Below are 225,484 nucleotides of genomic sequence, written 5' to 3' on the forward strand. Positions count from 1 at the left end.
CGTTCATGCAGGGCATCGCACGCCTTGCCAAGGAACACGGCGCGCTGCTGATCGTCGACGACATTCAGGCAGGCTGTGGTCGGACCGGACCGTTCTTTTCTTTTGAGGAGATGGGGATTGAGCCGGACCTGATCCCGATGGCGAAATCCTTTAGCGGGATGGGCCTGCCGTTCGCGGCGCTGCTGATCAAGCCGGAACTGGATATCTGGAAGCCTGCTGAACACAACGGCACCTTCCGAGGCAACAACCACGCCTTTGTCACCGCTCGCGTGGCGATCGAAAAATTCTGGAGCGATGATGCCCTGCAAAAGGATGTTGCGCGCCGGGCGACGATGATCGAACACACGTTGGAAACCATCGCAACGATGGTGCCGGGGGCCAAGCTGAAGGGCCGTGGCATGATGCGCGGCGTTGATGTCGGCTCGGGTGATCTGGCGGGCGCGATCTGCGCCGAGGCGTTCGAGAACGGTCTGATCATCGAAACCTCGGGTGCCGGGGATGAGGTGGTCAAGGTTCTGGCCCCGCTGACCACACCGGACGAGGTGCTGAAAGACGGGCTGAACATCCTGACAGAGGCGGCGCGGTCCGTCCTGACGACGCAGAAAATGGCAGCGGAGTAACCGATATGATTGTCAGAGACTTCGAAGAGATCAGCAAGACCCAGCCCGACCGCGTTGTATCAGACGCGCAATGGACAAGTGTGCGGATGCTTCTGGCCGACGACGGCATGGGGTTTTCGTTCCACATCACTTTCCTTGAGGCGGGCTCGGAACATGTGTTCGAGTACAAGAACCACTTTGAGAGTGTGTACTGCATGCAAGGCAAAGGCTCGATCACCGATCTGGCCACCGGCGAGGTGCACCACATCAAGCCGGGCGTGATGTACGCGCTGGACAAACATGATCGTCACCGCCTGAAAGCGGATGAAGAGCTGGTCATGGCCTGCTGCTTCAACCCGCCGGTGACGGGCAATGAGGTCCACCGCGAAGACGGATCTTATGCCGCCCCCGAAGAGGTAGAGGCCTGAGCCTATGACCCACACAGTCGAAAAGATCGGCGGGACAAGCATGTCCCGCCTCGCAGAACTGCGCGACACGCTGTTCCTGCCGGATGGCAAGGCGGCTTATGGCCGGGTGTTTGTGGTATCTGCCTTTGGCGGGATCACCAACCTGCTGTTGGAACACAAGAAAACCGGTGAGGCGGGCGTCTACGCACGGTTTGCCAATGCCGAGGACGATCACGGTTGGCACGAGGCCCTCAGCCGCACCAGCGAGGCGATGATCGCCGCGCATGAGGATGTGCTGGACCATGCCGGCGACATCGAACAGGCCACCGCCTTTGTGCAGGAACGCATAGAGGGCGCGCGTAACTGCCTGATCGACCTGCAACGCCTGTGCTCTTACGGGCATTTCCGCCTGAACGCGCATCTGCTGCATATTCGCGAATTGCTGTCCGGTCTGGGTGAGGCGCATTCCGCGCTGGTCGCCACGCTGCTGTTGCAACGCTCTGGCGTAAACGCGCGGCTGGTGGACCTGACCGGCTGGCGCGATGAGGGCGAAGTCACGCTGCAAGAACGTCTGGACCGGGGCATGGCGGGCATCGACACCGCCACCGAAATGCCCATCGTGACCGGCTATGCCCAGTGCCGCGAAGGCCTGATGCGCGAATTTGATCGCGGCTATTCCGAGGTGACGTTTTCGCGTCTTGCTGCGCAGACCGGTGCGCGCGAAGCGATCATTCACAAGGAATTCCACCTGTCCTCCGCCGATCCCCGCATCGTCGGAGAGGACAATGTCAAAAAGCTGGGCCGCACCAACTATGACGTGGCCGACCAGATGGCGAACCTCGGGATGGAGGCGATCCATCCCTCGGCGGCCAAAACCCTGCGTCAGGCCGGTGTGCCACTGCGCGTCACCAATGCCTTTGATCCCGGCGATCCGGGCACCCTGATCGACGACCAACCGGCCGAGACGCCGGGCGTTGAAATCGTGACCGGGCTGGAGGTGATCGCTCTGGAGGTGTTCGAGCAGGACATGGTGGGGGTAAAGGGCTATGACTCCTCAATCCTTGACATCCTGACCCGGCACAAGGTGCGGATCGTGTCCAAGGTGTCCAACGCCAATACGGTCACCCATTACGTCGATACCTCGCTCAAGACGCTGCGCCGGGTCGAGGCGGATTTGGCCGAAAAGTACCCGCAGGCCGAGATCAACACCCGCAAGCTGGCGCTTGTGTCGGTGGTGGGGCGCGACCTCAGCGGCTTGGCGACGTTGCAACGGGGGCTACAGGCCTTTGACCGCGTCGGCATCTATTCCGTCGGGGCCAGTCAGGGTCCGCGCAATGTGGATACGCAGTTCATCCTCGAAAGGGCCGATATGGCAAAGGCCATCAAGAGCCTGCACAGCGCCTATTTCGACGATGAAGACAAGAAGGTCGCGCTGGTCGCCTGAGGCGAACCGCGACCGACAAGAACAGGCCGCGACAAGCGGTGTACAGACTTGGGCCGACCCTGCGGGGTTGGCCCTTTTTCTTTGCTGTGTCGAATGAGCCTACAGGCAAAAGACGAGGCGTGCGCCTTACCCCGACGATTCACCTAGCGGCCCGGCGCGCCAACCGACACCGAAAACTAAATCGCTTGGGAGATGGGGAACGTCTGATCGTATACCCAATTGAACACGAAAGCGTAGATCAGGAAGAACACGACAAAGGCGATGTCCATGACAAACGCCTGCCAAAGCCCGATCCCAAGGTACAAAGACAACAGCGGCAAGGTGGCGACCAGTAGCCCCGCTTCGAACAGGACGGCGTGCAGGACACGCTCGGCGGCTGTCTTTTGAAGGCGGCCTTTAAACCGCTTCATCGTGCGATCGAACATCAGATTGTAGACGTAGTTCCACAGCGTCGCGAGGGCTGTCCCGATGATGGCGACGGCTCCTATATCCTTGGCGTGCATTCCGAACCCCAAGGAACCAAGCGGCACAATCATAAGAATGCCAATAATCTCAAAGCTAAGAGCGTGACGAATGCGGTCGGGTGTTGTTCGCATGGTATTCCCCATCTGCTGCCCGGGTCGTCCCGGACATCTATTCCGATGGAAAAGGTCGTCCTATCGATTGCGGATATAGGAATTGCAGAGACAATGTCCACACAGGTGAACCGCTCATTTCAAAAAAATTTATCCAAATCATAGCTTATCCGGTGCGTGGGCACCGAACTCACCCTGACAGCGCGCTGCACACGGATGCTTTCTGCGGAAATCTCTGATCACGCTCCCCGCCAGTCGGGGCGGGTCATGCCGATAAAGGCCAAAGTCTCGGGCGCATCGACATTGCGGGTAATGACGTCGCGCAGTGACCCGCAGGTTTGTATCTGCTCCCAGCCATAGCGGGAAAAAGTCGGATGCTCCAATTCGGCATTGTCGTCAAATCCCTTTGGCGGCTGAAAGACATGCTGCGACAGCAGCGGATTGGTCAGCGCCTGCGAAAACGCGTCCAGCGCGACAAACGACAGGATGGTGCGGGGCAGGGGCGATCCCGGCACCCGGTCCTCGCAGAAGATGCCAACAAAGAAATCCACCTTGTCGACATTGCCATAGGCCCGTTCCAGTTGCGCCGCGACCACCGGGTCGCTGCTGATCTCGTGGAACCGCTTGGCCGGTGCCTGTCCAAGATAGGCGCGGTAGGCGTTGTAAGAGGCCAGCTCGCAAATGCGGCCCTGACGGGTCGAATCCCATTCTATGTCCAGCAGGTGGTCGTTGGTATTGCGGGGGCCCAACCGGGCGGCGCCCTGCGCGCTCATATCCTCGAACCCGCGTTTCAGACCGGTTTGCAGCAGCGGCAGGTTGTTCAGGAAATAGGTTTTCCCAATCGGCCACGCCGTGCCGCCCCAGGTGATCGCGTCCGGGATCAGCGCGTGCCAGCGGTAGAGCAGGCTGAACTCTGTGGTGATCCAGTTGGACTTGTTCCACGGCGAATTCCAGCAGACCGAAGGGTCCGCAATCAGGTGCACTGCGAAGGGGGCGATGTGGTTGATGTAATCCTCGACCACGATCTTGATGAACTGGACAATCACCACGTTGCGCGCGGTCTCGAACACGCGGCTGTCGTCCCACGCGGGGTGGCGCGCGCCAATCTCTCGGGCCAGCCGGTTGTGCTCTCGCAGAAAAAGCGTGTTCATCATCGACACCTGCGGGACCGAATTGACCCGGTCGCCGCCCACCGCGAACAGCGCGTCACGCATGGCCTGTGCGCCCTGCGAGATCACCGGGTTCGGGTCGTCGCAGGCCTCCAGCAGACCGGGCAGGCCCAGCGGGCGGTCGAGATCGCCAAACTCAGCGCGCATCATGCCATCGGCAAACAGGAACTCCGGATATTCCTCACCCGCGATGACTTGGGACCGCAGATAGCCGCGCCGGTCCGGGTCGCGCAGCGCGCGGGTCTGGGCGGGGGTGCGTCCGTATAGCGGGCACATGTCGATCTCATGGTTCGAGGTGTTGCGTTTGCGGCGCTCCGGGTCCTCGACCCCGTCAAAGTCCTTTTCCGCAACGGTGCGCAGGAAACCATCGGTCAGATACTGCGCAAAGGCCGGAAAGAGGCAAGTCGACTTGGGGCACATCGTCTGTGACCCGTCGGGGCGCTCAAACAGCGGTTTCAGCCCGCTGTCCCCGTCCCAGCCCGGCAGCGTCGCCGGGTCAAGATCCGACACGCCCAAATGCCGCCCGGCCCATGTGCGGTCCGTCAGGCTGCTCCATGAGGTATAGGGCGACATGGTGGAAAACGGGTGCGGGCGTGACCGTGCCTGCGTCACGATGCGGTTGATCAGCAGCGCGTTCAGCCTGCGGTGCAGGAACGGCACCGCCTCGATCAGGCGCGCCACCCATGGCCGTTGCAGTTGCAGCAGCGCGCGCGTCGCGATCCATCCCAGCACGGCGTTGACCTTGTCGCCCAGCCACTGCGACCGTTTCATGCCCGGATAGAACGGCAGAAAGACCGCCGAAAAGACGATGTGCGGCAGAACATGGTGCTGCCAGATGTCTTCGAGGATGAAAATGAACCAATACCCGACAAGGAAATTCAGCGCGGTAAAGATCCACCAGCCGATGCGCAACTCGCGCCACATCAGCACGATGCCGAACACCCCGCCCATAAAGATCGGGCCCAGCATCCAGCGTTCCCAATAGTCCGGCACCCGGCAGATCGCACCCAAAAGCGGCGTTCCGGGAAAGAGAGAGATCCAGTCGCTGGGATACCCAAAGAGGTTCAGCAAGCCGCGATAGAACATCATCGCGCCCACCAACAGGCAGGTCAGTTGCAAAAAGGTGCGGCGCCAGACCGCCCAGTCGATACGAAATCCCTTGTGCGGCACACTCGCCAAGGCGGACGTCATCTGCGCCCCCTTTCAATAAAACCTTCATTAATGCATCCAAGTGTGGCACCTTTAACGGGTTAAGTCCAAATTTTTTCTCTTAGAAGCTGTATCATGAAGAAAATTCTGTTCCTGGTCTTCTTCGTCCTGTTGGGCGCGGCGCTGGTTCTTGAATACAAGCGCCTGACCATCAAACCCTGGCCCGCCACGCATTTCGACGACGTGGTCGAGCATTTCAAATACGGCTCCATCGGGGCCGAGGTCGACGGCTTTCCCTATGACATCTGGCGCGAACTGCCGACCCTGTTCGCCGAGGAAATCCCGCAGGGCTACGCAGGTTTCGGCTTTGTGTCCGAAGAGGGACATGACTTGCCCATCGGCGTGTCTGTCCGGCGGATCGGGGTGGACCGGGTGGGGTTCAATTGCGCCACATGCCATGTCTCGACTTATCAAGTGGACGGGGCCGAAACCCTTGTGCTGGGCGCGCCCAACAACAAGCTGGATATTCAGGCCTATATCCGTTTCCTCGTCAGCACGACCAAGGACCCACGCCTGACAGCGGATGCGGTGATCGCCTCTGCACAGGACAACGGTCGCGCGCTGGGCTGGTTCGACCGGATGGTCCTGCGCGCGGTGGTCTTTCCCCGGCTGGAAACAGAGGTCTCCGGGCTGGAGGACGGGCTGGCATGGATGGACAGCCGCCCCGATCACGGGCCGGGGCGCACCGATGCGGGTAACTTCTGGCGGGAACGCTGGGGGTTGGAGCCGGCCGGGGACATGCGCGTCGGCGTGGTGGATTTCCCCTCCGTCTGGAACCAGCGCATCCGGCTGGACGGCTGGTTTCACTGGGACGGCAACAACCGCTCACTGGAGGAACGCAACTTCTCGGCGGCGCTGGCCGGGGGCGCGTCCGAATGGCTGCTGGAACGACATGCTATCCAGCGGGTGTCGGACTGGCTGATGGATTTCCCGCCGCCCGACTACCCCTTGCCGCTGGACGCGGCGCGGGTCACGCAGGGGCGCGCGATCTATGAGCGCGCGGGCTGTCACACTTGCCACGACACCGGCAGCGCCAGTCTGGGACAGGTGACCTCGGCGGATATCCTTGGCACCGACCGCCAGCGCACCGATCTGTTTGACGCGGAAATGGTCAGCTATTTCAGCACTGTCGGCGAGAAATACTCGTGGCAGTTCCGCAATTACCGGGCCACGGACGGCTACGCCAACATGCCGCTCGACGGGATCTGGATGCGCGCGCCCTATCTGCACAACGGGTCGGTGCCGACACTGGCGGACCTGCTGTCGCCGCCGGATGACCGGCCCCGGACTTTCTTTCGCGGCTGCACCCTGTTTGACCCGGAAAAGGTCGGGTTCACCTGCGACGCGGGGTTTGAGGTGGACACCTCTCTGACCGGCAATGGCAACGGCGGGCATCTCTGGGGCACCGATCTGCCAGCGGACGACAAGGCGCTGTTGCTCGACTATCTCCGGTCGCTCTGATGGGCTGCGAACAGATCCCGCCGGAGGAGGCCGCCGATATCCGGCGGCTGATCCGCCAAAACCTGCGGACCTTGTGGCAAGAGGGCGGTGTTACCAAACGTGGTCAGCACGGCAAACATCACGGGCTGCTGGAGGGCGTGTTCCGCGTGTCCTCAAAGGTTCCAGAGGCGCTGGCCCACGGCATCTTTCGTCCGGGGGCGGAATACGCCTGCCGGGTGCGGTTCTCGAACGGCGGGCAGCGGGATGATCGCGAAAAGGATGTGCGCGGCATGGCGGTCAAGCTCTTGAACGTGCCGGGGGTCAAGCTGTTGCCGGGGCAGGGGCATGTGATGGAACAGGACTTTGTGCTGGTGGATCACCCGACCTATTTTTGCGCCAACATGGAGGACTACCTGATCTTCAACCGGCATTTCACGCCGATACAGGCGCTGCGCGGCAATGGGCCCAGCCTTGGGCGTCTGCTGCAGGCAGCCAAGGGTGGGGGCATGCTGGCCCTGTTTCATCGGTCGTTGTTGCGCGCGGCACAGGATTTTGCCGGGCGGCGTGTCGGATCGGTCCTTGCGCTGACCTACCACAGCACCACGGCCTACCGGCTGGGGAACGGCGCGGTAAAGTACAAGGCCATCGGTCATGGCGCACCGGCCGCGCCCACCGAACAGACCGACGGGCTGCGCGACGGGCTTTGGCAGGCGCAAACCGCGGGCGAGGCCCGGTTTACCTTTGGCGTCGTCCCGCAGACGGACCCCGCACGGCACCCTGTCGAGGACGCGAGCAGCGACTGGGAGGCGGCAGGCGCGAAGTTTGTGCCGCTGGCCGACATCGTGCTGCCCGCGCAGCAGAACACGCCCCAGCAGGACGCACAGGCCGAAGCCCTGCGCTTTTCTCCGTGGATGTGCCAGCCAGAGCACCGGCCACTGGGGGCGATCAACCGCGCGCGGCGCGACATCTACCGCGCCATGGCACAAGCGCGGAGCGATTGAGCGCTCCGGACAGCTCTCAGGCCGGGTCCGGTGCCAATGCCCTTTGCGCCTTGTCCGCCCGTTTCGCTGCGGTTTCGTCGGCCAGTTCGCGGGCGTGAATGCCAAGGATCACCAAAGCGGGCCAGAGCAGGTACACCTCGATCTCCAGATTTTCGCCCATCGACAGCAAGACGATCACCATGACGATCCCCAGCGGCAACCGCCCGCGCGGCCCTCTTGCCGCATCCCACAGCGCCAGCGCGGTCTGCCAGACCAGCGGCACCAGCAAGGCAAAGAACCCGGTCAGCCCTTTGACAAAGAGCAGGCCAAACCATGTGTGATGGCTGCCGATGGGCATGTATTCCACGATGTGGGGGCCGGGATGCACCGTGCCGTGACCAAACCAGACGGCCTCATTCTCCCAGCGTTCATGTGCAATTCGTTGCAGCGTCTCGCGGACCCGCGTGCTGTCGGCGCGCGCGCCTTTGAAGGCACCGACAAAGGCCTCGATCTTTTCCCCCAGCCAGCCGCCCAGCACCGACAGCGACGCCGACAGGCCCGCCAGCACCATCCACGCCCATCCGCGAAAGATCAGCGGCATCATGCGCGGCGCAATGGTGCAGGCCACCAGCCCCACCAACCCCATGCGCGACTTGGAGGCGAGGATCATCAGCACGCCCGCCGCCACGCCCATGGCCATCCACTTGCGGTCTTTTTCCTCCAGCGCGAAAAGCACCTGCACCACGCCCAGAAGCGCGGCAAAGGGCGACCACGGAGCGTAAAACTGCCAGCGCGGCGTCCACGACGCCGGATCGAAGGTAAAGAAGTAGACCGAGAAGTATTCCGGACCCGGTCCGCCGATGGCTTTCAGCGGCGAGGTAAAGATCTTTTCCGGCATCCCGACATAGGGCGCGGCCAGCAGGATCGGTGCAAGGATCAGAGTCCACATGCCAAGACGACATTGCGCGCGCACCAGCACCTCTCGGCGGATCGGCAGCACTGCGCCGACCAGCGGAAACAGCGCCAGCAAGGCCCAGCCCTTGGCCCAGCCGATGGAGGACTTGATGGTCTGTTTGGTCCCCAGCGCCCAGTCCATATGCCCCGCCCAGAGGGCGATGAGCATGACGATCATACCCAGTATCCAGCCCCAGACAATCGGCGGGACCGCCCCGGTGGCGCGCAGGTCCTCGCGGACGGCGGGACCAAAATACAGCACCAGCGCCGCCAACCCGCCCATCAGCCAGGCCAGCACCGGACCCACGACGTACAATGCGCCAAACAGGTAAAAGACCCATGTCAGGACAATCGTCTTGTACAGCATCCCCTCGGCGGGGTTCTGTGGGCGAACAGTGTGCAAGGCGCGGTCCACGGTCTATTTGCCCGACTTGACCAGCAGCTTTTCGATCAACGGCTTGCGCAGCCATCCCAGCATCAACGCCATGAACAGCATGAAACTTGCGGCGATCCCTGCGGCGACGGCCAGTTTGCGCTTGGGCGAGGTCGGCTCTTCGGCCAGTGTCGGGTCCTCCAGCACCTGAACCAGCGGGTAGGACGCGTAGATATCGGCCTTTGAGGACTGGGTCCGCGCAATGGCGGAGGCAAAGACCGCCTCGGCCACGTCAAAGTCACGCTGCATGTCCTCCAGCCGGGCCGCCGCCGGTGCCAAGGCGTCAAGACGCGCGGTTTCCGTGGCCAGTTGCGCCGTCACTTCGGCCAGTTGCGCGGCGATGCCGGTGCGCTGGGCCTCTTGCCGGACAAGATCGGTCAGCAGGTCGGCGCGGCCACCGTCGCTGGCAAGTTCAAGCCCGATCCGGTTGCCAGTGATCAGCGCCACAAGGGCCGAGGCATCTGCCCGCGCCTCGTCATGGGCGGATTGCGCGCTTGTCACCTTGGGATGGCGCGCGCCATAGCGCGAACGGGCATCGGCCAGATCCGATGCCGCGGCGGACATGGTTTCAAGCAGTGCAAGGTAGCTGCTGTCGGCGTTTACGCGCAGGATCAGGGCGGCGTTTTCGGCATCGGTCCCCAACCGCGATTCCAGCCGTGTGACCGACCCCTCCGCGCGTTGCATCTCGGTGCTCAGCCGGTCCACCTCGGCGCGCAAAGCGTCCAACTCGTCCACTTGCCGCGAATATTGGTCAACGGAATAAAGCCCGGTGGATTTTTGCAGTGCCGCGATCCCGTCGCGGGTGCCCGCAACAGAGCCTTGGTACTCGCGCAGCGCCGCCAGCCCGCCGTCTTCGCGGGTTGACAGTTCATCCGCGCGCAGCCGGTCGATTTCGTCGAAAAACGCATCCAGCAGCGCGCTGTTGCGGTTGCGGGCGTCTTCGGGGGTGGGGCCGGTCATTTCGACATGGATAAAGGCGGTCTGGTCCACCAGACGGATTTTTGGCGCGCCAAATGCGCGCCAATCCACGCCATGCCGGTCAGAGGCGTCTTTCAGGATGCGACCCGCGCCCAAAAGCCGTTTGTAGGTCTCTGTCGGGCTGATTGCGTTCGATGCAAAGGCAGAGCTTGCGAAAGAGGACGCTTGGCCGATGTCGGCGAGGTTGACAGAGGCCGACGCCCCGGATCCCGGCAGGATCAAAGACATATGGCTGGAATACTTCAGCGGCGCGGTCTTGAGGTAGCCGGTGATCGGGGCCCAGATCGCTGCCGATCCCAACAGGAAAATCCCGACGTAGCGGGGCAGGCGGCCCAGATCGGCGGGACGGCCCCCCATGAACAGGCGCTTGATCGACATTTGGCGCACCGGCATCCGCACCACGGAAACCGAGGGGCGTTTGCGGGGCGTGGGGGCGAACGTGTCCTGAAAGGTCATGGGCTGTCTCCTTTGTCCGCCCTTTTAGCGGCGGGGGGCGCGGCCCGCTGCATCACGGGCGGAGGGCTGCCGGGGTCAGATGTCCCGCACCCTATCCCCCCGGATAGGGGCGCGACCCGCGCAGGCGCAGAGGTCATCTGTCACCGGACCGGCTGTGATGCCGGGGATCACTCGGATGCCCCATGTCCAGATCGTTCTGCGGAGAGGGACCTAAAGCCCGCCGCCCGCATAGCGCCCTGCGGGCGATTTGGGATCAAAGAAAAGAGACCTGCCGCCAAGGGTCGGTCTGGCGGCAGCGCACACGCCGACGTGTATGAGGGTTGGCTGCGGAAAGGCGAAATGCAGCAACGCGTGGAATGGCGCGATAAAACGGCGCTACGACAAATTCGGCGCGCCCGGCACCGGGGTCGGGCGCGGCCTGGCCGACCAACGGGGCAAACAAGCGCAGCGGGCGGGTCGCCGGGTCGGGCCCTGTTTCAGAACAACCCCGCCTCACGTGCGGCCAGCGCCGCCTGCGTGCGGTTGTTCACCTCAAGCTTGCGATACAGGGTTTTCATGTGCAGCTTGATGGTCGGCTCTGTCAGGCCCAGATCGCGCGCGATTTCCTTGTTGGACTTGCCGTCGCCAAGCCCCTTGAGCACGTCCATCTCGCGCGGGGTCAGCTTTTTGGCGAATGGATGTTCCGGCTCGTCCTCTTGCGCGGTCATGAAGTCGATCGGGGCGTATTTCTCACCCATGGCCATAAACCGCACCGCGTTGACCAGCGATTTGGCTGGCAGGGTCTTGGGGACGAACCCGGCGGCGCCCATCTCCAGCGCCTGTTCGGCGATCTCGCGCGTGGCCTCTCCGGAAATCAGCGCGACACGCTGACCGCCCTCCATGTCCAGTGCCTCGCGCAGCGTGTCCAGCCCCTGCATTCCGGGCATCTTGTAGTCCAGTAGAACAAGGTCATAGGCCTCGTCTTCGCGGATGCGGACGCAGGCCTCTGTATAGCTGGCGGCGGTGCCGATCTCGAATCCATCATTGGCCCCCAGAAAGGCGACCAATGTGTCGCGCAACAGGTCGTGGTCGTCGGCAATCAGGATTCGCATGGGCTTCCTTGCAGGTTGGTTTGGGATCGTAAGTCAGTCTTGTTGCGGACAACCTATGCGCTTTGTCCGGCGGTTCGAAGGGGAATTGAGAGGAAATCCTATCCACTCGGGTAGGCGGGCCGTCCGAGCGGGGGCAGTGGCCTCGCCCGCCGGGCGAACAGGCCAGCCCACGGCGCATCTTTCTGTCCATTGGCGGGAATTGAGCGATGCGGTGTCGAGAGGCCAAAGATCGGACCAAATCCAGCTCAGGAGAATCCGACAATGCACGCTTACGCCTCAGACACCTTCATTTCCGCCACGCCCGTCGCCGCTCCGCTGCGGACCCGCCCGGTGCTTGGGTTGCCGCTTGTGGATGGCACAACGGAACAAACGATCGAGGCGCTGATGGCCGGCGGTGCGCGGCGTGTCTATTTTCTGAACGCGCATTGCGCCAATGTCCGTGCCCGCAACAGTCGCTATGCGGCGGCGTTGGAAAATGCCGACATGGTGCTGCCCGACGGGATGGGTGTCGAACTGGCCGCGCGGATGACCGGCAACGGCCTGACAGAGAACCTCAACGGCACCGATTTCACGCCAGCGCTGTTGCGCGCTGCCGCAGCACGTGGTCAGTCGGTCTATTTGTTCGGCGCCGCACCGGGCACCGCCGAGGCCGCCGCCAACAAGCTGGCGCTGACCATTCCGGGCCTGCGCGTTGCGGGTACCCGCGACGGGTTTGACGGCGCCGCCGACACCGATGCGGCCATCGACCACATCAACGCATCGGGCGCGGATATCCTGCTGGTCGCCATGGGGGTGCCGATGCAGGAACTCTGGATCGACCAGCACGCACAGCGTCTGTCCCCCCGGCTTATTCTGGGAGTGGGCGCGCTGTTCGACTTCCTTGCCGACAATGTGCGCCGCGCGCCGGTTGCGCTGCGCCGGGCCAAGATGGAATGGGTCTGGCGTCTGGCGATGGAGCCGCGCCGCCTGGCGGGCCGCTATGTCGTCGGCAATGTGACCTTTCTGGCCCGCGCCGCTGCATATGCCGCAACCCGGCTGCGCAGCGACGATCTTGCCAAACGCGCGTTTGACGCGGTGGCCAGCGCTGCGCTGATCCTGTGTGCCGCGCCATTGCTGCTGTTGGTCGCGCTGCTGATCCGCCTCGACAGCCGTGGGCCGGTGCTGTTCCGTCAGGTGCGCGTCGGTGAAAATGGCGCGCCTTTCACCATGTACAAGTTCCGCTCGATGCATGTCGATGCCGAGGCCCGCCGGGCCGAGGTGGAGGCGCACTCGGACCGCGAAGGCATCTGTTTCAAGTCGCGCCATGACCCGCGGGTGACCCGCATCGGACGGGTGCTGCGCCGGTTCTCCATCGACGAACTCCCGCAGATCCTCAACGTGCTCAAGGGCGACATGTCGCTGGTCGGTCCGCGTCCGGCGCTGCCCAAGGAGGTCGCCGCCTACCCGGTCCACGCGCGTGAGCGTCTGGATGCCAAGCCGGGGATCACCGGCCTGTGGCAGGTGTCGGGCCGCGCCGACATCGGGTTTGACAAGATGGTCGATCTGGATGTGGCCTATGTCCGGTCGCGCAGCATGATCCTTGACCTGCTGCTGCTGGCCATGACCGCACGTGCCGTGGTATCGGGGCGGGGGGCGTACTGATCCCGCTTGGCTGGACGCCTGCCTATCCCAAGGGATAGGCGGGCCATCCCAAAAGCCTCATGCCTTGTCAATCGACCTGTGGCAAAACCAGTCTAGGCAAAAGAGGTTTGACTGATGATGAAATCCACTTTGATGGCGGCTGCCAGTGCCGTGTTATTTTCTGTCACGTCGGCTGCGGCCGACGATCTGCCCGAACCACGGGGCAAGGTTGTCCTGACGGTGACCGGCGACATCGCCCGCACCAATGGCGACGGCGCAGCGCGGTTCGACATCGACATGCTGCGTGCCATCGGTGAGACCGAATTTGTGACCGACACGATCTGGACCTCTGGCACCTACACCTTCACCGGGGTCGAACTGGTCGACCTGCTGGACTATCTCGGGGCCACCGCCGACAGTCTCAGCGCGCGCGCGATCAATGACTATGCCGTCACCGTTCCCGCCACGGACGCGGTCGAGGGTGGCCCGATCATCGCCTATGAAATGGACGGCAAGACCATGTCGCGGCGCGAAAAAGGCCCGTTGTGGCTGGTCTACCCCTACGCGGCGTCCAGCGACTACCGGACAGAGGTCATTTACGCGCGCAGCATCTGGCAACTTGACCGCATGACAGTCGGCGAATGAGCCGGGACACAGGCACATCATGACAGTCCCGGGCGGGTTCCGCAAAAGTGGCCGGGTGATATTCTTCGGCGTCGCGTTTTTATGTGTGATCTCCATCGCCTTTCTGGCGGTCGAGATCGTGCGCGATCTGCGGCTGTTGAACTCGGCCTCCTCGGACAACGTGCAGTGGACCCTGTCACAGGCCGAGGTAGAGTATCTCGAACTGCGGCTGGCCGTTGAAAAGGCCCAGCTTCAGAACGCCCCCGATCTGGATGACATGATCGAGGAATTCGACGTGTTCTACAGCCGGATCTCGACCCTTGAATCCGGGGCGGTCTATGCCGCCCTGCGCGATGTTCCCGCCTTTTCCATGCCGCTTTTGGATATCCGGAGGATGCTGGACGAACTCGTTTTGGTGATCGACGGTCCGCGTGATGACCTGATCCGGAACCTTGGAACTGTCGATGCGACGTTGCAGGCGGGCCAGCGCGATTTGCGCGCCATGTCGACCGCCGGGCTTTTGGAATTTGCGCGGGTATCGGATCAACAACGGACTTCGGTCGCCATCACCCTTTTGCGCGTTGCCCTGTTGACCGCGTTCCTGATTCTGGCTCTGGTCGGTCTGCTGAGGCACGCGCGCCGCGCCACGCGCCAGACCGAATTGCGCGGACAGGAGTTGTCCGCCGCCTATGCCCGTCTGAACACGGTTCTGGATACATCGCTGGATGCGGTGATCGTGTCCGACATCGACGGCAAGATTCAACAGTTCAACCCGGCGGCAGAACGGATCTTCAAACGCGACGTTGCCGATGTGATCGGACGCAATATCGGACAGGTCATTGTGCCCGATCATCTGCGTGATCTGCACGACGCGGGCATGAAGCGGATGCAGGCCACCGGCGCACGTCGCGTGGTGGGCCATGGCCGGGTCCGGCTGGAAGGGATGCGCAGCGACGGAGAGGTGTTCCCGGTCGAATTGGCCCTCGAATCCGCCATGACCGGCGACGAAGAGATCCTGATCGGTTTCCTGCGCGACATCTCGCACCGGGTTGCCGCTGAAAACGAACTGGTCGAGGCGCGCGACAAGGCACTGGCGGGCGAAAAGGCCAAGGCGGAATTCCTGGCCATGATGACCCATGAAATCCGCACGCCTCTCAACGGTGTGCTGGGCAACCTGTCGCTGCTGCAAGAGACGCAACTGACGCCGGTTCAGCAACGCTATGCGCACAACATGTCCGTCTCGGGCAAGCTGTTGATGTCGCACGTCGACGCGGTGCTGGACATCGCACGTTTCGAATCCGGCGCGACGGTCGCACAGGTCGAGGCGGTACACATTGGCCGTCTGGTTCAGGATATCGTGGACAGCCTGACCAGCGCGGCCGAGGCCAATGACACGGCGCTGCAATGGACCTGGGTTGGACAGCCGCTCGACTGGGCGATGATTGACCTGTCGCGCCTGCAACAGGTGTTGCTGAACCTCATCGGGAACGCCGTCAAGTTCACCCATCACGGTCGCATCGTGATCGAGCTTGAGCAGAGCGATCCGCCCTGCAATGGCACCGACGGGCCGCGCGATGCGGCCTGCATCGACATCCGTATCATCGACACCGGAATCGGCATTGCCGATGGCGATCTGGACAGGGTCTTTGAGGATTTCCAGACCAGCGCCCATTCGCCGGAACACAATGTGTCGGGCACCGGGCTTGGCCTTGGGATTGCGCGCAGGTTTGTACAGGCCATGGGCGGTGAGATCGGGGCCGAAAGCACCGTTGGCGAAGGCAGCGTTTTCTGGGTGCGGTTGCCTGTCACGCCCGCAGAGGCCCCTGCCGCCACGGTCGACCTTGTCGCTGACACGGGTCCGGCGCTGTCCGACCGCAACATCCTGCTGGTCGAGGACAATGAGATCAACCTGCAACTGGCACGGGACATGCTGACCCTCATCGGCCATCGCGTGACCGTGGCCCGCGACGGGCGCGAAGGGGTCGAGGCCGCCAAGGCGGACCGCTTTGACCTGATCCTGATGGACATCCGGATGCCGGTCATGGACGGGCTGGCCGCGACCAAGGCGATCCGCGAAGGGCAGGGGGCCAGCCGCGACGTGCCCATTATTGCTTTCTCGGCAAACGTCTTGCCAGAGGCCAAGGACCGGTTCATCGCCAGCGGCATGTCGGCCTTCCTTGGCAAACCGCTGATCAAGGAAGAACTGTCTCAGGTGATTGCGCGGTTCTGTGCGGGCGATGCCTCAGACGCCGATCTCACAGCCGCACCGCACACCCCGCCCGCGCCCCCCACGCACACACCGGACCCGATTGTCGCGCTCATGGCGCGCTATCTGGAAGAGACCGATGCGCTGTTTGACTGGCTGGGCTCCAAACCCACGGACTGGACAGAGATCGCGGATCGCGCGCACCGGATCGCGGGCAGCGCCGCCGCCTTTGGCCAACCGGATCTGCGCATGGCGCTGCTCAAGGTCGAAACCGCCGCCGAAGCCGAGGATGCCCCGGCGCTGGATCAGGCGGTTCAGGCGGCACATCAGGCATGGAAGACGGCACCGGCCCCCAGCGTCGGCTGAACCAGCCAGCCGGCGCGGCCGGGCTCAGCGGGTCAGCATCGCGGCGGCCCCCACGGCCCCGACAACCCGCGCGACTTCGGCGACATTGGTGATGCTGCTGTCATAGCAGGCAATGGAATCGCCGGGCAGGAGATAGGGGTCATAATCGTCCCGGTCGGCGCGGCGCAGCATGTCTTCGATCCGGCGTTCGATCACGATGGACACGCCGGTCATCGGGTCGCGGGTGAACAGCAGCGCGGAGCGGTGCGCGCTGCTGGCGCGCGCGCCGCCCACGCAGTTGGTGTCGACCACCGCCTGCATAAAGCGGGTGCCATAGGGCACCTCGCGGACGTCGCGCCCGACCGCAGACGGGGCGTTGCCGGTGGCGGGCTGGGTCAGGTTTGACAGGAACAGCGACACGCCGGGCGGGCTGACCGGGCTGGGCCGCATCAGGTTGTCCTGAAAACACAGCCGCGACGGCACTTCGATCTCATCCCCGGTGATCAGCATCACGTCGACCGCGTGCCTGCCCTCGAACACGCCGCGCATGTCCAACTGGTAGCGCCTGCCGTTCCGGATCAGCGTCACCGCCGACAGATCGGCGTCCGGGCGGACGCCGCCGACAGACCGCAGCGCGTCCGACATGTTGCGCGCCTCGGTCGAGGCCCCGATGGCCGCCTGCCGCGCCCGGTCGATGCTGTCGGCAGAGGCGGCCCCCACCTCGATGGCGTGGGGTTCAAAGACGGCACCGGACACGGCAACACTGACGCCCGCGAAATCGCGCACCCGGACCGACAGGCGCGGCGCGTCATCATAAAACCCGTCAGCGATCAATGCGCGCGTCAGGTCGCGTTCGATATCATCGGTGGTGCGCCCCTCTGCGCGGATCGGCGCAAGGTAGGGCAGCTTGATCAGACCATCGCGCGAGATCACATAGTCGCCGTTAAAGGTCTCGTCATCGACGACGCGGATATCCAGCAGGTCGTTGCGCGACAGCCGTTCGCCGCGCAGGACTACGGCGACAAGGCCGCTGCCCTTGCTGCCACCATCGGCGGTCGCGCCGCGAGAGGGTTTGCAGCGCTGGGCGTTCATCCGGGCAGACACAAGGACCGGCTCGGCCTTATCGCGCGGGGGCGGGTCGCGGTATTGCGCTTGATAGGCGTGGCCGCTGGCCACTGGGGGAATATTATCCGGCGATTTGATCGGCCCGCAGGCCGTCGCCGTCAAACTCAGGGCAAAACCAACCCCCAGCGCGCCTGTCCGCAACTGCACCATTCAATCCTCGTTCTCAGCACATCCGCCACGGTTGTCGGGGCCGGGCCGGGCTATCAACCATGAAGGCGGATAGCGACCCTATCCTTTCGGAGAGGGGCGCACCCGTCCGCACCGCCGGGTCGTCCCGCCGCGCGCGCGACTTTGCCTGCACCGCTGGCGTATCTCTTGCCCACACAATCGGAGAGTTCGGCGTGCCGCGCAACAGATCGACATTCATCAGCCACCTGATGGCCTACGGAGCCTCCGAGGTTGTGACAAAGCTGTCACGCCTCTTCGTGGTGATTGCGGTTGCGCGCGTTCTCGACCCCGAACAGATCGGTTTGGCGGCGGCGGCCCTTGCCACCGGCGATATCCTCAAGGCCTTGACTGAAAACGGCGTTGTCCAGCGCATCATCGCCGCCCGCGATGACGACCTGGACGCCACCTGTAACACCGCGCACCGCCTGTTCTGGATCTGGTGCCTTGGACTGTTCGCCGTGCAGGTCACAGTGGCCGGGATCTACTTTGGACTTGGCGGATCGGTTGTGGTCAGCGCGCTGATCCTGCTGCTGGCGGGAGAATACCTGTTCATGCCCGGCGGTCTGGTGCAGGTCGCGCTGGCCATGCGCAGCGGCAAGATGCGCCAGACGGCGGCCATTGCAGGCACGCAGGCGGTTTCGGCCAACCTGATGTCGGTCGTGCTGGCAATTGTCTGGCCCGGAGCCATCGCGCTGGTGCTGCCGCGCCTGCTGACCGCGCCGATCTGGCTGATCACCGTGCGCCGCCTGCATCGCTGGACCCGCCAGCCTGCCGCCGGGTTCGCACCCGTCCGCCCTTTTCTAAGCTTCGGCTGGGCCGTGCTGGGGGTCGAGATCGTCAAGGCGCTGCGCCTGCAAGCGGACAAACTGCTGGTCGGCGTCCTGCTGGGGCCGCAGGCGCTGGGACTGTACTTTATGGCGTTCAACGCGGGGCTCAGCCTTGCCACGTCTTTCTCTGCCGCATTCGCCGCTGTCCTCTTTCCGCACCTGTGCGCCAGCGATGATCGCTCTGCCGCCTTGCGTCAGGGGCTGCTGCTGTCGGTGGCTCTGGTCGCTCCGGTGGTGATCCTGCAAGCCGCGCTTTCCCCTTGGTACGTGCCGTTTCTTTTGGGAGAGAAATGGGCAGGGATCAGCGGCATTGTTTCCATCCTGTGTCTGGCCGCGATCCCCACCATGCTGTGGACAGGTGCAGCCGGTTGGATGCGCGCCGAGGGGCGCCCGATGCAGGAACTGAAAGGCACGGCGATCCTCACCGCCGCAATGATGCTCAACACCGTGGTTCTTGCGCCGCACGGCCTGACAGCCATCGCGTGGGGTTACCTGATCACCGCCTGCGCGGCCATGACACTGCTCGCTTGGCCCGCGCTGAACACCGCTTTCTTTCCATCGCTGAAAAGGGCCTGATCCCATGCGCTTTACCATTGTGATCCCGGCCTACAACGCCGCTGAAACCCTGCCCGCCACGCTGGACAGCCTGACTGCACAAGGCTTTGCCGACTGGGAGGCGCTGGTCGTCGATGACGGATCGTCCGACGCCACCCGTGCTTTGGTCAAAGAGGCGGCACAGGCGGACTCGCGCATCGTGTTGCTGGTCAATCCGGGCAAGGGCCCAAGCGATGCGCGCAACTTTGGCGCGTCGCGTGCCCGCGGGCAGATCCTTGCCTTTTGTGACGCAGACGACCTGTGGCAAGCGGACAAGCTGGACGGTTTGGCTCGGGCGTTTGACACGGCGCAAGCCGATGCGCTTTTCGGCCAGATCGGGTTTTTCAACGAGGACCCGCAAACCCTCAGCACGGTGTCCACCGTTCCGGCAGGCGCGGTGACCGTGCAGATGCTGCTGGGCGAAAACCCGGTCTGCACAATGTCCAACCTTGCGGTGCGCGCCGACGTCTTTGCCGACGTGGGCGGGTTTCGCGCGGACATGGTCCACAACGAGGATCTGGAATTCCTGATCCGCCTTGTCGGTGAGGGGTTTGCCCTGCGCGGCATTGACCGCCTGCATGTCCGCTATCGCGCCAGCATCGGCGGCCTTTCGGCAGATCTTGACCGGATGCAACGCGGCCGCGCCGAGGCGCTGAAGACCGCGCGCCGCTACGGCGTTGCACCCGATGCCCGCGCCGAGGCCGTCCACATGCGCTATCTCGCGCGGCGTGCGCTGCGGCTGGATCAGGGGCCGGATATCGCCCGCCGGCTTGCCCTGCAGGGCATGCGTCTGGCACCGCGCGCCTTTCTGATGCCGCCGCGTCGCGGTGTCGCCACCGCTGGTGCCGCCCTGATTGCCCCGTGTCTGCCCGCCGCTTTGCGGCGCGTTCTTTTTGCTCACTGAGGACCCAGTTTCATGCCCTTTGCCTCGATCGTTGTTCCTGCCTTCAACGCCACCGCCACCCTGCGCCCGACGCTCGAGTCGTTGCTGGACCAAAGCTGGCGCGAGCTTGAGATTGTCGTGGTCGATGATGGATCGACCGATGAAACCGCAGACCTGGCCGCTGGCTTTGCCGCCCGCGATTCGCGTATCCGTGTCGTCCGGCAGGCCAATCGGGGCCTTGCCGGGGCGCGCAACAGCGGTATCGCGGCCGCACGGGGCGAGGTTGTCGGCTTTTGCGATGCCGACGATCTGTGGATGCCGGGCAAGTTGTCCGCGCATATCGCGCATCTGCGCGCCGCGCCGCAGGTCGGGCTCAGCTATTCCGGTTCGGCACTGATCGACACCGAGGGCCGTCTTACCGGCCATGCGCAGAAACCGCGCCTGACCGGCATGACCGCCGCCCATGTGTTCAAACGCAACCCGGTCGGCAATGGCTCTGCGCCGGTGTTCCGCCGCGCGGCGCTGGAGGCACTGGCATGGCGACCACGGTTCGAGACAGAGCGCGACTGGGTGTTTGACGAGACGTTCCGCCAGTCCGAAGACATCGAATGCTGGACCCGGCTGGCGCTGACAACGGATTGGCAGCTGGAAGGCGTGCCCGGCCTGCTGACCTGCTACCGGATCAATCCCGGCGGCCTGTCGGCCAACACCACGGCGCAACTCGCCTCGTGGGAGCGGATGGTGGACAAGCTGCGCCCGATGGCGCCGGAGTTCTTCGCCCGCCACGAGACCGCGGCGCGCGCCTACCAGTTGCGCTACCTCGCGCGGCGCGCGGTCAGCGATTCCGACGGGGCCACGGCGCGCGCGCTGATCGCCAACGCCCTGCGCCTGTCGCGCGCGCCGCTGCGCGAGGAACCCGCCAAGACCCTGACCACATGGGCCGCCGCACATGCCCTCGACCGGTTCGGCCCCTCGGTCCTTGGCTTTGCCAAGCGCCTGCATCCCAAATTTCGCGCCACGCGTTGACCCCGTTTTCCAGAAAGGAATTGGCCATGACCAAACGTCCCCACGTCCTGCACCTGATCGATGACACCACCGCCGGCGGCGTCATGCGCGTCCTCGACCACATCCGCCACTGCCCGCTGATGGCGCGCAATGCGGTCCACAGCGTACAGCCCGTCCTGCGCGGCAAGCCGCTGCCGCCGGTGGCCGCCGATGTCGTCGTCTCGCACCTGACGGTCAGTTGGCGGATGCTGCCGATGCTGATCCTGTTTCGCGCCCGCAACGCGACCACCCCGCTGGTCCATGTCGAGCACAGCTATACCGAAGGCTTTGCCGCGCTGAATGTCTCGGCCAAGCGGCGCTTTCACACCTTGCTGCGCACAACTTACGCGCTGTTTGACCGCGTCGTGGCGGTCAGCCGGGGGCAGGCGCGCTGGATGCAGGCGCGGAAACTTGTCAGCGACAAGGCGTTGCAGGTGATCAACCCGGTTGTGGATCTTCAGGGCTTTCGCGCATTGCCGCCCGCATCCGCGACGCGGCGCACCGTGGGCGCGATTGGTCGGCTGGACCCGCAAAAGGGGTTCGACATGCTGATTCCCGCCTTTCGGGCACTGGCGCGCCGCGACATCCGCCTGAACGTCTACGGGGACGGCAGCGAACGGGCGGCGCTCGAGGCATTGGCCGAAGGCGATGACCGCATCCGTTTCATGGGCCATGCGGCCTCGCCCGAGGCGGCGATGGCAGAGGTCGACGTGGTTGCCATGCCGTCCCGTTGGGAGGCATTCGGCCTTGTCGCGCTGGAGGCGCGCGCAGCTGGCCGTCCACTGGTATCCTCCGGTGTCGACGGGCTGAGCGATCAGACCGCCGGGCGCACCGAAACCGTGGCCGGTTGGTCGGTCGACAGCTGGTCCCGCGCGCTGGGCCGGGCGCTGAACGTCCCGGGGGGGGTGACAGATGACCCGACCGACCGGGCCGAGACGGATTTTGCAAACGCCTGGGACCGCCTGATTGCGGGTGTCCTTGGGCGGGACCGGCAGGAAGCGGCGTTGCTGGCCTCCTGACGGGTCGACGCGGGCGCTGTTTGCGCGCATGACATAGGGCATGACACATCAAACCACCACTCACGGACGGGAGACCAAGGCATGAATATCGCGTGCTGGTCGGGACCCCGCAATCTGTCGACTGCCCTCATGTATGCCTTCGGTGCCCGCGACGACTGCGGTGTCTGGGATGAACCCTTTTACGCCGCCTATCTCACCCGCACCGGGATTCACCACCCCATGCGCGATGAGATCATCGCGGCGGGAATAACCGACCCGGCAGAGGTCGCCCGCCGCTGCGCCGCGCCCGATCCAAAGGGCGCGGCGCATTACTACCTCAAACTGATGACACATCATGTGCTGGAGGGTGACAGCCTCGACTGGGCGGCTCAGGCAGCGCATGTCTTTCTGATCCGCCACCCCGCGCGGGTTCTGGCCAGCTACGCGGTCAAACGCGAAAACCCCGATCTGACAGACATCGGGTTTGCCCAGCAAAGCGCGGTGTTCGAAGAGGTCCGCGCGCGCGGCTGGCGCTATGCGGTGATCGACAGCGTGGACATTCGCCGCGCACCGGAACCGGCCCTGCGCGCGCTCTGTGCGGCCATCGACCTGCCGTTTGATCCGGCCATGTTGTCATGGTCCGCAGGTGGTCACCGGGACGATGGCGTCTGGGCATCGCATTGGTACGATGCCGTCCATCGCTCGACCGGGTTTGCCGGGGCAGAGGGGCCGTTGCCCGGTGTCGACCCCGCCTTGCGCGCGGTTCATGACGCCGCATTGCCCCATTATCAGCGAATGCAGGCCGAAACGCTGCGGATTCCCGCCTGAAAGCGGCTTGCGCCGAGGCGTCGCGGGCAATAGAAGGTCCCAAATTCGACGACCATTCGCGCCCCGGTTTCCGGGGCGCTTGACCATTCCGAGGGAAAAAAAGATGCAGGTCACCGAGACGCTGAAAGAGGGCCTCAAGCGCGGCTACGCCATCACCGTGACGGCGGCCGAGCTGGAAGAGAAAGTCACCGAAAAGCTGAAAGAAGCGCAACCCGACATCGAGATGAAGGGTTTCCGCAAGGGCAAGGTCCCGCTGCCGCTGCTGAAAAAGCAGTTCGGCCAGCGCGTGCTGGGCGAGACCATGCAAGAGGTCATCGACGGTGCGATGAACCAGCACTTCGAGGACAGCGGCGACCGTCCGGCGCTGCAACCCGAAGTCAAGATGACCAACGAAGACTGGTCCGAAGGCGACGACGTCCATGTCGAGATGTCCTATGAGGCACTGCCCGAGGTTCCGGAATTCGACGCATCGGGCATCAAACTCGAAAAGCTGGTGGTCAAGGCCGAGGATGAGGCCGTCGACGAGGCGCTGAAATCGCTCGCCGAAACCGCGCAGGACTTTGAGGACAAGGACGGCGCGTCGGAAGACGGCGATCAGGTTGTCATCGACTTCGTCGGCAAGGTCGACGGTGAGCCCTTCGACGGCGGCGCCGCCGAGGATTACCCGCTGACGCTGGGCTCCGGTTCGTTCATCCCCGGTTTCGAAGAGCAGCTTGTTGGCGTGTCCAAGGGCGACGAAAAGGCCGTCGAGGTCAACTTCCCCGAGGAATACGGCGCAGAGCATCTGGCCGGCAAAGCCGCTGTCTTTGACGTGACCGTGAAGGGCGTCAAAGCCCCCAAGGCCGCCGAGATCGACGACGAGATGGCCAAGAAATTCGGTGCCGAGGATCTCGACAGCCTCAAGACCCAGATTCGTGAACGTCTGGAGGCCGAATACGCCGGTGCCGCCCGTCAGGTCATGAAGCGGTCGCTGCTGGACAGCCTTGATGGTCTGGTCAGCTTTGAACTGCCGCCGACCCTTGTCGACGCCGAGGCCAAGCAGATCGCGCATCAGCTGTGGCATGAGGAAAACCCCGACGTCCACGGCCACGATCACCCCGAGATCGAGACCACCGAGGAGCATACCAAGCTGGCAGAGCGCCGCGTGCGTCTTGGCCTGCTGCTGGCTGACCTTGGTCAGAAGGCAGAGGTTGAAGTCTCTGAGGCCGAGATGACTCAGGCGATCATGAACCAGGCACGTCAGTACCCGGGTCAAGAGCGTGAGTTCTTTGAATACGTGCGCCAGAACCCGCAGATGCAGCAGCAGATGCGCGCGCCGATCTTCGAAGACAAGGTTGTCGACCACATCGTCGAAAAGGCCGAGGTGACCGAAAAGGAAATCTCGAAAGAGGACCTTCAGAAAGCGGTTGAGGCACTGGACGACGAATAATCGTCCCCAGCCTTTAGTCTACGGAAAAGCCGCCCCGGTAAGGGGCGGCTTTTTTCGTTTCAGCCGATGACGCGGTGGCCGCGGTTTTGCAGGCAGCGAATGACCACTTCGCGGCGGTCCTCGCTCAACTCGTCCTCGGCGGCGGCGATGCCGGCCAGCGCGCCCACGGCGGCCCCGGCCACGGCACCCGTGCCGCGATCGTCCTCATTGTCGAGCGCGCCAAAGACCGCCCCGGTGGCCGCGCCGGTCAGCGCGCCGTCGAGGTGTGCATCGGGGCGATAATTGGCGGCGGCGACTTTGCAACTGGCAAGATCCGTGTCGAACATCGCATTGCGGGGGCCGTCCAGCGTATAGTCGCGGTCCATCGGCGCGGTGCAGGCGGTGACAAAGGTCAGGGGGGCGATCAGGAAAAGGGAGGTTGGTTTCATATTTTCAAATCCATGCAAAAGCGCCGTCAGGCGCGGTGTGCATGTCTCCTAAACCTGCGCAAGACAGCACGGAATTACCGGAATTTGCATATTTTCCATGAGTTTACGCATGGTTGTTGAGGGCCGTCCCCCAGCGGGTCGCCCAAAACGAAAAAGCCCCCGCGCATTTCTGCGCGGGGGCCTGTATCTTGGCGATAGGGCGCGATCAGTCGTCGTCGCCTTCGGCTGCCTCGGTGCGGACAGGGGCGTCGCCGCCATCGTCCTCATCCGCGGCTGCACCGATCTCATCGAACAGCTGCGACACTTCGAATTCGGCCTGCGCCTCTTCCTCGGCTGCCAGTTCGCGGATCGACTTGCCGCTTTCCTGCAGTTCTGCCTCTTCGGGCGAACGCGCGACGTTCAGCAGGATCACAACCATGACCTCGGGGTGCAGGTGCACCTCGACCTCATGCAGACCCAGTTCCTTGATCGGGGTGCGGATCAGCACCTGCTTGCGGTCGATCGAGAAACCTTCGGCAGTGGCCACATCGGCCGCGTCACGGGTGGTGACAGAACCGTAGAGGTTGCCGCCGTCCGACGCCTGACGAATCACGACGAACTGCTGTCCGTCGAGACGTGATGCCAGTGCCTCGGCTTCGGTCTTGGTTTCGAGGTTCCGCGCTTCGAGCTGTGCTTTTTGCACTTCGAACTGCGCGATGTTCTCTTTCGACGCGGTCAGCGCCTTGCCCTGCAACAGCAGGTAGTTGCGTGCGAAGCCCGGCTTGACGTCGACGACGTCGCCCATCTGGCCCAGCTTGGCAACACGTTCGAGAAGGATAACTTGCATGTCAGGTTCTCCTTACTTCACGGCGTAGGGCAGCAGGGCGAGAAAGCGGGCGCGCTTGATGGCACGGGCCAGTTCACGCTGCTTTTTCGCCGAAACGGCGGTGATACGCGACGGCACGATCTTGCCGCGTTCGCTGACGTAGCGCTGCAGCAGACGGGTGTCTTTGTAATCGATCTTGGGTGCATTGTCGCCCGAGAAGGGGCAGACCTTGCGGCGGCGGAAAAACGGTTTTGCGGCCATGGGTTAGCTCTCCTTCTTCAGATCAGTCGCGGGGACGGCGTTCGCGGCGGTCGCCACGGTCACCGCGCTCGTCGCGCTTTTGCATCTGGACCGAGGGGCCCTCGACATGGGCATCGACCTTGATGGTCAGGATGCGCATCACGTCATCATGCAGGCGCATCAGGCGTTCCATTTCCTGCACGGCCGAGGCAGGTGCGTCGGTCTTGAGGAAAGAGTAATGACCCTTGCGGTTCTTGTTGATCTTGTAGGCCATCGTCTTGACGCCCCAGTACTCGCTTTCAACGACTTTGCCGCCGTTGTCGGAGAGAACCGTGGAAAAATGTTCGACAAGCCCTTCGGCCTGCGCGTTGGACAGGTCCTGACGCGCGATAAAGACATGCTCGTACAGCGGCATGTGCACTCCATTTCTATCGAGGCGCATTTCATAGGGCAGGGGCCAAATCCTTCCACACCCTGCCCACGAGAGACTGCGCGGGAAAACGTCCTTGCGGAAGGAACGCCCCATATACACGCATCCCCGCAATCCGCAAGGCCCGTCCAATCTGCCAACGGATTGCCCCGGTCGCGCCCCATTCACGGCTCAATCTCAGGCTTAACCTGTCGTTAACCAAAAACTGAGGACGAGAGTAACATGGCACTGACAGAGATTGCACAGACCGGGTTCGCTAAATCCGCTGACACGGCACCTGAGGAAACCCGGAACGCATACCTTGACGGGATTGCACGTCGGTTTGTGGGGGCGGCGATGACCATCGCGGCTTTCTTGTTGTGGCTGGTGCCAGAGGGGATCACCCTGCCGTCGGTCCTGCTGATCAAGCTGGGCGTGTCGATTGTCTTTCTGGGTGTCGGCCTTACCCTGATGACGGTGCCCAAGAAACCGGCAGAGTGATCTGTTCGGGATCGCACGGACCCTGTTGATTTTGCGGGAATTGAGCGGTGCGCAGCATCGCGCCATCTGTTCCGGCACATGAAGTCAACAGAAAGTGCAGTCCCGATGAAACAGTTCTTCCTTGCCACGGCCTTCGCCGCGCTCCCCTTTGCCGCGCTGGCCAGCGACGCCGCTGAAACCTATGTGCTGGACCCCAGCCACAGTCAGGTCGTCTTTACCTACAACCACCTTGGCTATTCGACGACCTACGGCATGTTCTCCGGGTTCGACGGCGAAATCGCCTGGGATAAGGTCACGCCCGCCAATTCAACCGTCACCGTGTCGTTTCCTGTGCGCAGCATGCTCACCGGCTGGGAAGCACGGTTCGAGCATTTCATGACCGCCGACTTTTTCGAGGCCGACGCCGATGAGATGGTGACCTTCACCTCCACCAGCATCGACGTGACCGGAGAGACCACCGCCATCATCACCGGTGACCTGACGCTGAACGGCGTGACCAAATCGGTGGCGCTGAACGCCACGCTGAACCAATCGGGCGATCACCCGATGGAAGGCAAGGCATGGGCCGGTTTCGACGCCACCGCCACGCTTGTCCGGTCGGACTTTGATCTGGGCATGTTCGCGCCCTACGTCAGCGACGAAGTTCAGGTCATGATCTCGGTCGAGGCGATGAAGGCCGACTAATCCCGGACCCTTTGAACGAAAAAGAACCCCCTGCGCCGCGTGGCGCAGGGGGTTTTTCTTTGGATGGTCGATATCACTCGGCGCGCTGTGCGGTCAGCGATACATCAATGACAACCGCGTGGCCCAGTTGCGCCGGGTCGGTCATGCTGTCACCGATGCCGAAATCGCGCCGATCCAGCGTTGCGGACCCGGTCATCTGTGCCACGTTGCCGTCGATGGTCAGCGCAAAGGGCAGGGTGATCGGCACTTGCCGCCCTTTCAGGTCCAGGGTGCCATTGGCCACCAGTCCTGCGTCGCCGCGCGTGATGTCTGCGGTGAAAACCGCTGTCGGAAACTGCGTCGCGTCAAAGAAATCCGGCCCCATGGCCTGCGCTGTGACCGATCCCAGCGTCAATGAGCCGATGGCCACCTCGACACGCACATCGCCCTTGGGGCCAGGGGCGTCGCTGTCGTCATAGGCGATCTGCGCGGTCCAGTCGCCAAAAGACCCCTGAACCTGCTGCCCGAACTGCTGCACGTCCAGCGCCAGCGTGCCCTCCGTGACTTTCCAGTCGCTTTCGACCTCTTGCAGGTCAGCCACCTGTGCCGCGTCGCTGCCATGCCCATAAGCCCCGACAAAACCACCCAGCCCCAGCGCCAGCGCCCATGCCGCCAGCGCGGCGGCGGGCGCGGTCAAACCGTGCCGTTTGCCCGCGACACCACCGGCCCGTGTCCGGCCGGGCAGCATCCGCCGCAGCGTGGCGTCGCGGTCGATGACATGGTGTTTGACCGCGCCCGCGATATGCAAGACCAGCGAAGCCACCAGCACCCATGCAAAGACCCAGTGCAGGCCAGAGGCGATCCCGGCCAGTGTCTCACTTTCCGGCACCAAGGGCAGCGATTGCCCCAACGGCCACCAGATCGGCGCAAAGCCTGCGGTTGCCGCGTGATGCACCCAGCCCGACAGCGGCACCGCCACCAGAGAACCATAGAGCAGCCAATGCACCGTCTCTGCGGCGAATGTCTCTGCCCGGCGCTCCGGGTGCAGCGGTTCGGGCTTGGTCTGGATCAGCGCCCAGAGGATTCGCGCCAGCGCGATGAAAAACAGCGCCACGCCCACCGTCTTGTGCAGCGAAAACAGCCATGCCTTGTCGGCCAGCTGATCAGCCGTGTCATAGGGCAGGTCATTGGCGATCACACCCAGCGGGATCATCCCCAGGATGCCGAAGGCGGTCAGCCAGTGCAGGGTCTTGGTGATCGCGCCATAGCTTTGCGATGTGTTGGTCAGTGCCATCTGTGGTCCTCGACGTGTCTGTCTCTTTGCGGTTACAGCTAACCCAAGGACCACGGCGCACAATTCCGCGCCCCCGCACAGGGGGCCAGCGCCGTTGCAGAGCGGCCCCAAGTGATTGCCTAACGCGGCGCGGACGGGTAAGCCCTGCGGAACGGAAATTTCTGCTGAGGAGACGGGCATGAGCCGCGCATTCATCTTTCCCGGGCAGGGGGCACAGACCATCGGCATGGGCCGCGATCTGGCCGAGGCCTATCCAGCGGCGCGCGCCGTCTTTGACGAGGTCGACGAGGCGCTGGGGCAAAAGCTGTCCGCCCTGATCTGGGAGGGCGAGATCGAGACGCTCACCCTGACCGAAAACGCCCAGCCCGCTCTCATGGCCACCTCCATGGCCGCCATGCGCGCTCTGGAAGCCGAAGGCGTCGGCATCGACGCCGCCGCCTTTGTCGCCGGGCATTCTCTGGGCGAATATTCCGCGCTGACCGCTGCGGGCGCCCTGACACTGGCCGATGCCGCGCGCCTGCTGCGCAAGCGCGGGCAGGCCATGCAGGCCGCCGTGCCGGTGGGTGTCGGCGCGATGGCGGCGCTGCTGGGACTGGACCTGGACGCTGTGCGCAAGGTCGCCGCCGAGGCCGCTCAGGGTGACGTCGTCGCCGCCGCCAATGACAACGACCCTGGTCAGGTGGTCATCTCCGGCCACAAGGCGGGCGTCGAACGCGCCGTCGAACTGGCCAAGGCCGCAGGCGCCAAACGCGCCGTCATGCTGCCGGTCTCCGCGCCCTTCCACTGCGCCCTGATGCAACCCGCCGCCGAGGCGATGGCGCAGGCGCTGGCCGACGTGCAGATCACCGCCCCCGCCGTCCCCCTCATCTCCAACGTAGAGGCCGCCCCGGTCACCGACCCGGACAAGATCCGCACCCTTCTGGAGGCGCAGATTTGTGGCGCGGTCCGCTGGCGCGAATCCGTGCAGGCCATGGTGGACACGGGCGTTGACGACTTCTGGGAAATCGGCGCGGGCAAGGCCCTGTCCGGCATGGTCCGCCGGATCCACCGCCCCGCCACCGTCCGCAACATCGGCACGGCGGCAGACATCACCGCCGCCGTTGACGCCGCGACCTGAACAAAGAGGATATGAGCATGTTCGACCTGACCGGAAAATCCGCGCTGATCACCGGGGCCTCTGGCGGCATCGGCGGCGCCATCGCCAAGGCGCTGCACGGTGCGGGCGCCACTGTCGGCCTGTCCGGCACCCGCGTGGACCCGCTGAATGAGCTGGCCGCAGAACTGGGCGACCGCGCCTTTGTGCTGCCTTGCAATCTTGGCGACGCCGAGGCCGTGACCGCCCTACCCAAACAGGCGGCAGAGGCGATGGGCAGCGTCGATATCCTTGTGAACAACGCCGGCATCACCCGTGACAACCTGTTCATGCGCATGTCCGACGACGAATGGCAAAGCGTCATCGACGTCAACCTCACCTCGACCTTTCGCCTGTGCAAAGGCGTGCTGCGCGGCATGATGAAGGCGCGCTGGGGCCGCATCGTGAACATCTCGTCCGTTGTGGGCGCCACCGGCAATCCCGGTCAGGGCAACTATGCCGCCGCCAAGGCGGGCATGGTCGGCATGTCCAAATCGTTGGCCTATGAGGTCGCCAGTCGTGGCATCACCGTCAACGCGCTGGCCCCCGGGTTCATCGAAACCGCGATGACGGACAAGCTGACCGATGACCAGAAAACCGCCATCCTGACCCAGATTCCCACCGGTCGCATGGGCGCTCCGACCGAAATTGCCGCCGGTGTGCTCTATCTTTCCAGCCCCGAAGCAGCTTATGTGACGGGGACGACGTTGCACATCAACGGCGGCATGGCCATGTTGTGAGACGCCTTGCGGGCTGTTGCACTGCGGCATGGGAAAGCGTTTGCCATCCTCGCCGCCTGTGCTATAGGCCGCGCAGATTTTCCGCCGGATGCCCGCCTCTGCGGGCCGCCGGCAAACCCGGCTTTCCGGGGGATCGAGCCGCCCGCAAGGGCATAAGACGCCACGCCACGGGCAGGGCAGAATGGGCCGAAGTGCCCGACAGACTTGTGAGGAACTGACATGAGCGACATCGCAGATCGCGTTAAGAAGATTGTGGTCGAGCACCTGAGCGTGGAAGAAGAGAAGGTGACGGAATCGGCCTCCTTCATCGACGATCTCGGCGCTGACAGCCTGGACACCGTGGAACTGGTCATGGCCTTCGAAGAAGAATTCGGGATCGAGATTCCGGACGACGCGGCCGAGACCATCCAGACGTTCGGCGACGCGGTGAAGTTCATCACCGAAGCTCAATAAGCTTTTCGCCACTGGCGGCATTTAGGCGGCGCTCCTTTGCGGGGGCGCCGTTTTTCTTTGGGGGGGCTTGGTGGGGGGCAAAGTGGAGTTGGTCAGGCATGCGACGGCTGTGCGGACTTTGCTGCCGTTCAAATTTGCCGGATCAATGTCCATTTTTTTAGGACACCCAATGGTTAGGAGCAAAACCTGCATCGGGGCAGTTCGCCATGATTACAGAATGGATTTTGCGGCTTAGGCAATAGTTTCAGGTGGCTGAATCAGCCGCCTCATTCGTCAAGAGAACAACATGCTCCGACCTATCCTCTTGGCTAACGGGGCCGAGCCTTGAAATCGCCTGGGCTAAGGGCTGAGCTCGACCGCGTCGAGAGAGTTGTAGCAACACCTTGAGGCCGGTTGACCCGATCATACCGATCTCCTCGAATAGGCAAATTGCCAGTCGCCGATTGTTTGCAAAGCGTCGGTCGGGTCCACCATTTTTATTTGGATGCGCCCAAGTTTCACCGACAACCTGCGCGTCTGACGGAGTTGGTCCGTCGACAATGAACCGCTGGTCGCGCACCGCAGTTCGGATGTCTGCGTAGGCGACTGCGCCATACTGCTTGCTCTCGCGTACCAATATGAAATCAGGGTAGAAATAAAGGGTTTGATCGCCAACCCGGACTGTTGGCGGCGTCACGTTGCTTTGGACGCCGGGCGGTTCCTCGTAGCTTGCCGCGGTTTCGTGTTTGTCCACGAGTTCGGATGCCCCCGCATTCCGTTTCCATGCAGTCAAGTTGTTGATCGCCCCGGCAGCATCTATGTACCACAGATTTCTTACGCCTTTGATGCCATCCCACGCTTCAGTGAGTGCTCCATAGTTCCGTTCAGCGGTCTCATCGAGATCGTAGAAAAACACTACTTGACGCCGTCCCAAATCAATCCGTTGACCGACCGCAACGAAAAGAGCTGTCACCAGACCTGAAATAACTGCCGCAAGTTCAATAGCGGCAAGAGCGAACACAAGCGAAACCCCAACTCCAAGAACACCGAATAATAGGGCCAACGATGGATTGCTTTGCGCCCGGTTCAGGTCGGCAATGACCTCGCGACGACTTTCATGCTCCATTGTTACTGCATCTGCAGACATGATCCGCTTCATGACGACGCCGTCGCTTGTCACGTAGCTTGACGGCAGGGCGTCATGTACAGCCGCTGGCACAGAACGCGTTGATTGGTCACGGGCCGATTCCGCTTCCTTTCCGCTCGAACCTGACGACTTCGAGTTTCCAAAAGTCTTTCGGTAGTACACGCCTTTCATGCCCGCATGGATGTAGTGGCCACGGGGACCTGTACCAATGCGAAAGCCTTTAACGCCTGTTGAGAGGCCAATGCCAGACTTCGAGAGGTTGAAACGAAACGGACCAACCTCAATGGATCGACGAAAATACAATGGCACCGAACTAGCCTCCGAAAGCAATCTACGGGGTATTCCCCAATGGGTATGTTGAGCGAACAATGCCTTATCCACTGCCCTCGGCAAAGCAATTTGAACTCGGACGTGCTCCTCTGCAGCGCGGACAGACGCACAAGGCCTCGCGAGTCAGAATTCGGCGGATCTTTTAAGAGCCGACATTCGCTATTCTGCAGCGGCTTGTTAGGTAAGGGTTCAAAGCGGTCCTCGAAGGTACTAACCTCACCGCAGCACGAACCATGAGAAAACCGCGCACCCCGCAGCGCACCAAAGCTGCCTCTGTCAGGCCCACGAAACAGCGTGGCCTATCCGCCCGAAACCAGAGCCATCCGACGCACACGACCAGCCCCCCTTTCTTTGCCACCCGACCCGATCCCGGACTGGCCTTTCCCCAAGGGACGGCGCTAAGTAGCGCCCAACCTCACCTAGCCTATCGGGAATTTAACGCGTGCTTCTCATCACGATCTGGCCGCTTTTTGCGCTGATCTGCCTTGGTCACGTTCTGGCCAGAACCGGCTTTCCCGATCCCGGCTTTTGGCCTGCGGCAGAGCGGATCAACTATTTCATCCTGTTCCCGGCGTTGCTGGTGTCCAGCCTTGTCGATGCGCCCATCGGCGACCCGCAGATCCTGCGGCTGGGCGCGGCGGCCCTTACGACGATTTTTCTGGCCGCCCTTGGGATGGCGGTCGCGCGCCGGGTCTTTCCCACGCCTGCGGCCCGCTTTGGCCCGGCCTTGCAGGGCGTTGTCCGGTTCAACACCTACCTCGGCCTTGCGGTCACGGCCAGTCTGGCGGGGGCCGAGGGGATGGAGCGCGCGGCGGTCTACCTCGCGGTTTGCGTGCCGGTCGTCAACGTCCTGTCGATCATCGCGCTGAGCGAGCGTGAGGTCCTGCGCCGCCCCGGCGCGGTGCTGCGCACGATGCTGCGCAACCCGCTGATCCTTGCCTGCCTTGTCGGCATCGCGCTGGCGCTCTTGGGGTTTGGCCTGCCCGGTGGCATGGGGACGTTTCTAGAGCTTTTGGCGCGCGGCAGCCTGCCGCTGGGCCTGCTCTGCGTGGGGGCGGCGTTGCAACCGTCTGCCCTGCGTCAGGACGTTGGCCCGGTGGCGGGCAACGTGGCGCTGCGTCTTCTGGCGATGCCCTTGCTGGCGGCGCTGATCGGCTTTGCCTATGGTCTCGACGGGGCAGAGGCGCTGGTGCTGGTGGTGTTCTCCGCCATTCCCACCGCGCCCACCGCCTATGTGCTGACCCGGCAGTTGAACGGCGACGGCACTTTTATGGCCGGGCTTGTGACCGCGCAGACCATGGCGGCGGTGGTCACGATCCCGCTGGTGCTGCTGGTCCTCGGTCTGGGCTGAGACTTCGCCGCCCGGCCCGTAGGATGGGTTTTCAACCCATCTCCCTTTGGCGTAAATCGTGACCAAAAGGTAAAACCGTCTCTTTAAGTCCTTGAAGACGCGACGTCACGAATCCCGCCACGCGTGGACAGCCTTGTCGGCGGGCCTCATCCCCCAGATTTTTTCGCCGCCTTCTCCACTGCCTTGGCGGCATCCCAAAGCCGGTCCATTTCTTCCAGATCACTATCCTCGGGCCGCCGCCCCTCGGCGGCCAGGGCCGCCTCGATGGACCGGAACCGGCGGGTAAATTTTCCATTGGCCGCCCGCAGCGCCGCCTCGGGATCGATCCCCATATGCCGCCCCAGATTGGCCATCACAAAGAGCAGATCGCCAAATTCCTCAAAGCGGTGGTCATCATCCTCAGCCTCGCGCAGCTCATCCATTTCCTCGCGCAACTTGTCCATGACCTCATCGGTGGTGGGCCAGTCAAACCCCACCCGCGCCGCCCTTTTTTGCAGCTTCACCGCCCGCAGCAAGGCGGGCAATCCCAACGCCACCCCATCCAGAACGCCGGTCTCCTCTTTCGAGGCCCGCTCGGCGGCCTTGATCGTCTCCCAGTCGCGGGTCTGCTGCTCGGGTGATTTATCGCGGCTCTCATCGCCAAAGACATGCGGATGCCGCGCCACCATCTTGTCCGACATCCCGTCGGCGACCTCATCAAAGGTGAACAGTCCCGCATCGGTGGCCATCTGCGCGTGAAACACCGACTGGAACAGCAGGTCACCCAGCTCTCCCTTCAGCTCGTCCCAGTCTTTGCGCTCGATCGCGTCGGCAACCTCATAGGCCTCCTCAATTGTGTAGGGGGCAATGCTCTCAAAGCTCTGTTCCAGATCCCAGGGACAGCCGCCATCGGGGTCACGCAACCGCCGCATGATTTCCAACAGGCGCGGCATCCCGCCCTTGGGATTGTGGATCAGATCGTCGCTCATTGCATCCGCCCCCGCTTTGGTCTCATGGTCCCCGACATGTCGGATCAGGCACGGGGAGTCCAGCCATGGCGGTGATCAATCGAATCGCGGGTTTTGCAGAGGAAATGGCCGGCTGGCGCCACCACCTGCACAGGCATCCCGAACTGTGCCTCGCGTGCCATGAGACAGCCGCCTTTGTCGTGGACCGCCTGCGCGCCTTCGGCATCACCGACATCCACACGGGCATCGCCACCAGCGGCGTGGTCGCGGTGATCGAGGGGCAAGGCGACGGCCCGGTGACCGGCCTGCGCGCCGATATGGACGCGCTGCCGATGCAGGAGGAAACTGGCGCGGACTGGGCCAGCACGGTGCCGGGGCGGATGCACGCCTGCGGCCATGACGGACATACCTCGATGCTGCTGGGGGCGGCGAAATACCTGTCGGAGACGCGCTGTTTCACCGGCCGCGTGGTGCTGATCTTTCAACCGGCAGAGGAAACCATCGGCGGCGGGCGGATCATGGTCGAAGAGGGGATCATGGACCGCTTTGGCATCCAAGAGGTCTACGCTCTGCACACCGATCCCTTTGGCGCATTGGGAGAGTTCCGCACCACGCCGGGACCGATCATGGCGGCGGCGGATGAGTTCCGCCTGACCGTCAAGGGGCAGGGCGGCCACGCCGCCTATCCGCAGACCTGCCGGGACCCGATGCCCGCCGCCCTTGCCATCGGGCAAGCGTTGCAAACAGTCGTGTCACGCAACACCGATCCGCTGGCGGCGCTGGTGGTGTCGCTGACGATGATCCAAGGCGGCAGCGCCTCCAACATCATCCCCGAGGCGGTCACGATGGGCGGCACCGTGCGCAGCCTGACACCCGAGGTGCGCGACATGGCGCAGGCCCGCATCACCGACATCGTGACCAGCATCGCAGCGGGCTATGGCGTGGAGGGTATCCTTGACTATGAACGCAACTACCCGCCCACCATCAACCACGCTAAGCAGACCCGATTTGCCGCCGACATCGCGCGCGAAGTGTCACCGCTTGTGATCGACGATCTGCCGCCGGAAATGGGGGCCGAGGATTTCTCCTACATGCTGGAGTCGCGCCCGGGCGCGTTTCTGTTCCTTGGTCAGGGGCACGGGCCGTCCGTCCACCACCCGGCCTTTGATTTCAACGACGCGGCGGCCCCCATCGGGGCCAGCTTTTTTGCGCGTCTGATCGAGCAGCGTCACGCTCTTTGACGGGACCCGGGGTTTCCGTTCTCTGAAAATACGCGCATTCCCGTCACAACAGGCGATCCCGCTTGGCTCTTTTCAATACCGGCGCAAGCAGGCAATCTGCCTCACAAAGGAGTCCCCCCATGCCCATCGTCAATTCCATCGCCGCGTCGGAACCTCAGATGACGGAATGGCGTCGCTATCTGCATCAACACCCGGAACTGGGACTGGATTGCTACAAGACGGCGGAGTTTGTGGTCGAACGGCTCAAGGAATTTGGCATCACGGACATTCACACGGGCATCGCGCGCACCGGCGTTGTGGCCATCATCGAAGGGCGCGGTCCGGGCCGGACGATCGGCCTGCGCGCGGATATGGACGCGCTGCCGATGCAGGATCTGTCGGGCACCGAACACGCCTCGACCATTCCCGGCATGGCGCATACCTGCGGCCATGACGGTCACACCACCATGCTGCTGGGGGCGGCGAAATATCTGGCCGAGACGCGGAATTTCGCGGGCAAGGTCGCGCTGATCTTTCAACCGGCAGAGGAAAACGAGGGCGGCGGGCGCATCATGGTCGAAGAGGGCATGATGGACCGGTTCGGCATCGACGAGGTGTATGGCATCCACAACATGCCCGGCGGCAAGGTTGGTCATTTGCACACCAACCGTGGCGCGCTGCTGGCGGGGGTGGACGAATTCATGATCGAGATCACCGGGCAGGGTGGGCATGGCGCGATGCCGTTCCAGACCCGCGATCCGGTGGTGACGGCGGCCTCTATGGTGCAGGCGCTTCAGACCATCGTCAGCCGCAATGTCGACGCGCTGGACCGGCTGGTGGTCAGCGTGACGCAGATTCACACCGGGTCCGCCATGAACATCGTGCCGGAAACGGCCATGCTGAACGGCACCGTGCGCTATTTCGACAAGGACATTCAGGCCGTCGTCAAGGAGCGCATGGCCGAGATCGTCGAACATCAGGCCAAGAGCTTTGGCATGACGGCAACGCTGGACTACGTCGAAGGGTATCCGCCGACGATCAACCATCCCGCGCAGGCGGAATTCGCGGCGGAGGTCGCGCGGGAATTGGTGGGGGCCGACGCGGTGGATATCGACGCACCGCCCATCATGCCGGGAGAGGATTTTTCCTATATGCTGGAGGCGCGACCCGGGGCTTATCTTTTCCTTGGGCAGGGCGACACGCCGGTCTGCCATCATCCGAAATACGATTTCAACGACACGATAGCGCCGGTCGGCGCGAGCTTTTTCGCGCGGCTGGTCGAAAAGGCCCTGCCGCTCTGATCCGTGCCGGGCGGCCCTTTGCGGCGTCGCCCACCCACCCACCCCGACACCGCAAAGGGCCGCCCGCCATGAGCCTTGAAGACGCCAAGCGCCAGATCGACCACGCCTTTACCCGCGAAGACCTCAAGGGGCCGTCGTTCGAGAATGTCTTTGCCGGGGCGCCGTCGTTTTTGCGCCGGAAATACACCAAGGATCTGAGCGGGGTGGATATTGCCGTGACTGGCCTGCCGTTCGATCAGGCGGTCACCAACCGGCCCGGCACGCGGCTGGGTCCGCGCGCGATCCGCGAGGCGTCTTTGTTGCAGACGATGGATATGCCTTACGGCTGGGGCTTTGACGTTCTGTCGGAGTTCGCGATTGCGGATTATGGCGACATGGCATTCGACTACGCCATGCCGTCCGAGGTGCCCGCCCGCATCGCGGAACACGTGGGCGGTATTCTGGACGCAGGTGCGGCCTGCATCGTGCTGGGGGGCGATCATTCGGTCACGCACGGTTGTCTGCGCGCCCATGCCGCGAAACACGGGCCGCTCAGCGTGATCCAGTTCGACGCGCACACCGACACATGGGCCGATGACGACGCAGCGCGCGTGGATCACGGCACATTCATGTACAAAGCCGCAAAAGAGGGGCTGATCGAGCCTGAACGCTCTGTGCAGATCGGTATTCGGACCGACAACCCCGATACGCTGGGGTTCAACATCCTTGATGCGCGGCAGGTCCATGCCGAGGGACCAGAGCGCATTGCCGAGCGGGTGCATGAGATTGTCGGTCAGCATCCCTGTTACCTGACCTTTGACATAGACGCACTCGACCCGGCCTATGCGCCCGGCACCGGCACGCCGGTCTGGGGCGGGTTGACCAGCCATCAGGCGGCGGTGATCCTGCGCAGGCTGGCGGGGATCGACCTGAAAGGCGGCGATGTGGTCGAGGTGTCGCCGCCGTTTGACACCACCGGCGCGACGGCGGTGGCCGCGGCGCATGTGGGCATGGAACTGCTGTGCCTTTGGGGATGGACCCGCCGCGTGACAGGATGACCTGTGCGGCAGCGCGCAGGGATGTCGCGAAACCTTGGCTTTCAGAATCGCCCCTTGGCATGTCATGCCGGGGGTCAGCTTGAGCACCGTGAAAGAGACCCGCTTTGCGCATCGCATTTTTCCTTCTTCTTTTGATCGTTCTGGGCGGGATGGCCTGGATCCGGTTTGCGCCTTCTGACCCTGCCGACTGGCATGTCGATCCGCAGGTGACCGCGGATCAGGATCTGGCCGCCGGTGTGCGGCGGCGGATTCCGGCGGGCGCGACCAAATTCGACCGTCTTCACGCGATCATTCTTGAGACGCCGCGCACAGAGGTTCTGGCGGGCAGTTTGGGCGACGGGCAGGTGACCTATGTCACGCGGTCGAAATGGATGGGCTTTCCCGACTACACCACGGTGCGGGAAAACGACGACGTGCTGGAGCTTTGGGCGCGCTCACGCTTTGGGCAGTCGGACCTTGGGGTGAACAGGGCACGGGTCGAGGACTGGTTGCAACGTCTGGGCGGCGACGAAGGCTGAAGGGGCCGGGGCCCTGATGCCGGGGACGGCTTGACGGCCCCCGTGCTTTGGGCAATGCATCCCCATGATCCCGACAGACAGACTTCATCAGATCAAGGAACGGCTCGAATTCGTCGAGGCGCGCATGTCCACCGGCGATGGTGACATCGCGGCGCTGGGGCGTGAATACGCCGAGCTGAAACCCGTGGTGAGCCAGATCACCGAGTGGGAGCAACTGTGCACCGAGATCGCAGAGGCCGAGGCGATGCTGGACGACCCGGAGATGCGCGCGCTGGCTGAAGAGGAACTGCCGCAGTTGCAGGCGCGGCTGCCAGAGGCAGAGCGCGCGGTGCAACTGTCGCTCTTGCCGCGCGATGCGGCCGATGCGCGGCCCGCGATGCTGGAAATCCGTCCGGGGACGGGCGGCGATGAGGCGGCGCTGTTCGCCGGGGATCTGGCCCGCATGTATCAACGCTATGCCGAGGCCAAGGGCTGGCGCTGGGAAGTGATCGAGGAACAGCTGTCAGAACTGGGCGGCGTGCGGGAACTGGTGGTGCGGATCGCCGGGGACAACGTCTTTGCCCGGCTGAAATACGAAAGCGGCGTGCACCGCGTTCAGCGGGTGCCGGAAACGGAATCCGGTGGGCGCATCCATACCTCGGCGGCCACCGTCGCCGTGCTGCCAGAGGCGGAAGAGGTGGATATCCGTATTGATCCGAACGACATCCGCATCGACACCATGCGGTCCTCTGGCGCGGGCGGTCAGCACGTCAACACCACCGACTCGGCGGTCAGGATAACGCACCTGCCGACCGGCATCGTCGTCACCAGTTCCGAGAAATCGCAGCACCGCAACCGCGAGATCGCCATGCAGGTTCTGCGCGCGCGTCTGTTCGATCAGCAACGCCAGCAGGCGGATGCAACGCGCTCTGCCGACCGCAAGGCGCAGGTCGGCTCTGGCGACCGGTCAGAGCGCATCCGCACCTACAACTTTCCGCAGGGACGGCTGACCGATCACCGGATCGGGTTGACGCTGTACCGGCTGGAGCAGGTCATGGCGGGCGATCTGGATGAGATCATCGACGCGCTGACGGCGGAACATCAGGCCTCGCAACTGGCCGAGATAGGGGGCTGACCAAGATGTCCCGTGGGTCCGATCTGTTGTCACGCGCCACAGCCCGGCTGGCCGAGGCTGAGGTGCCTGATCCGGGGCGCGATGCGCGCCGGTTGATGGCGCATGTGCTCAAGGTGCCGCCGGGTCGCCTGACGCTGTTCCTGCCCGAACCCGTCGATCCCGATCTTGAAGTGGTCTACCTGACCATGATCGAACGGCGCGCCGAGCGTGTTCCGGTCAGCCACCTGATCGGGCGACGGGCGTTTTACGGGCGCGATTTCCTTGTCACACCAGAGGTTCTGGACCCGCGCCCCGAGACCGAAACCCTGATCGAGGTGGTCCTGACGGACCCCTTTGCCACGGTGCTGGACCTTGGCACCGGGTCGGGCTGTATCCTGCTGACGCTGCTGGCCGAACGGGAAGGCGCGGTGGGCGTAGGCACCGATGTCAGCACGTCGGCCCTGAACGTCGCCTACTGGAACCGAAATGCGCTGGACCTTCAGGCGCGGGCGGACCTGCGTGAGGGCAGTTGGTACGCGGCGTTGGACCCGGATGAGGATACCTTTGATCTGATCGTGTCCAATCCGCCCTATATCGCGGTGAACGAGATGCCTTTTCTGTCGCCCGAGGTGCGTGAATATGAACCGCGGCTGGCCCTGACCGACGAGGCCGACGGGCTGACCGCCTACCGGGCGATTCTCTCAGGCTTGAGCGCCCATCTGGCTCCGGGCGGGCGGCTGGTGGTCGAGATCGGCGCGAGTCAGGGAATGGCCGTTTCCAAGCTGTTTGCAGAGGCCGGATTGCGCGGTGTGCGTGTGATCCCCGACCTTGCCGGGCGCGACCGTGTGGTTCTGGGCACGCGTGGCCGTATTTAGCGACCTTTTCCTGCCGAAATCGCCGATTTTGTGGTATTTTGACTTGTCACATATCTGTCCATGTGCATATTCACTGTAGCTGCTCAGTCGAATGGCTCTCCTGCCGATCCTGTGCAACGACAAGCCAACATAAGGGTGACCCCAACGGATTGGCGCAGGATGCGCCCTTGCCCCGTCACCGAGCCGTATAAATAAGGCTGGAAATCAGAAAATATGCGTTCTTCCAAATCCCGCTCGCGGAACAAGAGCAACCGTAACCGGAACACCAACAATTTGGGCAATGTCGTCAACCGAGTGTTTGACAGCAGTGGCCCGGAGGGCAAGGTGCGCGGCACTCCGCAGCAGATCATTGACAAGTACAACCAGTTGGCGCGCGACGCGTCGCTGAGCAATGACCGTGTCGCTGCCGAAAACTTTCAACAGCACGCCGAACATTACATGCGGATGCTGAGCGAGGCGCAGCGCGAACAGGATACGCGGCGCGAACAGCAAGAGCGCGAGAACCGTGAGCGTCAGGCGCAGCGGGACCGTGAGCGGTCGCAGCGCGATGGGTCTACCGACCAACCGGACAGGCCCGAACGGTCTGAAAGGCCCGAGAAATCGGACCGGCCCGAACGGTCTGACCGTCAGGAACGGCCTGCTCGTCAGCCTCACGCACCCAAGCAAGAGACAGCCGCGCCGATGTCGGCGGATGTGCTGGACCTTGGGGCAGAGGACGATGGACCCGGTCTTGTCGATACCCCGGAATCGCGGGCCGAGACACAGCCCGCTGTGACCCCGGCAGAGCCCAAGCCCGCAGCGCGCAGAACCCGGGCCCCCAAGCCCGACGCCCCCAAGCCAGAGGCCCCTGCGGCTGATGCCCCTGCGACAGAGGCCCCTAAGACAGAGGCTCCTAAAGCAGACGCACCGCAGCCCGCAGCCGATGAGGCCGCAGCCCCTGCGGCAGAGGAAAAGCCCAAGAAACCGCGCGCACCGCGCAAACCCCGCAAAAAGCCCGAGCCTAAACCGGACGCGGGTGAGGCGGACACGCGGCCCGTCTCGGCAGAGCCGGGCGATACCCCGCCGCCGGACGCCGCCGAATAATTCAGGTGAAATAGATCAGGCTGAGGCAAGGCTGCGCGCCAGCGCGCAGAATTGCTCCAGCGGGACACGTTCGGCCCGTTCGGTCGGGGCGATCCCGGCCTCGGCCAGATGATCCTCGATCTGCGGCGACAGCCCTTTCAGGGCTGCGCGCAGCATCTTGCGCCGCTGGTTGAAGGCCGTGGCCACCACCCGTTCCAGAACCTTTGGATCCGCCTCGAACCTTGGGGCGGGCAGGGCGGTCAGGTGCACCACCGCAGAGCTGACCTTGGGGGGCGGGGTAAAGGCCCCCGGCGGCAGCGTCAGCGCAATCCGCGCGTCACAGCGCCATTGTGCCAGCAACGCCAGTCGACCGTAGGCCTTGGACCCCGGCTCTGCCACGATCCGTTCGGCCACTTCTTTCTGGAACATTAACGTCAGCGACTGCCACGCGGGCGGCCATTGCGGCGGCGTCAGCCAGCGCACCAGAAGCTCGGTGCCGACGTTGTAGGGCAGGTTGGCGCAGATCGCGTAGGGCGGCGTCAGATGCGCCTCTGCGTCGATGTCCAGCGCGTCGCCCTCAATGACCTCCAACCGGCCCGGATAGGCCTCTGCGATCTCTGCCAGCGCGGGCAGGCAGCGCGCGTCCTTTTCCACCGCCAGAACCTTGCGCGCGCCCTCGGCCAGCAGGCCGCGGGTCAGGCCGCCGGGACCGGGGCCGACCTCCAGCACGTCAGTCTGTGACAGGTCGCCCGCCACCCGTGCAATGCGGGCAGTCAGGTTGAGATCCAGCAGAAAGTTCTGTCCCAGCGATTTGCGGGCGGACAGTTGGTGACGCTTGATCACCTCGCTCAGCGGGGGAAGGTCGTCGATACGGCTCATGTGTTTCCGGTGGCCTCTTTCCGAGGTCTGGTGTTGGTCATGTCGCGCTCGCCAACCGCGCGGCCATACGCAGCGCGGCGAGCGTGGAACTGGGGTTGGCCACGCCTTTGCCCGCGATATCGAAAGCGGTGCCATGGTCGGGTGAGGTGCGGATGAAGGGCAGGCCAAGGGTCACGTTCACCCCCTCATCGAAATCCAGCGTCTTGATCGGGATCAGCGCCTGATCGTGATACATGCAGATCGCTGCGTCGTACCCGGCGCGGGCACGGTCGTGGAACATGGTGTCAGCGGGCAGCGGGCCGCGCAGGTCCATCCCCTCGGCGCGCAGACGGTCCAGCACCGGGGCGATCAGCGCGGCGTCCTCTGTCCCCATGCGACCGCCTTCGCCCGCGTGCGGGTTCAGGCCAGCGACCGCAAGGCGGGGGTGTGGAATTCCAAACTGGGTCACAAGCGCCGCGTGCGTGATGCGGATGCGCCGTTCCAGCAGGTCGGGCGTCAGCGCGGCGGGCACATCCTTCAGCGCGATGTGAATGGTCACAGGCACGACACGCAGCCGGTCAGAGGCCAACATCATCACCACCTCGTCCACCCCGGCCAGATGGGCCAGAAACTCGGTATGACCGGGGTAGGCAAAGCCCGCGCCCTCTGCCAACGCCTGTTTGTGGATCGGCAAGGTACACAGCGCCGAGGTCGCGCCGGACTGGACCAGCCGCACTCCTTCTTCGATGGCGGCGATGACACCGGGCGCGTGGGCAGCCTGCGGCTGTCCGGGGACGCGGGGGCCGGGCATGTCCAGCGGCCAGACCGGAAGGCCCTCCGCCATACCCACCGATGCTTGTGACGGGTCGTTCAGAACGATGTGCGGGACACGGCCCGGCAGATGCGCCGGGTCGCCGATCCAGAAGAACGGCAAGTCGCGGCCCAGATGTTGCCACGCCGACTCGGCCAGTTCCGGCCCGATCCCGGCAGGTTCTCCGCAGCTGACAGCGACCGGCGTCGCAGGGGTCATCGGTTGACGATGCGGGCGTCGGCGCGCAACTGCGCGAGATAACCATCGGCCAGCGTGGCCAGACGGCGGTTGCGCAACCCAATGGTGACCTCTGTCCGGTCCACGTCTTCGGTGATCTTGGACGACCGACCGCAGAGCATCAGAAAGACCAGTGTTTGACCGCCGGAACGGGTGAGGGCCGTCGACACTTCTCCCGGGTCCAGCTTGGACAGTTCCAGCGCGATGTCGGTGGGCAGGTCTTCGACCGGCAAAGTCCCGCGATCCAGAACCTCTTCGGGCTGCCCCTTGGCGACGCCGTAAAGATCGTCGCAGCGGTCCACGCTGCCCGCCAGCACGCGCGCGCGTGCCAGAGTCTCTGGCGACCGACCACCGGCCATGTAGTAGGCGGCATATTCGACGGCGCTGACCTCTTGCGGGGTAAAGCCGGTTTCCTCGATGTCGCGCAACTGGAACAGGGCCACGGCCCCGTCGAGCGGGATGGGCGCGGTCACTTCGCCCGGTGCCAGACCCAGCAGAAGCGGGCGCAGCGGCGGCGGCAGATCGTTCAGGTTTTGCCAGGGCAGGCGACCACCGGCGTCGCGGGTGGCGGTGGCGGAGTACTGCCGCGCCTGAGCGGAAAACGCGCCAAAGCTGTCGATCTGTGCAATGCGTTCTGCCCGTGCGCGCACGGCGGCCTCTTCACCCGGGGGCATCGGCATGATGATCTCTGACAGCAGAACGCGCACCGTGCTGGTGCCGCCCTGAACTGACAGGGCGCGGTCGATTTCATCCTCTGACACCGTGGCGCGACTGCCAAAGCGGGCCTGCACCAGTTGACGCCAGCTTAGACCGGCGGCCACGAAATCGCGGAAGGTTTGTTCGGCCACACCCTCGGCCCCGATAGCGGCGACAAACTGTTCGCGGTCCAGATTGGCGCGACCGGCAAATTCCCCCATGCCGTCCAGCACTTCTTGCTCTGTCGGGCGAATGCCATTGTCGCGGGCGGCCTGAATGCGCAGGCGGTCGTCAATCAACTGCTCGCGCGCGAGCGTGTCGAGATTGCCCGGCGCGCTGAGCACCTGCAACATGCGCTTGCGCTGCTCGATCTCGTAGTTGGTGATCACGCTGTCGTTCACCTGAATGGCGGGGGCAAAAAGGTTTTGCGCGGCCAGCGGCGCGGGGCTCAGGGTGATCGACAGGACCGCGAGGACCGGTGCAAGCAGGCGGGTCAGAATGAACATGTGCGGCGATACTCCTTGCCACTGGCGCCAGCGCCAAAGCCTCTTAGCGCGACGGTCAGATCGAAATCGGTGGAGGGTTCCAGGTTTGTAGCGGATGCGTAGTTCCGCGTTGCCTGAAAATCCACCTGAATACATTCGTTTCGGTATTGCAGGCCCAGACCGATACGGTCAAGCCGGTCATCGGCAAGGTCATAGCGTGCCTCGCCTGACGTGGCCCAGTTGCGGGTCAGTTGATAGCGGCCATCAAAGGTCCATTCGGACTGCCGCTGGGTGCGATCCTCGTCGGCGTCGGTGACCAGCAGCAGGTAAGATGCGCCCAGATCCATCCGTGTATTGGACCAGCCGGCGCGGGCCTCGGCCTTGGAAAACTTGGCATCGCTGTCCAGCAGGCCGCGCGCCGACAGCGTCAGGCCCAGCCGGTTGGCAAAGCGGCCTGCAATCAGCAGGTCGGACTGTGTCCCGTCCAGCCCGGAGGACAGTGAGAAATCGGCATCGGCGGTATCCCGCCAGACCTTGCCCAGCGTCAGTGCCGTGGACCAGCCACCGGGGGCCTGATGCAGCCAGCGCAGACCGGCGGCAAGGGTCGTGCCATGCTCGCGCCGGTCAGAGGCGGGAAAGCGCGACAGGGACAGCAGGTTGGCCTCATCGAATTCGACCCGGGTGCTTTCGTCGTTGGGATTTCGCAGACGGTCGCCCCCGACCCAGCCCAGCTGCACCACCGGTTCCAGCAAGGTACGTCCGCCGCGAACCCCCTGACGCTGCATGGGATAGCGGAACTCGACCGCCACGCCGGGTGCGGCGCGGCTGACCTCGGGGTCCGAAATCGCATCCTGTTCGGTCACATAACGATCGACCCAAAGATGCCCCGTCAGACCCGCACGCACCCCGCCCGCAAGGGTCCAGCGGTTACGCCAGCTGAATTCTGCATTGATCCGCGTGACGTCGCGCCCGTCGATTTCGGTATCGTCGTCTGGGCCATCGGTGTCGCGCGTGGACTGGCGCAGGTGGCCGTGAATCTCGGTTCCGAACCGGAACTCTCCGCCAATGCCGGGGAAGTATCGCCGTTCCCTGCGGTAGTCCGCGATAAAGCGTGGTTGCGTTGCGTTGTCTTCATAGTCGCGCAGCGACTGATAGTTCAGGACGCTGGTGTCCATAAAGCTGTCGGCGGTGACCCGCGTCAGCGACAGGTTGCTCTTGAGCCTGTCGACGTCGGTGATGTCGTAGTCGTACAGGTATGAATCGTCGCTGACGCCCTTGAGGTTGAAGCTGAACTTGTAGTCGCGCGCGACCTTGAATTCGCCAACCGCGAAAAGGTAGCCGCGCGGCCCGTCCGACATCAGCGTGTCAGAGGACAGCGCCCCCGTCAGCGTCAGGTTACCGGTGCGAAAGGCGCGGCGGTAACGGTATTCCAGCGTACGAGTCTTGGGCGACAGAAAGGGCGTCAGGGTGATGTCCTGATGGCGGCCGATCGGAAAGAAATACGGTGTCTTGACCCCGAAGCCCAGCAGGGTGCTGCTGGTGAAGCTTGGATAGAGAAAGCCCCGCGCGCGCTTGAGCGTGGGGTCAGGCAGGCGCAGGCGCGGAAAGTAGAACACCGGTACGTCAAGCACGCGGAACTGCGCATTGTCGAAGTACAACTGGCGTTCTTCCTGATCATGTACAACGCGCGAGGCGCGGATTTGCCAGAGCGGCACCTGTCGGTCGCCGCAGACAAGGCAGGAGGTGACGGCGACCTTGCGGAACTGTGTATAGCGGCCATTCACACGGCGCGCCTCGACCGAGGCAACCTGCAATTGTTGGTCCAGAACCAGCCGCGCGCCCGCCAGAAGACCGTTTTGCAACCCCTGATCCATCTCGGCGTAGGTGGCGAGCAGAATATTGCCTTGCTCGTCGATGATCCGGATCGGGCCGTCGATGAACAGTTGGTCTGTCGTCCCGTCATAGACGATCCGCCCGGCAGTCATGCGCAGACCATTGTGGAAGGCCTCGACGTTGCCAGTGGCAATCAGCCTTTCACCGCTCTCGACAAAGACGGCATCGGCCACAAGCATGGCAGGTACGGTGCCGGTCTCGGCCGTGTCTTGCGACTGGGCCGCTGTCCCCAGAACGCACAGCACCCAAAGGAGCCGGACAAGACGGTAAAACACGCGGGTCATCCGTCCTCCATATGCAGAACCAACCCCATTGCAAGAAGAACCGAGGCCACCGGCGGCACCCATGCCGCCACAAGCGGTGCCAACTGGCCATTGTCCCCCATGATCTGTGCGAAGTTTCGCACGTAATACAGGCCAAAGCCAAGCAGGACCGCAGACAGAATGGCGATCCCGGTGCGGCCAAGGCGCGTGGGCCGCATGGTGAAGGCCGCGCCGATCAGGGTCATCGCCATCAGAAAGAGCGGCCGGGACAGTTCCATATGCAACCAGACTACATAGCGACGTGCCGAAAATCCGGAGGTTTCGAGGCCCTCGATAAAGGCGGGCAAATCCCAGATCGCCACCGCCGAAGGCGTGCCAAACCGGTCTCGGATGCTGTCCTGCGTGAGGTTGGAGGGCAGGCGCAGGGTCTCATGTTCTTTTGCGCCGGTTTCCGGGTTCAGGCCCGGGGTCAGCGGCCATGCCTTGGCGGTAGTCAGCACCCAGAACCCGTCATCTAGCCGCGCGCTTTTGGCAAGAATGCGAGTCGCTGGCCCGCCTCCCGGCGCATAGGTGACGATGGACACCTCAAACAGTTCTGTCGCCTCGGCATTGGCGCGGGCGGCATGGATCACCGCCTGACCCTGATTGCCGCCTTGCCGCAGCCACAGCCCTTCGGGACCGATCGACAGCGCCGAGGCGCTGCCGCTTTCCAGGGTTTCGCGCAGTTCCGTATAGCGTTTGGACGTGGCAGAGACGATCGGATTCATCAAACCGACGACCAGCCCACCGATGACAAGCGACACGGTGACAGGTGCCATCAGCGTGGCCACGCCGGACCGTCCCGCCGCCCGCGCGGCCACCAGTTCCGACGACCGCGCCAGCCCAAGGAACAATCCCACGGTCGACAGGATCATCACCAGCGGCACGATTTCGTAGATGGCACCGGGCAGTTTCATCAAGGTGACCTGCACCACTTGCCCGAAACGCACGTCAGAGTCGAATCGCCGCATTTCCTCGATCAGGTCAAGCAGGCCCTGAAACAGGGCGAAGACCCCGAAAACGCTGAGAAAGATCCAAAGGAATCGGCGGGCAAAGTAGAAATGCAGGGTCACGCGGCGGCCTCCTGCGTGCGCGCCCGCGCGCGTCCGGGGCGGAACGGACGGGCGGCCACCCACAGCAATACGGTCGCCAAGACCAGCCCGACGATGCTGGGCAGATAGACCAAAGGCCACAGCCTGTCGTCGCCGCGCACCGGATCGGTCACGGCACTTTCCAGCACTTTGACAAAGACCAGCAGGCCGATGGCAAAGACAATCTGGCGGGTCACTCCGAACCGGGAGAACCCCCCGACCATCAGTGCCGAATAGCCAATCAGCGAGAAGGTCAGCGCCAGAAGTGGCAGTTGGAATCTCAGGTGGCCTTCTTCGATGGCCTCACCGGGGGTGTCCTTGGCCTCGGCCGCGGCGGCGGCGGGCTGGGTGATCAACTCCCACGTGGACATGTAATTCAGGCGTCGCTTGGTCGGCGCGGTCGAGGTCACAAGCCCCGAAACATCATAGATCAGTTCGCTGAAATTCGTCGTCGAAAGGCGGCGGGTGTTAAGATCCATGTTCTGCGCCATGCCGGTCAGCATCACCAGTTTGGGGCCTTCGTCGTCGCGCAACAGATAGGCGCGCTCGGAGGTATAGATCACGTCGCGCCCGACCGTGCGCCGGTCCGACAGCACCACGTCGCGCAATTCACCCTCTGCGGTGATGTCGCGGATGTAGAAGGTCACGCCGTCAATCGGATGCAGAAACGCGCCGTCGCGCAGCAGCCGCGCGCTGAGTGAGCCGGACAGCGCCTTTTCCCGGATGCGCAATTGTTCCAGCGATTTGGGCACCAAAAGATGCGTCAGCATCGACATCATCAGCGCCACCACGCACCCGAACAACAACACCGGACGGGCCAAGCGCCACGGGGAATACCCCGTTGCCTGCACCACTGTCAGTTCGCTGTCGCTGCTGAGCCGGTTGGTGACATAAACCGATGAGGCGAAGGCCGACAAGGGCAGCACAAAAGTAATCACCGCAGGCAGCGACAGGACGGTGAATTCCATCACCACGCCAACCGAATGGCCGTCCGAAATCAGACGGTCAAACAGCGCAACGGCCTTATTCACCCAATAGACCGACACAAGGACTAGGGCGAAGAAGCCGAACGCTACCATCAGTTGCGACAGGACATATCTGTCGAATCTTTGCAATCGCGTGGTCCCCCCAGACCAAAGCAGGTGGCGGCACCCTAATCCATCGTGTGGAATTGGGAAAGGTGGCACTGGTCAACCGAGACGGGGGGCGTTACCTCTCTTGGGCGAAACTCAGCTCAGGAGACGACGACTTATGACCGATCTGCGTGCAATCAGCTTTGCCGAGGTGGCTCTGGACGGGCTTGACGAAGTCGAGGGACGCCTCGCCGTTGTTGTTTCACCCGAAGGCGCGCTCAGCCCCGGCGCGCGGCGTCTCAACCGGCTGACAAAAGGCGCGCTGGGGCGTGCGGTCGAAAGCGCACCGTTCGGCAAGCTGTCCCCCGGCGAGGCGTTGACCCTTGCCTGGCCGTCGGGTCTGATCGTCGAGGCGCTGGACATCGTCAAGCTGGCGCGCCGCCCTGCCTTGATCGAAGCCCGCAAGGCAGGTGGGACACTGGCACGGTTGGCTGGAAAGTCGGCGCTGACGGTATTGGTCGAGGCCACGCGCCTGCCCGAAGAGATCGCCCTTGGCGCGGCCCTGCGCAGCTATGCCTTCACCGCGCGCAAGTCGAAACCGGATGAGGCACCCGCCGCCGCCGTACTGATGGTCAAAGCCCCCGATGAGGCGCAAGCCGCCTTTGCGGCATCCCATGCGGTGGCCGAGGGTGTGGCCTTTACCCGAGATCTGGTGTCCGAACCAGCCAACGTGCTGACGACCACGGAATTCGCCGCACGGCTGGAAGCGCTGCGCGACACCGGGCTGGAGGTTGAGGTTCTGGAAGAGGACAAGCTGACCGAACTGGGAATGGGCGCGCTGTTGGGCGTGGGCATGGGGTCGGCGATGCCGTCGAAGGTTGTTGTGATGCGCTGGAAGGGGGCCGAGGGCGCGCCTCTGGCGCTGATCGGCAAGGGCGTTGTCTTTGACACCGGCGGTATCAGCCTCAAGCCCGCGCAGGGCATGGAAGATATGACCATGGACATGGGTGGTGCCGGCACCGTCGCCGGTGTGATGAAGACACTGGCCCTGCGCAAGGCGCAGGCGCATGTGGTGGCAATGGTCGGTCTGGTCGAGAACATGCCCTCGCACATGGCGCAGCGTCCGGGTGATATCGTCACCTCGATGAAGGGCGACACCATCGAGGTTATCAACACCGATGCCGAGGGGCGGTTGGTGCTGGCGGATGTGATGTGGCACGCGCAGGAAAGCGAACAGCCCTCGGCGATGATCGATCTGGCCACGCTGACCGGGGCTTGCATCATCGCGCTGGGTCATGACAACGCAGGCGTTTTCTCGAACGACGACGCGCTGGCCGGTGACTTCCTCAAGGCGGCGGCGGCCGAGGGCGAGGGTGCATGGCGTCTGCCGTTGGGCAAGAGCTATGACGATCTGATCAAGAGCCAGAAAGCCGACATGAAGAACGTCGGCGGTCGGCCTGCCGGAGCGATCACGGCGGCGCAGTTCCTGCAACGCTTCGTCAAGGATGGCATGCCGTGGATCCACCTCGACATCGCGGGGGTGGCACAGGTGACCAAAGACACCGATCTTTCGCCCAAGGGCGCGACCGGCTGGGGCGTGATGGCGCTGGACCGGCTGGTGCGCGACCGGTTCGAGAGCCACTGAGGCGCAACGGCGGTCGGAGCCACACATGGGAGAGGCGTATTTCTACCACCTGACGCGGCGACCGCTTGAAGCGGTTCTGCCGGATCTGTTGGGGAAATCCCTTGGCCGCGGTTGGCGGGTCGCGGTGCGCGGCACCGATCCGCAGCGCATGGACTGGCTGGACCAGAAACTGTGGCAGGGACCCGAGGATGGGTTCCTGCCACACGGCCTGTCTGGTGGGCCGCATGACGCCGATCAACCGATTTTGCTGACCACTGAAATGCAGGCGGTCAATAAGCCGGGCTGCCTGATGGCCATAGACGGGGCAGAGGTGGTGGCCGAAGAGGTCACCACGCTGGACAGGGTTTGTGTCTTGTTCGACGGGCGGGACGGTGCAGCCCTGCAACGGGCCCGTGACCAATGGAGGTCCCTGACCGGGGCGGGCTGCAAGGCGCAATATTGGTCAGAGGAATCGGGGCGCTGGGAGAAGAAAGCAGAGAGCTGAGGGGGAGACGAATTTTCGGCGAAAATTCGGGTCTGCCTTATCGCTGTAGCACTAATTTTCCACCGGCGATCTGTAGGCTGGAAAATCGGTCGAGATAGGTCATCCCCAACAGCGAATTTTGCATCTCGCCCGCGTTCACATAGGCCGCCACACGCTGATCCGAAAAGGGGCCAAGCGTGACCGTGTCCAGCGTGACCGGTGCTGTCTGGACCGTGCCGTTAGCGGTCATGGCCTCAGACAGGAAGTGCAGGCTTGCCACGTCAATCCCGGCGCGTTCCGCCGCGGCGCGTGTCAAAACGACCGAGCTAGCGCCGGTGTCCACGACAAAACGCGTGGGTGTATCGTTGATCCGCAGGGTGACGTAGTAATGTCCGTCCGGCGCGCGCGGCAGTTCGATCCGGCCCTCGCTGCCAAAGACCATCTGCTGCGGCATGACGGTGCCGCGAATGTCGGTCCACAATCCATAAACCGCTATCACGCCGACGAAAATCAGCGCCCATGCCGCCATCTGCTGCATTGTCTTGCCAAGGCTTGCGCGTCCCTGAACAAAGAACCAGCTGACCAGCACGCCGCCCAGCAGCACGAGGTAGATGAGATTGGCGATCTGGTCTCCGGACATGGCACGTTTCCCTGTGGTTCGTCCAAAAGATAGGGATTTGCGCGGCGGGTAACAGGGTCAGGCGGGTGCAAGTCCGAAATTGCGCAGCCCGTCCAGCACGAATTGCACCGACAGCGCCGCCAGCAGCATCCCCAGAATGCGCGTCACGACGTTGATTCCGACGCGGCCTAGAAGATGTTCGATTGGCCCGGCGATCAGGAACAGCGCCAAGGCCACCAGCAGGACGGCCAACATGACGGCAAGGATAGACACGACCTCGACCGTGTCGCCAGTCTGGCCGACCAGCAGGATGATCGACGCGATGGCCCCCGGTCCGGCAATCAGCGGAATCGCCAGTGGAAAGACCGAAGGGTCGGGGAATTCTTCTTCATCGGCCTTGTCCTCGCGCCGCTTGGTGCGACGTTCGAACAGCATATCCAGCGCGGTGATGAACAGCAGAATGCCGCCCGCGATCCGGAAAGCGGACATGGAAATTCCGATGAACCCCAGCACCGCCTCTCCGAAAAAGGCAAAGAGCGTCAGGATACCAAACGCGATGCCACAGGCGCGGTAGCCCACCATACGGCGGTGGCGCGCATCGGTGCCTTGGGTGAGCGCGATAAAGATCGGGGTAAGCCCGATCGGGTCGATCACCACCAAAAGGGTGACAAAGGCGCTGATGAGAAAAGCGGTGTCCATAACGGTTCGGTAGCCTTGGGCAGGCCCGCTGTCCAGTCTTGTGCTGCCAGATCAGGGGGCCAGAGCGGATAGCGGTGTTTGAGGGGGGTAAAAGGCAATGTCCGGAAAATCGTAAAGATAGTAACGCCAGACAGTGTCCTGTCCCCCTTTTTCAAAGTTGCAGTCCAGACCGTTCATCAATGTGACGGATGTTCCGCTGACCTCTGCGCCGGGCAGGCTATCGGCATCTGTGTTACTGCCCAGATCCTCGGCCCATCTGTAAAAGGTGATACAGGCTTGAATCAGGCTATCTGCGTTCGGCGTGATGGGTGGGATCACTGGTCCGACACGAATGTCAAATCGGCCCGCCAAATCCACCGTGTCGATGTAAAACATCTGATCATGCGGAGTGGCAATCATCATCGAGAACATATCTGGATTGAACAGGATCGGGTCGCTGGGCCCGGTTTGCATCAGGCGGGTGCTGAACTCTGACAGGGATTTCAACGCCGCGTCATAGGCCAGCGTGACTGTGGCCTCATCATATTGCCCCTTTGGTACGTTCAGACGGGGTGCGTGCAGGCCCAGACGGGCCGTGGGATGCATGCTGCGCCAGGGCCACGGGCCCAACTGCCACTCGTCGACATAATCGGGATTTTGAGGGTCCTTGAACCGGATTTCGTCCGCAATGTAGGTGCCGGACATGAACACAAGCGCACAGGCGCTTTCACAGGTCGCGCCGGCCTGCAACCGGGTGCAGATCCCGGCCTCACGCAGATATTCGCCAATGGCGACTCCCTCCATGAATGATCCACCGGGGCTATCCAGGCACACCACCACTTGCGGATTCGTCGGAAGGGCGCGGAACAGGTCAAGATCGCCCTTGTCGACGATGCCTTGAAACTGATGTGTGCAGCCATCCCGCGCCATGGGATGGGTGTCGTCATAGGGCAGGGGACCAACCGGTGTCAGCGTGCCCGCCAAAACGGTGGCTGGTTTGGAGAAAAGAGTCAGAAGCGCAATCAATGTGGCCGGTCGCATGGCAATTCTCTGGGCAAAAACTCTGGGCTAAAACGGATATGCCCCAAGGATTATGCGCAGCGATCTGCCTGTCAACCGATAGGGCGGCATTTCAGGTGCCCTCGGCCGCATCCAGCTTTTCCGCCGCCGTTTCCCACATCACTTCGGCACGGTGGAGGGCGTTCATGACCTCGGCGTATTTCTTGTTCCAGACCTCAAGTTCGCCGACCTTTTCATTCTCGTACAATGCGGGATCAGCAAGCTTTTTCGCCAGTTTTTCACGCATATCTTCGATCTTGGCTATGCGGTCTTCGCATTTGCGGACGTCCGAGCGCAGCTCTTGCATCTGATCGCGCGAGGGGCGTTTGGGCTTTTCCGGTGCGGCTTTGGCGGATTTTGCAGGTTTCGCCGGGGCGTCGCGTGTCAGCAGCATGGTGCGGTAGGCGTCAAGGTCATCCTCGTAGGGTTTCACCGTGCCATCCCCCACCAGCCAAAGCCGGTCCGCCACCATCGACAGCAGGTGCATGTCGTGGCTGACAAGGATCACGGCACCGGAATAGGCGGTAAGCGCCTCGACCAAGGCCTCACGCGATTCGATATCGAGGTGGTTGGTCGGCTCATCCAGGATCAACAGGTGCGGCGCGTCGAGCGTGGCCAGTAACAGCGACAGGCGCGCCTTTTGACCGCCCGACAAGCGTCCGACCTCTGTTTCCGCCTGTGCCGCCATCAGGCCGAACCCGGCCAGCAGGGCGCGCAGTTTTGGCGGCAGCGTGCCGGGGCGTTCGCGTTGGACGTGCTGCAAAGGCGTCTCGTCCAGATGCAGCTCATCGACCTGATGCTGGGCGAAATAGCCGATGCGCAGCTTGGACGAGCGGCTCATGCGCCCGTCCATCAGCGGTAAGCGGTCAGACAGCAGTTTTGACAGGGTCGATTTGCCCTGACCGTTCTTGCCCAACAGCGCGATCCGGTCGTCCTGATCAATGCGCAGGTTCAGTTTGCGCAGAACCACGGTGTCGCCATAGCCGGTTGACCCGCCTTCGATATTGATGATCGGCGGCGACAGTTCATCGGGCTGCGGGAACGAGAACACCCGTTTGGCGGCCTCTTCGGGCGGGGTGACCATGTCCATCCGCTCGATCATCTTGAGGCGGGCCTGCGCCTGTTTGGCCTTGGAGGCCTTGGCGCGGAAGCGGTCGACAAACCCTTGCAGGTGGGCGCGGCGGTCCTGCTGTTTCTTGGCCGTCGCGCTCAGTTGCGCGCGCTTTTCGGCGCGCAGCTTGACGAACCCGTCATAAGGCGTGCCGTAGTAGGTTAGTTTACGGTCCTCGACATGCAGGATCGTATTGACCGCGCGGTTCAGCAAGCCGCGGTCGTGGCTGATGACGATCACCGTGTGCGGATATTTCATCAGGTAGCTTTCCAGCCACAGCGCACCTTCGAGATCCAGATAGTTGGTCGGCTCATCGAGCAGCAGCAGGTCGGGCTGGGCAAAAAGCACACCGGCCAGCGCCACACGCATCCGCCAGCCACCCGAAAAGGCAGAGCAGGGCTGTTTCTGCTGGTCATCGTCAAAGCCCAGCCCCTTGAGGATGGTGGCGGCGCGGGCCTCGGCGCTCCATGCGTCGATGTCGGCAAGGCGGGTTTGCACCTCGGCGATGCGCACGCCTGTGGCGGTCTCAGCCTCGGCCATCAGGGCGGCGCGTTCGGTGTCGGCCTCCAGCACGGTGTCGATCAGCGAGGTCTCTGACGCAGACACTTCCTGACTGACGCCACCGATGCGGGCGCGTTGCGGCAAGGAGATATCGCCGCCGTCCAGCGTCAGCTCGCCTTTGATCAGGCGAAAGAGCGTGGTCTTGCCCGCACCGTTTGGCCCGACAAGGCCCACCTTGTGACCGTCAGGGATTGTGGCGCTGGCCCCGTCGAACAGCGGGCGGCCGTCCACGGAAAAAGAAATGTTTTCGATCTTCAACATGGCATGGCGCGTGCCAGAGGCGCGCGGAGGTGTCAATGCACGGCGACGTGGCGGGCAAAAGAGATGCGCACAAGGGGCGCTTGGGTGCAGACTAATGGCGCGGGATGCATCGGCGGGCTTTCCAATCGGGACGGCCCATGCTACCGCCCCGCGCATCATTCATGACCCGGGCACAAAGTCCGGGACGAACCCGATGGAGCATCCCATGGCCCTTGAGCGCACATTCTCGATCATCAAGCCCGACGCCACCCGCCGCAACCTGACCGGCAAGATCAACGCCAAGTTCGAAGAAGCGGGCCTGCGTATCGTCGCGCAGAAGCGCATTCACCTGACCAAGGCGCAGGCCGGCCAGTTCTATGCCGTGCACGCCGAGCGTCCGTTCTACGACGAACTGTGCGAATTCATGGCGTCCGAGCCGGTTGTCGTGCAAGTTCTGGAAGGCGAGGGCGCCATCCTGAAGAACCGCGAAGTCATGGGCGCAACCAATCCCGCCGACGCCGCACCGGGCACCATCCGCGCAGAATTTGCCGAATCGGTTGGCGAAAACTCGGTTCACGGGTCGGACGCGCCGGACACGGCCAAAGAAGAAATCGCTTTCTTCTTCTCGGGTCTTGAACTGGTCGGCTGAGCCGTTCCGTTTTGCGACTTAAGAATGGGCCGTTCCCGTTGGGGGCGGCCCATTTTGTTATAGAACAGAGTCGTTGACTCGATTGTGTCGCCGCGTGCACTGTTTGAGTATTCCGCTGATGTGGAGAATTCAGACATGCGTTTTTTAACTCTTATTTTATGTCTGACAGTCCTGCCCCGGTTGCTTTCCGCCGCTGAGATTGTCGTGGTCGGGCCACCAACGCTTTTTGATTCACATAGCGTGGCTTGCACGTTGCAGTTGTCTGGCCGCATCACGGCAGGAGACGCTGACACATTGCAGACCCTGCTGGAGCGTCAGGGATACCTGGACGATGGGCAGAATTCGGTTCAGGCGCTGTGTCTTGACAGTCCGGGTGGTTCCCTGAACGAAGGTGTCAAGATTGCAGAAGTCCTGACCGCGTATTCTGTGCCCACGGTCTTGGCCGAGGGAGCGGAATGTCTGTCGGCCTGCGCCGTGGCGTTCATGGGCGGAACCCTGCGGTTCGACATTTACACGCCGATCCAAAGGAGCATGCATCCGACGGCGCGGTTGGGGTTCCATGCGCCGGATCTGGAGGTACCGGAACGGTCGTATGACCGCGCGACGGTTACAAAGGCATTCGACCTTGCCATAGATGCGATCGCCCGGATCGCAAAGGATCTGGACGAAGCCAATTCCATGAGCCGGGTCAATAAATTCCCGCGGTCCCTGCTCGCCGAGATGCTGCGCCACAAAGGCAAAGATTTCCTGTGGGTCGACACGGTTGAAAAGGCGGCGGTCTGGGGCATTGATGTCGATACGAAAAAAGGTGTTGGACGTCAGGCAGTTGATCCGGTTTTGCTTTGCATGTTGGTCCTTCGCCGGTTCCGGGATCAGCCCATTGTAGACTTTTCTCCCGGAGATCTCAGGACCAATGAGGCCATGAGACGGGACTATACTGACGTTTTGGATCGTGACTGGAGCGTGTGGGTAAACAACTTTTCCAACGACTTTTGCGACATCAAGCACTACGATTTCGAACCCCGGTATCGCGTCACGGCGTCTGAATACGATGCGCTTTCGATAGGGGACAGAAGTTTCAATTCCTGGGTCGGCTACAGGCCGGATACACTTCTGCGCGACCTGAGATAGGTCATTGGGGGATTTAGCGGCGTTTGGGGTTGCCTGCCGTGGTGCAAACGCCTGTCTTCAACGCGCCCGGTTGCTGGGGTCGATGACGCCGATTTCGTTCAGGATACGGTCCAGCGCGCTTTGCGGGGTGGCTTTGGTATCCGCCTTTAGGGCATCGAACTGACCCCTCAGGGTTTCCTTTTCGGCACCTTTGCAGTCGTTCCAAGGCCGGCCCTGAAGCGCCATGTGCAGCACGTAATATCCTATGAAATGAGGGCGTTGTCCAGATTTTAACAGCTTGCGATACGCCTCATGTGCGCCGAGGGCGCGCAGGGTTTCGGCATCGGGGATGCCGGCCTCTGTGCAGGCGGTTTCAAACACCGGGCCGAGATTGCGGATGCTGCTGACCGGGGTGCCGCTCATTGCAGCATGGGGTTCAAGACGTCGAAAGGCAGGCCGGTGGCAAGCGCGTCAAAGCGCCCCTGAGTGCCAAACATGGCCTCTCCGGCAGTTTGGATCGTGCGGTAGGTGGCGCGGGCCAATGCCGAACCAAGCGACAGGCGCGCCACACCGAGAGCGGCATATTCCGCGCGGGAGTGGGTGGCAAAGGGACCGGCGACGAGGGCGTTGAAAGGCAGGTCGGTGGCTTTGACCAAGCGTCCAAGCGCCTCCATCGAGGGCGGGCCGGGGACATAGACGCCATCCGCGCCAGCGGCCTCGAACGCCTGAATACGGGCGACGGCCTCTTCGGTGTCGTAATGGCCAGTGAGGACCCCGTCGGCGCGGGCGACAAGGAAGAAATCGCGCGGCAGGGCGCGGGCGGCGCTGGCGGCGGCGCGGATGCGTTCGGTGGAGAGGGCGGCGTCATAAGGCGCGGAGTCGGGAAGGGCAGTATCCTCTATGCAGATGCCCGCAAGGCCGATCTCAGCGGCGAGGCGGACTGTTTCGGCGCAGGTGTCCGGTGACGCGCCAAAGCCGTTTTCGAAATCACCCGACACGGGGACGTTGACGGCAGCGATCAGGTCTTGGGCATGGGCCAGCGCCTCATCCCGGGTGATGGTGCCGGTGTCGGGGCGGCCCAGCGTAAAGGCGTGAGCCGCTGATGAGGTGGCGATTGCCTTGGCACCCATTGCGACCAGCATCTTGGCCGATCCGGCGTCCCATGCATTTGCAAGGATAAAGGGATCGCCGGGGCGGTGCATGGCGCGAAAGCTGTCAGGCATCGGCGCGGGCCTTGCTGTCGGCAAATGCGCAAAGGGTTTTCAGCGCCGCGACCAGACGGTCGTCTGCCACAGTCAGAGCCACGCGGATATGACCGGCGGCGGATTTGCCAAAGCTTTCGCCCGGCATGACGGCGATCAAGTGCTCGTCCAGCAACGCCTCGGCAAAGTCACGCCCCGAGAGGCCCGTCGCGCGGATATCCAGCATCAGGTACATGGCCCCCTGCGCGGGGATTGCTGTGACGGTGTTCTGCTGGGCGATCACCTTCATCGCGAGGTCGCGGCGGCGGCGGAAGGGGGCGGCGATCTGGTCCTCAAGGTCGGGGCCTTGGTTGAGGGCAAACAATGCGCCGTCCTGAATGTAGCCGGGCACGCCGTAGGTGGTCGAAGTGGCCAGATCGATGAGGCGGTCAATGGCCTCTTTCGGGCCAACCAGCCAACCGGCGCGCGAGCCGGTCATGGCATGACTTTTGGACATCGAGCCGACGACAAGCGTGCGCTCGGCCATACCGGGCAGGGTGCGGGGGCTGATATGGTCACCTTGCCAGACCTGTGTGTCATAGACCTCATCCGAGATCAGCCAGAGATCGTGGTCGTTGGCGGCGGATGCGATTTCTTGAAGGGTCTCGCGCGGGTAGACCGTGCCGGTTGGGTTGTTGGGCGTATTGACCAGCAGGCTTTTTGCACCGCTCGTCGTGGCGGCGGCCCGGATTGATGCGCCCTTGGGCAGGAAGGCGTGGGCTGCCTCTGTCGGGACGGGTACGGCGCGGCCAGAGGCGGCACGGATCGTGCCGGGGTAGGTGGCGTAATACGGGTCAATGTAGAGCGCCGCATCGCCCGGCGACAGCACGGCGACATGGGCGGCAAAAAGCGCGGCCTGCCCGCCGGGGGTGATCAGAATGTTTTCAGGAGTGGTGGGCACGCCGGTGCGGGCGCTGATGCGCTCTGCAACGGCCTTGCGCAGTCCCGAGACGCCGGGAACCATTGCATAGCCGGTGTGGCCGCCGCTGGCCGATGCGTGGATCGCCTGAAGGATCGATGCGTCGGTGCCGATGTCATGTTCGCCGATTGTCAGCTCTGTCACGGGCTGGCCTGCGGCGGCCATGTCGCGGGCGCGGTAGAACACCTCCCACCCGTCAGAGCCGCCTTCGTTAAGCGTGGTGATGCGGGTCGAGAGTTGGGGCATGGTGGGTTCCTTTCGTTGAAAATGGTTTGCCAGAGGCGCAGGCGCGCGGCAAGCAGGTTTGGCATTTGTTAAGGTTTGGTTGGGAAGTGTAAACGAAATCAATTGGTTGCGTGCGGGGGTGGGATTGACCCACCGCACGGTGGACCGTATGTTTTTCGCATGCTGGACGAGGTACGGCAAATGGCCCCCGGGGGAGACCTTTGGGGCCGTTTTCGCGCCTTGCACCCCCGGAGGGGCAAAAACCTACAGGCAAGTAAGGTGTCGAGCATGAGCAGAGCAGAGCAAAAAGAAGAAGAACAGCGCATCGTCATTACCGCCAACGAGCGGTGTGAGCGGCTGCGCAGACAACGTGATCGGGCGACAGCGACGATCGCGGAACTCATCGATCAGATCGATGAGCTTCAGAGCAGGGTCAGTCGGGGAGACATTGCGAAGAAGTCCGAGGCGAGTGGCGCCTTGAACGAGCTGAAATACTGGCTGCGTGCGGCCCGGGAAACGGAGTTGGAACTTGAAGCAATCATCCGAAAAGACGAAGGAATCGGGGATGCCTACGGGCTTGACCTCGAAGCCGCGAGATTTGCGGTCGGGTGCCGCCTGGATAGCCTCCGCACCTGTTGTGGTGAAGGATAGGTTTCTGGACGAAATGACCGATGGGGAGCGCCTTGCGCTCCCCTATCTGTTCGAGTTCTGGGCCCATCCGCACCAGTTGCCACCCGAGGGTGACTGGCGGACATGGGTTATTCTGGGCGGGCGCGGTGCGGGCAAGACACGGGCCGGAGCCGAATGGGTTCGGGCCCAGGTCGAAGGGGCCAAGCCGATGGACAAAGGGCGCTGTCGGCGGATCGCGCTGATCGGCGAGACTTATGATCAGGCGCGCGAAGTGATGATCTACGGCGATAGCGGGATCATGGCCTGTTCGCCGTTTGATCGAAAGCCGACGTACAACGCCTCGCGCAGGACGCTGGTCTGGCCGAACGGGGCTGAGGCCACGGTGTTTTCCGCGCAAGACCCGGAGGCGCTGCGCGGGCCGCAATTTGACGGCGCTTGGGCGGATGAGATGGCGAAATGGAAAAAGGCGCGTGACGTCTGGGACATGCTGCAGTTCGGGCTGCGGTTGGGTGAGGCGCCGCGTGTCTGCGTGACAACTACACCGCGGAACGTCGAAGTGCTGAAGGAATTGCTTGAGACCCCGTCGACCGTGTCGACCCATGCCCGGACTGAGGCCAACCGGGCGCATCTGGCGGCCTCTTTCCTTGAGGAAGTGCGGGCGCGTTATGAGGGTCAGTCTCTGGCGTTGCAGGAACTGGACGGCGTGTTGCTGGATCAGGTCGATGGGGCCCTGTGGTCGCGTGAGATGTTTGATGGCGCGCGCGCAGGGCGATTGCCACAGTTGGACCGGTTCGTGGTGGCGGTCGATCCACCTGCGGGCAAGGGGCCACGGTCGGATGCGTGCGGGATTGTCGTGGCCGGGATCGTCGAGGCGGACGACCCGCGCGACCGCCGGGCCTATGTGTTGGAGGATGCCTCGATCCAAGGGTTGTCGCCGACGGGCTGGGCGACGGCGGCAATCGAGGCAGCCGCGCGCTGGCAGGCAGACCGTGTGGTGGCCGAGGTCAATCAGGGCGGCGCGATGGTTGAGACCACGCTGCGGCAAGTCGATCCCTATGTCTCCTACAAGGCTGTGCACGCGACGGAGGGGAAATCCGTCCGGGCCGAACCGGTGGCCGCTTTGTATGAGCAGGGGCGCGTGAAACATTTGTATGAGCAGGGGCGCGTGAAACACGCGCGCGGGCTGGAGGAACTAGAATCGCAGATGTGCCTGATGACGCCGCATGGCTATGAAGGTGCAGGCAGTCCTGACCGCGTCGACGCACTGGTCTGGGCGCTGACAGAACTGATGCTGGGCAAACGCCCGGTAAAGCGGACGCCGCAGGTGAGGGGGCTGTAACGACCCGTTGCGGTCGTTGCGCCAAGGCCGAACGGTGGTGTGACGCGGCCTTAATGCGCCCACCATAATTTGCTTCATGAGACGCAGGGGACAGCAAGCCTCTGACCCAATCGAAAGACGAAGATGACCTGCAACGCGTCCGCCAGTGGCTGACGCGGGTGGGACAGTGCGGGCCCTTGGGCCGCCTGAGGAAAGGAGCGACTAGGGATGGTATTCGATTTTCTGCGGCGGACCGGGCAGGGGCCGGAGGTGGCGAGCGCGCCGGAGGCCAAGGCCTCGGCGACGGGCCGGGTCGTGGCGCATCTGAACGGTGGTCGAGTTGCATGGCCGGTGGCCTATGAATACGCGGTGGGCGGGCGCAAGCATCGCTTTGGTGTCACGGGGGCGATCTCTCCGATCTGTCACGTGAAGGCGTTCCATCCGCAAGATGATCACTATGGGTTTCAGCGCCAAACCGCACGTCCTGTTCTACGCCTCCAAGCGTGTGGGCGGTGACGTAAGCGATTTCGCCGCGATCAAGCTCATGCGTATCGCCGTCAGCTGAAGCTGACCAAGAGATGGGAGGCGGGCCGCGCGGTCCGTCTCTCAGCGGGCGCGCGCCTGTTCAGGTTGTTCAGCTACCCCTCCGCGCGTGCAGTCGGGGCGGCGCGCGTCCAACCGCTTGGCGGACAAGGGATGGTCGAGGATTTCGGAGAAGAAACATGATGTTGGTGGAAGAAACCCAAGTGCTCGAAGCGGCGCTTCCGGTGGCGGCTCTGAAGGACCATCTGCTGTTAGGCAGCGGTTTTACTGAAGGCGATTTGCAGGACCCGGTTCTGGTCTCGTTCCTGCGTGCGGCGCTTGCCGCTATCGAGGGTCGCACAAGCAAAGCGCTGGTCACACGCGGTTTTCTGGTGACGCTGGATGCCTGGACCGCACCCGATAGTCAGCGGCTGCCGGTGGCGCCAGTGCAGGCGATTACCGAAGTGGCCCTAGTGGATGCCTATGGGATTGCGACGATCGTCGATCCAACGAGCTACAGGTTGCAAAAGGATGCCTTTGATCCTCGTCTGCGCCCGATGGCGACTTCGCTTCCGAGTGTTCCCACAGGGGGGACGGTCGAGATCCGTTTCGACGCCGGATATGGCCCGACATTCGATGCTGTACCAGAGGATCTGAAGCAGGCCGTTCTGATGCTGGCGGCGCACTATTACGAATACCGGAGCGAAATGGCCCTGAGCCAAGGCTGTATGCCGTTCGGCGTGACGAGCCTGATCGCCCGCTATCGGCCAGTCCGTGTGGGGCTAGACGCATGAGCTGGACTTTGAACAGGCGGTTGACGCTGGAAGCCGCTCAGCGGGTAACCGATGGCGCGGGTGGCTTTGAGGAAACATGGAGCGCGCTGGGCACTCTCTGGGCAAAGGTCAAACCGCGCACCGGACGGTTGGCAAATGGCGAAACCGGGGCGGTTTCGGTCGGGGCGTTTCGGATCATCACGCGTGGTGCTCCGCAAGGACATTCCAGTCGGCCTGAATGTGGTTCTGGTCGTCGATGGCCAGAGCCACGTGATGCGGCTGACGCTGGGGGCGCTGGCCGAACTGGAGACCGGGCTTGAGAGCGGGTCTCTGGTGGATCTGGTACAACGGTTCGAATCCGGCGGGTTCAGCACACGCGATGTGCTGGCTCTGATCGTGGCGGGGCTGCGGGGGGGGCGGTTGGACCGGTCGTGCGTCTGACCTTTTGTCCTCCGAGATCGAGGGCGGGCCGATGGCGGCGGCACGGTCGGCGGCCGAATTGCTGGCGCGGGCCTTCATGTTGCCGGAGACGCGCGATGGCAGGGTTTGACTGGCCCACGCTGATGCGCGCGGGAATGCGGGGGCTTGGTCTCAAGCCGTGGGAATTCTGGGATCTGACGCCCGCCGAATTGCAACTGATGTTGGGCGAGGGCGATGGCGCAAAACCGATGGGTCGGACGCGGCTGTCCGAATTGATGACGGCCTTTCCGGACGACAAGATGAGAGGTGACGAGACATGAGCGACATGATCGATGACCTGGAGGGACAGGTCGATGCACTGGAGACCTCGCTAGGGGGCGCGGTCGGCATGGCCGCGCAGTTCGATGCCGAATTGAAACGCATCCATGAGACGTTTTCGGCAACTGGTCGCGGTGCCGCCAAGCTGGAAGCAACGCTGAGCCGGGGCGTGGCGCGGGCAATCGACGGCGTGGTGCTGGATGGGATGAAACTGTCGGATGCGCTGCAAACCGTCGCCCAATCGATGATTGACGCGGCATGGAAGGCGGCGGTGACCCCGGTGGCGAACCATGTGGGGGGGCTGCTGTCATCGGCGGTGTCAGGCATGTTCGGCAGCTACTCGCTCTTTGCGAATGGCGCTGGTTTTGCGCAGGGGCGGGTGATGCCCTTTGCAAATGGAGGCGTTGTCAGCAGCCCGACCACTTTCCCGATGCGGGGCGGGACCGGGCTGATGGGCGAAGCGGGGCCAGAGGCCATCATGCCCTTGACCCGTGGGCCTGACGGCAAGCTGGGAGTGCGTTCGGACGGCGGCGGTGGGTCGCCGGTGACGGTGGTGATGAACATTTCCACACCCGACACCGCAGGCTTTCAGCGCAGCCAAAGCCAAATCGCCGCCCGCATGAGCCAGGCGCTAAGCCGTGGCGCGCGCAACCGCTGAGGAGAGTGACATGAGCTTTCATGACGTGAGATTTCCGACCGACCTGAGCTTTGGCTCTGTCGGGGGGCCTGAGCGGCGCACCGATATTGTGACGCTGACCTCTGGATTTGAGGAACGCAATACGCCTTGGGCCCATTCTCGACGGCGTTTCGACGCCGGTCTGGGTCTTCGGTCGCTGGACGATCTGGCTGAACTGATCGCGTTTTTCGAGGCGCGTCAGGGACAGTTGTATGGCTTTCGCTGGAAAGACTGGGCGGATTTCAAATCCTGCGCGCCCTCGCAAGAGCCGTCCGTCGCCGACCAGTTGATCGGGACCGGAGACGGAGCGAACCAGAGCTTTGCGCTGTCCAAGGCCTATGTTTCCGGAGGTGCCAGCTATTCCCGTCCAGTGACCAAACCAGTGGCCGGTTCCGTATTGGTCGAGGTCGACGGTGTGGAACTGACGGAGGGTGCCAATTTCACCGTGGATACTGCAACTGGAATGGTGACGTTGGACAGCGCGCCGGGTGTCGGGCAAGACATCCGCGCAGGCTTTGCCTTCGATGTGCCGGTCCGGTTCGACACGGACCGCATTCACGTCAGCGCCGGGGCGTTCAATGCAGGACAAGTGCCGGATGTTCCCGTGGTCGAGGTTCGGGTCTGATGGGCGCGGCTGAGCTTCATACCCATCTGGTGGGCGGATTGACAACCGTGTCACGGGCCTGGGCGATCACGCGCACGGACGGTATCCGTCTTGGGTTCACCGATCACGACAGGGATCTGAGTTTTGACGGGCTGGTGTTCAAGGCTGACAGCGGGCTGTCGGCCCGTGCTGTCAGTCAGGCGACCGGGTTGTCTGTCGACAACTCCGAGGCCATGGGCGCACTGAGCGCCAGTGGGATCAGCGAAGCGGATATTTCCGCCGGACGCTATGACGGGGCCGATGTGGTGGCTTGGCTGGTCAATTGGGCTGACGTGTCGGCGCGCCGAGTGATGTTCCGCGGAACCATTGGAGAGGTGCGACGCGGAAACGGCGCGTTTCACGCAGAATTGCGCGGTTTGACTGAAAGGCTAAACCGGCCGGTCGGACGGGTCTTTCAAAAGCCTTGTACCGCTGTTCTGGGGGATGCGGACTGCGGTTTTGACCTCTCGGTGGGTGGCCACCTGCACGAGGGAACATTGGTCGGGGTCGAGGAAAGCCGAGTTTTCCTTGCGGGGGAATTGGCCGGTTTCTCCGTCGGATGGTTTCAGCGAGGTCGGCTGGAGATACTAACCGGGGCGGCCCGAGGGCTGATCGGGTCGATCAAGCGCGATTATCTGCGCGCCGATGGTGAAAGAGTGATCGAGATCTGGGAGCCGCTTCGCGCGTTGCCAGTTGCCGGTGATGCGGTCAGGCTCACAGCTGGCTGTGACAAAAGGTTCGAGACCTGCAGGTCGAAATTCGGCAACCATCTAAACTTTCGCGGTTTCCCGGATTTGCCCGAGGAGGACTGGATCACGGTTCACCCCAGCTATGCCAAACGCCTTGATGGCGGGAGCCGTCGATGAACTTGGTGGTTTGTGCGGCGCGGGGGTGGCTTGGGACTCCCTATGTGCATCAGGCATCGTGCCGAGGTGCAGGGTGTGACTGTCTGGGCTTATTGCGCGGCGTCTGGCGCGAGGTGATCGGGCCGGAGCCTGAAGAGGTGCCTGCCTACAGCATGGATTGGGCGGAACCGCAGGGTGATGAAAGCCTGTGGCGGGCGGGCCTGCAGCATATGGTGCCCAAAGTCCGGGACGATGCGGCGGAGGGTGACGTTTTGCTCTTCCGGATGCGGGACGGCTCTATCGCGAAACATGTAGGCATTCAGGCGCAGACCGGAGGCATGGCGAGTTTTATCCATGCCTATACTGGACATGGTGTGATCGAGAGCGCCCTGAGCGCGCCTTGGGCGCGGCGTGTGGTGGCTCGGTTTGCCCTTCCAATTGGAGATTGAGTGATGGCGACGATCCTTCTTTCCGCCGCAGGGGCGGCAATCGGCAGTTCCATCGGCGGCTCTGTTTTGGGGCTGTCGATGACGGCGGTGGGCCGTTTCATCGGTGCCTCCATCGGGCGCGGATTGGACCAACGTCTGATGGGCGCGGGGTCGGAGGCCGTTGAGACGGGCCGGATTGACCGTTTCCGCCTGACGGGGGCGGGTGAAGGTGCGCCAATTGCACAAGTCTTCGGGCGGACGCGGACCGGTGGTCATGTCATCTGGGCGACGGAGTTCAAGGAACGTGTGCGCGAATCTGGTGGCGGCGGCAAGGGAGCGCCCGCTCAGCCAAAGGTGCGCGAATATAGCTATTCCATCAGCCTTGCTTTGGCGCTGTGCGAAGGAGAGATCAGCTCTGTCAATCGCGTTTGGGCGGATGGCGCCGAAGTCGCGATCAGGGACCTCAATATGCGCGTTTATACGGGGACGCAGGATCAATTGCCCGATCCCAAGATCGAAGCGGTCGAAGGTACTGGACAGGTGCCCGCCTACCGCGGCACGGCCTATGTCGTGATGGAGAATTTGCGTCTGGAACGGTTCGGCAACCGTATTCCGCAGTTCAGCTTTGAGGTCGTACGACCCGATCTGGCAGAGGATCAGGTGCCAGCACTGGTACGCGGCGTGGCGATGATACCGGGCACCGGAGAATACGCCTTGGCGACCGATCCAGTCTACATGAAACATGCCGCAAGTTCCTTTGACAGCCTGTTCGGTGTGGGAAAAGACGGCAAGGCGGTGGCCAACGTCGGATCGCCGTCGGAGGAGCCGGATTTTGTCACCTCTTTGAAGCAACTCACTGACGAGGTTCCCAATTGCGGTGCCGCTTCGTTGATTGTGAGCTGGTTCGGTGATGACCTCCGCTGCGGTGAATGTTCGATCCGGCCGAAAGTGGAACAGACTGAGTTCGAGGCGAAATCAATGCCTTGGTCCGTGGCCGGTCTGAACCGGAGTGCGGCGTTGGCGGTGCCACAGCAAGACGGTCGCCCGGTCTATGGCGGCACTCCGACGGACGAGTCCGTGATACAGTCGATCCGTAAAATGCAGGCAGAAGGCCTGTCTGTAATGTACTACCCGTTTATCCTGATGGATCAGATGGCCGACAACGGATTGTCAGATCCCTGGAGCGGGGCCACGGACCAACCGGAATTGCCCTGGCGCGGGAGGATCACCCTCAGTGCCGCGCCGGGCCAGTCTGGGTCTCCGGATCAGACTGCGGCAGCAGATGCCGAGGTTGCCGCGTTCTTTGGCACTGCCTCGGCCGCTGATTTCGCGGTGTCTGGCGGGTCGGTCAGCTACAGCGGAACAGATGAGTGGGGCTACCGCCGATTCATCCTGCATCAGGCTGCACTCTGCGCGGCGGCAGGGGGTGTCGAGGCTTTTTGCATCGGGTCGGAGATGCGGGGGCTGACTCAGATCCGTGGCGAAAATGGCTTTCCCGCCGTTGCGGCTTTGCAGGAGCTTGCCGCCGAGTGCCGGACCCTGCTGGGGGTGTCGGTCAAGATTGGCTACGCGGCGGATTGGTCCGAGTACTTCGGTTATCATCCGCAAGATGGCTCGGGCGATCTGTTTTTTCACCTCGATCCGCTCTGGGCAGATGCAGAGATCGATTTTGTCGGGATCGACAATTACATGCCTCTGTCGGACTGGCGCGACGGAGAGGGGCACGCTGACGCAGAGTGGGGCGCGTTGCACGATCTGGGCTATCTGCGGTCCAACATCGAAGGCGGCGAGGGGTTTGACTGGTACTATGCCTCCGATGCGGACCGGGATGCGCAGATCCGGACGCCGATTTCCGACGGGACACATGGCGAGCCTTGGGTTTGGCGTTACAAGGACATCCGCAATTGGTGGGGCAACTCCCATCATGAGCGCATCGGCGGCGTCCGGCAGGCGCAGGCAACAGTCTGGCAGCCGGAATCCAAACCGATCTGGTTCACCGAATTGGGGTGTGCAGCGGTCGACAAGGGCACCAACCAACCGAACAAATTTCTTGATCCAAAATCATCGGAGTCCAACCTTCCTCGGTATTCCAATGGCCTGCGGGACGACCTGATCCAGCAACAATATCTCCGTGCGCAACTGGGATATTGGGGAGAGGCAGCGCACAACCCTCAGTCTTCGGTTTATGGCGGGCCCATGTTGGACCTCACACGGTCGTTTGTCTGGGCTTGGGATGCGCGACCTTATCCGTGGTTCCCGGCCAATGAGGATCAGTGGTCGGATGGACCGAACTATCGGCGCGGGCACTGGTTGAACGGTCGGGTTTCGGGCCGCGGTCTTGCATCGGTTGTCGAGGAAATCTGTGCGCGGGTCGGATTGGCCGATGTCGATACCAGCGGTCTGTTCGGGTTCGTGCGCGGCTATATCGTGCCGCAGGTGTCGGACGCACGGCGAGCATTGCAGCCTTTGATGCTGGCGCATGGTTTCGATGCGATCGAACGGGACGGCACGCTGGTTTTCCGGATGCGCAGCGGGACGGGTGCGATCAACCTACCACTTGATGCGCTTGCGGTAAGCGAAGAAATCGAGGGCGATCTGCTGGAGACGCGGGCCGCCGAGGCGGAGATGACAGGCCGCGTTCGCGTCCAATTCATTCTGGCAGATGCGGATCACCAGATCGCGTCCGAGGAAGCGGTTTTGCCAGACGAGGCCACGCATGCGGTGGCTGAGACTGATATAGCGCTGGCAATGACGCGGGGCGAAGGGCGACAGACCGCTGAGCGTTGGCTGACCGAGGCGCGCGTGGCGCGAGATACCTTGCGATTTGCGCTGCCGCCGTCGCAACTTGTGCTGGGCGCGGGGGACGTCGTCCGGCTGCCTGTCGGGAACGGCGGAACGCTGGCTCGGATCGACAAGATCGAGGTCATGGAACACCAGATCGTCGATGCCGTGCGGATCGAACCTGAGGTTTTTCAACCGTCAGAAATGCCCGAGGACGCGGCCTCGGTGCGGCCTGTCATATCTGCAGCGCCGGTAACTCCGGTCTTTCTTGACCTGCCGATGATGACCGGTGACGAGGTGCCTCATGCGCCGCATTTGGCGCTGACGGCCACGCCTTGGCCGGGCGCTGTGGCGATCTATGATGCGCCGCAAGACTTGGATTACGCTTTGAACACTCTCATTGCGGGACAGTCGGTGATTGGCGTGACCGAGACGGCTCTGATCGCGGCCCGGCCCGGAAAAATCGATTCCGGTCCAGCATTGGAGGTGCGATTGGCAAGCGGCGGTTTGCAGTCGATCAGTGATGCCGCGCTGCTGTCCGGTGGCAATCTGATGGCGATCGGCGATGGGACGCCCGGGAACTGGGAACTGCTCCAGTTTCGGGATGCAGAGCTGATGTCGGAAGGCCGCTGGAGGCTGTCGCATCGATTGCGCGGACAGGCGGGCAGTGACGGGCTGATGCCTACGGTCTGGCCCGCTGGATCCTGGGTGGTCATGCTTGACGGGACCCCCACTCAGATTGGGTTGAAAGCGCTGCAACGCGGAGTCGAGCGTCACTACCGGGTCGGACCTGCATCGCAACCTTATGACCATGCAGCGTATGAACACCGGGTCCATGCATTCGTTGGCAATGGCCTGCGGCCTTATCGTCCCGGGCATCTGCGCGTCGAGGATCAGGGCGGCGATCTTGACCTTAGCTGGACACGGCGCACGCGGATTGATGGGGACGGCTGGGGGCTGGCAGAGGTCCCACTTGGCGAAGACAGTGAGGCCTACAGGGTGCAGGTCCGGCAGGGGTCTACGGTTCTGCGCTCACATATCGTGAACATGCCGTCCTGGGTGTACAGCGCCGCAGATCAGTCTGCCGATGGTGTCAGCGGGGACTTCACTCTGGCGGTTGCGCAAGTCTCCGAACGGTATGGCCCCGGACCTTATGCCGAACTGGAAATGACAGCATGAGACCGGTCCTGCCCGGGGACGTGAGCGCGGCGGCGCGGGCGCTTTTGCCCGTGCCGCCGCACGCCCGCGCAGCGCAGGCCCGCCGGCTGATCGACGAGGCAAGCGCGGCGGATACGCATAGCCGCCGCACCGGGCGGGCGCATGGACGCTGGGGCAACGGGACCTTGATGGCGGCGGCCCATGGTCATCCTATGGGTCGCGAAGTGCGCTTTGACGATCCCGACTATCTCGATTGCCAGTTGGCTATCCTGACAGCCTTGCGCGACATCCATCAGCCCGGCGCGCAGGAAATGCAGCGCCGCGCGGTTGGGTCAAGATCCAGCCGTTTGACCGCGATGGCGTCGCCGCATTCCTCACAATAGCCAAATTCATCAAGTTCTATCCGAACCAGCGCCGCCCCTAGCGCGCGGCGCAGACCGTCGCGACGTGCCTGCGTTGCTTTTGCCATGGATTGGTTCAAAAGCGCATCCTGCCGCGACAGCCGCCCCACCGCTTGTTGGTCAAGCTTGACCGTGGACTGTCCCGCGCGGCCAAGCGCATCTTCTTCGTCCAGTGTGGCAAGCCGGGCGTGGATTAGGCTTTTGAATCGCACAGTTGCAGCGTCATCCTGATCAGCCATAACCCACATCACAGATTTGCGTTTCGATCCCCATAGCCTATCTGATAGGCTTACGGCGTCAAAGGAGGACAGCCATGGCTGAAACGCGCGCGCATCTGGCGGAACTTGACCCGGTCTGGGCCCGTATCCGCAGTGAGGCAGAGCAGGCGGTGATCGATGAACCGCTGCTGGGCGGACTGGTGCATTATTCGATCCTGCACCACCCTTCGATTGAACGGGCCCTGAGTTACCGCATGTCGCTGAAACTGGCGAATGGGGAGATGTCCGAACAAATCCTGCGGGAAATCTGTGACGAGGCATATGGTCTTGCGCCAGAACTGGCCCTGTCCGCGCGCGCGGATATCACGGCCACCTATGAACGTGATCCGGCCTGCCACAGATTCCTGCAACCGGTGTTGTTCTTCAAAGGGTTCCAGGCGGTGCAGGCCTACCGCGTCGCGCATTGGCTGTGGACCGAAGGGCGCAAGGATCTGGCCTATTTCTTTCAGATGCGCAGCTCTGAGGTCTTTGGAATCGACATCCATCCCGCGGCGCGGATCGGCAAAGGCATCATGATCGACCACGCCCATTCCATCGTGATCGGTGAGACAGCGGTGGTGGGCGACAACGTCTCTATGCTGCATTCGGTCACGCTGGGCGGCACCGGCAAGGAAGAAGAGGACCGCCACCCAAAGATCGGCGATGGCGTCTTGATTGGTGCGGGTGCCAAAGTGCTGGGCAATATCAAGGTGGGCAACTGCTCGCGCATCGCGGCCGGGTCTGTGGTGTTGAAGGACGTCCCGCCATGTACCACTGTCGCTGGGGTTCCTGCCAAAGTTGTCGGCGAGGCCGGGTGCGCCCAGCCGTCGATCAGCATGGACCAGATCTTGCGCGGCGGCTGAGCGTGGTGCAAAGGCATTTGGGAGGATAGTAGAGGCGCCCCTTTCGGGGTGCTTCTTTTTTGCGGTCTTGGGCGTCGTCCCTCTGGCGCAGGCGAAATCTTCTTCCCACAGCCCAGCAGGCAGACTCAGGCCAGTAGGGCGAGAGGGTTCTCAAGGCCGTCCACGATGGCCTTCAGCAGGTCCGCGCCAAGCGCGCCGTCGATCACGCGGTGGTCAACCGAAAGCGTAACCGACATGATCGTCGCGACAGTGATCTGGTCGGCCTCGCTGACGACAGGCTTCTTGATCCCTGCGCCGACAGCCAGAATGGCCCCGTGCGGCGGATTGATGACCGCATCGAAATTTTCGACCCCGAACATGCCGAGATTGGAAATGGCAAAGCTGCCGCCTTGATATTCATGTGGGGCAAGCTTGCGGTCTCGTGCGCGTGTGGCGAGGTCCTTCATTTCCGCAGAGAGCGCCGAGAGGGATTTCTGGTGTGCGTCTTTCAGCACCGGGGTGTAAAGCCCGCCGTCGACTGCCACGGCCACAGCCACATCCGAAGGCGTCAGTTGCAGGATGCGGTCCCCGGCCCAGACGGCATTGGCGGCGGGCACCTGTTGCAGGGCGTGGGCGCAGGCCTTGATGATGAAATCATTGACCGAAAGTTTGACGCCGCGCGGTGCCAGTTGGGCGTTGATCTGCGTGCGGAACGCCAACAGCGCGTCGAGGCGGATGTCGCGACGCAGGTAGAAATGCGGGATCGTCTGTTTTGCTTCTGTCAGGCGGGCGGCGACGGTGCGGCGCATACCGTCCAGTGCGATTTCGGTATGAGGTCGGTCGGCATAGGTCTTGAGCACCGCATCGGCATTGGCGGCGATCTGCGGTGCTTGCGCGGAGGAGCCGGGTACTGCCGACGCGGCAGCGGCGGCAGGCTGTGGCTGCGCGGCGGCTGCCTCGACATCGGCTTTGACGATCCGGCCGCGTGGCCCGCTGCCGGTGATCTGCCCCAGATCCAGACCTTTTTGTTCCGCCAGACGGCGCGCCAGTGGGGAGGCAAAGACGCGGGCACCGTCCTTGGCCTGCGCTGGCGGGGCGGCTTTCTCGGAGCCCCCGGAAGTGGGGGCCGCCTCGGCAGCCGCTGTGGCCTGCGCCTGCGGCGCAGTGGCCACGGGGCCGTCGGTGATGTCCTTGGCGCTTTCGCCCTCTTCCAGCAGCACCGCGATGGGGGTGTTGACCTTCACCTCTGCCGTGCCTTCGGCGACAAGGAGGCGACCTATTGTGCCCTCGTCGACGGCTTCGAATTCCATCGTCGCCTTGTCGGTTTCGATCTCGGCGATTACGTCACCGGAGGCGACGGCGTCGCCTTCCTTGACCAGCCATTTGGCCAGCGTGCCTTCCTCCATAGTGGGCGACAAGGCGGGCATGAGGATTTCGATGGGCATTCAGATCCTCCTCTCAACGCGCCTGCGCGGCGTGCGATTGAGTATTTTTACCAAGAAGAAGACACATGGTCAGCGGGCCTCGATCAGGGTCATGATGTCGTAAGGCGGGCGCGGTGTCGCACCGCAAGCAAGTCGGTTTACCGCGTGAACAAGCGCCGATCTGTGGGCGGCTATCCATTCATAGGCGTCCTGATGGGACGGTCTGGCACCGGGGCGCAGGGCATGTGTCATCAGGCATTCGGGAACGTAGGCGCGCCCGTCCTCGGTTTCGATGCGGTATGCCTCCCGCACCACGTCGCGGCCTTTGACCTCGACCCGCGCGGTCACCGGTAACAAACCTTCTTGGCGGCTGCGATCACCTCTGGCGTCGTGATCAGCGCGTGGCGTTCAAGGTTGGCCGCGTAGGGCATTGGCACGTCCTTGCCGGTCAGGTTGATCACTGGTGCGTCGAGGTAATCAAACGCCTCCTGCATCAGCACGGCAGAGATGTGGTTGCCGATCGAGGCCACGGGAAAACCCTCTTCGATCGTGACACAACGGTTGGTTTTCTGCACGGAGGCAATGACGGTCGCGGTATCCAGTGGCCGCAGGGTCCGCAGGTCGATCACCTCGGCGCTGATGCCCTCTTCGGCCAGTTTCTCGGCCGCTTCTAGCGCGTAGGTCATGCCGATGCCGAAACTGACAAGCGTCACGTCGGTTCCCTCCTGCCAGATGCGGGCCTTGCCAAAGGGGACGGTGAAATCCTCCATCACCGGCACGTCAAAGCTGCGCCCGTATAGGATCTCGTTTTCGAGAAAAATCACCGGGTTCGGGTCTCGGATGGCGCTTTTCAGCAGGCCCTTGGCGTCCGAGGCGGAATAGGGCATCGCCACTTTCAATCCGGGAATATGCGCATACCACGCCGCAAAGTCCTGAGAGTGCTGCGCGCCGACGCGGGCGGCGGCACCATTGGGGCCGCGAAAGGTGATCGGACAGCCCATCTGCCCACCGGACATGTACAACGTCTTGGCGGCGGAATTGATGATCTGGTCCATCGCTTGCATGGAAAAGTTGAAGGTCATGAACTCGACAATCGGTTTCAGCCCGCCAAAGGCCGCGCCGACGCCAATCCCGGCAAAGCCGTGTTCGGTGATCGGCGTGTCGATCACCCGTTTCGATCCGAACTCGTCCAGCAGGCCCTGACTGATCTTGTAAGCGCCTTGGTATTCGGCCACCTCTTCGCCCATCAGGAAAACGTCGCCATCGGCGCGCATTTCCTCGGCCATCGCGTCGCGCAGCGCCTCGCGCACGGTTTGTTTCTTTGTCTTGGTGCCTTCCGGCCAGTCAGGTTCGGGGCGGACAGCCGCAACCGGGGCAGGGGCGGCGGGCGAAGGCGCGGGTGACGACTCGGGTTTGGCCGTGGGTTTGGCCCCAGAGGACGCAGGATCCGCGTCCCGGACCTGATCCGGGACCTCCTCGCCATCCTCGACCAGCACCGCAATCGGCGTGTTCACGGCGACGGCCTGCGTGCCCTCGGCGATCAGGATGCGGCCCATGACGCCCTCATCCACCGCCTCGAATTCCATTGTCGCCTTGTCGGTCTCGATCTCGGCGATCACATCACCCGCCGAGACGGTATCGCCTTCCTTGACCAGCCATTTGGCCAGCGTGCCTTCTTCCATTGTCGGGGAAAGGGCGGGCATCAGGATTTCAGTTGCCATGGCGTCAGTTTTCCCCCGTTACGGGCGTGATAAAGCCCACGATGTTGCCTTCTCCGTCCTCGACATAGGCGGCGCGACCGATGCCGGGATAGTCGGTGGGCGGCAACGCCTCTGCCCCGCCATTGTCCAGCGCCCAGGCATAACGTTCGTCCGCATCCGCGACCGCAAAGGTCAGGGTACAGCCCCGGACCGGACCGTGTGGAGCAGGGGCCGCGCCCATGCGTTTCATCATGGCGCCGGTTAACTCCGCGCCAAGGTTGGTGCCGGAAATCAGGTGGTAATCGACCTCTTCCGCCCCGGGCATCGGGTCAAACCCCCAGTCAAACAGCCCGCCGTAAAACCGCCGTGCGCGTGCCGTGTCCGTTGCGTGGATTTCAAAATGCGGCATCACCCGACCTCCGCGTAAATATCCGTCCACAACTCATCCAGCGCCGGTTCCGGGCTTTCACGCGCAAAGTCCGCCGAGGCGCTCACCACGGCCTTGATCTCTTTGTCGATGGCCTTCAGATCCTCCTCAGAGGCATGGCCGCCCTGCACCAGCAGTTCGCGCACATGGTCGATGGCGTCACGCTCTTCGCGCATCTTCGACACCTCTTCGCGGGTGCGGTACTTGGCCGGATCGGACATCGAATGGCCGCGATAGCGGTAGGTCTTGACCTCTAGGATATAGGGCCCCTTGCCAGACCGGCAGTGTTTGACCGCCTTCAGACCGGCGTCGCGCACCGCCAGCACGTCCATCCCGTCGACCATCTCTCCGGGGATGCCAAAGGCCGCGCCGCGATGGTAAATATCCGGCGTCGAGGTAGAGCGTTTCATCGACGTTCCCATGGCGTACTGATTGTTTTCGATGACAAAAATCACCGGCAACTCCCACAGGGCCGCCATGTTGAAGGTCTCATAGACCTGCCCCTGATTGGCCGCGCCATCGCCAAAGTAGGTGAACGTTACCCGGCCGTTGCCCCGGTATTTGTCAGAGAACGCCAGCCCGGCACCCAGCGGCACCTGCGCGCCGACGATGCCATGCCCGCCGTAGAAATGCTTTTCCCGGCTGAACATGTGCATAGAGCCGCCCTTGCCCTTGGAATAACCGCCCTCACGCCCGGTGAGTTCGGCCATGACGCCCTTGGGGTCCATTCCGCAGGCCAGCATGTGACCGTGATCGCGATAAGAGGTGATGCGCTTGTCGCCCTCTTCGGCGGCGGCCTCCAGACCGACCACCACGGCCTCTTGACCGATATAGAGGTGACAGAACCCGCCGATCAGACCCATGCCGTATAGCTGACCTGCCTTTTCCTCGAACCGGCGGATCAGCAACATGTCACGGTAGAACTGCGTCAGTTCCTCGGGCGCGACATTGGGTTTCACGCTCGTCTTTCGGGCCGCCATGTCGTCTCCTCCCAAGGACTCGTTCAAGGCTGAACTATTTTTGGAAAGGATAGGCGGGGCGGGCGGCGGCGTAAAGCCTCGCGCTTACGACACGGTCATTGTGCCGCCGGTCAGCGCACCACGATTTCGTCGCTGCGCACCAGTCCCAACACGTCGCGGGCCTGTTGGTCCAGCAGGTCGAGGTCCAGAAAATTATCCGACAGCCGATGCGTGAGGTTTTCCATCCGGGCCACCTCGGCGCGCAGGCCAGACAGTTCCTTGTCCAGCCGCTCACCCTCGACGGCGATCTCGGCGCGGCGGAACAGGCCAAAGTCCCCTTGCACGGCGGCAAAGGTGAAATAGGCGGCCAGACCCAGTGTCGCGGTGAAAAAGACGAGAACGCCAAGAGTGGGGCGCGGTCGACGGGTTGTCATGTTTCTGCCTCAAGCCCGCGCCTCATTGATCGGGCGCGTTTCGTGACTGTGGCACAGGCTTTGGTCAATGTGAATCCCGTGCCGCAGCTGCCCTGCAAAGGGCGGCAATTATGGCTTGGTGCGTTGCATTTCTGCACGTGATGGGGATTCGCGCGGCCCGCTAAAGAGATCGTGAACGGCCTATCGTAACAAGCCAAAGGAAAGCATCGACCTTGGCGCGTGCTTGGTGGATTGTGCGCGTATGACTCGTGTGCTCCTGACCCTTTTTCTGAGTGTTTCCTTCGTCCTTGTCGGTTGCGGCCCTCGAGGATTCATCACCGTGCTGCCGGCCGTGAAATCCGACGCGGTTCAGTCGACGGTCCAGACCGTCTACATCGCCACCGACCGGCGGGTCGAGGGCACGGGGCCGGCGGCGCTGATCGAACAGCGGTTCGGAGAGGCGCGCGACCCGCAACTGCGCTACGGACGGATCGACATTTCCGTCCCGCCGACACATGTGCCCGGTCAGATCGAATGGCCCGGCAACCGGCCACCTGATCCCGCGCAACATTTCGTCGCCCGCTCGGGGTCGCGTTATGCCAATCAATATGCGTTTCTAAAGGATATCCCGCGTGGCGACTCCGGCTCCGTCGTCCTGTTCGTACACGGGTTCAACGTCAACAACGCCGAGGCGATCTATCGCTTGGCGCAGATCGCCCATGACTTTGAGACCGAAACGCCGGTGATCTCCTTTTCGTGGCCGTCAGCGGGGGATGCGCGCGGCTATGTCTACGACCGCGACAGCGTGATCTTTGCCCGCGACGATCTGGAAACCCTGCTGCTGGGACTGGCGCGGGACGGGCGCAAGACCGTGATCCTCGCGCATTCGATGGGCGGCCAACTGGTGATGGAAACGCTGCGCCAGATGTCGATTTCGGGCAAGGGCGACGCGCTGCGGCCCATCGCGGGCGTGGCGCTGATCAGCCCCGATATCGACGAAGACGTCTTTTTGCGACAGGCCACCCGGATCTCGCCCTTTCCGGAACCTTTCATGTTGATGGTGTCCACGCGTGACAAGGCGCTGGGACTTGCCGCGCTGATCACTGGAAAACCCTCGCGGCTTGGCTCTATTCAGGATCCGTCGCGCCTCGACGGTCTGCCGATCGAGATCATCGACCTCAGCGATATCGAAGGCGGCGACAGGGCCGGTCATTCCACCGCCTTTACCGCGCCTGCCGCCATTCGCCTGTTGCAGGAACTCGGGCCGACCTAGCCGTCGTTGCAATCCTGCACACCTCAGAGGGGGTGCCGCAACAAAAGGCTGGCGTCGAATCGCCTTGTCGGTAAATTTCCCCGCATGAAGAGAGGGTTATTCATTCTGTGGCTTGGCCTGCTGATCGCGGGCTGCGCACCAAGGGGCGAAATCGCCCATGTGCCGCTGGCTGTGGGCGGCGAGGCCGCGATGCGGCGCGTTTTTGTCGCCACCAACCGAAACCTCGCGCCGGATGGCGACCTGAACCTCGTGCGGCAGAACTTTGGCGCGCCACGGTCGCGGGAGTTGCGCTATGGCTGGGCGGATGTGTCGATCCCGCCCACGCATCAGCAGGGGGAAATCGAATGGCCCGGCCGGGCCAAGCCCGATCCCCGCCGCCATTTTGTCACCCGCGACGGTGGCCCCTATCCCGGCAGCGCGGACAAGGCCCGGCAAAGCTTTCTTGGCGGTCTCACAGCCGCCTCGCAGCCGGGGCGCAAGGACGTGGTGGTCTTTGTCCACGGGTTCAACGTCAACAACGCCGAGGCGGTTTACCGCGTCGCGCAGGTCTCGCATGACTTCGACGCGCAGATCCCGGTGGTCCTGTATTCATGGGCCTCGGCGGGCAAGCTGCGCGGCTACGTCTACGACCGCGACAGCGTGATCTATTCCCGCGACGGGCTGGAACAGGTGCTGACCGATCTGGCCGACAATGGGTGGCGGGTGACCTTGGTGGCGCATTCCATGGGCTCTCACCTGACCATCGAAACCCTGCGACAGGCGGCGATTTCCGGCAACACCAAGTCGCTGAAGGCGCTGCGCGGCGTGGCGCTGATCAGCCCGGACATTGACGAGGACGTGTTTGTCCAACAGGCCTCACGCATCGAACCCTTTCCAGAGCCGTTTCTGGTGCTGGTCTCGACCGCCGACTCGGCGCTCAACGCCTCGGCATGGTTGACGGGCAAGCAGTGGCGGCTGGGGTCAATGCAGGACAAGACGCGGCTGGCTGGCCTGCCCGTGGATATTGTCGATCTGACGGAGTTTACCGGCGGCGACAAACGCAAGCACAACACCGCCTTTACCGCGCCAGCGGCGATCAAGCTGCTGTATGAGCTAGAGCGCGGGATCGACAAGCGCCGCTGAGCGCGGCACCTGTCGTAGGGGGCGCTTCAGTCCCCGGCTTCAAGGGCTGCAACACCGGGCAGGGTCTTGCCTTCCATCCATTCGAGGAAGGCCCCGCCAGCGGTGGAAATGTAGGAAAAGCCCGACGCAGCGCCCGCCTTGTTCAGCGCAGCAACCGTATCGCCGCCACCGGCAACGGACACCAGCTTGCCCACCTCGCTGAGGCCCGCGGCATGTTTGGCGGCCGCATTGGTGGCCGCATCGAACGGCGCGATCTCAAAGGCGCCCAGCGGGCCGTTCCAGATCAGCGTTGCCGCCTCGTCGATGGCCTCGATGATCGTCTCGACCGACTGCGGCCCGGCATCAAGGATCATCGCGTCCGGCGGGCAGGCATCGGCGGCGACGGTCTCATTCTCGGCGCCTTCCTTGAACTCGCGCGCCACAACCACATCCACCGGCAGGATAATCCGGCACCCGGCGGCTTCTGCCTTGGTCATGATGTCCTTGGCCGTGTCGGTCATTTCATGCTCGGCCAGCGATTTGCCCACGTCGATGCCCTGCGCCGCAAGGAAGGTGTTGGCCATGCCACCACCGATCACCAGCATGTCGACCTTTGCGACAAGGTTCCCCAACAACTCCAGCTTGGTCGAGACCTTGGCCCCGCCAACCACCGCCAGAACCGGACGTTCCGGCGTCCCCAGCGCGCTTTCCAGCGCCTCAAGCTCGGCCTGCATCAGCCGTCCGGCGCAGGAGGGCAGGGCATGCGCCAGCCCCTCGGTCGAGGCATGGGCCCGGTGCGCGGCGGAAAACGCGTCCGAGCAGAAAATATCGCCAAGGGCGGCCATCCCGGCCACCAGATCGGGGTCGTTCTTTTCCTCGCCCGCGTGAAAACGGGTGTTTTCCAACAGGGCCACCTGATTTTCACCCAGTGCGTCGATCACCGCCGCCGCCGCCGGTCCGATGCAATCGGCGGCAAAAACCACCGACACGCCCAGCACATCTTCCATTGCCGGGATCAGGTGGCGCAGGCTCATATCATCGCGCCGTTCCCCCTTGGGGCGCCCGAAATGGGCCAGCAGCACCGGCTTGCCACCCTTGTCGAGGATAGTCTGCACCGTGGCGGCGATCCGCTCTATCCGGGTAGAATCGGTGACGCGCCCATCTTCCATCGGCACGTTGATGTCGACCCGGGTCAGCACGCGCTTGCCCTCCAGGTCCATGTCGTCAAGGGTGTTCCAGGCCATGTTATTCCCTCCGGTCCACTGTCGCGGTCCACTAGACCCGATCTTCGCCGCAGGTCAACGCCGTCTTGGCATCCCGGGCGTCACGGGCTACCTCTCGTCGCAGTTTTGAAAACGGAGAGACAGACATGGCCGAGATCAAGGATCCCGAAAACACCATCCTGATGGAACTCAAGGGCGGCACCGTCACAATTGAGCTTTTGCCCGACGTGGCCCCCGACCACAGCGCCCGCATGAAAGAACTGGCCCGCGCCGGTGCCTATGACAACGTGTGCTTTCACCGCGTGATCGACGGCTTCATGGCCCAGACCGGCGACGTGGCGCATGGCAACATGGAAAATGATTTCAACCTGCGCCGCGCGGGTACAGGCGGCTCCGAACTGCCCGACCTCAAGGCCGAGTTTTCCAAGCTGCCGCATGACCGTGGCACGCTGGGCGCGGCGCGGTCGCAGAATCCCAACAGCGCCAACTCGCAGTTCTTCATCAACTTCGGCGACAACCATTTCCTGAACGGTCAGTACACGGTCTATGGCCGCGTGATCGACGGTATGGACCATGTCGACGCGATCACCCGGGGTGAGCCGCCCGCCGCGCCCGATCGCATGATTTCGGTGAAGGTGGCCGCAGATGTTGCCGACTAAGGGCATTATCGCGATTCTGGCGGCGGGACTTGTCGCCGCCGGGGTCTACGTGGTCCTGTCTGGCCGGGATGCGCCGGAAACGGTCACGCCCGACCCGGTTGTCGTGGCCCCCGAGACACCCGAGGTCGCGGCCCCGCTGGCCGTGCCAGAGGTGACGCCAATCCCCGAAGGCACCGACCTTGGCCTGCGGATCGAGGTGGCAGGGGCTGCCGAAGGCACCATCGTCATCGACTTGTTCGAGGATGTTGCCGGGGGCCACGCCGCCCAGATCGCTGCGCTTGCGCGGGCGGGGTACTATGACGGTGTCGTGTTTCACCGCGTCATCGACGGCTTCATGGCCCAGACCGGCGATGTCGAGTTCGGCCGCGTCGGTGCCGAGGGCTTCGATATGCGCCGTGCGGGCATGGGCGGATCACCCTTGCCCGATCTCAAGGCCGAGTTCTCGGACATGCCTTTCGAACGCGGCGTCGTTGGCATGGCCCGCGCGCAAAGCCCGGACAGCGCCAATTCGCAGTTCTTCATCATGTTTGAACCCGGTCCTTTCCTGAACGGGCAATACACGGTGGTGGGTCGCGTGACCGAAGGCATGGAGATCGTCGACGCCATCAAACGCGGCGATGAGCGCGCCAACGGCTCTGTGACGGGTGAACCCGACCGCATGGTCAAGGTGACAGTCACCGAATGACCTTTCTCCCACGCGCTTTCACGAGCGCGTGGGAAAGACTGGGCAGATGGCGTGTTAACGGGCATCCTCTGGATCAGGAGGAGACCCCATGCGCCTACTGCTCACGTTCGCCACTGCCCTGTCGCTGGCGCTGCCCGCCGCCGCCGACCCGTCATTCTGGAAACACGAATGGCCCGACACGGACTTTGAGACGACCACGATCACCAACTGGGTCGAGATCATGTCCGGCGGTCCGCCCAAGGACGGCATTCCCGCCCTGTCCGATCCGCAATTTATCGAGGTGGCTCAGGAAACCCGCATCAAGGGCAATGAGCCGGTGATCACGGTGCTGGTCGATGGACAGCGCCCGCGCGCCTATCCGATCCGCTATCTGACATGGCATGAGATCGTGAATGACACGATTGGCGATGTGCCCGTGGCCGTCACCTTTTGCCCGCTGTGCAATTCCGCGCTGAGCTTTGACCGCCGCGTCGGGAGCCGCGTGCTGACCTTTGGCGTCTCTGGCAAGCTGCGCAATTCCGATATGGTCATGTATGACCGCGAAACTCAAAGCTGGTGGCAGCAGGCCATCGGCACCGGCATTGTCGGTGAGTTGACCGGCACCGAACTGACGCTGTTGCCCAGCTGGATGGAGGGGTTTGCCCAGTTCGCCGAACGTCACCCGGACGGTGTGGTTATGGCGGAACCGGCGTGGAACCGCCCTTATGGCCAGAACCCCTACCGCAACTACGACAGTTCAAAACGGCCCTTCCTCTATTCGGGTGAGATGCCGCCGCATGACGTGCCGCCGCTGATGCGGGTGGTGCGCGTGGGCGACCGTGCCTGGCCTATGGACCGCCTGGCCGAGGCAAAAGAGATCCGCGAGGGCGGGGTGGTGCTGAGCTGGCGCGCAGGGCAGGCCTCCGCGCTGGATGCCGGGGTGATTGCCGCCGGGCGCGACGTGGGGTCTGTGCGCGTGCGCGACGCGGCGGGCGCGGACCTGCCGCATGACGTCCTGTTCGCCTTTGCCTTTCACGCCTTCTGGCCGGACGGAGAGTGGATGTTGGGCAATTGACCTCTCCGGCCGCCCGTAGGGTGGGGTTTGACCCCACCGCCCGGCCAAGCCATCCCATCAGTCGCAGCCCGTAGGGTGGGTTTTCAACCCACCGCCCGCCGACCGCTATCTCATCAACCGTCGCGGCAGGCAGCGCGCCAGCAGTGCCAGCGCCCCCAGATGCAGCCACGTCCCGCCCAGCCGGTGCGCCCGCGCCCCGGTGCCCAGCTTGAAATGCGCCAGTCCCGGCGCGTCCTGCGCGTTCAGGATGCCAAGGTCGAGGCAATCATGCCCCTGCGCGGCCAGCCCCTGCATCGCCCGCCAGAGCAGCAGGTTCATAGCGTGACGTTGCCGCCCCTCGGGGGTGGTCACGCCGATCTGCCACGTGGCCATGCGGCCATGCCGTAACATCAGCGCCGCCGCCACCGGCGCACCGCGCAGCCGCGCCTCATAGACCCGCGCGGCCCCCGGATTGACCTGTGCAAAGGCGGCGCTGAAACCGGGCGGCATCCCGCGATAGCGCCGCGCGCGCGCCTGCGCCGCCTCTGCCGGCAACAGCCAGTGATCCGGCTCCAACGCCGTCTCACGCACCTCCAGCCCCTCACGGGTCGCGCGGTTCAGCCGGTTTCGCCACTTTTGCGCCATCGCCGCGCGCATCGCGTTCTCTGACCCCAGCGGCAACAGCGCCAGACTGGCCGGGGTCATCAGCGGCCAGAACCCGGCGCTGCGCAACGCGCCCGCCTCCAGCCCGTCGGCGTTCAAAACCAAGGGCCGCCCGTCATGCCAGCGCTGCCAGCGCGCGGTCCAGTCCTGCAAATCCTCCGCCTCTGCCGCCACCGGCCCGCGTGAGACCAGATCGACCCGCCCAAGGGGACCCATCCGGCGTGACTGGATCTGCCACCACAGCCGTACCCGTCGACCGGACTCACGCTTGCACCGGCGCAAGGGCTGGCCAAGCGCCTGACAGGTGGCGGCAAATTCCTCGGACTGGGGCAGGGGCAGGGGCAGGGTCGCTGTCATGCCCCGTATTAACGCGATGGAAAGTTTCCATGGTGTTAACTGCACAGCATGACACGAAACCCCCTGCGCCGCGCCGCGCCCCGCCCCGCTACCGCCGTGCTGGCCCGTCCCCGGCCCACAGCGGCCTCCGCCCTGCTGGTGGCGGTGCTGCTGTCCGTGCCCTTTGCCGCACTGGCACTGCTACAGGCGCTGTTCTAGCGTCGACCCGATAGGCGCTCTCAGTCCGGCGGGTCCATGTGGATTTCGCGGATCGGTGTCTGCGGGGGCAGGATGCCAAGACACCCGATGTCCACCTCGATTGCGCAATCTTCGCACTCGAACGACAGGTCGCTGGGCACCAGCGAAACGCGTGGCTTGTAACATTCGTTCTCCAGCCGACGCAGGGTGCCCGGCACATAGTAGTCAAAACTCAAATGGCTTTGCAGGTCGTCCCAGGCCTTGGTTTCGATTTCACATTCGTAGATGCGCCCCGAAAGACTGTCGATGAACCCCCGGACGGACCGTTGAACCGTCTCCTTCTCACGCAAGATCGGCGGGTTTGACACCGGTTCAAGATCGATGAACGTCGGCGCGCGCGCGGCCGCATTCAAGCAGGCCGCCTCGAAAAACGCTTCGCGCGAATAGGGATATTTATTGTAGTTGAGCAGGTTGGGTTGGACAGAAATATCCCAACGCACCGCTTGCCCCACTGTCTTGACCAGCAACATCTCTGAGGGCAGGTAAGTCACCATTTCAGAAAACAGGTCGTTGGTCATAAAGATACTGCCATTGGCAATCTGTCTGGAGATCATCGACGTGGCCGCCATACCCAAAAGCCAGATGTGTTTGACCTGCTCGCCCGAATAAGAGGTGTCGTCGAAGGAATCGATGAACGGGGCGTGGAACCCCAGTCGTCCCAGCGGATGCAGCACATGGTTCGACCATCCTTCATAATGAGAGAGGCCGACAAAACGGACGAAACGCCCGGCGAGAAAGATATAGGCACAGGCGCTTTCACAAATATCGTTGCGGGCGATCCCGGTCTGGATCCCACTGGGCCCTCCGACATTTTCAGTCGTGCTCTGTCGACGGATGAAATCAACGATCCGCATCGCCTCGACCAGCGATCCACCCGGACTGTTCAGGCACAGACGGTGGGTGAAAAAGAAGTCTGGTGCATAGTCCAGCCCGGGGGCGAATTGGCGATTCATGATCTCCTGATTCCAGCCCGGTTGAAGGAAACCCACCGTCAGGGGCGTTTCCAGAAATTGCTGAATGCGCTCCAGATCGCCTTTTTCAATGAAACCTGTCAGCCGCGCGGTACAACCCATCTCGGCCATCTCGGGCGTGATGTCGGTTTCAAGGGTGGCGGCGAAGGCAGCGCCGGAAAGGCACCAGAGCGTGGTCAGCAGGGCAATAAAGCGCATGTTATAACTCGTTTGGAAAATCTCATGATCCTTCAGCCTGCGCCAAGATCAGGAAGAATTGCAAACGATAAGGCGCGGCAGAGGTGCCGCGCCGAAAGGCCAATTCAGAGGATGGCCCGCAAATCGCTAAAGGCGTGAGACCGCCTCAGTCCGCCAGTTTGACCAGCGCATGCCGCTTTTTGCCCGCCGACAGTTTCACCGGAGAGGCCAAAGCCCCCACATCCAGCATCAGCCCGGCATCCGTCAGCGGCGCATCGTCGATCCGTGCGCCGTTTTCGGCGATCAGGCGCTTGGCCTCTTTGCCGGATTTCGCCAACCCGGAGCGGACAATCATTTGCACGATGGACATGCCGTCGCCGATGTCGTCCCGCGTCAGCACCAGCGTCGGCAAATCGTCCCCGACGCCGCCTTTCTCAAAGACCTCGCGCGCCGTCGCCTCCGCCGCCGCCGCCGCCTCGGCCCCGTGGCACAGGGTTGTGACCTCATTGGCCAGAACGATCTTGGCATCGTTGATCTCTGACCCGGCCAGCGCGCCCAGCCTCGCGCATTCGTCCAGCGGCAGTTCGGTATACAGCTTCAGGAACCGGCCCACGTCCGCATCCGTCGTGTTGCGCCAGAACTGCCAAAATTCATAAGACGACCGCATGTCGGCGTTCAGCCAGACCGCCCCATCCTGCGACTTGCCCATCTTCTTGCCGTCGCTGGTGGTCAGCAGGGGCGAGGTCAGGCCATAGATTTCGTGATCCAGCACCCGGCGGGTCAGGTCGATCCCGTTGACGATATTGCCCCACTGGTCGCTGCCGCCCATCTGCAAGAGACAGCCATAGCGGCGGTTCAGCTCAAGGAAATCATAGGCTTGCAGGATCATGTAGTTGAATTCAAGGAACGACAGCGATTGCTCGCGGTCCAGCCGCGATTTCACCGACTCGAAGGACAGCATGCGGTTGACCGAAAAGTGCCGCCCGATGTCGCGCAGGAAATCGAGATAGTTCAGCCCGTCCAGCCACTCGGCATTGTTCAGCATCAGGGCCTTGTTCGGCCCGGTGTCATAGTCGAGGTACTTGGCAAAGACCGATTTGATCCCGGCGATATTGTCGTCGATCTGGTCCGGCGTCAGCAGCGGGCGTTCGTCGGCGCGAAAGGACGGGTCGCCGACCTTGGTCGTGCCGCCGCCCATCAGGGTGATCGGCTGGTGCCCGGTTTTTTGCAACCAGCGCAGCATCATGATCTGGATCAGCGATCCGACGTGCAGCGACTTGGCTGTCGCGTCAAACCCGATGTAGCCGGGGACACAGCCCTTGGCAAAGGCCTCATCCAGTGCCTGATAATCGGTGCAATCCGCCAGAAAGCCGCGTTGCATCATGACGGCCATGAAGTCCGATTTGGGATGGTAGGTCATGCCAGAGCCTCTGTATACTGCGCGCGCCACCTATAAGCACGGGCAAGGCCGAGGGAAAGAGCATGTTGAAGGATGGGGCCGTCTGGGCGCTTGGTGCCATGTCGGGGACCTCTCTGGACGGGGTGGATGCGGCGATGCTGCACACCGATGGCGTGCGGATCCTCGATTTCGGCACCTGCGGATATCGCGCCTATTGTGCGGATGAACGCGCCACGCTGAAAGCGGCCCTTGGCCGCTGGCCGGGCGAAGGGTTGGACGCGGCGCTTGCCGTGGTGCAATCGGCCCACGCCGAACTGCTGTCGCAATTCCCCGGCGCGCAGATCGTCGGGTTTCATGGCCAGACGCTGGCGCATGACCCAAAGGGGCGCGGCACACATCAACTTGGCGACGGCGCGGCGCTGGCGCAGCGGTTGAACCGTCCGGTCGTCTGGGATTTCCGCTCTGCCGATGTCGGCCTTGGGGGGGAGGGCGCGCCGCTCGCGCCGTTCTTTCACTGGGCCTGCGCCCGCAGCATCGGCGCCACACGCCCTTTGTGTTTTCTGAACCTTGGCGGTGTCGGCAACCTGACATGGGTCGACCCGTCGGCAGACCGTCCCGAGGCCGACGGCGCGCTGCTGGCCTTTGACACCGGCCCTGCCAATGCGCCGATCAACGATCTGGTGGCAGAGCGGCTGGGCCTCGACTGCGATCGCGACGGAAAAATAGCCCGCAAGGGTCAGGTCGAAGAAGGCGCGCTGGAACTCTTCCTTGATGAGGCGTTCTTTCGCAAGATGCCGCCCAAGTCTCTGGACCGGGACGACTTTTCCCTGATGATGGATCTTGTGCGCGAACTCTCCGACGCTGACGCGGCAGCCACCATGACCGGCATGGCCGCCGCAGCCGTGATGCAGGGCATGGAACACTGCCCCAGCCCGCCGGACCGGGTGCTGGTCACCGGCGGTGGCCGCAAGAACCCGGTGATGATGCGGATGCTGGCGGCGGGGCTGGATTGCCCGGTACACCCGGTCGAGGATGTGGGCCTTGATGGCGATATGCTGGAGGCTCAGGCCTTTGCCTATCTCGCGGTCCGGGTGGCGCGCGGCCTGCCAACCTCGGCCCCCGGAACCACCGGGGTCGCCACGCCGGTGGGCGGCGGCCAAATCAGCCGCCCCGAAAGCGTCGAGCCCTGAATCGCGCCTGCGGCGCGGGGCCTCCGGCGGGGATATTTTCAGACAGAAGAAATCAGGGCGCGGTGGCAGGCCTCAGGGATGCCGCTTCACCGCGGGCGCCGCCACACAAACCTTTTGTTAACCACGATGCCCGAGGATGGTGCTGCGGTACAGGCGGGGACGCCGATGGCCGCGACAGGAGAAGCGATTGCTTCCAGGGTCCGTCTCGCGCTGCGGGGCGGACCTTTTCACTTCGGCCCCGTTTCTTCTGTCCAAAAATATTCCCGGGGAGCGCGAGGGGCAGCGCCCCTCGTCAAACAAACCTGTGCGGCGCAGCCGCTCCGCTGAGTTCAGCCGCCCGTGTGGCTCATGTGGCGCGACACGCGTCCGTCCACCGTTTGCCGGGAGTAGTCGAAATCATGCCCCTTGGGCTTGAGCGCAATCGCCGCGCGGATCGCCTCTTCAAGCGGGGCGTCATCCTCGGGGAAGTTGCGCAAGGCGGCGCGCAGGTCCGCGTTGTCCTCTTGCCCGAGGCACATGAACAACTCTCCGGTACAGGTCAGCCGCACCCGATTGCAGCTCTCGCAGAAATTATGCGTCAGGGGGGTGATAAAACCGATTTTCTGACCGGTCTCGTCCAGCCGGACATACCGCGCGGGGCCGCCGGTCCGTTCCGGCAGGTCGGTCAGGGAATAGCGCTCGGTCAGGCGTTCCCGCAGGTCGTCCAGCTTCCAGTATTGGTCCAGCCGGTCCTCGTTGCCGATATCGCCCATCGGCATGACCTCGATCCACGTCAGGTCCATGTCCCGCTCGGCACACCATTCGGTGATGGTGAACAACTCGTCCTCGTTGAACCCCTTCAGCGCCACCGCGTTGATCTTGACCCGCAAACCGGCCTTTTGTGCCGCGTCGATGCCCTTGATCACCTGCGGCAACCGCCCCCAGCGGGTAATGTCGGCGAATTTTGTCTCGTCCAGCGTATCCAGCGACACGTTCACCCGGCGTACACCCGCAGCGAACAGATCATCCGCGAACCGCTCCAGCTGCGATCCATTGGTCGTCAGGGTCAGTTCCTTCAGCGCGCCGGTGTCAAGATGCCGGGTCATCGCGCGGAAAAACGTCATGATATCGCGGCGCACCAGCGGTTCGCCGCCGGTGATGCGCAATTTCTCGACCCCCAGTCGCACAAAGCTCGAACACATGCGATCCAGCTCTTCGAGCGTCAAAAGCTCTTTCTTCGGCAGAAAGGTCATGTTCTCCGACATGCAGTACACGCAGCGGAAATCGCAGCGGTCTGTGACGGAGACCCGAAGGTAAGAGATCGGGCGCTGGAACGGGTCGATGAGGGGCTGTGTCATGCGCGTGACACTAGCTGTCGACCCTTGTATGGGCAAGAGTGACCAAGGTCGCGTTTCGGTGAGGGGAGTCAATCAGTGCGCAACGCAAGAATGGGGATACTGATCCTGGGGGGGCTGTCGCTGGCAGCCTGTGGCAAACTGCCGATCTTCAAGGAACGCCCTGAGACCGGGCCCCAGACACCGGCGGCTGTCACCCGTCCGGAGCCGGTGAGCGGGCCACCCGCCGGTGCGCGCACTGTCGAGCAATTCGACACCACCACGGCGGATGAGCGCAAAAAGGCCGCCGCCGCGCCGAAGCCGGCAGGCGAAAAAGCCTTGGGCGACACAGTGGCCAGCCTTGGTGATCCCGCCGCGCCCGGGTTCTGGCTGGAAACGCCGCTGGTCTCGGCCCCCGCCAAAGGCAGGGTGTTGAACCCGGCCACCGGGAAATCCGCGCAGGTCGACCTGATCCCGATCGACGGGCCAAAGACAGCGGGCAGCCGCATTTCTCTGGCGGCCATGCGGCTGATCGAGGCACCGCTGACCGATCTGCCCACGCTCAAGGTCTTTACCGGCGGCTGAGGCGCGTCAGCGCAGGTATTTGCCCGCGTCCTTGCGGGCAAAGGCTTTCATTTCTTTGCCATGGGCGTCCAGAAAGGTTTGCGCGGCCTCGGCGTCATGTTTCGACAGGTCGCGTATCCACCAGGCCACGGCCTTTTGGATAAACCAGTCCCGGTCTTGCACATACCCCGCGGCCCAGTCCAGCACCCGTGCCCGCGCTGTGGCCTCTTCGGGTTTGGGGAAGTTGAGCTTTGTCAGCGGCAGGGTGATCACCAGCGCCGCGCGCCGGGTCCACATGTGCTCGCTGATGGTCCAGCCTTCGATCTCGTCCAACCGGGTCAGATCGGCCATCACGCGACGTTGCCCGGCAAGGCAGGCGTGATCGGCAATGGCCCATGCGTCAAACGTCGGCACCCAAGAGCAGATCAATCGCCAGACCGTATCGTCGGGCCGGATGCGCGCCTGTGTCAGCAGTTTGGCGGCGGCTACCCGCGCTTCATGGATGTTGCTTTGCCAAAGCGCATCGGCCAGCGCCACCCGCGCGTCCAGATCCATCCCGCGCCGCCAGTCCCGGGCCATTTCGTCCAGAACCGGGTTGGCGATCCCCAGATAGGGGCGGTCGACTTTGTGATAGGCGGCCATCTCGGTGGCCTTTCCAGGGTCGCCCGCAGCCCGCAGCGCCTCAAGCGCCTGCTCACTTGTCATGCCTCGTGCCTCGCGAAGGTTGAGCCCTGAAAAGACCACGGCGGAATCTGTCGGAGGGCGGCGGGGGCAGCGCCCCCTGATTTTTCGTCGAAAAATCGATCCACGAGAGGACTCACTCCACCGTCACCGATTTCGCAAGGTTGCGCGGCTGGTCCACGTCCGTGCCTTTGGCAATGGCGGTGTGATAGGCCAAAAGCTGGGCTGGCAGCGCGTAGAGGATGGGCGACAGAACATCCGGCACCGATGGCATCTGGATCACCCGCCAGACGTCCTGACCGGCGACGGCAGCCCCTTCGGCGTCGGTGATCAGGCAGACCTTGCCGCCGCGCGCCATGACCTCCTGCATGTTGGACACGGTCTTTTCGAACAACGCATCCTTGGGGGCCATGACGACCACCGGCACGTGTTTGTCGATCAGCGCGATGGGGCCGTGCTTCAGCTCTCCAGATGCATAAGCTTCGGCATGGATGTAGCTGATTTCCTTGAGTTTCAACGCACCCTCCAGCGCAAGGGGGTACATCAGTCCGCGTCCCAGAAACAGGATGTCGCGCGCCTCGGCTAGCTTGCGTGCCACACCGGCGATCACCTCGTCGCGGTCCAGCGCCGCGTTGATCGTGCCGGGCAGCGCCCGCAGCCCTGTCAGAACCTCGTCGCGCTGATCCGCTGTCATCCGACCGCGTGCCTCTGCCGCCTTCAGTGCCAGCAACAGCAACACGTTCAACTGACAGGTGAACGCCTTCGTCGAGGCCACGCCGATTTCGATGCCCGCGTGGATCGGCAGCGCCAGATCGCTTTCCCGCGCGATTGAGCTGTTGGGCACGTTCACCACCGACAGGATGCTGTCGGCCTTGTCGCGGCAAAAGCGCAGCGCCGCCAGCGTGTCGGCGGTTTCGCCCGACTGCGACACGAACAGCGCCGCGGTGCCCGGCACAATCGGCGGTTCGCGATAGCGGAACTCTGACGCCACATCGACCTCGACCGGCAATCCGGCCAGTTGTTCGAACCAGTATTTCGCGGTGAAGCAGGCGTAGTAGGCGGTGCCGCAGGCGACCATGGTCAGCCGGTCGATCTTGGTAAAGTCGATGCCGGGATCGGGCAGGGCGATGCCGTCCTCCGTCAGATAGGCGCTCAGCGCGTTGGACAACACCGTCGGCTGCTCGGCGATTTCCTTGGCCATAAAGTGTTTGTATCCGGCCTTGTCGACCCGCGCCGCGTCCATCTGCACCGTGCGCATCTCGCGGTTCACCAGCCGTCCGGCGGCATCGCGGATCGTGACACCGGCGCGGGACAGCACGGCGCGGTCGCCCTCTTCCAGATAGGTGATATGCGGCGTCAGCGGGGCCAGCGCGATGGCGTCCGAGCCGATGTACATCTCACCCTCGCCATGCCCGACCGCCAGCGGAGAGCCTTGGCGCGCCGCGACCAACAGGTCCTCTTCACCGTCGAACAGAAAGGCCAGCGCAAACGCGCCCTCCAGCTTGTCGATACAGGCCATGGCCGCCTCGACCGGGCCCAGCCCGCCCTGCATCAGGTGATGGGTCAGCAGCGCGATGGTTTCGGTGTCGGTCTCGGTTTGCGGATCCAGACCGGCGGCCGAGACCTCGGCGCGCAGCTCCTTGTAGTTCTCGACAATGCCGTTGTGGACAACCGCCACGGGGCCAGAGCGATGCGGATGGGCGTTGTCCGTCGACGGGACGCCGTGGGTGGCCCAGCGGGTGTGCCCGATGCCGGATTTCCCGGCCAAAGGCTCATGCACCAGCAGATCGGACAGGTTCACCAGCTTGCCCATGGCGCGCCGCCGGTCCAGTTGCCCGTCGTGTACGGTGGCGATGCCCGCACTGTCATAGCCGCGATATTCCAACCGCCGCAGCGATTCGACCAGTTGCGGGGCCACTTCGTGTGTGCCCAGAATGCCTACGATCCCACACATGTCCTAAAATCCCTTGCCTATAAAATTACGCGGGGCCCGTTCAGCCCTGCGCCTGCTGTTGTTTTGCCTTCTTCGCACGCAGCATGTTCATCAGCTTGGTGGCAAAGCCGGGCTTGACCTCCTGCTTGCCGCGCGCCAGTGCCAGTGCGCCCGCAGGCACATCCGCCGTGATGGTCGATCCCGACCCGGTCATCGCGCCGTCGCCCACCGTCACCGGGGCGACCAGCATGGTGTCGGACCCGATAAAGGCGTTCTTGCCGATGATCGTGCGGTGCTTGAATACACCGTCGTAGTTGCAGGTGATCGTGCCTGCGCCGATATTGGTCCGTTCGCCAATTTCGGCGTCACCGATATAGGTCAGGTGGTTCGCCTTGACCCCTTCGTGCAGTTGCGCGTTCTTGATCTCGACAAAGTTGCCCACATGCACGTCTTCGGCCAGTTCCGCGCCGGGGCGCAGACGGGCGTAGGGGCCAACCACCGCGCCCCGTCCGACGTGGCATCCCTCAAGGTGGGAAAACGCCCGGATCCGTGCGCCCGATTCGATGGTGACGCCGGGGGCGAAGACGACATAGGGCTCAATCTCTGCGTCGCGGCCCACCACCGTGTCCCAGCCCAGTTGCACCGTGTCCGGCGCTTGCAGGGTCACCCCAAGATCCAGCAGATCGGCCCGCGCCCTTGTCTGAAAGGCCGCCTCGGCCAAGGCCAGATCGGCCCGCGAATTGACGCCCAGCGTTTCCGCTTCGGGGCAGCGGACCACCGTCGCGGTCTTGCCCGCGGCGCGGGCAAGACCCGGCACATCCGTCAGATAGTATTCGCCGCTGGCGTTGTCGTTGCCCACCTTGGACAGCAGGTCGGACAGCAGGCGTGTATCGGCGGCAATAACACCTGAATTACAGAGTGTTATGGCGCGTTCCTCATCTGTGGCGTCCTTGAACTCGACAATCTTGACCAGATCGTCGCCCTGCGTGACCAATCGGCCATAGCGCGCGGGGTTTGCCGCCTCGAACCCCAGCACCACAACGTCATGGGTGGCACGGGCGGCGCGTATCGCTTCCAGCGTGGTCTCAGAGATAAACGGCGTATCGCCATACAGGACCACCACGTCGCCCTCGAACCCGTCGAGCGCGGGCAGCGCCTGTGACACCGCATGTCCGGTGCCCAGTTGCTCGGCCTGTTCGACGACCGCCACATCGGGGTCGTAGTCGCGCGCCGAGGCGGCAACCGCGTCAAACCCGTGCCCGGCGACGACCACCGTGCGCTCAGGCTCCAATGCAGCGCCTGCGCGCATGGCGTGCCAGAGCATCGGGCCCCCGGCGATCTGGTGCAGGACTTTGGGCAAATCCGATTTCATGCGGGTGCCCTTGCCGGCAGCCAGGATGATGAGGGCGGTGCTCATGACCTGCTCCGTAATTGCGTCTTTTCGATGCCCGTTCTATCGGGTTGGCATTGTGGCGCAAGGTGGCGTCGTTCACTCTGCATTGCGGCATGTGACAGGAGACGCAAATGGCCCGGAATTGTGTGATTTTTGATTTGGACGGCACGCTGGCCGACACAAGCGGCGATTTGATCGCGGCGGCCAATGCCTGTTTTGCCGGGATGGGCGAAGACGTGCGGCTGGACCCGGTGGCCGATGCGGCCATCGCAGTGCGCGGCGCGCGTCGGATGTTGACAGAGGGACTGACGCGGGCGGGGCGCTACAGCGACGCGGCGGTCGAGGAATGGTTTCCCCGCTTTCTGGACATCTACGGCGAGGCCATCGACGTTCACACCCAAATGTACGACGGGGCGGTCGCGGCGGTCGAGGCACTGCGCGCGGCGGATTACGCCGTGGGCATCTGCACGAATAAGCCCGAGGCGCTGGCAGACACCCTGTTGCAGCGCCTTGGCGTGCGCGACCTGTTCGGCTCGCTGATCGGGGCCGACACCGGCCCCACGCGCAAGCCCGATGTCGCGCCCTATTGGGCGGCGGTGGACCTTTGCGGCGGTCGCCGGTCGGCCTCTTTGTTGGTGGGTGACAGCGACACCGACCGCAACACGGCGCGGGCGGCGGGCGTGCCTTGCGTGCTGGTCACCTTCTCGCCAGAGGGACAGGCGGTGCGCGCGCTGGACCCCGAGGCGTTGATTGACCATTTCGACGAATTGCAGGCCGCCGTCGGGCGGTTGATCGGAACCCCGTGATCCGCGCCATGTGACCCGCCAAATCCCGGATCAGGGGTTAACGAGAGATAAAACCGTCTCTGTAACCTATTGATTTATATACACCGTGATCGGCGCCACATGTGGACACCGCCTCAAGGCGCGCGAAACAAATGCTCTGTCAGTGCCGTCAGGGGGGCCTCCTCCAGCCGGGCGATGGCCGCGTCGATCGCCCCGGCCCGGTCCCGGCCCAGAACCGGATCGGCAAGGGCATGAAATTTCCGTGACAGCTCTGCCTCCGAGGGCGGCTCCTCGGCGTCCCAGCGCGGTCTCATCCAATCGCTTTCCAATACGCGCCCGTCCCGCAGCACCAGCCTGACCCGCGCCAGCCGCGTGCCCGGAAAGACCGCGTTGGCCTGCGCATCCTCGGCCATGATCAGCCCCTCCGACAGCCGCAGGATTTCAGGGTCATGCAGCGCGGGCCCGTCCAGATCCTCGGGGCCAAGACCGCCACGCGCCATCGCCACGGCGCAGGGAAAAGAGGTCGAATACTGCGCCTCTTCGGTTGTAACTGGCCGCGCTGTCGCCAGCCGGGTCGCCTCGTGAAAGCTGTCCACTTCGATGTGATCCACATCGACTGAGGTCAGCCCATACGCCCGCCGCAGCGCCAGAACGCCCTCAACCGGGGCCTGCGCCCAGCGGCACACCGGGTAGGGCTTGAAATACTGCCGCAGGATGCGCCAGTCCTCACCCAACCCCTGCCAATACTCTGGCGCGTCCTCCACCGTGATCGCGGGCGCGCCGGTAAATCCGCGCCGCGCCAGTTGCACCGCCGAGACGCCGCACATCGCGCCCCAGCCAGAGCCGTCCTTGACCATCGTGGGCCAGTCGATACAGCGCATCATCTGGCTGCGCGGGCCGTGATACTCGGCGATCCCCAGCGCGTGCCGTGTCTGGTCCACGTCCAGCCCCAGCAGGCGCGCGCCCGCCGCCGCCGCCGTCACCGCGCCCCAACTGCCAGAGGTGTGATAGTCGGGGCAGGTGCCGTGCTGCGCCTCTGCGGCGCGCGCGCCGACTTCGTATCCCATGACAAGCGCGGTCAGGAACGCCTCACCCGAGACCTGCGCCTGATTCCCAAAGACCAGCAGCGCGGGCAGCAGCGGGCAACCGATGTGCCCCTTGGACGGGTTATAGCCGTCGTGGCCATCCAGACTGTCGATGCTGATGCCGATTGCCATGGCCGCCGCAGAAGGGGCGGCGCGGCGGTCGTCGAACAGCAACGGCGTATCGCCGGCAAAATCCTCGGCGGCATGGTCGCGGATGATCCGGGACATTTTGGTCCCCAGCCCCCCGGCGGCCACGCCCAGAAGGTCGCGCAGGCAACGCCGTGCCTGCGCGCGAACCTCGTCGGGCAGGTCTTTCCAGCTTAACCCGTGGATGAAATCGAGGACTGTCATGCCACCAGCCTAGCGCCACCGGTGTGGAGCCATTTCGCGAAAAGCGACCTGCGTTGCGGAACAATGGTCGCGAATGGATTGACCGCCGCGCCGCGCCTGCGCCAAAACAGCGACATGACAGAACGTTTCACCGGCAGTTTCACCCAGCAAGAACCCATCCCGGAAGAGGCTATCGCCGCTGCGGTCGAGGTCATGCAAAGCGGTCGGTTGCATCGCTACAACACCGCCCCGGGCGAAATCTCGCAGACTGCCCTGCTGGAGCAGGAGTTCGCGGCGCAGACCGGCGCGCGCTATTGCGTCGCGGTGGCCTCTGGCGGGTATGCGCTTGGCTGCGCGCTGCGGGCCGTGGGCGTCCAGCCCGGTGAGACGGTGTTGACCAATGCCTTTACGCTGGCGCCGGTGCCCGGTGCCATTGCGGGCGTCGGGGCGGTGCCGGTCTATGTTGGCGTGACAGAGGATCTGGTGATCGACCTCGACGATCTGGCGGCCAAGGTCGACCGGGCCAAGGTGCTGATGCTGTCGCATATGCGCGGTCATCTGTGTGACATGGACCGCCTGATGCAGATCTGCGACGCTGCCGGAATCACCGTGATCGAGGATTGCGCCCATACCATGGGGGCGGAGTGGAACGGCATAACTTCGGGGCGGCACGGCGCGGTCGGCTGCTATTCGATGCAGACCTATAAACACGTCAATTCTGGCGAGGGCGGTTTTCTGGTGACCGATGACGCAGAGATCGCCGCGCGCGCGATCATGCTGTCGGGGTCTTACATGCTGTACGAACGTCATCTGGCCGCGCCGGGACCGGAGGTCTTTGAGCGGGTAAAATACGTGACGCCGAACATTTCCGGGCGAATGGACAATCTGCGAGCGGCCATCCTGCGGCCGCAACTGCGCGCGCTGGAGGCACAGGTCACGCGGTGGAACGACCGCTACGCCGTGGTCGAGCAGGGCCTGCGCGGGACGCCGGGGCTACGCCTGACCGAGCGTCCGGCAGCCGAGCGTTTTGTCGGCTCTTCGATCCAGTTCCTGTTGCTGGACTGGTCGCGCGAGGCGGTGCAAGAGGTGTTGGCGCGCTGCGCGAAACGCGGGGTCGAGCTGAAGTGGTTCGGCGGCGCGGAACCTTCGGGGTTTACGTCGCGCTATGACAGTTGGCGTTATGCGCCGTCCCAGCCGATGCCCGCCAGCGACCGGGTGCTGCGCGGGATTGTCGACATGCGCCTGCCGCTGACCTTCAGCCTTGAAGACTGCGCACAGGTGGCGCGGATCATCCGGGCCGAGGTCGGCGCGGTGTTTCAGAGTCGGTGACCATAGGCGGCCTGTCACAGCAGTTTGTGCTGGTCCAGACGGGCAATCAACGGCGCAAGGTGGTGTTCATACCTGCGCCACTCCAGATCGCGGTTTGCCAGGATGCCTTCGCGGACCTGAAGGGCACTGGCCGTGGCCACGGCGCGGTCGGCTTGGGCAAAGTTCAGACAGGCCGGGTCTGGTGACAAGCCAATGGCGTCCAACAGCCCCTGAACCGTGCTGTCGGAGTTTTCGACCAACGCCGCATAGTCCAGCCGGTGCAATGGGACGTCGTTCCTGTTCCAGAACGCCAGCATGTCGCGGTATAGTGCCACGGCATCCGCGATGTCCTGCTGATCATAGGCGAACCCGTTTCCGGTGCGCACGAAGCACTGCCGGAACAGCGACCAGCCAAGGGCGCGTGGCTCGCGTTGCAGCGCGACGATGCGGGTGCCGGGGATGATCCGAGAGACATACCCCGCGAGGATGAAGTTCAGCGGCATTTTGTCTATCACATAGGCCCGACCATCGGCCCGGCTGCGCAGCAGGCTCAGATAGCTTTCGCGCAGCTTGGCGAGGACCTCTGGTGATGGCGCTTGGTCCTTGCGCAACAGCGGCAACAGGTGCTGGCGCAGAAAGGGCAGTTCGCCCGCAGTGGCGACATCGGGGTGGGCGCTCAGGATGCTTTCAACCAATGTTGTCCCGGATCGCGGCAATCCGCAAACAAGGATGGGGATCGGGTTGACCGTGTGATCGGTCGGCTGAAGGTCAAGCTTGGCAAACGCGGCACGGACCCGCGCGCCATCCTCGATATCGCGGGCGACGCTTAACCCGTGCAGGTCTTTCTTGAGCGCGTTGCCCCGGGCAAAGTGGGTAAAGGCGGGGTCAGGCTGATCGAGGTCATCAAAGGCCTTGCCAAGGGCAAAGTGGAATTCCAGCGCTTCGGCGGGTGTCAGCTTGGCGGATTTCACCAGCTTTTGCATGCGCTTCAGGTGTGGGTCGTTCTTGGTCTGAAACCGGTGCAATTCGGCATGGCCACGATGCGCCGCGCCGTTTTGTGGCATCAACTCGGCCAACCGGGCGTAACGTGCGCGCGCCATATCGCGGTCCCCCCGGATCAACGCGGCAACAGCCCCCATACGCTGCGCCTGCGGGTCGTCGGGCAGGGCCTCGGCGGCCTGTTGCGCGGGTGCGCCCATCGCCTCGAACGCGCCCAGTTCGTACAGGGCCAGCGCCAGTTCGCGGTACAGCGAAGGCCGGTCCGGGGCGCGGATCAACGCCGCGCAGGCGGCATCGCGCGCCGCTGTAAACCGGCGTCCGGCGTTGAACGCTAGCGCCATTGCCTCGTGCGGGCTGGCGGCCTGCGGGTGGCGCACGGCCAGGCCCCGCGCCAAGGTCAGGGCGGCGTCCAGACGGCGCGCATTCAGCAGCGTCGATAGCTTTTGCGCCGCGTCCGCTGGCAGGCGCTGTTGCAGCAAGGCGGGCATTGTCCGCGAAAATAACCTGTGCCTCAGGCCAAAAACCTCGGGCGCGTAGGCCCAACGCTCTGGCAAGCTATCCAGAAATGACTGGGCTGCGACCGCATCTTTGGTGTCGAGGAACGATTTGGCTTGGAGAATCGTATTTTTGAAATCGTCGAAATGCATTGGAAGACCACTGGTTAGGCTTTCCAACATGAGCGTTCCGGACAGGTCTGCCAAGGGGGGCGTGCGGGGTTCCTGCGCAAAACCATTGACGCGACTCGCCTCTCCGCTTTAAATGAACAAGTGTTCAATACTTGGGAGGGGGCAATGTTCACCGCAACCATGAAGTTCGACCTTGGCGAAGACGTCGAGGCGCTGCGCGAGATGGTCTACAAATGGGCGCAGGAGCGGGTCAAGCCGATGGCGGCAGAGATTGACCGCTCGAACGTCTTTCCGCCTGAGTTGTGGAAGGAAATGGGCGACCTTGGTCTGCTTGGCGTGACAGTTCCCGAGGAATACGGCGGTGCCGGGATGAGCTACCTTGCCCATACCGTTGCGGTCGAAGAGGTGGCGCGCGCCTCTGCCAGCGTGTCGCTGTCTTACGGCGCGCATTCCAACCTCTGCGTGAACCAGATCAAGCTGAACGGCACGGATGCGCAGCGGCAAAAATACCTGCCCGGCCTGATTTCCGGGGAGCACGTCGGCGCGCTGGCCATGTCCGAACCCTCGGCCGGGTCGGACGTCGTCAGCATGAAACTGCGCGCCGAAAAGCGGAACGACCGATTTGTTCTGAATGGCAACAAGTACTGGATCACCAACGGGCCGGACGCCGATACTCTGGTGGTCTACGCCAAGACGGACCCCGAGGCTGGGGCCAAGGGAATCACCGCCTTCCTGATCGAAAAGTCGATGACGGGGTTCAGCACCAGCCCGCATTTCGACAAGCTGGGGATGCGCGGATCGAATACCGCCGAGCTGATCTTTGACAATGTCGAAGTGCCGTTCGAAAACATCCTTGGCGAAGAGGGAAAGGGCGTGCGCGTCCTGATGTCGGGTCTGGATTATGAGCGGGTCGTGCTGGCGGGCATTGGTCTGGGGATCATGGCGGCCTGTCTGGATGAGGTCATGCCCTACCTGTCCGAGCGCAAGCAATTCGGCCAGCCGATCGGGAACTTTCAGCTGATGCAGGGCAAGATCGCGGACATGTACACGGCGATGAATTCCGCGCGCGCCTATGTCTACGAAGTGGCCAAATCCTGCGACCGCGGGCAGGTCACGCGACAGGATGCGGCGGCCTGCTGTCTCTATGCCTCTGAGCAGGCGATGGTGCAGTCGCATCAGGCCGTGCAGGCGCTTGGCGGCGCGGGCTTCCTTGCCGATGCGCCGGTGGCGCGGCTGTTCCGCGATGCCAAGCTGATGGAAATCGGTGCCGGCACGTCCGAGATCCGCCGGATGCTGGTCGGGCGCGAATTGATGTCGGCCATGGGGTGAGTGTCGGGGCCGGTTTGCGGCGCGCACTGGAGGAGGCGGGTGGCGGTCCGCAAAGGGGGGGATGATGCCGGGCTGGGTGTGGTGGATGCCGCTGGTGGGTTTGGTCTCGCTGATGGCGGTGCATTTTTTCCGGCTGGGCTGGATCGCCGCCAACCTGACAGAGGGCGACGTGATCGCCGCCTACGCGCAGCGGTATCTGAAGGATCGCGCCCGGGACGGCACCGCGACGGGCGCGCGGATCAGTGACTGTGTTGCCTATCCCGGCGAGGACGCAGGGATCTGGCTGCGCATACTCTGCGGACCGTCGGGCGACCCGTTCCGGCAGTATCAATACGAGGTCGACCGTTTGGGTCAGTTCGTGAGAGGCTGGACCCCACACAGTACAGGCGTCGCGCCGGACAGTGGCCTGCGCCGCCCAGAAACCTGAGGAGATCCGTAATGCGCGCCTTTTCGATCCTTGCCCTGTCCTTGTTTGCTGCCCCGGCGGCGGCGCAGGAACTGGCGTTTTCATCCCATGCAACCGAATCCTGCCTTGGATCCGGCGCGGATTTCCGCAGTTGCATCGGCCTGTCCGCCGAGGCCTGTATCAATGACACGCCGGGCGGCTATGCCACCGTCGCCATGAGCGGCTGTTACAGCCGCGAATACGACTGGTGGGACGACCGGCTGAACCTGTCCTACGGCTTTGCCATGGACTATGCCAAGCAGGCCGACGTGGACAATGGCGGTTATGGTCCGTCGCAGGTGGATGCCCTGCGTGAGATGCAGCGCGCATGGATCAAGTTCCGCGATGCGACCTGTGCCTATGAGCGCAGCCATTGGGGCGGCGGCACCGGCGCAGGCCCAGCAGGTGCGGAATGTATGATGCGCGAAACCGCCGAACAGACATGGTACATCGAAAGCATGGTGACCCCCGGCTGATGCTGACACCTGCACCCTCATATGACGCCTTGCGCGCCGGGTTTCGCTGGGATTTGCCCGCGCGGCTGAACATGGCCGATCAGGCCTGTGACGGCTGGGCGCGGCGTGACCCTGATCGGGTGGCGATCCTTGACCACGCCAGCTTGACGGGCGTGACCTACGCCGAACTGGCGCACCTGTCGCGGCGGGTGCAGGCAGCACTGATGGCGCGCGGCGTGGGCGCGGGGGACCGGGTGGGGGTGTTGCTCAGCCAGTCGCCGCTTTGTGCTGCCGCGCATCTGGCCTGCTGGCGGATGGGTGCAATCTCTGTCCCGCTGTTCATGCTGTTCCGTGAGGACGCCTTGCGTGCGCGGCTGGACAACAGCGGCGCGCGGGCGGTGGTCACGGACGACGAAGGGGCCGGGATGCTGGCCCCTTTTGATCTGGAGGTTCTGCGCGCGCGTGATCTGCCCGCTGACGGCGCAGAGGGTCCGGCGGTTAAGACCGGACCGGAAACGCCTGCCGTCCTGATTTATACCTCTGGCACCACTGGCAAGGCCAAGGGGGCGTTGCACGGGCACCGCGTTCTGACCGGCCATCTGCCGGGCGTTGAGATGAGCCATGATTTCCTTGGTCAATCAGGCGACGTCCTGTGGACGCCCGCCGACTGGGCATGGATCGGCGGGTTGTTCGACGTGCTGATGCCGGGGCTGGCGCTAGGGGTGCCGGTTGTCGCCGCCCGGATGCGGCGGTTTGACCTTGAAGAATGCGCTAAGATCGTTCGGGAACACGCTGTCAGAAATGTGTTTTTTCCGCCCACGGCCCTAAGGATGATGAAAGCGGCGGACATGTCTCCGCCGGGCCTGCGGTCGGTCGCCAGCGGCGGTGAGCCCTTGGGCGCGGAAATGCTGGCCTGGGGGGGCGATGCCTTTGGCGTCACGATCAACGAATTTTATGGCCAGACCGAATGCAACATGGTGGCCAGTTCCTGCGGCGCGCTGTTCGACGCGCGCCCCGGATGTCTTGGCCGCGCGGTGCCGGGGTTTGACGTGGCGGTGATCGACGCAGCAGGGCAGGTCACGGAGGGTGAGGGCGACATTGCGGTGCGGCGCGGCTGTGCCTCGATGATGCTGGACTACTGGCAGAACCCGCAGGCGACGGCAGAAAAGTTTCGCGGTGACTGGCTGGTGACCGGGGATCGCGGCGTCGTGGAGGATGGTTTCATCCGCTTCGTCGGGCGCGAGGACGACGTGATCACCTCTGCCGGTTACCGCATCGGACCCGCCGAGATCGAGGATTGCCTGCTAACCCATCCCGACGTGGCGACGGTCGGTGTGGTGGGCAAACCCGATGCCCTGCGCACTGAGATCGTCAAGGCCTTCGTGGTGCGCAAAACCGGTGCCACGGCAACGGCAGAGGAGCTTCAGTCCTGGGTGAAGGAGCGGCTGGCAAGCTATTCCTATCCAAGGGAAATTTCCTTTGTTGATGAGCTGCCGATGACGGTCACCGGCAAGGTAATCCGCAAGGAACTCAAGGCTATGGCGGCGGCGGAGACGACATGAAACAGCCCATCTGCGGGACGATTAACAAGGGGTCGAGGACATGAAACTGCAATCCCAGGTGCTGACGGCGGGTGAGGCCTTTGCCGCGAACCGCAAGGCCCATCTTGATGCGCTCGCCCAGATCGAGGCGGCGGCGGCAGAGGCCGCAGCGGGCGGCGGGCAGAAATCCCGCGACCGGCATGTGAGCCGGGGCAAGATGCTGCCGCGTGAGCGGGTGACTAACCTGCTCGATCCCGGATCGCCCTTCCTCGAGGTCGGCGCCACGGCGGCGCATGGCATGTATGACGGCGCGGCCCCCTGCGCCGGGGTGATCGCGGGGATCGGGCTGGTCGAGGGGCGGCAGGTCATGGTGGTCTGCAACGATGCCACCGTGAAGGGCGGCACCTACTACCCGATGACGGTCAAGAAACACCTGCGCGCGCAGGAGATCGCCGAGGAAAACCACCTGCCATGTGTCTACCTTGTGGACAGCGGCGGCGCGAACCTGCCCAATCAGGATGAGGTGTTCCCGGACCGCGACCACTTTGGCCGGATCTTTTACAATCAGGCGCGCATGTCGGCCAAGGGCATCGCACAGATCGCCGTGGTCATGGGATCCTGCACGGCAGGCGGGGCCTATGTGCCTGCGATGTCGGACGTGTCGATCATCGTCAAGGAACAGGGCACGATCTTTCTGGCCGGACCACCGCTGGTCAAGGCGGCCACCGGAGAGATCGTCACCGCCGAGGACCTTGGCGGCGGCGACGTTCACACGCGTCGGTCCGGTGTCGCGGATTATCTGGCCGACGACGATGCCCACGCGCTGGCATTGGCGCGGCGCGCGGTCGGCTCACTTGGCGGCGGCGCAGCGGACCTTTCGATGATCGGCGAGGCCCCCGCCTATGACCCGGATGAATTGCTGGGCGTCGTGCCTGCCGACCTGCGCACGCCGTACGACATCCGCGAGGTGATCGCGCGGTTGGTCGACGGCTCTTATTTCGACGAGTTCAAACCCCGTTTTGGCGAGACCTTGGTTTGCGGCTTTGCCCGCGTGCATGGCATGGATGTGGGTATCGTCGCCAACAACGGTGTGCTGTTCAGCGAAAGTGCATCCAAGGGCGCGCATTTCGTCGAACTGTGCTCGGCGCGCAAAATCCCTTTGGTGTTCCTGCAAAATATCACCGGCTTTATGGTCGGTCGGAAATACGAAAACGAGGGCATCGCGCGGCATGGCGCCAAGATGGTGACCGCCGTGGCAAGCACATCCGTACCCAAGGTCACGGTGCTGGTGGGTGGCTCTTTCGGTGCGGGCAACTACGGCATGGCGGGGCGGTCCTATCAGCCGCGTTTCCTGTGGACATGGCCCAACAGCCGCATCTCCGTCATGGGCGGCCCACAGGCGGCGGGGGTTCTGGCGACCGTCAAACGCGACGCGATCGAACGGTCTGGCGGCACATGGTCGGCGGAAGAAGAGGCTGCGTTCAAGCAACCGACGCTGGATATGTTCGAACGCCAGTCGCACCCGCTTTATGCCTCGGCGCGGCTTTGGGATGATGGCATCGTCGACCCGCGCAAGACGCGCTCTGTGCTGGCGCTCAGCCTGCGCGCGGCGCTGAACGCGCCCATAGAGGACACGCGCTTTGGCGTGTTCCGGATGTGAGGCGGATCGTCATGAAGGAGACCACCAGATGACCGCGCAGACGCTGCAACAGATCATCGACGAGAACCCCGAGGCAGAGACCTTTCGCTTCGGGGACACGCCGCAACTGTGTGCCCAGATTCTGGCACTGGTTCGTTCGGGCAAGAAAACCGCCACCGTCGAGGCGAAGCGCGTCTTTGGCAAGGGAGGCGATGGCGATGCGCTGCCGGTTGTTGGGCGGCGCGACGTGGCGTTGAACTGGGACGGGACACCCGCCCTGATGGTCGAGACGGTCGAGGTGACCACCCGGCGTTTCGACGAGATGGATGAGGCATTTGTCGCGCTTCAGGGCGAGTTCCGTGACCTTGCGCATTGGCGAAAAGGTTACCGCGCGTATTTCTCGCGCAATGGTGGCGTGTCCGAGGACATGGAGATCATCTGCGAGCGGTTTCGCGTGGTGGAGGATTATGCATGACGGCGCTTTGGGAGAGGAAAGACCATGTTTGACACCATCCTGATTGCGAACCGAGGCGAGATCGCCGCGCGCGTCATTCGAACGGCCCGTTCCATGGGGTTGCGCTGTGTCGCAGTGCATTCCGATGTGGACGCGGATGCGCTGCATGTGGAACTGGCGGATGAGGCCGTTTGCATCGGTGGGGCGGCACCCTCGCAAAGCTACCTGCGCGGCGATGTGATCATCGAGGCGGCCAAGGCCACCGGCGCGCAGGCCATCCATCCGGGGTATGGGTTCCTCAGCGAAAACCCGGACTTCGTGCAGGCGGTCGAGGCGGCGGGCCTGACCTTTATCGGGCCATCGGCACAGGCGATCCGGCAGATGGGGCTCAAGGACGCGGCCAAGCGGCTGATGCAGGCAGCGGGTGTGCCGGTGGTGCCCGGCTACATGGGCGAGGACCAAGACCCCGGCCATCTGGAGGTCGAGGCGCACAAGGTCGGCTATCCGCTGCTGATCAAGGCGGTCGCCGGTGGCGGCGGCAAGGGGATGCGGCTGGTCGAGCGGGCAGAGGATTTTGTCGATGCGCTGGAGCGGGCCAAGGCCGAGGCGCGCACGGCCTTTGGCAACGACGCCGTGCTGATCGAGAAGTTCATCCAGCGACCCCGCCACATCGAGGTGCAAGTGTTTGGTGATGGCACGCGCGCTGTTCACCTGTTCGAACGGGATTGTTCGCTGCAACGCCGCCACCAAAAGGTGATCGAAGAAGCGCCAGCGCCGGGCATGACCGCTGAGATGCGCGCCGCAATGGGGCAGGCGGCGGTCAAGGCCGCCGAAGCCATCGCCTACAAAGGCGCGGGTACGGTGGAATTCATCGTGGATGGCTCCAACGGGCTGCGGCCCGATGGCTTCTGGTTCATGGAGATGAATACACGCCTGCAGGTGGAACACCCCGTGACCGAGGAAATCTGCGGCGTCGATCTGGTCGAATGGCAGATCCGCGTGGCGTCGGGGGAGCCTTTGCCCGCCGTGCAGGAGGACCTGAAGATCAACGGCCATGCCTTTGAAGCGCGGCTTTATGCTGAGGACGTTCCGGCCGGGTTCCTGCCTGCGACAGGCACGCTGGCGGAACTGGCTTTCCCCGAAGGCGTGCGGGCAGAGGCGGGCGTGCGGTCAGGCGATGCCATCAGTCCGCATTATGACCCGATGATTGCCAAGCTGGTGGTGCATGGGCCGTCTCGCGCGGTGGCGCTGCGCCGACTGGCGCGCGGCCTGCGCGACACGCGGGTGGCCGGGACCGTGACCAACCTTGGGTTTCTGGGCGCGCTGGCGGAACATGCGGGCTTTGCGCAGGGCGAGGTGGACACCGGGTTGATCGGGCGAGACCTGGAGGCTTTGACCGCTGCGGCAGAGGTGACGCCGCAGGTTTGGGCCGAGGCCGCTATGGCGGCGCTGGGTCTGCTGGACGCACAGGATTGGGACGCGGGGTTCACCCTCTGGGCGCCGGAATGGCGCGCGGTGGTTTTGGAACAGGGGGGTGAGACGCGCGAACTGGGCGTCAAGCTGCGCGGGCCGGACAGCGCTTTGGTTCTGGTCGCGGGACAAGAGGTCGAGGCGCTGCGCGGCGTGCGTGGCTGGACCTTTGACGGGCAGCCCGCTGCAGGTGCCTTTGTGTCGCCAGAACTTGTGACGGTTTATGCCAACTATGGCGTGGGCTTTGCGCGGCCTGATCCCCTGGCGCGCGGCGCAGGCGCGCAGGCGGCGGCGGGCGCGCTTGCGCCGATGCCGGGGCGGGTTGTGTCGGTACATGTCTCGGTCGGTCAGGCGGTCGAAGAGGGCGACCGGCTGGTGGTGCTGGAAGCGATGAAGATGGAGCACACGCTGCGCGCGGGCCGCGGCGGGCAGGTGGCCGAGGTGCTGGTGGCCGAGGGCGATCAGGTCGAGGCGGGCGCGCCGCTGGTGGTGCTGGTTGAGGAGGATGAGGCATGAGTGCCACGAAACCGACCGTGACCCTGCACCATGTGCAATACGGGCGGTCCTTCCGCGTGCTCTGGCTGCTTGAAGAGATCGGGCTGGACCGTTTTGGAGGGCTGGAGATCGTCGAACACCGGATCGGCACCAAGGAGATGCGCGAGAGCGACCTGGGCCGGATCTCTCCGGCGGTGCGCATCCCGGCAATCCAGATCGACGGGCTGGAGATAAGCGAGTCCGGGGCCATCGTCGAGTACATGACGGAGACTTATGCGCCGGATCTGGGCCGCGCGCCCGGCGATCCGGAGCGGCCCGCATACTTGCAATGGATTCATTATGCCGAGACACAGGCGAGCCTGATCGAACAGCTGAACCTGATGATGGTCTTTCTGCGCCCGCCAGCCAAACCCTCGCCCGTTGTGGTCAAGCTGAACGTGGCGCGTTTGCGCCAGACCTTGCAGGGGATGGAGGACCGGCTGGGGGAGCGGGCGTGGCTTTTGCCTACAGGGTTCTCGGCGGCGGATGTGATGATGGGATTCAACCTGTTTGCCGTGCCCTATTATGTGAAACTGGAAGCGTTTCCGCGAGTCGCCGCCTACAAGGCGCGGATCGAGGCGCGGGAGGCGAACCGGCGCGCCGTGGACCGCGAAGGGCCGCAGCGGTTTTACGACAAGGATTTCTACCCGGTCCCGGAGGCCTAGGGAGCATAATCCGATTGTGCGCCTGCGGCGCGCTGAAGGTCTCGCGCCCCGCCTGCGGCGGGGGCTCGGGTTTGTTTGAGTATTTGGGCCAAGAAGAAGCTGGGGGGATGTCATGGGTGAATTCGTCGAGATATTCGAGGTCGGCCCGCGTGACGGGTTGCAGAACGAGGCGCGCGCGATTCCGACGGGCGAAAAGGTGGCGTTGGTCGATCTTTTGTCGGGTGCCGGGTTCCGCCGGATCGAATGCGCGTCATTCGTCAGCCCGAAATGGGTGCCGCAGATGGCCGACAGCGGCGAGGTTCTGGCCGGGATCACCCGGGTGGCGGGCGTGTCCTATGCCGCGTTGACGCCCAATCTGAAGGGGTTGGAAAGGGCGATGGCGGCCAAGGCGGATGAGGTGGCGGTCTTTGGCGCGGCCTCGGAAGGGTTTTCCAAGGCCAATATCAATGCCTCGGTAGAAGAAGGGCTGGCGCGTTTTGTGCCTGTGGCCGAGGCTGCGCGCGCCGTCGGGTTGCCGGTGCGGGGCTATGTGTCTTGCGTGGTGGAATGCCCCTATGACGGCGCGGTTGCACCCGAAGCGGTGGCGCGTGTTGTCGCCGCGTTGCGCGACATGGGGTGTTATGAGGTTTCCCTGGGCGACACCATCGGGCGCGGACAGCCGGAGGCGGTGGATGCCATGTTGGGCGCGGTGCTGGAGGAACTGCCCGCCGCACGGCTGGCGGGGCATTTTCACGACACCTCTGGCCGGGCGTTGGAGAATATCGACGTGGCTTTGGCGCGGGGACTGCGGGTTTTTGATGCGGCGGTCGGCGGCCTTGGCGGATGCCCCTATGCGCCCGGGGCGGCGGGGAACGTGGCGACAGAGGCGGTTCACGATCATCTGGTCGCGCTTGGATACGAGACCGGTCTGGACCGGGCGGTCCTGAGGCGCGGGGCCGAGATGGCGCGGGCGATGCGGGGCGGCTGAGATGGATCCTGAGCACTGGAACACAGCCTATTCCGCTGGCGATAACGTCAGTTGGTTCGAGGCCGCGCCCGAGGCCTCTTTGCGGATGATCGGGCGGGCCGGGCTGTCGCCGGGGCGGGCGATCGATGTCGGCGGAGGCGCCTCGGCGCTGGCGCGGTGTTTGCGCGGGATGGGCTGGGACGTGACCGTGCTGGATATCTCTTCCGCGGCGCTGGAACTGGCGCAAGAGAGGCTGGGCGCGGCAGCTTCGCAGATTGCCTGGGTGGCCGAGGATATCACGCGCTGGCGCGCCTCAGTGCCTTTCGACCTTTGGCATGACCGGGCGGTGTTTCATTTCCTGACCACGCCGGAGGATCGTCTGGCCTACGCAAACGGGTTGCGGGCGGGGCTGCGCCCGGGAGGGGCGGCGGTGATCGCGACATTTGCCGAGGACGGGCCGGAGCGGTGTTCCGGTCTGCCGGTGATGCGGTATGCGCCGGAGGACTTGCTTGCGGCCCTTGGGGCGGGTTTGAGGCTGGAGGCATCGGAGCGATTTGTGCATGTGACGCCCGGCGGCGGCAAGCAGCGGTTTCAGATCAGCCTGCTGCGGCGGGACCATGAGAAATGAGGGACGGTATGGACTTTATCGAGGTACGTCGCGATGGGCGCGGTGTGGCGGAACTCCGGCTGTGTCGCGCGGACAAGCATAACGCGCTTTCGGCGCAGATGATGATAGAGCTGGAAGCGGCGGCCAAGGGGCTGGCGGCCGACGACGACGTGCGGGTAGTGGTGCTGGCCGCCGAGGGGCGCAGTTTCTGCGCCGGGGGCGATCTGGCATGGATGCGCGAACAGTTCGAGATGGACCGGGCCACGCGGCGGGTGGAATCGGCGCGTATCGCCACGGCATTGGGCGCGCTGCATGCCCTGCCGCAACCGCTGATCGGGCGGGTGCAGGGCAACGCCTTTGGCGGTGGACTGGGGTTGATCTCTGTCTGTGATGTTGCGGTCGCGGTGGACGTCGCGAAATTCGGTCTGACGGAGGTCAAGCTGGGACTGATCCCGGCCAATATCGGGCCTTATGTGATCCACCGAATGGGTGCGCGGAACGCGCAGGAGGTGTTCATGAATGCGCGCATCTTTGGGGCGGATGAGGCGGTGCGGCTGGGACTGGTAAACCGGGTCGCCGGGGCGGACGCATTGGACGAAGCCGTCGCGGCCGAAGTGGCCCCCTATCTGACCTGCGCACCCGGTGCCGTGCGCGACGCCAAGGCATTGTTGCGGCGCTTGGGGGGGGAAGTGTCGCCGCATTCGGTGGAGGGGGCGATTGACGCCTTGGCCGAGCGCTGGGAGACATCCGAGGCGCGTGAGGGCATCGCGGCCTTTTTCGACAAACGTCCGGCCCCCTGGGCCTGATGGGGACTCAGCCGCCGCAGATCGGGTAGGCGGTGTCGATCCAGACCAGTTCTGCCTCTTCGCGGTATAGTCCGATCTGCAGCGACGGCGCGGTTTCGGTGGCGTCGATGTGGAACCAGAGGTGATGGGGGATGCCTTCGGCGGTGAAATAGTACCCAAGCCCCTCATCGTCGCTGTCGCGGATGGCGGTGCAGGCAAAGGTGGCGGTTGGTCCGTCAATCACGGTCACATCCGTCTGGGTAAAACAGACCCGCAGGTCCGGACCAAAGGTCAGATGGCTGGTCGCGCCGTCCAGATCGAGAGAGCCTGCCGGGGCGAGCGCTATCGCCCGGGCCGGACCCGGACAGGGAAGGGCGGTTTCACCTGTTTCCGACAGGTTTTGTTGGGCCATCAGCGGCACCGGGAGGCAGAGCAAAAGGGTCAGGCAACGGCGGGTCAAAGGCATGTGTCCTGTCGTGCGGGCGGTTGCGTCACAGGTTACCATAGGGCAGGTCCCTGTCCAAAGCCGCGAATGTGACGGAGAGAGACATGATCGTCCAGATTGCTCATCTATACGCCACCGCCTGTCTGGCCGTAGTATTTTTTCAGTTTGCGCTGATCGGTGGCGCGCCTTTGGGGCGCTGGACCCAAGGCGGGCAGCATCCGGGGCGTCTGCCGGTGTCCGGGCGGATCGTGGCGGCGGTTTCTGTGTTTGTGCTGCTGTTTCAGGCCCTCGCGGTCCTGTCGGCGGCAGGGTTCCCCGGTCTGGGCTGGCCGCGCTGGACCGGGTGGGCCGCTGTGGCGGTGAGCGCGATCAGCACGGTCTTGAATGGTGTGACGCCCTCGGTCCAAGAGCGGGCGCTCTGGTTTCCGGTGGTTTTGGTGATGGCAGGTATGGCTGCCTATGTGATGATTTCCACCATTGTGTGAGGGGACGGGATGGGACTCGGGCCCTTTGGGGGCCCATCGCCCACCCGCCAACCCTCTGATAGGATTTCCTCTACCGGGGACTCGCCCTTGTTGTGTTGTGGCTTCACGACTCACCAAGGAACAAACCCGCCTGTTCCTCGGAGCCCTCCCTCGCTTTCTTGCTGCCTGAGCGCCCTCCGCACGATGGCAAGGGCAAGCCGCGCAAGCGCGGGGCTGCGCCCCCTTGTCACCGCACGGGCGTCGGCTCTGATCGGCATCAAGCGAGGGACGGCTCCGAGGAACAGGCTGAGGCACCTTGGATCGGGGGGCCGGGCGCGACGCTTGGGCGCGGGATTAATCAGGTGATTTTGTGGGCATTTTCCGCATCCTATTGTGTATAAAGGAAAATCTCTCTGCGAGTGCGAAATCTGTTTATTCGCAGGGATTTGAATGCTTTCGGGCTATGTTGACCCCGCCATGAGGCGGTTATATGGGACAGTAAGCCAAGCGCCCATGCGCCCGATCCCTAAAGGAGCCACGTCTTGGAAGAGATGCTGCGGGAATACCTTCCCATCCTTGTCTTTCTGGCCATCGCCATCGGTCTAGGTCTTGTTCTGATCCTTGCAGCGGTGATCATTGCCGTGCGCAATCCCGATCCTGAAAAGGTGTCGGCCTACGAATGCGGGTTCAACGCCTTCGACGATGCGCGGATGAAGTTCGACGTCCGGTTCTACCTTGTCTCGATCCTGTTCATCATCTTCGATCTTGAGATTGCCTTCCTGTTCCCATGGGCGGTGGCGTTCAAGGACGTGTCGATGCTGGGCTTTTGGTCGATGATGGTGTTTCTGGGCGTGCTGACCATCGGCTTTGCCTATGAATGGAAGAAAGGGGCGCTCGAATGGGAGTGATGACCGGAGCGAACACTGCGGGTCCTGACCGCGAAGTGGCCACCCAGACCCTGAACCGCGAATTGCAGGACAAGGGCTTCCTCCTGACCTCGACCGAGGACATCATCAACTGGGCGCGCACCGGGTCGCTGCACTGGATGACATTCGGTCTGGCCTGCTGCGCGGTTGAGATGATGCACACCGCGATGCCACGTTATGACGTGGAACGATTTGGCTTTGCCCCGCGCGCCAGCCCGCGTCAGTCGGACGTGATGATCGTGGCCGGGACGCTGACCAACAAGATGGCCCCGGCCCTGCGCAAAGTTTACGACCAGATGCCGGAACCGCGCTACGTGATCTCGATGGGATCCTGCGCCAACGGTGGCGGTTATTATCACTATTCCTACAGCGTTGTGCGTGGCTGTGACCGCGTCGTGCCTGTGGACATCTATGTGCCCGGCTGCCCGCCGACGGCAGAGGCGCTGGTCTACGGCATTCTCGCGCTGCAGAAAAAGATCCGCCGCACCGGCACGCTGGTTCGCTAAGGGGGAAAGCCATGACAGACGCACTCAAGGAACTGGGCGGCCATATCGAGAGCAAGCGCCCCGACTGCGTGATCGGCTGGGACGTCACGCATGGCGAATTGAACGTCGACGTCGCACCGTCGAACGTTCGCGGCTTTGTCGAGTTCCTCAAGACCGACCCGACCTGCAAGTTCTCGACGCTGGTTGACATCACCGCAGTGGATTACCCGGCGCGGCCCAAGCGGTTCGACGTGGTTTATCACTTTCTGTCGATGTACCAGAACCATCGCATTCGCCTGCGGGTTGGAATCCGCGAGGATGAGATGGTGCCATCGATTGTGACCGTGCATCCCTCGGCCAATTGGTTCGAACGCGAAGTGTTCGACATGTTCGGCATCCTGTTTTCCGGCCACCCGGACCTGCGCCGCATTCTGACGGACTATGGGTTCCGGGGCTATCCGCTGCGCAAGGATTTCCCGACGACGGGCTACACCGAGGTCCGTTACGACGAAGAGCAAAAGCGCGTCGTCTATGAGCCGGTGTCGCTGGTGCAGGAATACCGTCAGTTCGATTTCATGAGCCCTTGGGAAGGCGCGCAGTATGTGCTGCCCGGGGATGAGAAGGAAGGGGATAAAGTCTGATGGGCATTGGGAATATCGGTCTCCCCGGCCTCATCTTTATTTTGATGATGCTATTGTGGGTCGGCGCTCTCTGGAAGCTCTTGCCCAAGTTCGGGTATCCCAAATGGCTGTCGATCTTTGGGGTGATCCCCTTCGCTCCACTCATCTTTGTTTGGATTCTAGCTTTTTCAGAGCCAGTGCGCGCACTTAGTGAGGCAAAGACATGATGGACGGCTCCAAAGGTTTCGATGACGCCCTGACGGGCGAGCAGAAAATCCGCAACTTCAACATCAACTTCGGCCCGCAGCACCCGGCGGCGCACGGCGTTTTGCGTTTGGTGCTGGAGCTGGACGGCGAGATTGTCGAACGCTGCGACCCGCACATCGGCCTGCTGCACCGTGGCACCGAAAAGCTGATGGAATCGCGGACGTATCTGCAGAACCTGCCGTACTTTGACCGGCTGGATTACGTCGCCCCGATGAACCAGGAACATGCTTGGTGTCTGGCCATCGAAAAGCTGACCGGCACACCGGTCCCGCGCCGGGCCAGCCTGATCCGGGTGCTCTATTCGGAAATCGGCCGTATCCTGAACCACCTGTTGAACGTGACGACACAGGCCATGGATGTGGGCGCGCTGACGCCGCCGCTCTGGGGGTTTGAAGAGCGCGAAAAGCTGATGGTGTTTTATGAGCGGGCCTGTGGCGCGCGCCTGCACTCGGCCTACTTTCGCCCCGGCGGTGTCCATCAGGACCTGCCGCCCGAGCTGATCGACGATATCGAGGAATGGGCCAAAGATTTCCCGCGCGTTCTGGCGGATATCGACGGGCTGCTGACCGAAAACCGCATCTTCAAACAGCGCAACGCCGATATCGGCGTGGTGAACGAAGAAGAGATCAACGAGTGGGGATTCTCGGGCGTCATGGTGCGGGGGTCTGGCCTTGCATGGGATCTGCGCCGCGCACAGCCCTATGAATGCTACGACGAGTTCGATTTCCAGATCCCGGTGGGCAAAAACGGCGACTGCTATGACCGCTATCTGGTTCGCATGGAAGAGATGCGCCAGTCGCTGAAGATCATGCATCAGGCGATTGAAAAACTCCGCGCGCCCGAAGGGCAGGGCGAGGTGCTGGCCCGTGGCAAGATCACTCCTCCGAAACGCGGCGAGATGAAGCGCTCGATGGAGGCGCTGATCCACCACTTCAAGCTGTATACAGAGGGCTTTCATGTCCCTGAGGGTGAGGTTTACGCCGCCGTCGAAGCCCCCAAAGGCGAATTCGGCGTCTACCTAGTGGCCGACGGCAGCAACAAACCCTACCGCGCCAAGATCCGGGCACCGGGCTATTTGCATCTGCAGGCGATGGATCATGTCGCCAAGGGCCACCAACTGGCCGACGTGGCGGCGATCATCGGCACGATGGATGTGGTGTTCGGGGAGATCGACAGATGAGAGTGTGGTTGGCACTGGCAGCGCTGGCGGCAACCCCTGCGCTGGCGCAGGATCTGCCAGAATTCAACGAACGCTTCAGCTTTGAGATCAAGGGCGTCATCGACGATGGCTTGGTCATCGAAAGCGGCCGCCATCTGTTCTATTGCGAGATCGATGATGGACCGGACGACACCTACTACGTAATGCAGAATTGCCTGCCGGTCCTTGGCCCCGAGGCGGCTGCCAAGGCGTCAAAGGCGCGGATGGCCACTTTGTCCAATGAGGTGGATTTCATCAGGGCGCTGGAGCGTATGCCAATCGAGACGCTGTTGCCCGCTGTGATCGACTCTCTGAAAGACGTCAGTTGCGTGGTGAATTTCCGCGAAGGCGAAGAGCAGTTTCAGGGCGTTCTGGCCGACAATCTGGCGACGATGACGGGATACAAGGGGCCGCTCACGCCCGACGGCATTGAAGAGATCGGTGAAATCGCCGAAGACGCTGCCGAACTGCTGGTCCGAAACGGTCAGGTTGTTGTTGATCGCGACGCCGGGACGGCGCGGCTATTGGACTGCCCGTAACACGGGCCGGGATGTGTGCCACGGAAATGGCAGTGTGACGTGAGGGACGACAGGATGAAGAAGACTGCAATTGCCATGGTCGCGGTGGCGCTGGTGTCGGGCTGTATCCTGCCCGAAGGCGTAACAGAGGAAGACCTGCTTTCTTTTGACGCCGCCGTCACCTCTATCGGGTGCGATCTGGCGACGGAAAGCGACTATCTGCCGGTGGAACTGCAAACCGGGATGCCGCGTGAAAAGCTGGTGACCGTTGCGCAATATAAGGTCGATCAGGGCGAAGCGGTGACACTGTCAAACGGCGGCGTGCGCCTTGTGACCGGTGCCTGCGCGCCCAAGACCGAAGCCGCGCCTGCGGCGACCTGAAGACACCGGCCCGTGGGGCCGGACGACAAAAGATGTAACCCAAGGGGGCGCTGCCCGGCAGCGCCCGACGTAAGACGGAAAGCCGAAAGCCATGCTGCGCCGACTGCACCCCGAGCAACCCGATAGTTTCGCCTTCGCACCCGCCAATCTGGCATGGGCACGGGAGCAGATCACCAAGTACCCTGAAGGCCGTCAGGCCAGCGCGATCATTCCGCTGTTGTGGCGCGCGCAGGAGCAAGAGGGCTGGCTGACCCGCCCGGCAATCGAATATGTCGCGGACATGCTGGGCTTGGCCTATATCCGGGCGCTGGAAGTGGCGAGCTTCTACTTCATGTTCCAGCTTCAGCCGGTGGGTTCTGTCGCGCATATCCAGATCTGTGGCACTACAAGCTGCATGATCTGCGGGGCCGAGGATCTGATGGCGGTCTGCCAAGACAAGATCGCGGCCAAGCCGCATGCGCTGTCGGCGGATGGCAAGTTCAGCTGGGAAGAGGTCGAATGTCTTGGGTCCTGCGCCAACGCGCCCATGGCCCAGATCGGCAAGGATTATTTCGAGGACCTGACCGCGGAAAAACTGGGCGATCTGCTGGACGCGCTGGCGCGCGGAGAGGTGCCGCAGGCGGGGCCGCAGAACGGTCGCTTTGCCTCGGAACCGAAGTCGGGGATCACCACGCTGACAGAGTTTGTCAACGGCTCGATCACCCTGAATGCCAGCGCGCAACTGGCGCACGACATCGGCGACACGATCAAGCGGATCGACGGCACCGAAGTGCCGCTGGCCGCCCCTTGGAACGACCAGTCCGGCACCCGCGATACGATGCGCGAACAGCCCAAGGCCCCCGAGGCAGACGTCCCCGAAGATGCCAAGCCTGAGCCGGTGCCAGAGAAACTGGCAGACGCCCCGGCAGCGGTCAAAGACGCCCTGATCCAGCCGAGCGCCGTTTTGGCCGGTCAAGCAGAGCTTGCTGCGCGCAAAGGTACTTGGCGCTATGAGGCCCCGGAAACCGAAGCCGCGCCAGAGGCCGCCGCCGCTGAGGCGACACCCGGTGAAAAGCCTGCGGGCCTAGAGGCCGCGCGCGATGGCAAGCCCGATGATCTCAAGGAGATCAAGGGCGTGGGTCCGAAACTTGAAAAGCTGCTGAACACGCTCGGGGTCTTCCACTTCGATCAGATTGCGGCCTGGACGGATAAGGAACTGGCCTGGGTCGATGACAACCTTGAAGGCTTCAAGGGGCGTGCGACTCGCGATGAATGGGTTTCGCAGGCACGCGATCTGGCCCAAAACGCCAAAGGCTGATCTGGTACTTTCATCCCACTTTGCGACGGTCGTGCCCGCATGTATCGTCGTGAAAAAGGGTTGGGAGGCCAAATAATGTCCAATACGAATGACCGGGGCGATTGCCCCAAGATCTGCTGGGGCCTTGCGGCGCTGGCGTCATTGCTGACATTTGTGCTGCTGCTTGCGGTGGCCGAGTGGGGCTTTTTCGCGTCGCTGGTTGTGGCGGTCGTTTTGTTGGTCGGGCTTGGCGTTCTGCTGAACCGGTTCCTGTGCGGCGCGCCTGCGGTGCCCGCGCAGAGGCCTGCGGGGGCAGGGGCATCGCAGGGGCGCGTGGCAAAATCCGGTGCCACCGGGACTGTGGCGGCCGCGACCGCGGCGCGCGTTGACACTCACCCAGTGGAACCCGATCCGGCAGTCGCGCCAGAGGCGCAGGGCAGCCCGGACCCTCAGGCGGCAGCCGTCGCCGACACGCCCCCTGTGGCGGAGGAACGCCCGCGTGTCGCGCCCTCTGCGGCGCTGGCCGGAGAGGCCGAACTGGCCGAGCGCAAAGGCGAATGGCGCTACGCCGGTGCAGAGACCGCGTCGCGGCCAGACCCCACATCCGAACCGGTACAGACACCGGAGCCGGTGATTGAGGCCATGCCTGAACCGGTCGCGCCGCCACCCGCCGAACCAGTCATTGAAATCCCCGAGGATGCCGGTCCGCGGGTTCTGCCCTCAACGCCGCTGGCCGGGCAGGCAGACCTTGCCAGCCGCAAGGGGACATGGGTTTACACCGCGCCCGCTGCTGAACCCGCACCCGCACCTGCGCCTGTGGGTGAGGATTATGACAAGGACGGCATCTTCGAAGGCAAGGATGAGGGCGAAAAACCCGCGATGCTGGATGGTCCGCGCGCCGGCGGGGCCGATGATCTCAAGCAGGTCAAAGGTATCGGGCCCAAGCTGGAAAAGCTTTGCAACACTCTGGGCATCTACCATTTCGACCAGATCGCCAACTGGACCGATCAGGAAATTGCATGGGTCGATGCCAACCTCGAAGGATTCAAAGGGCGGGTCAGCCGCGATCAGTGGGTCGCGCAAGCCAAGGTGCTGGCTGAAGGTGGTCAGACAGAGTTTTCTTCGCGTGTTAAGGGCGGGGACGTCTACTGATTGGTCAGCACGGCGTCGCGAACCCGCCGATCGGGCCTGTGCGACAATGCCATGTCTTGCGTGCCGCGCCGCAGTATGCAAGGCGTGGCACCGGCTCTGTTGGGGAGGAACGGCGCTAAGACCCGCGCAGTAGACTGCGCCCGATTAGTGGAGCGAGGACGTGACCATGACGACCCCGAATTATGCGATAACACCCAACTTTACCCCCTTCCTGCGTCTGATCGAGTTTCAGACCCGGTTCGCCATGGAAGCAAGCCAAGGCATGATGAAGCTGGCCATGATGCCGTGGGCCGGATTGCCGACGGGCTTTGGTTCGATCTGCACGCCGATGGGCAGCGTGAGCGTCGCGGCCTCTGTTGAAACGGTTGAGGCGCCTGTGGCGGAAACTGTCGTGGAAACCGCCGACGATGTGATCGACGCCGTGGCCGAGACTGCGGACACTGTGACCGAGACCGTCGAAACGGTTGCCGAAACCGTCGAAGATGTCGCCGTGGCACCGGTTGAGGCTGTTGCGCCGGTGGCCAAAGCCGTGGTGGAAACCGTGGCCGAGACAAATGAGACGGTCGCCCCTGTGGTCGCTGCACCCAAGGTAGAGGAACCTGCCGAGGCGGTGACTGAAACCGTCGAGACCGTGACCGAAGCTGTCGAGCCAGTAACCGAAGCGGTCAAGCCTGCAACCGCACCGGTCAAGTCCGTAACCGAAGCTGTTGCAGCGCCGGTCGCGGCCGAGGCCGCAGCGCCCGCCATGACCAAGCCGAAGGCAATGACCGCGCCCAAAGGGGCCTTGGATGATCTGACCGTCCTCAACGGTGTTGGACCCAAGCTGGCCGAGGCACTGAACGCCGAAGGTATTTACAAGCTGTCCCAGATCGCCGCATGGTCCAAAGCCAATGTGGCATGGGTTGACGAAAACCTCGCCGGTGTGCGCGGCCGTGCCTCGCGCAACGGATGGGTGGCTCAGGCCGCCGAACTGGTTAAATAAAGCCGGGACCGCGCATGGCCGATCAGCAGGATATCAACCGTCGGGGCCGCGTTATCGCGCTGGTCATCGCCGGAACCGGCGTTGGCTGGATCGCGGCCACGGCAATTGGCGGGGCGCTGGACTGGAGCCAGCGCCTGCGCGCGCTTTTCGACCTTGCCGCACTCGGGGGCTTTGTCTGGGCGCTGTGGATGGTATACGGGCTCTGGCGGGACCGCCAGAAAGACAAGGATTGAGAGATGCTAGCTGACCAGGACCGGATCTTTACCAACCTCTACGGCATGCATGACCGGACGCTCGATGGCGCGAAGAAGCGCGGCCATTGGGACGGCACCAAGGACATCATCGGCAAGGGGCGTGAATGGATCGTCGAGGAAATGAAGGCCTCTGGCCTGCGCGGGCGCGGTGGCGCCGGATTCCCGACCGGCCTGAAATGGTCCTTCATGCCCAAGGAATCGGACGGGCGTCCGTCCTATCTGGTGGTGAACGCTGACGAATCAGAGCCCGGCACCTGCAAGGACCGCGAGATCATGCGCCATGATCCGCATACCCTGATCGAGGGTTGCCTGATCGCCTCCTTCGCGATGCAGGCGCATGCTTGCTACATCTACATTCGCGGCGAATACATCCGTGAGCGTGAGGCGCTGCAAGCCGCGATTGACGAGGCCTATGATGCGGGTCTGGTCGGCAAGAATGCTTGCGGCTCCGGCTGGGATTTCGAGATTTTCGTGGCTCATGGCGCTGGCGCTTATATCTGCGGTGAAGAAACCGCCCTGCTGGAATCGCTTGAAGGCAAAAAGGGCATGCCGCGGATGAAACCGCCGTTCCCGGCGGGCGCGGGTCTGTATGGTTGCCCGACCACAGTGAACAACGTTGAATCCATCGCTGTCGTGCCGACGATTCTGCGCCGTGGGGCCGAATGGTTCTCTGGCTTTGGCCGCGACAACAACAAAGGCACCAAGCTGTTCGCCATCTCCGGCCATGTCAACAACCCCTGCGTTGTTGAGGAAGCGATGTCGATTTCCTTTGAGGAATTGATCGAAAAGCATTGCGGCGGCATTCGCGGCGGCTGGGACAACCTCAAGGCAGTGATCCCCGGTGGATCGTCCGTGCCGTGCGTGCGCGGCGAAAAGATGCGCGATGCCATCATGGATTTCGACTATCTGCGCGGTGAGCTGGGCTCTGGCCTTGGCACCGCCGCCGTCATCGTGATGGACAAGGATACCGACATCATCAAGGCGATCTGGCGTCTGGCCAAGTTCTACAAACACGAATCCTGTGGTCAGTGTACGCCGTGCCGCGAAGGCACCGGCTGGATGATGCGTGTCATGGAACGTCTGGTAAAGGGTGAGGCCGACGAAGAAGAGATCGACATGCTCTGGGACGTGACCAAGCAGGTCGAGGGCCACACCATCTGCGCCCTTGGCGACGCGGCCGCATGGCCGATTCAGGGCCTGATCCGCAACTTCCGAGATGAGATCGAGGACCGCATCAAGGCTCAGAAATCCGGCCGGATGAGCGCCGTCGCGGCGGAGTGACGCTGTGAAGTCTGTTCTGGGACGAGTCCTGAGAACCCTGCAAAATTTGGTGGCGGCGGTCTTGGCCGCCGCTTTTTGCTTTGTTCCGGCATGGTTTGCGCATGTGGCGATCAACGCAGGTTTGGCTCCGGTCTGGGTCTACGGGGCTGTGGCGGGTCTGGTCTTTGTCGGTGCGGGCGTGACGTTGTCCTTTCTGGACAAAGCGTGGCACGGTCGCAAACCACTGGGAGATTGAAGTCCTATGAAACCAAACAGTTTAATCAGGTTCGTATTTATGGTTGCCGTTGCGTGCGGCGGGGCCGGGGCCGCAATGGCGCAAGGCAAGATGCCGTATGATTTGTCCGACGAGGTGATTTTCAACGGTCGGTCCTTCTATGTCGCGTTCAGCATGTATGAGACAGAGACCGTCAGGAATGCCCCTGACACCGGCCTGCCGCAAAAGGAATGGATCGAACAGAGCCGCCTGGTGATCCGCACCAACCAGGATCCCCAGATTGGTGCGAACGACAAGGCTCTGGCCCGCAAGGTCGGCACGGCCTTTTGCAAGCACTACGGGTTGACGGTCCGGCGGCGCCCAAGTGCGGCCAGCGAATGGAAAGGCGAGTGGCACTTCATCGACCTTTGTTGGAAAAAGGGCTGGTGACGGGCGGCCGAATAAGGTGGCACCTGCCGCTGTGTGGCTGATCGGTGGGCTTTGACGGGCTCTGGCAGGACATCGCCCATGGCCGCGACCCGGTTTGGCGCGGCTTGACCTCCTGCAGCGCAACGGGGACAGTGACGGCGCGCTCTGCCGGGCGCATCGGGCCGAGAGGCAGATGTGGACTAAGTGGCGGCGCGCAACCGGGGCGAGCTAGAAAAACAGGACGGGACATGAAACGGATTTTGGGGGCGGCAGTGCTGATCGCGGCGCTGACGTCGGCGGCGCAGGCGGAAACCGTGCGGTCAAAAAGCTTTGTCGGGGACATTCAGCGCCGCGCGGTGACGATGCAGGCGCGGGACGGGGCGGGCTCGACTCCCGCGGTGCAGGTCTATGTCAGCGTGAAAACGGTGGCGGGGGCGGTTCCGGCGCAGGGCCAGTTCAAGGCGGCAGGGGCTTTTGCCGCCAAGGCGGGGTGCCGCGACAAACGGGCGCTGGCCACGATCCTGTCAGGGGTAACGACATCGGCGGCGGAATTCGAAGTGCTCTGCCGGGGAGGCCAATAAGATGATGACCCGCGTGATTTGTATTCTGGCCCTTGCGGCCACAGTTGGCGGTTGTGAACGTGCCGGTGTGTTTAACCGCAACGCGCCGGTCTTTGACGGTGAGCGATTTCGCACCAAGGTATCGTCGGACCGCAAGAACCGTCAGAATTTTGCGGTGACGGTAAGCACGGTTTCGAAATCCCTGAAGGGCGCAATCGCCGCCGGTGAATACAAGAGTGTCCAACACTGCATCCAGTACTTCGGCACATCCGAGATTGACTGGACCGTGGGACCGGACACCGATCCGCAGGCGCTGCCGGTGACAGGCGACAGCATCACCTTTCGGGGTCGTTGCCGCGACGTCTGACCGGCGACTCCCCGCGCAGAACCTGTGGAAACCCGCCTAATTGGGGGCTTGAGCCGCGCGGATATTGAATATCCGGACCCTGTGCCCCCACCTCAGGGCAACTAGAATCTTTACGGAGTTCCGCGCATGCGCTTTTTCCTCGCCCCGATCCTTTGTCTGACCCTTGTTACGCCAGTCTGGGCCAAGGCACCGCTCAGCCAAGTTTCGGAAATCGACGATGGGCTGATGGCCATCGCCATTGCTGATGAAATCCGCAAGTCCTGCGATGATATCAGCGCACGGATGATCCGGGCTTATCGACAGATTCAGGCGCTGGAGCAGCGCGCAAAGGCGCTAGGCTACTCCGACGATGAAATCGACGCCTATGTGAACTCCAAAGCCGAGAAGAAGCGGATGCGCAAAAAGGCTGAAACATGGCTGGCGTCCAAGGGCATCGCGGCAAACGACGACAAGGCGTTGTGCAAGTTCGGACGGGACGACATCGCCCGTGGCGGGCCGGTGGGCTACTTCCTGCGCTGAGTCGCGAAATTGGCCTAACAGGCGGTAACGTATTCAGTAATTGTAATAACTAAAGCGCGGTGCCGGGGCAAAACCCGCGCGCCGCGTCGTTTTTTCCTGCCTTTTCGCTGCACCTGCATCTGGTAACGTCCGGCAGGGCAGGCTAAACCCGAAGAACTGCGGCCTGCGTGCCAGTGGGCGCTGCCAGCCGAAGAACGGGAGAGGCACGGGCATGTCCGATTTGCGAAAGATCATCATCGACGGGCAAGAGGTCGAAGTGGACGGGGCGTTGACCCTGATTCAGGCCTGCGAGCAGGCCGGGGTCGAAGTCCCGCGATTCTGTTATCACGAACGTCTGTCGATTGCCGGAAACTGCCGGATGTGTCTGGTTGAGGTTGTGGGCGGTCCGCCCAAGCCCGCCGCCTCCTGCGCGATGCAGGTGCGCGACGTGCGCGGGGGTCGCAATGGCGAGCTGCCGGAGATCAAGACCAACTCGCCCATGGTCAAAAAGGCCCGCGAGGGGGTGATGGAGTTCCTGCTCATCAACCACCCGCTCGATTGCCCGATCTGCGATCAGGGGGGTGAGTGCGACCTTCAGGATCAGGCCATGGCCTATGGCGTCGATTTCAGCCGCTTCCGCGAGCCCAAGCGCGCCACCGACGATCTGGACCTCGGTCCGCTCGTTGAGACGCACATGACCCGCTGCATTTCCTGCACACGCTGCGTGCGCTTCACGACCGAGGTCGCGGGCATCACCCAGATGGGCCAGACCGGGCGCGGCGAAGATGCCGAGATCACCTCGTACCTGAACGAGACGCTTGATTCGAATTTGCAGGGCAACATCATTGACCTGTGCCCGGTGGGCGCGCTGGTGTCGAAACCTTATGCCTTTACCGCCCGTCCGTGGGAATTGACCAAAACAGAGACCATCGACGTGATGGACGCACTGGGGTCAAACATCCGGGTCGACACCAAAGGCCGCGAAGTCATGCGCATTCTGCCTCGCAACCATGATGGCGTGAATGAGGAATGGATTTCCGACAAGACGCGCTTTGTCTGGGACGGCCTGCGCCGTCAGCGTCTGGACCGCCCCTATATCCGTGAGAACGGCAAGCTGCGCCCCGCAAGCTGGGGCGAGGCGCTGGCCAAGAGCGCTGAGGCGTTAAAATCCGCCACCAAACCGGCGGGAATCATCGGGGATCTGGCCCCGGTCGAGGCGATTTATAGCCTGAAGCAGATGATCGAGGGGCAGGGCGGTGTCGTCGAATGCCGCACCGATGGCGCGAAACTGCCTGCGGGCAACCGCTCGGGCTATGTGGGTAACGCTGCCATCGAGGACATCGACGGCGCAGAGATGATTCTGCTGATCGGCACCAACCCGCGCGATGAGGCACCGGTGCTGAACGCCCGTATTCGCAAGGCTTGGGCCGCAGGTGCCAAGGTCGCGCGCATCGGCAAGCCGGTTGACCTGACCTATGACGTGATCGACCTGGGCACAGGTCGTGAGGCGCTGGCCAAGCTGGCCGAGATGGATCATTCGGACAAGCACGGTAAAGCTGGTGTCATGATCATCGGCCAAGGTGCGCTGAATGAGGCGGATGGCGCGGCAGTGCTGGGCACCGCCATGCAGGTCGCCGCAGCGGGCCAGTCGAAATTCTTGGTGTTGCACACCGCTGCCTCCCGCGTGGGGGCAATGGACGTGAACGCCACCAACGAACGTGGCATGGATGCGCTGCAGGATGCGGACGTGATCTACAATCTTGGCGCGGATGAGGTCGAGATCGGTGAAGGCGCTTTTGTGATCTACCAAGGCTCGCACGGCGACCGGGGCGCGCACCGCGCCGATGTGATCCTGCCGGGCGCGGCCTACACCGAAGAGCAGGGCCTGTTCGTCAACACCGAAGGCCGTCCGCAACTGGCGCTGCGCTCTGGCTTTGCGCCGGGCGAGGCCAAGGAAAATTGGGCGATCCTGCGGGCACTGTCGGCCGAGATAGGTGCCACACTGCCGTGGAACAATCTGGCCGAACTGCGTCAGGCGATGGTCGGTGAGGTGCCGCACCTGCAAGGCATCGACGAGGTGCCGGAAAACGACTGGCAACCGTTGGATGCCGGAGATCTGGGCGACGCGGACTTCCGCTATGCGGTGCGCGACTTCTACCTGACCAACCCGATTGCACGATCGAGCGAGCTGATGGCGGAACTGTCCAAATCCGCCCGTGACCGCGCAACGGCGCCGCTTGCGGCGGAATAAGTGCGGGGGCTGGTGATCATATCCTTGTTGGCCTTGGCCAGCAGCCTGTCGGCCTGCACCCCGGAAGATCCGGAGCCGCCTTTTGAACCGATCTATTCTGGTGTCGAGACGCGGTTGTTGGACGGTGATCTGGTGCAGTTCGAGGTCGAAATGCGCGGCGCGCGTTATGCGGCGGATGTCGATGATTATGCCGAATGCGCAGCCGCGCAATATGCCCTGATCCGGGGTTACGGATTTGCGCGTCATTTGCGCACGACTGTCTACGAAGAGGGTGGCCTATGGCGCGGAGATGCGGTTTACACCATCTCGGCGGAGCTGCCCCGCGGGCTCAAGACCATCGACGCCGAAGTGGCGGCGCTGGCCTGTGCCGAGAACGGAATACCGATGGTGTGAGGACCTGATGGAAAACTTCTTCGCCACGCCTCTGGGCACCTTTGTCATCATCTTTGCGCAATGCCTTGCGGTGCTGGGCTTTGTGATGGTGTCACTGCTCTTTCTCGTCTACGGCGACCGCAAGATCTGGGCCGCGGTCCAGATGCGGCGCGGGCCAAACGTGGTGGGCATCTATGGCCTGCTGCAAACGGTGGCCGACGCGCTGAAATACGTTGTCAAAGAGGTTGTGATCCCGGCAGGGGCCGACCGGACAGTGTTCATGCTGGCCCCTTTGGCAAGCTTTGTGCTGGCCATGATCGCCTGGGCGGTGATCCCGTTCAGCGACAACTGGGTGCTGTCGGACATCAACGTGGCAATCCTCTATGTCATGGCCATTTCCTCGCTTGAGGTTTACGGCGTGATCATGGGCGGATGGGCCTCGAACTCCAAATACCCGTTCCTTGGCTCACTGCGGTCTGCGGCGCAGATGATTTCCTACGAGGTGTCGATCGGCCTGATCATCATCGGCGTGATCCTCTCGACCGGGTCGCTGAACTTTGGCGATATCGTCGCGGCGCAGGATGGTCGGTTCGGGTTCTTCAGCTGGTACTGGCTGCCGCACTTCCCGATGGTCTTCCTGTTCTTCATCTCTTGCCTTGCAGAGACAAACCGCCCGCCGTTCGACCTGCCAGAGGCGGAATCGGAACTGGTCGCCGGGTATCAGGTTGAATACTCTTCGACGCCTTTCCTGCTGTTCATGGCCGGTGAATACATCGCGATCTTCCTGATGTGCGCGCTGACCTCGCTGCTGTTCTTCGGCGGCTGGCTGTCGCCGATCCCGGGTCTGCCGGATGGGGCGCTGTGGATGGTCGGCAAGATGGCGTTCTTCTTCTTCATCTTCGCGATGGTGAAGGCGATCACACCGCGCTACCGCTATGACCAGTTGATGCGCCTTGGCTGGAAAGTCTTCCTGCCGTTCTCTCTGGTCTGGGTGGTCTTCGTGGCCTTCGCGGCCAAGTTCGGCTGGTTCTTTGACAGCTACGCGCGCTGGGTGACCGGGGGCTGAGGATGTTGCCGGATCGGAAACATATCGTTTCGGACAGCCTGAAGGTGGGTGATCCCGCCACAGGTGCGCCCGTGAGTGGTATCCTGAGGGCAGGGGCGCGCATGACGCGCGGCCATGCCCATAAGGGAGACCCCGATGTCTGATCTGAAATCCGCCATCCTCGACGCGAAATACATCGACATGATCGACCTCGGCGATTTTGTCGTGCGGGACACCGGCCTGCCGGATGTGGACAGCGACGGCAACCTGATGCCACAGGCGACAGAGATCGCCGCCGCAGTGTTTCGATGGGCCGCCGACATGCAGGCCGCAGAGGCCGCGCGCGCCAAAGATCCCGCACCGGCGAAACCGGCGGTGCTGAATGAATACGATGAGCAGGGTGATCCGCTGATGGACGCGCCCACGGCTGAAAAGTTTGAGGCCGATCTGAACAACATGGCAGGGGAGCAAGGATAGCATGGCGACTATCGACTACGGCCGGGCTGCAAAATACTTTCTTCTCGCGGACTTCGTGAAGGGGTTCCAGCTGGGGCTGAAGTACTTCTTTGCGCCAAAGGCCACGCTGAACTACCCGCACGAAAAGGGGCCGCTGTCGCCCCGGTTCCGTGGCGAACACGCGCTGCGCCGCTATCCCAACGGCGAAGAACGTTGTATCGCGTGCAAACTCTGTGAGGCGATCTGCCCTGCGCAGGCCATCACCATCGACGCGGAACCCCGCGACGACGGCAGCCGCCGCACCACGCGTTATGACATCGACATGACCAAATGCATTTACTGCGGCTTCTGCCAAGAGGCCTGCCCGGTGGATGCCATCGTCGAGGGGCCGAATTTCGAGTTCGCCACCGAGACGCGTGAGGAACTGTACTACGACAAGACCAAGCTGCTCGAGAATGGCGACCGTTGGGAAGCCGAGATTGCCCGCAACCTGGAACTTGACGCGCCCTACCGCTGAGCCTGAAAGACCGAGACCGCTTATGCCCCGCCGACTGAACTCTGCTGTTGCTCTTTGCGCGCTCGCCCTTGCGGCGGGTGGCGGCATTGCACAGGAACCGGGCAGCGAGGCATGGAACGCCAAGCGTGCAGCGCTGTTTTCGCAGGTTTGCATGGGGTCGGCACCGGATTACGCCGATATCGACGACCGTGCGGTCAAGGCCGGGATGGCGCGGCAGGACGGCGTCTGGGTGGCGGAACCGGAAATCGTGATCAACCTGATCGAGCACGATGGGTTTTGCGACTGCATCATGAGCGTCTCTGCCCCGGATCAGGGCGCGATGATCGACAAGATCTTTGGCCAGTTGATGACGGACTTCGGCGAGGGTTTCACTGGCACGGCGGACGGGCTTGCCAGTGTGGCCCCGTTTCAGCGCGACGGGGTCGAGGTGGTTTCAATCCTTGAACCGCGCGAGTACGAGGACGGCAAGTGGCTGTCTGCCCGCACCGCCGTCTTTGGCGGTTGCCCCATCCGCGAGGCCGGCAAATGAGCGACAGCAAGACCCCTTTTGAGCTGATGATGGAGCAGGCGCAGGAGATGGCCAAGGCCTTCAACCCCGCGATGTCCGGCTTTGATCCCAAAGGCTTTGAAAAGCTTTGGCCAACCATGACCAAGGACGCCATGGAAATGTGGTTCGGCAAAGGCATGTCGAAGACCGGGCTGGACGCCAAGACGCGGCTGTTGCTGACCATTTCCGGCTTGACGATGCAGGGCGCGCAGGCGGAAACGCCGTTCCGCCTGACCGTGCGCCACGCGCTTGAGGCCGGGGCGACACCCGAAGAGATCGCCGAAACCATCGGCCATATGTCGATGTTCGCAGGTATTCCCGCGATGACACGTGCCATGGAACTGGCGCGTGAGGTCATCAATGACAACAAGGATGACGAGACATGATGGTCTTTGCCTTCTACCTCTTTGCACTCGGCGCCATCGCGGGCGGACTTTTTACGGTCGTCAGCCGCAATCCGGTGCATTCGGTGCTCTGGCTGATCCTCGCCTTTCTGTCCTCGGCCGGGCTGTTTGTCCTTATGGGGGCGGAGTTTGTCGCCATGCTGCTGATCATCGTCTACGTCGGCGCGGTGGCGGTTTTGTTCCTCTTTGTCGTCATGATGCTGGACGTCGATTTCGCCGAACTGAAGGCGGAAATGGCCAAGTACATGCCTTTGGCGCTGCTGATCGGTCTTGTGATCCTGATGCAATTGGCCATGGCCTTTGGTGTCTGGGAAGCGTCGGAAATGGCGGCAGGGCAACTGGCGCAGCCGGTGCCTGCGGATCGCCACAACACCGAGGCGCTGGGGCTGATCCTGTATGACCAGTATTTCCTGCTGTTCCAACTGGCGGGCCTGATCCTGCTGGTCGCCATGATCGGTGCTATCGTGCTGACCTTGCGCCACCGCACCGACATCAAGCGTCAGGATGTGTTGGCGCAGATGTACCGCGATCCGGCCAAGGCAATGGAACTCAAGGACGTCAAACCGGGGCAGGGCCTTTGATCGCATCCTCGCGACATATGTTTTTTGGAGCGGCGATGCTGGTCGCCGGTCCGGCACTGGCGTGTTCGCCCGCGCTGAACGCCGAGTCCGCGACGGTTCTTGGTGAGGGATGCTCTGTCCGACACCTGCGCACACCCGTCGGGGCCGAAGGTCTCATGCCGGCAGAGAACCTGTGGCTGGGATATGTCGTGCAGGTGCACTACGAGGGCGATGCCTGCTACGTGCGCGAGTCGCAGGTGGTGGTGGATTGCGCGGACGGATCGGCTTTTCTGTTCGGTCCGCATGGGGCGATGACGGTGGAAGAGCATATGGCGGCCATGGACGGCACGTATGGCAAGATGGCGACGATGATCCGCAAGATGCCTTGGGGCTACGCCGAAATGGCGGCATGGGACGACATAGGCGATCTGCGGCTGGAACAGCTGGGTTCGGTGCTAGAGCCGGTCGTTCTGGGCGGCGCGGGTCAAAGCTATGACCTGAGCTGTGCATGCGGGTTGTTCAATCCCGGCAGCGTCGGGGCAGGCAAATGAGCGCGTTCTGGGATGTGGTTCTATCGCCCTACGGGCTGGCGTTCTACGGCGCGTTCTGGGTCTTCAAGATCCTCGCGGGGGCTTGGATGCTGCGCAAGGCGATGCTGCTGCTGCCGGTGCGGGCGCAAACCTGGACCGAGGACAAACTGGGGCGGTTAAAGCTGCGGGGACGCGGTCCTCGGCGGTTGGGCTGACACTGTCCCGGGCCTGACCCGGGACCTCTGGCCGGCAAGGGCAGGGATTTGAGACAAAAAGCCCCGGAACAAACCCGGGGCGGGTCCGGGCACATCCGGGCGCACAAGATGGAACTAAATCGGGCAAAACGCCCGGAGGGACGCACATGATCGGATTGGAACATTACCTGACGGTGGCGGCGGTGCTCTTTGTCATCGGCATCTTCGGGCTTTTCCTGAACCGCAAGAACGTGATCATCCTGCTCATGAGCATCGAACTCATGTTGCTGGCGGTGAACATCAACCTTGTCGCCTTTTCCACGCATCTGGGCGATCTGGTCGGGCAGGTCTTCACGCTGTTTGTGTTGACCGTCGCCGCCGCCGAGGCCGCGATTGGTCTGGCGATCCTGGTCTGCTTCTTCCGCAACCGCGGCACCATCGCCGTGGAAGACGTCAACGTGATGAAAGGCTGAAGCGATGCTGAGCAATATTGGCTTGCCGGGCCTTGGACTGATGACTGGCTTCTCGCCGGAGATGTTGATCGGTCTTACGGCCGCAAAGATCCTGCCCGTGCCGATGCCCGATCCGCAATTTCTGCTGATCATTTCAATGATCACCGCTTGAGAGGACCAGACTAATGGAGAGCATCATCCTCTTTGGCCCGCTGGTGGGCGCGCTCATCGCGGGCTTCGGCTGGAAACTGACGGGCATTCGCGGTGCGCAGTGGATTTCCACCGGCCTGCTGTTTCTGGCCTGTGCCTTTTCGTGGATCGTGTTTTTCACACACGGGCCTGAAACGCAGCACATTCAGGTCATGCGCTGGATCGAGAGCGGCACGCTGTCGACCGACTGGTCAATCCGGCTGGACCGTCTGACCTCGATCATGCTGATCGTCGTAACCACGGTTTCGGCGCTCGTGCACCTGTATTCCTTTGGCTACATGGCGCATGACAGCCAGTTCAAGGAAGGCGAGGAAAGCTATAAACCGCGCTTCTTTGCCTACCTGTCGTTCTTTACCTTCGCCATGTTGATGCTGGTGACGTCGGACAACCTCGTCCAGATGTTCTTTGGCTGGGAAGGCGTGGGCGTCGCCTCTTACCTGCTGATCGGCTTCTACTATCGCAAGCCAAGCGCCAACGCCGCCGCCATCAAGGCCTTTGTGGTCAACCGGGTTGGCGACTTCGGCTTTGCGCTGGGGATCTTTGCGATCTTCTTTTTGACCGACAGCGTGCGCTTTGACGATGTCTTTGCCGCCGCGCCGACACTGGCGGAAACGCAACTGACCTTCCTCTGGCGCAGCTGGAACGCGGCCGAGGTTGTGGCGCTGCTGTTGTTCATCGGTGCGATGGGTAAATCGGCGCAGCTGTTCCTGCACACCTGGTTGCCGGACGCGATGGAAGGCCCGACACCCGTGTCGGCGCTGATTCACGCCGCGACCATGGTGACGGCGGGTGTCTTTCTGGTCTGCCGCATGTCGCCGGTCATGGAGTTTGCCCCCAACGCCACCGCGTTCATCACGTTCCTTGGCGCGTCGACGGCCTTTGTCGCGGCGACCATCGGTCTGGTGCAGAACGACATCAAACGCGTCATCGCCTATTCGACCATGTCGCAGCTGGGCTACATGTTTGTAGCGGCGGGCGTGGGTGTCTACTCGGTCGCGATGTTCCACCTTTTCACGCACGCCTTCTTCAAGGCGATGCTGTTCCTTGGCGCCGGTTCGGTGATCCACGGGATGCACCACGAACAGGACATGCGGAACTATGGCGGTCTGCGGAAGAAGCTGCCCATGACCTTTTGGGCAATGATGATCGGCACGCTGGCGATCACGGGTGTCGGTATTCCGCTGACCCACATCGGTTTTGCCGGTTTCCTGTCCAAGGACGCGGTGATCGAGAGCGCCTTTGCGGGCACGCAGGGAGGCTATGCCTTTTGGATGCTGGTCGTGGCGGCGCTGTTCACCAGCTTTTACAGCTGGCGGCTGATGTTCCTGACCTTCTTCGGCAAGCCGCGTGGCGACAAGCACACGCATGAGCACGCACACGAGAGCCCGACGGTGATGCTGGTGCCTTTGGGCGTGCTGGCGCTGGGGGCGATCTTCTCCGGCATGATCTGGTACGGCAGCTTTTTCGGCGACCATAACAAGGTGAACGCCTTCTTCGGTATTCCCGGCGCACATGCCGAGGCTGCGGAACACGGTGCACCTGCCGACGCCGGACATGGCGATGACCACGCAGAGGCAGACGCCGCCCATGCGGACACAGCCGAAGCAGGCGATCACGCAGCAGAGGCCGGGGATCACGCGGTGGCCGCACCGGGTGCAGGCGCGATCTACATGGGAGTGGACAACCACGTCATGGATGACGCGCACCACGCGCCGACATGGGTCAAGATTTCCCCGTTCATCGCCATGCTGATCGGGTTTGTTACCGCCTACTGGTTCTACATCGTGAACCCGAAACTGCCGGTCAAACTGGCCGAAAGCCAGCGCCCACTGTACCTGTTCCTGCTGAACAAATGGTACTTTGACGAGATCTACGACTTCCTCTTTGTGCAGCCCGCCAAGGCGCTGGGGCGCATCCTGTGGAAGGGTGGCGATGAGGCGATCATCAAGGGCGGCCTGAACGGCATTGCCTTGGGGATCGTGCCCTTCTTCACCCGCCTCGCGGGGCGGGCACAGTCTGGCTACATCTTTACCTATGCCTTTGCGATGGTGATCGGGATCGCGATCTTCATCACCTGGATGACGCTCAGCGGAGGGGCACACTAATGGGCAACCTGCTTTCCATCGTCACTTTCCTGCCTGCGCTGGCGGCCCTGATCATGGCGCTGTTCCTGCGGGGCGATGACGAGGCGGCGCGGCGCAATGCCAAATGGCTTGCGCTGATCGCGACGGGGGCGACCTTTGTCATTTCGCTGTTTATCCTGTTCCAGTTCGACGCGGGCAACACCGGGTTCCAGATGGTCGAGGAACGGCCTTGGCTGCTGGGTCTCAACTACCGGATGGGTGTGGACGGGATCAGCGTCCTTTTCGTGATGCTGACCACCTTCATGATGCCGCTGGTCATCGCGGCCAGCTGGGACGTCAGCCACCGGGTCAAGGAATACATGATTGCCTTCCTGCTGCTGGAAACGCTGATGCTGGGCGTGTTCATGGCGCTGGATCTGGTGCTGTTCTACCTCTTCTTCGAGGCGGGCCTGATCCCGATGTTCCTGATCATCGGCATCTGGGGCGGCAAGGACCGGATCTATGCCTCGTTCAAGTTCTTCCTCTACACCTTCCTCGGCTCGGTGCTGATGCTGGTGGCAATGGTGGCGATGTATTCCGACGCGGGCACCACCTGCATCGGCGGTTGCGATGTGTCACTGCTGAAACACAACTTTGCCTCTGAGGATTTCAGTATTCTTGGCGTGCATGTTGTCGGCGGGATGCAGACGATCCTGTTCCTTGCCTTCTTCGCCAGCTTTGCGGTCAAGATGCCGATGTGGCCGGTCCACACATGGTTGCCGGAGGCGCACGTTCAGGCCCCCACCGCCGGGTCGGTTGTGCTTGCGGCGATCCTGCTGAAGATGGGCGGCTACGGCTTCCTGCGGTTCAGCCTTGCCATGTTCCCGGTCGGGTCCGACGTGATGCAGAACTTTGTCTTTACCCTGTCGGTGATCGCAATCATCTACACCAGCCTTGTTGCGTTGGTGCAGGAAGACATGAAAAAGCTGATCGCCTATTCGTCGGTCGCACACATGGGCTATGTGACGATGGGCATCTTTGCCGCCAACCAACAGGGCGTGGACGGCGCGATTTTCCAGATGATCAGCCACGGCTTTATCTCTGGCGCGCTCTTCCTCTGTGTGGGCGTGATCTATGACCGGATGCACACCCGTGAGATCGACGCCTATGGCGGTCTGGTGAACCGGATGCCGGCCTATGCGCTGATTTTCATGCTGTTCACCATGGCCAACGTCGGCTTGCCGGGGACCTCTGGCTTTATCGGCGAATTCCTGACCCTGATGGGCGTCTTCCAGGTCAACACTTGGGTTGCGGCGGGGGCAACCACCGGCGTGATCCTGTCGGCCTGTTATGCGCTCTGGCTGTACCGCCGGGTGGTCATGGGCGACCTGATCAAGGAAAGCCTCAAGACCATCAAGGATATGACAACGCGCGAAAAGGCCATTTTTGCGCCGCTTGTGGTCATGACGATCTGGATGGGCGTCTACCCGGCGCCGATCCTTGACCGCACCGGTCCGTCGGTCGAGGCGCTGGTTACCAAAGTAGACACGGCGCTTGCCGCTGCCGGCCGCAACGATGCCGACACGCAAGTTGCTGTCGCGGAACACTAAGGAGAGCGGGACATGATCTCGGCTGATCTCAACATCATCCTGCCGGAAATCCTGCTGTCGGTCTTTGCGATGGCGGCGCTTGTGGGGGCGGTCTACTCCACCAAGGACAAGCTGGCCCCGACGCTGGTCTGGGTGACTTCGGCGCTGTTTCTGGCGCTGGCCTTCTGGATCGGGGCAACCGGGGAAGGCACGCAGGTGGCCTTTGGCGGGATGTTCGTGAACGACGGCTTTGCCCGGTTTGCCAAGGTGGTGATCCTTGTCTCGGCGGCGTCGGTGCTGCTGATGAGCGAAGGCTATATGGTGCGGCGCGGCTTGCTGCGGTTTGAGTACCCCTTGCTGGTCACGCTGGCGGTCGTCGGCATGATGATGATGGTCTCGGCGGGCGATTTGATGGCGCTTTACATGGGCCTCGAACTGCAATCGCTGTCTCTGTATGTCGTGGCCTCGCTGCGCCGGGACAGTGCAAAGTCGACAGAGGCGGGCCTGAAGTATTTCGTGCTGGGCGCGCTGTCGTCAGGCCTGCTGCTGTATGGCGCGTCGCTGATCTATGGCTATGCCGGGACGACGCTGTTTTCCGGCATCATCCAGACCGCCAGCGAAGGACACATGCCGGTTGGCCTGCTGATCGGTCTGGTGATGATGATCGCCGGTCTGGCGTTCAAAGTGTCTGCGGTGCCGTTCCACATGTGGACGCCGGATGTCTATGAGGGGTCTCCGACACCTGTGACGGCCTTCTTTGCCACCGCGCCGAAGGTTGCCGCGATGGCGCTGTTCGCGCGGGTGATGTTTGACGCCTTTGGCAACGCGACTGCAGACTGGGGTCAGGTTGTGGCGCTGTTGTCGGTGCTGTCGATGTTCCTAGGCTCCATCGCCGCAATCGGACAGCGCGACATCAAGCGGCTGATGGCCTATTCGTCGATTGCCCACATGGGCTATGCGCTGATGGGTCTGGCGTCCGGTACCGAACTGGGTGTGCAGGCGATGCTGATCTACATGGCGATTTACGTCACCATGAACGTCGGCACCTTTGCCTTTATCCTGTCGATGGAGCGGGACGGCCAGCCGGTGACGGATATCGAAAGCCTTGGCATGTACTCGACCAAGGAGCCGGGCAAGGCGCTGGCCATGTTGGTGCTGCTGTTCAGTCTGGCCGGTGTGCCGCCGCTGGTGGGGTTCTTCGGCAAGTTCTACGTGTTGCGCGCGGCCTATGAGGGCGGGCTGGCATGGCTGGCGGTGGCCGGTGTGGTCGCCTCGGTCATCGGCGCCTTCTACTATCTGCGCATCGTGTTTTACATGTACTTCGGTGAGGACCGTGAGGACGCTCTGGACGGTGGCAAGTCGCCGGTTCTGTGGGGCTTTCTGATGGTGTCGGCAGTGGTCATGGTGGTCGGTGTCGTGAATCTGTTCGGCATCGAAGGGGCGGCGCAGGCCGCTGCGGCGACGCTGGTGAATTGACCCCGGTAGCAGCGCGCCCTGCGGGCGCGCTGCGGTTGGGGGCTCTGCCCCCGTCTCCCTGCGGTCGACTCCCCCGGGATATTTTCAGACAGAAGAAACGGGGGCGGGTGCCATGGGTTGGCCAGAGGGGTACGGTCGACGGGTGTTGGCCGAAGTGGACAGCACCAATGCCGAGGCGGCACGGATCGCGGGCGGGCTGTCTGGTCCGGAGTGGATCCTTGGTCTGCGGCAGACGGCGGCGCGCGGGCGTCGTGGCCGGACATGGGTCAACCCTGAGGGTAATTTTGCAGCAACCTTGGTGATGCGCCCAGCGGAAACGCCGGACAAGATGGCGCTGCGGAGTTTTGTAACCTCTCTGGCGCTGTACGATGCATTGGAGGCGTTGACCGGCACGGCAATCGGTCTGGCGCTGAAATGGCCCAACGACGTGCTGCTGAACGGCGGCAAACTGGCCGGCATCCTGTTGGAGAGCATCGGCGGGCCGGGTGGGCATCTGGCCATCGGGATAGGGGTCAACCTGTTGGCTGCCCCGGATGCGATACAGGTAGAGACGCACGCGGTTCCGCCGGTTGCCCTGTTGTCCGAGACCGGCGTCCGGGTCACACCAGAGGCCATTTTGAACGCTCTAGCGACGGCCTATGCGGTCCATGAAGCGCGTTTTGTCACCTACGGATTTGAGCCGATCCGCAGTCTGTGGTTGCAGCGCGCCGCACGTCTGGGCGAGACGATCACCGCCCGGACAACACGCGATACCGTGACCGGTGTCTTCGAGACGGTGGACGCCACAGGGCAACTTGTCCTAAAGACCCCCAAGGGCCGTGTGACCATTGCGGCGGCGGACATTTTCTTCGGATAGGCTAAACATGCTTCTGGCCATCGACTGTGGCAACACAAACACCGTCTTCTCGATCTGGGACGGCGCGGAATTCGTCGCCACTTGGCGCACGGCAACGGAACACCAGCGCACGGCCGATCAGTATTATGTCTGGCTGTCGACGCTTATGGAGTTCCAGAGGATCGACGCTGATATCACCGATGTCATTGTCTCCTCTACGGTGCCGCGCGTGGTGTTCAACCTGCGCGTCCTGTCGGACCGCTATTTCGGCACCCGGCCAATGGTGGTGGGCAAACCCGATTGCGCGTTGCCGGTGGATGTGCGGGTGGACGAAGGCACGCAGGTCGGCCCTGACCGTCTGGTCAACACGGTGGCGGGGTATGATCTGTTCGGCGGCGATCTGATCGTTGTTGATTTCGGCACGGCCACCACCTTTGACGTGGTCGATGCAGACGGGGCTTATGTCGGTGGGGTCATCGCGCCGGGGGTGAACCTCAGCCTTGAGGCGCTGCATCTGGCCGCCGCCGCCTTGCCAAACGTGGATATCACCAAGCCGCAGCGCGTGGTGGGCACCAATACCGTTGCCTGCATGCAATCCGGCATCTTCTGGGGTTACGTCGGACTGGTCCGTGAGATCTGCGTCCGCATCAAGGCGGAACGTGAGCGTCCCATGAAGGTTATCGCTACAGGCGGGCTGGCGCCACTCTTCCAGCAGGCAGACCCGTTGTTCGACGCCTACGAAGAATTCCTGACCATGCACGGGCTGGTCCGTATTCATAATCACAACAAGAGACTAGAGGCCCGCGCATGAGCGAAAACAGACTGATCTACCTTCCCCTCGGCGGCGCCGGGGAAATTGGCATGAACTGCTATGTCTACGGTTACGGCAAGCCTGGCGCAGAGCGCCTGATCGTCGTGGACATGGGGGTGACCTTTCCGGACATGGATACGACGCCCGGTGTGGACATCATCTTTGCCGACATCACCTGGCTGAAAGAGAACAAGAACCGGATCGAAGCCCTGTTCATCACTCACGCGCATGAGGACCATGTCGGCGCGGTGGGACACACGTTTGAGGCGCTTGGCGTACCGATCTATTCGCGCGCCTTTACAGCGAATATCGCGCGCGGGAAGCTGGCCGAGTACGGCGTTGAGGGTAAGGCAGTGCGCACCGTGTCGAAATGGCCAGAGACGGTCAGTGTCGGTCCGTTTACGGTCGGGTTCCTGCCGATCTCTCACTCGATCCCTGAATCGAGCGCGCTGGTCATTGATACGCCTGAAGGTCGGGTGATTCACACCGGTGACTTCAAGCTGGATATGACACCCCTGGTGGGTGAGGCGTGGGATCCGGAGCTGTGGGCCGAAGTGTCCAAACCGGGGGTCAAGGCGCTGATCTGCGATTCGACCAACGTGTTCTCCCCCCATGCGGGCCGGTCCGAGGCGACGGTTGGTCCGGCAGTCGAAAAACTGGTGGCCGAGGCCAAGAATATGGTTGTTGCCACGACCTTTGCGTCGAACGTGGCACGGGTCAAGACACTGGCCGAGGCGGGAGACCGCGCCGGGCGGTCGATCTGTTTGTTGGGGCGCGCCATGCGCCGGATGATCGAGGCCTCGGTGGAAACCGGCGTGCTGACGGGCTTTCCCAAGGTGATCGGCCCCGAAGACGTCAGCCAGATGCCGCGCGAGAATGTCATGCTGCTGGTGACCGGCAGTCAGGGAGAGCGGCGTGCCGCCAGTGCGCAGTTGTCGCGTGGAAAATACAACGGGATCGAGCTGAAGGAGGGCGATCTGTTCCTTTTCTCCTCGAAGACCATCCCGGGCAATGAGCGCGAAGTCATCCGCATCATGAACCAGCTTAGCGAAAAAGGCGTCGACATCGTCGACGACTCGATGGGGGATTACCATGTTTCCGGTCACGCCAACCGGCCTGACCTTGAGACGGTGCAGAACATCGTGAACCCACAAGTCGTGATTCCGATGCATGGCGAACACCGCCATCTGCGCGAACACGTTCGGCTGGCGGCAGCCAATCGGCGCGCCGGGGTGCTGGCGGTCAACGGGATGATGGTCGACCTCAGCGGGAATGAACCGCGCGTGGTCGAATACGTCGAGACCGGGCGCACCTATCTGGACGGCTCTGTGCAGATCGGTGCATTGGACGGGATCGTGCGGGACCGCATCCGCATGGCGCTGAACGGTCATGTCGTTGTCACTGTGATCCTTGATGAGCAGGACGAACCGCTGGGAGAGCCGTGGTGCGACCTGATGGGCCTGCCTGAAACCGGGCGCAGCCATGCGCCGCTGGTGGATGTGCTGGAAGAGGATCTGTCGCAGTTCATGGGTCGCGCCGGTGACAAGGTGCGGACCGACGATGACAAGCTGGAGGAAGGTCTGCGGCGTGTGGCGCGTCAGACCGCGCTGAACGAGATCGGTAAGAAACCTGAGGTGACGGTGGTGGTCAGCCGGTTGAGCTGATCGTTCCGTTAGGGCACAAACGCAAAAGGCCGGTCCCATGGGACCGGCCTTTTTCATTCGGTGATCGCGAAGGCTTAGCTTGCCCGACGCTCGTCAAAGCTTAGCGCGATGAACTCGGGCAGGTGATCACCCAAGCCAACGACGTTGCTGTCGCGACCGCCGCGACGATCAGAGCCACGGGTGTTGTCGCGCGGCGCGCGGCTTTCGTTGCTGCGCGGGGCCGGTTTTTCGCTGCGCGGGGCAGGCTTTTCCGACCGGCGACTTGTCGATTTGCGCGGCTGCTCTTCCACGGCTTCGCGGACAGGGGCGGGCGCGGCAGCGGCAGGGGCCTTTGCGGGCGCAGCCTCGGGCTCCGGTGTTTGCGGGCTGGCAAGGCGCGGGATTGCCTTTTGCAGCAGCCGTTCAACGGCGTCGAAGTATTTCTCATCGCGCGGCGTGCAGATCGTGATCGCCTTGCCCGACCGTCCGGCGCGACCCGTCCGGCCAATACGGTGGACATAGTCCTCGGCGTGGCTGGGCACGTCAAAGTTGAACACATGGCTCACCGACGGGATATCCAGCCCGCGCGCCGCCACGTCAGAGGCGATGAGAAAGCGCAACGATCCATCGCGAAAGCCGTCCAGCGTCCGGGTGCGCTGCGACTGGTCCAGATCGCCGTGGATCGGGGCCGCGTCATATCCGTATTTTTTCAGCGACTTCGCCACCACATCCACGTCGACCTTGCGGTTGCAGAAGATGATGGCGTTGGTGCAGGCCGCGCCCTCACTGTCGATCAGATCGCGCAACATGCGGCGTTTTTCGCTGCCTTCGCGGTCTTTGCGCGAAGGTTTGAACACCATCGCCGCCTGTTCGATGGTTTCCGAAGCGCTGGCCTGACGGGCCACCTCGATCCGGGCCGGGGCGGAGAGGAAGGTGTTGGTGATCCGCTCGATCTCTGGCGCCATGGTGGCCGAGAAGAACAGCGTCTGACGGGTGAACGGTGTCAGCGAGAAGATGCGTTCGATATCGGGGATAAACCCCATGTCGAGCATTCTGTCCGCCTCATCCACCACCATGATCTCGATGCCGGTCAGCAGCAGCTTGCCGCGCTCGAAATGGTCCAGCAGGCGACCGGGGGTGGCGATCAGCACGTCCACGCCCTTGTCGATCAGGGTGTCCTGCTCCTTGAACGACACGCCGCCGATCAGCAGCGCCTTGGTCAGTTTGACATGCTTGGAATAGGTGTCAAAGTTTTCGGCCACTTGTGCGGCCAGTTCCCGTGTCGGGCAAAGCACCAAAGAGCGCGGCATCCGTGCGCGTGCGCGGCCCCGGGCAAGCTTGGTGATCATCGGCAGGGTAAAGCTGGCGGTCTTGCCGGTGCCCGTCTGGGCGATGCCAAGAACGTCCTTGCCTTCAAGAGCGGGCGGAATAGCGCCTGCCTGAATAGGCGTGGGCGTCTCATAGCCTGCCTCTTCGACGGCTTTCAGGACTTTCGGGCTGAGGTTCAGATCAGAAAATTTGGTCATTGATGTCCGATTGTTTTGCGGACACTGTACCTGGCCCGCGCATCTGATGGGGAGCGGACCCGCGTGGTCCATAAGCAGTGCATTCATCCCCTTGGTGCAGCTTGCCTTAGTAAAATCTTGGCAAAAGGTCAATCGGGACGTGGCTGTATGCCCCAGAAGACCGCCAAAGGGTGTTTCCAGTTTGTAGATAGTACCTCAAGTTAGGCCGAATTGATGTCACGAAAGTGACAATCGCGCAATTCGGCCAGTTTCAAGCGGTGCCGCCGCAGCAGACCGTGCGCCTCCAGCCGGTCGCACAAGGCCCGGTCCGCAACGCAAACCTCGTCATAGAAACGGCGCAGGGCGGGTTCGCCGCCTGCCTCTTCGATGCCCTGAAAGAGATCATGCAAGGTTACGGCATCTTTGGCGCGCACCTGTGGTTTCAATTCGGCCCGGTAAGAGCCGCGGGCCAGACGGAATCGGTAAGACGTCAGGAAATGATCCCAGCTGTCGGCGTGAAAGTGGCCCAGTTCGATGTCGGGCAAAGCGACCTGACCGGGGTTTTGCACATCGTTCAGGATCACGTTGTGGATGCGAATCTGCAAACCTTTGGTGCCGGCGCGAAAGAACAGCTTGCCGGCCACATGGCTGAGAAAGCCGCCTGACAAGTGCCGCCCCCAGGTCGGGAAACAAGCCTGCGCCGCATGTTGGCGTGCCGCTTGATCCAGATGAAATGCCTTGAAAGCGGTCTCTCCCTCGGCGGTTCCGCTGCCCGGGGCCAGTGCCTCAACGGGTCGGACGCGGACGCAGAGCGCGTCAGCGGGCAGGGCGGCCAGTTGGTCGGAAATCGATCGGCCGCTAAGCAGGAATTCATCCACGTCGATATGGGCCAGCCAGCCGACCTCCGGTTTGCGGTTGTTGGCATGGCGGGCGTTGGCGGCTTGCCGCGCCTGATGTTTGTCCGGGCGGCCATTGCGTTTGGCCCAATAGGCGGCGTCAGTCTGCGTGACGCGAATTTTCGGGTGGGCCTTGAGGGCGGCAAACGTCTGTGGCGCGTCCTCGTCGAGGTAGAGGTAGATCCGGTGCGCCCCTTGTTCGAGATGCCATGCGACAAAGGTCTGGATCGCCTCCAGCGGTGCCTTGACCGTCGTGACCGTGCCCCAGCGCGTCACGGCAATTCCCCAAAGACACGGCGCACGCAGGCGTCAAAGTCGAAGTCGTGGGTCAGCAACATGCCATGCGCCGCCAGACGGGCGCGCAGGTCCGGCGTATCGGCGCAGACCTCATCGAAAAAGGCGCGCAGGCCGGGCTCACCCTCTTCCTGTTCCAGATAAGCCAGCAATGCGCCCTGTCCCATCTCGGGGCGGGCGTCGTTGGAGCGGTACGATCCCTTTTCGCGGCGAAATGTCAGATGGTTGTGGAAATGCGTCCAGTTGGGCGCATGGAAATGTGCCAGATACAGACCGTCCGGTTTCGTGCGGTTGGTGGCGTCCTCACCTTTGTACTTGAGCGTGTGGATGCCAAGGCGGGTGTCGGGGATGCCGGGGCGGGCAAAGACCTTGCCGCCCGTGTGACTGAGGAAACCACCGTACAAATGCAGGCCGAAGGTGGGGTAGATTTCCTGCAACAGGGATTTCTTCACACCCGCCTGTTTGTGCGTCAGCTTGAAGTGTCGAGGCGTGCCGTTCTCTTGCGCCAGCGCCTCGGCCGGGGGGACACGCGCCAGCGCGATGTCGGGGGCGACGCTGGACAGGATCTCGGACAGCGGTCGGTTCGGAATCAGGAATTCGTCGTGGTCGATATGGCCCAGCCAGTCGAGTACATCGGCGCTGGCGCGCAGGGTGCGGGTGGCGTTGAAGGCTTGGCGCAGTTGATGCGCTTCTGGCCGGGCGCGGCCTGACGCCTGCCAATAGGCGTCGTCACATTGCGTGACGTGGATGCGCGGGTGCCGCGACAGGAAGGCAGCGGCCTTTGTATCGGGTGCGTCTAGGTAGAGGTGCAATACATGCGCCCCAAGGTCGATATGATGCGCCGCAAAACGTGCGATTTGCGGCAATGGGGCTTTGAGGGTGCTGACGAGGCCCCAGCGGAGGGTCTCTGGCGTTTTGCGGGGGCGCGCGGGGACGGGGGCTGCGTTTATCGCCTCGGCCCCGGATTTGTCGCGGCGGGCCTTGCGGGCGGACATGATGGACAGACGACGGAACACGCCGCCCGGATCATGGATCAGCAGGTCCAGCAAATGATGCGCAAGCGGTTGGATCACCGCGTCGCCCTCTGCCTCTTGCCAGAGGCGGGCAATCAGGTTGACGTCCAGCCCGCCACCGACCAGCGCGTAGGCGTCCATTTGCAGGGGCAGTTTGGCGCGGAGGCGGTCGGTGACGGGAAAGGGTTTGTCAGGCGGTTTGCCGCTGTAGAGACGCTCGCTCTCGTAGAGTTTCATCATCCCGAAGAGGGTTGTGAGGGCAAGGCCGGTGCTGCGCTGGACCGGGGTTGCCCCGTGGTCGCCAAAGGTGGTGACGGCTGAGACCAGCCAGCGGGCGTCAAGCTGGTCCAGCAGATGCGCGCCGTGTTCCGCCCAGAGGCGTTGGAACAGCAGCGGCGCGTGGTTAGGAAAGCTGCGCTTGCGTAGATGTGAGATGGTCAGCCCGTGCAGGACGGCAAGCTCGGATTGGCCCAGCAATTCCTTGCGCAACTGGTAGGTCTTGCGGTGCAGGTTGTTGGCAAAGGGCGGGGCAAAGGGGCCGTCGTCCGGATCGTCGACGGTCTGGCCTGCAAGGGCTGTGAGATCGGTGTCGGCGGGCGGCAACCCGTGGTCGCCGGGCAAGGGTGCGCGGCGCGCCTCATACTGGGCGATTACGGCTTTGATGCCGCCATTGTACGTGGGTGTTCTGCTCATGTCGGCAGAGTGGCCGGGAGCGCGGCGATGGGCAAGCGGTGATCTGATTGAGCGCGCAAGCGCGCGCCGGGTGTCTCGGCTGCGGCCCCTGCGGGACCTTGCCTAGGGTTGGCCTGTGCGATGAGTTTTGCGGCTTTGTTCCGCCGTGGGATGGGTGTAGAGGGGCGCGCATGGCACAGACATCATTCGAGTTGACAGCCCAAGACGGGCGCGCGCGGCGGGGCGTGATCCGTACACCTCGGGGCGAGATCCGCACACCGGCCTTCATGCCCGTGGGCACGGCGGCCACGGTCAAGGGCATGATGCCCGACAGCGTGGCGGAGACCGGCGCGGATATCTTGCTGGGCAACACCTATCACCTGATGCTGCGACCGGGGGCCGAGCGGGTGGCGCGGCTGGGCGGGCTGCACAGGTTCATGAACTGGGCGGGACCGATCCTGACGGATTCGGGCGGTTTTCAGGTGATGAGTCTGGCCGAATTGCGCAAGCTGACCGAGGACGGCGTGACCTTTCGCAGCCATATCGACGGCTCCAAGCACATGCTGTCGCCGGAACGGTCGATGGAGATCCAGAAGCTGTTGGGCTCTGACATCGTGATGGCCTTTGACGAATGCCCGGCACTACCGGCGGATCGCGACCGGATCGCGGAGTCGATGCGCCTGTCGATGCGATGGGCGGCGCGGTCGCGTGAGGCCTTTGGCGATCGGCCCGGACACATGTTGTTCGGCATCCAGCAAGGCGGCTTGGAAGAGGATCTGCGTGGAGAAAGCGCCGAGGCGTTGAAGGCGATTGGCTTTGATGGCTATGCGGTGGGTGGTCTGGCTGTTGGCGAGGGGCAGGAGGCCATGTTTGGCTGTCTGGACTATGCGCCTGGAATGCTGCCTGAGGACAAACCGCGCTACCTGATGGGTGTGGGCAAGCCCGACGACATCGTCGGGGCCGTCAAGCGCGGCATCGATATGATGGACTGTGTCTTGCCGTCCCGGTCGGGCCGCACCGGTCAGGCCTGGACGCGGCGCGGGCAGGTCAACATCAAGAACGCCCGCCATGCGGATGATCCGCGCCCCTTGGACGAGCATTGCACTTGCCCGGCCTGTCGCGGCTATTCGCGTGCCTATCTGCACCATGTTTTCCGCGCGGGTGAGATGATCTCTGGCATGCTGCTGACCTGGCACAACCTGCATTACTATCAGGAGTTGATGGCCGGGATGCGAGAGGCGATTTCCGACGGTCGGTTTGACGCCTTTGAGGCGGAGTTTCATGCGCTGCGGGCCGAGGGCGATATCGCGCCGCTGTGAGGCTGTCCACGCGTGGACACGTCCGTGGGTGTTGAAAATCAATGGGTTACAGAGATGGTTTTACTTTTGCTTCATCTTTCTCGCCGGGACGGTGCCGCGCGAAAGAGGGATGAGGCTTGCCGCGCACGCAAGCCAAAGGCCGGACCGGCCCCGCACGTCTTATTGCTTCAGCATCCTCGGCAGGTCGGTGCGCAACAGGTCCATGCCACCCGGTTGCCAGCCAAGAGCGGGCAGGCGGATGCAGATCAGGGGGGCGACCGGGCGGTCGCTGGGGGGCGGCGGCGCGTGGGGGCAAGCCGTGAGGCGCTGGACCTCTGACAGCAGGTCGTGTCGGTCGAGCAGAAGGTCGGAGAGGTGGAAAGCGCCGGTCTGGTGGCTGTTCAGCATGAGGCGGCAGGCTTGGGCGAGGTCTGCGCCGTGGACTTCGGTCCCCCGGCGCGGCGCGACGGATTGGCCTGACAGATAGTCGGCGAAGAGGTCTTGCCACTTGTGGTTGGGGCCGGGGCCGTAGACGCCGGTGGCGCGCAGGTTTTGCCCGATGAGGGGCAGAGCGGCGAGATGGGCCTCTGCCTGTGCCTTGACCTGTCCGTAGAGGGAGGCGGGGTTGGGCGGTGTTTCCTCGGTCAAAGGGACGCCGGTTGCGCTGCCGTCAAAAACCGCGCGCGAAGAGAGAAAGATGACCCTTCGTACACCCGCCTTGGCTGCGGCGTCGAACAGGCGGCGCGCGCCGTCGAGATTGGCGGCCAGAAAGCCGTCGGGGTCGTCGCCTTCACCGCCGCGATAGCGCCCCGGGACATGCGAGAACGCGGCGTGGATCACTGTGTCGATACCGGCGAGGTCTGGCGCGGCTCCGGTAAGGTCCCAGAGGCGGTGGGCGTAGCCGGCCACAGGGCGGCGCCCTAGCGTCACGATTGGACCGGGCAATCCGTCCAACAGAAAACGACCCAACAGGCCCGTAGCGCCGGTCAGGGCGATCATGCGGCGCGGGGCAAGGAGGAGAGGTCCGGTGTTTCTCCGGCGGCGTAGGCGCGCCAGAGGTCGATCAGCGGCCGCAGACGGTCTGCCTTGGCGTGGTCCTGCCACGGTTTTTCGTACTGGAAGTGCAGGACCTTGATGTCGTCCCAATCCCAGAGGCCCGGTAGGTTAAACCAGAGGTATTGCAGCGTGTTGTAGGTGATCGGCAGGCCGTTCCAGTCGGGAAAGAAGTCCTGCAAGAAGGTCTGGTCGGTGCGCCGCCAGAACGCGCCGGGCGTGTCGAGTTGTGTCAGCATCGCGTCAAAGGTGGCCTGCGCGGGCCGCGCGGTAAAGACGCCCGAGTTCATCCGGTGGAAGTCTGACAGGCTTTCGTAGACGTTGGGGGCGGCGCAGAATTCGGGGTAGTCGAACAGCTTGTCGATGTTGCGCAGCACCAGTGTGTCGGCGTCGAGGAACACGACCCGGGCGTAGGGCAATTGCCACAGCCGCAGCTTGCAGAAATTGTCGAGCGGGGTGTGAAAGGCGGGTTTGGTGCCTTTGGTAAAGGGCGCGGCCCCATGCAGGGCCTGTTTCGCGTGGGCGGCGTTGAAGCCCTCAGAGGTGGGCAACAGGTCCACTTTGACCAGCCTTGCGCCGAGTGCGCGTAGGGGCAAAAGCGCCCCCTCCGGCACCCCGCCGGTGTGCAGAACCACCCGGTCTGCCTGCGTGCCGGTCACATTCAGAGAATGCAGCAAGGCCTTGGCGCCCAACGCGAAATCCGCGTTGGTCACCAGTGTCACATAAGCCCGGCTCACGATACCGACCGCAGCGCCTTGCCCTCTGGGTCATGATCGACGCGGGTGCCGATGTCCTTGGTCCAGGCGGACACGGCGGCGACGCGGCTGCGATCTATCCGGTGGCTGAATTTCTTCGCCACATCGACAACCTCGGACAGCAGTCCCTCGGCCAGCGTGATCGGGTTCAGGCCCAGTGCAAGGAACTGATCGTTCTTGACGATCAGGTCGTTCTCGGCGGCCTCTTTGCGGGGGTTGGGCAGGTATTTGACCGGGGTGCCGGTCAGGTCCGACACTTTCTCTGCCAGATCGCGGACGCGGTGCGTTTCGGTCATCTGGTTGAAGATGCGCACCCGTTCCCCGGCCTCAGGCGCGTCGGTCAGCGCCAGTTCGATGCAACGGACCGAATCCTGAATGTGGATAAACGCGCGCGTCTGGCCGCCGGTGCCATGCACCGTCAGCGGATAGCCGATTGCCCCCTGAATGAGAAAGCGGTTCAGAACTGTGCCATAGTCGCCGTCATAGTCGAACCGGTTGATCAACTGCTCATGCCGACGTGTCTGATCGGTGTGCGTGCCCCAGACGATGCCCTGATGCAGGTCGGTGATCCTGACGCCGTCATTCTGGGCGTAGAACTGGAACAGGATCTGATCCAGCGACTTGGTCATGTGATAGACCGAACCGGGGCGCGTCGGGTACAGGATTTCTTGGCTCTTGGGCCCAGTGGGCGTGTCGATTGTGACGTCCAGATAGCCCTCGGGGATCGGCGCGCCGACCGATGAATAGCCATAGACGCCCATGGTTCCCAGATGCACCAGATGCGCGTCGCAGTCCGATTCCACCATAGCAGCCAGCAGGTTATGCGTCGCGCCGACGTTGTTGTTGACGGTGTAGACCTTATGGCGATCGGTCTTCATCGAATAGGGCGCGGCGCGCTGTTCGGCGAAATGGATGATCGCGTCGGGGCGCACGTCGGTCAGCCATTGCTTTAGCCGTTCGAATTCCTTGGCAAGATCGAGCAGGTGAAAATGGATCGTCTCGCCGCTGGTCTGTTTCCAGATGCGGCACCGTTCCTGAATCGAATCCATCGGGGTCAGGGATTGCACGCCCAGTTCGGTGTCGATCCAGCGGCGTGACAGGTTGTCGAGGATGTGGACCTCATGGCCCTGTGCAGACAGATGCAGGCAGGTCGGCCAGCCGACGAAACCGTCGCCGCCAAGGATCGCGATGCGCATGGGGGTGCTCCTGTGCTTTGTGCCCGGGCGTTTTCGCCCGCTTTGGCGTTTGGGCGTAGGCTGCACAGGTCGTGATGTAAAATGAAGCTTTCTTAACAATTGATGTCGCCGGTATGTGATTGGGTCGTAAAAAACTGTGCAAAATCATGGGGTGTAGATGAAATTGATACAGGTGTGTTGTCGGCGGAACTCTGCCATCCACTTCGGGGCGCGCAACCGTTGGCGGCCGATTTTTCGCCTCAACCGCAAGAAATACGATTCGCTGTGGTCTTTGTGGCGGGGCGGGAGGTGCCGGTCTGGCTGGCCTTCTGGCCGCTGTGTTTCAGCGCCGTTGGCCGCCGCGCCGCGCAGGTCCTTCGGATTGTCTGCATAATGTGCGCGGCGGGCTGACGGAAAACCTGTAGAGTCGCCAAGGCCACTTGCACCTGCGCGGGCGCAAGGCCATGCTGCCGACCACCACGGGCCGGGGCCGTGCGCTTGAATCCGGGCGCTCTGACCCCATATCCAGCCCTCAGGACCGGAGACGGCCCAAATGCTGCCGCGAAGCGGGGCAGGGACGTCTTGCCAAGAACAGGACACGAGCATGAAACAACCCCTCAATCCTTCCTACCCGGTGCTGCCGTTGCGGGACATCGTGGTGTTCCCGCATATGATCGTGCCGCTCTTCGTAGGGCGCGAGAAATCGGTGCGCGCCTTGGAAGAAGTGATGAACGACGACAAGCAGATCCTGCTGGCGTCGCAGATCGATCCAAGCATCGACGATCCGGGCACCGACGGCATTTTCAAGGCCGGTGTGCTGGCCAATGTGCTGCAACTGCTGAAACTGCCCGACGGCACCGTCAAGGTGCTGGTCGAGGGCCAGACGCGTGTGCGCATCGAAGAATACATCGAGAACGACAACTACTTTGAGGCCAAGGCCGAGTACCTGACCGAGATGCCCGGCGACACCGCCGCGATCGAGGCGCTGGTGCATACGGTGGCCGAAGAGTTCGAGCGTTACTCGAAGATCAAAAAGAACATCCCCGAAGAGGCGCTGTCCGCCGTTGGTGAGGCGACAGAGCCCGCGCAACTGGCCGACCTTGTCGCCGGGCATTTGGGTGTGGAAGTTCACCAAAAGCAGGAACTGCTTGAGACTCTGTCCATCAGCGAGCGTCTGGAAAAGGTCTATGGCCTGATGCAGGGCGAACTGTCGGTCCTGCAGGTCGAGAAAAAGATCAAGACCCGCGTCAAGACCCAGATGGAGAAGACCCAGCGCGAGTATTATCTGAATGAGCAGATGAAGGCCATTCAGAAGGAGCTGGGCGACGGCGAAGAGGGCGAAGGCGAAATCGCCGAGCTGGAGGAAAAAATCTCTGGCACCAAGCTCTCCAAGGAGGCCCGTGAAAAGGCCGATGCCGAGCTGAAAAAGCTCAAGAACATGTCGCCGATGTCCGCCGAGGCCACGGTGGTGCGCAACTACCTTGACTGGATGCTGAGCATTCCGTGGGGTGTGAAAAGCCGCGTGAAAAAGGACCTGAACAAGGCTCAGGAAATCCTCGATCACGACCACTACAGCCTTGAAAAGGTCAAGGAACGGATCGTCGAGTATCTTGCCGTTCAGGCGCGCTCGAAAAAGCTGAAGGGCCCGATCCTCTGCCTTGTCGGTCCTCCGGGGGTCGGTAAGACCAGCCTCGGCAAATCGGTCGCCAAAGCCACTGGGCGTGAGTTCATCCGCATTTCGCTGGGCGGCGTGCGCGACGAATCCGAGATCCGTGGCCACCGCCGGACCTATATCGGCTCCATGCCGGGCAAGATCATTCAGGCGCTGAAAAAGGCGAAGACCACGAACCCGCTTATCCTGCTCGACGAGATCGACAAGATGGGTCAGGATTTCCGTGGCGACCCTGCTTCGGCCATGCTGGAGGTGCTGGACCCCGAACAGAACGGGACTTTCGTGGACCACTATCTTGAGGTGGAATACGATCTGTCCAACGTGATGTTCGTGACCACGGCGAACTCTTACAACATGCCGGGGCCGCTTTTGGACCGGATGGAGATCATTTCGCTCTCGGGTTACACCGAGGATGAAAAGATCGAGATTGCCAAGCGTCACTTGCTGGACAAGGTGATCAAGAACCACGGTCTGCGGAAGGGTGAGCTTACAATTCAGGACGACGCCCTGACCGATATGGTGCGCTACTACACCCGTGAGGCGGGCGTTCGGAACCTTGAGCGTGAGATTGCCAAGGTGGCGCGCAAAGCGGTGACCAAGATCGTCAAGAAGGAAACCGAAAAGGTCGTGGTCTCGTCCGAGAACCTTGACGATTTCCTTGGCGTGAAGAAGTTCCGCTATGGTCTGGCCGAGGACGAACACCAGGTGGGTGTCGTCACTGGTTTGGCTTGGACCTCTGTCGGCGGCGACCTGCTTCAGATCGAGGCGCTGAAATTGCCGGGCAAAGGCCGGATGAAGACCACCGGCAAGCTGGGCGACGTCATGAAAGAGTCCATCGACGCGGCGGCCTCTTACGTGCGCTCGATCTCACCGCAGATCGGGGTCAAGCCGCCGAAGTTCGACAAGCTGGACATCCACGTCCACGTGCCGGACGGCGCAACACCCAAGGACGGGCCCTCGGCGGGTCTGGCCATGGTGACGTCGATCGTGTCCGTGTTGACCGGCATTCCGGTGCGCAAAGACATCGCCATGACGGGCGAAGTGTCGTTGCGCGGCAACGCGATGCCCATCGGTGGTTTGAAGGAAAAACTGCTGGCGGCCCTGCGCGGCGGGATCAAGACCGTTCTCATCCCCGAAGAGAACGAAAAGGACCTGGTCGAACTGCCGGACAATGTGAAACAGGGTCTGGAGATCATCCCGGTCAAGCACGTCTCCGAAGTGCTGGACATCGCCCTGATCTCGAAACCGGAGTCGGTGGATTGGGACGAGGCGGCCGAAGAGGCCGCCGCGGCAGCCAAGGCGACGGCAGAGGATACCGTGGCGGGTGCACGGGCGCACTGATTTTGCCCGCAACCTGATACATGGTTTGAATCACAAACGCGCGGTGGGAGACCACCGCGCGTTTTTTTGCTTGGGATGCCGGATCAATAGCCCGGGTAATAATGATAGTGGTCGCCGCCGCCACCGGAACTGGCGGCTGTTGCGAGAATGACAATTAACAAAAGCGGAATGAGGATGCTGGCACCGGATGACACGGGCGACAGTTCGGCGCTTTGCGACGACACGACCATGTCAGTGCGCAGCTGATCCGGTTTCATTTTCGCCTTGGATTTGGTGTCAGCAAAAGCTGCGCCAGCCATCGTCAGGCAAAGCGCGGTTGTCAGTACGATTTTCTTCATCAGATCCCCCGATTGTGATGGTGCGGCTGGCAGGCCGGCATTCCACTTCGAACTGGGTGACGTATCGGTCGCCAAATGCACGTGAAGTGACGTTAGGGCAAGTTGCCTCACGGCGCAACGCCGCGTCGCCCACTGCGGGACCGACAGAACAGGGGGCGGTCCCTCGCGCATAAGAAAAGGGCCCCGCAGCAATGCTGAAGGACCCTTGTTCCCTTGGTATTGTCCCCGGTGTCCGGAGCCGCATCCACGGCCCGATCAGGCCACGGATCGCAAAACCAACGTCCAGCCGGGATCAGACCCGGGCGCGTTATACCTTACTGGCTGGCTGCAACGCCAAAGACCACGATGGTCATCAAGGCAATCAGCATCGCGGCGCTGCTGCTGGTCTGCTGAGTCTCAGCAACGATGACCGGCGGCGCGACATAAGGCTCCTCATAGCTTCCAGCGAATGCGGTTGTGGCGGTCGTGGCAGCGACCAGAAGACTTGCGGCAGCAATCGTCTTTTTCATATTTTTCTCCAAGCCCAGGTGAAACGTGTGGAAAATCCTGCATTGGGGATTCGTTGCGAGTCAAGCAACTGCGTGCCGTTGCGTGAGATTCGGACGCGGACTGTGCCGATGCTGCCTCTGCCGTTGATCGGCGCGAAGAGGATGAAAACGGCGGCATTTTTGCGTGCTGCCCCTCTTGCACAGGGCGGCCCGTGACGGTAATAGGACCGCCACCGGGTGATTAGCTCAGTGGTAGAGCGCTTCGTTCACATCGAAGATGTCAGGGGTTCAAATCCCTTATCACCCACCATTTTCCACTTGGTTGTACAGGCGACCGCTTAGGCCAATAGCCCGCGGTGCGGCAAGGGACGGATTTGCGCCACCGGCGCCCTCCCGGTTCGCCGGTCCGGGGCGCGTATGTCCCATGTAACTTGAATGCAGCGATGTTGTGGGGGGGCGAGAGAGAAGGTTCCGAGACCGTCACAATGAGGCTTGCACGTGGCAGAGGCTTTATGTAAATCCGGCCTCGGTCAGGGTGATTAGCTCAGTTGGTAGAGCGCTTCGTTTACACCGAAGATGTCGGGAGTTCGAGCCTCTCATCACCCACCATTTCCCCAACTGAACCTGCCTGAGGTGTGTGACACCTGTGGCTTTCTGCCAGTTCCCGGGTGTCGTGCAACGCGTTTTGGGTCGTTCAGGTGGTCATGAAAAGCGCCGCTTCGCACGCACCGAAAGACCGCGCGATTTAAGCTTGCGACGTCCCGCCGTTCCGTCATGTTCAGACCGACCGCGCAAGAGCGCCTAACATCCCGGTTGATTTTCAGGCGGGTTGCCCGAAAATGGGTCGGTGCAATGGGAGGGGCGGTCGTATGACGGCCAAATTGGCATTCATGCAGGCGCGGGACCCGTTGAACCCGGACGGCGCGCTGTCATCCCACGTTATCCGGGAAGAGATAACAGGCAGTTGGCAGAGGTGTCTGCAGAACGGTCTCGACCCTTGCGGAGTGCCGGTGGACGCGGTGGTCTCCGATCAGACGCTCAAGGTTGCCCGGCAGGCCAGAGAACGGCTGATGCGTCTTGTCCGCCCGGAATTGGAACTGCTGAGTTCGCAGATCGCCGGGACCAATTTCATGTGCGCCTTCGCCGATGAGACCGGCGTCGTGCTGGACACGATCATGGACACGGAATTCAGCGAAAGCGCCTGCGGGCGCTCTATCAGGCCCGGATCGGTCTGGCGCGAAGAGCAGCGAGGCACCAACGCCCTTGGGCTGGCGCTTTTGTCGGGCCGGTCGAGCATGGTGATGGGCGGCGAGCACTTTTTTAGCTGTCACGGCGGCGTGTCCTGCGTCGCCGTTCCGATCCTTGCGTCGGATGGCACTGTCGTCGGTCTTCTCGATGCCTCGTCAGAGGTGGCGGAACGGCAATTCCATACCAAGGCGCTGGTCGCACTTGCGGCCACAAACGTCGAGAACCGGCTGTTCGCCGAGGCGCACCGCGATGACTATATCCTCCAGTTTCACCAACGGGCCGAATACCTTGCCACGCAAAGTGTTGGCCTGATCGCGGTGGATGAGACCGGTCGGATCACCGGCGCAAACCGGATGTCCGCGCGGCTGTTGACGGGTATGCACCTTGCCACGGTCAGTCGGTTCGATGACCTGTTTCGCGGCGATTTCCGGGCTGTGTTGCGCGCGTTGGCCAGAGGGGAGACCGCGCAGCTATGGGAGCGGTCGAACGCAGCCTTTTTCGCGCGGCTTCACCCGGCGTCGCTGCAGCCACTGGTGCCGCCTCGGTGGCGGATGCAGGAGATCCCGGCGATCTCCCGGATCGCTCCGCAGGAAGGGACGCTTGTTCTGGATGATGATATGGCCCGCGACTGTTTGCGGGTGGCCAAACGCGCGGCGTCTCTGGGGCAGGCGGTCTGCATTCGCGGTGCGGCGGGCACAGGCAAGACGCGGCTGTCCGAAGCAGTGCACCGTCATGTCCACGGATCGGGCCCGTTGATCGCGGTTGATTGCCGACGTCTGCGGCGCGCGACCGATGGGGGTGCGGCTGCGCACGCGATCTTGCAGGGCTGTGTGGCGCCTGATCCCCGGCCTGATCCCCGGCCTGATCCCCGGAATGAGGGCGGCGGGACGCTGGTGCTTGAGCATATCGGCGCTCTGGACGAACTGGGGTCAGGCGCGCTTGCCGAGCTTCTTGATACATTGCGTGAGGCGATCCTTGCGCAACACTGGTGCGTGTTGGCAACCGACCGGACCCGGGGCGAAGAAACCGCACCGCGCCCCAAGGCGGTGGACGACTTGAGGATGCTGGCCCTCGAATTGCCCCCGCTTGCGGCCCGGACGGATTTTCACAAGCTTGCCCGAAGCATGTTGGCGGACCTGTCGCCGGATCATCGGCTTTCGGTCAAAGCTGTCAGACGACTTGCGGAATTCGACCGGCGGGACAATCTGAACGATCTGCGTCACCATTTGCAGGTCTTGGCTGCCAGTTGCCCGGCGGGCATCCTTCGTGACGGGCAGGTGGATCGGTTCCTTGCGGTGCAGGACACCGCGGATCAGGTTTGCCCACGCTGTAGGGATACCTCGATCCGCCGACAAAGATGTCTGGAGATCCGCCGCATGTACCGGGTCTGTCAGTGCAATGTGGCGCTGACGGCGCGGCGGCTGGGTGTGTCGCGCAATACGATTTATGCACATCTCAAGGACTAGATTGCCGTGAGTCTTCGGCAAGAGCCGCATCAACCCAGGCGCGGTGCCGCTGTTCGTCCCTGTCGGATAGAAAGCACAATGCACAGCCGCCATGCGTGATCAACGCCATGCCAATGGTTCTGCGAGTGTCGTCCTCGATAACGAACAACGCCTCGCGAGGTCCGCGAAACCGATGGGTCTCGATGAAGACGGGCAGGGTTTCGGCCACGGGCCAAGGAGCGGTTCCTGCCCGGGGGAGCATCCGCGCCAGCGTCGCTGCATCTGACTGCCGCGCCGGTCGCAAAGTGGCCTGACCGGCCGAAATTTCAGGTGGATGGAGAAGGTGCCATTGTTCCGGTGCCAAAAGGTAATCGCGGCAGGGTTCTGCCCTTTGAGTGCCATGAAAGAACATACGTCTGCCGACGGGGTACGGCGCAAAGCCCAACTGGCCAAGCAGTGCCCTTGAGGGAGTGTTGTCTTCGTGGCAAGTGGCGACAAGCGGCGGGGCAGGGCGCGCGAACCGGGCGTGAATGGCCATTGTGAGCGCGCGTTGCATGATGCCGTGCCGCCAGTGCTCGGGGTCCAGCCAGTACCAAAGCGAGGCCCCGATACAAAGCGCACCCACCACGCTGCCGCCCCGTTGGATAAGGCGGACCTCTTCGCCGGGATGCTGTCCGTGGATCAGCAGCGCGCGGGCCTGTTGCGTATCGACGGGCTGCGCCACGGTGGCCAGCCAGGGGGCAATGCGCGGGTCGCCCAATTGGCGCGCGATGTCCGACAGGTCCGCCTCTGTCGGCGGCCGCAACAGCAGGTCGTCCTGTTCCAGAGTCTCGGGAAAGCTGTCCATCTGCCTGTCTTGGATCGCTGCGGATGTGGCCATCAAAACGCCAAGCGCCCGGTTAGATCAAGCAATTGATTCGCTTACTGTGCATGCGCGGAATAATTTCTGCGGCGCAGAAATTTTTATTCCGAAACAGAGCGTTACAAGCCCCGATTCCAAACGTAACGCAAATTTACACTTTTCGGCCACGGCACCGGTCAATCGCTGAATTCCGGCTGTATTCGTTGTGTGGGGTTGCCGCTCTGTTAGCCTTTACGGCACTCGAACAACCGGGTGCCCAGGGGAGGGGGAGCCCATGTGCGACACAGCAAATTTGCGGGCGGCGTGCGCGCCGCGTCTTGGCTCAATTCGGGCGCTGCCGTCCGGGTGCGCCGGACATGGCGTCAAAAATCGCCGACAGGTCAGTGGCCATGCGCCGATGAACCTGACGCATCACCTGTTCCCGGGTGGAGTCGTCAAGACCGTCCAGTGCCAAACGCGCCGCACGCAGATCGCGTGGATCTCCGGTCTCGACCGCGTGATCGATGGTGTCGCGGCACATCTGGTCCACGTCGTCGGACTGGTCGCAGACCTCCTTGAGGGCCTGAAAAAAGCGGATGTCGGCAGGATCGGTCATCGCATGGGCCTTTCGGGTCGGAAGACGGGCATCGTTTACAGGGGGCAGTCATGAGCGGTCAATCACGAAGCATCGCAGAAATCCTGAAGGACCGTTTGCAGATCACCCTTCGGATTGCCGAGGCGAATACCGAGCAGATGCGACTCAACCAGATGGCAAGCGGGATGCAGGTGCTGGAGATGAAAGACGCGCGCGATGGTGTGATCGACAGCGACCATGAGGCCGAACAGGCCCGCACGGACGCGGCCCGCGAAGACAACCTGACCAAGATCAATGATTTGGAAAAGCAGCTTTCATCCTTGGATGCAGAGCTTGAGTCCATCACCTCGAAGGAACGCTGAATGACTATGCACAAACCACCCCAAGCAATGACGCTGTTCGATCTGATTGCCCGGACGTGGCATTTGGAGACCGATGTGCGCCATGCCCTTTTCAACGCCTCGGGCACCTCGCTGGCCGCAGTCTTGGGCGATGGCCGGATGGCCTTTGTCTCTGTCAACGACGCGGAACATCCCGAAAGCCGCGTGCGGGTCGAGGCCGACACCGGGCGGCCCAGTATCCGGCCCCGGACCAAGCCGCTGCCCGTGCCTGTGATCAGCGAGGACCCGGTGGCGCGGCCTGAAGTTCTGCCGTGTCGGTATGGCGATCAGGGCTTTGCCTATGCCCATGCGGATACAGGCGCGTTGTGGCGTGCCACCGGGCGGGGACAGACCCTGCGCATCCCTGCGGCGCGTGACGATACTGTGACCGCTCTGGCGGCCTTGCCGCGCAGCGGGCGTATCGCGACGGCCTTTGGCAAGGTGGTCGTGCTGGCCACCGTGGAAGGCGGTGCCGAGAGCGGTGAGGTTGCGCTGACACATGCGGTCACGCGGATGGCGCTGTCACCGAAGGAACGCCTGTTGGCGTTTTGGGGCGCGGGGCAGGTCAGCCTTGTGTCCATCGACGACCTGAGCGTGCTGAAGTGTGTCCCTTGCGATGGCCAGGTCTGCGATCTTGCGTGGTCGCCTTGCGCGCGGTGGCTGGCGGCGGGCTGTGAGGACAAGGCGCTGGTGCTGGTCGATGCGGATGCGGGCACCTCTGATCGGATCGTCGATTTCCCCTCCGCCGTGCGCAGCGTGGGCTTCAGCGACAAGGCGGGCGGCATGGTCGCCTCCGGTGCATTCCGTGTTGTGGGCTGGGACCTTCCGGATCTGCCGTTCGGCGATCATGAAGGCGCGCCAATTGAAACCGGCAAGCCGGGTTTGACGATTGTGGACCGGGTCGCCGTGCATCCCACGCGCGATCTTTGCGCGGTCAGCTATGTGAACGGGTTGGTGATGATCTGCCGGATCGGCCATCCCGATGAGATGCTCTTGCGCGAAGGCACCGGGGCTGCGGTCAATGCGCTGGTGTGGTCAGACGACGGCGCGCATCTGGCGATCGCGGGAGAGGATGGAACGCTCTCGATCACGACGTTCCCCAAGAACATGTTCAAATAACAACGCCACCAAGGGAGAGAGATCATGACACAAGCCTTGTCCACCGAAGAGCAAAGCAAAGACCGGTATTTCCAGCAACTCGCGAAAGTTGCAGAGGAAATGGTCGACGAACACGGCAAGGACTTTGCCGCAGGCGCGCTGGTTCTTGCCGCGCGCTGGGTCGCCGAGAACCGTCTTGGCCAGACCGAGGAACGCCCGAACTAATGCGGTTTGACCGCCTGTTGTGACGCAGCAGGCGGCGCCGACAAGCTGGGTATCTGATGGATGAGAATGCCGCTTAGCGGACCTGCCAGCGCGCCCAGCGTGCTGGCGGCGGGCTTTGCCGTGTCGTCCGTCTGGTAAGCGGCTGTCAGCACGTCAATCAGATCCGGCTCGATCAATTGCGCAAAGGCACACAGTTCATGAATGCGGAACGCTGCGAAATGCAGGCTGTCACCACTCAACAGGCTATCGCCGTGTTGGCGCGTTGTGACGCTGGTTTTCAAGGCATTGCTGTGCACGGCGGCGCCCAGCGTCGTGAGGACGGACTTGCGCCACTTCGCATAGTCGGTGTCGGCGGAATGATCGATGCCCACGGAATAAAGCCGCTCCGAGATGCTGCGAAAGGCGCGGCCTCCGGCAATGTGACGGCGCCAGAAATCGCTGGCCTCGTCCACGGTGCGACATTCGGCAAAGCGCTGCGCCAGCTTGGGCCGGATCAAAAGCACCAGCGTCATATCCACGTCTTCGGTGATCGACCGGGCAATCTGCATCGCGGGCATCGGCAGGTCGGTCAGCGCCAAGAGGCGCAAGGCGGCCAGTTGTTCGATCAGTCGGGCAGACAGCGCCGACAGTCCATGCCATTGCGAATCGCTCAGCCCGCTTGTCTGCCGGGCTTTGCCGAGAGTGGCTGCCTCATGAAAGGCGCGCACCCAGATCACGCATTGATCGAACAGAAAGACCAGATCAACGTCCGTGCTGTTGGCTGCGGTCTCGACCCGTGGAACGGCACGAAAGCCGGGCAGGGGGCGCAGACCGACCCGCCAGTGGCTGTCAAAATCGAGACGGGCGGCGGACCAAAGCTGTTTCACGCGGGCCAGCAGTTGCGGCGACAGTCCGGGGTAGGACAGTTCCGGCGCAGCGCCATCAAGCGGGACAATACTGCCAATGGGGGGTGTCTGGCTCATCACTCTGCATTTCAGGGATTTGTTTGTGCAAGGATAGACCGGGGCCGGGTTTCAAAGCCAGAATTTTGTCCGGGCGCGGCCCATGGGATTGCCCCATGTCGCTAGGGTTTAATCTGCGCGCCAAGCAGAGCCAGGTGTTCCGTCTGGGACAGGTCGTGAGCGTGCTGCAAATGACGTCCGGCGAGTTGGACGAACATTTGGCCGAGGCGGCGCGCGACAACCCGATGTTCATTTTGCGCCGCAGGCCGATGGCGGGGACCAGCGCCACCGATGCGTCGGAAATGGCCACTGTTGCGGAGGCAGGCAGCCTTTATGAACACGTCGCGCGCGCGCTGGCGGGCCTGATCGCCGAGGGTGGTCTGATGGAGCGGATCATCACCGCCTTCATGGAAGAGCTGGAGCCGTCGGGGTGGCTGGGACGCGCGCCCGAAGAGATCGCCAAGACCCTTGGAATTTCGCCTGAACTGGTCGAAGCGGCGTTGCGCGTAGTGCAAAAGCGGGTAGAGCCAGCCGGGCTGTTTGCCCGAAATCTGGAGGATTGCCTGCGGTTGCAACTTGAGGACAAGGGACCGGTAAGCGATGACATGAGGCGCGTTTTGGCTGCGCTTTCCACGCTGGAAGTTGGCGGAATTCACGGCCTTGTCGAGGCAACGGGGCTGGACGAAGAACGCGTTCGGCACTGCCTTGGACAGATCCGGCGGCTGGACCCGAAACCCGGCAGCGCCTTTGCCACTGATCCAACCTTGGCGCGTGAACCGGATGTGCGGATCACGCCACGTGGCGACGGCTGGGACATCGAGTATCTATCTGCCTTGCATCGCGAAATTGAGATTGTTCCACTGCCGAGGCATGGCCAGACCGCTGATGCGCGTGAGGCTTTGGCGCGCGCGCGGGCGCTGAAACAGGCGTTGGACGTGCGGCAATCCGCTTTGCGGCAGGTGGTGGCCGTACTGGTTGACCGCCAGGGCGCGTTTTTCCGGTCTGGCGCATCGGCGTTGAAGCCGATGACCATGTCGGAGATCGCGCAGAAAACAGGGTTTCACCTTAGCACGGTCAGCCGTGTTCTCAGCGGGTTGTTGATCGAGGGGCCGAACGGAATAACCGTTGGCCGGTCCTTGTTTGCGGGCACGGCCTCTGCCCAGACGTTGTTTTCCAAACCGCAGGTACAGGCCCGCATTCGGGCGTTGCTTGCCAAGGAAGACCCGGCAAGACCGCTGTCGGATCGGCGTATGACGGCCCTGTTGCAAGCCGAAGGCATCACCGTGTCGCGGCGGGTGGTGTCCAACTACCGTCAGGAAATCGGCATATCGCCTGCCGCGAAACGCAGGTTGCGCGCCTGAGCCGACCCTGCCGGTCTGCTGCGAAATCTGGCGGTCCGCGCGGCGTTTTTTGCCCCCAGAATCCCCCGGAAATGACGACGAAAAGACAGCCGACATCAGCCGGTCCATCAGGCGTGATCGTAGAATTGCGGCTGCGCTCGGCGGGTTTTTCAAGCGCCGATTCAGCCGACGACCTGTCCGAAAAATCAGGCCGTTGCGGACAGTGTAACGCTTTGTAAAGACGTCCATGAAACGGCTGTAACGTTATGCGACAATCCGCCTCTGCGACAGGTTGAGCGTTCGGCGCTCAGAATCCCTGGCGCAAAAATAATCCGCAAAAAATAATTCATTAAAACAGTGCAGTAGGACGAATTTTATCACCTCTGCCCGCGTTTTCCAAATTCTGGAACCAGCCTTGCCAGAAGAAGGACACAAGATGCGGGCGGCCAGCCAAGCGGCGGCTCAAAGAACGAAGGACAGGGAGACAGGTCACACACCCGGATGCGGGTCGCCCGCGCGGCGACATCGGGCGGTGACCTTCTTTTCAACCTTTGCCGAGAACCGGCGCCTGACCGTCAGGCGCTCAACGACGCAACGGCAAAAGCCGCCAACAGGTGGCCGGGCGACCGGCTGCAGAGCTTTAAGGAGGCTCATGGCATGACTTTGACGCTTAATAAGATCACGTCGCAACGTGGTATCTCGATCGGGGAGGCAACCAAGAAGATTTCCGATCTCGGCTGGAACCCTTCCTATGTTCAGGAGGCCAGCACCTACCCGACAGACTACAAGATCACCAAGGCCCCGCGCGACCCGATGAAACAGGTGCTGCGCTCCTACTTTCCGATGGAAGAGGAAAAGGACAACCGGGTTTACGGCGCGCTTGATGCGGCGCTGCGCGGCGACATGTTCCGCAATGTCGAGCCCCGCTGGATCGAGTGGATGAAGCTGTTCCTGGCGATCATCCCGTTCCCGGAAATCTCGGCTGCGCGGTCGATGGCCATGGTGGCGCGTCTGTCTCCGGGCGAAGACCTGCGCACCGGCTTTACCATGCAGATGGTCGATGAATTCCGCCACTCCACGATTCAGATGAACCTGAAGAAGTGGTACATGGAAAACTACATCGACCCGGCCGGCTTTGACATCACCGAAGAGGCGTTCGGCAAGTGTTACGCCACCACCATCGGCCGCCAGTTCGGCGAGGGGTTCATCACCGGCGATACCATGACCGCCGCCTGCATGTACCTGACGGTGGTTGCGGAAACCGCGTTCACCAACACGCTGTTCGTCGCGATGCCCTCCGAGGCCGCGCGCAACGGTGACTATGCTCTGCCGACCGTGTTCCTGTCGGTGCAGTCGGACGAAAGCCGCCACATCGGCAATGGTCACTCGCTGCTGATGGCCGCGCTGAAAGAGCCGGAAAACCACCTGCTGCTGGAACGCGACCTGCGCTATGCCTTCTGGCAGAACCACGCCATCGTCGATGCCGCCATCGGGACGTTCATCGAATACGGCACCACCAACCGCGACAAGGACAAAGAGTCCTACGCCGAGATGTGGCACCGGTGGATCTTTGAGGACTACTACCGGACCTACATGCTGCCGCTTGAGAAGTACGGCGTGAAGATCCACCACGACGACGTGCAGGAAGCGTGGAAGCGGATCACCGAAAAGAACTATGTCCACAAAGTTGCGCAGTTCTTCTCTGTCGGCTGGCCGGTAAACTTCTGGCGGATCGAAGCCCAGACCGAGAAAGATTTCGAGTGGTTTGAGCACAAGTATCCGGGTTGGTACGCGGAGTTCGGCGAATACTGGAAGTGGTACGCCAAGCTGTCCAAGCCCGGCGAGACGGTTATGACCTTCAACACCGACACAGGGTATGTCTATCCGCACCGTTGCTGGTCGTGCCTTGTGCCCTGCCTCATCCGCGAGGACATGGTGGTCGACGAGATCGACGGTCAGCTGCACACCTTTGCGCACGAACTGGACCGCTGGACCGCCGTCGAGGCCTTTGCCGACGAATATCAAGGGCGTCCGACGCCTGCGATGGGCAAGTTCTCGGGCAAGCGCGAATGGGAAAGCGTCTACGACGGCTGGGATCTGGCGGATGCCGTCAAGGATCTCAACTTTGTCCGCGACGATGGCGAAACGCTGGTGCCGCAGCCGCACCTCCGGTTCGACAACAAGGACATGTGGAAGCTGGAGCACGTCCGCGGCCACACCCTGCGGTCGCCGCTGAACATGCTGCGCGGCATGAACGAGACCGACCGGGCAGCCCATATCGCCGAGTATCAGGCGGGCTTCACCATCAATCCCTGCAACTGATTGCAGAACTGCGGGGGCCGTTCACGCGGCCCCCGCCCCCAAGCGCGCGAAAGTCGCGCGACGTGGATAGGGAGGAAACGATGACGGACACATACAAAGTCCGATTGGAACCGGTAGGCGTGGAATTCGAGGTCGAAGAGGATGAAACCATCCTTGATGCCGCATTCCGCCAGGGCATCGCATTGCCCCACGGATGCAAGGAAGGACAGTGTTCGGCTTGCAAGTGCGTCCAGTTGGACGGCGAAACGGAGATGCTGAAATACTCCACCTTCGCCCTGAACGACATGGAAAAGGACAGCGGTCACATCCTGATGTGCCGGACACTGGCCTACAGCGATGTCGAGATCGAGCTGCTCAACTACGACGAAGAAGTCCTGGCGAAATCCATTCCGGTCAAGCAGTTCACCGGAAAGATCGTCGATTTCAATAAACTGACCCACGATATTCGCGGTGTCCAAATCGAACTGGACGCGCCTCTCAAATTTTGGGCGGGTCAATATGTCGACATCACGGTCAAAACAGAAATGGGGGAGGAGATTACACGCTCGTTCTCCATGGCAAATCCGCCGAGCGAAACCCAAAAACTTGGCTTCATCATCAAAAAATACCCAGACGGACGGTTCTCTAACGAACTCGACGACGGAGGCATCAAGGCGGGTGCCGAAGTGCGGGTCGAAGGACCCTACGGAATGTGTTTCCGACGGGAAGAGCGACAAGGACCGGTGATCCTTGTGGGTGCTGGGTCCGGGATGTCACCGGTCTGGTCGATCCTTAACGATCAGGTCACCAGCGGAGAGGATCGCCCGATCTATTTTTTCTACGGCGCGCGCAGCCAGAACGACCTGTTCAAGCTGGATGAAATCGGCGCGCTGACAGCGGCGCATCCGAATGTCGAGTTTATCCCGGTGCTCAGCCATGCCGATGATGACGACAGCTGGACCGGCGAACGCGGCTTTGTGCACGAATGTGTCGATACCCGGCTGAAGGCGCTTGGGATTGATGGCGAGGGCGATGTCTACGCCTGTGGTCCGCCGCCGATGATCGATGCCCTGTCGCCGGTGCTGTTCATGCACGACTTCGAAACCGACCGCATTTTCTACGACAAGTTCACCCCCACTTCCGGTTCTTCGGGCCACTGAATTCGGTCCGAACGCTAGTGACGTGAACTAAGAAACCAAGGGAGACTACCATGGTCGCAACATCCAGCTCAGTCGGATCCGGTGCCGCAGGTGCCGCGCAATTCGTTGGCTCGACAAGCCGCAAGTACAACTACTTTGAGCCGCGCGGAAAGCGGGCGACGCACTACGAGGACGTCACGGTTGACGTGCAACCCGATCCCGAACGCTATCTGATCCAGAACTGGATCATCGAGTTCGAAGGCGGCAAGGGCGGCGGCGCTTACGAAAAGGGCAACACCGCTGCGCAGTCGTCCAACTGGCATGCCTTCCGCGCGCCCGATCAGGAATGGGAACGGACCCACTACCAGCGTCAGGCCAAGATCGAGACGATGGTACAGAACGTCATCACCAACGCCCGCAAGGCCGGTGCGCACCGGACGTTCGACAAGGCATGGCAAACCGTTCTGCAGAAACATCTGGGCGCGTGGAAGCACGCGGAATTCGGCCTTGGCACCTCGCTCATGCAGGCGCAGCGCTATGGCTACACCCAGATGATCAACAACGCCACGCTGACCAACTCGTCCTACAAGATGCGCCTGACACAGGACATCACGCTGTACCTGGCCGAGATCGGCATGGACATCGACGGCTGGGACGACACGCTGGGCAAGAAGACCTGGCTGGAAGATCCAATCTGGCAGCCGTGCCGTCTGGCGATCGAGACGATCATGGGCTCTGAGGACTATCTGGAGCAGTATTTCGCCATCAACATCGTGTTCGAGCCGCTGGTGGGCGAACTGCTGCGCTCTGGCTTCTTCATGCAGGCTGCTGCTGCCAACAACGACTTCATCACGCCGCCGGTGATTTCCGCCGCCGAGGCCGACTATGAGCGCAATCTCGCGAACACGGTCGACCTGATCTACCTGCTGGCCAACGATGAACAGTTTGGTGCCCAGAACAAGGCGCTGTTCAAGACCTGGCTGGCCAAGCACCGCGACCTTGCCGAAAAGGCCGCCGCCGCACTGCAGCCGATCTGGTCGCAGCCGCACTCCAAACCGGTGTCATTTGAAGACGTCAAAGCCGTCTCTCATGAACGCCTGAGCCATATCCTCGCCGAGCTGGGCCTCGAATAAACCTCTGAAAAGGAATTGAAACATGTCTAGCACAGCGCGCAATGCGACCAAGCAGAACATCTTCAAGGCGATGAAGGACATCGACCTGAGCTCACGCGAAGTTTCGCACGAGTGTGGCGTCACCATGAACGACTCCGTCGAGGCCCGCGCCATCGCCGAGTTCATGGGGCAGGATCCGAAGGTGACCGTGACCTACAACCCGGCAACCATCCGGATCGACGGCGAAGGCAAGCTGATCTTCAAGATGGATGAGATCACCGAGTTCCTTGGCCGCGAAATGACGGCCGAGACCTTCGAGGTCAACACCTCCACCCACTATGGCCGCATGGTCCGGGTCGATGACGACACGGTGATCCTGTTCGGCGATATGAACGAGGTCATGGAATACATCTGACCCGCATTTGAACCCTTCCGGGGCCACCGCCGCGTCGGCCCCGGAAGCGCACCAGACACGTTATCGACACTTCAGGGAGGACACCATGTTCAAGACACCGCAAGGCAAAGAGGTTTTCGTGCTCGACGGGCACACCCATTTCTGGGACGGCAGCCCGGAAAATCAGGCCAACGTGCACGGCAAGCAATTCATTGACTGCTTTTATGCCTATCATACCAACCTCAGCCCGCCCGAAGAGCTGTGGGAAAAGGCCAAGTTCGACAAGCAGTCCGAGGACGACATCTATCGCGACCTGTTTGTTGACGGTCCTGACGACATGGCGATCATCCAGACCACTGTTCTGAAGGATTTCTACAAGCAGGGCTTTGGCTGTCTGGAACGGTCGAACGAGATGGCCAAGCGTCATCCCGAACGCTTTATCGTCAACGGGTCTTTCGATCCGCGCGATGGTGAGCAGGCGCTGGAATACATCCACTACATGAAGGAAACCTACGACATTTCCGGCGTGAAGATGTACACTGCCGAATGGCATGGCGACAGCAAGGGCTGGGCGCTCAACGATCCTGCGGCCTACAAGTGCTTTGAGCTGTGCGACAAGCTGGGCATCAAGAACATCCACGTCCACAAGGGCCCGACCATCATTCCGCTGTCCAAGGACGCCTTCAGCGTCGATGACGTGGACTATGCCGCCACCGATTTCCAGAACCTGAACTGGATCGTTGAGCATTGCGGATTGCCGCGCCTGGATGATTTCTGCTGGATCGCGACGCAGGAAACCAATGTCTATGCCGGGCTCGCGGTGGTGATGCCCTTCATCCATTCGCGCCCGCGCTACTTTGGCGAAGTCATGGCGGAATTGCTGTGGTGGATCGGTGAGGACAAGATCCTGTTCGGGTCGGACTACGCGATCTGGACGCCGAAATGGCTGGTCGAGAAGTTCTGGGACTATCAGATCCCCGAGGACATCTCTGCCGAGCGTGGTGGCGTGCAACTGACCGACGAGATCAAGGAAAAGATCCTCGGGCTGAACGCGGCCAAGCTGTACAACATCGACGTCGAGGCCAAGAAGTCCCAACTGGCCGGTTCCCCCGTCCAGATCGCGGCGGAGTGATCCGATGCTGGTTGCCAATCTACAGGCTGAACTGGAGATCGAAGTCTGGGAGCGTCTCGACGCTGTGACGGACCCGGAACTCGACGAGCCCATTACCGACATGGGCTTTGTCGAGCGGATCGAGGTGACGGATGCAAGACAGGTGAGAGTCGATTTTCGGCTCCCCACCTACTGGTGTTCGCCGAACTTCGCGTTCCTGATGGCCTTCGGTATCCGGCGCGAGGTGATGGCCCTTCCGTGGGTGGTCGAGGCCAATGTGCACCTGAACGACCATTGCTTTGGTGACAAGGTCAACGAAGGGGTCAACAGCGGGCGTGAATATCACGACGTCTTTGCCGAGTACTGTGATGGTGCCCGGCTGGACGAAGTGGTGCAGACTTTCCTGGCCAAGGCGTTCGATCGCCGTCAGGAAACCGTGATGTTGGGGTTGCAGGGGCTTGGCCTGTGCCCGGCAGAGATCGTGTCGATGACGCTTGGCCAGTTGCGCATGGTGCGTTTCGAAGGGGAAGAGGAGCTTCGTCAGACACCGCGTTACATCGAACTGTTGATGGCCGAAGGGCTGGCGAAAGCCTCCGCTGATCTGGCGTTCCCAACATGGGAAGGGCAGCCAATTCAGCCGGTGGACCTGTCGGAACATCTTGCCCGCCTGCGCAGCACGCGGATCAACATGGAGTTCAACGGCGCGCTGTGCCGGGGACTGGCCAAGACACGTTACAAAGAGGTCGAGATCGGACCGGACGGTCCGACGCTGGTCGATTTCATCGCAGGGCGCGTGCCGCCCCGTGAAGAGGTCGGCGCGCGCCGCTAGGCCGCGGAAACACCAAGAAACTTTAGGGAGGACGCCCGGGTAAGGCCCCGCGGCGAAGGAGGAAGATATGGCTAAACTCATGGTACATGGCAAGGTTGCCCGCAACTGTCTGGCCCGCGGGGTTGCCCGGCTGGCCGCGGCGGTGGAACCCACCCTTGGCCCCAAGGGGCTGAACGCGATGATCGACCGCCCGGTGGGTACACCGCTTGTCACCCGCGACGGCGTCAGCATCGCATCAGAAATCGCGTTGCGCGACCGGTTTGAGAACATGGGCGCGCAGGTTGTCCGCGAAGTCTCGATGCAGACCAACGATGTGGCGGGGGACGGCACCACGACGGCAATCGTGCTGGCCAATGCGCTGATCCAGCGCGGCGTTGATCTGACCGACGCAGGTGCGAAACCGGTAGATTTGTGCAAGGGCATCGACCTTGCCGTGTCGCGGGTTGTCGCCGCGATTGATGCCTCATCGCTTAGCTGCGACGATCACCCCGAATACCTTCAGGCCGTGGCGCGCGTGTCGTCAACCGATCCCAAACTGGGCGAACTGGTGGCCGAAGCCTACAGCCGCGTCGGCCGCGATGGCGTGATTTCCGCTGACTTTGGCGTGACCATCGAGACTACGATGGAAGTGGTCGAAGGCATGTCCTTTGAGCGCGGATACATCTCTCACCACATGGTCACGGACCGCGAGAACATGGAAGCGGTGCTGCGCAATCCCCTGATCCTGTTGACGGATCAAAAAATCCTCAAGCCTGAGATTCTGGATCAGGCAATTTCCATCGCGGATGGCGAAAACCGGCCGCTGCTGATTGTCGCCGAAGAGATCGCGCCCGAAGTGGTGGTCAAACTGCTCGAAAACGGAGGGGCGGGGAAATACCTGATCGTGCATCCGCCGGAATACGGCAACTGGCGCACCGCGATGATGGACGATCTGGCCATCCTGACCGGCGGCGAGGTTCTGGCGCGCGATCTGGGCAAAAAGATCGAAAACGTCACCCGTGCGCAGCTTGGCGGGGCAGAAACCGTGCGCTCGCATGCCTCTGGTACCTCGATCCTGCGGGGCGAGGGCGATCCGGATGCGATCACGGCACGTCGCAATCAGGTGCAGCGTCAGCATGACAACGCGCCGCCCAACATCGACAAGGACAAGCTGCGTGAGCGCCTGTCCAAGCTGACCGGCGGCAGCGCGATCATTTATGCGGGCGGTTTCACCCCGGTCGAACAAAAGCGGACGATCCAGCTGATCGAAGATGCGCTTTGCGCGGTTCAGGCGGCGGCTGAGGACGGTGTGGTCGCCGGTGGCGGCACGGCTCTGGCGCAGATCGGGTCCTGTCTCGACAACCTTGATGCGCTGGGTGACGTGGCCAAGGGCATTCAGCTTGTCCGGTCGATCCTGACCGACCCAGTGCGTCGCATTGCGCGCAATGCGGGGGCGGATGTTGCCGCTGTGGCGCAGGCGGTGGCCGAAGGCGCGCCGGGCCATGGCTACAACGCGGCAACGGGCGTCTTTGGCGACATGTACGCCGCCGGAATCATCGACCCGGCGCGTGTGCCGGCCAGCGCACTGGTCAATGCCGCCTCTGTCGCGACCCTGATCCTGACGACCGAAACCCTTGTTGGCGATCTCGACGAAGGTGAGGCCGATCCGACCGAAGGACCTGCCCTTGGTGGCGGTTCCGAACTGCTGGGCCGGGCCTGACCTCTCTGTGAAATCACGGGGCCGGCCCATGTCCGAGCCGGCCCCATCAGTCCGAAGGAATGAGATCATGAAAGCAGCAAGACTATACGAATACGACCCCGCGATGAACGTCCAACTCAGGATCGAAGACGTAAGCGCCCCCACGATCACCGCCCCGAATGAGGTGATCGTCAAGGTCGGCGCGGCCGGCCTATGCCGCACCGACCTGCATATCATCGAAGGGGTGTGGAAGGACATCATGGACGGAGAAGGCAGCCTTTTGCCGTACACTCTGGGCCACGAGAATGCGGGCTGGGTCGAGGATGTCGGCAGCGCCGTAACCTCTGTCAAACCCGGTGACGCGGTGATCTGCCATCCGTTCAACAGCTGCGGTATCTGTCTGAACTGCCGCTACGGCCATGATATGTATTGCGATCACGGGCTGTTCCCGGGCCTTGGTCTGGACGGCGGCTTTGCCGAGTATTTCAAGACCAGCGAAAAGTCCCTGATCAAGTTGAACACCGGCATCACGCCGCTGTCCGTGGCCCCGATGGCCGATGCGGGCATCACCGCCTACCGCGCCGCCAAGAAGGCCGCCAAGCTGGTCAACCCCGGCGGCTATATCCTGCTTTTGGGGATCGGCGGGCTGGGCCACATCGCGCTTCAGGTGCTCAAGCACACCTCTGGTGCGCGGATCATTGCAGTGGACAGGGAACCTGCGGCGCAGGCGCTGGCGCGGGAACTGGGCGCGGACATTGTTCTGGACGGCGGCCCGGATCTGATCGAGCAGGTCAAGGAGGTCACCGGCGGCGGCGCGCATGTGGCGATCGATTTCGTCGGTGAGCACGGGACCGAAAACATCTGCTGGAAGCTGCTGCGCCAGGGCGGTGAATTGATCATGGTCGGCTATGGCGGCACGGTCGAGGTGCCGACGCTGGAACTGGTCGCCAATGAGATCAAGATCGGCGGCAGCCTCGTGGGCGATTTCGTCGAACTGGTCGAGTTGATGGAGCTGAACGCCGACGGCTTGGTGAAGATGCACCAGACCGAATACAGCCTCGCCAACATCAATCAGGCGATTTCCGACTTCAAGGATCGCAAGTTCACCGGGCGGGGTGTGATCGTTCCCTGACCGCCTGCTTTCAGTATCCAGATGCGCCTTGGGGGACCCAATCCTCTGACCAAGGCGTCTGCCCTGCGGCCCGCTCCTCCCTGTCATTGCCGCAGGGCCCCAATTCATACAACCGCCGAGGACGTAATGGCCAAAGCAATACACTCCATGATCCGTGTGCTGAACGAGGACCGCTCTGTCGCCTTTTACCAAAAGGCGTTCGGTCTGACCGTTGCGGACCGGATCGATTTCGACGGCTTCACCCTTGTTTATCTGTCCAATGACGAGGCCGGGTTTGAGCTTGAACTGACCATCAACAAGGGCACGACCGAGCCTTATGACCTGGGCAACGGTTATGGCCATCTGGCTGTCAGCGTCGAGGACGTCGCGGCCGAACACGCCCGGTTCGAGGCGGCGGGGCTGTCCCCTCGCAAGCTGGTCGATTTCAAACATGACGGGCAGACGCTGGCCCACTTCTTCTTTGTTCAGGACCCCGATGGCTACGAGATCGAGGTCCTGCAAAGGGCGGGACGTTTCAAATAAGCGCAATCAAGGAAAGGGAGGACACCATGTCAATTCGCAAGCAAACACTGACACGACGCCAGCTGCTGTCGCAAAGCGCCCTGTTCGGAGCAAGTTTCGCCATCGGCACCGGCTTTGTCGCCGGACAGGCCAAGGCCGCCAACTGGGCGGTCGAGGTCGCGCACCTGAAGCCGGAAACCATGGCGACGCTGATCCAGATGGCGCGCGATATCTATCCGCATGATCAGGTGGCGGATGAATTCTACGCCATCGCGGTCAAGGGCTATGACACCGCCGAATCCGCTGCTGCGATCGAAGCCGGAATTGCCGGGCTGAACGCCGCCGCGCAGGGCATCGGATACGCCAGGTATATCGACATCGGCTGGGAGCGAGACCGGGTGGACCTGTTGCGCGCAATGGAAAGCAGCCCCTTCTTCCAGCAGGTCCGGGGTGGCCTTGTGACGGGTCTCTACAACCAAAAGGCCGTCTGGCCGATCTTTGGCTACGAGGGCGAGAGCTTTACCAAAGGCGGCTACATCGACCGCGGTTTCGACGACATCAATTGGCTTTGAGGGGGTTAGAGCAATGACTGCACCTTTTGATCTGAACGATGACAACGTCGTCGTCATCATCGGAACCGGCGCCGGTGGCGGTGTGCTGGCCAATGAACTTGCCCAAAAAGGCGTCTCGGTGGTCGCGCTGGAAGCGGGCGGCAGGTATCTGCCCGAGGATTATATCAACGACGAATGGGACAGCTTTGGCCAACTGGCCTGGACCGATCCCCGGACGACGTCAGGCGATTGGCGCGTGGCCAAGGACTTCAGCGGCTTGCCCGCGTGGATCGTCAAGGCGGTCGGCGGCACCACAACCCATTGGGCGGGGGCCTCGCTGCGCTTTCAGGATCACGAATGGAAGGCGCGCACGACCTATGGCGATGTGCAGGGCGCGAACCTGCTGGATTGGCCGATCGACCCGCGTGAGATGGACGCCTATTACACCAAGGCCGAGGATAAGCTGGGCGTAACCCGCACCAATGGCCGCGCCGGTCTGCCGGGCAACAACAACTACAAGGTCTTTGAAAAAGGCGCCAAGGCGTTGGGCTATGAAAAGGTCCACACCGGTCGAATGGCGATCAACTCCGCCGACAATGACGACCGATTGGCCTGCCAACAGACGGGGTTTTGCTTTCAGGGCTGCAAGTGGGGGGCCAAGTGGTCGTCCGCCTACACCGACATTCCGCGCGGGGAAGCGACCGGAAATCTGGAGGTGCGCGAGCGGTGCCATGTGATGCGGATCGAGCATGACCAGCAAGGCAAGGTGACAGGCGTTGTCTATGTGGACGCCGATGGCAACCAACAGCAGCAAAAGGCGCGCGTTGTCTGCGTGGCGGGCAACTCGATCGAAAGCCCGCGACTGCTGCTGAACTCGGCTTCGTCGATGTTCCCGGACGGGCTGGCCAACAGTTCGGGGCAGGTGGGGCGCAACTATATGCGGCATGTGACCGGCTCGGTCTATGCCACCTTTGACAAACCGGTGCGCATGTGGCGCGGCACCACCATGGCGGGCATCATTCAGGACGAGGCGGTTAACGATCCGTCGCGCGGCTTTGTCGGTGGTTATGAGCTGGAAACGCTGGCGCTAGGACTGCCATTCATGGCGGCCTTCCTTGATCCCGGTGGCTGGGGGCGCGAGTTCACCACCGCGCTCGACCATTATGAGAACATGGCCGGGATGTGGATTGTCGGTGAGGACATGCCGCAGGAGACCAACCGGATCACCCTGAACCACGGCGTGACCGATCAGCACGGATTGCCGGTGGCCGATGTGCATTTCGACGATCACCCCAATGACATCGCCATGCGCAGCCATGCCTACAAGCAGGGTATCGCGGTTTACGAGGCGGTGGGCGCGACGCGGGTCTTTCCAACGCCGCCCTATCCGTCGACCCACAATCTGGGCACCAACCGGATGTCAACCAACGCACGCGACGGGGTGGTCAATGCGCATGGGCAAACCCATGACATCGCCAACCTCTTTGTGTCGGACGGCAGTCAGTTCACGACAGGGGCGGCGGAAAACCCGACGTTGACCATCGTGGCACTGGCAATCCGGCAAGCCGATTTCATCGCCTCGGAACTGAACCGCCAGACCCTCTGAGAGGGCCGTATCCACAAGTGACCGGTGCCCCGCCAGACGGGGCGCCGCCTAAGTGCGCTTGGGCGCATGAGCCAAACCAAAAATTCCGAATGAGGGAGAGAGAAACAATGGACGGGAATGACATGCGTCTGGGGGGCGGTTGCCCTGTGATGCACGGCGCGACAAATGTCGCGGGACGCAGCAACCGGGACTGGTGGCCGAACCAGCTTAACCTGCGGATCCTGCATCAGCACGGACCGGCCTCTGATCCGATGCCCGAAGGGTTCGACTATGCCAAGGCGTTCGAGGCGCTGGATCTGGACGCGGTCAAGGCCGACCTGACCGGGCTGATGACCGACAGCAAGGACTGGTGGCCCGCCGATTATGGCCACTACGGACCGTTTTTTATCCGCATGGCGTGGCACAGCGCGGGCACCTACCGCACCGCCGACGGGCGCGGTGGCGCATCAACCGGCACGCAACGGTTTGCACCGCTGAACTCTTGGCCGGACAATGGCAATCTGGACAAGGCGCGGCGGCTGTTGTGGCCGATCAAAGAGAAATACGGCAACGCGCTGTCATGGGCCGATCTGATGATCCTTGCCGGCAATGTCGCCATCGAAAGCATGGGCAGCCAGACCTTTGGCTTTGCTGGCGGGCGCAAAGATGTCTGGGCCCCGGAAGAAGACATCTATTGGGGGTCAGAGACGGATTGGCTGGGGGATGCGCGCTATTCCGGCGACCGCGCGTTGGAAAACCCGCTCGCCGCCGTGCAGATGGGTCTGATCTACGTCAATCCCGAAGGGCCGAACGGCAATCCCGATCCCATCGCCTCTGGCCGTGATATCCGCGACACCTTTGGCCGGATGGCGATGAACGACGAAGAGACGGTGGCGCTGGTTGCGGGCGGGCATACCTTTGGCAAGGCGCATGGCGCGGGCGATCCGGCTCTGGTGGCCGCCGAACCCGAAGCATCCCCGCTACAGGACATGGGGTTTGGCTGGAAGAACGGCCATAAGACGGGCAGGGGCGTGGACACCACGACCTCTGGCATCGAAGGGCCGTGGACGGCAAACCCGACGCAATGGGACAACGGCTATTTCGATGTGCTGTTCGGCTATGACTGGGAACTGACCAAAAGCCCCGCTGGCGCGCATATCTGGCACGCCAAGGAACTGCGGGACATTGATCATGCGCCACAGGTCGATGGATCAGGCCGCAAGGTGCCGGTGATGATGACCACTGCCGACATGGCGATGCGGATGGACCCGGTCTATGGCCCTATCTCCAAGCGGTTCCACGAAAATCCCGACGACTTTGCAGAGGCCTTTGCCCGCGCATGGTTCAAACTGACCCATCGCGATATGGGGCCCAAGGCCTGCTATCTGGGCAAAGAGGTCCCGTCCGAAGACCTGATCTGGCAGGATCCGGTTCCGGCGGTGGATCACCCTCTGATCGACGATAAGGATATCGCCGAACTGAAGGCGGAAATCCTGGGCTCTGGCCTGTCGGTGACGGATCTTGTCTGGACGGCATGGGCCTCTGCGTCGACGTTCCGTGGTTCGGACAAGCGCGGCGGGGCCAATGGCGCGCGCATTCGCCTTGCCCCGCAGAAAGACTGGGAGGTCAACGAACCGGCCCGGCTTGCCCGCGTTCTGGATGTCATCAGCGGCATTGCGGCGGATTTCAACGGGGGCGCGTCGGGCGGCAAGAAGGTCTCACTGGCCGATCTGATTGTTCTGGGAGGCAACGCAGCGGTCGAAGAGGCCGCCCGCGACGGTGAGCAGGATATCGCTATTCCGTTCACGCCCGGCAGAACCGATGCCAGCGCGGAACAGACTGACGCCGGGTCCTTTGATCCGATGGAGCCTGTCGCTGACGGTTTCCGCAACTACGAAAAAGCGGCCTACACCGTTCCGGCGGAGGCGCTGCTGATCGACAAGGCGCAACTGCTGGGCCTCAGCGCGCCGGAAATGACGGCGCTGGTTGGCGGGTTGCGCAGCCTTGGCGTGACCTATGACCAGTCGGCCTTGGGCATTCTGACGAACCGCCCCGGAACGCTTACCGCCGACTTCTTTGCGAACATCCTCGACATGGACACCAAATGGATGCCGATCAACGGCGACGAGCGGGTATTCGAAGGTTGTGACCGTGCCAGTGGCGCCAAGAAATGGACCGCTTCGCGCGTCGATCTGGTGTTTGGCTCCAACTCGCAACTGCGGGCGTTGGCAGAGGTCTATGCAAGCACTGGCAATGAGCCGCTGTTTGTCCAGGACTTCGTTGCGGCATGGACCAAGGTGATGAACGCGGACCGGTTTGACCTGAACTGAGGTCATTGAACCGGTCCGGTGAATAAAACTGTGTTGAGTTTCTGAACAGATCCCGGGCCGGCCTGTCTGGCCCGGGATCACCAAGGTGACCGGGAAGCCGTTGACCCTGAGGGGAAAAACAAGACCGACCGGATCGAACCATCTTTGAACATCGCGGAAGACCGCTGTCCAATGGATGGGGGCACCGCGAATAACAATGGAAATCGACCTGCCTGCTTGGTAGGTTCTCGCAATGGGAGGAACAGGTGGTGGACATTTTTTCGAAACGCGATGGTCCGCGTCTGGAAGACGTGAAGGCCAAGCGGATTTTGTCCGAAAACGCGGGTACGATACGCAAGCTGGCTGACCAGATCAGCGGCGGCGGCTATTCGCAGATGCGCGCCGATGAGGCGCGGCGCAAGGAAGGTCCAAAGCCTGACGGCCTGATCATCCATGACCTCAAGGCGCGGAACCGCGTCGACGTGCCTGAACCTTATGTCAAAATCAGCCTGAACAACCGCGTTGTTCTTGTCGATAAGGCAAGCGGTCTTCAGCTTCAGATGTTGGGAGAGATCCGGGGCAACTTCATGTCCAAACGTTTCGTGCTGTGCACAAAGGAAAACGGGTTCTTTTCTCCGGTCGATGCAGAGGTGGCTGACCTGATCGGTCATCTTGATCAGGTGGAACTGACTGAGGCGTTCACCGAAGCGGATCTTGCTGCGCAACTGGAGTCTCTGCTTGTTCCATCAGAGGACTGATCGACAAGCCCGCTAATTAGTGACCAAAGTAAAGAGTCGGAAGGAAACGGCGTTTTGGCTTTGAAAAGGCCAAAGCAACAGGATCGAAAAGCAAGAGGGCCGAGTGATTGCCAAACAACTCCAGCTATTCGGAAAATGAGACCCGCAACGCTTGGGAACGCTTCCTTACCTCTGGAACGGGGGCCGACGAAGGGCGGGTGACCGTTCGCGACGAGATTCTGGATTCCTGGAAGCGCAGCAAGAAAATGGGCGTCGATGCCTGTAGTCCGGCATCGCGTAAGATCGTGGACGAGAACCAGATCTTTTTGCGGCGCGAACGCAATGCCGCCCTGCGACGGGCGGCATCTTCGGCGTTTAAACGGCTGGAGCCGCATCTGGTCGAAGCCAAGACCATCCTGATCCTCGCCGACGATCAGGGCGTTATCATCGACGCGATTGGCGATGAACTCGTGCTCGACGAAGGTCAGGAAATCCACCTTGAGATTGGTGGCGACTGGAACGAAAGCATGATCGGCACCAATGGGATCGGGACGGTTCTGCAAACCGGAAAACCGGCCTATGTTCATGCCAGCGAACATTTCGTCGAAGGCGTGCAGTCGTGGACCTGCGCGGGCGCGCCCATCCATGACCCGCTGACCCAGACAGTGATCGGGGTGGTTGATTTATCCGGTCCGCCGCAGATCTTTCAACAACACAACGTGGCCTTGGTGCTGGCTATGGCACGGGAAATAGAGATCGCGCTGGCCGAACAGCGACAGGCGGAACGCACCCAACTGCTCGAAGCCTTTCTGATGTCTGACTACTCGCGCGCGCATGACAGTGTCGTTCTGGTGGATCAGGCTGGTCGGGTCCTGTTTCGACGGGGTCTGAATGACGGCGTGCTCCGCAGTGCCCGGGAATTGTCGGTCGGCCACAAGCTGCTGCCAAAACTCGAAGGTCTGTCAGATCAGGACATCCCGAAACTACTGCCTCTCAACGTCGAAGCGGAAGGCATCGAGAGACTGAAACTCGAAGGCGTGTTCCGCGGGGCGGCGCTGTTTTTGAAAGACAAGAGCAGGCTGAAATCCAACAGCAGAGAGAGCTGCAAGATCAAGCCGCGTGCCAATGTGGCCGAAGAGCAAATTCAGATCGTCGGGTCGTCGCCGAAGATGATCGACGCAATCGGGCTGGCGGAACGGGCCGCGATGGCCAATGTGTCGGTCCTGATCCACGGTGAAACCGGCGTCGGAAAAGAACTGTTCGCGCGGCTGATCCACGACCGGCTGCCAAATGCCAAAGCCCCCTATGTGCCGGTTAATTGTGCCGCCATTTCCAGCGACCTGATCGGTGCAGAACTTTTTGGCTATGCTGACGGCGCTTTCACCGGTGCGACGCGCGGTGGACGGGTGGGCAAGTTCGAACTGGCCAACAAAGGCCTGCTGTGTCTGGACGAGATCGGTGATATGCCCATCGAATTGCAGCCTTACCTGTTGCGGGCGCTAGAGCAGCGCGCGATTTACCGGGTCGGCGACAACCAGCGACGCCCGGTCGATGTGCGGCTTGTCGCGATGACGAACCGCGATCTGCGGACCGAGATCGAAAAGGGGAACTTTCGCCGCGACTTGTTCTATCGCATCAGCGTCATGACGATTGAGGTGCCGCCGCTGCGCGAGCGTGGCAATGATGTTGTGGATCTGGTCCACCATTTCTCTGTGATCTTCGCGGCGGAAACCAACCGTCCGCCGATTATCTTTACCGATAAGGCACTGGAGAAATTGAAGGGGTACAAGTGGCCGGGCAACGTGCGCGAACTGCGCAATGTGATCCAGAGGTTCTACCTGATCAAGACCGACAACGTGGTGACGGAACGGGATATGCCGCCGGAGATCCTTGACGACTACGAAGGCAGCGACGTGGACTCTCTGGAACATATTCTTGGCGGCAATTCGGGTGATCTGGAAAGCATTGAGGCCAGCGCCATTCGGCGCACCATCATCGCGGAGAACGGCAACTTGACGCGTGTGTCGGCGGTTCTGGGCATTTCCCGACCGACGTTGTACCGAAAGATGAAACGCTATCACATCCGCAAAACCTGACGTCGCCACGTGCGGGCAGGGTGTCTTAGGGCCGCTGGAAACTGCGCTTGCCAAGCTTTTGTCTAGGCTTTGGTTGGTGCGGGATCACCAGCCGGGTCTGGCCGTTAGTCCGGCGTGCAATGCCGTTGGTAGGCCCGTTCAGGTCAAGTGACATTGGGTAAGGTGTTTGTCTTGACGGCCTCAACCCGAGGTCGTCCCCCAAAATCAGACCGCCATACACAGCGCAGCCAACATCCGAAATCCGCAGGGTTTTGCTGGACATCTCCGAAGTCCCGCTGCACATCGGGACGTCTCGTCTGGCCAATCGGCATGGGCGAGAAGTTGCTGTTTTGGATTTCGGACCGACGCTAGGTTGGACCGTGATCAGCTTGGAGGCCAGACATGGAATTTATCGCCAAAGCGACCGCATTGGTAGGTGGAACGGTGGCGCTCTTGCGCCGTATGGGATCACCCGCACATCAGGCTGTCGGTGCGCAACCGCAGATTCCGGATGCCAAGAAGCAGGGTATCATGACGTTGAAGATGCCCGTTGCCCAAGGGTGGAAGGACGGTCACGTCCCGACATGCGCGCCCGGCCTCAAGGTCAACGCATTTGCAACCGGGCTAGAGCATCCCCGGTGGATCGAGGTTCTGCCCAACGGCGACGTCCTTGTGGCGGAATCGAAAGAGCAGGCAGGACCGCCCAAAACCCTGATGGACCACGCGGCGCAAGCCACAATGCGACGGGCCAAGGCAATCGGCAAGAGTGCCAACCGTGTCTCTTTGTGGCGCGACGCAGATGGTGACGGCGTCGCCGAGATCCGCGAAGTCTTTGTCGAAAACCAGAACCAGCCCTTTGGCATGGCGCTGATCGGGACCAAATTCTACCTTGGCAATACAGATGGAATTGTGGCTTTCGAGTACACTCCGGATGCCACATCGTTGGCGGGACCCGGCCAAAGGCTGGTCGAGTTCAAGCCGCATGGTCACTGGACACGCAGCCTGATCGTGTCGCCGGATGGCTCAAAGATTTATGCGGGCGTCGGGTCTTTGTCGAACATCGCGGATCAGGGCATGGCGGTCGAAGAGGGCCGCGCGGCGATCTGGGAACTGGATGTCGAGACTGGAAACGCCCGCATCTTTGCCTCGGGCCTGCGCAATGCCGTCGGCATGGCATGGGAGCCGACAACCGGGGTGCTTTGGACCGTTGTCAATGAACGCGACGGTCTGGGGGATGAGACGCCCCCGGATTACCTGACCTCGGTGCAGGAAGGGGGCTTTTACGGCTGGCCCTATTGCTATTGGGGCAGCACCGTGGACGACCGGGTACCGCAAGACGCGGCATTGGTCGCCCGCGCGATCACGCCGGATTATGCGTTGGGCGGGCATACGGCGTCGCTTGGGTTGTGTTGGATGCCCGAAGGCACCTTGCCCGGTTTCGGCGATGGCATGGTGATCGGACAGCATGGATCATGGAACCGCTCCAAGCTGAGCGGCTACAAGTTGATCTTTGTCCCGTTCACAAACGGCGCGCCAAGTGGCCCGCCGCGTGACATCCTGAGCGGTTTCCTGTCCGACGATGAAAAGATTGCCTACGGGCGTCCGGTTGGCGTGACGATCGGGGCGGACGGAAAGTCACTTCTGATGGCGGATGACGTGGGTGACGTGATCTGGCGGGTGACGGGCGCGTAGGTCGGGTCTTTTCCGACTGCGCTTGGGTATGTGACCTGCGGGCCAAGGCACCACGCCAAGCCGCGCAGGTTGCTGCCACTGTTCGGGACATGCAATCTAGCGGTCGTCCCCCGGCTTAGCGCCAGAGGACGACCGCAGGCCTTTTTGAACCGGCCTGACGGTAGCCGCCCCCTGTCGAGGGCGCCCCTAGTCGGTCACGCTCAGACAATCCGCAACAGCAGGTCGCGCGTGTTCTGTGCCGTCATTTCGACCGGGTTGCCGCCGGTGCTGGGGTCGATCAAAGCACCCGCCACGATGCGGTCGATATCGGGGTTCTCGATGCCCAGTCCGGCGAGCGACTTGGGAATGCCCATGCTGTCGTTCAAATCGTCCACGAATGCGCAGAATCCGTCAAACCCGCCGTCGATGCCAAGATAGTTCGCCGCTTGCCCCAGAACGTCGGTGATGGCGGGCTTGTTGAATTGCAGGACTGCCGGCATGCAGACCGCGTTCGTGGTGCCGTGGTGGGTGTGATAGATCGCGCCGATGGGGTGCGACAGGGCGTGGATTGCGCCCAGCCCCTTTTGAAAGGCGGTGGCGCCCATGGCGGCGGCGGACATCATATGCGCGCGTGCCTCCAGATCGGTGCCATCGGCATAGGCGCGGGGCAGGTAGTCTTTGACCAGCCGCATGCCTTCCAGCGCGATGCCCTGCGACATCGGGTGATAGTGCGGCGAGCAGAACGCCTCGACACAATGGGCAAAGGCATCCAGCCCGGTGCCAGCGGTGATGAATTTCGGCATTCCGACGGTCAGTTCAGGATCGCAGATCACCACCGAAGGCAGGAATTTCGGGTGAAAGATGATCTTTTTCTGCTCGGTTTCGGAATTGGTGATGACCGAGGCGCGACCGACCTCTGACCCGGTGCCGGCGGTTGTGGGCACCGCCACGATGGGCGCGATGGCGTCGGCGTCGGCGCGTGTCCACCAGTCGCCGATATCCTCAAAGTCCCACAGGGGGCGGGTTTGCCCCGCCAGAAAGGCCACCAACTTGCCCAGATCAAGGCCAGAGCCGCCGCCAAAGGCCACCACGCCGTCATGGCCGCCATCCTTGAACGCACGCACACCGGCCTCAGCGTTCTTTTCGTTGGGGTTGGGGTCCACATCGGCAAAGATTGCGCGTCCCAGGCCAGCGGCCTCTAGCAGGTCCAGCGTCTTGGTTGTGATTGCCATGTCCTTCAGGCCACGGTCTGTCACCAGCAGGGGTTTGGTGATCCCGGCGGCGGCACAGGCCTCGGCGATTTCAGAGATACGGCCCGCGCCAAATCGGATGGCGGTGGGGTAAGACCAGTTTGCAGTCAGAGTCATCGGCTCAGGCCTTTTTCAGATGGTAGGATTTGGGGCGGGTCAGGTTGTGATAGCCAATGATCGACAGACCACCACCGCGCCCGGTGTCCTTGCAGCCGGTCCAGCACAGGCCGGGATCAAGGTAGTCTGCGCGGTTCATGAAGACCGTCCCGGTTTCGATCTGGTCGGCAATCGCCTCTGCCCGCGCGGCATCGCGGGTCCAGATTGAGGCGGTCAGGCCAAAGTCGCTGTCATTCATCAGGCGGATCGCCTCTGCGTCGTCTTTGACCGGCATGATGCCCACCACGGGGCCAAAGCTTTCGTCACGCATCACGCGCATGTCGTGGGTGACATTGGTCAGGATCTGCGGCGTCAGGTAGGCGCCGCCATCGTCCTCGGCAAAGGTGTCGATATGGGCGGTGGCCCCGGCGGCTATCGCCTCTGCGGTTTGGGCGCGAACCTCATCGGCAAAGCGTTTGTGCGCCATCGGGCCAAGCGTGGTCTCAGGGTCTAGCGGATTGCCCAGCTTGTACGCCCGGACGATGGCCACGGCCTTTTCCACGAAGGCGTCAAAGTGCTGTTCGGCCACGTAAATCCGTTCGATGCCACAGCAGCATTGGCCGGAGTTGAACATCGCGCCATCAATCAACGTATCGACGGCGGCGTCCAGATCGGCGTCGTCGCAGACATAACCGGGGTCCTTGCCGCCCAGTTCCAGCCCGATGCCGGTGAACGTCCCGGCGGCGGCGCGTTCCATCGCTTTGCCACCGCCGACAGAGCCGGTGAAGTTAACAAAGCCAAAGCACTTCGCGGCGATCAGGTCACTGGTTGTCTGGTGGTCCAGAAACACGTTCTGGAACACGTCCGAAGGGATTCCTGCGGCGTGAAAAGCCGCTGCCAAACGTTCCCCCACCAGCAGAGTCTGGCTTGCGTGCTTCAAGACCACCGAGTTGCCCGCGATCAGGGCAGGGGCGACCGTGTTGATGGCGGTCATGTAGGGATAGTTCCACGGTGCCACCACCAAAACAACGCCATGCGGCACACGTTTGATCACACGGCGAAAGCTGTCGCTGTTCTCAATCTCGATATCCGCCAGTGCGTCCTGTGCGATCTGGGCCATATAGGACGCGCGTTCGTTGAAACCGCCGAATTCTCCACCGTAACGGAACGGGCGGCCCATCTGATGGGCCAGCTCGGGCACGATTTCGTCGTTCATTTCGCCGATTTTGGCGACGCCAGCCTGAACCAGAGCGATCCGCTCTGCCAACGGACGGGCCGCCCATGCGGATTGTGCCGTCTGCGCCTTTTGCACGGCTGCGCGGGCGCTGTCGGCGCTCAGGGTTTCACGCTCGGCATAGACCGAGCCGTCGATAGGAGAGATGCAGCGGATCATGGATCAGGCCCTTTCAAAGCCGCGCGCGATTTCCCAATCGGTCACGACGCGGTCAAATTCTTCCTGCTCCCATTCGGCGCAGCGGGTGTAATGGTCAACCACCTGATCGCCGAATGCCTCACGCAGAAAGGCAGAACCGCGCAGGGTTTCGGTGGCGGCGCGCAGGGTTTGCGGGATGTCCTGTGCCTTGGCGTCTTCATAGACGTCGCCGCGGGTGGGCGGGGCAAGGTCCATCCTGTCCTCGATCCCCTTGATGCCGGCTGCCAGCATGGCCGCCTGGGCCAGATAGGGGTTCAGGTCAGAGCCACCGATGCGGCATTCGACCCGCACGCCCTTGGTGCCATCGCCACACAGACGGAACCCGGCGGTGCGATTGTCCACGGACCAGACCGTTTTTGTGGGCGCAAAGGTGCCTTTGGCAAAGCGTTTGTAGCTGTTGATGTAGGGGGCGAGGAAAAAGGTGTAATCCGGCGCATAAGCGATCACGCCTGCCATGTAGTGTTTCATCAGTTGCGACATGCCCAGAGCATCGGATTTGTCGAAAAACGCCGGTTCTCCGTCCTGCCAAAGCGACTGGTGCACATGGCTGGAAGAGCCGACCTTGTCGTGGTGCCATTTCGGCAGAAAGCTGGCGGCGCGCCCGTGTTGCCAGGCGATTTCCTTGACCGCGTTCTTGGCAATCGTGTGGTGGTCGGCACAATCGAGCGCCTCGGCGTAGCGGATGTTCAGCTCTTCCTGACCGGCCTCGGCCTCACCCTTGGAATTCTCGATCGGCAGACCGGCGGCAAACAGGTGGTTGCGGATCGGGCGCATCACGCCTTCTTCCTTGGTGGTTTGGAGGATGGCGTAATCTTCGTTGTAGCCGCTGATCGGGGTCAGATCTCGGAATCCCCCTTTGCGGATGTCGTCAAAGGACTGCTCGAACAGGAAAAACTCTAGCTCGGTCGCCATCATGGCGTCATAGCCCAGGGCCTTTAGCCGGGCGATCTGGGATTTCAGCATCTGACGCGGCGAATGGGGGACGGGCGCGTGGGTGTGGTGGTCAAGGATGTCGCACAGCACCATAGCGGTGCCGTCCAGCCACGGCAGCAGGCGGATCGTCGACAGGTCCGGCGCCATTATGTAATCGCCATAGCCCTTTTCCCAGCTGGAGGCGGCATAGCCCTCTGGCGTGGCCATTTCCAGATCGGTGGCCAGCAGGTAGTTGCAGCAATGCGTTTCTCTAAAGCTGGTCTCGACAAAGTTCACCGCATGGAACCGTTTGCCCATCAGGCGGCCCTGCATATCGGGGAAACAGGCCAGAACGGTGTCGATTTTACCGCTTGCCACGGCCTCTTTGAGACCGTCGAACGTCAGATTTCCAGCCATGTCGTTTAGCCCTCTTCATGGTGAAGCACCCCCGCAAAAGCGAGGGTGCATATGGTCGTGTTATGGGATCGCTTATTCGAAGTTGTACGGCGCGCCCGCTTGGTTGATGACGGAGTTATATTCCTTGAAGATGTTGACAATCTTCTGGTGGATTTCGCCTTCTTCGGCCACTTCTTCCCAGAACTCCTTGGCAGCGGCCTCGACCTCTGCCCATTCGCCGGCAGGGACCGACCGCAGCGCCAGTTTGTCGCCCTTGGCGCGCAGGGCTGCTTCGCCACCCCAGTACCATTGGTTGCGGTAGGTGTGGCCTGCCTCTGTCGCGGCCATTACCACGGATTTGAGGTGATCAGGCAGTTCGGCCCAGCGTTCCTCGTTGACGAACCACGATCCGATCCATGCGCCAGAGATGTTGTTGGTCAGGAAGTAGTCGGTCACATCCGCCCAGCCGACGGTGTAATCCTCGGTGATGCCGGACCACGCCATGCCGTCCAACTCGCCGGTTTGCACCGCAACCTCGGCGTCCTCATAGGGAATGTTGACCGGGACAACGCCGAACTTCGACAGGAAACGGCCCGCCGTGGGGAAGGTGTACAGTTTCAGGCCGTCCAGATCGGCGACGCTGGTGATTTCTTTCTTGGTGTTGAAGTTACACGGGTCCTGACCCGCAGCCGACAGCCATTTGACGCCGACCTTGGCGTATTCCTCTTCCCAGATTTCCTTGAGGCCGTACTGGTTGAACAGCACCGGCACGTCGAGGATGTGTTTGGTCGCAAAAGGAAAGTAGCCGCCGAACTGACGCAGCGGTGTGGGCGAGGCCATCGAGTCGTCGTCCGAATGCACGCCGTCGATGGTGCCGCGCTGAAGCGCCTGAAACAGTTCTCCGGTGGGGACGATCTGGTCGGCGTAGAACAGTTCGACCTCAAGTTCGCCGTTCGAATTGGCGTTGATGTAGTCGATGACCGGCTTGGTCACATGTTCGCCCAATGCGCCGCCCGCATAGGTCTGAAAGCGCCATTTGATGGCTGACTGCGCCTTGACGACGGTGGGGCTGGCAAGGGCAGCTACGCCGCCGATCCCGGCGGTGGTCAGGAACTTACGTCTTGTGGTCATGGTCGTGTCCTCTCTGTTGAAGCTCTTCTCAAAATGCGTCCCGCTGCCGGGATCTCTTGGGTTGTTAATTTCCGTAGACATACCCCGGCAGCCAAAGGGCCAGTTCCGGGAAGGTCATGATGGTGGCCAGCGCGACAATCATCACCAGAACAAAGGGCAGGATAGATCCGTAGATGTCGCGCAGGGTGATTTCCGGCGGGGCCATCGCGCGCATCAGGAACAGGTTATAGCCAAACGGCGGCGTCATGTAGGCAATCTGCGTGGTGATCGTATAAAGCACGCCGTACCAGATCAGATCAAAGCCAAGTTCGCCCACCAGCGGCACATACAGCGGGGCGACAATCACCAGCATGGCGGTGTCGTCCAGAAAGGTGCCCATCAGGATAAAGCTAAGCTGCATCAGGATCAGGATCATCCACGGGCTAAGGCCCAGTTTCTCGGTGAACAGCGATTCAATCGCCTTGACCGCGCCCAGCCCGTCGAACACCGCGCCAAAGGCCAGCGCCGCAAGGATGATCCACATGAACATGCAGGAGATGCCCAGCGTCTTGCGTACGCTGGTCTCAAACACTGCGCGCGTCATGCGCCCCTTGAGTACGGCGGCCAGAAAGGCGGCAATCGCCCCGATGGCAGAGCTTTCGACCAGTGAGGTCCAGCCGTTCACGAACGGCACCATCATGGCAAAAAAGATGAACAGCGGCAGCAGACCGGCCCCCAGCAGCCTGATCTTTTCGCCCATCGGCATGGCGCGTTCTTCGGGCGGCAGGATCGGGCCAAGCGCGGGGTTCAGGCGGCAACGGATCACGATGTAAATTACGAACATCGCCGCCATCATCAGCCCCGGCACCACACCGGCCAGCCACAACTGACCTACGGGTTGCCGCGCAATCATCGCATATAGCACCAGAACCACGGAGGGCGGCACAAGGATACCCAGCGAGGACCCCGCCTGAATGACCCCGGTCACCATGCGTTTGTCGTAGCCGCGTTTGAGCAGTTCTGGCAGGGCGATGGTCGCCCCGATAGCCATGCCCGCCACGGACAGCCCGTTCATGGCAGAGATCAGCACCATCAACCCGATGGTGCCCACCGCCAGACCGCCGGATAGGCCGCCCATCCAGACGTGGAACATCTTGTACAGGTCGTCCGCAATCCGCGATTCCGACAGGATGTAGCCCATGAAGATGAACATCGGCAGCGTCAGCAGCGGATACCATTTCATCAGCTTGATTGCGGCGGCAAACCCAAGGTCAAAGCCGCCCCGATCCCCCCAAAGGAAAAACGCGGCAATCACCGCGACAAAGCCGATGGCGCCAAACACCCGCTGCCCGGTCAACAGCATCAGCATCATCGAGGAAAACATCAGCGCGGCAATCAGTTCATACGACATCAGAGCTTGTCTCCCATGTCGTGGCCCTGAATGCGCAGGACGTCTTTGCAGAACTCGGAAATGGCCTGCAACAGCATCAGGAAGATGCCCAGAACCATGATGGATTTGATCGGCCACATGTAGGGCCGCCAGACAGATGAGCTGCGCTCACCGCCGTATTTCAGCGAATACATCAGGCTTTCCCAGCCGCCCCAGAGCAGAAAGATCAGGTAGACGATCAGGAACAGCACTGTCATCGCGTCGATCTGTGCTTTGCGGTGATCCGACCATTCGCCGTACATCAGGTCCATCCGCACGTTCGATCCCATCTGGATCGAATACGGCCCGCCCAGCATGTAATAGGCCACCATGGCGAACTGCGCCATTTCCAGCGTCCAGAGCGACGGCAGAAAGAAGGTCTTTGATATCGAGGACCACAGCAAAATCGCCATCATCACAAAGATTCCGTACATCATGATCCGCCCGATGCGGCGGTTCATGGCGTCCACGACGCGAATGAAGCGGCGCATCAGCGATTGCATGTTTCGGCCTCAACCTGTGTCAGTGCCTGTGACACCCAACTGGACAGGGTCTGTGCCATCGCCGTCTGGTCGGCGTCGTCTGCAATCAGATCATTGCGGACCTCCAACATCACGTTGAGATATCCATGGGGCAGGGCGTGCTCCTTGAGCGTGTGGGTCACGCCATCGCCGGGCCCGTAAGGGTCATTCCGCCGGGTGACGCAGGTGGTATGTTTCGCTGTCAGGGCCAGCATGGCATCCGCAAGACGCGCATCGCTGTCGTGCAGGATGCCGATTTCGACGTCGCGGGCTTGGCCGTGGTAGACGGGCGTAAAGCTGTGAACAGTGATTAGCACCGGCGCGGTTCTGGCTTGCAAGACGGCGGCCAGCGCCTCCCTGAAAGGGGCGTAATAGGTGGCCGCACGTTCGGCGCGTTGTGCGTCGCTCAGATTGGCATTTCCCGGCACGTCCACGATCTCGCTGCGTGCGGGCATGGCGTCCGGTGCCTCGGGCGGGCGATTGCAGTCATAGACAAGGCGTGAGGTTTTCGAGGCCACCAGCACGGCATTCAGACGCTCTGCCATTTTCGTCGCCAGTGCCATCGCCCCCGGATCCCAGACCACATGGCTGAGCAACGCAGAGGCGGGCAGGCCAAGGCTGTTGAAAGCCTGCGGAATATGCGCGCTGGCATGTTCGCACACGACAACGACCGGCGCATCCGACTGGGCGTTCCGAACATCGACCATATCGCTCAACAAGGGATCATTCCGGTGATTCATCGCCGCTCCTTCTTGGGAAAAACTCTTGCCAAGCCGCTCTCCTGTCAACAGAATTGTGAAAGATTTATCTCAGGCCGGTATGTTCTGATATTTTTGTAGTCAAAAGTGAGAGGCTGCCAATGACCGATGAAGACCGCACCATATCGGATCGCATTCAGGAAAGGCTGGATGACCTGACCCGTGCGGAGCGGCAGTTGGCGCTGTCTATACTGGAAAATTACCCGGCTTCCGGTCTGGGCCCGCTGGCGGCGCTGGCCAAGGGTGCCAATGTCTCTGTTCCGACCGTAGCGCGCATGGTGCAAAAGCTGGGGTACAAAGGCTATCCTGATTTTCAGGCTGATCTGCGGGACGAACTGGGGGCCATCGCCAAGGGGCCGATTGCCAAACATGAAACATGGGCAGGGGCCGCGCCGTCAGAGCATATTCTGAACCGCTTTACCGATGCGGTGATCGACAACATCCGCAACACGCTGGCCCATATGGACCCGGCCGCCTTTGACGAGGCCTGTGCATGGGCGGCCGATCAGAATCGGCACCTCTATATCGTCGGCGGCCGGATCACCCACACGCTGGCCGAGTATCTGTTCCTGCACATGCAGGTCATTCGCCCGAACCTGACGCATGTGCAGTCCACCTCGAACACTTGGCCGCACTACCTGCTGAACGCGGAGGAGGGTGACGTGTTTATCATTTTCGACGTCAGGCGGTATGAAAACAACACCCTGAAGCTGGCCGAGATGGCGCGCGCCCGCGGGGCAAAGATCATTCTGTTCACCGACCAGTGGCGCTCTCCGGTGCACAGGCTGGCAGACATCAGCCTGACCAGCCGGATCATCGTGCCATCGGCGTGGGATTCTCTGGCTACCCCGATGCTTTTAGTCGAAAGTATGATATCGGCGATCCAGTCGCTTAACTGGGACGCGACAAAAGGGCGGATGGAAGAACTGGAAGAGATATTCGACCAGACCAAGCTGTTCCGGAAATTTACCTGAACCCGTCCTGAAAAGGGGAACCGATGAAGTCCGCGCGACGCGAGGCGGCGAGAGCCGCAATCGACCCCTTGCCCCTACGGGTGATCAAACGCATGACGCTGGTTCTGCTGGGGCCGTTTTATTTCGGGTTCATCGCTTTTGTGCCGCTGCTCTGCGCCCGGCGTCGGGGCTTTGCGGGATGGTACTGGCGATTGGTCAAACGCGCCTGTTCGCGGCTTTTGTGGTTGCTGAGCATCCGGGCGGAAATGTCGGCAGCAGACAGGCTGGCGCTCGGCGAGGACACCGACAGTCTTATCGTGATCAACCACCGCAGCCATCTGGACGGCTTTGTGCTGATGGATGTTGTCCCGGATCGTAAGTGGTTCACCTTTGCCGCCAAGAAAGAACTGTTTGAGACGCCCTTGCTGCGCACCGGGTTCACAGGGGCCGGTCTGGTCGAGATTGACCGCAAGAGCGGCAAACTGGCGTTGGACACGCTGAGCGAGGCGGTGGCGGCGATGCCTGCGCGACGCTCGGTGGTGTTGTTCCCTGAAGGCACGCGCGCAAGGACCGACACCTTGGGGACGTTCAAGGCCGGTGCGGTTCTGGTGGCCAGAGAGACCGGCAGGACCATTCGGCCGATTGTGATCCACGGTTCCGACCTGTTGTTGCCGCGTGGCGCGTCTGTGCCGCGCAGTGGCACCATTCGTGTGGATGTCCTGCCGCCCTTTGTCTGCGACCTGACCGCGACTGTGGATGAGGATGTCGAACGGCTGCGCGCCGCGATGCTGGCGGTGTTCGAGGGGCCGTAGGGCAGGATGGCCTGTCGAGGTGATGGCGGGCCACCGCTAGAGTTTGACGGAACGGGGCAAGATAGCAGGGACGCAGGGCATGGACATCGACATTCTGGTCAAGGGCGGGGTACTGCCGGATGGCACGCAGGCGGATGTCGCCATTTCGGGCGGTGTCATCACGGCGGTCGGAGCGAACATTGCGGCAGAGGCCGGTGAGGTCATCGACGCAAAGGGCAAGCTGGTCAGCGCGCCCTTTGTCGATGCGCATTTCCATATGGATGCGACGCTCAGCTATGGACGGCCACGGGTGAACGCCTCTGGCACGCTGCTGGAGGGTATCGCGCTTTGGGGCGAGTTGAAGCAGCAGCAGACGCGCGAAGAGATCGTTGCCCGCGCGCTGGAGTATTGTCGTCAGGCGGTGGGCCGGGGCGTGCTGGCAATCCGCAGCCATGTCGATGTGACCGACCCGAATTTCCGCACTGTCGAGGCGCTGCTGGAAGTGCGTGACCATGTCCGAGACGTGCTGGATCTGCAACTGGTCGCCTTTCCGCAAGACGGCTGGTATCGCGCTGCGGGTGCGGAACAACAGGTGATCCTTGCACTGGATGCGGGTGTCGACATCGTCGGCGGCATCCCGCATTTCGAACGCACGATGGTGGCGGGGGCTGCGTCGGTTCGGGCGGCCTGCGAACTGGCAGCAGATCGGGGCCTGATGGTCGATCTGCATTGCGACGAAAGCGATGATCCCCTCAGCCGCCATATCGAGACACTTGCGGAAGAGACGATCCGGCTGGGTTTGCAGGGCAGGGTGGCCGGGTCGCATCTGACCTCGATGCATTCGATGGACAACTACTATGTGGCCAAGCTGCTGCCTCTGATCGCCGAGGCGCAGGTGGCGGCGATCCCCAATCCACTGATCAACATCACCCTGCAAGGGCGGATGGATACCTACCCCAAGCGGCGCGGGCTGACCCGTGTGCCGGAACTGCGCGCGGCGGGGGTGACGGTGGCCTTTGGTCAGGATTGCGTGCGCGACCCATGGTATCCGCTGGGGTCTGGCGACATGCTGGAGGTGGCGCATATGGGGCTGCACGTGGCGCTGATGACGGCCCCCGACCAGATGCGCGCAGCCTATCAGATGGTGACAGAGACGCCCGCGCAGGTGATGGGGCTGGATTTCGGGCTGCAACCGGGCAAGCGCGGCAGTCTGGTGGTGCTGGACGCCCCCGACCCGATAGAGGCGCTGCGATTGCGACCGGCACGGCTGGCGGTGATCTCAAACGGTCGGGTGGTGGCACGGACAGAGCCTGCGCGCTGCGCGTTGTCCGTCGGGTTCTAGGCCGCCTCAGACAGAGGGCCTGTGCCATGTGACCTTGACGGGATGCGGCAGGGTCGCCGCAAACCAGTCCGTCAGTTCTGCCTGTAGCTGGTCCAGCAACGCCACGCGGTCCGCGCTGTCGATGAGCCAGATAAAGCCGTTGGCCGATCCGCGCCGTCCCATCTCGGGAAAGAGATAGGCGCAGCCGATATAGACGCCTTTGTTGTCGCGCACGATCCAGGCGAAGGATCGTGCTTCCGCAAATTCTCGGTCATGCCATGCCAGATCATACAGGTTTTCCGTCAGGGTCAGCCCCTCGGGCCATGCCCCGAACATATTGGTCAGGACATGGGCCGCGCCGGTGACGGCGGCGAAATCCTCATCGACCTCGGCGGGCGTCAGCGGCGTCAGGGCAAAGCCCGGCAGCGACGCGCTGCGGGGCAGGGGGTCGCTGTCGAAATCGGGATGGCTGCGAAGTCTCATCTCTGTCTCTTTCCTTTACTGCGGGTCGGGCTGTTTCGCCTCCCGCTTAAAAGGGTTTTCCTCTGGCACCTCGTAGTCCGGCACCAGTTCCCCCTTGGCACGCGCGTCCGCCATGTAGCGGAAGGCATTGACCGACATGCGCATCAGATGGTCCCCGGCCTTCATGGCGGGATATTTTTCTATCACGTCCGGCGTGCGGAACTTTTCCAGCGGCTCTACCACCGCATGATAATCCAGACCAAAGAAGAGCGGGAAAGAATATCTTTCGGTCCCAAGGTTCACGACGCGGTGCTGGGTGGATTTGAACTGCCCGCCGGACCACGTCTCGAAGATGTCGCCGATGTTGACCACGAAACAGCCGGGAATGGGCGGAGCCTCTATCCAGACGTCATCGGCGTTCATCACCTGCAACCCCGGCGCGCCGGTCATCAGGATGGTGAAGCATTCAAAATCCGAATGCGCGGCGATGCCGACCAGTTCCTTGGTGGCGGGCATGTCATTGGGGATGTAGCGCAGCAGGCGCAACTGCGAGGTTGGATAAGTGATGTGGCGGGTCAGTTCCTCCGGGTCGACGCCCAGTTCCAGTGCCAGCGCGTCCAGCAGGCGCAGGCCAAGGTCAAACGCTTGATCGTAGTAGCCGCCAACCGTCTCTTTCCAGCCGGGAATGTCGGGCCAGATGTTCGGCCCGGTCATGCGCCATTGCGCCAGATAGTCCGGATGATCGGCGGGCGCCTCAAAGGACATGTCCCACGCTTCGTTGAAGTTGATCGACTTGGGGAAATCCGCACCGTTTTCCTCAAACGGCACATAACCTCGGTGGTGCGTGGTGAAGCCTGACCAATACTTCATCTTGAAGCTGCGCGGCTTTTCGTGGAACGCCTTGGACGCCGCAAACACAGCATCGATCAACGCCTGCGAAATGCCGTGGCCGGTGATGTAGAAAAAACCTGAGGTGCGCGCTGCATCGCCCAGTTCTGCGGCGACGCGCGCCTTGTCCGTCTCGTCCCCGGTAAAGAGGCCCGACAGGTCCACCACCGGCAGGGTGGCGTCCTCGACCGTCAGGGCCTTTTGATCGTCCGAAATAGATGCGCGTGCCATGTAACCTCTCCGAGTCGCTTGTCTGTGGTCAGGCTGGCCCGGAAAACCGGCTGCTGTATCCGCCGCGATTAAGAAACCTCCTACGTCCAAGGCGCTTGCCCAAAAAAGAGCCATTTTTACGGACCGATGGTCTCTTTGCGGTCAGTTTCTTTGACGGGTCATGCATCGTGGGGCGCTCATGGGGCCATCACGGGAGCCGCTGGGCGCAGTGCACCTGTGCGCACAATCCACTTCTGCGGCTGGGAAACAGGAATATGACCATGACCAAACTCAACAGACGGACCCTGCTCAAGACCGGCGCGGCCAGTCTTGCCGCCTCCAGCGTGCTGGGCACGCCGCTGATCGCGCAAAGCCGCAGCCTGAAGATCGGGTCTTATGGCGGGTACTTTGAAAACAGCTTTAAAGAGTTCGTCTATCCCGCCTTCACCGAGGCGACAGGCATCACCGTGGAGTCCGTGACACAGCCCAACTCGACCGACTGGCTGGTGACGATGCAGCAGGCGACGGCGGCGGGCAGCGTGCCTGCGGATCTGTCACTGTATGCGCGCGATACGCTGATCAAGGCCAGCCGCATCGGCGGTCTGCTCAAGCCGCTGAACCTCAAGGCGATCCCGGCGGCGTCGAATCTGGACCCCTATTTCGTCTTCGAGGCCACAGAGGGCCCGCTGGGCGTTGGGGCAATGTCGTGGTTCACCGCAATGGTCATCAATCCGGGCGAAGTGGAGGCCCCTGAAAGCTGGGCAGAGTTCTGGGACAGCGCAACCTACGAGTCCTCTCTGGGCCTGTCGCGCAACTATAATTCGCAATTTCTCGACATTGTCGCGGCGACGTTCTTTGATGGCGAGGCGACCTTTGCCACGGACGACGGCATTCTGGCGATCATCGAAAAGGCGGCAGAGATCAAACCCAACGTGGCGCTGTGGTGGTCTGCGGAAAGCCAGATGGAACAGTCGATGAAGAACGGCGACGTCATCGGCGGGCAGTATTACCTGGATGTGGCGAACCTGATGGCGCTGGACGGTTTCCCGATCAAGCCGATCTTCCCCAAGGAGGGCAACCCGCAGGATTATGGCTCGTGGTGCCTGTCGTCGCTGTCGGACAAGGCGGATGAGGCGTCGGAGTTCATCAACTTCTCATCCGACCCGGCCACACAGGCGATCATGAGCCGCAAGATCGGTACCGCGCCGCTGGTCGACAAGTCCAAGACCGACCTGACGGATGAGGAATTTGCCTTTGTCTCCGGCACGCCCTCGATCAAGCCCGCCTATGAGGCCTATCTGGATAAGGAAACATTCATCAAGGAAAGCTGGGACAAGATGCTGGCCGGGGCATAACCGGACATGTCGGGCCTTGTGCTCAAGAGCATCTCAAAAAGCTTCGGCGGCACCCGTGCCGTCGATCTGGTGAACCTTGGTTTTGCCGAGGGGGAACTCACGGCGCTGCTGGGTCCGTCGGGGTGTGGCAAGACCACGCTTTTGCGGATGATCGCCGGGCTGGAGGCGCCCTCTGGCGGGGCGATCCTGCTGGGGGATCGCAATATCACCGGTCAGCCGGCGCACAAACGCAAGTTCGGCATGGTGTTCCAGAGCTTTGCGCTGTTTCCACACCTCACGGTGCGGGACAACGTGGCCTATTCGCTGCACATCTCGGGGGTGTCCAAGGCTGAGGCGGCGGAGCGGGCGAATAAACTGCTGGACCTCGTGCAACTGTCCGCCTTTGGCGACCGGCGCATCGGGCAACTGTCGGGCGGACAGCGCCAGCGGGTTGCGATTGCCCGTGCTCTGGCGCAGGAACCCGAGGTCTTTTTGCTGGACGAACCGATGTCGGCGCTGGACGCCAAGCTGCGTGAAGAGATGCAGGTGGAACTGCGCCTCCTGCAACAGCGGCTGGGCATCACCACCATTGTCGTCACCCATGATCAGCGCGAGGCCATGACGATGGCCGACAGCATCGTGGTCATGTCCAACGGGCGCGTGGAACAGGTGGGGCCGCCACAGGACATCTATCACAAACCCGAAAACGCCTTTGTCGCAGATTTCATCGGCAAGGCGAATTTCTTTGACGGGGTGACGGAACCGGGCGGGGTCCGCATCGGGGCCATGCATCTGACGGCAAAACCGCATTTTGTCAGCGGTTCCCCCGTGCGCGTGGCGATCCGGCCCGAGCGCGCCTGTCTGGACGATGAACCGGGCGAAAACCGGATGCCGGCTAAGGTGACATTCGTGCGCGACCTTGGCCCAATCCGGGAATATCACCTTGAGACGGTGTTGGGCCGGATGGTGGTGGAATACGCAGCGGGAGAGAACGGCAAGACCTTCCACATCGGCGACACGACAGAGGTGCGCCTGCCGCCGGACTCGTTACACATCTTCCCCGATCCCATGGCCCACGACGTGTCAGCGATGGCCGCCGAATGACGGTCGCGGAGCATATCCAGACAGAGCCCGCAGCGGCGCGTGCGCCAACCCGGCTGTCCGGTGTCCGGCTGCTGAGTTGGGCGCTGACGGCGGTTATTGTCACGCTCTGCGTGGTGCCCTTTCTGCTGGTCATTGCCATCAGCTTTGGCCGCAAGATCGAAGGCGCGGCGTGGGTCTGGGACTTTACCCTAGCCAACTATCAGCGGTTCTTTGTCGGCGCGCTTTGGCCGGATGAGGTGACGTTCCTCTATCTGCAACAGCTTGGCTTTTCGTTCTGGTACGCGGTCATCGCGTCCTTGCTGGCGGTGCTGACGGCGCTGCCCTTCACATTGTTGCTGACGCGGCAGTCGCGCGGGGCGCAGGCGGCGTGGCTGGTATTCATCCTGTCGTCCCTGTCCCTGTCCGAGGTGTTCATCGTCATGGGCTGGGACATCCTGTTGTCCAACAATTCTGGCCTGCCGGCGCTGTTCAAGTCCACCGGTCTGACCCAGTGGCTGAAAGACAGCGGATGGTTTCAGGTTTTGCGTGACTGGGGTCTGGCGAACCCGCGCAATGTCAAGTTCAAGACCTCGCAGTTCGCCACCATCCTGACCATGAGCTACCTCGTCTGGCCCTATGCGGTGATCTTGCTGTATCCGGCGCTGTCGCGGCTTGACCGCTCACAGACAGAGGCGGCGCGCACCATGGGCGCGGGGGCGTGGTGCGTCGCGCGCACGGTGATCCTGCCCGCGATCCGCCTGCCGCTGTTCGGGACGACACTGCTGCTGTTTGTGTTCCTGTTGGGGACCTACGTTGCCGTCACTGTCTTTGCCGCGCCCGCGCAGCATTCGACCGCCGTGGCGATCTATACCAACATTCGCGGTGCCAATCTGAACGCGCCTTTCGGGGCGACGCAGGCGGTGATCCTGCTGATCTCGGCGGGGGTCTGTCTGGCCCTTGGTCACCGGATCAACACCTGGGCGGGGTCGCGGTGATGCGGGTCATCGGACCTCTTTACATGGCACTTTGCGCGTTGCTGCTGGCGCTGCCCATCGCGGTGGTCTGCGGCGCGGCGCTGAACGGTGGGCGCAGCATGTTCTTTCCCCCGCGTGAGCCGACGCTGGCGCGCTTTGGCGAGTTCTTTGTCTCTGAACCGGTCTGGACGCAGGCGCTGGGAAACTCGGTGATCGTGGCCCTTGGCGCGGCCAGCCTTGCGGTGCTGCTGGCCTGGCCTCTGGCCTATCTGCTGTGGTCGACGGGGTCGAAACTGTCGCGCACGCTGGCGGCGCTGGGGTCGATGCCCTTTGCGGTTCCGCCGATTGTTTTTGGCGTCGGGCTTGGCTTTTTCTGGAGCTTCCTTGGCGGATTGGGAGCGCTTTGGGCCGGGGTGGTCAGCCATGCGGTGCTGCTGATGGCGCTGCCGATGGTCACGATCTCGATCGGGTTGCAAAGCATCGACCGCGCGCATCTGGACGCCGCCGCGACCATGGGTGCCACCGAATCCGTCACCTTTCGCACCGTGATTCTGCCGCAGACGATCCCCTATACGATCTCGGGCTTTTTCTTTGTGCTGGTGCTGTCGTTCAACGAGTTCATCGTGATGTTTTTTGTCTCGGCCTCCGGCTACGCGACCGTGACGCTGCAAATCTTCAACTCACTGAGGAACGGCTACACGCCGACAATGGCGGTGGCGGCGATCACCTTTATCGCCGTCTCCGTCCTTGTGTTTTCCGCCGTCGCCCGCTGGGGCGACCTGCCGCGCCTGATGGGCGCGGATCAATCCCAAAACTGAAGGAGATACATCATGGCCCGTCAACCCACCCTTGTCGGCAACACAGTTCTCATGGTCATCGACATCCAGAAGAGCGCCTTTATGGAGGTCAAGGCCGGCATCCCCGTCATGCCCGGCTATCGAGAGAACATGGAGCGCGCCCGCAGCGTCGTGGACGCGGCCCACGAGGCGGGCATACCGGTGGTCTTCGTGCAGGAAATCCACCGCCGTGACCAGATTGACTATGGCCGCGAACTGGACGGGTCCGAGGACATCCACTGCATGGAGGGAGAGCCGGGAACGCCCGTCGCCTTTGAGGAAATGGGGCGCAAGCCCGGCGATTACTATGTCCCTAAGCGGCGCTACTCCTGCTTTTTCGGGACAGAGATGGAGATCCTGCTGCGCGGCCTGAAGGCGGAAACCTTGATCTTTGTCGGCGGCATGACGGATGTTTGCGTGCATTATAGTTTCGCCGACGGGCATCAAAGCGACTATTATTGCCGGGTGGTGGCGGATTGCGTCGGCGGCACCTCGCCCGAGGCGCATCAGGCGTCATTGAACGCGATGGAATATCTGCAGGAAGGGGCCGTCCTGAGCGCGGATGAGATCATCGGCGCGATGGGCAAACAAAGGATGGCGGCGGAATGATCACGTCGGGGGATATTCAGGGGCATTGGCATCGGGCATGGCTCAAATCGCCATCGTTCAATGATTGCGAAACAACCGTCCACTGGATGCAATGCGGGTCGCTCTACGCCGACATCCGCATTCCGCCTAACAGGCCAGACGTGCGCGGCGCCACCGCGCTGGCGGATCTGCCGGACGCGGCATTGATGGGGCTTTTGCGGGCCGAAGGCTTTGCAGGGTTCGTTGCGTTGCAAGAGGACGTCTGCACCTGGCACCGTGAGATCAACTGGCACGGTCGGCCGGAAGAAGAGGACAGTGGTCTGCTGGAATTCAACAAGGCGGACCAGTTGATGGAAACCGGGGTCTACGGCGAATATGCTGAACTGTGGAACCGACGGGCGGACCAGCCCGCCAGCGCGATGCATCTGATGGCGGGGGCCGCCCATGCCTTTATCGTGTCGGTCGGGCAGCGGTTTGTGTTCGGCGTCGGTCAGCCCGAGGCGGAGAACTCGCGCAATACAATCGCCGCGCTGGAGGCGGGGCAACGCACTTGGGCGCTGCAAGAGCAGTTGAGGCACGTCTTTGCCTTCGGGCGCTGGGACGGGACCTGCGGGATCGCGGAACTATGCACCAATCCGCTGATCGAAGGACAGCCGGTGCTCAGTTGCGCAGGTGACGGCGCGCTGGTCTGGCACGCCGTTGATTTTCTGGGGCAAACCCGCGACGTGCCGTTGACGCAGCCGGTGTTGGCGCAGATTGACGCGGCCTGAAAGGGACGTGTTTCACGCGTGCCAGAGCGTCAGGTAGTGATCGACGATCTGGTGACAGCGGTCGCGGCCAAAGGCGGGGTCATGCCCGCCCAGCACACGTTGCACCGGCAGCGCCTTGATACGTCGCAACGTCGCGGCGTAGGCGGCAACGTCCATGCCCGGCCCGTCAAAAATCAGCGGCCCGTCATAAATCGCATCGGCCCCGAACAGGGTGCCGCTGTCGCCGTGCCACAGTCCGACCTGACCCGGCGAATGGCCGGGCAGATGCAGGACCTCGGCCTGCCAGTCCCCCAGATCCACAATGGCACCATCCTCGACCGTGCGTGTCGCGGGCGCGCCTTTGAGGATGTAGGCGGCGGGGTCATAATCCTCATGGGGCAGGGCGTCGATCAGATGCGGCCAGAGAGGCGCATAGCCCGCGTCCAGAAAAAGCTTGCGAAACCCATCCGAGATCCCGGCGGTGTCAAGGCTGTAGGGCGTGGGGTTTGCCAGTTCTTCTGCCTCCAGCGGATGCACCAGCCGTGTGTCAAACTCATGTGCAGCGCCGATGTGGTCAACATGGCAGTGCGTGGTGAACAGGATCAGCGGTTTGCCCGGATCGGGGCGCAGCGTGTCCACAACGGGCCGCAGCGGGGCGATGCCCATGCCGCTGTCCACGACCATATCGGCCTCTGATCCAAGAACGAGAAAGATGTTGGCGGAAAAGATCGGGTGCACATGAGGTTCCGTCAGGCACCAGATGCGGCTGTCGATTTGCTGAGTGCCGTACCACGGCGAGGCGATGGGATATGTCATGGCCCGACATTTGCGCCGGGTTGGGGCTCGTGCAATGTCCGCTGCTGCATTTCACACCATTGGCCTGTGATTTAGCCCGTTTTTTGTGCAAATCCTAGGCGCGCCGCCTGTCATGGATGCAACCCGCGTGACTAAATGGCCCGGCACCCGATGCTGGAGGCAGCAGGGTATCTAGGGTTCCGCCTCTCCTCTCCTCCCAGAGGGTCTGGTCCGAGAGATGCCACCGTCGGGGCAAATTCCCTGCCGGTACACGGCGGGGCAAAATCCCGGGAGAGCACTGCGCGTTGGGGTTTCACCGATCTCTCAAGTTCCGCCTCGGTACCCCGATCAGCAATCCAAGGCGGAACGTTGCATGAGGGGACACCCATGTTTGCAAGACGCCATTTCGTGGCCGCCTGCGCGGCGCTGGCGCTGGCGGCGGCCGCACCCGCCACAGCTCAGGAAAAAACCGACTTCCGTGTCGCATGGTCCATCTACGTGGGCTGGATGCCTTGGGGCTATCTGGACGAGTCCGGGATCATGGATAAATGGGCCGAAAAATACGGTATCACCGTCGAGATCGTTCAAATCAACGATTACGTCGAGTCGATCAACCAATACACGGCAGGTGCCTTTGACGGCGTGTCGGCGACCAATATGGATACCCTGTCGATCCCGGCGGGCGGCGGCGTGGACACCACCGCGCTGATCGTCGGCGATTTCTCCAACGGCAACGACGCGGTGATCATCAAGGGCGATGGTGAATTGGCCGATCTGGCGGGCAAGCCAGTGAATCTGGTGGAACTGTCGGTGTCGCATTACCTGCTTGCACGCGCTCTGGACAGCGTCGGCCTGCAGGAACGCGATCTGGGCGGGGTGCTGAACACCTCCGACGCGGACATGATCGCCGCCTTCACCACGGCAGATGTCGAGGCGGTGGTGACGTGGAACCCGCTGGTGTCGACCATCCTCGAAGAACCCAACGCCAAAAAGCTGTTCGACAGTTCCGACATTCCCGGTGAGATCATCGACCTGATGGTGGTGAACACCGATACGCTGGCGGCCAACCCTGATTTCGGCAAGGCGATGGTCGGCGCGTGGTTTGAGGTCATGGGCCTGATGGCGGCAGGTGACGAAGAGGTTCTGACCGCAATGGCAGAGGCTTCTGGCACCGATCTGGCAGGCTACAAGGCGCAGCTGGACTCGACCGAGATGTTCTTTGATCCGACTGACGCGGTGGCCTTCACCAAAGGGGCGGACTTGCCCACGACAATGGTCAACGTGGCCGAGTTCCTGTTCGACAAGGGTATCTTGGGTGAGGGCGCGCCAAGCGCCGATTTCGTGGGCGTGTCTTACCCGGACGGCAGCACCACCGGCGACCCGGCGAACGTCAAGTTCCGCTTTGACACCACCTATATGCAGATGGCGGCGGACGGCGCGCTGTAACCTCCCTGCGGCCCGCCCGTCCCGGTGTGGGTCGCTATCCCCCTGACCACCGCGCCCCGGACCTGATCCGGGGCCTCTGCCTGCGAGGGTTTGTATGCGCTGGATCAACCGAAAACCCGGAGCCGTCTTGGCCACGGCGCTGGCGGCCTTGCCCTTTGTCGCTGTGCTGATCGTTTACATGATCGGCTCGGAAATGCGGCTGGCGGTGAACCCGCAGGACAAACTGCTGCCCGCGCCGACCACGATCCTGTCGACGGCTGAGCGGTTGTTGACGGAACCTGACCGGCGGTCCGGAGAAATCCTGTTCTGGAAAGACACGTTTGCCAGCCTGCGCCGGCTTGGGCTGGGGGTGCTGATTGCCTCATCGGCGGCCTTGATCGCCGGCATCGGCATTGGGATGCTGCCCTATCTGCGTAAGACTTTTGCGCCCTTTGTGGCCGTGGTCTCTATGGTGCCGCCGCTGGCGATCCTTCCGATCCTCTTTATCCTGCTGGGACTGGGCGAGGTGTCCAAGGTGGCGTTGATCGTCATCGGCATTACACCCTTCCTGATGCGGGACATGAGCCAGCGGGTGATCGACCTGCCGCGCGAACAATTCGTCAAGGCGCAGACGCTGGGGGCCAGTTCCATGGCCATCGGGCTGCATGTGGTCCTGCCGCAGGTGCTGCCACGTCTGATCGCGGCGGTGCGCCTGTCGCTGGGGCCTGCGTGGCTGTTCCTGATCGCGGCAGAGGCCATCGCCTCGGATCAGGGGCTGGGCTATCGTATCTTCCTTGTGCGGCGTTACCTCGCGATGGACGTGATCCTGACCTATGTCGTTTGGATCACCTTGCTGGCCTACCTGCTGGATCTGGGCCTGCGGATGTTGGCCAAGCGCGCCTTCCCTTGGGATGGAGAGGCGCTATGAGCTACGTCGAGGTCAAGGGCGTCGCCAAGGTTTATGGCAAGCGCACCATCATCGAGAACATCAACGTCAGCGTCCCCAAGGGGCAGTTCGTGTCCATCGTCGGGGCCTCTGGCTGTGGCAAGACCACCTTTCTGCGGCTGCTCTTGGCGCAGGAACAGCCGACGCAGGGTGAAATCCACATCGATGGCGCGCCGATGGCGCGCGAGCCGGGGCGCGACCACGGCATCGTCTTTCAGCGCTATTCGGTGCTGCCGCATCAAACCGTGATCGACAACCTGATCGCGCCTCGCGCCTTTCGGTCTTCGTTTTGGGGGCGGCTGAGCCGCGTGGACCGTGCCGAGGAACGCGACAAGGCGCGCGCCACGCTGGCGCGGATCGGGTTGGAACACGTCGCCCACCAATACCCTGCCGACCTGTCGGGCGGGATGCTGCAAAGGCTGGCCATCGCGCAGGCGCTGGCGGGCAACCCCAAGATCCTGCTGCTGGATGAGCCGTTCGGCGCGCTCGACCCCGGCACCAAAATCGTCATGCACGATTTTCTGCAGGAACTGCGGGACGAAAGCGGCATGACAATCTTCATGATCACCCATGATCTGGGTGAGGCGTTCAAGCTGGGCGACCGTGTCTGGGCCTTCGACAAGCCGGTCTGGGATACGGAAGACCCCGAAAAGAACGCCGCCACCATCACCTATGACTTCGATGCCCGCGACGATGGCATCCCCTTCCAGACTCTAAAGGAGCGCACCCATGTTTTGCACGCCCGCTGATCGGCGACATTCTCACCACCCTGCAGACCAGCGCCGCCAAGACCGGCGCGCGCACCACCCGGACCTGACCAAGTTACAGGGCTGGAAATCGATGAAGTCCGAGGCGGACCTGCCCGAAGGCCGCTGGGACGAAGAGCGCCGCTGGGCGCTGCGGATGGGTCTGACCGGGGCCGACAGCATCGAGGACAAGTCGATCCCGACGTTCGCGCGCGGGGAACTGCCGCATTTCGCGGGTATCAATACCTTCCTCAAGGCCCCGTACGCCGAGGATGTGACAGAGGTCGGCGACTACGACGCCACGATCCTTGGCATTCCCTTTGACGGTGGAACCACCTATCGCCCCGGCACCCGTTTCGGCCCGCAGGGTTTGCGCAAGATCAGCGCGCTTTATACGCCTTACAACTATGAATTGGGGGTGGACCTGCGCGAGCAGATGACGCTGTGTGACGCGGGCGACGTGTTCACTATCCCGGCGAACCTTGAGAAATCCTTTGACCAGATCAGCCGCGCGGTGAGCCATGTGTTCAGCTCCGGCTCATTGCCGGTGATGATCGGCGGCGACCATTCCATCGGCTTTCCCTGCGTGCGCGGCATCGCGGAATGTACGTCGAAAAAGATTGGCATCGTGCATTTCGACCGCCACGCTGACATTCAGGAAAAGGATCTGGACGAGCGGATGCACACGACGCCGTGGTTCCATTCCACCCTGCTGCCCAACGTGCCCGCCAAGAACCTCGTTCAGGTGGGCATCGGCGGTTGGCAGGTGCCACGTGAGGCGGTCAAGGTCGCGCGAGAGCGTGAGACCAACATCATCACCATGGGCGACATGGAAAAGATGGGCATCGACAAGACCGCCGAGATGGCGCTGGAAATGGCCTGGGACGGGGTAGACATGGTCTATATGTCCTTTGACATCGACAGCATCGATTGCGGCTTTGTCCCCGGCACCGGCTGGCCGGAGCCGGGCGGGTTCCTCCCGCGTGAAGCTTTGGCATTGGCGTCCAAGGTGGCGGCAGAGGGCATCTGCGGGATGGAACTGGTCGAGGTTTCCCCGCCCTATGACACTTCTGACATCACGGCGTTGATGGGGACGCGGGTGATCGTCGACGTTTTGGGCAGCCTTGTTGCCAGCGGCAAGATGGGGGCTCATACACGGCACATTGATAAGCCCGTGGCCATTCCGCATGGCGAATTCGAAGGCAAGCGCTGGCACGGCAGAACCAAAAGGTAGAAACCGTGACTGACACTCTGGAAACGGGCCGCAAGCTGGTCGAACAATTGAACCCCGGCATGGAGGAGGCGCTGCAGCAGCGCTATGGCCACCTTGTGCCGGGGATGGCGCAAAGCATTGTGGATTATGCCTATGGGCAGCAATATGCGCGCCCCGGATTGCCACTGCGTGACCGCTATATCGCGACCATCGCGGCACTGACAGCCCTCGGAGGCCAAACCGCGCCGCAACTGGCGGTGAACATCGCCGGTGGTCGCAAGGCCGGTCTGAGCCGCGAAGAGATTGCCGAAGTGATCTGGCAAATGTCGCTCTATGGCGGGTTTCCCGCCGCGATCAATGCGCTGAACACCGCCCTGACGGTCTTTGAACAAGAGGAGGCATCCGATGCCCCATGACATCGTGAACGGCCATATCGGCCACCACCATCACCCGCACGATCACAACCACCCGCATGACCACGACCACCTGCACAGCCATCTCAAGCCAGAGGACAGGGCGGCGGAATTGCAAGTGCTGGCGACGCAGTTCATCGACGGCTTCGTGCAGGCCGCCGACAAGGCGTCTTACCTGCGGCTGGCGGGCGTCCCGTTTGAGCGGCCCGGTGCCGGCAGCGACACCGCGTTGAAGCTGGTGGACGTGGAGTTGAAGACCGAATGGCAGGTCGGTACTGCCTCTCCGTCGTTCGGGTCGCGCGAACTCAGCTATCTGCCGTTCCCGGGTGAAATGGTGCGCGAGCGGGTGAATATGGCGCTGGTCTATGTGTCGATGGATGAGAAGTCGTTGTTGGACATTCGCCAGTTCCTGAAAGACCGGATGGAAGGGCAGGGCGGCTGACCGCCCCGGCCCGATGGCCTGGCGGTCAGGTCAGATCGCCAGAGCCTGATCACTCAGCCCATCCATGGTCATATTCTGCAACACGATGGTCACGCCTTCATCGTCAAAAATCAGATCGTCGCCCTGTTGGTAGAATTCCGACCGGGCGGCGCTGGTGTCAGCATAGCTGAAGGCCACAAGGTCTAGCACGTCCCATTCCTCAAAGTCGGTGATGACATGGGTGCCGTCTGACGATGGTCTGAAGACAAAGCTGTCGGACAGGTCGCCCCCCGAAAGCGTGGAATCCCCGGCACCGGGGTCCAGCACGTCGTCAGGGCCTAGTGCGCGGGTCCACGCCTCTAGGTCTTCTTCCATCATGCGACGGAATTCGGGGCTTTCGGCGAAATGGGACACGACAAATTCGCGGGTGGCACCGTCGTCAAGATACGCCTGCCAAACCGCCTTGCCGTTTGGGTCAGAGGCGCGGTCCAGCACGTTGTTATACAGCATCTCGATAAAGGCATCGTCCGAGAGTGAGCCGTAGGTGGCCTGAAACTCGGGGCTCTGGACAAACCCGGTGATGACGTTGAAGTAATTTGCCCCATCGGCCAGTTGTTCGGTCCAGAAGCCATAGCCATTCGCGTCGGGTGCCCGGGCAAGGGTGGCCTGATACAGGCGAAAGGCCTGCCCGGCATAGGTCGTTGAGGCCCCTTCCAAGCCGTCGCCATACAGGACGTCGTTGCCGTCCTGACCCAGCAAGGTATCCGCACCGCTCTGGCCGATCAGGGTATCGTCGCCGCCGCCGCCCTCCAGCAGATCGCGCCCACGCGCGCCATCCAGCAGATTGGCCCCAGAGTTGCCGACGATGTGGTTGTCATAGCCATTGCCCGCGCCGTCGATATTGCCGCTGCCGGTCAGGATCAGGTCCTCGACCTCTGGCGCGTCGGCCCAGAGACGGTATGACACCGACGAGTTGATCAGATCGTGGCCCTGACCCTTGTATTCGATCACCACGTCCATCGCGTCATCCACGAAATAGACATCATCGCCGGTGCCGCCGATCAGCGTATCGGTGCCTTTGGTGTCCTGCAGCGTGTCATTGCCCGCCATCCCATAGATGACGTCATTGCCCCATGCGCCGTTCAGGGCGTTATTGCCGCTGTTGCCTGTCAGCACGTTGTCTGCGCCGTTGCCGGTGCCGCTCAGATCGGCATTGCCCAGCAGGGTGAGGTTTTCCAGTGACATGCCGTAGTCGCGCAGTGCGAAAGAAACAGAGGCGCGCACAAGGTCGGTTCCGGCGTTGTCTGCCTCGACGATGGTGTCGCCGCTGTGGTTCACGATGAACACATCGTCGCCACTGGTGCCCACAAGGCGATCCGCGCCGCTGGTGCCTTGGGTACTTGATCCGCTGCCTCCTCCGCCACTGCCTTGCAAATTTAACTGGACAAGGGCCGCGACAAGGCTATCGGCCAGTGCGACGCTGGCGGCATCCGAATAATGCAGCCCGTCGGCGAACATCTGCTCGGGCGCAATGCCTGCGGCGGTCAGGACGGCGTCTGGCTGTACGGTGACGATCCCGGGGTTTTCGGCCCCTAGTTCGATCAGTTCGGCCTGTATCGCGTCCCAATGCTGGCGTTCAGGGGCGGCGGGGGCATTGTCGGACAGGCCCGAGATGACGATGGATGCGTCCTCGACCCCGGTGGCCCGGTTTCCCATTTCCGAGGCAACCTCGGCACGGAACTCATCCATCAGCGCATGGAAATCCGGCGCGTAGTCGGCGGGTGTCCCCGAGGTGTCGGTGTCGCCCTCACCCTGCACCCAGATCACCCCGGCGACATAACCGTCAGGGGTCGCGCGCAGGGCGTCGACAGTCTCATCTACGATGACGGCGCGCATTTCACCGGGTGTTTCCCAGTCGGTCTTGCCAGTGCGCGCGCTGGTCAGCGGCGCGCCCGACGAATAAGCGCGCACCAAGACGTAATTCCCGGCTCCATAGGTTGCGTCCAGCGCATCCTCGACTTCACCAGCGATCCGGCCAGCATTGCTCTGTCCGGCCAGCACGATAATGGGGGTTCCCACGGCTCACCTCCAAATTCCCACAAGGGGGAAATTGGCAAGCGGCCCTTAACGCAGCCTTTGGAGTTTTTGCACGAGTGTTAAGGATTTGAGGCGGTTTGTGCGAGTCGGCGAAAGGTGACCCGCAAGGCGGCCAACAGGCGCGCGCCGAGTGCCGCGTTGCCATGCAGGACGTCGTCCAAGTCCTGTCCGGACCCACCCGAAAGCCGTGGACCGCCGCGCATGAAGGCCGCCTGTGTGAGGCAGCCGTGGGACAAGGTGTCGGCGGGTTGCGGCAGGTAAGTGGTGCGCGGCAGGGGATCGAATCCCGCGCGATGCGCTGCGATCAGATCCGCTGCCAATGCCGCGCCATCGCGCTGGCGCAACACGCGACGGATGATCGGATAGGTCCCGTCCTGGTCCAGCAATGCGTCCGAAGGAAAGGGTTGCGCAACCACGGCGACGGGGCCGGGCGCAGCCTGTGCGACCCGGGCAGACAAAGAGGTTTCACTGAGCGAGGTCAGCGCCGCCAGATAGGCTGCGCGTGTCATCAACGGTCGGGCCTTTTTCGGGGGGGCGTCTGTCAGCGCCTGCGCGATGGCCTTTGCCCCCGACGGCCAGCCAGAGACGCTGTGCGTCTGTTGCAGCCGAACGGCGGCAAAGGCAGAGGGGGCCAGCCCGGCGACGACCACCGCGTCGAACTTGGCGAGGTCAAGTGTGTCGGGCGTTCCCATCCGGGCGGTTCTTTCGCGCATGTCCTTGGACGCAGCATGCAGCAGGGAACCCTCCAGCAAGATATCCTTGTCCGACAGTCCGGGTTTGGCAAAGACTGTCAGTACCTCATTCGCCGGGTCCTGCCGGTGCGCGGCAATCAACATCGCGGCGTGCGAGTCACCAATCAGGCAGAGTTTCAACGTGCGCTCTCCTGCGTTGCAAAGGCCTCCAACAGGGCCTCTTCGCAAAACTCTTCCTGCTGGGACGGGTCGGTTTGGGGGGCTGTGATCCGCCCGTCTGGGCGGGGAACTCCATCCAGTTCGGGGTGTGCGCCGAAAAAGACCGACATGACCGTCGCCACACCCTCTGCCGTTACGGTGCGCAGGTTGTCATTGTAGAACCGCGCCCCGAAGGGGGGGCCGGTGATGATTTCATAGGACGGCATATAGTCGATGTCCGGGTCAAGGGCCGCCACCTCTCCGGCGACTGCGCGCAGGACCGATTTGGAATAGGTCGTGGCCGACAGGATGTGATCGCCGCTGGCGGTGGCCGTCAACGGGACAGGAGAGACGGTCAGCAGCACCTTCAGGTCGGGGTTCCATCGGCGCATCCGCGCGATGGCCTCTGTCAGATCCTCGTGGACCTCGGCAAAGCTCTGGTTGACGAAAACATGCCGGTTCGGATCAAAATGCCCACCCAAAACGCCCGGAGCGGTTGGAAAGACCCGTCCTGTACGTCGATCTGCCCAGCATTCGGTCAGTCCAAGGGTGAAGACAAAGACATCGGTCTCAGCGAACATGGCGCGTACCCGACGCAGGTGATCCCGTCGAAAGGCACAAAGCTCGGCCTCGCTGGTGAAACCCTCGGGTTCGATATTGGGGCGCAGGGCGTCGATCCATGCGTCGCCGCGCCGCCACAGCGCCTCATCGTGCAGTGTCGCGGTCTCTGCATCCTCCAGCAACTGGCGGAGCTGGCGCGCGGTGTAGACATTGCCGTAGCGCGCAGAAAACAGGCCATAGCCGTGCCGTCGTGCAATCTCTTGCGGCATCAGGGCCGGGGCCGGTTCCGCCTCGACCAGCGTCAAGGATGACGCGCGGACATATGTGGCGATGTTCTGGGCAAAGCAACTGCCCGCCGTGGCGATCCGCAGACCCGGGCGCAGCGCGACCTTGGGTGCGTATATCGCATCCAAGTGAAAGCCCGGATGTTCCCGGCATGGTTTCCAGAAAGCCGAAGGCGGCAGGTCAGAGTATGGCATGCCGGGACGATACGTCAGACAGGGAACCGAACTAAGGCTTTTTCGCAGAATTGCTGTGGCGGAGCTTGGGGCCTTGGGGCGCGGGGCAATGGTGGGAATTTTCTTCGAATGATTCGAAATTCCCGCTCTATCTCCGGTGGCGAAAATGACCAATCGCGCAGAGGTTGCTGGATTGGTGCGTCCAGAAGGACAGTGCAGGGTGAATTGTGGCGACAAGAAGGCATTGGACGAAAGGAAAACGCGGCTCTGGCTATTGTTCCTAAAATTTGAACAGTGAAACTGCATTCGATCTGTGGGGAGCTATATTTTGTAGACAAAATTCCGCCAGATCCAGAATGTTGTGTTTTCTCGTTTCCAATTGGGAAATTGTTGTGCGCGCAAACAGCGGCAAATTGATGGCGAAATCGCTGAAATTTGGCGAGGGAAGGGCGGATTTGCCCCGGTCTCTACAATTTTGTCCTTCTCGGAATGAGGGCTGCGCCTTAATAATTTCCTCAAGCCCAACTGGGGGGTGAAGTCTGCAGGCCACGGGGGCGGCCGCTGAACCGCTCGCATCTTGCGATGCGAAGTGAAGCGAGGATGGAGAATCCGTCCGTGCCGCATAGGCATCTTTGTTCGCGTTTTGAAGCGGGCAGGGAGCACCGCGATCACTTCGTATCGATGCAACGTGGCGAGCACGTGATGAATTGGGCGGTGCTGCGCGCATTGTCGGCGCTACTGCGCACGGGGCATGCCCCCATTTGGAGTGAAAGAGGGTCGTACTATGGCTGATTTGGTCTTGGAATGGGGTGCATTGGGTCCGTTTGGCACCAACCTGACGGATGAGGATGGCGGTGTTTCCGCGTCCGTCGATGCGGGCGGTGTAGCCATCGATATTTCGTTTGATGGTTTGAGCGCGGGCAGCAGCGCATTTACCTTTAACGCGCCGGGCTACGTTGCACCGGGTGAAACCTTTTCGAACCAGTCGTTCCTTAAGCTTTTCGGAGAAGGCACCGGCGCGGCGAGCGACACGTCGACAACCGTGCTCGACTTTCGTGCCACGGACACGTCTTTGTATTCTGACGCTGCGCAGAATGTATCGTTCCGTATCAATGATATCGACACCGGCGCAGGCGGCGATTTCGCCGAGGCGGGCGGTGGTTTTCAGGATGTCGTCAACGTCACTGCCTTCGACCCTGCAGGCAACCCGCTGCCGGTCACTCTGACCCTTGGCTCTGGCGTCACCAACGCGGGCGGCGACCTCACAGGTACGCCCGAAACCGGGTTCGAAAGCGCGACGACCTCTGTTCTTGTGGACATTCCGGGACCCGTCGCCAGCATCCAGATCGAATACGCCAACGGCGCGGTCAGCCAGCAGGGCGTGACAATCTCGGACATCGAATTCTCGACCGTGGATGTGGGCAACGGCGGACCGGACGCGATCGACGACACGGAAACCACCACCGTGGGCACACCTGTGACGCTGGACCCGACCGCCAACGACACCGATCCGGAAAACGATCCGCTGACTGTGACCGGCATCACGCCCGCGTCCAACGGCACGGCCGTGCTGAACGGTGACGGCACTGTGACCTATACGCCGAATGCGGGCTTCACCGGCACCGACACGATCACCTATACCATCACCGATGGCACATCGAGCGATACCGCGACGATCACCTTTACTGTCTCTGATGATCCCAACATCCCGCCCACGGCCTTTGACGACTCGGCGGAAACAGACGAAGGCACCACGGTCACAATCACGCCGCTGGCCAACGATGATGACCCGGACGGCGACAACGCTCTGCTGACCGTGGCCAGCATCACCCAGCCGACCAACGGCACCGCTGTTCTGAACGCCGACGGGACGGTGGATTACACGCCGGACCCGGGCTTTACCGGGACCGACACCTTTACCTATCAGTTGGCTGATCCCGATGGCGGCAGCGACACCGGCGTTATCTCGGTCACTATCGCTGATGATGCCGAGCCGCGCATCGACACCGATGTCTTCCCGGTTGCTCCGGGCGATCAGCCGCTTGACCCGTTGGACGGACTGGACCAAGACCCTGATCCGCTGGATGACATCGACAGTATCGACGGAACTTCGGGCGCCGACCTGATCGAGACCGGCGATGACGCCGATACCATTCTGGCCGGTGGCGGCAACGACACGGTGAATCCGGGCATCGACAACGACTATGTCGAACTGGGCGGCGGCGATGACTCGTTGTTTGACGTTCAAGGGGCCGACACGATCTATGGCGGAGCGGGCGACGACACGATCATCGCGGGCACCAACACCTTCTCTGATTACGAAGGCGACGATCCGTCGTTTGCACCGGGTACACTGCTGAACGATCTTGGCTTTACCGCTGACCCGAACACCGAAGATGGCCGTGATTACGTTGAAGGGAACCGGGGCGCCGACTACATCGCCACCGGGGACGACGCTGACACCATCGACGGCGGTGGCGAGAACGACACGCTGGACGGTGGCATCGACGATGACCTGATCATGGGCGGCCAGGGCGACGACTCGCTGATCGGTGGCCACGGGTCGGACACGCTGGACGGCGGTCAGGGCAACGACACTTTGGACGGCTCTAACATCGCCGCTCTGGAACTGACCGACGACATCGACGTCAACACCGAAAACGACCGCGACCTGCTGCAGGGCTTCCTTGGCAACGACTCGCTGATTGGCGGTGATGACGACGACACGCTGCAGGGCGGGTCCGGCAATGACACACTGGACGGTGGCATTGACGACGACATCCTGATGGGTGGCAATGACGACGACCTGCTGATGGGCGGTCAGGGCAACGACACGCTGAACGGTGGTGCTGGCGATGACAGCATCGAAGGCGGGTCTGACCGCGATGTTATCATCGTCGACAGCGCGGCGGATGGCATCGGCGACACCGTTGACGGTGGTTCGGGCGGGTTTGTCGATCAGGCGAACCCCGAGGATCCGCCGAACCAGGACTACGACATCCTTGACCTGTCAGGTGTGGGTGCCGAGGGCGTCGACTGGCGTCTGGTCAATGAGGTTGCGGACAGCAACGGCAACGGCCTGGACGGCACCATCGAGTTCCTCGACGGGTCGGGCGCAGTGACTGGCACGATGGATTTCTTCGAGATCGAGGAAATCGTGCCCTGCTTTACCCCCGGTACGCTGATCGCAACGCCGCAGGGCGAACGTCTGGTCGAGGATCTGGCAGTTGGCGACCGGGTGATCACCCGCGACAACGGCATCCAAGAGATCAAATGGGTCGGCCGCAAGGACCTGACCGGCTTTGACCTTGCACGCAAGCCGCACTTCAAGCCGATCCTGATCCAGCAGGGCGCCTTGGGCAACAACCTGCCCGAGCATGACATGCTGGTGTCGCCCAACCACCGCGTTCTGGTGGCCAACGACAAGACGGCGCTCTATTTCGAAGAGCGTGAGGTTCTGGTCGCGGCCAAGCACCTGACCGGTTTGGACGGCGTCGATGAGGTCGAGGCCAATGGTGTCGCCTACATCCATGTCATGTTCGAAGGCCATGAGGTGATCCTGTCGAACGGTGCGTGGACAGAAAGCTTCCAGCCCGGCGACTACAGCCTCAAGGGTATCGGCAACGCGCAGCGTCAGGAAATCCTCGAGCTTTTCCCGGAACTGGAGCATGCAGAGGGTCTTAAGGCCTATGCCTCGGCCCGTCGCTCTTTGAAAAAGCACGAAGCCGCGCTTTTGACGAAATAACCGGGTTTCCCGGAACGGAATATGCAGCCCGTTCCGGCGCCGCGACCCTCGCGCCCGGAATGGAAAACACGGAGACGGGGCGGCCTTGTGCCGCCCCGTTTTTTGCGTTTCAATTGCAGTAATTTTTCTGAGAATATAGGGGTTTACGGTTTGTAAAGGAGCGTCTGCGAGTGTCGAAGGAGGTGTTCTCAAGGTAGTGGAAATGTCAGTGGATCAGGTCTGCTTGATTGTCGACGATGTGGAGTTCGACAGGCGCATGATGCGGCGGGTGATGGCCAAATATTGCCCGGACATGCCGTTGATTATCGCCCGCAATCTGGGTGAGGCACGCGTCCGTCTGCGTGAGAAAAACGTATCGATTCTCTTTCTGGACAATGCCTTGCCGGATGGCATGGGTGTCGATTTCCTATCCGAGATGAGCTCGGACAAAAAACTCCGGACCGTTCCGGTGATCATTGTCAGCGATTTTCCCACACCGTTCATGTACGCCAAGGCGCAGGCTGCCAATGTCTGTGAGGTTTGGTCGAAACGTGAATTCGTAGGCCCCTCTGTTCGTCGTGTCGTGCAAAAACACGTCAGGGTCCACTGATCTTGCCAGCGTCGGTCTTAAACGCGCTGATTTTTCGGAATTTATCCTGTCAGGCAGGTGTCGTCGTTGGCGGCCCGCCAAGCAAGCCACGCCTCTGGCGTGTCCAGATCGGTCAGGGCGCGGCGACCGGGCAAGGCGACGTGACGCAACCTGTGCGCGTTCATTTTCAGAATATCCCGTGCGCCGTGGTCCCCGGTCAGGGTTTGCAGCGCCATGAAGCAATCCGCGGGGAACAGCACCGGATGTCCGGGTGTACCATCCTCCGCAGTCGCCTGTTGGAGCATGGGAAAGGGGATGGATTGGAAACTGTGGATAAGTTTCTCAATATCCGCGGTTTCAATTTCCGGCATGTCTCCGGGCAGGATGACCACGGCCTTTAGTCCACGCGGCAAATGCCCCACACCACGCCGGATTGATGCCGACATGCCCAAATCTGAATCCGGCACCTCGATCACCTGCACCGGCAGCCCTTGCAAGGCCTCGGCGCGCGGATGGTTCCAGTCAGGCAGCGTGACGGCCACATGGGCGCCCGTCGCCTTGGCGCGAAGGGCCTGCCGCCGCAAAAGCGGCACGCCATCCACGTTTTCGGTCAGTTTGTCGCGTCCGCGCATCCGAGCGGACGCGCCTGCGGCGGGGATGAGAATCGCGATATTGTGCATGAGCCAGACACTAGCACAGGTTGAGCAAGAATGTGGCGCGTGTTGTGTCACATGCGCAACTTTTTGTGTCATTCGGCCTCTTGACCGCTAAATGCTGCGGGGCCGCAATGCAATTGCGGCATTTAGCCCCGCATCCGCGCCCCATCAGCATCAATCAGTGGGTCGACGATCAACCTAGCGGGACACATCTGGCCAAGAATCTCAATCTCTACCTTTAGTCCGGGGATCGCTTTATCCCGTGGAATCAGTGCCATGGCGACCGACTTCTGTGCAAAATGTGAATAGCCTCCCGAGGTGCAGAACCCCGAAACCTCGCCGTCGATCCAGACCGGTTCATAGGCGTTCACGTCCGCATCCTGCGCGTCCACCTCAAAGGTGACAGACACCCGTTTCGGCGGTGCGGCGCGCTCTGCCTCGGCGGCAGAGCGGCCGATGAAGTCGCCCTTGGACCACTGGATAAACCGGTCCAACCCGGTTTCGGCACAGGTATAATCGGGGGAAAACTCGCGGCCCCAAGAACCAAAGAACTTGTCCAGTCGCAGTGACATCATCGCCCGCATCCCGAAAGGTTTCATCCCCAGCGGTTCACCTGCCGCCCAGAGCGTTGACCACAACTGTCGCTGTGCCATCGGATCGCAGTAGATCTCAAATCCAAGGTCCCCGGTGTAGGAGACGCGCTGAACGGTACAATCGGTCATACCGACCACCATGTGCCGCACATCCATGAACCGCATGTTCGACAGATCATGTCGCGTGCAGGCCTGTAGAATGTCGCGCGCGCGCGGCCCGGCGATCTGAAATCCGTTAAGTTTATCACTGATATTCTCGATGCTTACGCCGTCTTCCTGATGTTGTAGGAACCAGCGCATATGATAAGCCTGCGCGCCGTAGGAGGCGGTCAGTTGAAACGCGTCCTCGCCCAGACAACTGACCGTGAAATCGCCGATGATCCGCCCGGCGGGCGACAACATCGGGGTCAGGGACAAGCGGCCAATCTTGGGGATGCGCCCGGCTATAATCCGATCCAGCCAAGCCCGCGCATTCGGTCCGGTCACGCGGTATTTGCCGAAGTTGTGGACCTCATTGATGCCTGCTGCCTCACGCACCGCGCGCACTTCGCGGGCGGTTGCCTCCCAGGCGTTGGATCGGCGGAAGCTGGGAGTCTCGTAGCGTGGCTCACTGCCGGTTGCGAAGTAGTTGACCACCTCCAGCCCGTATTGCGCGCCCCAGACGGCGCCCATTTCGTCAAAGATGTCATACATCGGCGTCGTGCGATTTGGTCGCGCGGCGGGCAGTTCCTCGTTCGGGTAGCTGACGGAAAAACGTTTCTGATAGTTTTCAATGACTTTCGGCAAGGTGTACCCGGGCGAGATCCAGTTCCCAAAGCGCGCCACATCCATTGCGCCTGTGTCGCGTTCGCATTCGCCCTCAACCATCCACTGCGCCAACATCAGGCCGACGCCGCCACCCTGACTGAACCCGGCCATGACCCCGCAGGCCGACCAATAGCCGCGCAAGCCCGGAATCGGGCCAACCAGCGGGTTGCCGTCCGGCGCAAAGGTGAACGGCCCGTGAATCACTGATTTGACCCCGGCGCGTTCCAGAATGGGAAATCGTTTGTACGCAAATTCAATGCTTTGCTCGATCTTGTCAAAGTCATCTGGCAAGAGTTCGTGACCAAAGCCCCAAGGTGTGCCATCGACCGCCCAAGGGCGGCAGGGCTGCTCATAGAACCCGATACACAGCCCGCGACCCTCCTGCCTCAGATAGCTTTCGCCCGCCGGGTCCATCACGTGCGGATGCTCTGCATCCCGCTCATAGATTTCGGGCGTTTCTTCGGTCACGAGGTACTGATGTTCCATCGGATGCAGCGGCAGGTAGATACCTGCCAGCGCGCCAACCTCGCGCGCCCACAACCCGGCGGCATTGACCACGTGTTCGGCGTGGATCGTGCCTTTGTCTGTCACCACGTCCCATGTGCCATCTGCACGAGGATTGGTTTCCAACACTTTGGTATGCAGGTGAATTTCCGCTCCACCCATGCGGGCGGCCTTGGCATAGGCATGGGTGGTGCCGGACGGGTCAAGATGTCCGTCCAGTGGATCATACAGCCCGCCGAGGATGCCGTCGGTGTACACGATCGGCGCCAGCTTGGCGATCTCCTCGGGGGTGACAATCGCGGTCTCCAGCCCCATGTAGCGATGCTTGGCGCGTTCCGCCAAGAGCATGTCAAAGCGGTCTTTGTTGTCGGCCAGCGTTACGCCGCCCACGTGGTGCAGCCCGCAGGACATGCCGGTCAGCTCTTCGAGTTCGCGGTACAGCCGAATGGTATAGCCCTGTAGCGCGGCCATGTTGGTGTCGCCGTTCAGCGTGTGAAACCCGCCCGCTGCGTGCCACGTCGACCCACTGGTCAGTTCGGACCGTTCGAGCAGCATGACGTCCGACCAACCCAGCTTGGTCAGGTGATACAGCACGGAGCAGCCGACAACGCCGCCCCCGATGACGACAACGCGCGTGGTGGATTTCATGAACGTCTCCCGAACCTTGTTTGCTCTAGCGGTGGCAGCCTCCGCAGGCCCGCGCAAGACCGTCTGCGACGGGTGATGTCGGTAACGGTCCCTCGCGGCGCGTCAGGCCTGCGCCCAACCGGTCAGTTCCGTGGCCTTTTCCCTGATCCACAACAGGTCAAAGCCTGCGATGATGCGATAGCCCTTGGCAAAGTTGGTCTCGGCCTGCGCCTTTGTCATCGCGATGTTGCCCAATGGGATACGCGCCGTAGCGGCGGCGCTTTCGATGCGCGACACGGCGGCCTTGAAATCCGGGTGGTCGAACTGGCCCGAAATACCCAAGGCCGTGGACAGGTCGAACCCGGCAACGATCAGGACGTCCACGCCGTCTACGGCGCAGATGGAATCGATATTGTCGACTGCTTCGACCGTTTCGATCAGCGGCATACAAACCATGTCCGGGGCCACTTCGCGTGCATAGCCGGGCATGTCCGTGCCCCAGCGCGATTGCGCGATGAAAGGCCCGAACCCACGGGTGCCGGAGGGGGGATAGCGCAGCGACCCGACCGCCCATTCGGTTTCGGCGGCGTCGCGGATCAACGGAAAACAAATACCTTCCGCGCCAAGGTCCAGCGCCCGTTTCACAAGGGCGTCGGAGTTCTCGGCGATCCGCACAATCGGAGCGCAATCGGTTCCGGCGGTCGCGGCAATCATCGCATGGGCCGAGCCATAGTCGACAGCCCCGTGTTCAAGGTCGATGATCACGCAGTCCACGCCTGAGGCGGCGATTGCCTGCGGCACCGTCGCGGAGGGGATCGTGCAGACAACCGAGGTCAGTCGGCGCGCGGGATCCTTCAGTTTGGCCTTGAGACTGGGCATTGAAATCTGTCCTCTCCTGATGGGTGCCGCAGCGTAAGATGGTTCCCTCACGGGACCAAAGCCTTTCACGCCTTGTGCAGGCGCGACGCCATATGTCGGATTCCGGCAACATTGCGGAACGGCCCCGGCGCATCGTCTAGTGGCAAGCCAGACAGGGAGAAAATGTCATGCGCAGCCACGCTCAGGCCGTCGTCATCGGAGGCGGCGTTATCGGGTGTTCCATCCTCTATCACCTGACCAAACTGGGCTGGACGGACAGCGTGCTGCTGGAGCGGGACGAATTAACCAGCGGGTCGACGTGGCACGCGGCGGCCAACATTCACGGGCTGCACGACAGCACCAATATCTCGCGCCTTCAGCACTATACGATGACCCTTTACAAGGATCTGGAGGCGGAGACCGGGCAAAGCTGCGGGGTGTTTCAGGCTGGATCCCTGTACCTTGCGCAGACCGAGGCGCGTGAGCACCAGCTGCGTTTGCAGGCGGCCAAGGCCAAGCTCTACGGGATGAATTTTTATGAGGTCAGCGTGGATGAGGCAGAGCGCCTGCACCCGCTGGTCGATTTCACCGGCATTCGCTGCATCATGTTCGAACCCGATGGCGGCAACGTCGATCCCTCTGGCGTCACGGCGGCCTATGCGGCGGGCGCGCGGCAGCGGGGGGCGGAAATCCACCGCTTTACGCCCGTCATGGCAACGGAACAGCAGCCGGATGGCACATGGATCGTGCGCACGCCAAAGGGCGTTATTCATACGCCTTGGGTGATCAACGCCGCCGGTCTTTGGGGGCGTGAGGTGGCGGCGCTGGCAAGGTTAAAGCTGCCACTGCAACCAACAGAGCACCAGTATTTCGTGACCGAGACCATCGCAGAGATCGCCGCGATGGATCGGCGTTTGCCCTCGGTTGCCGACCGCGACGGCGAATATTACCTGCGGCAAGAGGGCAAGGGCCTGCTGATCGGCGCCTATGAGCGGGATGTGCGGCTCTGGGCCGAAGAGGGCACGCCGCTGGATTTTGCGCATGAGCTGTTCGCCGATGATCTGGACCGCATCGAAGACAACATGATGCGCGCGATTGACCGTGTGCCCTTGGTGGGGTCGGCCGGGATCAAACGCGTCATCAACGGGCCGATGATCTGGTCACCGGACAGCAACGTGTTGATGGGACCGGTGCCGGAACTTACCGGTTATTTCTGTTGCAACGGCATCATTCCGGGCTTTTCGCAATCCGGCGGCATGGGGTTGATGGCGGCACAGTGGATCGTCGAGGGAGAGATGCAGTACGATATGTTCCCTTGGGACATGGCGCGGTTTGGGGACTGGGCGGATGCAAAGTTCACCAAAGCGCGGGTGAAGAACCAGTACGCGCATCGTTTCGCGATCCACTTCCCCGGTGAGGAACGTGACGCAGGGCGACCCGTCCGGACGCGCCCGGTATGTGAGGCGCAAAAGGCGATGGGGGCCAAGTTCGGCCTCAACTACGGTTGGGAGCATCCCGCCTATTTCGACGCCGACCAGCCCGATACGCCCGGTTTTACCCGGCAAGGCTGGTGGCAGAGTGTCGGCCGCGAGGCGCGCGCTCTGCGTGACGCGGGCGGGATCATCGACATCTCGAACTTTGCCAAGTACCGCGTCGCCGGTCCGGGGGCCGAGGATTGGCTGAACGCTGTTTTCGCCAACCGGATGCCACGCAAGGTGGGGCGCTCTTGCCTGACGCCGCTGATCGGGAAGCGCGGCGGGATCGCGGGTGATTTCACCGTCACTCGGCTGGCGGAGGATGAATTTTGGGTAATCGGGTCCGGCATGGCGGAACGCTATCACCTGCGGTACTTCCGCGAGGTGCCGCTGCCCGACGGGACGACCTTCACGTCGATGACCGTGGCCATGTGCGGTTTCAACGTCGCCGGTCCGCGCGCGCGCGAGATGCTGCAACGGATGACGAATACCTCTCTGGCGACAGAGGATTTCCCCTTTATGGCCTCGTGTTGGATCGACATTGCGGGTGTACGTGTTCTGGCCTTGCGAGTGTCCTTTACCGGCGATCTGGGCTGGGAGTTGCATTGCGCGACCGAGGATCAGGGGCGGCTCTATCAGGCGTTGCTGGACGAAGGACGCGATCTGGGTATCGGCCCGGTCGGCAGCCGCGCGTTGATGAGCCTGCGTATCGAAAAGGGCTATGGCTCTTGGAGCCGGGAATACTCGCCCGAATACTGGCCGCAGGAGGTAGGGCTGGCGCGTCTGTGCAAGCTCGACAAGGATTTCCTGAACAAAGCGGCGCTGCTGGAGGTGATCGAGAAACCGCCGCGCGAAACGCTGGTGATCCTCGCGCTGGACGATGAGGCGGTTACCGCCTCGGACGCCGACGCCAGTGGCGGAGAGCCGATTTTCCGCGACGGGCAGGGCATTGGGCGTGTCACATCTGGCGGCTACGGCTATTCGGTGGGGCGCAGTCTTGCGCTTGGCTACGTCAAGGCGGGCACAGCCAAACCGGGTGACCGGGTTCAGGTTATGGTGCTGGGCAAGCCTCATGGCGCGGTGATCCTTGCCGATCCCCCCTTTGACCCCGAAGGCAAGCGCCTGCGCGCGTGACCCAAGTGTCACCGCATCAATCGCCAGCCGATCTCTTGCCGAAGGTTGGCGCATTTGTCGGTGCAGTCCGCGTTGCACCGGCGGGCGCGCCCGTCGTGGGTGATGTAGTCACATTGCCCCACGGTGCCGTCAGGTTCGCAGAACACCACCATTTCTGAGCCGTCATGTCCAAACAGGCGATATTCGCGGATCGCGGTGGCCGAGTGATAGGTGCATTTTGCGCCACTCTGTCGCGGCGCATGGACGTTGTGGATGTGATCCAGATGATGCCCGCCATCGAGCGTGAAATACGCCGAAACGCCGGTTTCCTTTCCGTCTTTAAACTGCACGCGTGACTTGATTGGCCCCGGCGCTGCGCCGCCGGCAGGATCCGCGAAGTAAGTGCAGGCGATATAGGTGGTGTCGTCACCGGGCGGGATGCGGAACGACAGTTTCTGCCCTGTCGGATCGGGGTTTCGGGCGGGGCATGAACCCGCCGGAGTAGGGGTGTCTGCCCCTCCGTCCAACCGTTGATCCAGTGCGGTGATCTGGTCGTTCAGCAGCGTGATGTAGTCACCGATCCGGTCGCGCATCTCTTGCGATTGCCGCAGGATGCCCTGAACGATGGCTGCGACCTGCGCGCGGAATTCGGGGCTTTTGATGTCTCCTGCCGCTCCGGTTTCGAAAATGGCCAGCGTCACCTCGACGGTGAGGTCCTGTCTGGTCAACACACGTGGGGGTCCGCCGTCCAGATCTGGCAACAGATAGGTGTCCGCATCTTTCAGCATCGCCGCATATCGGTCCCGCTCGGCCTTAATCTTGTCGCCCTCCAGTCGCAGCGCCACGTCCCGCGCCGCGCGGCTGGCCGCCTGATTCTTGCGCGCGGTTTCGAGAGCGCGATACAGCCGGTCACGGGTTTGCCGCAGGTCCGTCAGGTCCTTGACCAAAACCACCCGCCGCTTTTCGCGTGTGTTGTAAAAGGCAAAGAGCGTCTTGATCGTTGTGCAGGGCGGGCTGCAATCGTCGACCTGTCCGCCGTCCAGCGTAGACAGGCGGTCGCGTTCGGCCAAGAGCGCGCGCATGTCATCGTTCAGCTTGCGCGAGTTCTGGTTGAAGGCCCCCATGCGTTTCAGCGCCTCAACCTCTGCGCGCAAAGTTCCGATTTCGCGCTCATTTGCCTGCCATGGCTGAATCCAGTCTGTCCAGGTTCGACGTTGAAACCTGTTGATGTCCTGCTGCTCGACCTCCCTTCTAAAGATATCCGTCTCGGTCTGTTTAATGTCCTGACGCAGACGCGCGATGGTCTGTTCGATCTCCTGCGCGGGGTCCGCGGCAACTGGCGTGGCCAGCAAAAGTACTGTCAGCAGGGACCAGAGGACGCGGGCGGGGGCCTTGGATGTCATGAACTGTCCTCCTGTCTCAGTTTGATGGGTCGGCAGGGCGCGCATAACGGCAGTCCGTAACCGGCTCGACAATTCGCAGGGACAGGTGATCGTCGTCGCGAGAGACCAGCAACGTGACGGGGATCTCTTCAACCAGATTGACCACCGCCCCCGATCCGTCGCGGCGGGTCACGCGGGCGGGGTATTGAACTGCGTAGGAGAAAAAGCGCGCTGGGTCGTCGGGATGCGCTCCGCCGGGCAGTGCTGCGCCCGGTGCCGCATCAAACACGGTTGTTATCCGGTAGCCGTCCACCGGATCACGCCATGTGCTTTCGCCGATGAACCTGTCGCCGGAAGGGCGGAACTCCAAGAGCCGGTCGGCGCAAGCAGAGCCGACGCCGCTCCAGCGGCCCGCCAATGCGGAGACTGGAAAAGCGGCAACAGGCGGGAGGGGGGCAATACTGGTCGCCTGTGCCGCCTCTGGCAGGGCTGGCAGGCCGCGCATCGGCATGTCAGGCGCGGTGACCACTGGCGGGGCACCGCCTTTCAGCAGTTCATTGATGTCGAACCCTTGCGCCAGATAAAGGGGGGCGGTCTCTGCAAGGACGCTGCCCGCTCCGCAGAGCGCGACGCATCCCGCAAGTCCCAAGGTGCGCAATCCTCCCATGGCGGTTCCCCTTTTTTCTGCCGGTCTGCGTGCCGAAAGTTCGGCATCGTCATCAGGCTAGCAGAGCAGGGCGCAGCGGCATTGAGAGAAATCAATTGGGGGACTGCAGGCAAAGGCGATTGCGCCCAAACCCAAGTCACCTTTGAAATTCTTCGGCTTTCTTCAGTTTCTTGCCGGGTCGCCCCGTTCCGGGGCTTAACCCGTCTCCGATCCCAGAGGGCGCACTTTGAGCCGGGTGATGCGATTGTGCTCGCGCGCCATGACCTCGAACCGGAAACCGTGAAAGCTGAACACTTGTCCCATGGTCGGGATCATCTGCGCCTCGTGGATCACAAGGCCCGCGACGGTGTTGGCCTCATCGTCGGGCAGGTTCCAGTCGGTCGCGCGGTTGAAATCGCGGATCGTCATCTGGCCGTCGATCCAGTAGTGTCCGTCCTCAGCCTTGCTGATCGGATGATCCGCATCCGGGTCGAATTCATCGGTGATTTCGCCGACGATCTCTTCGAGGATGTCCTCAAGGGTGATCAATCCCTGCAACGCGCCGTATTCGTCCACCACCAGGGCAAAATGCGTGCGACGGCGCAGAAACTGGCGCATCTGCTCATCCAGAGAGGTGGTGTCGGGCACGAAATAGGGTTTCATCGCCACATCCGTCACCTTGAAGTCGGCGATGGCGCCCGCCATCGTCTGGTCCTCGTCGACCAGCCGGTACATGGCCCGCAGCAGGTCCTTGGCGTGGATCACGCCAAGGATGTTCTCGGGGTCGTCGCGAAAGACGGGCAGGCGGGTGTGGCTGCTTTCGAGACATTGTTGCAGAATCTCCTGCGGGCGCGCATTGGCGTCCAGCATCTCGATCTTGGAACGGTGCAGCATGATTTCCTCGACCGTCCGGTCGCTGAGATCAAGCGCACCCAGAATGCGGTCGCGGTCTTCCTTTTCGACCACACCTTCGGAATGGCCCAGTTGCAGCGCCCCGGCAATCTCTTCGCGGACCGCCAGAATGTGACTGTCCGGATCGGTCTTCACGCCGACGATGCGCAAAAGCGCCCTCACCAACATGCGCACCGCCGAGACCATTGGTGCGAAAAGCCGTACCACCAGCGCAATCGGCGCCGACACACGGGCGGCGGCGGTTTCTGGATTGGTGATGGCATAGGTCTTGGGCAGGACCTCGGCAAAGATCAGCACGACAAGGGTCATGACAGCCGTGGCATAGACCACGCCGCTTTCGCCCAGAGCCTGAGTAAAGATCATCGTGGCCAGCGCTGTGGCGAGGATGTTCACAAGGTTGTTGCCCAGCAGGACGGAGCCGATCAGCCGTTCATTGTCTTCGGTAATCTCAAGCGCGCGTTCAGCCCCGGCCGACCCCTTGTCGGCGGCTGCCCGCAGCTTGCCGCGTGAGGCGGCCGTCAGCGCGGTTTCCGATCCCGAGAAGAAGGCAGAGAGCATGATGAGGCCAAGGATCGACGCGGCGGTGATCCAGAAGGCGGCGTCAAGGGTTGCGGGCGTAGCGTCCATGAAGGCGATCCTTTGGGTTTGGACCGGTTATGGGGGTGCGGACGGAGGCATTCAAGGGGGCGTGCCGGACCGGGGCGGTGTTCGGCGCTCGTCACGGCCTGCGGCCGCAACATCGCCCCGCCCACCGTCCCCGGCGGCAAGGCTCAGGTGTCTTTGGCAAGCGGGTGGTGTTCAAGGACGAGTTCACGCAGCCGCTCTTCAAGCACATGGGTATAGATTTCGGTCGTGGCGACGTCCGCATGGCCCAGCAGCGTCTGGATCGCGCGCAGGTCCGCGCCATTGGCCAGCAGATGTGTGGCAAAGGCGTGGCGCAGGGTATGCGGGGTGACCTTGTCAGGAGAAACACCAGCCTCGACCGCGAAGTCCTTGATCAGCATGTAAAAGGCGTGGCGCGTCAGGTGCCCGGCCTTACCGCGTGAGGGAAACAGTTGCGCCGAAGGTGGTTTGCCCTCGGCGCGGGCGGTGTCATCCTGCGTGTCGCGGGTTTGCAGCCATCTGGCCAGCGCCGCGCGGGCGGGTGGCGACAGCGGCACCATGCGTTCCTTGCCGCCCTTGCCCCGGATCAGCAGCATACGCGGATCGCCGCGCGCGGCGGAGACGGGCAGCGAGACCAGTTCGGTGACCCGCATCCCCGTGGCGTAAAGCAACTGCATCAGGCAGGCGTTGCGGAGGCGGTCGGCTTCGGTCCGTCCATGCGCCTCGGCGGCCTCCAGCAGCCGGTCGACCTCTTCGACCGCCAGTGTTTTGGGCAGACGTTTGTCGCGGCCCGGTCCAGCGATCTGTAGCGCGGGGTTGTCCGTGCGCAGCCCTTCTTCAAAAGCGAAACGAAAGAGTTGTTTCAACGACGAAAGACGACGTGCGCGTGTGGCCCGTGACAGACCCAGCCTGTCACAATGGACAAGATAGGCCTCTATGTTTTCCTCGGTCGCTCCGGCGAAGTCAGTTCCGTTGTCCGCCAGCCAGTCCTGCGCATGGGCAAGGTCGCGGTCATAGGCGGCCAGCGTGTTGGCCGCCGCGCCCCGTTCGGCGGCCAGCGCCTCTAGAAACAAAGGCACCCAGCGCGCCGGGGTCACCGCCGCGCTCGTTCGGCATCGAGGATCATCAATTCGAGTGCCGCGCGCCGGGCCAGATCCTCTAGCCCGAGGGTGCGGAAACTGGCGATGGCGTCGGTCAGGTCCTGCCCGTTGCCTGCAGCTCCGGACGCGAAGAGCACCATGGATCGCAGGATCACCTCACCCAGCCGCCCTTCGGCCAGTTGGTCGCGCAGGACCGGCGGCATGGGGGCACCGGAAAATCCGTCAGCGACCGCCTGCGCATGGGGCAGGTCCGCCAGACCGGCCGGGGCCTGACCCTGCGCGATGGCAGACAGAAAGCGGGTTTCCGGGCTGTCATCCGTCAGCCCCAACGCAAGGCTTTCATACGACGGCGACAAAAAGCCGATGCGGCGGGCGATCCCGGCGGCACGGCCCTGCAGCTTGAGCCGGGCAAGACGTTCTCCGTATAGCTCGGAGAATGGCACCAGCAGCCGTCCAGAGGCCATTTGCGGCCAGACCCGCTGCAACTCTTGCGCCACCGTGTCGGGGGCCCCACGCCCCAGCGCGCGCTCGAAATCCTGCAGCGCATCGACCCGGTCCCAGACACCGCCAGAGGCGGCGGGCTGACGCAGCGTGTAGATCCCAAGCAGGCGATTGGCGGGCAGACTACCGGCGCGTGCCAGCCTTTCCGCGGCCTGTATCTGCGTGCGCCATCCGTTGTCGCCGGACAGGTCCAGAACCGCGAATTGCAGCGGCAAAGGCGCGGTGGGCAAGGGTTCGCCAAGCGCCTCGAACAGGCGAAACTCCAGCGGCGTGGGCCGAACCGGCGGTAAGAGCGGCTCGCCACTGCCCGCCTCGGGATCAAGGAACCGGGTCAGCAGTTCGGCGCGGCGTCCGGAAATGTCGCCCAACGTCTGTGCGCTGTGCAGGACCAGCGCCGCGCGGCTCCAGTCGCCGTTGCGGGCGGCGCAAAAGATTCGCAGGCTGAGATCGCTGCTCAGCCGTGGTTGTGTCGCAAGGGCGCGGCAGACTGGTTGTGACTGGCCCAGCAACAGAGCAAGATCGGCCCAGATCGCGAACAGATGCGGGTCTTGAATCCCGGTGATGTCCAGCAGCGCTAGCGCCTCTTCGACAAGGCCCTGCTCTTCGAGCCAGGACAGGCGGGCGGTCAGATGGGCCAGATCCCGGTCGCCCACCGGCGGCGCGGCCTCGGCCAGCATCATGACCCGCATTTGCGCGCGCAGCGCCGGAACCGGCAGGTCCAGTGCGCGGATCAGCCCCTCAAGCGTGGCCGGGTCTGACCCGGACCAAAGCGTCGCTGGCAGGCCGGTGACACGCGGGGCCAACAGGCCCGCGGCACCGGGGTTGGGGGCGCCAAGTGGCGCGGCCTCAACCCGGGGCGGCGTGGCGCTTTGGGCGACTGGGTCGTCCTGGGCGCACAGGCCCGTTGCCAGAAACGCCGAAACGCTCAACACAATCGCCAAGGCCCCCCGTCGATGGCCCGTGCACGGGTCAGCTGTCATTGAGTTGCACCGGCATGCGGCGTTCGAACTGTTCCGGTCCGAAGTCGGCCCCGAGGATCGGGCCGATGTACGCGTAGACAACCAAGGCAAGAAAGCCGAGGATCAGAAGATAGAATAGCCATTTGATCAGTCGGCCCATGTCGTCCTGCCCCCGCCTCGTCTTTTTTGAACTTATACCTAGCCTTTTTGTCGCGATCACGTCATTCACGCAACAGGTTAAGCGATGGGCAAGGGATGGCCGAAGGCACGGTTCACAAGGGTTTGATCCTGCACAAGACAATTGTCTTTGTGGGGATGATGGGCGCTGGCAAGACGGCGGTGGGACGAACCCTTGCGGCGCAACTGGGAGTCGTCTTTCGCGATTCGGATCACGAAATCGAAGAAGCCGCCAATATGACCATCGCCGAGATTTTTGCCCGCGATGGCGAACCGTTCTTTCGACGCAAGGAAAGTCAGGTCATCGAACGCCTGCTGGAAGGTGAGCCCGGCGTTTTGTCCACGGGTGGCGGGGCGTTTCTTGCCGCCGCAAACCGCGAACTGATCTCTCGGATGGGGGTATCTGTCTGGTTGGACGCCGATCTTGATCTTTTGTGGGACCGCGTCCGGCACAAGGATACCCGGCCACTGTTGCGCACGCCTGATCCAAAGGGGACGCTGCGGCGGCTCTATGAGGCACGCGTGCCGATCTACCGGCAGGCGGATGTTACTGTGTCCTCGAAACCGGCGACGTCGCTGGACCAGATGGCGCGACGGGTGTCCGAGGCGCTGATGGAAAGCCGTCCGGACGTTCTGGAGAAACTGCAATGATCGAAACTGTAAAGGTCCCGCTGCCGGGACGTGAATACGATGTGCGGATCGGCGAAGATTTGCTGGTCCGGGCCGGCGCAGAGATCGCGCCGTTGCTCAAACGTCCGCGCGTGGCCGTGGTCAGCGACGAAACCGTCGCGGCGGCGCATCTGGCGACACTGGAGTCGGCCCTGACCGCAGAGGGAATCGCGATGGTCGCGTTGACGCTGCCGCCGGGCGAGTCGACCAAAGGCTGGCCGCAGTTCACCCGAACGGTGGAATGGCTGCTGGAGCAAAAGGTTGAGCGGCGCGATATCGTCGTGGCCCTTGGCGGTGGCGTGATCGGCGATCTTGTGGGTTTTGCCGCCGCCGTGTTGCGGCGGGGTGTACGCTTTGTCCAGATCCCGACATCGCTCTTGGCGCAGGTCGACAGTTCGGTGGGCGGCAAGACCGGCATCAACGCGCCACAGGGCAAGAACCTGATCGGTGCTTTTCACCAGCCGTCGCTGGTTCTGGCCGATATCGGCGTGCTGGATACGTTGACGACACGCGGTTTCCTGTCCGGTTATGGCGAGGTGGTGAAATACGGGATGCTGGGCGATGCGGCGTTCTTTGACTGGCTCGAAAAGAACGGGGCCAGTGTCGTGGAGGGCGACAGGGCGGCGCGCGCCCATGCGGTAAAACGCTCGGTCCAGATGAAAGCGGACATCGTGCTGCGGGACGAGACAGAGCAGGGCGACCGCGCGCTTTTGAACCTTGGCCATACCTTTTGTCACGCGCTGGAGGCCGCCACCGGATATTCTGATCGCCTGCTGCATGGCGAGGGCGTGGCGATTGGCTGTGCGATGGCATTCGAACTGTCGGCGCGGCTGGGACTGTGTTCACAAGAAGACCCAAGCCGCGTGCGTGCGCTGCTAAGGAACAGCGGGATGCGCTGCGATCTGGCGGATATTCCGGGGGATCTGCCGGGGGCCGAGGCGCTGCTGGATCTGATGGGACAGGACAAGAAGGTGGTCGACGGGCAGTTGCGATTCATCCTTGCTCGCGGCATCGGGCAGGCCTTTGTTACCTCGGATGTGCCGAGCGACGCGGTTCTGACGCTGCTGCGGGATCAACTCTCGGCGCGGTGATCCGGGCGTTATCGCACCTGTTCTCGCTGGTTTGATACACAGCGCGGCGCGGCACCTTTTGTGCGGCCGGGCAAGACCCCCGCGCCGGGAAGTGGCGCATGCAACGGCTGCGAAAGATCTATCTGCGGGATCGCAAAACCATCATTTCACCGATGTTTTCCGACGTGACATAGCCAATCATGTGGCCGGTCGGGTCCGTCGCCGCCACGGCGGGTGCCTGTTGCAGCGCGTCCAGCGCCTGCGACAGCGGCGCGGCAAGTGGCAGGGCAGGGACCTGAACCATCACCTCGCCCACGGGGCGTGTGTTCTGCCCCTCTGCCACGGTCTGAAACAGCGCCTGACGTGTCAGAAAACCTGTCAGTCGCCCCTCGCTGTCCAGCACGGGAAACTCGTGCTGCGTGGTGCGGATCAGGGTCTGTGCGGCCACATGCATCGGGTCTGCCGGTGACAGGCTTTCAAAGCTGGTGATCATCGCGTCGCGCAGGTGCAATCCTTCGGCCAGATCACGGCTTTCCACGTCCCGCGCTTCTGCCTGCGCGGCCATAAAGACGAAAAGCGCGATCAAAAGCAGGACCAGATTGCCCGAGGTCAGACCCAGAAACCCAAAGAGAAAGGCCACGATCTGGCCTGCCGAGGCGGCGATCCGGGTGGCGCGTACCCGGTCTGTGCGCAGTGCCAACAGCGCCCGCAGCACACGGCCGCCATCCATCGGAAAGGCCGGGATCAGGTTGAACAGGGCGAGAA

The 225,484-nt window shown here is 62.5% G+C and carries 218 protein-coding genes, 2 tRNA genes, 3 pseudogenes and 1 riboswitch (2 of these 224 running past the window's edge); of the genes and pseudogenes, 145 read left to right on the plus strand and 78 right to left on the minus strand.

Annotation, left to right across the window (positions count from 1 at the left end; all coding sequences use genetic code 11):
• The 3 genes in view from ectB to VOI21_RS11415 are tightly spaced (at most 5 nt apart) and all read left to right on the plus strand, a layout consistent with a single transcriptional unit that may run on beyond the window.
• Positions 1–620: the 3' portion of a diaminobutyrate--2-oxoglutarate transaminase gene (gene ectB / locus VOI21_RS11405; protein WP_323770002.1), read on the plus strand. The gene continues 667 nt to the left of window position 1, outside the view; only the last 620 of its 1,287 coding nucleotides appear in the window; its start codon lies beyond the left edge, outside the window; the stop codon is at positions 618–620.
• A 5-nt stretch (positions 621–625) separates the two neighbouring features.
• On the plus strand, positions 626–1,027 hold the full coding sequence (locus tag VOI21_RS11410; protein WP_323770004.1) for an ectoine synthase: 402 nt from the start codon (positions 626–628) through the stop codon (positions 1,025–1,027).
• A 4-nt stretch (positions 1,028–1,031) separates the two neighbouring features.
• Entirely contained in the window at positions 1,032–2,450 is a 1,419-nt protein-coding gene (locus tag VOI21_RS11415; RefSeq protein ID WP_323770005.1) for an aspartate kinase, read from the plus strand.
• Positions 2,451–2,626: 176 nt separating this feature from the next.
• On the opposite strand, the gene VOI21_RS11420 is transcribed toward VOI21_RS11415, so the two are convergent.
• Both VOI21_RS11420 and VOI21_RS11425 read right to left on the minus strand, forming a co-directional pair.
• Positions 2,627–3,046: a PACE efflux transporter gene (locus VOI21_RS11420; RefSeq protein WP_323770006.1), complete on the minus strand. Its 420-nt coding sequence runs from the start codon at positions 3,044–3,046 to the stop codon at positions 2,627–2,629.
• 218 nt (positions 3,047–3,264) lie between these two features.
• Positions 3,265–5,385 (minus strand): peroxidase family protein, encoded by a 2,121-nt coding sequence (locus tag VOI21_RS11425; RefSeq protein ID WP_323770007.1) that lies wholly within the window; start codon positions 5,383–5,385, stop codon positions 3,265–3,267.
• A gap of 93 nt (positions 5,386–5,478) precedes the next feature.
• Between VOI21_RS11425 and VOI21_RS11430 the strand changes: the two genes are divergently transcribed.
• Complete coding sequence (locus VOI21_RS11430) at positions 5,479–6,864, plus strand: hypothetical protein (protein ID WP_323770008.1); 1,386 nt, start codon at positions 5,479–5,481, stop codon at positions 6,862–6,864.
• Positions 6,864–7,844: a hypothetical protein gene (locus VOI21_RS11435; protein ID WP_323770009.1), complete on the plus strand. Its 981-nt coding sequence runs from the start codon at positions 6,864–6,866 to the stop codon at positions 7,842–7,844. The genes VOI21_RS11430 and VOI21_RS11435 overlap by 1 nt, the downstream gene beginning before the upstream one ends.
• Positions 7,845–7,860: 16 nt before the next feature.
• On the opposite strand, the gene VOI21_RS11440 is transcribed toward VOI21_RS11435, so the two are convergent.
• The 3 genes from VOI21_RS11440 to VOI21_RS11450 form a co-directional block, all read right to left on the minus strand.
• Positions 7,861–9,144 carry an O-antigen ligase domain-containing protein gene (locus VOI21_RS11440; protein WP_323770361.1) on the minus strand — a complete coding sequence of 428 codons (1,284 nt, stop codon included), beginning with the start codon at positions 9,142–9,144 and terminating at the stop codon, positions 7,861–7,863.
• 51 nt (positions 9,145–9,195) lie between these two features.
• Positions 9,196–10,644: a hypothetical protein gene (locus tag VOI21_RS11445; protein ID WP_323770010.1), complete on the minus strand. Its 1,449-nt coding sequence runs from the start codon at positions 10,642–10,644 to the stop codon at positions 9,196–9,198.
• Between the two features lie 476 nt (positions 10,645–11,120).
• Positions 11,121–11,735, minus strand: coding sequence for a response regulator transcription factor (locus tag VOI21_RS11450; RefSeq protein WP_323770011.1), 615 nt, complete (start codon positions 11,733–11,735; stop codon positions 11,121–11,123).
• Between the two features lie 261 nt (positions 11,736–11,996).
• On the opposite strand from VOI21_RS11450, the gene VOI21_RS11455 reads away from it, so the two are divergent.
• The 3 genes from VOI21_RS11455 (at position 11,997) to VOI21_RS11465 (ending at position 16,551) form a co-directional block, all read left to right on the plus strand.
• Complete coding sequence (locus tag VOI21_RS11455) at positions 11,997–13,376, plus strand: WecB/TagA/CpsF family glycosyltransferase (protein WP_323770012.1); 1,380 nt, start codon at positions 11,997–11,999, stop codon at positions 13,374–13,376.
• Between the two features lie 114 nt (positions 13,377–13,490).
• On the plus strand, positions 13,491–14,000 hold the full coding sequence (locus VOI21_RS11460; protein ID WP_323770013.1) for a molybdopterin-dependent oxidoreductase: 510 nt from the start codon (positions 13,491–13,493) through the stop codon (positions 13,998–14,000).
• A gap of 19 nt (positions 14,001–14,019) precedes the next feature.
• Entirely contained in the window at positions 14,020–16,551 is a 2,532-nt protein-coding gene (locus VOI21_RS11465; RefSeq protein WP_323770014.1) for an ATP-binding protein, read from the plus strand.
• Positions 16,552–16,575: 24 nt separating this feature from the next.
• On the opposite strand, the gene VOI21_RS11470 is transcribed toward VOI21_RS11465, so the two are convergent.
• A complete protein-coding gene (locus VOI21_RS11470) occupies positions 16,576–17,805 on the minus strand; it encodes a polysaccharide biosynthesis/export family protein (RefSeq protein WP_323770015.1) in 1,230 nt (409 codons plus the stop codon).
• A 191-nt stretch (positions 17,806–17,996) separates the two neighbouring features.
• Between VOI21_RS11470 and VOI21_RS11475 the strand changes: the two genes are divergently transcribed.
• From VOI21_RS11475 to tig, 6 genes are all read left to right on the plus strand, one after another.
• Positions 17,997–19,226: an oligosaccharide flippase family protein gene (locus tag VOI21_RS11475; RefSeq protein ID WP_416358973.1), complete on the plus strand. Its 1,230-nt coding sequence runs from the start codon at positions 17,997–17,999 to the stop codon at positions 19,224–19,226.
• A 4-nt stretch (positions 19,227–19,230) separates the two neighbouring features.
• A complete protein-coding gene (locus tag VOI21_RS11480; protein ID WP_323770016.1) occupies positions 19,231–20,148 on the plus strand; it encodes a glycosyltransferase family 2 protein in 918 nt (305 codons plus the stop codon).
• Between the two features lie 12 nt (positions 20,149–20,160).
• On the plus strand, positions 20,161–21,153 hold the full coding sequence (locus VOI21_RS11485; RefSeq protein ID WP_323770017.1) for a glycosyltransferase family 2 protein: 993 nt from the start codon (positions 20,161–20,163) through the stop codon (positions 21,151–21,153).
• 26 nt (positions 21,154–21,179) lie between these two features.
• Positions 21,180–22,190 (plus strand): glycosyltransferase, encoded by a 1,011-nt coding sequence (locus VOI21_RS11490; protein ID WP_323770019.1) that lies wholly within the window; start codon positions 21,180–21,182, stop codon positions 22,188–22,190.
• Between the two features lie 81 nt (positions 22,191–22,271).
• On the plus strand, positions 22,272–22,997 hold the full coding sequence (locus VOI21_RS11495; protein ID WP_323770020.1) for an HAD family hydrolase: 726 nt from the start codon (positions 22,272–22,274) through the stop codon (positions 22,995–22,997).
• Between the two features lie 103 nt (positions 22,998–23,100).
• The gene (gene tig, locus VOI21_RS11500; RefSeq protein WP_323770021.1) at positions 23,101–24,426 is read left to right on the plus strand and encodes a trigger factor; all 1,326 of its coding nucleotides are present in this window, start codon (positions 23,101–23,103) and stop codon (positions 24,424–24,426) included.
• Positions 24,427–24,485: 59 nt separating this feature from the next.
• Here the strand turns inward: tig and VOI21_RS11505 are convergent, their stop codons facing one another.
• From VOI21_RS11505 to rpsF, 4 genes are all read right to left on the minus strand, one after another.
• On the minus strand, positions 24,486–24,854 hold the full coding sequence (locus VOI21_RS11505) for a YMGG-like glycine zipper-containing protein (protein ID WP_323770022.1): 369 nt from the start codon (positions 24,852–24,854) through the stop codon (positions 24,486–24,488).
• Between the two features lie 205 nt (positions 24,855–25,059).
• Positions 25,060–25,680 (minus strand): 50S ribosomal protein L9, encoded by a 621-nt coding sequence (gene rplI / locus VOI21_RS11510; protein ID WP_323770024.1) that lies wholly within the window; start codon positions 25,678–25,680, stop codon positions 25,060–25,062.
• 12 nt (positions 25,681–25,692) lie between these two features.
• Entirely contained in the window at positions 25,693–25,920 is a 228-nt protein-coding gene (gene rpsR, locus VOI21_RS11515; protein ID WP_058310770.1) for a 30S ribosomal protein S18, read from the minus strand.
• A gap of 22 nt (positions 25,921–25,942) precedes the next feature.
• Complete coding sequence (gene rpsF / locus VOI21_RS11520) at positions 25,943–26,314, minus strand: 30S ribosomal protein S6 (protein ID WP_323770025.1); 372 nt, start codon at positions 26,312–26,314, stop codon at positions 25,943–25,945.
• 237 nt (positions 26,315–26,551) lie between these two features.
• On the opposite strand from rpsF, the gene VOI21_RS11525 reads away from it, so the two are divergent.
• Complete coding sequence (locus VOI21_RS11525) at positions 26,552–26,809, plus strand: hypothetical protein (RefSeq protein ID WP_323770026.1); 258 nt, start codon at positions 26,552–26,554, stop codon at positions 26,807–26,809.
• 105 nt (positions 26,810–26,914) lie between these two features.
• Positions 26,915–27,493, plus strand: coding sequence for a YceI family protein (locus VOI21_RS11530; RefSeq protein WP_323770027.1), 579 nt, complete (start codon positions 26,915–26,917; stop codon positions 27,491–27,493).
• A gap of 73 nt (positions 27,494–27,566) precedes the next feature.
• Here the strand turns inward: VOI21_RS11530 and VOI21_RS11535 are convergent, their stop codons facing one another.
• Positions 27,567–28,766 (minus strand): cytochrome b/b6 domain-containing protein, encoded by a 1,200-nt coding sequence (locus tag VOI21_RS11535; protein WP_323770028.1) that lies wholly within the window; start codon positions 28,764–28,766, stop codon positions 27,567–27,569.
• Positions 28,767–28,944: 178 nt separating this feature from the next.
• Between VOI21_RS11535 and fabD the strand changes: the two genes are divergently transcribed.
• From fabD to VOI21_RS11550, 3 genes are all read left to right on the plus strand, one after another.
• Positions 28,945–29,883, plus strand: coding sequence for an ACP S-malonyltransferase (gene fabD / locus VOI21_RS11540; RefSeq protein ID WP_323770029.1), 939 nt, complete (start codon positions 28,945–28,947; stop codon positions 29,881–29,883).
• 17 nt (positions 29,884–29,900) lie between these two features.
• Entirely contained in the window at positions 29,901–30,638 is a 738-nt protein-coding gene (gene fabG, locus VOI21_RS11545) for a 3-oxoacyl-ACP reductase FabG (RefSeq protein ID WP_323770031.1), read from the plus strand.
• A gap of 219 nt (positions 30,639–30,857) precedes the next feature.
• Positions 30,858–31,091, plus strand: coding sequence for an acyl carrier protein (locus VOI21_RS11550; protein WP_094035528.1), 234 nt, complete (start codon positions 30,858–30,860; stop codon positions 31,089–31,091).
• A 244-nt stretch (positions 31,092–31,335) separates the two neighbouring features.
• On the opposite strand, the gene VOI21_RS11555 is transcribed toward VOI21_RS11550, so the two are convergent.
• On the minus strand, positions 31,336–32,526 hold the full coding sequence (locus VOI21_RS11555; protein ID WP_323770032.1) for a DUF4236 domain-containing protein: 1,191 nt from the start codon (positions 32,524–32,526) through the stop codon (positions 31,336–31,338).
• A 463-nt stretch (positions 32,527–32,989) separates the two neighbouring features.
• Here VOI21_RS11555 and VOI21_RS11560 point away from each other — a divergent pair, with 463 nt between their 5' ends.
• A complete protein-coding gene (locus VOI21_RS11560; RefSeq protein WP_323770033.1) occupies positions 32,990–33,898 on the plus strand; it encodes an AEC family transporter in 909 nt (302 codons plus the stop codon).
• A gap of 146 nt (positions 33,899–34,044) precedes the next feature.
• Here VOI21_RS11560 and mazG read toward each other — a convergent pair whose 3' ends face one another.
• Positions 34,045–34,866: a nucleoside triphosphate pyrophosphohydrolase gene (mazG, locus tag VOI21_RS11565; protein ID WP_323770034.1), complete on the minus strand. Its 822-nt coding sequence runs from the start codon at positions 34,864–34,866 to the stop codon at positions 34,045–34,047.
• Between the two features lie 65 nt (positions 34,867–34,931).
• Between mazG and VOI21_RS11570 the strand changes: the two genes are divergently transcribed.
• The 7 genes from VOI21_RS11570 to VOI21_RS11600 all read left to right on the plus strand — a co-directional run bounded on the left by VOI21_RS11570 (position 34,932) and on the right by VOI21_RS11600 (position 41,972).
• A complete protein-coding gene (locus tag VOI21_RS11570) occupies positions 34,932–36,086 on the plus strand; it encodes a M20 aminoacylase family protein (RefSeq protein ID WP_323770035.1) in 1,155 nt (384 codons plus the stop codon).
• A 119-nt stretch (positions 36,087–36,205) separates the two neighbouring features.
• A complete protein-coding gene (locus VOI21_RS11575) occupies positions 36,206–37,366 on the plus strand; it encodes a M20 aminoacylase family protein (protein ID WP_323770036.1) in 1,161 nt (386 codons plus the stop codon).
• Positions 37,367–37,434: 68 nt separating this feature from the next.
• Complete coding sequence (speB, locus tag VOI21_RS11580) at positions 37,435–38,403, plus strand: agmatinase (RefSeq protein WP_323770037.1); 969 nt, start codon at positions 37,435–37,437, stop codon at positions 38,401–38,403.
• Positions 38,404–38,507: 104 nt separating this feature from the next.
• Positions 38,508–38,921: a DUF1499 domain-containing protein gene (locus VOI21_RS11585; RefSeq protein WP_323770038.1), complete on the plus strand. Its 414-nt coding sequence runs from the start codon at positions 38,508–38,510 to the stop codon at positions 38,919–38,921.
• A gap of 64 nt (positions 38,922–38,985) precedes the next feature.
• A complete protein-coding gene (gene prfA, locus VOI21_RS11590; RefSeq protein ID WP_323770039.1) occupies positions 38,986–40,035 on the plus strand; it encodes a peptide chain release factor 1 in 1,050 nt (349 codons plus the stop codon).
• 5 nt (positions 40,036–40,040) lie between these two features.
• On the plus strand, positions 40,041–40,889 hold the full coding sequence (prmC, locus tag VOI21_RS11595) for a peptide chain release factor N(5)-glutamine methyltransferase (RefSeq protein WP_323770040.1): 849 nt from the start codon (positions 40,041–40,043) through the stop codon (positions 40,887–40,889).
• Positions 40,890–41,102: 213 nt separating this feature from the next.
• Positions 41,103–41,972, plus strand: coding sequence for a DUF4167 domain-containing protein (locus tag VOI21_RS11600; protein WP_323770041.1), 870 nt, complete (start codon positions 41,103–41,105; stop codon positions 41,970–41,972).
• A 15-nt stretch (positions 41,973–41,987) separates the two neighbouring features.
• Here VOI21_RS11600 and rsmA read toward each other — a convergent pair whose 3' ends face one another.
• The 6 genes from rsmA to lptF are packed head-to-tail and all read right to left on the minus strand — an operon-like array spanning position 41,988 to position 49,439.
• Positions 41,988–42,830 (minus strand): 16S rRNA (adenine(1518)-N(6)/adenine(1519)-N(6))-dimethyltransferase RsmA, encoded by an 843-nt coding sequence (gene rsmA, locus VOI21_RS11605; protein ID WP_323770042.1) that lies wholly within the window; start codon positions 42,828–42,830, stop codon positions 41,988–41,990.
• A 37-nt stretch (positions 42,831–42,867) separates the two neighbouring features.
• Positions 42,868–43,839 carry a 4-hydroxythreonine-4-phosphate dehydrogenase PdxA gene (pdxA, locus tag VOI21_RS11610; RefSeq protein WP_323770043.1) on the minus strand — a complete coding sequence of 324 codons (972 nt, stop codon included), beginning with the start codon at positions 43,837–43,839 and terminating at the stop codon, positions 42,868–42,870.
• The gene (locus VOI21_RS11615; RefSeq protein ID WP_323770044.1) at positions 43,836–45,059 is read right to left on the minus strand and encodes a peptidylprolyl isomerase; all 1,224 of its coding nucleotides are present in this window, start codon (positions 45,057–45,059) and stop codon (positions 43,836–43,838) included. Before VOI21_RS11615 ends, pdxA begins: the two co-directional genes overlap by 4 nt.
• A complete protein-coding gene (locus VOI21_RS11620; protein ID WP_323770045.1) occupies positions 45,047–47,215 on the minus strand; it encodes an LPS-assembly protein LptD in 2,169 nt (722 codons plus the stop codon). Before VOI21_RS11620 ends, VOI21_RS11615 begins: the two co-directional genes overlap by 13 nt.
• Complete coding sequence (gene lptG / locus VOI21_RS11625) at positions 47,212–48,306, minus strand: LPS export ABC transporter permease LptG (protein ID WP_323770046.1); 1,095 nt, start codon at positions 48,304–48,306, stop codon at positions 47,212–47,214. Before lptG ends, VOI21_RS11620 begins: the two co-directional genes overlap by 4 nt.
• Positions 48,303–49,439 carry an LPS export ABC transporter permease LptF gene (gene lptF, locus VOI21_RS11630; protein WP_323770047.1) on the minus strand — a complete coding sequence of 379 codons (1,137 nt, stop codon included), beginning with the start codon at positions 49,437–49,439 and terminating at the stop codon, positions 48,303–48,305. Before lptF ends, lptG begins: the two co-directional genes overlap by 4 nt.
• A gap of 136 nt (positions 49,440–49,575) precedes the next feature.
• Here lptF and VOI21_RS11635 point away from each other — a divergent pair, with 136 nt between their 5' ends.
• Both VOI21_RS11635 and VOI21_RS11640 read left to right on the plus strand, forming a co-directional pair.
• Entirely contained in the window at positions 49,576–51,042 is a 1,467-nt protein-coding gene (locus tag VOI21_RS11635; RefSeq protein ID WP_323770048.1) for a leucyl aminopeptidase, read from the plus strand.
• 25 nt (positions 51,043–51,067) lie between these two features.
• Positions 51,068–51,526, plus strand: a complete 459-nt coding sequence (locus tag VOI21_RS11640) for a DNA polymerase III subunit chi (RefSeq protein WP_323770049.1) — start codon at positions 51,068–51,070, stop codon at positions 51,524–51,526.
• Between the two features lie 37 nt (positions 51,527–51,563).
• Here VOI21_RS11640 and VOI21_RS11645 read toward each other — a convergent pair whose 3' ends face one another.
• The 4 genes from VOI21_RS11645 to VOI21_RS11660 form a co-directional block, all read right to left on the minus strand.
• Complete coding sequence (locus VOI21_RS11645) at positions 51,564–52,145, minus strand: retropepsin-like aspartic protease family protein (RefSeq protein ID WP_323770050.1); 582 nt, start codon at positions 52,143–52,145, stop codon at positions 51,564–51,566.
• Positions 52,146–52,202: 57 nt separating this feature from the next.
• On the minus strand, positions 52,203–52,823 hold the full coding sequence (locus tag VOI21_RS11650) for a MarC family protein (protein ID WP_323770051.1): 621 nt from the start codon (positions 52,821–52,823) through the stop codon (positions 52,203–52,205).
• A 51-nt stretch (positions 52,824–52,874) separates the two neighbouring features.
• Positions 52,875–53,843: a hypothetical protein gene (locus VOI21_RS11655; protein WP_323770052.1), complete on the minus strand. Its 969-nt coding sequence runs from the start codon at positions 53,841–53,843 to the stop codon at positions 52,875–52,877.
• Between the two features lie 91 nt (positions 53,844–53,934).
• The gene (locus VOI21_RS11660) at positions 53,935–55,794 is read right to left on the minus strand and encodes an ABC-F family ATP-binding cassette domain-containing protein (RefSeq protein ID WP_323770053.1); all 1,860 of its coding nucleotides are present in this window, start codon (positions 55,792–55,794) and stop codon (positions 53,935–53,937) included.
• 205 nt (positions 55,795–55,999) lie between these two features.
• On the opposite strand from VOI21_RS11660, the gene ndk reads away from it, so the two are divergent.
• Together ndk and VOI21_RS11670 are read left to right on the plus strand one after the other, a co-directional pair.
• Positions 56,000–56,422: a nucleoside-diphosphate kinase gene (gene ndk / locus VOI21_RS11665; protein ID WP_323770054.1), complete on the plus strand. Its 423-nt coding sequence runs from the start codon at positions 56,000–56,002 to the stop codon at positions 56,420–56,422.
• A 135-nt stretch (positions 56,423–56,557) separates the two neighbouring features.
• Positions 56,558–57,553, plus strand: a complete 996-nt coding sequence (locus tag VOI21_RS11670) for a hypothetical protein (RefSeq protein WP_323770055.1) — start codon at positions 56,558–56,560, stop codon at positions 57,551–57,553.
• 57 nt (positions 57,554–57,610) lie between these two features.
• Here VOI21_RS11670 and VOI21_RS11675 read toward each other — a convergent pair whose 3' ends face one another.
• From VOI21_RS11675 to VOI21_RS11685, 3 genes are read right to left on the minus strand one after another with little or no spacing between them, the layout of a single operon-like run.
• Entirely contained in the window at positions 57,611–57,955 is a 345-nt protein-coding gene (locus VOI21_RS11675; RefSeq protein ID WP_323770056.1) for a TfoX/Sxy family protein, read from the minus strand.
• A complete protein-coding gene (locus VOI21_RS11680; protein WP_323770057.1) occupies positions 57,952–58,755 on the minus strand; it encodes an isocitrate lyase/phosphoenolpyruvate mutase family protein in 804 nt (267 codons plus the stop codon). Before VOI21_RS11680 ends, VOI21_RS11675 begins: the two co-directional genes overlap by 4 nt.
• Positions 58,748–59,938, minus strand: coding sequence for a pyridoxal phosphate-dependent aminotransferase (locus tag VOI21_RS11685; RefSeq protein WP_323770058.1), 1,191 nt, complete (start codon positions 59,936–59,938; stop codon positions 58,748–58,750). The genes VOI21_RS11680 and VOI21_RS11685 overlap by 8 nt, the downstream gene beginning before the upstream one ends.
• A 267-nt stretch (positions 59,939–60,205) precedes the next feature.
• Between VOI21_RS11685 and VOI21_RS11690 the strand changes: the two genes are divergently transcribed.
• The 13 genes and pseudogenes from VOI21_RS11690 (at position 60,206) to VOI21_RS11750 (ending at position 70,450) form a co-directional block, all read left to right on the plus strand.
• Positions 60,206–60,568 carry a hypothetical protein gene (locus tag VOI21_RS11690; RefSeq protein ID WP_323770059.1) on the plus strand — a complete coding sequence of 121 codons (363 nt, stop codon included), beginning with the start codon at positions 60,206–60,208 and terminating at the stop codon, positions 60,566–60,568.
• 13 nt (positions 60,569–60,581) lie between these two features.
• Positions 60,582–61,886, plus strand: coding sequence for a DNA-packaging protein (locus VOI21_RS11695; protein ID WP_323770060.1), 1,305 nt, complete (start codon positions 60,582–60,584; stop codon positions 61,884–61,886).
• 312 nt (positions 61,887–62,198) lie between these two features.
• Positions 62,199–62,345, plus strand: a pseudogene (locus VOI21_RS24225) (phage portal protein); the annotation flags it as partial.
• Positions 62,329–62,430: pseudogene (locus VOI21_RS11705) on the plus strand (phage major capsid protein); the annotation flags it as partial. The pseudogenes VOI21_RS24225 and VOI21_RS11705, both read left to right, overlap by 17 nt.
• Before the next feature lie 157 nt (positions 62,431–62,587).
• Complete coding sequence (locus tag VOI21_RS11710; RefSeq protein ID WP_323770061.1) at positions 62,588–63,181, plus strand: head-tail connector protein; 594 nt, start codon at positions 62,588–62,590, stop codon at positions 63,179–63,181.
• Positions 63,178–63,480, plus strand: a complete 303-nt coding sequence (locus VOI21_RS11715; protein WP_323770062.1) for a head-tail adaptor protein — start codon at positions 63,178–63,180, stop codon at positions 63,478–63,480. Before VOI21_RS11710 ends, VOI21_RS11715 begins: the two co-directional genes overlap by 4 nt.
• Positions 63,434–63,710: pseudogene (locus VOI21_RS11720) on the plus strand (gene transfer agent family protein). The gene VOI21_RS11715 and the pseudogene VOI21_RS11720 overlap by 47 nt, the downstream one beginning before the upstream one ends.
• On the plus strand, positions 63,697–63,900 hold the full coding sequence (locus VOI21_RS11725; RefSeq protein ID WP_323770063.1) for a rcc01693 family protein: 204 nt from the start codon (positions 63,697–63,699) through the stop codon (positions 63,898–63,900). Before VOI21_RS11720 ends, VOI21_RS11725 begins: the two are co-directional and overlap by 14 nt.
• Entirely contained in the window at positions 63,897–64,556 is a 660-nt protein-coding gene (locus VOI21_RS11730; protein ID WP_323770064.1) for a phage tail tape measure protein, read from the plus strand. Before VOI21_RS11725 ends, VOI21_RS11730 begins: the two co-directional genes overlap by 4 nt.
• A 10-nt stretch (positions 64,557–64,566) precedes the next feature.
• On the plus strand, positions 64,567–65,199 hold the full coding sequence (locus VOI21_RS11735) for a DUF2460 domain-containing protein (RefSeq protein WP_323770065.1): 633 nt from the start codon (positions 64,567–64,569) through the stop codon (positions 65,197–65,199).
• Entirely contained in the window at positions 65,199–66,083 is an 885-nt protein-coding gene (locus tag VOI21_RS11740; RefSeq protein WP_323770066.1) for a DUF2163 domain-containing protein, read from the plus strand. Before VOI21_RS11735 ends, VOI21_RS11740 begins: the two co-directional genes overlap by 1 nt.
• On the plus strand, positions 66,080–66,511 hold the full coding sequence (locus VOI21_RS11745) for an NlpC/P60 family protein (protein ID WP_323770067.1): 432 nt from the start codon (positions 66,080–66,082) through the stop codon (positions 66,509–66,511). The genes VOI21_RS11740 and VOI21_RS11745 overlap by 4 nt, the downstream gene beginning before the upstream one ends.
• A 3-nt stretch (positions 66,512–66,514) precedes the next feature.
• Positions 66,515–70,450: a baseplate multidomain protein megatron gene (locus VOI21_RS11750; protein ID WP_323770068.1), complete on the plus strand. Its 3,936-nt coding sequence runs from the start codon at positions 66,515–66,517 to the stop codon at positions 70,448–70,450.
• Positions 70,451–70,721: 271 nt separating this feature from the next.
• Here the strand turns inward: VOI21_RS11750 and VOI21_RS11755 are convergent, their stop codons facing one another.
• Positions 70,722–71,069: a TraR/DksA family transcriptional regulator gene (locus VOI21_RS11755; protein WP_323770069.1), complete on the minus strand. Its 348-nt coding sequence runs from the start codon at positions 71,067–71,069 to the stop codon at positions 70,722–70,724.
• 74 nt (positions 71,070–71,143) lie between these two features.
• Here VOI21_RS11755 and cysE point away from each other — a divergent pair, with 74 nt between their 5' ends.
• Entirely contained in the window at positions 71,144–71,950 is an 807-nt protein-coding gene (gene cysE / locus VOI21_RS11760) for a serine O-acetyltransferase (RefSeq protein WP_323770070.1), read from the plus strand.
• A gap of 125 nt (positions 71,951–72,075) precedes the next feature.
• Here cysE and VOI21_RS11765 read toward each other — a convergent pair whose 3' ends face one another.
• The 6 genes from VOI21_RS11765 to VOI21_RS11790 all read right to left on the minus strand — a co-directional run bounded on the left by VOI21_RS11765 (position 72,076) and on the right by VOI21_RS11790 (position 76,873).
• Positions 72,076–73,374 carry a pyruvate dehydrogenase complex dihydrolipoamide acetyltransferase gene (locus VOI21_RS11765; RefSeq protein WP_323770071.1) on the minus strand — a complete coding sequence of 433 codons (1,299 nt, stop codon included), beginning with the start codon at positions 73,372–73,374 and terminating at the stop codon, positions 72,076–72,078.
• Positions 73,375–73,443: 69 nt separating this feature from the next.
• On the minus strand, positions 73,444–73,701 hold the full coding sequence (locus VOI21_RS11770) for a hypothetical protein (protein ID WP_323770072.1): 258 nt from the start codon (positions 73,699–73,701) through the stop codon (positions 73,444–73,446).
• Complete coding sequence (locus VOI21_RS11775; RefSeq protein ID WP_323770073.1) at positions 73,698–75,074, minus strand: pyruvate dehydrogenase complex E1 component subunit beta; 1,377 nt, start codon at positions 75,072–75,074, stop codon at positions 73,698–73,700. The genes VOI21_RS11770 and VOI21_RS11775 overlap by 4 nt, the downstream gene beginning before the upstream one ends.
• A 4-nt stretch (positions 75,075–75,078) precedes the next feature.
• Positions 75,079–75,462: a VOC family protein gene (locus VOI21_RS11780; protein WP_323770074.1), complete on the minus strand. Its 384-nt coding sequence runs from the start codon at positions 75,460–75,462 to the stop codon at positions 75,079–75,081.
• Entirely contained in the window at positions 75,462–76,460 is a 999-nt protein-coding gene (gene pdhA, locus VOI21_RS11785; protein WP_323770075.1) for a pyruvate dehydrogenase (acetyl-transferring) E1 component subunit alpha, read from the minus strand. Before pdhA ends, VOI21_RS11780 begins: the two co-directional genes overlap by 1 nt.
• A 110-nt stretch (positions 76,461–76,570) precedes the next feature.
• On the minus strand, positions 76,571–76,873 hold the full coding sequence (locus VOI21_RS11790; RefSeq protein WP_323770076.1) for an FtsB family cell division protein: 303 nt from the start codon (positions 76,871–76,873) through the stop codon (positions 76,571–76,573).
• Positions 76,874–77,192: 319 nt separating this feature from the next.
• On the opposite strand from VOI21_RS11790, the gene VOI21_RS11795 reads away from it, so the two are divergent.
• Together VOI21_RS11795 and VOI21_RS11800 are read left to right on the plus strand one after the other, a co-directional pair.
• Complete coding sequence (locus VOI21_RS11795; RefSeq protein ID WP_323770077.1) at positions 77,193–78,125, plus strand: alpha/beta hydrolase; 933 nt, start codon at positions 77,193–77,195, stop codon at positions 78,123–78,125.
• 84 nt (positions 78,126–78,209) lie between these two features.
• Positions 78,210–79,247 (plus strand): alpha/beta hydrolase, encoded by a 1,038-nt coding sequence (locus tag VOI21_RS11800; protein ID WP_323770078.1) that lies wholly within the window; start codon positions 78,210–78,212, stop codon positions 79,245–79,247.
• Positions 79,248–79,273: 26 nt separating this feature from the next.
• Here VOI21_RS11800 and VOI21_RS11805 read toward each other — a convergent pair whose 3' ends face one another.
• A complete protein-coding gene (locus VOI21_RS11805) occupies positions 79,274–80,470 on the minus strand; it encodes a phosphoglycerate kinase (protein WP_323770079.1) in 1,197 nt (398 codons plus the stop codon).
• Positions 80,471–80,595: 125 nt separating this feature from the next.
• Here VOI21_RS11805 and VOI21_RS11810 point away from each other — a divergent pair, with 125 nt between their 5' ends.
• The 3 genes from VOI21_RS11810 (at position 80,596) to VOI21_RS11820 (ending at position 82,847) form a co-directional block, all read left to right on the plus strand.
• Positions 80,596–81,108, plus strand: coding sequence for a peptidylprolyl isomerase (locus tag VOI21_RS11810; protein ID WP_323770080.1), 513 nt, complete (start codon positions 80,596–80,598; stop codon positions 81,106–81,108).
• On the plus strand, positions 81,095–81,793 hold the full coding sequence (locus VOI21_RS11815; RefSeq protein ID WP_323770081.1) for a peptidylprolyl isomerase: 699 nt from the start codon (positions 81,095–81,097) through the stop codon (positions 81,791–81,793). The genes VOI21_RS11810 and VOI21_RS11815 overlap by 14 nt, the downstream gene beginning before the upstream one ends.
• An 88-nt stretch (positions 81,794–81,881) precedes the next feature.
• Entirely contained in the window at positions 81,882–82,847 is a 966-nt protein-coding gene (locus VOI21_RS11820) for a DUF3179 domain-containing protein (RefSeq protein WP_323770082.1), read from the plus strand.
• Between the two features lie 105 nt (positions 82,848–82,952).
• Here VOI21_RS11820 and VOI21_RS11825 read toward each other — a convergent pair whose 3' ends face one another.
• Entirely contained in the window at positions 82,953–83,846 is an 894-nt protein-coding gene (locus VOI21_RS11825; RefSeq protein ID WP_323770083.1) for a GNAT family N-acetyltransferase, read from the minus strand.
• Between the two features lie 48 nt (positions 83,847–83,894).
• Between VOI21_RS11825 and VOI21_RS11830 the strand changes: the two genes are divergently transcribed.
• Positions 83,895–84,044, plus strand: a complete 150-nt coding sequence (locus VOI21_RS11830) for a hypothetical protein (RefSeq protein WP_323770084.1) — start codon at positions 83,895–83,897, stop codon at positions 84,042–84,044.
• 20 nt (positions 84,045–84,064) lie between these two features.
• Here the strand turns inward: VOI21_RS11830 and VOI21_RS11835 are convergent, their stop codons facing one another.
• Both VOI21_RS11835 and tyrS read right to left on the minus strand, forming a co-directional pair.
• Positions 84,065–85,252 carry a hypothetical protein gene (locus VOI21_RS11835; RefSeq protein ID WP_323770085.1) on the minus strand — a complete coding sequence of 396 codons (1,188 nt, stop codon included), beginning with the start codon at positions 85,250–85,252 and terminating at the stop codon, positions 84,065–84,067.
• A 145-nt stretch (positions 85,253–85,397) separates the two neighbouring features.
• Positions 85,398–86,651, minus strand: coding sequence for a tyrosine--tRNA ligase (gene tyrS / locus VOI21_RS11840; protein ID WP_323770086.1), 1,254 nt, complete (start codon positions 86,649–86,651; stop codon positions 85,398–85,400).
• A gap of 62 nt (positions 86,652–86,713) precedes the next feature.
• On the opposite strand from tyrS, the gene VOI21_RS11845 reads away from it, so the two are divergent.
• Complete coding sequence (locus VOI21_RS11845) at positions 86,714–87,820, plus strand: anhydro-N-acetylmuramic acid kinase (RefSeq protein ID WP_323770087.1); 1,107 nt, start codon at positions 86,714–86,716, stop codon at positions 87,818–87,820.
• Positions 87,821–88,149: 329 nt separating this feature from the next.
• Here VOI21_RS11845 and moaA read toward each other — a convergent pair whose 3' ends face one another.
• The gene (gene moaA, locus VOI21_RS11850; RefSeq protein WP_323770088.1) at positions 88,150–89,157 is read right to left on the minus strand and encodes a GTP 3',8-cyclase MoaA; all 1,008 of its coding nucleotides are present in this window, start codon (positions 89,155–89,157) and stop codon (positions 88,150–88,152) included.
• Positions 89,158–89,247: 90 nt separating this feature from the next.
• Here moaA and VOI21_RS11855 point away from each other — a divergent pair, with 90 nt between their 5' ends.
• On the plus strand, positions 89,248–89,718 hold the full coding sequence (locus VOI21_RS11855; RefSeq protein ID WP_323770089.1) for a hypothetical protein: 471 nt from the start codon (positions 89,248–89,250) through the stop codon (positions 89,716–89,718).
• Between the two features lie 6 nt (positions 89,719–89,724).
• Here VOI21_RS11855 and VOI21_RS11860 read toward each other — a convergent pair whose 3' ends face one another.
• The 3 genes from VOI21_RS11860 to glmU all read right to left on the minus strand — a co-directional run bounded on the left by VOI21_RS11860 (position 89,725) and on the right by glmU (position 93,728).
• Complete coding sequence (locus tag VOI21_RS11860; protein ID WP_323770090.1) at positions 89,725–90,402, minus strand: DNA alkylation repair protein; 678 nt, start codon at positions 90,400–90,402, stop codon at positions 89,725–89,727.
• Positions 90,403–90,514: 112 nt separating this feature from the next.
• Positions 90,515–92,332 (minus strand): glutamine--fructose-6-phosphate transaminase (isomerizing), encoded by a 1,818-nt coding sequence (gene glmS / locus VOI21_RS11865; protein ID WP_323770091.1) that lies wholly within the window; start codon positions 92,330–92,332, stop codon positions 90,515–90,517.
• A gap of 40 nt (positions 92,333–92,372) precedes the next feature.
• Complete coding sequence (gene glmU / locus VOI21_RS11870; RefSeq protein WP_323770092.1) at positions 92,373–93,728, minus strand: bifunctional UDP-N-acetylglucosamine diphosphorylase/glucosamine-1-phosphate N-acetyltransferase GlmU; 1,356 nt, start codon at positions 93,726–93,728, stop codon at positions 92,373–92,375.
• Between the two features lie 107 nt (positions 93,729–93,835).
• Here glmU and VOI21_RS11875 point away from each other — a divergent pair, with 107 nt between their 5' ends.
• Positions 93,836–94,510 carry an HAD-IA family hydrolase gene (locus tag VOI21_RS11875; protein WP_323770093.1) on the plus strand — a complete coding sequence of 225 codons (675 nt, stop codon included), beginning with the start codon at positions 93,836–93,838 and terminating at the stop codon, positions 94,508–94,510.
• A 113-nt stretch (positions 94,511–94,623) separates the two neighbouring features.
• Here the strand turns inward: VOI21_RS11875 and VOI21_RS11880 are convergent, their stop codons facing one another.
• Positions 94,624–95,925: an MmgE/PrpD family protein gene (locus tag VOI21_RS11880; RefSeq protein ID WP_323770094.1), complete on the minus strand. Its 1,302-nt coding sequence runs from the start codon at positions 95,923–95,925 to the stop codon at positions 94,624–94,626.
• A gap of 114 nt (positions 95,926–96,039) precedes the next feature.
• On the opposite strand from VOI21_RS11880, the gene VOI21_RS11885 reads away from it, so the two are divergent.
• Positions 96,040–97,233, plus strand: coding sequence for a DegT/DnrJ/EryC1/StrS family aminotransferase (locus tag VOI21_RS11885; protein WP_323770095.1), 1,194 nt, complete (start codon positions 96,040–96,042; stop codon positions 97,231–97,233).
• Positions 97,234–97,247: 14 nt separating this feature from the next.
• On the opposite strand, the gene VOI21_RS11890 is transcribed toward VOI21_RS11885, so the two are convergent.
• Positions 97,248–98,858 carry a tetratricopeptide repeat-containing sulfotransferase family protein gene (locus VOI21_RS11890; RefSeq protein WP_323770096.1) on the minus strand — a complete coding sequence of 537 codons (1,611 nt, stop codon included), beginning with the start codon at positions 98,856–98,858 and terminating at the stop codon, positions 97,248–97,250.
• Positions 98,859–99,002: 144 nt separating this feature from the next.
• On the opposite strand from VOI21_RS11890, the gene VOI21_RS11895 reads away from it, so the two are divergent.
• From VOI21_RS11895 to VOI21_RS11945, 11 genes are all read left to right on the plus strand, one after another.
• Entirely contained in the window at positions 99,003–100,166 is a 1,164-nt protein-coding gene (locus VOI21_RS11895) for an isovaleryl-CoA dehydrogenase (RefSeq protein ID WP_323770097.1), read from the plus strand.
• Between the two features lie 64 nt (positions 100,167–100,230).
• Entirely contained in the window at positions 100,231–100,593 is a 363-nt protein-coding gene (locus VOI21_RS11900; RefSeq protein WP_323770098.1) for a hypothetical protein, read from the plus strand.
• A gap of 11 nt (positions 100,594–100,604) precedes the next feature.
• Positions 100,605–101,087: a lysozyme inhibitor LprI family protein gene (locus VOI21_RS11905; RefSeq protein ID WP_323770099.1), complete on the plus strand. Its 483-nt coding sequence runs from the start codon at positions 100,605–100,607 to the stop codon at positions 101,085–101,087.
• Positions 101,087–102,628, plus strand: a complete 1,542-nt coding sequence (locus tag VOI21_RS11910) for an AMP-binding protein (RefSeq protein WP_323770100.1) — start codon at positions 101,087–101,089, stop codon at positions 102,626–102,628. The genes VOI21_RS11905 and VOI21_RS11910 overlap by 1 nt, the downstream gene beginning before the upstream one ends.
• Positions 102,629–102,668: 40 nt before the next feature.
• Positions 102,669–104,267 (plus strand): carboxyl transferase domain-containing protein, encoded by a 1,599-nt coding sequence (locus tag VOI21_RS11915; protein WP_323770101.1) that lies wholly within the window; start codon positions 102,669–102,671, stop codon positions 104,265–104,267.
• Positions 104,268–104,295: 28 nt separating this feature from the next.
• Positions 104,296–104,721, plus strand: coding sequence for an ASCH domain-containing protein (locus VOI21_RS11920; RefSeq protein ID WP_323770102.1), 426 nt, complete (start codon positions 104,296–104,298; stop codon positions 104,719–104,721).
• A gap of 24 nt (positions 104,722–104,745) precedes the next feature.
• Positions 104,746–106,686, plus strand: a complete 1,941-nt coding sequence (locus VOI21_RS11925) for an acetyl/propionyl/methylcrotonyl-CoA carboxylase subunit alpha (protein ID WP_323770104.1) — start codon at positions 104,746–104,748, stop codon at positions 106,684–106,686.
• Positions 106,683–107,369: a glutathione S-transferase family protein gene (locus VOI21_RS11930; RefSeq protein ID WP_323770105.1), complete on the plus strand. Its 687-nt coding sequence runs from the start codon at positions 106,683–106,685 to the stop codon at positions 107,367–107,369. Before VOI21_RS11925 ends, VOI21_RS11930 begins: the two co-directional genes overlap by 4 nt.
• Before the next feature lie 112 nt (positions 107,370–107,481).
• Positions 107,482–108,336, plus strand: a complete 855-nt coding sequence (locus tag VOI21_RS11935) for a hydroxymethylglutaryl-CoA lyase (protein WP_323770106.1) — start codon at positions 107,482–107,484, stop codon at positions 108,334–108,336.
• A gap of 1 nt (position 108,337) precedes the next feature.
• Complete coding sequence (locus VOI21_RS11940; protein WP_323770107.1) at positions 108,338–108,943, plus strand: class I SAM-dependent methyltransferase; 606 nt, start codon at positions 108,338–108,340, stop codon at positions 108,941–108,943.
• A gap of 8 nt (positions 108,944–108,951) precedes the next feature.
• Positions 108,952–109,728 carry a crotonase/enoyl-CoA hydratase family protein gene (locus VOI21_RS11945; protein ID WP_323770108.1) on the plus strand — a complete coding sequence of 259 codons (777 nt, stop codon included), beginning with the start codon at positions 108,952–108,954 and terminating at the stop codon, positions 109,726–109,728.
• Between the two features lie 7 nt (positions 109,729–109,735).
• On the opposite strand, the gene VOI21_RS11950 is transcribed toward VOI21_RS11945, so the two are convergent.
• Positions 109,736–110,167, minus strand: a complete 432-nt coding sequence (locus tag VOI21_RS11950) for a hypothetical protein (protein WP_323770109.1) — start codon at positions 110,165–110,167, stop codon at positions 109,736–109,738.
• 89 nt (positions 110,168–110,256) lie between these two features.
• Between VOI21_RS11950 and VOI21_RS11955 the strand changes: the two genes are divergently transcribed.
• From VOI21_RS11955 to VOI21_RS12125, 35 genes are all read left to right on the plus strand, one after another.
• Positions 110,257–110,637, plus strand: coding sequence for a hypothetical protein (locus VOI21_RS11955; protein WP_323770110.1), 381 nt, complete (start codon positions 110,257–110,259; stop codon positions 110,635–110,637).
• Positions 110,638–111,158: 521 nt separating this feature from the next.
• Entirely contained in the window at positions 111,159–111,524 is a 366-nt protein-coding gene (locus VOI21_RS11960) for an NADH-quinone oxidoreductase subunit A (RefSeq protein ID WP_323770111.1), read from the plus strand.
• Positions 111,515–112,048: a NuoB/complex I 20 kDa subunit family protein gene (locus VOI21_RS11965; RefSeq protein WP_089277125.1), complete on the plus strand. Its 534-nt coding sequence runs from the start codon at positions 111,515–111,517 to the stop codon at positions 112,046–112,048. Before VOI21_RS11960 ends, VOI21_RS11965 begins: the two co-directional genes overlap by 10 nt.
• 11 nt (positions 112,049–112,059) lie before the next feature.
• The gene (locus VOI21_RS11970) at positions 112,060–112,668 is read left to right on the plus strand and encodes an NADH-quinone oxidoreductase subunit C (protein ID WP_323770112.1); all 609 of its coding nucleotides are present in this window, start codon (positions 112,060–112,062) and stop codon (positions 112,666–112,668) included.
• 205 nt (positions 112,669–112,873) lie between these two features.
• The gene (locus VOI21_RS11975; RefSeq protein ID WP_323770363.1) at positions 112,874–114,094 is read left to right on the plus strand and encodes an NADH-quinone oxidoreductase subunit D; all 1,221 of its coding nucleotides are present in this window, start codon (positions 112,874–112,876) and stop codon (positions 114,092–114,094) included.
• Complete coding sequence (locus tag VOI21_RS11980) at positions 114,091–114,651, plus strand: hypothetical protein (protein ID WP_323770113.1); 561 nt, start codon at positions 114,091–114,093, stop codon at positions 114,649–114,651. Before VOI21_RS11975 ends, VOI21_RS11980 begins: the two co-directional genes overlap by 4 nt.
• 54 nt (positions 114,652–114,705) lie before the next feature.
• Positions 114,706–115,011, plus strand: coding sequence for a hypothetical protein (locus tag VOI21_RS11985; protein WP_323770114.1), 306 nt, complete (start codon positions 114,706–114,708; stop codon positions 115,009–115,011).
• 91 nt (positions 115,012–115,102) lie between these two features.
• Positions 115,103–116,308 (plus strand): NADH-quinone oxidoreductase subunit E, encoded by a 1,206-nt coding sequence (locus VOI21_RS11990; RefSeq protein ID WP_323770115.1) that lies wholly within the window; start codon positions 115,103–115,105, stop codon positions 116,306–116,308.
• Positions 116,309–116,383: 75 nt separating this feature from the next.
• Positions 116,384–117,439 carry a hypothetical protein gene (locus VOI21_RS11995; protein WP_323770116.1) on the plus strand — a complete coding sequence of 352 codons (1,056 nt, stop codon included), beginning with the start codon at positions 116,384–116,386 and terminating at the stop codon, positions 117,437–117,439.
• A gap of 166 nt (positions 117,440–117,605) precedes the next feature.
• On the plus strand, positions 117,606–118,421 hold the full coding sequence (locus VOI21_RS12000) for a hypothetical protein (RefSeq protein ID WP_323770117.1): 816 nt from the start codon (positions 117,606–117,608) through the stop codon (positions 118,419–118,421).
• Positions 118,422–118,435: 14 nt separating this feature from the next.
• On the plus strand, positions 118,436–118,654 hold the full coding sequence (locus VOI21_RS12005) for a DUF5337 domain-containing protein (protein WP_323770118.1): 219 nt from the start codon (positions 118,436–118,438) through the stop codon (positions 118,652–118,654).
• Positions 118,655–118,657: 3 nt separating this feature from the next.
• Entirely contained in the window at positions 118,658–119,956 is a 1,299-nt protein-coding gene (gene nuoF / locus VOI21_RS12010) for an NADH-quinone oxidoreductase subunit NuoF (RefSeq protein WP_323770119.1), read from the plus strand.
• A 4-nt stretch (positions 119,957–119,960) separates the two neighbouring features.
• Complete coding sequence (locus VOI21_RS12015) at positions 119,961–120,191, plus strand: hypothetical protein (RefSeq protein WP_323770120.1); 231 nt, start codon at positions 119,961–119,963, stop codon at positions 120,189–120,191.
• 39 nt (positions 120,192–120,230) lie between these two features.
• Positions 120,231–120,599 carry a hypothetical protein gene (locus VOI21_RS12020; protein WP_323770121.1) on the plus strand — a complete coding sequence of 123 codons (369 nt, stop codon included), beginning with the start codon at positions 120,231–120,233 and terminating at the stop codon, positions 120,597–120,599.
• Positions 120,600–120,826: 227 nt separating this feature from the next.
• Entirely contained in the window at positions 120,827–121,159 is a 333-nt protein-coding gene (locus VOI21_RS12025; protein ID WP_323770122.1) for a hypothetical protein, read from the plus strand.
• A gap of 4 nt (positions 121,160–121,163) precedes the next feature.
• Entirely contained in the window at positions 121,164–121,505 is a 342-nt protein-coding gene (locus VOI21_RS12030) for a hypothetical protein (RefSeq protein ID WP_323770123.1), read from the plus strand.
• Between the two features lie 126 nt (positions 121,506–121,631).
• The gene (locus tag VOI21_RS12035; protein ID WP_323770124.1) at positions 121,632–122,024 is read left to right on the plus strand and encodes a DUF5333 domain-containing protein; all 393 of its coding nucleotides are present in this window, start codon (positions 121,632–121,634) and stop codon (positions 122,022–122,024) included.
• Positions 122,025–122,235: 211 nt separating this feature from the next.
• Positions 122,236–124,254, plus strand: a complete 2,019-nt coding sequence (gene nuoG / locus VOI21_RS12040; protein ID WP_323770125.1) for an NADH-quinone oxidoreductase subunit NuoG — start codon at positions 122,236–122,238, stop codon at positions 124,252–124,254.
• Between the two features lie 18 nt (positions 124,255–124,272).
• Entirely contained in the window at positions 124,273–124,647 is a 375-nt protein-coding gene (locus VOI21_RS12045) for a hypothetical protein (RefSeq protein WP_323770364.1), read from the plus strand.
• A 7-nt stretch (positions 124,648–124,654) separates the two neighbouring features.
• Positions 124,655–125,692 carry an NADH-quinone oxidoreductase subunit NuoH gene (gene nuoH / locus VOI21_RS12050; protein ID WP_323770126.1) on the plus strand — a complete coding sequence of 346 codons (1,038 nt, stop codon included), beginning with the start codon at positions 124,655–124,657 and terminating at the stop codon, positions 125,690–125,692.
• 135 nt (positions 125,693–125,827) lie between these two features.
• The gene (locus VOI21_RS12055; RefSeq protein WP_323770127.1) at positions 125,828–126,148 is read left to right on the plus strand and encodes a hypothetical protein; all 321 of its coding nucleotides are present in this window, start codon (positions 125,828–125,830) and stop codon (positions 126,146–126,148) included.
• Position 126,149: 1 nt separating this feature from the next.
• Positions 126,150–126,644 carry an NADH-quinone oxidoreductase subunit NuoI gene (gene nuoI, locus VOI21_RS12060; protein ID WP_094035618.1) on the plus strand — a complete coding sequence of 165 codons (495 nt, stop codon included), beginning with the start codon at positions 126,150–126,152 and terminating at the stop codon, positions 126,642–126,644.
• Positions 126,645–126,666: 22 nt separating this feature from the next.
• Positions 126,667–127,173, plus strand: a complete 507-nt coding sequence (locus tag VOI21_RS12065) for a hypothetical protein (RefSeq protein ID WP_323770128.1) — start codon at positions 126,667–126,669, stop codon at positions 127,171–127,173.
• Positions 127,170–127,577, plus strand: a complete 408-nt coding sequence (locus tag VOI21_RS12070) for a carboxymuconolactone decarboxylase family protein (protein ID WP_323770129.1) — start codon at positions 127,170–127,172, stop codon at positions 127,575–127,577. The genes VOI21_RS12065 and VOI21_RS12070 overlap by 4 nt, the downstream gene beginning before the upstream one ends.
• Complete coding sequence (locus tag VOI21_RS12075) at positions 127,574–128,176, plus strand: NADH-quinone oxidoreductase subunit J (RefSeq protein WP_323770130.1); 603 nt, start codon at positions 127,574–127,576, stop codon at positions 128,174–128,176. The genes VOI21_RS12070 and VOI21_RS12075 overlap by 4 nt, the downstream gene beginning before the upstream one ends.
• Positions 128,177–128,211: 35 nt before the next feature.
• Complete coding sequence (locus VOI21_RS12080) at positions 128,212–128,706, plus strand: hypothetical protein (protein WP_323770131.1); 495 nt, start codon at positions 128,212–128,214, stop codon at positions 128,704–128,706.
• The gene (locus VOI21_RS12085) at positions 128,703–128,900 is read left to right on the plus strand and encodes a hypothetical protein (protein ID WP_323770132.1); all 198 of its coding nucleotides are present in this window, start codon (positions 128,703–128,705) and stop codon (positions 128,898–128,900) included. Before VOI21_RS12080 ends, VOI21_RS12085 begins: the two co-directional genes overlap by 4 nt.
• Positions 128,901–129,046: 146 nt before the next feature.
• Positions 129,047–129,352 (plus strand): NADH-quinone oxidoreductase subunit NuoK, encoded by a 306-nt coding sequence (nuoK, locus tag VOI21_RS12090; protein WP_023849383.1) that lies wholly within the window; start codon positions 129,047–129,049, stop codon positions 129,350–129,352.
• Between the two features lie 4 nt (positions 129,353–129,356).
• A complete protein-coding gene (locus tag VOI21_RS12095; protein ID WP_323770133.1) occupies positions 129,357–129,503 on the plus strand; it encodes a hypothetical protein in 147 nt (48 codons plus the stop codon).
• Between the two features lie 13 nt (positions 129,504–129,516).
• Complete coding sequence (nuoL, locus tag VOI21_RS12100) at positions 129,517–131,646, plus strand: NADH-quinone oxidoreductase subunit L (RefSeq protein WP_323770134.1); 2,130 nt, start codon at positions 129,517–129,519, stop codon at positions 131,644–131,646.
• A complete protein-coding gene (locus VOI21_RS12105) occupies positions 131,646–133,214 on the plus strand; it encodes an NADH-quinone oxidoreductase subunit M (protein WP_323770135.1) in 1,569 nt (522 codons plus the stop codon). Before nuoL ends, VOI21_RS12105 begins: the two co-directional genes overlap by 1 nt.
• A 12-nt stretch (positions 133,215–133,226) precedes the next feature.
• A complete protein-coding gene (nuoN, locus tag VOI21_RS12110) occupies positions 133,227–134,669 on the plus strand; it encodes an NADH-quinone oxidoreductase subunit NuoN (RefSeq protein WP_323770136.1) in 1,443 nt (480 codons plus the stop codon).
• A 112-nt stretch (positions 134,670–134,781) separates the two neighbouring features.
• Entirely contained in the window at positions 134,782–135,525 is a 744-nt protein-coding gene (locus VOI21_RS12115) for a biotin--[acetyl-CoA-carboxylase] ligase (RefSeq protein ID WP_323770137.1), read from the plus strand.
• A 7-nt stretch (positions 135,526–135,532) separates the two neighbouring features.
• Complete coding sequence (locus VOI21_RS12120) at positions 135,533–136,315, plus strand: type III pantothenate kinase (RefSeq protein ID WP_323770138.1); 783 nt, start codon at positions 135,533–135,535, stop codon at positions 136,313–136,315.
• On the plus strand, positions 136,312–137,979 hold the full coding sequence (locus VOI21_RS12125; protein ID WP_323770139.1) for a ribonuclease J: 1,668 nt from the start codon (positions 136,312–136,314) through the stop codon (positions 137,977–137,979). Before VOI21_RS12120 ends, VOI21_RS12125 begins: the two co-directional genes overlap by 4 nt.
• Before the next feature lie 74 nt (positions 137,980–138,053).
• Here VOI21_RS12125 and VOI21_RS12130 read toward each other — a convergent pair whose 3' ends face one another.
• From VOI21_RS12130 to VOI21_RS12140, 3 genes are all read right to left on the minus strand, one after another.
• The gene (locus VOI21_RS12130; RefSeq protein WP_323770140.1) at positions 138,054–139,484 is read right to left on the minus strand and encodes a DEAD/DEAH box helicase; all 1,431 of its coding nucleotides are present in this window, start codon (positions 139,482–139,484) and stop codon (positions 138,054–138,056) included.
• Positions 139,485–139,684: 200 nt separating this feature from the next.
• Positions 139,685–140,635: a glycosyltransferase family 2 protein gene (locus tag VOI21_RS12135; RefSeq protein ID WP_323770141.1), complete on the minus strand. Its 951-nt coding sequence runs from the start codon at positions 140,633–140,635 to the stop codon at positions 139,685–139,687.
• A complete protein-coding gene (locus VOI21_RS12140; RefSeq protein ID WP_323770142.1) occupies positions 140,632–142,359 on the minus strand; it encodes a glycosyltransferase family 2 protein in 1,728 nt (575 codons plus the stop codon). The genes VOI21_RS12135 and VOI21_RS12140 overlap by 4 nt, the downstream gene beginning before the upstream one ends.
• A 170-nt stretch (positions 142,360–142,529) precedes the next feature.
• Between VOI21_RS12140 and tgt the strand changes: the two genes are divergently transcribed.
• Complete coding sequence (tgt, locus tag VOI21_RS12145) at positions 142,530–143,657, plus strand: tRNA guanosine(34) transglycosylase Tgt (RefSeq protein ID WP_323770143.1); 1,128 nt, start codon at positions 142,530–142,532, stop codon at positions 143,655–143,657.
• Between the two features lie 159 nt (positions 143,658–143,816).
• Here the strand turns inward: tgt and VOI21_RS12150 are convergent, their stop codons facing one another.
• The 3 genes from VOI21_RS12150 to VOI21_RS12160 are packed head-to-tail and all read right to left on the minus strand — an operon-like array spanning position 143,817 to position 146,640.
• A complete protein-coding gene (locus VOI21_RS12150; RefSeq protein ID WP_323770144.1) occupies positions 143,817–144,635 on the minus strand; it encodes an NAD(P)-dependent oxidoreductase in 819 nt (272 codons plus the stop codon).
• Positions 144,632–145,426: a glycosyltransferase family 8 protein gene (locus VOI21_RS12155; protein ID WP_323770145.1), complete on the minus strand. Its 795-nt coding sequence runs from the start codon at positions 145,424–145,426 to the stop codon at positions 144,632–144,634. The genes VOI21_RS12150 and VOI21_RS12155 overlap by 4 nt, the downstream gene beginning before the upstream one ends.
• Entirely contained in the window at positions 145,423–146,640 is a 1,218-nt protein-coding gene (locus VOI21_RS12160; protein WP_323770146.1) for an NAD-dependent epimerase/dehydratase family protein, read from the minus strand. The genes VOI21_RS12155 and VOI21_RS12160 overlap by 4 nt, the downstream gene beginning before the upstream one ends.
• A 583-nt stretch (positions 146,641–147,223) precedes the next feature.
• Between VOI21_RS12160 and lon the strand changes: the two genes are divergently transcribed.
• Positions 147,224–149,632: an endopeptidase La gene (gene lon, locus VOI21_RS12165; protein ID WP_323770147.1), complete on the plus strand. Its 2,409-nt coding sequence runs from the start codon at positions 147,224–147,226 to the stop codon at positions 149,630–149,632.
• A gap of 83 nt (positions 149,633–149,715) precedes the next feature.
• Here lon and VOI21_RS12170 read toward each other — a convergent pair whose 3' ends face one another.
• Positions 149,716–149,970, minus strand: a complete 255-nt coding sequence (locus VOI21_RS12170; RefSeq protein ID WP_323770148.1) for a hypothetical protein — start codon at positions 149,968–149,970, stop codon at positions 149,716–149,718.
• A 314-nt stretch (positions 149,971–150,284) separates the two neighbouring features.
• Positions 150,285–150,479 (minus strand): hypothetical protein, encoded by a 195-nt coding sequence (locus VOI21_RS12175; protein ID WP_323770149.1) that lies wholly within the window; start codon positions 150,477–150,479, stop codon positions 150,285–150,287.
• Between the two features lie 214 nt (positions 150,480–150,693).
• Between VOI21_RS12175 and VOI21_RS12180 the strand changes: the two genes are divergently transcribed.
• From VOI21_RS12180 to VOI21_RS12190, 3 genes are all read left to right on the plus strand, one after another.
• Positions 150,694–150,768 (plus strand) — tRNA-Val (locus VOI21_RS12180).
• A 223-nt stretch (positions 150,769–150,991) separates the two neighbouring features.
• Positions 150,992–151,067, plus strand: a tRNA-Val gene (locus tag VOI21_RS12185).
• A 260-nt stretch (positions 151,068–151,327) separates the two neighbouring features.
• On the plus strand, positions 151,328–153,172 hold the full coding sequence (locus VOI21_RS12190; protein WP_323770150.1) for a sigma-54-dependent Fis family transcriptional regulator: 1,845 nt from the start codon (positions 151,328–151,330) through the stop codon (positions 153,170–153,172).
• Here VOI21_RS12190 and VOI21_RS12195 read toward each other — a convergent pair.
• Together VOI21_RS12195 and VOI21_RS12200 are read right to left on the minus strand one after the other, a co-directional pair.
• Positions 153,162–153,998 (minus strand): GNAT family N-acetyltransferase, encoded by an 837-nt coding sequence (locus tag VOI21_RS12195; protein ID WP_323770151.1) that lies wholly within the window; start codon positions 153,996–153,998, stop codon positions 153,162–153,164. The two genes, VOI21_RS12190 and VOI21_RS12195, sit on opposite strands and share 11 nt — an antisense overlap.
• A 337-nt stretch (positions 153,999–154,335) precedes the next feature.
• Positions 154,336–154,608: a hypothetical protein gene (locus VOI21_RS12200; RefSeq protein WP_323770152.1), complete on the minus strand. Its 273-nt coding sequence runs from the start codon at positions 154,606–154,608 to the stop codon at positions 154,336–154,338.
• 50 nt (positions 154,609–154,658) lie between these two features.
• Between VOI21_RS12200 and VOI21_RS12205 the strand changes: the two genes are divergently transcribed.
• From VOI21_RS12205 to VOI21_RS12215, 3 genes are read left to right on the plus strand one after another with little or no spacing between them, the layout of a single operon-like run.
• Positions 154,659–154,949, plus strand: a complete 291-nt coding sequence (locus VOI21_RS12205; RefSeq protein WP_323770153.1) for a hypothetical protein — start codon at positions 154,659–154,661, stop codon at positions 154,947–154,949.
• Positions 154,950–156,086: a hypothetical protein gene (locus VOI21_RS12210; RefSeq protein ID WP_323770154.1), complete on the plus strand. Its 1,137-nt coding sequence runs from the start codon at positions 154,950–154,952 to the stop codon at positions 156,084–156,086. It abuts the gene before it with no gap.
• A gap of 24 nt (positions 156,087–156,110) precedes the next feature.
• Positions 156,111–156,290, plus strand: a complete 180-nt coding sequence (locus tag VOI21_RS12215; protein ID WP_323770155.1) for a hypothetical protein — start codon at positions 156,111–156,113, stop codon at positions 156,288–156,290.
• Here the strand turns inward: VOI21_RS12215 and VOI21_RS12220 are convergent.
• Positions 156,287–157,252: a hypothetical protein gene (locus tag VOI21_RS12220; RefSeq protein WP_323770156.1), complete on the minus strand. Its 966-nt coding sequence runs from the start codon at positions 157,250–157,252 to the stop codon at positions 156,287–156,289. The two genes, VOI21_RS12215 and VOI21_RS12220, sit on opposite strands and share 4 nt — an antisense overlap.
• Before the next feature lie 95 nt (positions 157,253–157,347).
• Between VOI21_RS12220 and VOI21_RS12225 the strand changes: the two genes are divergently transcribed.
• From VOI21_RS12225 to VOI21_RS12300, 16 genes are all read left to right on the plus strand, one after another.
• Positions 157,348–158,592 carry an RNA polymerase subunit sigma-54 gene (locus VOI21_RS12225; protein ID WP_323770157.1) on the plus strand — a complete coding sequence of 415 codons (1,245 nt, stop codon included), beginning with the start codon at positions 157,348–157,350 and terminating at the stop codon, positions 158,590–158,592.
• Between the two features lie 636 nt (positions 158,593–159,228).
• Positions 159,229–160,893: an aromatic/alkene/methane monooxygenase hydroxylase/oxygenase subunit alpha gene (locus VOI21_RS12230; RefSeq protein WP_323770158.1), complete on the plus strand. Its 1,665-nt coding sequence runs from the start codon at positions 159,229–159,231 to the stop codon at positions 160,891–160,893.
• Between the two features lie 80 nt (positions 160,894–160,973).
• Positions 160,974–162,032 carry a 2Fe-2S iron-sulfur cluster binding domain-containing protein gene (locus VOI21_RS12235; RefSeq protein WP_323770159.1) on the plus strand — a complete coding sequence of 353 codons (1,059 nt, stop codon included), beginning with the start codon at positions 160,974–160,976 and terminating at the stop codon, positions 162,030–162,032.
• Between the two features lie 50 nt (positions 162,033–162,082).
• Positions 162,083–163,144 carry an aromatic/alkene monooxygenase hydroxylase subunit beta gene (locus tag VOI21_RS12240; RefSeq protein ID WP_323770160.1) on the plus strand — a complete coding sequence of 354 codons (1,062 nt, stop codon included), beginning with the start codon at positions 162,083–162,085 and terminating at the stop codon, positions 163,142–163,144.
• A gap of 22 nt (positions 163,145–163,166) precedes the next feature.
• The gene (locus VOI21_RS12245; RefSeq protein WP_323770161.1) at positions 163,167–163,538 is read left to right on the plus strand and encodes an MmoB/DmpM family protein; all 372 of its coding nucleotides are present in this window, start codon (positions 163,167–163,169) and stop codon (positions 163,536–163,538) included.
• Between the two features lie 85 nt (positions 163,539–163,623).
• Positions 163,624–164,649 carry an amidohydrolase family protein gene (locus VOI21_RS12250; RefSeq protein WP_323770162.1) on the plus strand — a complete coding sequence of 342 codons (1,026 nt, stop codon included), beginning with the start codon at positions 163,624–163,626 and terminating at the stop codon, positions 164,647–164,649.
• 4 nt (positions 164,650–164,653) lie between these two features.
• The gene (locus tag VOI21_RS12255; RefSeq protein WP_323770163.1) at positions 164,654–165,457 is read left to right on the plus strand and encodes an iron-sulfur cluster assembly protein; all 804 of its coding nucleotides are present in this window, start codon (positions 164,654–164,656) and stop codon (positions 165,455–165,457) included.
• Positions 165,458–165,524: 67 nt separating this feature from the next.
• Positions 165,525–167,156: a chaperonin GroEL gene (groEL, locus tag VOI21_RS12260; protein WP_323770164.1), complete on the plus strand. Its 1,632-nt coding sequence runs from the start codon at positions 165,525–165,527 to the stop codon at positions 167,154–167,156.
• Between the two features lie 67 nt (positions 167,157–167,223).
• A complete protein-coding gene (locus VOI21_RS12265; protein WP_323770165.1) occupies positions 167,224–168,267 on the plus strand; it encodes an NAD(P)-dependent alcohol dehydrogenase in 1,044 nt (347 codons plus the stop codon).
• A gap of 126 nt (positions 168,268–168,393) precedes the next feature.
• Complete coding sequence (locus tag VOI21_RS12270; protein WP_323770166.1) at positions 168,394–168,789, plus strand: VOC family protein; 396 nt, start codon at positions 168,394–168,396, stop codon at positions 168,787–168,789.
• A 26-nt stretch (positions 168,790–168,815) separates the two neighbouring features.
• Positions 168,816–169,340: a Twin-arginine translocation pathway signal gene (locus VOI21_RS12275; protein WP_323770167.1), complete on the plus strand. Its 525-nt coding sequence runs from the start codon at positions 168,816–168,818 to the stop codon at positions 169,338–169,340.
• 13 nt (positions 169,341–169,353) lie between these two features.
• Positions 169,354–170,925 (plus strand): GMC family oxidoreductase, encoded by a 1,572-nt coding sequence (locus VOI21_RS12280; protein WP_323770168.1) that lies wholly within the window; start codon positions 169,354–169,356, stop codon positions 170,923–170,925.
• A gap of 107 nt (positions 170,926–171,032) precedes the next feature.
• Positions 171,033–173,234, plus strand: coding sequence for a catalase/peroxidase HPI (katG, locus tag VOI21_RS12285; protein WP_323770169.1), 2,202 nt, complete (start codon positions 171,033–171,035; stop codon positions 173,232–173,234).
• Positions 173,235–173,479: 245 nt separating this feature from the next.
• Positions 173,480–173,971 carry a hypothetical protein gene (locus tag VOI21_RS12290; RefSeq protein ID WP_323770170.1) on the plus strand — a complete coding sequence of 164 codons (492 nt, stop codon included), beginning with the start codon at positions 173,480–173,482 and terminating at the stop codon, positions 173,969–173,971.
• 107 nt (positions 173,972–174,078) lie between these two features.
• Positions 174,079–176,046 (plus strand): sigma-54-dependent Fis family transcriptional regulator, encoded by a 1,968-nt coding sequence (locus tag VOI21_RS12295; protein ID WP_323770171.1) that lies wholly within the window; start codon positions 174,079–174,081, stop codon positions 176,044–176,046.
• Positions 176,047–176,427: 381 nt separating this feature from the next.
• Positions 176,428–177,717, plus strand: a complete 1,290-nt coding sequence (locus VOI21_RS12300) for a sorbosone dehydrogenase family protein (RefSeq protein WP_323770172.1) — start codon at positions 176,428–176,430, stop codon at positions 177,715–177,717.
• 200 nt (positions 177,718–177,917) lie between these two features.
• Here the strand turns inward: VOI21_RS12300 and VOI21_RS12305 are convergent, their stop codons facing one another.
• The 7 genes from VOI21_RS12305 to VOI21_RS12335 form a co-directional block, all read right to left on the minus strand.
• Positions 177,918–179,063, minus strand: coding sequence for an iron-containing alcohol dehydrogenase (locus VOI21_RS12305; RefSeq protein ID WP_323770173.1), 1,146 nt, complete (start codon positions 179,061–179,063; stop codon positions 177,918–177,920).
• A 4-nt stretch (positions 179,064–179,067) separates the two neighbouring features.
• A complete protein-coding gene (locus VOI21_RS12310; RefSeq protein ID WP_323770175.1) occupies positions 179,068–180,435 on the minus strand; it encodes an aldehyde dehydrogenase family protein in 1,368 nt (455 codons plus the stop codon).
• A gap of 3 nt (positions 180,436–180,438) precedes the next feature.
• Positions 180,439–181,803, minus strand: a complete 1,365-nt coding sequence (locus VOI21_RS12315; RefSeq protein WP_323770176.1) for a glutamine synthetase family protein — start codon at positions 181,801–181,803, stop codon at positions 180,439–180,441.
• 72 nt (positions 181,804–181,875) lie between these two features.
• Positions 181,876–182,913, minus strand: coding sequence for a TRAP transporter substrate-binding protein (locus VOI21_RS12320; protein ID WP_323770177.1), 1,038 nt, complete (start codon positions 182,911–182,913; stop codon positions 181,876–181,878).
• A 64-nt stretch (positions 182,914–182,977) separates the two neighbouring features.
• The gene (locus tag VOI21_RS12325) at positions 182,978–184,303 is read right to left on the minus strand and encodes a TRAP transporter large permease (protein WP_323770178.1); all 1,326 of its coding nucleotides are present in this window, start codon (positions 184,301–184,303) and stop codon (positions 182,978–182,980) included.
• Positions 184,303–184,824 carry a TRAP transporter small permease subunit gene (locus tag VOI21_RS12330; protein ID WP_323770179.1) on the minus strand — a complete coding sequence of 174 codons (522 nt, stop codon included), beginning with the start codon at positions 184,822–184,824 and terminating at the stop codon, positions 184,303–184,305. The genes VOI21_RS12325 and VOI21_RS12330 overlap by 1 nt, the downstream gene beginning before the upstream one ends.
• The gene (locus VOI21_RS12335) at positions 184,812–185,582 is read right to left on the minus strand and encodes an N-formylglutamate amidohydrolase (protein ID WP_323770180.1); all 771 of its coding nucleotides are present in this window, start codon (positions 185,580–185,582) and stop codon (positions 184,812–184,814) included. The genes VOI21_RS12330 and VOI21_RS12335 overlap by 13 nt, the downstream gene beginning before the upstream one ends.
• A gap of 119 nt (positions 185,583–185,701) precedes the next feature.
• Here VOI21_RS12335 and VOI21_RS12340 point away from each other — a divergent pair, with 119 nt between their 5' ends.
• The 3 genes from VOI21_RS12340 to VOI21_RS12350 all read left to right on the plus strand — a co-directional run bounded on the left by VOI21_RS12340 (position 185,702) and on the right by VOI21_RS12350 (position 188,686).
• Positions 185,702–186,574, plus strand: a complete 873-nt coding sequence (locus VOI21_RS12340) for a MurR/RpiR family transcriptional regulator (RefSeq protein ID WP_323770181.1) — start codon at positions 185,702–185,704, stop codon at positions 186,572–186,574.
• 23 nt (positions 186,575–186,597) lie between these two features.
• The gene (locus tag VOI21_RS12345; protein ID WP_323770182.1) at positions 186,598–187,365 is read left to right on the plus strand and encodes a lysophospholipid acyltransferase family protein; all 768 of its coding nucleotides are present in this window, start codon (positions 186,598–186,600) and stop codon (positions 187,363–187,365) included.
• 79 nt (positions 187,366–187,444) lie between these two features.
• Positions 187,445–188,686 (plus strand): cytosine deaminase, encoded by a 1,242-nt coding sequence (locus VOI21_RS12350; RefSeq protein ID WP_323770183.1) that lies wholly within the window; start codon positions 187,445–187,447, stop codon positions 188,684–188,686.
• Between the two features lie 6 nt (positions 188,687–188,692).
• Here VOI21_RS12350 and VOI21_RS12355 read toward each other — a convergent pair whose 3' ends face one another.
• Together VOI21_RS12355 and VOI21_RS12360 are read right to left on the minus strand one after the other, a co-directional pair.
• Entirely contained in the window at positions 188,693–189,148 is a 456-nt protein-coding gene (locus tag VOI21_RS12355; protein WP_323770184.1) for a hypothetical protein, read from the minus strand.
• Between the two features lie 15 nt (positions 189,149–189,163).
• Positions 189,164–190,246, minus strand: coding sequence for an isopenicillin N synthase family dioxygenase (locus VOI21_RS12360; protein ID WP_323770185.1), 1,083 nt, complete (start codon positions 190,244–190,246; stop codon positions 189,164–189,166).
• Positions 190,247–190,506: 260 nt separating this feature from the next.
• On the opposite strand from VOI21_RS12360, the gene VOI21_RS12365 reads away from it, so the two are divergent.
• Genes VOI21_RS12365 through VOI21_RS12390 form a run of 6 tightly spaced genes read left to right on the plus strand, consistent with a single transcriptional unit; the run spans position 190,507 to position 195,810 of the window.
• A complete protein-coding gene (locus tag VOI21_RS12365; RefSeq protein ID WP_323770186.1) occupies positions 190,507–191,580 on the plus strand; it encodes an ABC transporter substrate-binding protein in 1,074 nt (357 codons plus the stop codon).
• 6 nt (positions 191,581–191,586) lie between these two features.
• Complete coding sequence (locus VOI21_RS12370) at positions 191,587–192,663, plus strand: ABC transporter ATP-binding protein (RefSeq protein ID WP_323770187.1); 1,077 nt, start codon at positions 191,587–191,589, stop codon at positions 192,661–192,663.
• Positions 192,660–193,637, plus strand: coding sequence for an ABC transporter permease (locus tag VOI21_RS12375; protein WP_323770188.1), 978 nt, complete (start codon positions 192,660–192,662; stop codon positions 193,635–193,637). Before VOI21_RS12370 ends, VOI21_RS12375 begins: the two co-directional genes overlap by 4 nt.
• A 23-nt stretch (positions 193,638–193,660) precedes the next feature.
• Positions 193,661–194,434, plus strand: coding sequence for an ABC transporter permease (locus VOI21_RS12380; RefSeq protein WP_323770189.1), 774 nt, complete (start codon positions 193,661–193,663; stop codon positions 194,432–194,434).
• Between the two features lie 12 nt (positions 194,435–194,446).
• Positions 194,447–195,061: a cysteine hydrolase gene (locus VOI21_RS12385; RefSeq protein ID WP_323770190.1), complete on the plus strand. Its 615-nt coding sequence runs from the start codon at positions 194,447–194,449 to the stop codon at positions 195,059–195,061.
• Positions 195,058–195,810: a hypothetical protein gene (locus tag VOI21_RS12390; RefSeq protein ID WP_323770192.1), complete on the plus strand. Its 753-nt coding sequence runs from the start codon at positions 195,058–195,060 to the stop codon at positions 195,808–195,810. The genes VOI21_RS12385 and VOI21_RS12390 overlap by 4 nt, the downstream gene beginning before the upstream one ends.
• 12 nt (positions 195,811–195,822) lie before the next feature.
• On the opposite strand, the gene VOI21_RS12395 is transcribed toward VOI21_RS12390, so the two are convergent.
• Positions 195,823–196,605 (minus strand): MBL fold metallo-hydrolase, encoded by a 783-nt coding sequence (locus VOI21_RS12395; RefSeq protein ID WP_323770193.1) that lies wholly within the window; start codon positions 196,603–196,605, stop codon positions 195,823–195,825.
• Between the two features lie 160 nt (positions 196,606–196,765).
• Positions 196,766–196,880, plus strand: a riboswitch (guanidine-I (ykkC/yxkD leader).
• A 91-nt stretch (positions 196,881–196,971) separates the two neighbouring features.
• Here VOI21_RS12395 and VOI21_RS12400 point away from each other — a divergent pair.
• From VOI21_RS12400 to VOI21_RS12425, 6 genes are all read left to right on the plus strand, one after another.
• Complete coding sequence (locus VOI21_RS12400; protein ID WP_323770194.1) at positions 196,972–198,030, plus strand: putative urea ABC transporter substrate-binding protein; 1,059 nt, start codon at positions 196,972–196,974, stop codon at positions 198,028–198,030.
• 94 nt (positions 198,031–198,124) lie between these two features.
• Positions 198,125–198,937, plus strand: a complete 813-nt coding sequence (locus VOI21_RS12405; RefSeq protein ID WP_323770195.1) for an ABC transporter permease — start codon at positions 198,125–198,127, stop codon at positions 198,935–198,937.
• On the plus strand, positions 198,934–199,704 hold the full coding sequence (locus VOI21_RS12410) for an ATP-binding cassette domain-containing protein (RefSeq protein WP_323770197.1): 771 nt from the start codon (positions 198,934–198,936) through the stop codon (positions 199,702–199,704). Before VOI21_RS12405 ends, VOI21_RS12410 begins: the two co-directional genes overlap by 4 nt.
• On the plus strand, positions 199,685–200,935 hold the full coding sequence (locus VOI21_RS12415; RefSeq protein ID WP_323770199.1) for an agmatinase family protein: 1,251 nt from the start codon (positions 199,685–199,687) through the stop codon (positions 200,933–200,935). The genes VOI21_RS12410 and VOI21_RS12415 overlap by 20 nt, the downstream gene beginning before the upstream one ends.
• Before the next feature lie 5 nt (positions 200,936–200,940).
• Positions 200,941–201,330: a carboxymuconolactone decarboxylase family protein gene (locus VOI21_RS12420; protein ID WP_323770200.1), complete on the plus strand. Its 390-nt coding sequence runs from the start codon at positions 200,941–200,943 to the stop codon at positions 201,328–201,330.
• Positions 201,320–201,769 carry a hypothetical protein gene (locus VOI21_RS12425; RefSeq protein WP_323770201.1) on the plus strand — a complete coding sequence of 150 codons (450 nt, stop codon included), beginning with the start codon at positions 201,320–201,322 and terminating at the stop codon, positions 201,767–201,769. The genes VOI21_RS12420 and VOI21_RS12425 overlap by 11 nt, the downstream gene beginning before the upstream one ends.
• Positions 201,770–201,799: 30 nt before the next feature.
• Here the strand turns inward: VOI21_RS12425 and VOI21_RS12430 are convergent, their stop codons facing one another.
• The 3 genes from VOI21_RS12430 to VOI21_RS12440 all read right to left on the minus strand — a co-directional run bounded on the left by VOI21_RS12430 (position 201,800) and on the right by VOI21_RS12440 (position 205,709).
• Positions 201,800–203,827 (minus strand): DUF4214 domain-containing protein, encoded by a 2,028-nt coding sequence (locus VOI21_RS12430; RefSeq protein WP_323770202.1) that lies wholly within the window; start codon positions 203,825–203,827, stop codon positions 201,800–201,802.
• A 77-nt stretch (positions 203,828–203,904) separates the two neighbouring features.
• Positions 203,905–204,717, minus strand: a complete 813-nt coding sequence (locus tag VOI21_RS12435) for a hypothetical protein (protein WP_323770203.1) — start codon at positions 204,715–204,717, stop codon at positions 203,905–203,907.
• Entirely contained in the window at positions 204,714–205,709 is a 996-nt protein-coding gene (locus VOI21_RS12440) for a GSCFA domain-containing protein (RefSeq protein WP_323770205.1), read from the minus strand. The genes VOI21_RS12435 and VOI21_RS12440 overlap by 4 nt, the downstream gene beginning before the upstream one ends.
• An 829-nt stretch (positions 205,710–206,538) precedes the next feature.
• On the opposite strand from VOI21_RS12440, the gene VOI21_RS12445 reads away from it, so the two are divergent.
• Complete coding sequence (locus VOI21_RS12445) at positions 206,539–209,499, plus strand: Hint domain-containing protein (protein ID WP_323770207.1); 2,961 nt, start codon at positions 206,539–206,541, stop codon at positions 209,497–209,499.
• 202 nt (positions 209,500–209,701) lie between these two features.
• Entirely contained in the window at positions 209,702–210,088 is a 387-nt protein-coding gene (locus VOI21_RS12450) for a response regulator (protein WP_323770209.1), read from the plus strand.
• Between the two features lie 41 nt (positions 210,089–210,129).
• Here VOI21_RS12450 and VOI21_RS12455 read toward each other — a convergent pair whose 3' ends face one another.
• The 3 genes from VOI21_RS12455 to VOI21_RS12465 form a co-directional block, all read right to left on the minus strand.
• Positions 210,130–210,747, minus strand: a complete 618-nt coding sequence (locus tag VOI21_RS12455) for a nucleotidyltransferase family protein (RefSeq protein ID WP_323770212.1) — start codon at positions 210,745–210,747, stop codon at positions 210,130–210,132.
• Between the two features lie 122 nt (positions 210,748–210,869).
• Positions 210,870–213,275 carry an FAD-dependent oxidoreductase gene (locus VOI21_RS12460; protein WP_323770214.1) on the minus strand — a complete coding sequence of 802 codons (2,406 nt, stop codon included), beginning with the start codon at positions 213,273–213,275 and terminating at the stop codon, positions 210,870–210,872.
• 102 nt (positions 213,276–213,377) lie between these two features.
• Positions 213,378–214,133 (minus strand): HpcH/HpaI aldolase family protein, encoded by a 756-nt coding sequence (locus VOI21_RS12465; RefSeq protein ID WP_323770215.1) that lies wholly within the window; start codon positions 214,131–214,133, stop codon positions 213,378–213,380.
• 167 nt (positions 214,134–214,300) lie between these two features.
• Between VOI21_RS12465 and VOI21_RS12470 the strand changes: the two genes are divergently transcribed.
• A complete protein-coding gene (locus VOI21_RS12470; protein WP_323770217.1) occupies positions 214,301–216,721 on the plus strand; it encodes an FAD-dependent oxidoreductase in 2,421 nt (806 codons plus the stop codon).
• Between the two features lie 8 nt (positions 216,722–216,729).
• On the opposite strand, the gene VOI21_RS12475 is transcribed toward VOI21_RS12470, so the two are convergent.
• The 6 genes from VOI21_RS12475 to VOI21_RS12500 all read right to left on the minus strand — a co-directional run bounded on the left by VOI21_RS12475 (position 216,730) and on the right by VOI21_RS12500 (position 222,963).
• Positions 216,730–218,103, minus strand: a complete 1,374-nt coding sequence (locus tag VOI21_RS12475; protein ID WP_323770219.1) for a hypothetical protein — start codon at positions 218,101–218,103, stop codon at positions 216,730–216,732.
• Positions 218,104–218,119: 16 nt separating this feature from the next.
• On the minus strand, positions 218,120–218,749 hold the full coding sequence (locus VOI21_RS12480; protein WP_323770221.1) for a hypothetical protein: 630 nt from the start codon (positions 218,747–218,749) through the stop codon (positions 218,120–218,122).
• A gap of 195 nt (positions 218,750–218,944) precedes the next feature.
• Positions 218,945–220,267: an HlyC/CorC family transporter gene (locus VOI21_RS12485; protein ID WP_323770222.1), complete on the minus strand. Its 1,323-nt coding sequence runs from the start codon at positions 220,265–220,267 to the stop codon at positions 218,945–218,947.
• Between the two features lie 143 nt (positions 220,268–220,410).
• Positions 220,411–221,340, minus strand: a complete 930-nt coding sequence (locus VOI21_RS12490; protein ID WP_323770224.1) for a site-specific tyrosine recombinase XerD — start codon at positions 221,338–221,340, stop codon at positions 220,411–220,413.
• On the minus strand, positions 221,337–222,824 hold the full coding sequence (locus VOI21_RS12495; RefSeq protein WP_323770226.1) for a hypothetical protein: 1,488 nt from the start codon (positions 222,822–222,824) through the stop codon (positions 221,337–221,339). The genes VOI21_RS12490 and VOI21_RS12495 overlap by 4 nt, the downstream gene beginning before the upstream one ends.
• Positions 222,814–222,963, minus strand: coding sequence for a hypothetical protein (locus VOI21_RS12500; RefSeq protein WP_323770228.1), 150 nt, complete (start codon positions 222,961–222,963; stop codon positions 222,814–222,816). The genes VOI21_RS12495 and VOI21_RS12500 overlap by 11 nt, the downstream gene beginning before the upstream one ends.
• A 95-nt stretch (positions 222,964–223,058) precedes the next feature.
• Here VOI21_RS12500 and VOI21_RS12505 point away from each other — a divergent pair, with 95 nt between their 5' ends.
• Together VOI21_RS12505 and aroB are read left to right on the plus strand one after the other, a co-directional pair.
• A complete protein-coding gene (locus tag VOI21_RS12505; RefSeq protein WP_323770230.1) occupies positions 223,059–223,631 on the plus strand; it encodes a shikimate kinase in 573 nt (190 codons plus the stop codon).
• On the plus strand, positions 223,628–224,740 hold the full coding sequence (aroB, locus tag VOI21_RS12510) for a 3-dehydroquinate synthase (protein WP_323770232.1): 1,113 nt from the start codon (positions 223,628–223,630) through the stop codon (positions 224,738–224,740). The genes VOI21_RS12505 and aroB overlap by 4 nt, the downstream gene beginning before the upstream one ends.
• Positions 224,741–224,858: 118 nt before the next feature.
• On the opposite strand, the gene VOI21_RS12515 is transcribed toward aroB, so the two are convergent.
• A protein-coding gene (locus VOI21_RS12515; RefSeq protein WP_323770233.1) for a site-2 protease family protein crosses the window boundary here: on the minus strand, positions 224,859–225,484 show its 3' portion. Its footprint extends 436 nt past the window's final position; only the last 626 of its 1,062 coding nucleotides appear in the window; the start codon falls outside the window, past its right edge; it ends in the stop codon at positions 224,859–224,861.

The organism is Antarctobacter sp. (genome assembly GCF_034670325.1).
Classification (GTDB): Bacteria; Pseudomonadota; Alphaproteobacteria; order Rhodobacterales; family Rhodobacteraceae; genus Antarctobacter.

Excerpts from the sequence above, each read along its gene's own strand:
- VOI21_RS11410 (WP_323770004.1), top strand. The coding sequence starts at position 626 with ATGATTGTCAGAGACTTCGAAGAGATCAGCAAGACCCAGCCCGACCGC.
- VOI21_RS11415 (WP_323770005.1), top strand. The coding sequence starts at position 1,032 with ATGACCCACACAGTCGAAAAGATCGGCGGGACAAGCATGTCCCGCCTC.
- VOI21_RS11420 (WP_323770006.1), bottom strand. The coding sequence starts at position 3,046 with ATGCGAACAACACCCGACCGCATTCGTCACGCTCTTAGCTTTGAGATT.
- VOI21_RS11425 (WP_323770007.1), bottom strand. The coding sequence starts at position 5,385 with ATGACGTCCGCCTTGGCGAGTGTGCCGCACAAGGGATTTCGTATCGAC.
- VOI21_RS11430 (WP_323770008.1), top strand. The coding sequence starts at position 5,479 with ATGAAGAAAATTCTGTTCCTGGTCTTCTTCGTCCTGTTGGGCGCGGCG.
- VOI21_RS11435 (WP_323770009.1), top strand. The coding sequence starts at position 6,864 with ATGGGCTGCGAACAGATCCCGCCGGAGGAGGCCGCCGATATCCGGCGG.
- VOI21_RS11440 (WP_323770361.1), bottom strand. The coding sequence starts at position 9,144 with ATGCTGTACAAGACGATTGTCCTGACATGGGTCTTTTACCTGTTTGGC.
- VOI21_RS11445 (WP_323770010.1), bottom strand. The coding sequence starts at position 10,644 with ATGACCTTTCAGGACACGTTCGCCCCCACGCCCCGCAAACGCCCCTCG.
- VOI21_RS11450 (WP_323770011.1), bottom strand. The coding sequence starts at position 11,735 with ATGCGAATCCTGATTGCCGACGACCACGACCTGTTGCGCGACACATTG.
- VOI21_RS11455 (WP_323770012.1), top strand. The coding sequence starts at position 11,997 with ATGCACGCTTACGCCTCAGACACCTTCATTTCCGCCACGCCCGTCGCC.
- VOI21_RS11460 (WP_323770013.1), top strand. The coding sequence starts at position 13,491 with ATGATGAAATCCACTTTGATGGCGGCTGCCAGTGCCGTGTTATTTTCT.
- VOI21_RS11465 (WP_323770014.1), top strand. The coding sequence starts at position 14,020 with ATGACAGTCCCGGGCGGGTTCCGCAAAAGTGGCCGGGTGATATTCTTC.
- VOI21_RS11470 (WP_323770015.1), bottom strand. The coding sequence starts at position 17,805 with ATGGTGCAGTTGCGGACAGGCGCGCTGGGGGTTGGTTTTGCCCTGAGT.
- VOI21_RS11480 (WP_323770016.1), top strand. The coding sequence starts at position 19,231 with ATGCGCTTTACCATTGTGATCCCGGCCTACAACGCCGCTGAAACCCTG.
- VOI21_RS11485 (WP_323770017.1), top strand. The coding sequence starts at position 20,161 with ATGCCCTTTGCCTCGATCGTTGTTCCTGCCTTCAACGCCACCGCCACC.
- VOI21_RS11490 (WP_323770019.1), top strand. The coding sequence starts at position 21,180 with ATGACCAAACGTCCCCACGTCCTGCACCTGATCGATGACACCACCGCC.
- VOI21_RS11495 (WP_323770020.1), top strand. The coding sequence starts at position 22,272 with ATGAATATCGCGTGCTGGTCGGGACCCCGCAATCTGTCGACTGCCCTC.
- tig (WP_323770021.1), top strand. The coding sequence starts at position 23,101 with ATGCAGGTCACCGAGACGCTGAAAGAGGGCCTCAAGCGCGGCTACGCC.
- VOI21_RS11505 (WP_323770022.1), bottom strand. The coding sequence starts at position 24,854 with ATGAAACCAACCTCCCTTTTCCTGATCGCCCCCCTGACCTTTGTCACC.
- rplI (WP_323770024.1), bottom strand. The coding sequence starts at position 25,680 with ATGCAAGTTATCCTTCTCGAACGTGTTGCCAAGCTGGGCCAGATGGGC.
- rpsR (WP_058310770.1), bottom strand. The coding sequence starts at position 25,920 with ATGGCCGCAAAACCGTTTTTCCGCCGCCGCAAGGTCTGCCCCTTCTCG.
- rpsF (WP_323770025.1), bottom strand. The coding sequence starts at position 26,314 with ATGCCGCTGTACGAGCATGTCTTTATCGCGCGTCAGGACCTGTCCAAC.
- VOI21_RS11525 (WP_323770026.1), top strand. The coding sequence starts at position 26,552 with ATGGCACTGACAGAGATTGCACAGACCGGGTTCGCTAAATCCGCTGAC.
- VOI21_RS11530 (WP_323770027.1), top strand. The coding sequence starts at position 26,915 with ATGAAACAGTTCTTCCTTGCCACGGCCTTCGCCGCGCTCCCCTTTGCC.
- VOI21_RS11535 (WP_323770028.1), bottom strand. The coding sequence starts at position 28,766 with ATGGCACTGACCAACACATCGCAAAGCTATGGCGCGATCACCAAGACC.
- fabD (WP_323770029.1), top strand. The coding sequence starts at position 28,945 with ATGAGCCGCGCATTCATCTTTCCCGGGCAGGGGGCACAGACCATCGGC.
- fabG (WP_323770031.1), top strand. The coding sequence starts at position 29,901 with ATGTTCGACCTGACCGGAAAATCCGCGCTGATCACCGGGGCCTCTGGC.
- VOI21_RS11550 (WP_094035528.1), top strand. The coding sequence starts at position 30,858 with ATGAGCGACATCGCAGATCGCGTTAAGAAGATTGTGGTCGAGCACCTG.
- mazG (WP_323770034.1), bottom strand. The coding sequence starts at position 34,866 with ATGAGCGACGATCTGATCCACAATCCCAAGGGCGGGATGCCGCGCCTG.
- VOI21_RS11570 (WP_323770035.1), top strand. The coding sequence starts at position 34,932 with ATGGCGGTGATCAATCGAATCGCGGGTTTTGCAGAGGAAATGGCCGGC.
- VOI21_RS11575 (WP_323770036.1), top strand. The coding sequence starts at position 36,206 with ATGCCCATCGTCAATTCCATCGCCGCGTCGGAACCTCAGATGACGGAA.
- speB (WP_323770037.1), top strand. The coding sequence starts at position 37,435 with ATGAGCCTTGAAGACGCCAAGCGCCAGATCGACCACGCCTTTACCCGC.
- prfA (WP_323770039.1), top strand. The coding sequence starts at position 38,986 with ATGATCCCGACAGACAGACTTCATCAGATCAAGGAACGGCTCGAATTC.
- prmC (WP_323770040.1), top strand. The coding sequence starts at position 40,041 with ATGTCCCGTGGGTCCGATCTGTTGTCACGCGCCACAGCCCGGCTGGCC.
- VOI21_RS11600 (WP_323770041.1), top strand. The coding sequence starts at position 41,103 with ATGCGTTCTTCCAAATCCCGCTCGCGGAACAAGAGCAACCGTAACCGG.
- rsmA (WP_323770042.1), bottom strand. The coding sequence starts at position 42,830 with ATGAGCCGTATCGACGACCTTCCCCCGCTGAGCGAGGTGATCAAGCGT.
- pdxA (WP_323770043.1), bottom strand. The coding sequence starts at position 43,839 with ATGACCCCTGCGACGCCGGTCGCTGTCAGCTGCGGAGAACCTGCCGGG.
- VOI21_RS11615 (WP_323770044.1), bottom strand. The coding sequence starts at position 45,059 with ATGTTCATTCTGACCCGCCTGCTTGCACCGGTCCTCGCGGTCCTGTCG.
- VOI21_RS11620 (WP_323770045.1), bottom strand. The coding sequence starts at position 47,215 with ATGACCCGCGTGTTTTACCGTCTTGTCCGGCTCCTTTGGGTGCTGTGC.
- VOI21_RS11635 (WP_323770048.1), top strand. The coding sequence starts at position 49,576 with ATGACCGATCTGCGTGCAATCAGCTTTGCCGAGGTGGCTCTGGACGGG.
- VOI21_RS11640 (WP_323770049.1), top strand. The coding sequence starts at position 51,068 with ATGGGAGAGGCGTATTTCTACCACCTGACGCGGCGACCGCTTGAAGCG.
- VOI21_RS11645 (WP_323770050.1), bottom strand. The coding sequence starts at position 52,145 with ATGTCCGGAGACCAGATCGCCAATCTCATCTACCTCGTGCTGCTGGGC.
- VOI21_RS11650 (WP_323770051.1), bottom strand. The coding sequence starts at position 52,823 with ATGGACACCGCTTTTCTCATCAGCGCCTTTGTCACCCTTTTGGTGGTG.
- VOI21_RS11655 (WP_323770052.1), bottom strand. The coding sequence starts at position 53,843 with ATGCGACCGGCCACATTGATTGCGCTTCTGACTCTTTTCTCCAAACCA.
- VOI21_RS11660 (WP_323770053.1), bottom strand. The coding sequence starts at position 55,794 with ATGTTGAAGATCGAAAACATTTCTTTTTCCGTGGACGGCCGCCCGCTG.
- ndk (WP_323770054.1), top strand. The coding sequence starts at position 56,000 with ATGGCCCTTGAGCGCACATTCTCGATCATCAAGCCCGACGCCACCCGC.
- VOI21_RS11670 (WP_323770055.1), top strand. The coding sequence starts at position 56,558 with ATGCGTTTTTTAACTCTTATTTTATGTCTGACAGTCCTGCCCCGGTTG.
- VOI21_RS11675 (WP_323770056.1), bottom strand. The coding sequence starts at position 57,955 with ATGAGCGGCACCCCGGTCAGCAGCATCCGCAATCTCGGCCCGGTGTTT.
- VOI21_RS11680 (WP_323770057.1), bottom strand. The coding sequence starts at position 58,755 with ATGCCTGACAGCTTTCGCGCCATGCACCGCCCCGGCGATCCCTTTATC.
- VOI21_RS11685 (WP_323770058.1), bottom strand. The coding sequence starts at position 59,938 with ATGCCCCAACTCTCGACCCGCATCACCACGCTTAACGAAGGCGGCTCT.
- VOI21_RS11690 (WP_323770059.1), top strand. The coding sequence starts at position 60,206 with ATGAGCAGAGCAGAGCAAAAAGAAGAAGAACAGCGCATCGTCATTACC.
- VOI21_RS11695 (WP_323770060.1), top strand. The coding sequence starts at position 60,582 with ATGACCGATGGGGAGCGCCTTGCGCTCCCCTATCTGTTCGAGTTCTGG.
- VOI21_RS11710 (WP_323770061.1), top strand. The coding sequence starts at position 62,588 with ATGATGTTGGTGGAAGAAACCCAAGTGCTCGAAGCGGCGCTTCCGGTG.
- VOI21_RS11715 (WP_323770062.1), top strand. The coding sequence starts at position 63,178 with ATGAGCTGGACTTTGAACAGGCGGTTGACGCTGGAAGCCGCTCAGCGG.
- VOI21_RS11725 (WP_323770063.1), top strand. The coding sequence starts at position 63,697 with ATGGCAGGGTTTGACTGGCCCACGCTGATGCGCGCGGGAATGCGGGGG.
- VOI21_RS11730 (WP_323770064.1), top strand. The coding sequence starts at position 63,897 with ATGAGCGACATGATCGATGACCTGGAGGGACAGGTCGATGCACTGGAG.
- VOI21_RS11735 (WP_323770065.1), top strand. The coding sequence starts at position 64,567 with ATGAGCTTTCATGACGTGAGATTTCCGACCGACCTGAGCTTTGGCTCT.
- VOI21_RS11740 (WP_323770066.1), top strand. The coding sequence starts at position 65,199 with ATGGGCGCGGCTGAGCTTCATACCCATCTGGTGGGCGGATTGACAACC.
- VOI21_RS11745 (WP_323770067.1), top strand. The coding sequence starts at position 66,080 with ATGAACTTGGTGGTTTGTGCGGCGCGGGGGTGGCTTGGGACTCCCTAT.
- VOI21_RS11750 (WP_323770068.1), top strand. The coding sequence starts at position 66,515 with ATGGCGACGATCCTTCTTTCCGCCGCAGGGGCGGCAATCGGCAGTTCC.
- VOI21_RS11755 (WP_323770069.1), bottom strand. The coding sequence starts at position 71,069 with ATGGCTGATCAGGATGACGCTGCAACTGTGCGATTCAAAAGCCTAATC.
- cysE (WP_323770070.1), top strand. The coding sequence starts at position 71,144 with ATGGCTGAAACGCGCGCGCATCTGGCGGAACTTGACCCGGTCTGGGCC.
- VOI21_RS11765 (WP_323770071.1), bottom strand. The coding sequence starts at position 73,374 with ATGCCCATCGAAATCCTCATGCCCGCCTTGTCGCCCACTATGGAGGAA.
- VOI21_RS11775 (WP_323770073.1), bottom strand. The coding sequence starts at position 75,074 with ATGGCAACTGAAATCCTGATGCCCGCCCTTTCCCCGACAATGGAAGAA.
- VOI21_RS11780 (WP_323770074.1), bottom strand. The coding sequence starts at position 75,462 with ATGCCGCATTTTGAAATCCACGCAACGGACACGGCACGCGCACGGCGG.
- pdhA (WP_323770075.1), bottom strand. The coding sequence starts at position 76,460 with ATGGCGGCCCGAAAGACGAGCGTGAAACCCAATGTCGCGCCCGAGGAA.
- VOI21_RS11790 (WP_323770076.1), bottom strand. The coding sequence starts at position 76,873 with ATGACAACCCGTCGACCGCGCCCCACTCTTGGCGTTCTCGTCTTTTTC.
- VOI21_RS11800 (WP_323770078.1), top strand. The coding sequence starts at position 78,210 with ATGAAGAGAGGGTTATTCATTCTGTGGCTTGGCCTGCTGATCGCGGGC.
- VOI21_RS11805 (WP_323770079.1), bottom strand. The coding sequence starts at position 80,470 with ATGGCCTGGAACACCCTTGACGACATGGACCTGGAGGGCAAGCGCGTG.
- VOI21_RS11810 (WP_323770080.1), top strand. The coding sequence starts at position 80,596 with ATGGCCGAGATCAAGGATCCCGAAAACACCATCCTGATGGAACTCAAG.
- VOI21_RS11815 (WP_323770081.1), top strand. The coding sequence starts at position 81,095 with ATGTTGCCGACTAAGGGCATTATCGCGATTCTGGCGGCGGGACTTGTC.
- VOI21_RS11820 (WP_323770082.1), top strand. The coding sequence starts at position 81,882 with ATGCGCCTACTGCTCACGTTCGCCACTGCCCTGTCGCTGGCGCTGCCC.
- VOI21_RS11825 (WP_323770083.1), bottom strand. The coding sequence starts at position 83,846 with ATGACAGCGACCCTGCCCCTGCCCCTGCCCCAGTCCGAGGAATTTGCC.
- VOI21_RS11830 (WP_323770084.1), top strand. The coding sequence starts at position 83,895 with ATGACACGAAACCCCCTGCGCCGCGCCGCGCCCCGCCCCGCTACCGCC.
- VOI21_RS11835 (WP_323770085.1), bottom strand. The coding sequence starts at position 85,252 with ATGCGCTTTATTGCCCTGCTGACCACGCTCTGGTGCCTTTCCGGCGCT.
- tyrS (WP_323770086.1), bottom strand. The coding sequence starts at position 86,651 with ATGACCTACCATCCCAAATCGGACTTCATGGCCGTCATGATGCAACGC.
- VOI21_RS11845 (WP_323770087.1), top strand. The coding sequence starts at position 86,714 with ATGTTGAAGGATGGGGCCGTCTGGGCGCTTGGTGCCATGTCGGGGACC.
- moaA (WP_323770088.1), bottom strand. The coding sequence starts at position 89,157 with ATGACACAGCCCCTCATCGACCCGTTCCAGCGCCCGATCTCTTACCTT.
- VOI21_RS11855 (WP_323770089.1), top strand. The coding sequence starts at position 89,248 with ATGGGGATACTGATCCTGGGGGGGCTGTCGCTGGCAGCCTGTGGCAAA.
- VOI21_RS11860 (WP_323770090.1), bottom strand. The coding sequence starts at position 90,402 with ATGACAAGTGAGCAGGCGCTTGAGGCGCTGCGGGCTGCGGGCGACCCT.
- glmS (WP_323770091.1), bottom strand. The coding sequence starts at position 92,332 with ATGTGTGGGATCGTAGGCATTCTGGGCACACACGAAGTGGCCCCGCAA.
- glmU (WP_323770092.1), bottom strand. The coding sequence starts at position 93,728 with ATGAGCACCGCCCTCATCATCCTGGCTGCCGGCAAGGGCACCCGCATG.
- VOI21_RS11875 (WP_323770093.1), top strand. The coding sequence starts at position 93,836 with ATGGCCCGGAATTGTGTGATTTTTGATTTGGACGGCACGCTGGCCGAC.
- VOI21_RS11880 (WP_323770094.1), bottom strand. The coding sequence starts at position 95,925 with ATGACAGTCCTCGATTTCATCCACGGGTTAAGCTGGAAAGACCTGCCC.
- VOI21_RS11885 (WP_323770095.1), top strand. The coding sequence starts at position 96,040 with ATGACAGAACGTTTCACCGGCAGTTTCACCCAGCAAGAACCCATCCCG.
- VOI21_RS11890 (WP_323770096.1), bottom strand. The coding sequence starts at position 98,858 with ATGCATTTCGACGATTTCAAAAATACGATTCTCCAAGCCAAATCGTTC.
- VOI21_RS11895 (WP_323770097.1), top strand. The coding sequence starts at position 99,003 with ATGTTCACCGCAACCATGAAGTTCGACCTTGGCGAAGACGTCGAGGCG.
- VOI21_RS11900 (WP_323770098.1), top strand. The coding sequence starts at position 100,231 with ATGCCGGGCTGGGTGTGGTGGATGCCGCTGGTGGGTTTGGTCTCGCTG.
- VOI21_RS11905 (WP_323770099.1), top strand. The coding sequence starts at position 100,605 with ATGCGCGCCTTTTCGATCCTTGCCCTGTCCTTGTTTGCTGCCCCGGCG.
- VOI21_RS11910 (WP_323770100.1), top strand. The coding sequence starts at position 101,087 with ATGCTGACACCTGCACCCTCATATGACGCCTTGCGCGCCGGGTTTCGC.
- VOI21_RS11915 (WP_323770101.1), top strand. The coding sequence starts at position 102,669 with ATGAAACTGCAATCCCAGGTGCTGACGGCGGGTGAGGCCTTTGCCGCG.
- VOI21_RS11920 (WP_323770102.1), top strand. The coding sequence starts at position 104,296 with ATGACCGCGCAGACGCTGCAACAGATCATCGACGAGAACCCCGAGGCA.
- VOI21_RS11925 (WP_323770104.1), top strand. The coding sequence starts at position 104,746 with ATGTTTGACACCATCCTGATTGCGAACCGAGGCGAGATCGCCGCGCGC.
- VOI21_RS11930 (WP_323770105.1), top strand. The coding sequence starts at position 106,683 with ATGAGTGCCACGAAACCGACCGTGACCCTGCACCATGTGCAATACGGG.
- VOI21_RS11935 (WP_323770106.1), top strand. The coding sequence starts at position 107,482 with ATGGGTGAATTCGTCGAGATATTCGAGGTCGGCCCGCGTGACGGGTTG.
- VOI21_RS11940 (WP_323770107.1), top strand. The coding sequence starts at position 108,338 with ATGGATCCTGAGCACTGGAACACAGCCTATTCCGCTGGCGATAACGTC.
- VOI21_RS11945 (WP_323770108.1), top strand. The coding sequence starts at position 108,952 with ATGGACTTTATCGAGGTACGTCGCGATGGGCGCGGTGTGGCGGAACTC.
- VOI21_RS11955 (WP_323770110.1), top strand. The coding sequence starts at position 110,257 with ATGATCGTCCAGATTGCTCATCTATACGCCACCGCCTGTCTGGCCGTA.
- VOI21_RS11965 (WP_089277125.1), top strand. The coding sequence starts at position 111,515 with ATGGGAGTGATGACCGGAGCGAACACTGCGGGTCCTGACCGCGAAGTG.
- VOI21_RS11970 (WP_323770112.1), top strand. The coding sequence starts at position 112,060 with ATGACAGACGCACTCAAGGAACTGGGCGGCCATATCGAGAGCAAGCGC.
- VOI21_RS11975 (WP_323770363.1), top strand. The coding sequence starts at position 112,874 with ATGGACGGCTCCAAAGGTTTCGATGACGCCCTGACGGGCGAGCAGAAA.
- VOI21_RS11980 (WP_323770113.1), top strand. The coding sequence starts at position 114,091 with ATGAGAGTGTGGTTGGCACTGGCAGCGCTGGCGGCAACCCCTGCGCTG.
- VOI21_RS11985 (WP_323770114.1), top strand. The coding sequence starts at position 114,706 with ATGAAGAAGACTGCAATTGCCATGGTCGCGGTGGCGCTGGTGTCGGGC.
- VOI21_RS11990 (WP_323770115.1), top strand. The coding sequence starts at position 115,103 with ATGCTGCGCCGACTGCACCCCGAGCAACCCGATAGTTTCGCCTTCGCA.
- VOI21_RS11995 (WP_323770116.1), top strand. The coding sequence starts at position 116,384 with ATGTCCAATACGAATGACCGGGGCGATTGCCCCAAGATCTGCTGGGGC.
- VOI21_RS12000 (WP_323770117.1), top strand. The coding sequence starts at position 117,606 with ATGACGACCCCGAATTATGCGATAACACCCAACTTTACCCCCTTCCTG.
- VOI21_RS12005 (WP_323770118.1), top strand. The coding sequence starts at position 118,436 with ATGGCCGATCAGCAGGATATCAACCGTCGGGGCCGCGTTATCGCGCTG.
- nuoF (WP_323770119.1), top strand. The coding sequence starts at position 118,658 with ATGCTAGCTGACCAGGACCGGATCTTTACCAACCTCTACGGCATGCAT.
- VOI21_RS12020 (WP_323770121.1), top strand. The coding sequence starts at position 120,231 with ATGGTTGCCGTTGCGTGCGGCGGGGCCGGGGCCGCAATGGCGCAAGGC.
- VOI21_RS12025 (WP_323770122.1), top strand. The coding sequence starts at position 120,827 with ATGAAACGGATTTTGGGGGCGGCAGTGCTGATCGCGGCGCTGACGTCG.
- VOI21_RS12030 (WP_323770123.1), top strand. The coding sequence starts at position 121,164 with ATGACCCGCGTGATTTGTATTCTGGCCCTTGCGGCCACAGTTGGCGGT.
- VOI21_RS12035 (WP_323770124.1), top strand. The coding sequence starts at position 121,632 with ATGCGCTTTTTCCTCGCCCCGATCCTTTGTCTGACCCTTGTTACGCCA.
- nuoG (WP_323770125.1), top strand. The coding sequence starts at position 122,236 with ATGTCCGATTTGCGAAAGATCATCATCGACGGGCAAGAGGTCGAAGTG.
- nuoH (WP_323770126.1), top strand. The coding sequence starts at position 124,655 with ATGGAAAACTTCTTCGCCACGCCTCTGGGCACCTTTGTCATCATCTTT.
- VOI21_RS12055 (WP_323770127.1), top strand. The coding sequence starts at position 125,828 with ATGTCTGATCTGAAATCCGCCATCCTCGACGCGAAATACATCGACATG.
- nuoI (WP_094035618.1), top strand. The coding sequence starts at position 126,150 with ATGGCGACTATCGACTACGGCCGGGCTGCAAAATACTTTCTTCTCGCG.
- VOI21_RS12065 (WP_323770128.1), top strand. The coding sequence starts at position 126,667 with ATGCCCCGCCGACTGAACTCTGCTGTTGCTCTTTGCGCGCTCGCCCTT.
- VOI21_RS12070 (WP_323770129.1), top strand. The coding sequence starts at position 127,170 with ATGAGCGACAGCAAGACCCCTTTTGAGCTGATGATGGAGCAGGCGCAG.
- VOI21_RS12075 (WP_323770130.1), top strand. The coding sequence starts at position 127,574 with ATGATGGTCTTTGCCTTCTACCTCTTTGCACTCGGCGCCATCGCGGGC.
- VOI21_RS12080 (WP_323770131.1), top strand. The coding sequence starts at position 128,212 with ATGCTGGTCGCCGGTCCGGCACTGGCGTGTTCGCCCGCGCTGAACGCC.
- VOI21_RS12085 (WP_323770132.1), top strand. The coding sequence starts at position 128,703 with ATGAGCGCGTTCTGGGATGTGGTTCTATCGCCCTACGGGCTGGCGTTC.
- nuoK (WP_023849383.1), top strand. The coding sequence starts at position 129,047 with ATGATCGGATTGGAACATTACCTGACGGTGGCGGCGGTGCTCTTTGTC.
- VOI21_RS12095 (WP_323770133.1), top strand. The coding sequence starts at position 129,357 with ATGCTGAGCAATATTGGCTTGCCGGGCCTTGGACTGATGACTGGCTTC.
- nuoL (WP_323770134.1), top strand. The coding sequence starts at position 129,517 with ATGGAGAGCATCATCCTCTTTGGCCCGCTGGTGGGCGCGCTCATCGCG.
- VOI21_RS12105 (WP_323770135.1), top strand. The coding sequence starts at position 131,646 with ATGGGCAACCTGCTTTCCATCGTCACTTTCCTGCCTGCGCTGGCGGCC.
- nuoN (WP_323770136.1), top strand. The coding sequence starts at position 133,227 with ATGATCTCGGCTGATCTCAACATCATCCTGCCGGAAATCCTGCTGTCG.
- VOI21_RS12115 (WP_323770137.1), top strand. The coding sequence starts at position 134,782 with ATGGGTTGGCCAGAGGGGTACGGTCGACGGGTGTTGGCCGAAGTGGAC.
- VOI21_RS12120 (WP_323770138.1), top strand. The coding sequence starts at position 135,533 with ATGCTTCTGGCCATCGACTGTGGCAACACAAACACCGTCTTCTCGATC.
- VOI21_RS12125 (WP_323770139.1), top strand. The coding sequence starts at position 136,312 with ATGAGCGAAAACAGACTGATCTACCTTCCCCTCGGCGGCGCCGGGGAA.
- VOI21_RS12130 (WP_323770140.1), bottom strand. The coding sequence starts at position 139,484 with ATGACCAAATTTTCTGATCTGAACCTCAGCCCGAAAGTCCTGAAAGCC.
- VOI21_RS12140 (WP_323770142.1), bottom strand. The coding sequence starts at position 142,359 with ATGAGCAGAACACCCACGTACAATGGCGGCATCAAAGCCGTAATCGCC.
- tgt (WP_323770143.1), top strand. The coding sequence starts at position 142,530 with ATGGCACAGACATCATTCGAGTTGACAGCCCAAGACGGGCGCGCGCGG.
- VOI21_RS12150 (WP_323770144.1), bottom strand. The coding sequence starts at position 144,635 with ATGATCGCCCTGACCGGCGCTACGGGCCTGTTGGGTCGTTTTCTGTTG.
- VOI21_RS12160 (WP_323770146.1), bottom strand. The coding sequence starts at position 146,640 with ATGCGCATCGCGATCCTTGGCGGCGACGGTTTCGTCGGCTGGCCGACC.
- lon (WP_323770147.1), top strand. The coding sequence starts at position 147,224 with ATGAAACAACCCCTCAATCCTTCCTACCCGGTGCTGCCGTTGCGGGAC.
- VOI21_RS12170 (WP_323770148.1), bottom strand. The coding sequence starts at position 149,970 with ATGAAGAAAATCGTACTGACAACCGCGCTTTGCCTGACGATGGCTGGC.
- VOI21_RS12175 (WP_323770149.1), bottom strand. The coding sequence starts at position 150,479 with ATGAAAAAGACGATTGCTGCCGCAAGTCTTCTGGTCGCTGCCACGACC.
- VOI21_RS12190 (WP_323770150.1), top strand. The coding sequence starts at position 151,328 with ATGACGGCCAAATTGGCATTCATGCAGGCGCGGGACCCGTTGAACCCG.
- VOI21_RS12195 (WP_323770151.1), bottom strand. The coding sequence starts at position 153,998 with ATGGACAGCTTTCCCGAGACTCTGGAACAGGACGACCTGCTGTTGCGG.
- VOI21_RS12200 (WP_323770152.1), bottom strand. The coding sequence starts at position 154,608 with ATGACCGATCCTGCCGACATCCGCTTTTTTCAGGCCCTCAAGGAGGTC.
- VOI21_RS12205 (WP_323770153.1), top strand. The coding sequence starts at position 154,659 with ATGAGCGGTCAATCACGAAGCATCGCAGAAATCCTGAAGGACCGTTTG.
- VOI21_RS12210 (WP_323770154.1), top strand. The coding sequence starts at position 154,950 with ATGACTATGCACAAACCACCCCAAGCAATGACGCTGTTCGATCTGATT.
- VOI21_RS12215 (WP_323770155.1), top strand. The coding sequence starts at position 156,111 with ATGACACAAGCCTTGTCCACCGAAGAGCAAAGCAAAGACCGGTATTTC.
- VOI21_RS12220 (WP_323770156.1), bottom strand. The coding sequence starts at position 157,252 with ATGAGCCAGACACCCCCCATTGGCAGTATTGTCCCGCTTGATGGCGCT.
- VOI21_RS12225 (WP_323770157.1), top strand. The coding sequence starts at position 157,348 with ATGTCGCTAGGGTTTAATCTGCGCGCCAAGCAGAGCCAGGTGTTCCGT.
- VOI21_RS12230 (WP_323770158.1), top strand. The coding sequence starts at position 159,229 with ATGACTTTGACGCTTAATAAGATCACGTCGCAACGTGGTATCTCGATC.
- VOI21_RS12235 (WP_323770159.1), top strand. The coding sequence starts at position 160,974 with ATGACGGACACATACAAAGTCCGATTGGAACCGGTAGGCGTGGAATTC.
- VOI21_RS12240 (WP_323770160.1), top strand. The coding sequence starts at position 162,083 with ATGGTCGCAACATCCAGCTCAGTCGGATCCGGTGCCGCAGGTGCCGCG.
- VOI21_RS12245 (WP_323770161.1), top strand. The coding sequence starts at position 163,167 with ATGTCTAGCACAGCGCGCAATGCGACCAAGCAGAACATCTTCAAGGCG.
- VOI21_RS12250 (WP_323770162.1), top strand. The coding sequence starts at position 163,624 with ATGTTCAAGACACCGCAAGGCAAAGAGGTTTTCGTGCTCGACGGGCAC.
- VOI21_RS12255 (WP_323770163.1), top strand. The coding sequence starts at position 164,654 with ATGCTGGTTGCCAATCTACAGGCTGAACTGGAGATCGAAGTCTGGGAG.
- groEL (WP_323770164.1), top strand. The coding sequence starts at position 165,525 with ATGGCTAAACTCATGGTACATGGCAAGGTTGCCCGCAACTGTCTGGCC.
- VOI21_RS12265 (WP_323770165.1), top strand. The coding sequence starts at position 167,224 with ATGAAAGCAGCAAGACTATACGAATACGACCCCGCGATGAACGTCCAA.
- VOI21_RS12270 (WP_323770166.1), top strand. The coding sequence starts at position 168,394 with ATGGCCAAAGCAATACACTCCATGATCCGTGTGCTGAACGAGGACCGC.
- VOI21_RS12275 (WP_323770167.1), top strand. The coding sequence starts at position 168,816 with ATGTCAATTCGCAAGCAAACACTGACACGACGCCAGCTGCTGTCGCAA.
- VOI21_RS12280 (WP_323770168.1), top strand. The coding sequence starts at position 169,354 with ATGACTGCACCTTTTGATCTGAACGATGACAACGTCGTCGTCATCATC.
- katG (WP_323770169.1), top strand. The coding sequence starts at position 171,033 with ATGGACGGGAATGACATGCGTCTGGGGGGCGGTTGCCCTGTGATGCAC.
- VOI21_RS12300 (WP_323770172.1), top strand. The coding sequence starts at position 176,428 with ATGGAATTTATCGCCAAAGCGACCGCATTGGTAGGTGGAACGGTGGCG.
- VOI21_RS12305 (WP_323770173.1), bottom strand. The coding sequence starts at position 179,063 with ATGACTCTGACTGCAAACTGGTCTTACCCCACCGCCATCCGATTTGGC.
- VOI21_RS12310 (WP_323770175.1), bottom strand. The coding sequence starts at position 180,435 with ATGATCCGCTGCATCTCTCCTATCGACGGCTCGGTCTATGCCGAGCGT.
- VOI21_RS12315 (WP_323770176.1), bottom strand. The coding sequence starts at position 181,803 with ATGGCTGGAAATCTGACGTTCGACGGTCTCAAAGAGGCCGTGGCAAGC.
- VOI21_RS12320 (WP_323770177.1), bottom strand. The coding sequence starts at position 182,913 with ATGACCACAAGACGTAAGTTCCTGACCACCGCCGGGATCGGCGGCGTA.
- VOI21_RS12325 (WP_323770178.1), bottom strand. The coding sequence starts at position 184,303 with ATGTCGTATGAACTGATTGCCGCGCTGATGTTTTCCTCGATGATGCTG.
- VOI21_RS12330 (WP_323770179.1), bottom strand. The coding sequence starts at position 184,824 with ATGCAATCGCTGATGCGCCGCTTCATTCGCGTCGTGGACGCCATGAAC.
- VOI21_RS12335 (WP_323770180.1), bottom strand. The coding sequence starts at position 185,582 with ATGAATCACCGGAATGATCCCTTGTTGAGCGATATGGTCGATGTTCGG.
- VOI21_RS12340 (WP_323770181.1), top strand. The coding sequence starts at position 185,702 with ATGACCGATGAAGACCGCACCATATCGGATCGCATTCAGGAAAGGCTG.
- VOI21_RS12345 (WP_323770182.1), top strand. The coding sequence starts at position 186,598 with ATGAAGTCCGCGCGACGCGAGGCGGCGAGAGCCGCAATCGACCCCTTG.
- VOI21_RS12350 (WP_323770183.1), top strand. The coding sequence starts at position 187,445 with ATGGACATCGACATTCTGGTCAAGGGCGGGGTACTGCCGGATGGCACG.
- VOI21_RS12355 (WP_323770184.1), bottom strand. The coding sequence starts at position 189,148 with ATGAGACTTCGCAGCCATCCCGATTTCGACAGCGACCCCCTGCCCCGC.
- VOI21_RS12360 (WP_323770185.1), bottom strand. The coding sequence starts at position 190,246 with ATGGCACGCGCATCTATTTCGGACGATCAAAAGGCCCTGACGGTCGAG.
- VOI21_RS12365 (WP_323770186.1), top strand. The coding sequence starts at position 190,507 with ATGACCAAACTCAACAGACGGACCCTGCTCAAGACCGGCGCGGCCAGT.
- VOI21_RS12370 (WP_323770187.1), top strand. The coding sequence starts at position 191,587 with ATGTCGGGCCTTGTGCTCAAGAGCATCTCAAAAAGCTTCGGCGGCACC.
- VOI21_RS12375 (WP_323770188.1), top strand. The coding sequence starts at position 192,660 with ATGACGGTCGCGGAGCATATCCAGACAGAGCCCGCAGCGGCGCGTGCG.
- VOI21_RS12380 (WP_323770189.1), top strand. The coding sequence starts at position 193,661 with ATGGCACTTTGCGCGTTGCTGCTGGCGCTGCCCATCGCGGTGGTCTGC.
- VOI21_RS12385 (WP_323770190.1), top strand. The coding sequence starts at position 194,447 with ATGGCCCGTCAACCCACCCTTGTCGGCAACACAGTTCTCATGGTCATC.
- VOI21_RS12390 (WP_323770192.1), top strand. The coding sequence starts at position 195,058 with ATGATCACGTCGGGGGATATTCAGGGGCATTGGCATCGGGCATGGCTC.
- VOI21_RS12395 (WP_323770193.1), bottom strand. The coding sequence starts at position 196,605 with ATGACATATCCCATCGCCTCGCCGTGGTACGGCACTCAGCAAATCGAC.
- VOI21_RS12400 (WP_323770194.1), top strand. The coding sequence starts at position 196,972 with ATGTTTGCAAGACGCCATTTCGTGGCCGCCTGCGCGGCGCTGGCGCTG.
- VOI21_RS12405 (WP_323770195.1), top strand. The coding sequence starts at position 198,125 with ATGCGCTGGATCAACCGAAAACCCGGAGCCGTCTTGGCCACGGCGCTG.
- VOI21_RS12410 (WP_323770197.1), top strand. The coding sequence starts at position 198,934 with ATGAGCTACGTCGAGGTCAAGGGCGTCGCCAAGGTTTATGGCAAGCGC.
- VOI21_RS12415 (WP_323770199.1), top strand. The coding sequence starts at position 199,685 with ATGTTTTGCACGCCCGCTGATCGGCGACATTCTCACCACCCTGCAGAC.
- VOI21_RS12425 (WP_323770201.1), top strand. The coding sequence starts at position 201,320 with ATGCCCCATGACATCGTGAACGGCCATATCGGCCACCACCATCACCCG.
- VOI21_RS12445 (WP_323770207.1), top strand. The coding sequence starts at position 206,539 with ATGGCTGATTTGGTCTTGGAATGGGGTGCATTGGGTCCGTTTGGCACC.
- VOI21_RS12450 (WP_323770209.1), top strand. The coding sequence starts at position 209,702 with ATGTCAGTGGATCAGGTCTGCTTGATTGTCGACGATGTGGAGTTCGAC.
- VOI21_RS12455 (WP_323770212.1), bottom strand. The coding sequence starts at position 210,747 with ATGCACAATATCGCGATTCTCATCCCCGCCGCAGGCGCGTCCGCTCGG.
- VOI21_RS12460 (WP_323770214.1), bottom strand. The coding sequence starts at position 213,275 with ATGAAATCCACCACGCGCGTTGTCGTCATCGGGGGCGGCGTTGTCGGC.
- VOI21_RS12465 (WP_323770215.1), bottom strand. The coding sequence starts at position 214,133 with ATGCCCAGTCTCAAGGCCAAACTGAAGGATCCCGCGCGCCGACTGACC.
- VOI21_RS12470 (WP_323770217.1), top strand. The coding sequence starts at position 214,301 with ATGCGCAGCCACGCTCAGGCCGTCGTCATCGGAGGCGGCGTTATCGGG.
- VOI21_RS12475 (WP_323770219.1), bottom strand. The coding sequence starts at position 218,103 with ATGACATCCAAGGCCCCCGCCCGCGTCCTCTGGTCCCTGCTGACAGTA.
- VOI21_RS12480 (WP_323770221.1), bottom strand. The coding sequence starts at position 218,749 with ATGGGAGGATTGCGCACCTTGGGACTTGCGGGATGCGTCGCGCTCTGC.
- VOI21_RS12485 (WP_323770222.1), bottom strand. The coding sequence starts at position 220,267 with ATGGACGCTACGCCCGCAACCCTTGACGCCGCCTTCTGGATCACCGCC.
- VOI21_RS12495 (WP_323770226.1), bottom strand. The coding sequence starts at position 222,824 with ATGACAGCTGACCCGTGCACGGGCCATCGACGGGGGGCCTTGGCGATT.
- VOI21_RS12500 (WP_323770228.1), bottom strand. The coding sequence starts at position 222,963 with ATGGGCCGACTGATCAAATGGCTATTCTATCTTCTGATCCTCGGCTTT.
- VOI21_RS12505 (WP_323770230.1), top strand. The coding sequence starts at position 223,059 with ATGGCCGAAGGCACGGTTCACAAGGGTTTGATCCTGCACAAGACAATT.
- aroB (WP_323770232.1), top strand. The coding sequence starts at position 223,628 with ATGATCGAAACTGTAAAGGTCCCGCTGCCGGGACGTGAATACGATGTG.